The organism is Myxococcales bacterium (assembly GCA_016712525.1).
Classification (GTDB): Bacteria; Myxococcota_A; Polyangia; order Polyangiales; family Polyangiaceae; genus JAAFHV01.
In genome coordinates, this window is sequence record JADJQX010000001.1 from 631,925 (window position 1) to 862,047 (window position 230,123).

198 protein-coding genes and 2 pseudogenes (2 of these 200 running past the window's edge) are annotated in these 230,123 nt (G+C 69.4%); 103 read left to right on the plus strand and 97 right to left on the minus strand.

All coding sequences use genetic code 11. From position 1 onward, the window contains the following. On the minus strand, nt 1-1,381 hold the 5' portion of the coding sequence (locus IPK71_02730) for a hypothetical protein (GenBank protein MBK8212638.1). The gene continues 209 nt to the left of window position 1, outside the view; only the first 1,381 of its 1,590 coding nucleotides appear in the window; its start codon is at nt 1,379-1,381; its stop codon lies beyond the left edge, outside the window. 266 nt (nt 1,382-1,647) lie between these two features. On the opposite strand from IPK71_02730, the gene IPK71_02735 reads away from it, so the two are divergent. Next, the gene (locus IPK71_02735; GenBank protein ID MBK8212639.1) at nt 1,648-2,736 is read left to right on the plus strand and encodes a hypothetical protein; all 1,089 of its coding nucleotides are present in this window, start codon (nt 1,648-1,650) and stop codon (nt 2,734-2,736) included. Nucleotides 2,737-2,766: 30 nt separating this feature from the next. Here the strand turns inward: IPK71_02735 and IPK71_02740 are convergent, their stop codons facing one another. Further along, complete coding sequence (locus IPK71_02740) at nt 2,767-3,327, minus strand: hypothetical protein (GenBank protein ID MBK8212640.1); 561 nt, start codon at nt 3,325-3,327, stop codon at nt 2,767-2,769. Nucleotides 3,328-3,572: 245 nt separating this feature from the next. Between IPK71_02740 and IPK71_02745 the strand changes: the two genes are divergently transcribed. From IPK71_02745 to IPK71_02760, 4 genes are all read left to right on the plus strand, one after another. Continuing rightward, nucleotides 3,573-5,117 carry a 2,3-bisphosphoglycerate-independent phosphoglycerate mutase gene (locus IPK71_02745; GenBank protein MBK8212641.1) on the plus strand — a complete coding sequence of 515 codons (1,545 nt, stop codon included), beginning with the start codon at nt 3,573-3,575 and terminating at the stop codon, nt 5,115-5,117. A gap of 25 nt (nt 5,118-5,142) precedes the next feature. Beyond that, nucleotides 5,143-6,606, plus strand: a complete 1,464-nt coding sequence (locus IPK71_02750; GenBank protein ID MBK8212642.1) for a serine/threonine protein kinase — start codon at nt 5,143-5,145, stop codon at nt 6,604-6,606. Continuing rightward, a complete protein-coding gene (locus IPK71_02755; protein ID MBK8212643.1) occupies nt 6,587-7,558 on the plus strand; it encodes a LysM domain-containing protein in 972 nt (323 codons plus the stop codon). Before IPK71_02750 ends, IPK71_02755 begins: the two co-directional genes overlap by 20 nt. Nucleotides 7,559-7,703: 145 nt before the next feature. Continuing rightward, nucleotides 7,704-8,768, plus strand: coding sequence for a hypothetical protein (locus tag IPK71_02760; GenBank protein ID MBK8212644.1), 1,065 nt, complete (start codon nt 7,704-7,706; stop codon nt 8,766-8,768). 25 nt (nt 8,769-8,793) lie between these two features. Here the strand turns inward: IPK71_02760 and IPK71_02765 are convergent, their stop codons facing one another. Continuing rightward, entirely contained in the window at nt 8,794-10,305 is a 1,512-nt protein-coding gene (locus IPK71_02765) for a M48 family metalloprotease (GenBank protein MBK8212645.1), read from the minus strand. A 227-nt stretch (nt 10,306-10,532) separates the two neighbouring features. On the opposite strand from IPK71_02765, the gene IPK71_02770 reads away from it, so the two are divergent. From IPK71_02770 to IPK71_02795, 6 genes are all read left to right on the plus strand, one after another. Continuing rightward, nucleotides 10,533-11,810 carry a protein kinase gene (locus IPK71_02770; protein MBK8212646.1) on the plus strand — a complete coding sequence of 426 codons (1,278 nt, stop codon included), beginning with the start codon at nt 10,533-10,535 and terminating at the stop codon, nt 11,808-11,810. 149 nt (nt 11,811-11,959) lie between these two features. Then, nucleotides 11,960-12,184 carry a hypothetical protein gene (locus IPK71_02775; GenBank protein MBK8212647.1) on the plus strand — a complete coding sequence of 75 codons (225 nt, stop codon included), beginning with the start codon at nt 11,960-11,962 and terminating at the stop codon, nt 12,182-12,184. 46 nt (nt 12,185-12,230) lie between these two features. After that, complete coding sequence (locus tag IPK71_02780) at nt 12,231-12,881, plus strand: hypothetical protein (GenBank protein ID MBK8212648.1); 651 nt, start codon at nt 12,231-12,233, stop codon at nt 12,879-12,881. Between the two features lie 277 nt (nt 12,882-13,158). Continuing rightward, the gene (locus tag IPK71_02785; protein ID MBK8212649.1) at nt 13,159-14,289 is read left to right on the plus strand and encodes a trypsin-like serine protease; all 1,131 of its coding nucleotides are present in this window, start codon (nt 13,159-13,161) and stop codon (nt 14,287-14,289) included. A 136-nt stretch (nt 14,290-14,425) separates the two neighbouring features. Beyond that, the gene (locus IPK71_02790) at nt 14,426-15,736 is read left to right on the plus strand and encodes a sigma 54-dependent Fis family transcriptional regulator (protein ID MBK8212650.1); all 1,311 of its coding nucleotides are present in this window, start codon (nt 14,426-14,428) and stop codon (nt 15,734-15,736) included. Nucleotides 15,737-15,921: 185 nt separating this feature from the next. After that, entirely contained in the window at nt 15,922-16,284 is a 363-nt protein-coding gene (locus tag IPK71_02795) for a hypothetical protein (protein MBK8212651.1), read from the plus strand. Between the two features lie 38 nt (nt 16,285-16,322). Here IPK71_02795 and IPK71_02800 read toward each other — a convergent pair whose 3' ends face one another. From IPK71_02800 to IPK71_02810, 3 genes are all read right to left on the minus strand, one after another. Continuing rightward, the gene (locus tag IPK71_02800) at nt 16,323-17,081 is read right to left on the minus strand and encodes a hypothetical protein (GenBank protein ID MBK8212652.1); all 759 of its coding nucleotides are present in this window, start codon (nt 17,079-17,081) and stop codon (nt 16,323-16,325) included. A 258-nt stretch (nt 17,082-17,339) separates the two neighbouring features. Then, nucleotides 17,340-18,179, minus strand: coding sequence for a hypothetical protein (locus IPK71_02805; GenBank protein MBK8212653.1), 840 nt, complete (start codon nt 18,177-18,179; stop codon nt 17,340-17,342). After that, on the minus strand, nt 18,145-19,560 hold the full coding sequence (locus tag IPK71_02810) for a serine/threonine protein kinase (GenBank protein ID MBK8212654.1): 1,416 nt from the start codon (nt 19,558-19,560) through the stop codon (nt 18,145-18,147). Before IPK71_02810 ends, IPK71_02805 begins: the two co-directional genes overlap by 35 nt. A 249-nt stretch (nt 19,561-19,809) precedes the next feature. On the opposite strand from IPK71_02810, the gene IPK71_02815 reads away from it, so the two are divergent. Beyond that, nucleotides 19,810-20,631: a hypothetical protein gene (locus IPK71_02815; protein ID MBK8212655.1), complete on the plus strand. Its 822-nt coding sequence runs from the start codon at nt 19,810-19,812 to the stop codon at nt 20,629-20,631. A gap of 2 nt (nt 20,632-20,633) precedes the next feature. Continuing rightward, complete coding sequence (locus tag IPK71_02820; protein MBK8212656.1) at nt 20,634-22,124, plus strand: hypothetical protein; 1,491 nt, start codon at nt 20,634-20,636, stop codon at nt 22,122-22,124. A 92-nt stretch (nt 22,125-22,216) separates the two neighbouring features. Here IPK71_02820 and gluQRS read toward each other — a convergent pair whose 3' ends face one another. Next, nucleotides 22,217-23,191: a tRNA glutamyl-Q(34) synthetase GluQRS gene (gene gluQRS, locus IPK71_02825; protein MBK8212657.1), complete on the minus strand. Its 975-nt coding sequence runs from the start codon at nt 23,189-23,191 to the stop codon at nt 22,217-22,219. A 104-nt stretch (nt 23,192-23,295) separates the two neighbouring features. Between gluQRS and IPK71_02830 the strand changes: the two genes are divergently transcribed. Further along, nucleotides 23,296-23,892, plus strand: coding sequence for a hypothetical protein (locus IPK71_02830; protein ID MBK8212658.1), 597 nt, complete (start codon nt 23,296-23,298; stop codon nt 23,890-23,892). A gap of 1 nt (nt 23,893) precedes the next feature. On the opposite strand, the gene IPK71_02835 is transcribed toward IPK71_02830, so the two are convergent. The 5 genes from IPK71_02835 to IPK71_02855 all read right to left on the minus strand — a co-directional run bounded on the left by IPK71_02835 (nt 23,894) and on the right by IPK71_02855 (nt 28,849). After that, nucleotides 23,894-24,691: a hypothetical protein gene (locus IPK71_02835; protein ID MBK8212659.1), complete on the minus strand. Its 798-nt coding sequence runs from the start codon at nt 24,689-24,691 to the stop codon at nt 23,894-23,896. Continuing rightward, nucleotides 24,688-25,071, minus strand: coding sequence for a rhodanese-like domain-containing protein (locus IPK71_02840; GenBank protein ID MBK8212660.1), 384 nt, complete (start codon nt 25,069-25,071; stop codon nt 24,688-24,690). Before IPK71_02840 ends, IPK71_02835 begins: the two co-directional genes overlap by 4 nt. After that, nucleotides 25,068-26,594, minus strand: a complete 1,527-nt coding sequence (locus tag IPK71_02845; protein ID MBK8212661.1) for a PilZ domain-containing protein — start codon at nt 26,592-26,594, stop codon at nt 25,068-25,070. The genes IPK71_02840 and IPK71_02845 overlap by 4 nt, the downstream gene beginning before the upstream one ends. Nucleotides 26,595-26,792: 198 nt before the next feature. Then, complete coding sequence (locus IPK71_02850; protein ID MBK8212662.1) at nt 26,793-27,704, minus strand: hypothetical protein; 912 nt, start codon at nt 27,702-27,704, stop codon at nt 26,793-26,795. Between the two features lie 29 nt (nt 27,705-27,733). Further along, nucleotides 27,734-28,849, minus strand: a complete 1,116-nt coding sequence (locus tag IPK71_02855; protein ID MBK8212663.1) for a DHH family phosphoesterase — start codon at nt 28,847-28,849, stop codon at nt 27,734-27,736. A gap of 140 nt (nt 28,850-28,989) precedes the next feature. On the opposite strand from IPK71_02855, the gene IPK71_02860 reads away from it, so the two are divergent. From IPK71_02860 to IPK71_02880, 5 genes are all read left to right on the plus strand, one after another. After that, a complete protein-coding gene (locus IPK71_02860; GenBank protein MBK8212664.1) occupies nt 28,990-30,834 on the plus strand; it encodes a hypothetical protein in 1,845 nt (614 codons plus the stop codon). A 68-nt stretch (nt 30,835-30,902) separates the two neighbouring features. Then, the gene (gene ppk1 / locus IPK71_02865; protein ID MBK8212665.1) at nt 30,903-33,173 is read left to right on the plus strand and encodes a polyphosphate kinase 1; all 2,271 of its coding nucleotides are present in this window, start codon (nt 30,903-30,905) and stop codon (nt 33,171-33,173) included. 110 nt (nt 33,174-33,283) lie between these two features. After that, the gene (locus tag IPK71_02870; protein MBK8212666.1) at nt 33,284-35,029 is read left to right on the plus strand and encodes a hypothetical protein; all 1,746 of its coding nucleotides are present in this window, start codon (nt 33,284-33,286) and stop codon (nt 35,027-35,029) included. A gap of 103 nt (nt 35,030-35,132) precedes the next feature. After that, nucleotides 35,133-36,500 (plus strand): ATP-dependent 6-phosphofructokinase, encoded by a 1,368-nt coding sequence (locus tag IPK71_02875; GenBank protein ID MBK8212667.1) that lies wholly within the window; start codon nt 35,133-35,135, stop codon nt 36,498-36,500. A 72-nt stretch (nt 36,501-36,572) separates the two neighbouring features. Next, nucleotides 36,573-37,208, plus strand: coding sequence for a methyltransferase domain-containing protein (locus IPK71_02880; GenBank protein MBK8212668.1), 636 nt, complete (start codon nt 36,573-36,575; stop codon nt 37,206-37,208). Nucleotides 37,209-37,240: 32 nt separating this feature from the next. Here IPK71_02880 and IPK71_02885 read toward each other — a convergent pair whose 3' ends face one another. Next, nucleotides 37,241-38,608 (minus strand): CPBP family intramembrane metalloprotease, encoded by a 1,368-nt coding sequence (locus IPK71_02885; GenBank protein MBK8212669.1) that lies wholly within the window; start codon nt 38,606-38,608, stop codon nt 37,241-37,243. A gap of 144 nt (nt 38,609-38,752) precedes the next feature. On the opposite strand from IPK71_02885, the gene IPK71_02890 reads away from it, so the two are divergent. The 4 genes from IPK71_02890 (at nt 38,753) to IPK71_02905 (ending at nt 43,480) form a co-directional block, all read left to right on the plus strand. After that, on the plus strand, nt 38,753-38,923 hold the full coding sequence (locus IPK71_02890; protein ID MBK8212670.1) for a hypothetical protein: 171 nt from the start codon (nt 38,753-38,755) through the stop codon (nt 38,921-38,923). A 15-nt stretch (nt 38,924-38,938) separates the two neighbouring features. Then, on the plus strand, nt 38,939-41,401 hold the full coding sequence (locus IPK71_02895; GenBank protein ID MBK8212671.1) for a hypothetical protein: 2,463 nt from the start codon (nt 38,939-38,941) through the stop codon (nt 41,399-41,401). After that, nucleotides 41,398-42,561: a porin gene (locus IPK71_02900; protein MBK8212672.1), complete on the plus strand. Its 1,164-nt coding sequence runs from the start codon at nt 41,398-41,400 to the stop codon at nt 42,559-42,561. Before IPK71_02895 ends, IPK71_02900 begins: the two co-directional genes overlap by 4 nt. Nucleotides 42,562-42,814: 253 nt before the next feature. Further along, a complete protein-coding gene (locus IPK71_02905; GenBank protein MBK8212673.1) occupies nt 42,815-43,480 on the plus strand; it encodes a glutathione S-transferase family protein in 666 nt (221 codons plus the stop codon). A gap of 88 nt (nt 43,481-43,568) precedes the next feature. Here IPK71_02905 and IPK71_02910 read toward each other — a convergent pair whose 3' ends face one another. Then, a complete protein-coding gene (locus tag IPK71_02910) occupies nt 43,569-44,684 on the minus strand; it encodes a DegT/DnrJ/EryC1/StrS family aminotransferase (GenBank protein MBK8212674.1) in 1,116 nt (371 codons plus the stop codon). A gap of 262 nt (nt 44,685-44,946) precedes the next feature. Next, nucleotides 44,947-45,513 (minus strand): hypothetical protein, encoded by a 567-nt coding sequence (locus IPK71_02915; protein MBK8212675.1) that lies wholly within the window; start codon nt 45,511-45,513, stop codon nt 44,947-44,949. A gap of 226 nt (nt 45,514-45,739) precedes the next feature. Here IPK71_02915 and IPK71_02920 point away from each other — a divergent pair, with 226 nt between their 5' ends. Both IPK71_02920 and IPK71_02925 read left to right on the plus strand, forming a co-directional pair. Then, nucleotides 45,740-46,507 (plus strand): hypothetical protein, encoded by a 768-nt coding sequence (locus IPK71_02920; protein ID MBK8212676.1) that lies wholly within the window; start codon nt 45,740-45,742, stop codon nt 46,505-46,507. A gap of 118 nt (nt 46,508-46,625) precedes the next feature. Then, complete coding sequence (locus tag IPK71_02925) at nt 46,626-47,315, plus strand: class I SAM-dependent methyltransferase (protein MBK8212677.1); 690 nt, start codon at nt 46,626-46,628, stop codon at nt 47,313-47,315. A 259-nt stretch (nt 47,316-47,574) separates the two neighbouring features. Here IPK71_02925 and IPK71_02930 read toward each other — a convergent pair whose 3' ends face one another. Continuing rightward, nucleotides 47,575-48,645, minus strand: a complete 1,071-nt coding sequence (locus IPK71_02930; GenBank protein ID MBK8212678.1) for a glycosyltransferase family 2 protein — start codon at nt 48,643-48,645, stop codon at nt 47,575-47,577. A gap of 214 nt (nt 48,646-48,859) precedes the next feature. Between IPK71_02930 and IPK71_02935 the strand changes: the two genes are divergently transcribed. From IPK71_02935 to IPK71_02945, 3 genes are all read left to right on the plus strand, one after another. Beyond that, a complete protein-coding gene (locus IPK71_02935; GenBank protein ID MBK8212679.1) occupies nt 48,860-50,680 on the plus strand; it encodes a hypothetical protein in 1,821 nt (606 codons plus the stop codon). Nucleotides 50,681-50,714: 34 nt separating this feature from the next. Beyond that, a complete protein-coding gene (locus IPK71_02940) occupies nt 50,715-52,658 on the plus strand; it encodes a hypothetical protein (GenBank protein MBK8212680.1) in 1,944 nt (647 codons plus the stop codon). A gap of 126 nt (nt 52,659-52,784) precedes the next feature. After that, a complete protein-coding gene (locus tag IPK71_02945) occupies nt 52,785-53,156 on the plus strand; it encodes a hypothetical protein (protein MBK8212681.1) in 372 nt (123 codons plus the stop codon). A gap of 109 nt (nt 53,157-53,265) precedes the next feature. Here IPK71_02945 and acnB read toward each other — a convergent pair whose 3' ends face one another. Beyond that, on the minus strand, nt 53,266-55,839 hold the full coding sequence (acnB, locus tag IPK71_02950) for a bifunctional aconitate hydratase 2/2-methylisocitrate dehydratase (GenBank protein MBK8212682.1): 2,574 nt from the start codon (nt 55,837-55,839) through the stop codon (nt 53,266-53,268). Between the two features lie 222 nt (nt 55,840-56,061). Next, entirely contained in the window at nt 56,062-56,454 is a 393-nt protein-coding gene (locus tag IPK71_02955; protein MBK8212683.1) for a DUF1801 domain-containing protein, read from the minus strand. A gap of 138 nt (nt 56,455-56,592) precedes the next feature. On the opposite strand from IPK71_02955, the gene IPK71_02960 reads away from it, so the two are divergent. Both IPK71_02960 and IPK71_02965 read left to right on the plus strand, forming a co-directional pair. Further along, on the plus strand, nt 56,593-57,483 hold the full coding sequence (locus IPK71_02960) for a LysR family transcriptional regulator (GenBank protein ID MBK8212684.1): 891 nt from the start codon (nt 56,593-56,595) through the stop codon (nt 57,481-57,483). A gap of 1,099 nt (nt 57,484-58,582) precedes the next feature. Next, nucleotides 58,583-58,849 carry a hypothetical protein gene (locus tag IPK71_02965; protein ID MBK8212685.1) on the plus strand — a complete coding sequence of 89 codons (267 nt, stop codon included), beginning with the start codon at nt 58,583-58,585 and terminating at the stop codon, nt 58,847-58,849. A 17-nt stretch (nt 58,850-58,866) separates the two neighbouring features. Here the strand turns inward: IPK71_02965 and IPK71_02970 are convergent, their stop codons facing one another. Then, nucleotides 58,867-59,754 carry a LysR family transcriptional regulator gene (locus tag IPK71_02970; GenBank protein ID MBK8212686.1) on the minus strand — a complete coding sequence of 296 codons (888 nt, stop codon included), beginning with the start codon at nt 59,752-59,754 and terminating at the stop codon, nt 58,867-58,869. An 88-nt stretch (nt 59,755-59,842) separates the two neighbouring features. Between IPK71_02970 and IPK71_02975 the strand changes: the two genes are divergently transcribed. Both IPK71_02975 and IPK71_02980 read left to right on the plus strand, forming a co-directional pair. Beyond that, complete coding sequence (locus IPK71_02975) at nt 59,843-60,481, plus strand: hypothetical protein (protein ID MBK8212687.1); 639 nt, start codon at nt 59,843-59,845, stop codon at nt 60,479-60,481. 106 nt (nt 60,482-60,587) lie between these two features. Next, nucleotides 60,588-60,884: an antibiotic biosynthesis monooxygenase gene (locus IPK71_02980; GenBank protein MBK8212688.1), complete on the plus strand. Its 297-nt coding sequence runs from the start codon at nt 60,588-60,590 to the stop codon at nt 60,882-60,884. A 4-nt stretch (nt 60,885-60,888) separates the two neighbouring features. Here IPK71_02980 and IPK71_02985 read toward each other — a convergent pair whose 3' ends face one another. Continuing rightward, on the minus strand, nt 60,889-63,261 hold the full coding sequence (locus IPK71_02985; protein ID MBK8212689.1) for an alpha-glucosidase: 2,373 nt from the start codon (nt 63,259-63,261) through the stop codon (nt 60,889-60,891). A gap of 137 nt (nt 63,262-63,398) precedes the next feature. After that, entirely contained in the window at nt 63,399-64,784 is a 1,386-nt protein-coding gene (locus tag IPK71_02990) for an NAD(P)H-binding protein (GenBank protein MBK8212690.1), read from the minus strand. A 280-nt stretch (nt 64,785-65,064) separates the two neighbouring features. On the opposite strand from IPK71_02990, the gene IPK71_02995 reads away from it, so the two are divergent. Both IPK71_02995 and IPK71_03000 read left to right on the plus strand, forming a co-directional pair. Further along, the gene (locus IPK71_02995; protein MBK8212691.1) at nt 65,065-65,526 is read left to right on the plus strand and encodes a response regulator; all 462 of its coding nucleotides are present in this window, start codon (nt 65,065-65,067) and stop codon (nt 65,524-65,526) included. 126 nt (nt 65,527-65,652) lie between these two features. Next, nucleotides 65,653-66,042: a hypothetical protein gene (locus IPK71_03000; GenBank protein MBK8212692.1), complete on the plus strand. Its 390-nt coding sequence runs from the start codon at nt 65,653-65,655 to the stop codon at nt 66,040-66,042. 10 nt (nt 66,043-66,052) lie between these two features. Here the strand turns inward: IPK71_03000 and IPK71_03005 are convergent, their stop codons facing one another. After that, on the minus strand, nt 66,053-67,936 hold the full coding sequence (locus IPK71_03005; GenBank protein MBK8212693.1) for a fatty acid desaturase: 1,884 nt from the start codon (nt 67,934-67,936) through the stop codon (nt 66,053-66,055). Nucleotides 67,937-68,334: 398 nt separating this feature from the next. Between IPK71_03005 and IPK71_03010 the strand changes: the two genes are divergently transcribed. Beyond that, nucleotides 68,335-69,267, plus strand: coding sequence for a polysaccharide deacetylase family protein (locus IPK71_03010; protein ID MBK8212694.1), 933 nt, complete (start codon nt 68,335-68,337; stop codon nt 69,265-69,267). 18 nt (nt 69,268-69,285) lie between these two features. On the opposite strand, the gene IPK71_03015 is transcribed toward IPK71_03010, so the two are convergent. After that, complete coding sequence (locus IPK71_03015; GenBank protein ID MBK8212695.1) at nt 69,286-70,410, minus strand: hypothetical protein; 1,125 nt, start codon at nt 70,408-70,410, stop codon at nt 69,286-69,288. A gap of 281 nt (nt 70,411-70,691) precedes the next feature. Here IPK71_03015 and IPK71_03020 point away from each other — a divergent pair, with 281 nt between their 5' ends. Then, nucleotides 70,692-71,870, plus strand: a complete 1,179-nt coding sequence (locus IPK71_03020) for a hypothetical protein (GenBank protein ID MBK8212696.1) — start codon at nt 70,692-70,694, stop codon at nt 71,868-71,870. A 63-nt stretch (nt 71,871-71,933) separates the two neighbouring features. Here the strand turns inward: IPK71_03020 and IPK71_03025 are convergent, their stop codons facing one another. The 8 genes from IPK71_03025 to IPK71_03060 form a co-directional block, all read right to left on the minus strand. Further along, nucleotides 71,934-72,584, minus strand: a complete 651-nt coding sequence (locus tag IPK71_03025) for a hypothetical protein (GenBank protein MBK8212697.1) — start codon at nt 72,582-72,584, stop codon at nt 71,934-71,936. 139 nt (nt 72,585-72,723) lie between these two features. Next, on the minus strand, nt 72,724-73,557 hold the full coding sequence (locus IPK71_03030; protein ID MBK8212698.1) for a hypothetical protein: 834 nt from the start codon (nt 73,555-73,557) through the stop codon (nt 72,724-72,726). A gap of 141 nt (nt 73,558-73,698) precedes the next feature. Further along, on the minus strand, nt 73,699-74,472 hold the full coding sequence (locus IPK71_03035) for a hypothetical protein (GenBank protein ID MBK8212699.1): 774 nt from the start codon (nt 74,470-74,472) through the stop codon (nt 73,699-73,701). Then, nucleotides 74,469-75,071, minus strand: coding sequence for an RNA polymerase sigma factor (locus IPK71_03040; protein MBK8212700.1), 603 nt, complete (start codon nt 75,069-75,071; stop codon nt 74,469-74,471). The genes IPK71_03035 and IPK71_03040 overlap by 4 nt, the downstream gene beginning before the upstream one ends. A 16-nt stretch (nt 75,072-75,087) precedes the next feature. Next, entirely contained in the window at nt 75,088-76,176 is a 1,089-nt protein-coding gene (locus IPK71_03045) for a hypothetical protein (protein ID MBK8212701.1), read from the minus strand. Nucleotides 76,177-76,210: 34 nt separating this feature from the next. Beyond that, a complete protein-coding gene (locus tag IPK71_03050; protein MBK8212702.1) occupies nt 76,211-78,058 on the minus strand; it encodes an O-antigen ligase family protein in 1,848 nt (615 codons plus the stop codon). 154 nt (nt 78,059-78,212) lie between these two features. Continuing rightward, nucleotides 78,213-78,545: a hypothetical protein gene (locus tag IPK71_03055; GenBank protein ID MBK8212703.1), complete on the minus strand. Its 333-nt coding sequence runs from the start codon at nt 78,543-78,545 to the stop codon at nt 78,213-78,215. A 145-nt stretch (nt 78,546-78,690) separates the two neighbouring features. Further along, nucleotides 78,691-79,026, minus strand: a complete 336-nt coding sequence (locus IPK71_03060) for a hypothetical protein (GenBank protein ID MBK8212704.1) — start codon at nt 79,024-79,026, stop codon at nt 78,691-78,693. Between the two features lie 114 nt (nt 79,027-79,140). Between IPK71_03060 and IPK71_03065 the strand changes: the two genes are divergently transcribed. After that, nucleotides 79,141-80,022: a sigma-70 family RNA polymerase sigma factor gene (locus IPK71_03065; GenBank protein ID MBK8212705.1), complete on the plus strand. Its 882-nt coding sequence runs from the start codon at nt 79,141-79,143 to the stop codon at nt 80,020-80,022. A 25-nt stretch (nt 80,023-80,047) separates the two neighbouring features. On the opposite strand, the gene IPK71_03070 is transcribed toward IPK71_03065, so the two are convergent. Then, a complete protein-coding gene (locus IPK71_03070) occupies nt 80,048-80,248 on the minus strand; it encodes a hypothetical protein (GenBank protein ID MBK8212706.1) in 201 nt (66 codons plus the stop codon). Between the two features lie 192 nt (nt 80,249-80,440). On the opposite strand from IPK71_03070, the gene IPK71_03075 reads away from it, so the two are divergent. Together IPK71_03075 and IPK71_03080 are read left to right on the plus strand one after the other, a co-directional pair. After that, on the plus strand, nt 80,441-81,307 hold the full coding sequence (locus IPK71_03075; protein ID MBK8212707.1) for a hypothetical protein: 867 nt from the start codon (nt 80,441-80,443) through the stop codon (nt 81,305-81,307). Between the two features lie 433 nt (nt 81,308-81,740). Beyond that, nucleotides 81,741-82,277 (plus strand): hypothetical protein, encoded by a 537-nt coding sequence (locus tag IPK71_03080; GenBank protein MBK8212708.1) that lies wholly within the window; start codon nt 81,741-81,743, stop codon nt 82,275-82,277. A 169-nt stretch (nt 82,278-82,446) separates the two neighbouring features. Here IPK71_03080 and IPK71_03085 read toward each other — a convergent pair whose 3' ends face one another. The 11 genes and pseudogenes from IPK71_03085 to IPK71_03135 all read right to left on the minus strand — a co-directional run bounded on the left by IPK71_03085 (nt 82,447) and on the right by IPK71_03135 (nt 102,451). Continuing rightward, nucleotides 82,447-83,208: a phospholipase gene (locus tag IPK71_03085; GenBank protein MBK8212709.1), complete on the minus strand. Its 762-nt coding sequence runs from the start codon at nt 83,206-83,208 to the stop codon at nt 82,447-82,449. Beyond that, a complete protein-coding gene (locus tag IPK71_03090) occupies nt 83,208-85,049 on the minus strand; it encodes a DUF1998 domain-containing protein (protein MBK8212710.1) in 1,842 nt (613 codons plus the stop codon). The genes IPK71_03085 and IPK71_03090 overlap by 1 nt, the downstream gene beginning before the upstream one ends. Then, nucleotides 85,046-89,071, minus strand: coding sequence for a helicase (locus IPK71_03095; protein MBK8212711.1), 4,026 nt, complete (start codon nt 89,069-89,071; stop codon nt 85,046-85,048). The genes IPK71_03090 and IPK71_03095 overlap by 4 nt, the downstream gene beginning before the upstream one ends. Nucleotides 89,072-89,087: 16 nt before the next feature. After that, nucleotides 89,088-90,038 (minus strand): hypothetical protein, encoded by a 951-nt coding sequence (locus tag IPK71_03100; GenBank protein MBK8212712.1) that lies wholly within the window; start codon nt 90,036-90,038, stop codon nt 89,088-89,090. 2 nt (nt 90,039-90,040) lie between these two features. Further along, nucleotides 90,041-91,498 (minus strand): ATP-binding protein, encoded by a 1,458-nt coding sequence (locus IPK71_03105; protein ID MBK8212713.1) that lies wholly within the window; start codon nt 91,496-91,498, stop codon nt 90,041-90,043. Beyond that, entirely contained in the window at nt 91,495-92,772 is a 1,278-nt protein-coding gene (locus tag IPK71_03110; GenBank protein ID MBK8212714.1) for a hypothetical protein, read from the minus strand. The genes IPK71_03105 and IPK71_03110 overlap by 4 nt, the downstream gene beginning before the upstream one ends. Then, entirely contained in the window at nt 92,769-96,929 is a 4,161-nt protein-coding gene (locus tag IPK71_03115; protein MBK8212715.1) for an ATP phosphoribosyltransferase regulatory subunit, read from the minus strand. The genes IPK71_03110 and IPK71_03115 overlap by 4 nt, the downstream gene beginning before the upstream one ends. After that, nucleotides 96,926-100,052: pseudogene (locus IPK71_03120) on the minus strand (DEAD/DEAH box helicase). The gene IPK71_03115 and the pseudogene IPK71_03120 overlap by 4 nt, the downstream one beginning before the upstream one ends. Then, a complete protein-coding gene (locus tag IPK71_03125) occupies nt 100,049-100,441 on the minus strand; it encodes a very short patch repair endonuclease (GenBank protein ID MBK8212716.1) in 393 nt (130 codons plus the stop codon). The pseudogene IPK71_03120 and the gene IPK71_03125 overlap by 4 nt, the downstream one beginning before the upstream one ends. 13 nt (nt 100,442-100,454) lie before the next feature. Next, a complete protein-coding gene (locus tag IPK71_03130) occupies nt 100,455-101,576 on the minus strand; it encodes a DNA cytosine methyltransferase (GenBank protein ID MBK8212717.1) in 1,122 nt (373 codons plus the stop codon). Between the two features lie 515 nt (nt 101,577-102,091). Then, on the minus strand, nt 102,092-102,451 hold the full coding sequence (locus IPK71_03135) for a hypothetical protein (protein MBK8212718.1): 360 nt from the start codon (nt 102,449-102,451) through the stop codon (nt 102,092-102,094). Nucleotides 102,452-102,743: 292 nt separating this feature from the next. Here IPK71_03135 and IPK71_03140 point away from each other — a divergent pair, with 292 nt between their 5' ends. Further along, the gene (locus IPK71_03140) at nt 102,744-103,349 is read left to right on the plus strand and encodes a hypothetical protein (GenBank protein MBK8212719.1); all 606 of its coding nucleotides are present in this window, start codon (nt 102,744-102,746) and stop codon (nt 103,347-103,349) included. 843 nt (nt 103,350-104,192) lie between these two features. Here IPK71_03140 and IPK71_03145 read toward each other — a convergent pair. After that, nucleotides 104,193-104,531 carry a hypothetical protein gene (locus IPK71_03145; protein ID MBK8212720.1) on the minus strand — a complete coding sequence of 113 codons (339 nt, stop codon included), beginning with the start codon at nt 104,529-104,531 and terminating at the stop codon, nt 104,193-104,195. 198 nt (nt 104,532-104,729) lie between these two features. Between IPK71_03145 and IPK71_03150 the strand changes: the two genes are divergently transcribed. The 5 genes from IPK71_03150 to IPK71_03170 all read left to right on the plus strand — a co-directional run bounded on the left by IPK71_03150 (nt 104,730) and on the right by IPK71_03170 (nt 107,591). Continuing rightward, nucleotides 104,730-105,029 (plus strand): DUF4258 domain-containing protein, encoded by a 300-nt coding sequence (locus IPK71_03150; GenBank protein MBK8212721.1) that lies wholly within the window; start codon nt 104,730-104,732, stop codon nt 105,027-105,029. A gap of 131 nt (nt 105,030-105,160) precedes the next feature. Next, entirely contained in the window at nt 105,161-105,487 is a 327-nt protein-coding gene (locus tag IPK71_03155; GenBank protein ID MBK8212722.1) for a hypothetical protein, read from the plus strand. A gap of 808 nt (nt 105,488-106,295) precedes the next feature. Further along, on the plus strand, nt 106,296-106,589 hold the full coding sequence (locus IPK71_03160; GenBank protein ID MBK8212723.1) for a helix-turn-helix transcriptional regulator: 294 nt from the start codon (nt 106,296-106,298) through the stop codon (nt 106,587-106,589). Nucleotides 106,590-106,597: 8 nt separating this feature from the next. Then, entirely contained in the window at nt 106,598-106,981 is a 384-nt protein-coding gene (locus IPK71_03165) for a hypothetical protein (GenBank protein MBK8212724.1), read from the plus strand. Between the two features lie 10 nt (nt 106,982-106,991). After that, on the plus strand, nt 106,992-107,591 hold the full coding sequence (locus tag IPK71_03170; protein MBK8212725.1) for a hypothetical protein: 600 nt from the start codon (nt 106,992-106,994) through the stop codon (nt 107,589-107,591). Between the two features lie 184 nt (nt 107,592-107,775). Here IPK71_03170 and IPK71_03175 read toward each other — a convergent pair whose 3' ends face one another. From IPK71_03175 to IPK71_03185, 3 genes are all read right to left on the minus strand, one after another. Then, entirely contained in the window at nt 107,776-109,917 is a 2,142-nt protein-coding gene (locus tag IPK71_03175) for a M4 family metallopeptidase (GenBank protein MBK8212726.1), read from the minus strand. A 518-nt stretch (nt 109,918-110,435) separates the two neighbouring features. After that, on the minus strand, nt 110,436-111,020 hold the full coding sequence (locus tag IPK71_03180) for a hypothetical protein (protein ID MBK8212727.1): 585 nt from the start codon (nt 111,018-111,020) through the stop codon (nt 110,436-110,438). A 181-nt stretch (nt 111,021-111,201) separates the two neighbouring features. Then, nucleotides 111,202-112,134, minus strand: a complete 933-nt coding sequence (locus IPK71_03185; GenBank protein MBK8212728.1) for a hypothetical protein — start codon at nt 112,132-112,134, stop codon at nt 111,202-111,204. A 1,091-nt stretch (nt 112,135-113,225) separates the two neighbouring features. Here IPK71_03185 and IPK71_03190 point away from each other — a divergent pair. Both IPK71_03190 and IPK71_03195 read left to right on the plus strand, forming a co-directional pair. Beyond that, complete coding sequence (locus IPK71_03190; protein ID MBK8212729.1) at nt 113,226-114,113, plus strand: hypothetical protein; 888 nt, start codon at nt 113,226-113,228, stop codon at nt 114,111-114,113. Between the two features lie 490 nt (nt 114,114-114,603). Next, nucleotides 114,604-115,602: a helix-turn-helix transcriptional regulator gene (locus IPK71_03195; GenBank protein MBK8212730.1), complete on the plus strand. Its 999-nt coding sequence runs from the start codon at nt 114,604-114,606 to the stop codon at nt 115,600-115,602. Nucleotides 115,603-115,948: 346 nt separating this feature from the next. On the opposite strand, the gene IPK71_03200 is transcribed toward IPK71_03195, so the two are convergent. Beyond that, the gene (locus IPK71_03200; GenBank protein ID MBK8212731.1) at nt 115,949-116,329 is read right to left on the minus strand and encodes a hypothetical protein; all 381 of its coding nucleotides are present in this window, start codon (nt 116,327-116,329) and stop codon (nt 115,949-115,951) included. 424 nt (nt 116,330-116,753) lie between these two features. Between IPK71_03200 and IPK71_03205 the strand changes: the two genes are divergently transcribed. From IPK71_03205 to IPK71_03215, 3 genes are all read left to right on the plus strand, one after another. Beyond that, nucleotides 116,754-117,383: a protein phosphatase 2C domain-containing protein gene (locus IPK71_03205; GenBank protein ID MBK8212732.1), complete on the plus strand. Its 630-nt coding sequence runs from the start codon at nt 116,754-116,756 to the stop codon at nt 117,381-117,383. Nucleotides 117,384-117,825: 442 nt separating this feature from the next. Then, nucleotides 117,826-118,743 carry a transposase gene (locus IPK71_03210; GenBank protein ID MBK8212733.1) on the plus strand — a complete coding sequence of 306 codons (918 nt, stop codon included), beginning with the start codon at nt 117,826-117,828 and terminating at the stop codon, nt 118,741-118,743. A gap of 76 nt (nt 118,744-118,819) precedes the next feature. Further along, complete coding sequence (locus IPK71_03215) at nt 118,820-119,137, plus strand: hypothetical protein (GenBank protein MBK8212734.1); 318 nt, start codon at nt 118,820-118,822, stop codon at nt 119,135-119,137. Nucleotides 119,138-119,263: 126 nt separating this feature from the next. On the opposite strand, the gene IPK71_03220 is transcribed toward IPK71_03215, so the two are convergent. Beyond that, nucleotides 119,264-120,400, minus strand: a complete 1,137-nt coding sequence (locus IPK71_03220; protein ID MBK8212735.1) for an alpha/beta fold hydrolase — start codon at nt 120,398-120,400, stop codon at nt 119,264-119,266. A 307-nt stretch (nt 120,401-120,707) separates the two neighbouring features. Between IPK71_03220 and IPK71_03225 the strand changes: the two genes are divergently transcribed. Next, nucleotides 120,708-122,315, plus strand: coding sequence for a family 10 glycosylhydrolase (locus tag IPK71_03225; protein ID MBK8212736.1), 1,608 nt, complete (start codon nt 120,708-120,710; stop codon nt 122,313-122,315). A gap of 67 nt (nt 122,316-122,382) precedes the next feature. On the opposite strand, the gene IPK71_03230 is transcribed toward IPK71_03225, so the two are convergent. The 3 genes from IPK71_03230 to IPK71_03240 are packed head-to-tail and all read right to left on the minus strand — an operon-like array spanning nt 122,383 to nt 124,951. Beyond that, entirely contained in the window at nt 122,383-123,489 is a 1,107-nt protein-coding gene (locus IPK71_03230) for a tetratricopeptide repeat protein (GenBank protein MBK8212737.1), read from the minus strand. Further along, nucleotides 123,486-124,067 carry an RNA polymerase sigma factor gene (locus IPK71_03235; GenBank protein MBK8212738.1) on the minus strand — a complete coding sequence of 194 codons (582 nt, stop codon included), beginning with the start codon at nt 124,065-124,067 and terminating at the stop codon, nt 123,486-123,488. The genes IPK71_03230 and IPK71_03235 overlap by 4 nt, the downstream gene beginning before the upstream one ends. Then, on the minus strand, nt 124,064-124,951 hold the full coding sequence (locus tag IPK71_03240; GenBank protein ID MBK8212739.1) for a hypothetical protein: 888 nt from the start codon (nt 124,949-124,951) through the stop codon (nt 124,064-124,066). The genes IPK71_03235 and IPK71_03240 overlap by 4 nt, the downstream gene beginning before the upstream one ends. Nucleotides 124,952-125,127: 176 nt before the next feature. On the opposite strand from IPK71_03240, the gene IPK71_03245 reads away from it, so the two are divergent. The 6 genes from IPK71_03245 (at nt 125,128) to IPK71_03270 (ending at nt 132,116) form a co-directional block, all read left to right on the plus strand. Beyond that, nucleotides 125,128-125,943: a hypothetical protein gene (locus IPK71_03245; protein ID MBK8212740.1), complete on the plus strand. Its 816-nt coding sequence runs from the start codon at nt 125,128-125,130 to the stop codon at nt 125,941-125,943. Between the two features lie 235 nt (nt 125,944-126,178). Then, nucleotides 126,179-128,023: a metallophosphoesterase family protein gene (locus tag IPK71_03250; GenBank protein MBK8212741.1), complete on the plus strand. Its 1,845-nt coding sequence runs from the start codon at nt 126,179-126,181 to the stop codon at nt 128,021-128,023. 41 nt (nt 128,024-128,064) lie between these two features. Then, nucleotides 128,065-129,597, plus strand: a complete 1,533-nt coding sequence (locus IPK71_03255) for a metallophosphoesterase (GenBank protein MBK8212742.1) — start codon at nt 128,065-128,067, stop codon at nt 129,595-129,597. A gap of 49 nt (nt 129,598-129,646) precedes the next feature. After that, entirely contained in the window at nt 129,647-130,777 is a 1,131-nt protein-coding gene (locus IPK71_03260; GenBank protein ID MBK8212743.1) for a YHYH protein, read from the plus strand. Beyond that, entirely contained in the window at nt 130,774-131,460 is a 687-nt protein-coding gene (locus IPK71_03265) for a hypothetical protein (protein ID MBK8212744.1), read from the plus strand. The genes IPK71_03260 and IPK71_03265 overlap by 4 nt, the downstream gene beginning before the upstream one ends. Continuing rightward, nucleotides 131,457-132,116: a YbhB/YbcL family Raf kinase inhibitor-like protein gene (locus tag IPK71_03270; GenBank protein MBK8212745.1), complete on the plus strand. Its 660-nt coding sequence runs from the start codon at nt 131,457-131,459 to the stop codon at nt 132,114-132,116. The genes IPK71_03265 and IPK71_03270 overlap by 4 nt, the downstream gene beginning before the upstream one ends. Nucleotides 132,117-132,190: 74 nt before the next feature. Here the strand turns inward: IPK71_03270 and IPK71_03275 are convergent, their stop codons facing one another. Next, entirely contained in the window at nt 132,191-133,051 is an 861-nt protein-coding gene (locus tag IPK71_03275; protein ID MBK8212746.1) for a cupin-like domain-containing protein, read from the minus strand. Between the two features lie 630 nt (nt 133,052-133,681). On the opposite strand from IPK71_03275, the gene IPK71_03280 reads away from it, so the two are divergent. Next, nucleotides 133,682-136,042: a protein kinase gene (locus IPK71_03280; protein MBK8212747.1), complete on the plus strand. Its 2,361-nt coding sequence runs from the start codon at nt 133,682-133,684 to the stop codon at nt 136,040-136,042. Between the two features lie 33 nt (nt 136,043-136,075). On the opposite strand, the gene IPK71_03285 is transcribed toward IPK71_03280, so the two are convergent. From IPK71_03285 to IPK71_03310, 6 genes are all read right to left on the minus strand, one after another. Next, on the minus strand, nt 136,076-137,149 hold the full coding sequence (locus IPK71_03285) for an aminotransferase class V-fold PLP-dependent enzyme (GenBank protein MBK8212748.1): 1,074 nt from the start codon (nt 137,147-137,149) through the stop codon (nt 136,076-136,078). Between the two features lie 199 nt (nt 137,150-137,348). Further along, complete coding sequence (locus IPK71_03290) at nt 137,349-137,963, minus strand: class I SAM-dependent methyltransferase (protein MBK8212749.1); 615 nt, start codon at nt 137,961-137,963, stop codon at nt 137,349-137,351. A gap of 9 nt (nt 137,964-137,972) precedes the next feature. Beyond that, nucleotides 137,973-138,479, minus strand: coding sequence for a hypothetical protein (locus tag IPK71_03295; GenBank protein ID MBK8212750.1), 507 nt, complete (start codon nt 138,477-138,479; stop codon nt 137,973-137,975). Continuing rightward, on the minus strand, nt 138,476-139,009 hold the full coding sequence (locus IPK71_03300; protein MBK8212751.1) for a sigma-70 family RNA polymerase sigma factor: 534 nt from the start codon (nt 139,007-139,009) through the stop codon (nt 138,476-138,478). Before IPK71_03300 ends, IPK71_03295 begins: the two co-directional genes overlap by 4 nt. A 12-nt stretch (nt 139,010-139,021) precedes the next feature. Continuing rightward, entirely contained in the window at nt 139,022-139,384 is a 363-nt protein-coding gene (locus IPK71_03305; GenBank protein ID MBK8212752.1) for a hypothetical protein, read from the minus strand. Between the two features lie 138 nt (nt 139,385-139,522). Next, on the minus strand, nt 139,523-140,857 hold the full coding sequence (locus IPK71_03310; GenBank protein MBK8212753.1) for a sel1 repeat family protein: 1,335 nt from the start codon (nt 140,855-140,857) through the stop codon (nt 139,523-139,525). 299 nt (nt 140,858-141,156) lie between these two features. On the opposite strand from IPK71_03310, the gene IPK71_03315 reads away from it, so the two are divergent. Then, nucleotides 141,157-142,083, plus strand: coding sequence for a methyltransferase domain-containing protein (locus tag IPK71_03315; protein MBK8212754.1), 927 nt, complete (start codon nt 141,157-141,159; stop codon nt 142,081-142,083). After that, nucleotides 142,080-142,601 carry a hypothetical protein gene (locus IPK71_03320; GenBank protein ID MBK8212755.1) on the plus strand — a complete coding sequence of 174 codons (522 nt, stop codon included), beginning with the start codon at nt 142,080-142,082 and terminating at the stop codon, nt 142,599-142,601. Before IPK71_03315 ends, IPK71_03320 begins: the two co-directional genes overlap by 4 nt. Nucleotides 142,602-142,638: 37 nt before the next feature. Here the strand turns inward: IPK71_03320 and IPK71_03325 are convergent, their stop codons facing one another. After that, nucleotides 142,639-143,568, minus strand: a complete 930-nt coding sequence (locus IPK71_03325) for an exopolyphosphatase (GenBank protein ID MBK8212756.1) — start codon at nt 143,566-143,568, stop codon at nt 142,639-142,641. Between the two features lie 283 nt (nt 143,569-143,851). Between IPK71_03325 and IPK71_03330 the strand changes: the two genes are divergently transcribed. Together IPK71_03330 and IPK71_03335 are read left to right on the plus strand one after the other, a co-directional pair. Further along, a complete protein-coding gene (locus tag IPK71_03330) occupies nt 143,852-144,940 on the plus strand; it encodes a hypothetical protein (protein ID MBK8212757.1) in 1,089 nt (362 codons plus the stop codon). A gap of 120 nt (nt 144,941-145,060) precedes the next feature. Next, nucleotides 145,061-145,972 (plus strand): CHAP domain-containing protein, encoded by a 912-nt coding sequence (locus IPK71_03335; GenBank protein MBK8212758.1) that lies wholly within the window; start codon nt 145,061-145,063, stop codon nt 145,970-145,972. A gap of 59 nt (nt 145,973-146,031) precedes the next feature. Here IPK71_03335 and IPK71_03340 read toward each other — a convergent pair whose 3' ends face one another. Continuing rightward, the gene (locus IPK71_03340) at nt 146,032-146,643 is read right to left on the minus strand and encodes a hypothetical protein (GenBank protein MBK8212759.1); all 612 of its coding nucleotides are present in this window, start codon (nt 146,641-146,643) and stop codon (nt 146,032-146,034) included. An 89-nt stretch (nt 146,644-146,732) separates the two neighbouring features. Further along, nucleotides 146,733-147,542 carry an SH3 domain-containing protein gene (locus IPK71_03345; protein MBK8212760.1) on the minus strand — a complete coding sequence of 270 codons (810 nt, stop codon included), beginning with the start codon at nt 147,540-147,542 and terminating at the stop codon, nt 146,733-146,735. An 808-nt stretch (nt 147,543-148,350) separates the two neighbouring features. On the opposite strand from IPK71_03345, the gene IPK71_03350 reads away from it, so the two are divergent. The 5 genes from IPK71_03350 (at nt 148,351) to IPK71_03370 (ending at nt 153,314) form a co-directional block, all read left to right on the plus strand. After that, nucleotides 148,351-148,890, plus strand: a complete 540-nt coding sequence (locus IPK71_03350; GenBank protein ID MBK8212761.1) for a hypothetical protein — start codon at nt 148,351-148,353, stop codon at nt 148,888-148,890. Between the two features lie 459 nt (nt 148,891-149,349). Continuing rightward, entirely contained in the window at nt 149,350-150,414 is a 1,065-nt protein-coding gene (locus tag IPK71_03355) for a hypothetical protein (GenBank protein ID MBK8212762.1), read from the plus strand. Next, nucleotides 150,411-151,112: a chromophore lyase CpcT/CpeT gene (locus IPK71_03360; GenBank protein MBK8212763.1), complete on the plus strand. Its 702-nt coding sequence runs from the start codon at nt 150,411-150,413 to the stop codon at nt 151,110-151,112. The genes IPK71_03355 and IPK71_03360 overlap by 4 nt, the downstream gene beginning before the upstream one ends. Nucleotides 151,113-151,288: 176 nt before the next feature. After that, entirely contained in the window at nt 151,289-152,164 is an 876-nt protein-coding gene (locus tag IPK71_03365; GenBank protein ID MBK8212764.1) for a hypothetical protein, read from the plus strand. Between the two features lies 1 nt (nt 152,165). Continuing rightward, the gene (locus IPK71_03370; protein MBK8212765.1) at nt 152,166-153,314 is read left to right on the plus strand and encodes a hypothetical protein; all 1,149 of its coding nucleotides are present in this window, start codon (nt 152,166-152,168) and stop codon (nt 153,312-153,314) included. Between the two features lie 105 nt (nt 153,315-153,419). Here the strand turns inward: IPK71_03370 and IPK71_03375 are convergent, their stop codons facing one another. After that, entirely contained in the window at nt 153,420-154,997 is a 1,578-nt protein-coding gene (locus IPK71_03375; protein MBK8212766.1) for an amidohydrolase family protein, read from the minus strand. Beyond that, nucleotides 154,994-155,449 (minus strand): hypothetical protein, encoded by a 456-nt coding sequence (locus IPK71_03380; protein MBK8212767.1) that lies wholly within the window; start codon nt 155,447-155,449, stop codon nt 154,994-154,996. Before IPK71_03380 ends, IPK71_03375 begins: the two co-directional genes overlap by 4 nt. A gap of 495 nt (nt 155,450-155,944) precedes the next feature. On the opposite strand from IPK71_03380, the gene IPK71_03385 reads away from it, so the two are divergent. Both IPK71_03385 and IPK71_03390 read left to right on the plus strand, forming a co-directional pair. Beyond that, nucleotides 155,945-156,802: a glycoside hydrolase family 104 protein gene (locus tag IPK71_03385; protein MBK8212768.1), complete on the plus strand. Its 858-nt coding sequence runs from the start codon at nt 155,945-155,947 to the stop codon at nt 156,800-156,802. A gap of 1 nt (nt 156,803) precedes the next feature. Next, the gene (locus tag IPK71_03390) at nt 156,804-157,592 is read left to right on the plus strand and encodes a hypothetical protein (GenBank protein ID MBK8212769.1); all 789 of its coding nucleotides are present in this window, start codon (nt 156,804-156,806) and stop codon (nt 157,590-157,592) included. A gap of 31 nt (nt 157,593-157,623) precedes the next feature. Here IPK71_03390 and IPK71_03395 read toward each other — a convergent pair whose 3' ends face one another. Next, nucleotides 157,624-158,958: a sigma 54-dependent Fis family transcriptional regulator gene (locus IPK71_03395; GenBank protein MBK8212770.1), complete on the minus strand. Its 1,335-nt coding sequence runs from the start codon at nt 158,956-158,958 to the stop codon at nt 157,624-157,626. 304 nt (nt 158,959-159,262) lie between these two features. Between IPK71_03395 and IPK71_03400 the strand changes: the two genes are divergently transcribed. Then, nucleotides 159,263-160,558: a serine/threonine protein kinase gene (locus tag IPK71_03400; protein ID MBK8212771.1), complete on the plus strand. Its 1,296-nt coding sequence runs from the start codon at nt 159,263-159,265 to the stop codon at nt 160,556-160,558. A 180-nt stretch (nt 160,559-160,738) separates the two neighbouring features. Further along, nucleotides 160,739-162,346 carry an RICIN domain-containing protein gene (locus IPK71_03405; protein MBK8212772.1) on the plus strand — a complete coding sequence of 536 codons (1,608 nt, stop codon included), beginning with the start codon at nt 160,739-160,741 and terminating at the stop codon, nt 162,344-162,346. 100 nt (nt 162,347-162,446) lie between these two features. On the opposite strand, the gene IPK71_03410 is transcribed toward IPK71_03405, so the two are convergent. Then, nucleotides 162,447-162,902 carry a tetratricopeptide repeat protein gene (locus tag IPK71_03410; protein ID MBK8212773.1) on the minus strand — a complete coding sequence of 152 codons (456 nt, stop codon included), beginning with the start codon at nt 162,900-162,902 and terminating at the stop codon, nt 162,447-162,449. A gap of 121 nt (nt 162,903-163,023) precedes the next feature. Between IPK71_03410 and IPK71_03415 the strand changes: the two genes are divergently transcribed. Continuing rightward, a complete protein-coding gene (locus IPK71_03415; GenBank protein MBK8212774.1) occupies nt 163,024-163,629 on the plus strand; it encodes a class I SAM-dependent methyltransferase in 606 nt (201 codons plus the stop codon). 39 nt (nt 163,630-163,668) lie between these two features. Here IPK71_03415 and IPK71_03420 read toward each other — a convergent pair whose 3' ends face one another. The 3 genes from IPK71_03420 to IPK71_03430 form a co-directional block, all read right to left on the minus strand. Beyond that, nucleotides 163,669-164,532: a hypothetical protein gene (locus IPK71_03420; GenBank protein ID MBK8212775.1), complete on the minus strand. Its 864-nt coding sequence runs from the start codon at nt 164,530-164,532 to the stop codon at nt 163,669-163,671. A gap of 108 nt (nt 164,533-164,640) precedes the next feature. Further along, the gene (locus tag IPK71_03425; protein ID MBK8212776.1) at nt 164,641-167,694 is read right to left on the minus strand and encodes a protein kinase; all 3,054 of its coding nucleotides are present in this window, start codon (nt 167,692-167,694) and stop codon (nt 164,641-164,643) included. Between the two features lie 162 nt (nt 167,695-167,856). After that, nucleotides 167,857-168,849 (minus strand): metallophosphoesterase, encoded by a 993-nt coding sequence (locus tag IPK71_03430; GenBank protein ID MBK8212777.1) that lies wholly within the window; start codon nt 168,847-168,849, stop codon nt 167,857-167,859. A gap of 183 nt (nt 168,850-169,032) precedes the next feature. Here IPK71_03430 and IPK71_03435 point away from each other — a divergent pair, with 183 nt between their 5' ends. Further along, a complete protein-coding gene (locus tag IPK71_03435) occupies nt 169,033-171,165 on the plus strand; it encodes a hypothetical protein (protein ID MBK8212778.1) in 2,133 nt (710 codons plus the stop codon). Between the two features lie 68 nt (nt 171,166-171,233). Continuing rightward, a complete protein-coding gene (locus IPK71_03440) occupies nt 171,234-171,905 on the plus strand; it encodes a class I SAM-dependent methyltransferase (GenBank protein ID MBK8212779.1) in 672 nt (223 codons plus the stop codon). 1 nt (nt 171,906) lies between these two features. On the opposite strand, the gene IPK71_03445 is transcribed toward IPK71_03440, so the two are convergent. Then, nucleotides 171,907-172,386 carry a GNAT family N-acetyltransferase gene (locus tag IPK71_03445; GenBank protein MBK8212780.1) on the minus strand — a complete coding sequence of 160 codons (480 nt, stop codon included), beginning with the start codon at nt 172,384-172,386 and terminating at the stop codon, nt 171,907-171,909. Between the two features lie 30 nt (nt 172,387-172,416). After that, a complete protein-coding gene (locus tag IPK71_03450) occupies nt 172,417-173,235 on the minus strand; it encodes a hypothetical protein (GenBank protein MBK8212781.1) in 819 nt (272 codons plus the stop codon). Between the two features lie 118 nt (nt 173,236-173,353). Here IPK71_03450 and IPK71_03455 point away from each other — a divergent pair, with 118 nt between their 5' ends. The 8 genes from IPK71_03455 to IPK71_03490 all read left to right on the plus strand — a co-directional run bounded on the left by IPK71_03455 (nt 173,354) and on the right by IPK71_03490 (nt 181,962). Then, nucleotides 173,354-174,091, plus strand: coding sequence for a DJ-1/PfpI family protein (locus IPK71_03455; GenBank protein ID MBK8212782.1), 738 nt, complete (start codon nt 173,354-173,356; stop codon nt 174,089-174,091). A gap of 231 nt (nt 174,092-174,322) precedes the next feature. Beyond that, a complete protein-coding gene (locus tag IPK71_03460; GenBank protein ID MBK8212783.1) occupies nt 174,323-175,699 on the plus strand; it encodes a DUF2330 domain-containing protein in 1,377 nt (458 codons plus the stop codon). Nucleotides 175,700-176,113: 414 nt separating this feature from the next. After that, a complete protein-coding gene (locus tag IPK71_03465; protein MBK8212784.1) occupies nt 176,114-177,058 on the plus strand; it encodes a tryptophan 2,3-dioxygenase in 945 nt (314 codons plus the stop codon). After that, nucleotides 177,055-178,206 (plus strand): aminotransferase class V-fold PLP-dependent enzyme, encoded by a 1,152-nt coding sequence (locus tag IPK71_03470; GenBank protein ID MBK8212785.1) that lies wholly within the window; start codon nt 177,055-177,057, stop codon nt 178,204-178,206. Before IPK71_03465 ends, IPK71_03470 begins: the two co-directional genes overlap by 4 nt. Beyond that, nucleotides 178,203-179,204, plus strand: coding sequence for a methyltransferase domain-containing protein (locus tag IPK71_03475; protein ID MBK8212786.1), 1,002 nt, complete (start codon nt 178,203-178,205; stop codon nt 179,202-179,204). Before IPK71_03470 ends, IPK71_03475 begins: the two co-directional genes overlap by 4 nt. Before the next feature lie 100 nt (nt 179,205-179,304). Further along, nucleotides 179,305-179,691 (plus strand): response regulator transcription factor, encoded by a 387-nt coding sequence (locus IPK71_03480; protein MBK8212787.1) that lies wholly within the window; start codon nt 179,305-179,307, stop codon nt 179,689-179,691. A 538-nt stretch (nt 179,692-180,229) separates the two neighbouring features. Then, on the plus strand, nt 180,230-181,003 hold the full coding sequence (locus IPK71_03485; GenBank protein ID MBK8212788.1) for a helix-turn-helix transcriptional regulator: 774 nt from the start codon (nt 180,230-180,232) through the stop codon (nt 181,001-181,003). 413 nt (nt 181,004-181,416) lie between these two features. After that, on the plus strand, nt 181,417-181,962 hold the full coding sequence (locus tag IPK71_03490; GenBank protein ID MBK8212789.1) for a hypothetical protein: 546 nt from the start codon (nt 181,417-181,419) through the stop codon (nt 181,960-181,962). Nucleotides 181,963-181,965: 3 nt separating this feature from the next. Here the strand turns inward: IPK71_03490 and IPK71_03495 are convergent, their stop codons facing one another. Together IPK71_03495 and IPK71_03500 are read right to left on the minus strand one after the other, a co-directional pair. After that, nucleotides 181,966-183,354, minus strand: a complete 1,389-nt coding sequence (locus tag IPK71_03495; GenBank protein MBK8212790.1) for a PEP/pyruvate-binding domain-containing protein — start codon at nt 183,352-183,354, stop codon at nt 181,966-181,968. Then, nucleotides 183,300-184,052 carry a hypothetical protein gene (locus tag IPK71_03500; protein ID MBK8212791.1) on the minus strand — a complete coding sequence of 251 codons (753 nt, stop codon included), beginning with the start codon at nt 184,050-184,052 and terminating at the stop codon, nt 183,300-183,302. Before IPK71_03500 ends, IPK71_03495 begins: the two co-directional genes overlap by 55 nt. Nucleotides 184,053-184,278: 226 nt before the next feature. Here IPK71_03500 and IPK71_03505 point away from each other — a divergent pair, with 226 nt between their 5' ends. The 3 genes from IPK71_03505 to IPK71_03515 all read left to right on the plus strand — a co-directional run bounded on the left by IPK71_03505 (nt 184,279) and on the right by IPK71_03515 (nt 186,580). After that, nucleotides 184,279-184,986, plus strand: coding sequence for a hypothetical protein (locus tag IPK71_03505; GenBank protein ID MBK8212792.1), 708 nt, complete (start codon nt 184,279-184,281; stop codon nt 184,984-184,986). A 203-nt stretch (nt 184,987-185,189) separates the two neighbouring features. After that, nucleotides 185,190-185,669, plus strand: coding sequence for an HD domain-containing protein (locus tag IPK71_03510; protein MBK8212793.1), 480 nt, complete (start codon nt 185,190-185,192; stop codon nt 185,667-185,669). Continuing rightward, the gene (locus tag IPK71_03515) at nt 185,666-186,580 is read left to right on the plus strand and encodes a nucleotide-binding enzyme (GenBank protein MBK8212794.1); all 915 of its coding nucleotides are present in this window, start codon (nt 185,666-185,668) and stop codon (nt 186,578-186,580) included. Before IPK71_03510 ends, IPK71_03515 begins: the two co-directional genes overlap by 4 nt. Before the next feature lie 61 nt (nt 186,581-186,641). Here the strand turns inward: IPK71_03515 and IPK71_03520 are convergent, their stop codons facing one another. Then, entirely contained in the window at nt 186,642-188,396 is a 1,755-nt protein-coding gene (locus IPK71_03520) for a protein kinase (GenBank protein ID MBK8212795.1), read from the minus strand. 171 nt (nt 188,397-188,567) lie between these two features. On the opposite strand from IPK71_03520, the gene IPK71_03525 reads away from it, so the two are divergent. The 3 genes from IPK71_03525 to IPK71_03535 all read left to right on the plus strand — a co-directional run bounded on the left by IPK71_03525 (nt 188,568) and on the right by IPK71_03535 (nt 195,447). Next, nucleotides 188,568-192,725 carry a DNA topoisomerase 3 gene (locus IPK71_03525; protein MBK8212796.1) on the plus strand — a complete coding sequence of 1,386 codons (4,158 nt, stop codon included), beginning with the start codon at nt 188,568-188,570 and terminating at the stop codon, nt 192,723-192,725. Nucleotides 192,726-192,860: 135 nt separating this feature from the next. Then, on the plus strand, nt 192,861-194,237 hold the full coding sequence (locus tag IPK71_03530) for a carboxypeptidase regulatory-like domain-containing protein (GenBank protein MBK8212797.1): 1,377 nt from the start codon (nt 192,861-192,863) through the stop codon (nt 194,235-194,237). Between the two features lie 88 nt (nt 194,238-194,325). Further along, on the plus strand, nt 194,326-195,447 hold the full coding sequence (locus IPK71_03535; protein ID MBK8212798.1) for a hypothetical protein: 1,122 nt from the start codon (nt 194,326-194,328) through the stop codon (nt 195,445-195,447). Between the two features lie 34 nt (nt 195,448-195,481). Here the strand turns inward: IPK71_03535 and IPK71_03540 are convergent, their stop codons facing one another. Both IPK71_03540 and IPK71_03545 read right to left on the minus strand, forming a co-directional pair. Further along, nucleotides 195,482-196,006: a hypothetical protein gene (locus tag IPK71_03540; GenBank protein MBK8212799.1), complete on the minus strand. Its 525-nt coding sequence runs from the start codon at nt 196,004-196,006 to the stop codon at nt 195,482-195,484. Then, entirely contained in the window at nt 196,003-196,779 is a 777-nt protein-coding gene (locus IPK71_03545; GenBank protein ID MBK8212800.1) for a hypothetical protein, read from the minus strand. Before IPK71_03545 ends, IPK71_03540 begins: the two co-directional genes overlap by 4 nt. A gap of 124 nt (nt 196,780-196,903) precedes the next feature. Here IPK71_03545 and IPK71_03550 point away from each other — a divergent pair, with 124 nt between their 5' ends. Then, the gene (locus IPK71_03550) at nt 196,904-198,070 is read left to right on the plus strand and encodes a hypothetical protein (GenBank protein ID MBK8212801.1); all 1,167 of its coding nucleotides are present in this window, start codon (nt 196,904-196,906) and stop codon (nt 198,068-198,070) included. Nucleotides 198,071-198,113: 43 nt separating this feature from the next. Next, the gene (gene smpB / locus IPK71_03555) at nt 198,114-198,707 is read left to right on the plus strand and encodes an SsrA-binding protein SmpB (GenBank protein ID MBK8212802.1); all 594 of its coding nucleotides are present in this window, start codon (nt 198,114-198,116) and stop codon (nt 198,705-198,707) included. Nucleotides 198,708-198,743: 36 nt separating this feature from the next. Here the strand turns inward: smpB and IPK71_03560 are convergent, their stop codons facing one another. Beyond that, on the minus strand, nt 198,744-200,027 hold the full coding sequence (locus IPK71_03560) for a glycosyltransferase family 1 protein (protein ID MBK8212803.1): 1,284 nt from the start codon (nt 200,025-200,027) through the stop codon (nt 198,744-198,746). A 176-nt stretch (nt 200,028-200,203) separates the two neighbouring features. Here IPK71_03560 and IPK71_03565 point away from each other — a divergent pair, with 176 nt between their 5' ends. Further along, a complete protein-coding gene (locus tag IPK71_03565) occupies nt 200,204-200,659 on the plus strand; it encodes a hypothetical protein (GenBank protein ID MBK8212804.1) in 456 nt (151 codons plus the stop codon). A 764-nt stretch (nt 200,660-201,423) separates the two neighbouring features. Here the strand turns inward: IPK71_03565 and IPK71_03570 are convergent. Beyond that, nucleotides 201,424-201,957, minus strand: coding sequence for a hypothetical protein (locus IPK71_03570; protein ID MBK8212805.1), 534 nt, complete (start codon nt 201,955-201,957; stop codon nt 201,424-201,426). Nucleotides 201,958-202,293: 336 nt separating this feature from the next. Between IPK71_03570 and IPK71_03575 the strand changes: the two genes are divergently transcribed. Beyond that, nucleotides 202,294-202,821, plus strand: coding sequence for a hypothetical protein (locus tag IPK71_03575; GenBank protein MBK8212806.1), 528 nt, complete (start codon nt 202,294-202,296; stop codon nt 202,819-202,821). A 173-nt stretch (nt 202,822-202,994) separates the two neighbouring features. After that, complete coding sequence (locus tag IPK71_03580; GenBank protein ID MBK8212807.1) at nt 202,995-203,876, plus strand: phosphatase PAP2 family protein; 882 nt, start codon at nt 202,995-202,997, stop codon at nt 203,874-203,876. A gap of 21 nt (nt 203,877-203,897) precedes the next feature. Here the strand turns inward: IPK71_03580 and IPK71_03585 are convergent, their stop codons facing one another. The 5 genes from IPK71_03585 to IPK71_03605 form a co-directional block, all read right to left on the minus strand. Then, nucleotides 203,898-204,833, minus strand: coding sequence for a threonine/serine dehydratase (locus IPK71_03585; GenBank protein MBK8212808.1), 936 nt, complete (start codon nt 204,831-204,833; stop codon nt 203,898-203,900). Between the two features lie 46 nt (nt 204,834-204,879). Beyond that, on the minus strand, nt 204,880-205,053 hold the full coding sequence (locus tag IPK71_03590; GenBank protein ID MBK8212809.1) for a hypothetical protein: 174 nt from the start codon (nt 205,051-205,053) through the stop codon (nt 204,880-204,882). Between the two features lie 80 nt (nt 205,054-205,133). Then, on the minus strand, nt 205,134-206,051 hold the full coding sequence (locus tag IPK71_03595) for a transposase (protein MBK8212810.1): 918 nt from the start codon (nt 206,049-206,051) through the stop codon (nt 205,134-205,136). A gap of 757 nt (nt 206,052-206,808) precedes the next feature. Beyond that, nucleotides 206,809-207,585 carry a helix-turn-helix transcriptional regulator gene (locus tag IPK71_03600; protein ID MBK8212811.1) on the minus strand — a complete coding sequence of 259 codons (777 nt, stop codon included), beginning with the start codon at nt 207,583-207,585 and terminating at the stop codon, nt 206,809-206,811. Nucleotides 207,586-207,612: 27 nt separating this feature from the next. Further along, entirely contained in the window at nt 207,613-208,614 is a 1,002-nt protein-coding gene (locus IPK71_03605; protein MBK8212812.1) for an MBL fold metallo-hydrolase, read from the minus strand. A 201-nt stretch (nt 208,615-208,815) separates the two neighbouring features. Between IPK71_03605 and IPK71_03610 the strand changes: the two genes are divergently transcribed. Continuing rightward, nucleotides 208,816-209,166, plus strand: a complete 351-nt coding sequence (locus IPK71_03610) for a winged helix-turn-helix transcriptional regulator (protein ID MBK8212813.1) — start codon at nt 208,816-208,818, stop codon at nt 209,164-209,166. Then, nucleotides 209,163-209,645 (plus strand): SRPBCC domain-containing protein, encoded by a 483-nt coding sequence (locus IPK71_03615; protein MBK8212814.1) that lies wholly within the window; start codon nt 209,163-209,165, stop codon nt 209,643-209,645. The genes IPK71_03610 and IPK71_03615 overlap by 4 nt, the downstream gene beginning before the upstream one ends. A 7-nt stretch (nt 209,646-209,652) precedes the next feature. Here IPK71_03615 and IPK71_03620 read toward each other — a convergent pair whose 3' ends face one another. Beyond that, a complete protein-coding gene (locus tag IPK71_03620) occupies nt 209,653-211,068 on the minus strand; it encodes a serine/threonine protein kinase (GenBank protein ID MBK8212815.1) in 1,416 nt (471 codons plus the stop codon). Beyond that, nucleotides 211,065-212,003 carry a hypothetical protein gene (locus IPK71_03625; protein MBK8212816.1) on the minus strand — a complete coding sequence of 313 codons (939 nt, stop codon included), beginning with the start codon at nt 212,001-212,003 and terminating at the stop codon, nt 211,065-211,067. The genes IPK71_03620 and IPK71_03625 overlap by 4 nt, the downstream gene beginning before the upstream one ends. A 26-nt stretch (nt 212,004-212,029) precedes the next feature. Here IPK71_03625 and IPK71_03630 point away from each other — a divergent pair, with 26 nt between their 5' ends. Continuing rightward, on the plus strand, nt 212,030-212,509 hold the full coding sequence (locus IPK71_03630) for a hypothetical protein (GenBank protein MBK8212817.1): 480 nt from the start codon (nt 212,030-212,032) through the stop codon (nt 212,507-212,509). Between the two features lie 14 nt (nt 212,510-212,523). Here IPK71_03630 and IPK71_03635 read toward each other — a convergent pair whose 3' ends face one another. The 6 genes from IPK71_03635 to IPK71_03660 form a co-directional block, all read right to left on the minus strand. Beyond that, entirely contained in the window at nt 212,524-213,201 is a 678-nt protein-coding gene (locus IPK71_03635) for a hypothetical protein (GenBank protein MBK8212818.1), read from the minus strand. Nucleotides 213,202-213,391: 190 nt separating this feature from the next. Next, nucleotides 213,392-214,762: a sigma 54-dependent Fis family transcriptional regulator gene (locus tag IPK71_03640; protein MBK8212819.1), complete on the minus strand. Its 1,371-nt coding sequence runs from the start codon at nt 214,760-214,762 to the stop codon at nt 213,392-213,394. 67 nt (nt 214,763-214,829) lie between these two features. Next, the gene (locus IPK71_03645; GenBank protein ID MBK8212820.1) at nt 214,830-216,260 is read right to left on the minus strand and encodes a hypothetical protein; all 1,431 of its coding nucleotides are present in this window, start codon (nt 216,258-216,260) and stop codon (nt 214,830-214,832) included. Nucleotides 216,261-216,418: 158 nt separating this feature from the next. Beyond that, complete coding sequence (locus tag IPK71_03650; protein MBK8212821.1) at nt 216,419-217,567, minus strand: hypothetical protein; 1,149 nt, start codon at nt 217,565-217,567, stop codon at nt 216,419-216,421. 28 nt (nt 217,568-217,595) lie between these two features. Continuing rightward, nucleotides 217,596-218,849, minus strand: a complete 1,254-nt coding sequence (locus IPK71_03655; protein MBK8212822.1) for an MFS transporter — start codon at nt 218,847-218,849, stop codon at nt 217,596-217,598. Continuing rightward, nucleotides 218,846-220,111, minus strand: a complete 1,266-nt coding sequence (locus IPK71_03660) for a PHB depolymerase family esterase (protein MBK8212823.1) — start codon at nt 220,109-220,111, stop codon at nt 218,846-218,848. The genes IPK71_03655 and IPK71_03660 overlap by 4 nt, the downstream gene beginning before the upstream one ends. 233 nt (nt 220,112-220,344) lie before the next feature. Between IPK71_03660 and IPK71_03665 the strand changes: the two genes are divergently transcribed. Continuing rightward, complete coding sequence (locus IPK71_03665; GenBank protein ID MBK8212824.1) at nt 220,345-221,433, plus strand: PHB depolymerase family esterase; 1,089 nt, start codon at nt 220,345-220,347, stop codon at nt 221,431-221,433. An 81-nt stretch (nt 221,434-221,514) separates the two neighbouring features. Here IPK71_03665 and IPK71_03670 read toward each other — a convergent pair whose 3' ends face one another. After that, nucleotides 221,515-222,207: a DUF2461 domain-containing protein gene (locus tag IPK71_03670; protein MBK8212825.1), complete on the minus strand. Its 693-nt coding sequence runs from the start codon at nt 222,205-222,207 to the stop codon at nt 221,515-221,517. 62 nt (nt 222,208-222,269) lie between these two features. Then, nucleotides 222,270-222,668: an MmcQ/YjbR family DNA-binding protein gene (locus IPK71_03675; GenBank protein MBK8212826.1), complete on the minus strand. Its 399-nt coding sequence runs from the start codon at nt 222,666-222,668 to the stop codon at nt 222,270-222,272. Between the two features lie 79 nt (nt 222,669-222,747). Here IPK71_03675 and IPK71_03680 point away from each other — a divergent pair, with 79 nt between their 5' ends. Both IPK71_03680 and IPK71_03685 read left to right on the plus strand, forming a co-directional pair. Next, nucleotides 222,748-223,116, plus strand: coding sequence for a hypothetical protein (locus IPK71_03680; GenBank protein MBK8212827.1), 369 nt, complete (start codon nt 222,748-222,750; stop codon nt 223,114-223,116). A 224-nt stretch (nt 223,117-223,340) separates the two neighbouring features. Further along, complete coding sequence (locus IPK71_03685) at nt 223,341-224,048, plus strand: hypothetical protein (protein MBK8212828.1); 708 nt, start codon at nt 223,341-223,343, stop codon at nt 224,046-224,048. A gap of 10 nt (nt 224,049-224,058) precedes the next feature. Here the strand turns inward: IPK71_03685 and IPK71_03690 are convergent, their stop codons facing one another. From IPK71_03690 to IPK71_03700, 3 genes are all read right to left on the minus strand, one after another. Continuing rightward, nucleotides 224,059-224,670 (minus strand): pyridoxamine 5'-phosphate oxidase family protein, encoded by a 612-nt coding sequence (locus tag IPK71_03690; GenBank protein MBK8212829.1) that lies wholly within the window; start codon nt 224,668-224,670, stop codon nt 224,059-224,061. Between the two features lie 73 nt (nt 224,671-224,743). Then, nucleotides 224,744-225,208, minus strand: coding sequence for a nuclear transport factor 2 family protein (locus IPK71_03695; protein MBK8212830.1), 465 nt, complete (start codon nt 225,206-225,208; stop codon nt 224,744-224,746). A 33-nt stretch (nt 225,209-225,241) separates the two neighbouring features. Next, nucleotides 225,242-225,970, minus strand: a complete 729-nt coding sequence (locus IPK71_03700) for a carboxymuconolactone decarboxylase family protein (protein ID MBK8212831.1) — start codon at nt 225,968-225,970, stop codon at nt 225,242-225,244. 118 nt (nt 225,971-226,088) lie between these two features. Here IPK71_03700 and IPK71_03705 point away from each other — a divergent pair. The 4 genes and pseudogenes from IPK71_03705 to IPK71_03720 all read left to right on the plus strand — a co-directional run bounded on the left by IPK71_03705 (nt 226,089) and on the right by IPK71_03720 (nt 230,088). Beyond that, nucleotides 226,089-227,019, plus strand: a pseudogene (locus IPK71_03705) (LysR family transcriptional regulator). A 116-nt stretch (nt 227,020-227,135) separates the two neighbouring features. Beyond that, the gene (gene puuE / locus IPK71_03710) at nt 227,136-228,113 is read left to right on the plus strand and encodes an allantoinase PuuE (GenBank protein ID MBK8212832.1); all 978 of its coding nucleotides are present in this window, start codon (nt 227,136-227,138) and stop codon (nt 228,111-228,113) included. Between the two features lie 211 nt (nt 228,114-228,324). After that, complete coding sequence (locus tag IPK71_03715; protein MBK8212833.1) at nt 228,325-229,368, plus strand: SUMF1/EgtB/PvdO family nonheme iron enzyme; 1,044 nt, start codon at nt 228,325-228,327, stop codon at nt 229,366-229,368. A gap of 114 nt (nt 229,369-229,482) precedes the next feature. Beyond that, nucleotides 229,483-230,088 carry a hypothetical protein gene (locus IPK71_03720; protein ID MBK8212834.1) on the plus strand — a complete coding sequence of 202 codons (606 nt, stop codon included), beginning with the start codon at nt 229,483-229,485 and terminating at the stop codon, nt 230,086-230,088. Between the two features lie 4 nt (nt 230,089-230,092). On the opposite strand, the gene IPK71_03725 is transcribed toward IPK71_03720, so the two are convergent. Next, nucleotides 230,093-230,123, minus strand: the 3' portion of a protein-coding gene (locus IPK71_03725; GenBank protein MBK8212835.1) for a hypothetical protein. Its footprint extends 941 nt past the window's final position; 31 of the gene's 972 nt are visible here — the last part of the coding sequence; its start codon lies off the right edge, out of view; its stop codon occupies nt 230,093-230,095.

Below are 230,123 nucleotides of genomic sequence, written 5' to 3' on the forward strand. Positions count from 1 at the left end.
TGGTCACTTCGACCGCGCCCGCGGCGTCGGCGTCGAGCTGCCACGCGCCATAGACCGGGCTCCATCCCGGGAAGGCGTACGGGGCGTTCGCGGTGCGAGCGATGCCCTCGGGCCCCGCCGTGCGGACGGCGCCCTTGACCACGTCGAACGTGGTGTCCATCGAGGCCTCGATCTCGGCGACCTCGGCCGCCACGGCCCCCTCGGACTTCGCCCCGAGCACGAGCACGTTCGAGTGGCTCTGGTACGGATACCCCGAGAGCTGCCGTTGATCGCCGTATCCGGAGTACGAGGTGCTGCCCACGGCGCCGCGGCGGAGCCCCCACGCCATGCGCTTCGAGCGGGTCTCGCCGAAGTCGACCTCGTATTGATTGAGCTGAAATGGCCAATTCCACGAGACGGGCATCGTCTGGTTGGCGGGCGCGCCGGGGCCCACGACCTTGTTGGCGCTCGTGCGGCCCCAGTTGTCGTAAAACCAAGTTCCGCCCGCGTCCTTCGAGGCGAAGTCGATGGTCTGGACGTTCCCCATCTCGGAGTCGCTCGCGTCGTTCCACATGTGCACGTACGGCACGCGGTTCGGCTGCGAGTAGTCCCACGTCGAGCTCTTGGTCACGGGGCCGGCGCTCGTCGTGACGAACTTGTATTTGTCGCCCCATCCGACGCCGTCGACGGTCCCGTTCGTGCCCCCCTCGAACGTGAGGTCGCCGTAGGGAGAGCGGTCGTCGGAGTCGAGCATGTTGGGCGGCGCGCGCGTCATGTCGAACGTGACGCTCCACACCGGGTGATCGTGGCCCGTCGTGAAAAACCAGTGGATGACGATGGTGACCGGCCCATTGGGCCACCCCACGGCGTCGAACGAGAACTCGTGGATGGCGTGGTGAGGGCCCGAAAGCACCTGCCGGTAAGTGCCGAACTGATAGAGCGACGACCAGAGATCGCCCGTGCCCTTCAGGTGGTTGATCGTGTATCCCCAGCCGGGGTGATCCGAGCGCCCACCTTTGACCACCATGGCGGTGCCATTGGCCTTCTCGTAGGTGAGCTGCCGGAGGTAGCCGCCCGTGTAGTTCGACGGATCACGCCGATCGTTGCGCACGAGGGCAGCCGAGCGGGGCTTCCCGCGGGAGTCTATCCAGGTGAACACGTCCGACATGTAGCCGTCGACCGAGACGCCCTTGTCGAGCCGGATCTGCTTCGGCACCGGAGGCGGCTCGGGCTCGGCAGCGTCCGCGGCGTCGGCGGCGTCACGGGAGCCTCCGTCGGTCGGCGGGGGTGGAGGCGGGGGCGGAGGGTTCGTCCCGGTGGTGGTGGGCTGCGGGGCGGCGTCGGGCGTGGGCTCGACCGGAGACGTCCCCGACGAGCAAGCCGCGAAGAGGATGGAACCCACGACCGGAAGGAAGAGAAAGAACGTGCGCCGCGCCATCTCCGGAGACTAGCTCCGAAGCGCACGCGAGGCTACCGTCGAGCGCCCCTGTCACCGGGCCGCGTGCACGGCGAGCCACACACGCCACACACGCCGCACGAGATGCCGGGGCGGAAGTGGGCTATAGGGCTCGTGTCGCGTGGCGAGGGGGCGAACGGCCCACGACGCTTCACGGGGGGCACGCTTTGGGCAGGGCAACGAAGAAGCACTTTCGAGGGGACGCCGCCTGGGTGAGCCTCGTGGTGCCGGCCGTGCTCGGGGCGTGCACCCTCGTCTACGACGCGGGCGATTTCGCGTCTTCGCCCGACGCCGCTCCCCCGCCCGACCCGTGCCTTCACGCAGGGTTTCCGCCGCGCGTCGACGCGAGCGACGGCCCTGACGGCCCCTCGACGCTCTTCGTCGCCCGCGAGCTCTCCATGGTGGTCGGAGATCGCGACACGCTCGGCTTCGACCTCGACGGGCGCTGCACCTGCGACGAGCGCCCCGGCGCGCCCGGGGGCTCGATCTGCACACCACGGGGCCCGCGTGCCAAGATCTGCGACGACCTCGGCGGACGCGACAACGCGGGCGCGAAGATCCTCGGGAACCGGCTCCCGGACAGACCTGGGTCGTCGTTCGACGTCGGCTACACGACCGCCGCAGAGACCGGCTCCTCGGGGCTGCTCTTCGCGCTCTCCGAGTACGATGGCAGGCCCGACGATCCCGAGGTGAGGGTCGAGGCGTTCGACTCGCCCGGCCTCGATCCCGCGGCAGGCTGCGGCTCGGCCGACGCGGGGGACGACGGCGCAAAACGGCCCGCGTGGGACGGATGCGACGCGTGGCGCGTCGGCGAATCGTACGTGCAAGGGGGCGTCGCGAGCACGGGCACGCGTGAGGCCTGGGTGTCCGAAGGCCGCCTCTACGCGAGATTTCCCTCGTTTCGGCTCAGGGTCGACCGCACCTTCGTCACGCTCGTGGACGTGCGCGTCTCGGCCACGATCGTGCCTGCGTCGTCGAACGGGCCTTCGCGCCTCGTCGCAGGCGTGCTCGCCGGTGCCGCGCGCGCCGACGAGCTGCTCGTCGCCTTCGGGGAGCTGCGGACCTTCGCCGACGGTGGAGCGCTCTGCACCTCGCCGGCCTTCGCGAGCCTCGTGCAGGACACCTGCGAGACCCTCGACCTCGCCCTTCGCCCGAACCCCGATCGACCCGAGACCCCGTGCGACGCGGCCTCGATCGTGTTGTCGTTCGCGTCGGTCGCGGCGTTGCGCGGGGCGGTCTCGAAGGACGCCGTCGTCGCGTCGAGCTGCCGAGAAGCCGGCATCGTGCCGACGTGCCCCTGAGCCGAGCGACCTCTCCGCGAAGGCCGGAAATCAAGCCTTGGTCGCGAGCCAGACCACGTGCGAGCAGTTCACGCCGAGGCGCGGGGGGACACGCTTCTTCCGCGCGACGAAGCCGGCGTCGCGGAGCCTTCGGGTGAACGCGCCGTCGTCGAAGGCCGACCAGACGGCGAGCATGCCTCGCGCCCTGAGCGCCTTCGCGACGAGCCTCAGCCCTTCTTCCGTGTAGAGTGCACCATTCGCGCTGGAGGTGAACGCCGCAGGTCCGTTGTCGACGTCGAGCAAGATGGCGTCGTAGCGATCGGCCTGGCACGCGAGGGTGCGCTGCACGTCTTCGATGCGCACCCAGGCGCGCGCGTCGGACAGGGGGTGGCTCGCGAGGTGGCCGAGCGGACCGCGGTTCCACTCGACGACGGCCTCGAGCAGCTCGGCCACCTCGACCGTCGCGTCGGGGCCGAGCACGTCGAGCGCGGCGCGCAGCGTGAACCCCATGCCGAGGCCACCCACGAGCACACGCGCGCCGGGCACGTCCCGGAGGTGGGCGCACCCGAGCACGGCGAGCTGATCCTCCGAGTAGTGGCTCCGGCTGTTCATGAGGACGACGTCGTTCACGCGCACGGAGTAGGCGCCGTTCGAGAGCGCCCGTGTCAGCGTGACCTCTTCTCCGGTCGGGAGGAGGACGGCGTCGAGCTGCTCTTGAGGTTCTTCCACACCGCGCTTTTACACGGGATTTTCACGATGGCACACCGAACCGCCCGAAGTCGCCGAAGGTCCCACGTTTTCGGCGCGCTCCCGTTCGCGGGTCGCGAAATCGGGCGTCGTGTTTTAGAGTCCGCCCCATGAGCGTCCCCCGCCCCATCGTGCTCCTCATCCTCGACGGCTACGGCTCGCGCGCGGAGAAGGCCGACAACGCCATCTTGCTCGCGAAAACGCCCGAGATCGACGCGCTCCGGGCCGCGTACCCCTCGTCCACCATCGGCACGAGCGGCGCCGACGTGGGCCTCCCTCCGGGCCAGATGGGCAACAGCGAGGTCGGCCACCTCAACTTCGGCGCCGGTCGCATCGCGATGATGGACATCTCGCGCATCGACATGGCCGTGCACGAGCGCACCTTTGCGAAGAACGCGGCGATCGGGCAGGTGCTCGATCACGCCAAATCTCGCGGCGGAAAGCTGCACCTGCTCGGCCTCGTGTCCGACGGCGGCGTCCACAGCATGAACACCCACCTCTACGCCCTCGTCGACGCCGCGCACGCGGTGGGCATCGAGGTGGTGGTGCACGCCTTCCTCGACGGGCGCGACGTGCAGCCCGGCACGGCCCCCGGCTACCTCGAGGAGCTCGAGGGGAAGCTCGCCGGGAAGGGCCGCATCGGCACCGTGTCGGGGCGCTTCTGGGCCATGGACCGCGACAACCGCTGGGAGCGCGTCGAGAAGGCGTTCCGCGCGATCGTCTCGGGCACGTCGTCGGCCGAGGTCCCCGTGCGCGAGGGCGCCGTCGCCGGCACGAACGCGAGCATCGCCGCGGGCAAGACGGACGAGTTCGTGGAGCCGTTCGCGGTCGCGGGGTACACGGGCGTCGCCCAAGGCGCCGACGCGGCGCTCTTCTTCAACTTCCGCCCCGATCGCGCGCGCGAGATCACCCGGGCCCTCGCGGTCGCCACGTTCGACGGCTTCCCGCGCGACGCGGCCCCGTTCGCGGGCGCGTACGCGTGCATGACCTCGTACGACGCGTCGTTCGGTCTGCCCGTGGCTTTCGGCAAAGAGACGCACCCCGACATCTTCCCCGAGGTGCTCGCGAAGGCCGGAAAGACCCAGTTTCGCTGCGCGGAGACCGAGAAGTACGCGCACGTCACGTTCTTCTTCAACGGCGGGCGCGAGGAGCCCTTCGCCGGCGAAGAGCGCAAGCTCGTGCCCTCTCCCAAGACGGTGACGACCTACGACCAGAAGCCCGAGATGAGCTTGCCCGAGGTCGTCGCCGCGTCGGACGAGGCCATTCGCTCCGGCAAGTACGACTTCGTGCTCGTGAACTTCGCGAACCCGGACATGGTCGGTCACACGGGCAACCTCGAGGCCGCCATCCACGCGATCGAGGCCGTCGACCACGGGGTCGGCGTGCTTTCGCGGGCCGTGCTCGCGGCGGGCGGCGCGCTCTTCGTCACGGCCGATCATGGCAACGCCGAGCTCATGAAAGATCCGGCCACGGGCAAGCCGCACACGGCCCACACCACGAACCGCGTGCCGTTCATCTACGTGAATCCACACGACAAATCGGCCAAGGTGCGCGAAGGTGGGCGCATCTGCGACGTCGCGCCGACGATGCTCGCGTTGCTCGGCCTCGCGCAGCCCGCCGCCATGACGGGCACGAGCCTCCTCGAGCGCGCATGAGGCACGCGAGCGGGAGAGCCCTCACGTGAGCGAGGTCCGCTTCGGCGGGTACCGGGTCGTCGAGACGATAGGCTCGGGCGCGCTCGCCACGCTGTACAAGGCCGAGCAGGAGAGCCTCGGGCGCACGGTCGCGATCAAGGCGCTGAAGAGCACCATCGCGCCGTCGTCGAGCTTCGCCCAGCAGATCGATCGCGAGGCGAAGATCCTGGGCGAGCTGTTCCACGCGAACGTGGTCCTCTTGGTCGACTACCGCCCGTCCACCGCGGGGGCCACGTCCTTCTTGGTGCTCGAATACGTCGACGGGCCGAGCCTCGCCGAGCTCGTGTCGCGGAGGCGGGTGCTCCGCCCCGAGGCCGCCGCGGCCATCGCCTACCAGGTCGCCGAGGGCCTCGCGCACGCGCACGAGCGCGGGGTCGTGCACCGAGACATCAAGCCTCAGAACGTGCTCCTCTCGAAGCGCGGGGACGTGAAAATCATCGACTTCGGCATCGCTCAGCGCGAGCGCCTGCCGAGCATGGCCGAGCCCCTCACCTCGGCTACGGCGGCCGAGGGGCGCACACACGAGGCCTTCGGTACGCCGGCGTACATGTCGCCCGAGCAGATCCTGGGCGACACGGTCGACGCGCGGAGCGATCTCTTCTCGCTCGGGGTGGTGCTCTACCGCATGCTCACCGGCACGCGCCCGTTCGAGCGCGAGGCGAAGGGCGCGGCGCCGGGCCAATCGCGCGCGCCGATCGAGCGCATGCGCCGCGAGACGGCGGCCCCGCTGCGCGACCGAGCGCCCGACGTCCCTCGCCCCCTCGAGCGGATCGTCATGAAGCTCCTCCAGCGAAACCCGGCCGATCGCCACGCGTCGGCGCGGGAGCTCGCCGAAGAGCTCGCCGCGTTCTTGCGCGGGTTCTCGGGGGCTTCTCCGCAACGCCTCGTGGTCTCGGCCCTGTCCGAGGCCGGCTACGTCAAAGAAGAGGGCAGCCGCCGCATCGACACGAAGGCCGCCCGGCGCTCCGAGATCGCGATCCAGAGCTTGCGGCACGTCGTGCTCGGCTTCGTCGGAATCGGCGCGGCGTTCGTGCTGCTCGCGGGGGCCTCGGAGCTCGTCGCACGAGATTCGCGCACCGTGCGCGCGGCCGGCGAGAAGCCGCTCGAGCTCGCGCCCGCAAAGGCCGGCTCCCTGCACGTGCTCGCGACGCCGTGGGCCGAGGTGGCCGTCGACGGGCAATACGTGGATACTACACCTTTTGCGCGGGCCATCCCGCTCGCACCAGGGCCGCACTTCGTCACGCTCACCCACCCGAACGCCAAGCCCGAGAACCGCGCCATCGTGGTGCGGCCCGAGGAGCAGGTCACGGTCGACGTCACCCTCGAGGTGGAGGGCGTCGACGCCGGCGCCCCCGAGGACGCGTCGCTCGACGCCACGGGCGACGCCAAAGCCCACGCCCCGAAGGCCGAAGCCTCGCACGAGCCAAGCCATGAAAAGCCTCAAAAATAGCCTCTTCGTCGCCGTCACGGCCCTCTTCGCCGGTGCTCTCGTCGAGGGGCGCGCCGAGGCGTTCCCCCACACGATGCAGCCCGGTGAGACGCTCGCGCAGCTCGCGATCGTCTACTACGGGAGCGCGCGGTTCGAGCCGCTGCTCATCGGCGCGAACGGGCTCGACGCCCACGGCAGCGCCACGATCCCAGGCATGCGGGTCGAGGTGCCGGCCCCCGGGCATCACCGGGTGACCGAGGGCGAGACGTGGCTCGATCTCGCCGAGCGGTTCTTGGGCGACCGCCGCCGCGCCGAGTACCTCGCCAAGGTCAACAACGCCGTGGCGTGGGTGCCCCCGTCGCTCGCGCAGGAGGTCCAGGTCCCCGCCGTGCTCGTGCACCTCGGCGGCGACGACGAGAAGATGAGCGTGCTCGCGGCCCGCTACCTCGGCAACGCCAACCGCTACTGGGAGCTCAACGCCTACAATTTTCGCAAGAACGACGGCTCGAAGAAGGCCGACGAGGTGACCCACGGCGAGGTGGTGCTCGTGCCGCTCTTCGAGCTCGTGCTCACCGAAGAGGGCAAACGCGAGGCGCGGAAGGCCGGCGGCAGGGTGCTGAGCGAGGGCGGCGGAGAGGCCCACGAGGCCCAAAAACGCGGCGAGACCGAGATCCCTCCGCTGCTCGCCGACGTGCGCTACGGCCGCTACGTCGACGCCGTGGCTCGAGGCAACCGCCTCCTCGGGAGCGGAGATCTGACGCGCGCCCAGCTCGCCACGATCCATCGCGCGCTCCTCGAGTCGTACGTCGCGCTCGACGCGTGGGGCGCCGCCGTGGGCGCGTGCACCGCGTGGCGAACCGCGCTCGAGACGCCCGACACACGCGACACGCGCGACGCCAAGAAGGGCCCACGCTGGGAGCTCGATCCGCGCACGGTGTCTCCCAAGATCCGCGCCGCGTGCACCGCGAAGTAGCCTCCGTTCACCTCCCCCTCCGCGAGCGGAGGCTCGCGGTTTGGGGGAGGTCGCGGGCGCGGAGGCCGTAGGCCGAGCACCCGCGGGTGGGGGCACCTTCTGCTCGTGCTTTAGGTTCGCTACGCTCGGCGCGGAGGCTTGGACCATGGGTGACATGCACCGAAGGCCGATCGGCCAGCGCATCGAGTGGCTCTTCGATCTCGCGAGGCGCCACGGCGAAGAGTTTCGCGGCCCCGAGGCCTCGCTCGCGCGCGAGAGGTACCTCGCCCGCCACCCGACGGCGATCGCGGTGCTGAAGTGCATGGACGGGCGCATCAACATCCCCGTGGCCACCGGGAGCCCCACCGGAATCCTCATGCCTTTCCGCAACTTGGGAGGCATCTTCGATCTCGGTTGGCCCCACCTCGGCGAGGTGCTCTCGAGCCACGTGATGCGCATGGTGCACGCCGGCCGGCGCGTGCTCTTGCTCATCACGTACCACTTCGCCAAAGGAGACCCGAAGCGCGGTTGCGCCGGGTTCCACTACGACACACGCGCCGCCATGGAGCACACGCGTGACATCTACACGCAAGTGGAGGCCATCTTCGGGAGGGGGCACGGGACGGTGTACCCGCTCATTTGTGGCTTCGAGACCGACGAGGAGGCGCTCATCGTCCACGGCTCCGGCGACGCCGTGCTCGACCTCGCCACCTACGAGGGATCCGCCGACGCCCTCGAGGGCGAGCTCGGAGCGCTCTTGCCCGACATGCCCACGCAGGTGCGCGCCGACCTCGCGCCGCTCCTCCGGGGAAATCTCGCCCACGTGGCGGCGATTCGTGAGGAGAACGCGCGTGGGGCGCGGCTGCTCGACATCGAGCACCACGAGTGGGCGCTCTGCCTCGGCCGCGGGTTCGACTTCCTCCACACGCCGAACGTGGCGCTCATCGTAGGGCCCTACAGCCCGAACCTGGCCGAGCCGATCCACAAGGCCGCCACCATCCTCCGCAGCAACATGGAGGCCGGGCGCATCCCCGACGACGGGCTCCTCGTGCTCGCGTCCGTCCCTTACGACGACATCGGCGTCGACCGCGCAAGAGCCGAGCTAAAGGCTCGTTTTCTTTCGCGATTTGCGGGGGAGGTGATCGCTCGGGAGACGCCCGATCTCGTGCCCAAGACGACCACGATCACGGCCGTGCTCGACTGGCGCTCACGCACGCTCGAGCGGCTCTGACCGTGCGGACCGCCCACCTCGAACGTCACGGCCCGAGCGCGGCGGCGAGGCGGTCGATGCCTTCGCGTGATCCTGGAGCCTCGCGGGCGAGCGTCCACGGGCAAACGAGGCCTCCGTCGAGCTCGACCTGGAGTGGCTCTCCGATCACGTGCACGAACCTGCCACCGCGCCCCTCGACGAGCGCCATCGCGACGATCGCCCCGAACCAACGCTCGATCGCGCGCGGTCCTACGGCCATCCACACGGCCTCGCTCGCGTGACGTAGCCCCGGCTCGACGGCGAGCGCGAGCTCTCGCGACCCCACTTGAGCCATGGTCGTCGCACCTCGCTTCGCCACGTCGAGCCATGGCCCCTTGCCGAGCACCGCGAGGTACGCGGAGCTCGCCTCTTTCGCCGCCTGCAGGACCCGAGCGCTCCTCACGTCGGCGACCTCGGACCAGGCGACGCGGCGCAGGCCCTTCGCGGGGGGGCCGAGGCGCTCCCACAAGGCCTCGGGGGAGGTGAGCCACGCGAAGGCAGGGCCCTCGGCCTCGGGGAGATCGAACGACGGCGCGCTCTCGGCGTTCTTCACGCGCTCCTCGTAGGACGGGTGGGTGTCGTAGGGGCTCGGCTCGACCTTCGCGAGGAGCTCGTCGACCCGGCCGGAGACCTTCGCCGCGTAGTCGTCGAACCCGCGCCACAGGTCGCTGGGCCAGCACTTCGCCTCGACGAGGGGCAAGAGCTCGCGCGCGACGAAGCCATCGAACGTCACCCCGAGGACGCGAACCTTGGCGAGCCCTCGGAGAAAAGCCGCTCTCCCGACGTGGGCCACAGCCTGCCTGTCGGCCGCGAGCTCTCGAGCCCGAAGCACCGCGTGCGACGCGCGCAGAGCGAGCTTTCCGTAGGCCATATGCATCGCACCCACGATCGCCGGGGCCAGGCGGAAGACCCCGTAAAATCGCCTGGGACGCGCTCGCTCGGCGGCGAGGATCGCGTGGACGAGCGCGTCGTGGAGGCTCCAAACGAACCGGAAGAGAGAGAGATCTCCGGCGGCGAAGTGGCCGAGCTCATGGGCTACGATCGTCATCAGCTCGCCCTGACGGAGCCCTCGGAGCGCCACGTAGCCGAGCTCGAGCGCGCGCTTCTCCCCGATGCCGAGCACCCCACCCGTGCTCATGATGCTGGCGCGCGCATCGGGGAAGATCAGGATCTCGTGGACGCTCGGCGCCCCGATCGACGCGGCGAGCATGTCGACCGTGCGATAGAGCTCTTCCGCCTCTTCGCGAGGGAGAGAGACGCACCTCTCGACGGTGACCGGCGGGCGCGAACGGAAGAGCGTACGCGCCCCGAAGACGAGGGACGCCAGAGCGATGACCGCGAGCACGGGGAACGCGAGCACCGGCACATCCACGTACGGGCTCAAGAACACGAGCACCACGGCGACGACGAGCGCGCCGAGCGCGATCCCGAACGCGAACAGGTAGTACCCGGCGAGGAGCCCGATCGTGAGCACGACGCGGGCGAAGGTGAGGATCCGTGAACCGATGGTCGTGCCCATGTCTCCTCGAGTCGTCGCTCACGCGCGGAAGAGGCGGCCCCGGATGGGGCACATGCGCTCAACTTCCCTCCACGTCGACGAACGGTCAAGTCATAAGCGCCGAGGGTCGCTGCCGTCACGCGACGAAGGCGTCGTGTACGCCCCGGAGCCACCAGGGTATCGTAGGCGCCCCTCATGGACGCCCCGCCCTCCACCTCCGCGACCGAGCGCTTCTCGAGGGGGAGGTCGTGCTCGATACGTACGAGGTCGAAGGGATCTTGGGCGAGGGCGGCACGGGCGTGGTCTACGCGGCGAAGGACCGCGCGACGGGGGCCGAGGTCGCGCTCAAGGTGATGCACCCGCACCTCGCGAGCGAGGCCCAAGTGCGCGGCCGGTTCGCGCGCGAGGCGGCGATCTTGCGCAAGCTCGAGGGCCCGCACGTGTGCCGCATCCTCGCGTCCGGAGAGTGCAAAAACCCGGGCGGAGGTGAGGATTTGCTCTGCCTCGCGCTCCCGCGCATCCACGGGCGAACCTTGGATCGCATCCTCGAAGAAGAGGGGCCGCTCGGGGAAGAGCGGGCGTCGCGGCTCGTGCGCGAGGTGCTCGACGGGCTCGAGAGCGCGCACGGTCTTGGCATCATTCACCGCGATTTGAAGCCTCACAACGTCATCGTCGACGACGACGATCGCGCGCTCGTGGTCGATTTCGGGCTCTCCAAGATCTTGAACGGCGGAGGGACGGGGACGACCAACCTCACCGCGCTCAACATGGTGTTCGGGACGCCCGAGTACATGTCCCCCGAGCAGGCACGCGGCGACGACCTCGACGCGCGGTGCGATCTCTACGCGGTCGGGGTGATGCTCTTTCAGCTCCTCACGGGAGAGCTCCCCTTCCAGGGAAAATCACCGCTGGCGGTGCTCACGGCCCACCTGACGGCGGACATCCCGGACGTGGCCTCCCGCGCAAAACCCGGCGACGTCTCCCCCGCGGTCGCGTCGATCGTGCGGCGCGCGCTCGCGAAGGACCCGAACGACAGGTACCCGTCGGCCGGCGCCATGCGAAGCGCCCTCGAGCGCGCGGGGGTGTTCCCCGACGAGCCCGACACCACGGCTCAAAGCTCGCCCGCTGCCTCGAGCGCGCCCGCCGTCCACGAAGAGCCCTCCTCGGAGGCGGCCCCTGCCTCTCCGTCGGAGACTGCGCCCACGACCCAGCGCACGCCGGAGCTCGCGCGGAGCTCGGCGCCGCCGAGGACCTCTCCCTCGAAGCCCGAGGTCGAGATCGTGCCGACCTCGGCCGAGCGCGGCCTCACGCCGAAGCCCCCGAGCAGCCGCCGCCTCACGGACTCGAGCGCAAGGAGCGACACCGGCAGCCGCTCACGGAACGACACCGGCAGCCGCTCGCGGGCGTCGGGCCCTCCCACCTCGCGCAAGAGCTCGCCACCGAAGCGCGACCTCCGGTGGGTCTTCGCGTGGGTCGTCCTCGTGGGGCTCGGGATCGCCGTGGGTGTGGTGCTCGGCTTGAGGTAGCGACCCCCGCGCGGGCTCCGAAAAAAGTGTGCGACATGCCGGCGCGCCCGCCTCTCACGAGACGAAGGGCGCCCGGAGGTGCCCTCGGAGACACCATGTACACTGCACACATATCGCGCCTTTTCCTGCTTTTTCCACTGCTTGCGGCCGTGGGCTGCGCGTCGATGGGGTTCGGGACCGACACCCCCAAGCTCGTCGGCACGGCCTCGTTCGACCATGGTTGCCCGAAAGAGCGGGTCCAGGTCGTCTCGGAGGAGCCCGGGTCGATGGGCGTCACCATGTACGTGCTCGACGTCTGCGGCGTGAAGAAGAAGTACAAGCGCGCCGGCACGCTCTACTACGACGCCGAGAAGGGCGACCCCATGCCGAAGTGAGCCCTCCGCCTTCGCTCCCGCCGCGCCCTGTGCTCTCCTCATCGGCATGGAAGCGCTGTTCGGACTTGGCTTCGGGGTCTTGCTGCTCGGGAGCGCCGTCGAGACCCTGCTCTACTTCTTCGCGACCCCGATCCTCGGACGGCTCGCCTTCATCCCGATGGGTGGGCCTCCGGTCGACGTCGGGCCGGGAGGCCAAGAGGTCCTCTCGGGCCGGCGCGCCGCGGCCTTGGCGACCGAGGGCATGCCGCGCGAGTCCGCGGGCTACCGAGACGCCCCCGCCGCGCCGCTCGCGAAACCCGAGAGCGTGGTGGAGCGCCTCGGGTTCTTGCCCAAAGAAGAGGCCGACTCGCATTTCCTCTATGGGGTGCCTGCACGTGACGAGCTCACGCTCCGACTGCCGTTCAAGTTCTTCGGCTCGCGCACGTACGGCCTCATCCATACCCGGCTCCGCTTCGACGGGCACAAGGTCGCCGTGACGAGCCGCTTCCTCCCCGTACCGAGCCTCGCGTACGGGCTGTCGAGCCTCTTCTTCTTGGGCGCGGGCCTCGGCGAAGGCCTCGCAGGAGAGGCCCTCGTGTTCCCGGGAGTCTTCCTCGTCGCCATGGTCATCAACGGGGTCATCGCCTACTTCCGATTGCGCGGGCCCTATCAGATGCTCCGTATGCGCCTCGAAGGTGGGCTCTACAGCCTTCGTTGAGGGGTTCGACGCACACGTCGCGAGAGGTGGTCCCGCGTAGGACGGACACACACTTTTACCCTTCGTTTCGAGCACTTACGCGAGATCGTGGGGGACACGACGCGCGCACCCGAGGACGGGCCGAGTCCTCTCCGAGAGGGGTGCCCATCGCGCTCGTGGCGGACGTTTCCGCTCCCACAAAACGTGGATTCGCCGATGCCGCAGGTTTCTTGCTTCGGGGCGGATCGCGCGGGGGTGCGGCACGCCGGTCGCAATGGCTCGCTCGCAGGAGGAAGCCATGCAAACCCGTGTGTCCCCGAAGCTCGTCGCGCTCGTAGGTCTCTTTGGAGTCGCGCTCGCGCAGGCAGCGTGCAGCGCCGAAGCCCCCGCGGACGAAGAGCTCGAGGCCGACTCGACCGAACAGCCGATTATCGGCAATCCGGATCAGGCGTCGACGCACCCCGAAGCCGCGCTCGTCGACATGGTGCAAGGAGGGCGCGTGGTGAGCCATTGCTCGGGCGCCCTCATCGCGCCGCGCGTCGTGCTCACGGCCGGCCACTGCATCGATCGGTACTCGGCGTGGGTCGTGACCCTGCCCTTCGCAGGAGGCCAACGCGCGAACGGCGTCGCCAAGGAGAACTACGACTACCTCGGCAACACGGGCGAATTCGTGAACCCGAACCAACACGACGTGGGCCTCGTCATCCTCGATCGCGCGCTCTCGCTCTCGGCGTTCCCCGAGGTGGCCTCGCGCGCATCGGCCGACGGCGCGCTCGCGGTCGCGGTGGGTCGCAAGCGTGACGGCGCGCTGTCGACCACGGCGCTCTACGAGAGCGATCCGTTCGTGATCCGCAGCGCCGCACCGAACGGCTCGCCCTACGCGTACCGATCCGAGAGGGTCATCGAGCCGGGAGACTCGGGCGGCCCCGTGTACGCCTCGGGCACGAAGCGCATCGTCGCCGTCAACTCGGGGACGGGCTCGACCTACCAGGTGCTCGCGCGGACCGATCTGCTCTCGGCATGGATCGCCGAAAAAGTGAGGGCGAACGGCGGCCCGGGAGCGATCACGCCCTCGCCGACGCCGGCGCCCACACCGGCGCCCACGGGGTGCAACGCGAACGAGCGCGAGCCGAACGACACCTTCGGCGCGGCCACTGCGCTCACGAACGGCACGACCTGCGGGGCGCTCTCCTCGGCCTCGGACCAAGACTGGTTCTCGTTCGACGTGGCGCGCGCCGGCGACACCTACAAGGTCGCCGTGACCGGCTCGGTCAGCGTGGCGCTCTGGAAAAAGACGGCCTCCGGCTACCAGAGCGTCGCGACCACGTCGGCCGGAACGTTTCATCGTGTTGCATCGAGCGCAGGGACGTACGTGGGCGTGGTGTACGGAAAGGCTCCGGCGGGGTATCGCGTCGACGTCCTCCGCTGACCCCCGGGGCAGAAGGACGCGTCGCGTCCTCACGGGGAGGCCGGCCCACGGCTAAGAAAGACCCTAAAATCGGCCAAAAGGCACCATGCCCCCCTTGCGCCCGGGGACGGTACGCGTCCTGCTTTATGCTGGGGGCATGAACGACGACGACGTGACGACGATGCTGGACGGGGCCGCGGAGAAGGCCTCGGCCACCTTCGTGCTCTCCGTGCTGGAAGGTCCGGACCAAGGGCGCTCGGTGGCCGTGACCGACGGCCTCTTCGTCGGCAAGAGCGAGGCGTGCGAGCTCCCCCTCACCGACCCGAAGGTGTCACGTCGTCACGCGCAGATGACCCACGAGGGCGCGTACCTGCGCCTCCGTGACACGGGCTCGACCAACGGCACGTACCTCAACGGAGGGCGCGTCGTCGAGGCGCTCTTGCGCGATGGCGATCGGGTGCGCCTCGGCGACACGCTCGTCGGGATCTCCGTGACGGCGAGCCGCGAGACGGCTCCGGCCTCGACGCGCACACGCTTCGGTCGGGTGCTCGGCGCGAGCCCCGCCATGCGCCGCATGTTCGCGCGCTGCGATCAGGTCGCGGCGACCGACATTCCCGTGCTCGTCGAGGGAGAGACCGGCACGGGCAAAGAGCTCGTGGCCGAGGCCATCCACGAGGCGAGCCCACGCGCGCAGAAGCCGTTCGTGGTGCTCGACTGCACGACCGTGTCGCCGCAGCTGCTCGAGGCGAGCCTCTTCGGTCACGAGCGCGGCGCGTTCACGGGCGCCCAAGAGAGCCGCGCCGGGGTGTTCGAGGTGGCCGACGGTGGCACGCTCCTCATCGACGAGATCGGAGACCTCGACATCGGCCTTCAGGCCAAGCTCCTGCGGGCCGTCGAGCGCAAAGAGGTGCAGCGCATCGGGTCGACCAAATGGATCAAGATCGACATTCGCCTCATCTCGGCCACCCGGCGCGATCTCGAGGCCGAGATCCAGGCCGGAAGGTTCCGCGACGACCTCTATTACCGCCTCGCCGTGGCGCGTGTGTCGGTGCCCCCTCTCCGCGCGCGGGATGGGGACGTGGAGCTGCTCGCGTCGAGCTTCTGGTCGAAGCTATCGGGCGGTAACGTGCCGTTTCCACGAGACTTTTTGTCTCGTTGGCAGTCGTATCGGTGGCCCGGGAACGTGCGTGAGCTGGCGAACGCGGTGCAGCGCAGGTTCGCCCTCGGACAGACCGACATGTTCACCGACGACGACGCCCCCGGCATCGAGCTCGGCGCGAGCGTCGCCCGCTCCCTCATCGACCAAGGCGTGCCGTACTCCATCGCACGACGGCGAGTGCTCGACGAGTTCGAGCGCCTGTTCGTCGAGGTGGCGCTCGAGAAATCGGGGGGGAGCGTGGCGAAGGCCGCGGCCGCCTACGGCATCGCGCGGCGGCACTTCACTCGGATCAAGTCACGTTCGACCTGAGGCGCGCGATACCCACCTGCGATCGTATCGTTCACACGGACTTCCCCGAGAGCCCGCGAAATCCCGCTGTCGCCGGAGTGACGGTGACACGTGCTGTGCCAGCCAAGTTCGTGGCATATTTCCTGCTGGGCTGAAGGGGACGTCGTGCCGAACGACGCCACTTCGTTCCGACTACGGGGGTAACCATGAGCTCACTCGAGGACTCGCTACGTTCGCTCGCGTCCGACTTCGCGACGCGCTTGGTCTCACTTGCCGCCGATGAGCTCGAACGAGAGCTCCGTGACTTCTCGCCGCCCCCGCCCCGGGCGCGCCCGGCCTCGGTGCTGCCGGGAAAGCCGAGCCCCAGCACCGCCAAGACCGACACGGTCGACGCGCTCGTCGCGTGCATCGGCGGCATTCCTTGGCCCGCGAGCTCGCTCGAGCTCCGGCGGCTCCTCGGCCTCTCGAAGCGCACGTTCTTGCGCATCGCCGACCAAGCGATCCGCGAGGGGCGCGTCGAGCGGCGGGGCTTCAAGGCGACGTCGCGCTACTACCTCCCGAGCCGCTGAGCCCGGCGTCAGCGGCCCAGGATCCTACGGGCGCGGCCTCAGCGCCGGCGGCGACATGTGCCAACGAGCGCCAGGATCGCCGTGGCGATCGCACCTCCGAGGACGGAGTGGCTCTGCGCAGCGACGCCCGCCGGACTTGCGCTGCACGAGGGAGCATCGGGTCCGACATCGTCTCCGCGCGCGCCGGCATCGTCCCCGACAGGCGGGGTCGACGGGTCACCTCCCGAAGGAGAGGACGCGTCGCCGGAGGGAGCGATCGCGTCGGGTCCCTCGGAGCCCGAGTCGGCCGCGGCGTCGGTGGGGGTCGGCCCGGCGTCGAGCCCGCCATCGGCCGCGCCACCGTCGCTGCCTCCGTCGGCCGCGCCACCATCCACGACGCGCAAGAGGCGACCGGAGATTTCACCGGCCACCGCGGGGGCCGCCGACGTCGAGATCCCGACGGACATTTGTTCGTTGAGGAGGTACGAGTACGTGTTGCTCGCGGCCGGCACGTCGCCCGTGCAGAGGATGGGGCTCGCCGACACGTCGCACGTGACGCTCGCGAGCGCCGACAGGGGAAACGCGGTTCGGAAGAGGGCCGCGGACGTCGGAGCGCCGGAGAGGCTCGTGTGGGTGAGCGTGCACGTGACCCGCCTTTGGAGGCCAGCGCCCCCCTCGGCGACGGTGCAGTCGGCCTTGCCTTTGGCGAGCGACGTCGCGACCGACGGCGCGAGGTCGGCGTGGAGCTCGAACGCGGACGCCGAAGAGACGCTCGCGAGCGAAACGAAGGCAACGATGGCGAAGGGAAGAGTGCGCATGCGGGTCTCCTCGTGTCGGGTCGTATGGCAGCGTCGTCGCGAGGTCGCGCTCACGGCCGGTTCGAACGGACTACGCACGCGCGGTCCTCGGGTCGCAGGAAAATCGCGGTAGGCGGGGGCTCGGAGCGTGAGGACCCGTCACGTCCTCCAAGGTGAAAAAGGAGACCTTTTGGGTCCTCTCGAAGGCTTAGGGTCGAGGGGCTTGGGCGGTCGTCGGAGTCGACGCGCATGGGTGCCCAGGCCCCGCCGAGCTTCGCCCTAGAAGGCCAGCGTGGCGACGGGGCGGGTGGTCGTGACCGTAGGTCGGAGGAGGTACGACACGACCGTGATGCCCGCGGCGACGATGGCGACCCCGAACGCCACGTCGGCCACGGTGCTGCGCAAGCGAAGTCCGGAGACCTCGTCTTCGGTGCAGCTCGGGCAACGCTCTTTGAGGTCGCCGAAACGCGCGCCGGCGTCGATGGCGAAGACGGTGCCCACGCCCGCGCCGACGACGGCCGTCCCCGCCATGAGCCACGTGACGGCGGGCACGGGCCTGTGAGTCTCCGTGACGGCCTCTCTCTTCGGGATAGGGAGGGCGGAGGGCGGAGCGACGACCTTGGGGAGCTCGAGCACGACGCGCTGGCCGGCCTCACGCTCGCGCACCACCACGCTCCGCTCGGCGCTCCCTCGATCGGCCTCGGCGCGGAACACGTGAGGCCCCGGATCGAGGGAGATCGCCCGACCGGCCGTGGCTTCTTCGGAGGCTTTTCCATCGACGACGATGCGAGCGGACACGTCGGCCCCCGTGCCGTCTCGAAGGGACACCACCACGGTCGGGATGCGCGCCGAGACGTCTTCGAGCCACTTGCGGCACTCGGAGGCGACCACCTTCGGGCACTCGGGCCTCGCGCAGACGGCGAGCTCTTCGCGCGCCGAGAGGAGCTTGCCCTGGTCGCGTAGCGTCTGCCCCTCGTTCGCGGCCCTCACACACTCCGAAGCAGGTTTGGCCGAGAGCGGGCCGCTCCACACGAGGCCCGTGAGCGTGAACGCCACCCCCCAGAGGCGGGCGCGCGCGCGTGGGTCAGAAGCACTCGGGTCGGAAAATCTTCCTGCCATGACGATCGAACGTGTAGGGGGGATCACAGCTCGGAGGCGGGCGACGAACGGGCGCCGAAGGGAGCGCGGGACCCGAGCGCGGAGGGGGCGACGAAGGTGCTCCCTTCGCAGAGGCCGTGGGCTCCGACGAAGCGCTCGAGGAAGGTACCGCGGATGCGGTCGGACCAGGCGAGCGATCCGACGCCGTGTCGGCAGGTGGCGGGGCGGGCCCTCCACTCGCCGCCGGGGGATCGCCCACGGAACGCACGCGCAGGAGCGCCCCGAGGAGGACGGCCGCGACGATCGCGAAGAACGCCGCCACGAGCTCGACGCGGCGGCGACGCACGGGGAGGACTTGGATGGGCTCGGGTGTGGGCGCGACGAGCACGGGCACCGAGGGAGGCGGCCTGTCGACCACGGTCGCGATCTCGGGCTCGGCCTCCGCGCCACGCACGGCCGCGGCCTGCGCGTCCACGAGCGGCCCGCAGAGCTCGCGCACGAGCGCCGCGACCTCGGTCGGGGTCGCGGGGGCGACGATGGCCGAGAGGGCCTCGCGCATGGCACGCGCGGAAGCGTACCGAGAGCCACGCACCTCGGAGAGGGCTCGACGGAGAGCGGCGTCGAGGGCCTCGGGGACGTCGGGCCGGAGCGACGTGAGGCTCGGGACCTCCGCGGTGAGGACACGACGGAACGTGTCGGCGTCGGTGTCTCCGAGGAAGAGCGAGTCTCCCGCGGCGAGCTCCCACGCGACCACGGCGGCCGCGTAGGTGTCGGTCGTCGCGTCGACCTCCGTGCCGTGTAGCTGTTCGGGAGACATGTAGGCGAGCTTGCCCTTGAGCGCGCCATCGCGCGTCGTCTTCTGGAGGCGTCCACGCGCCTTGGCGACGCCGAAATCGAGGAGCCGCGTCGTGCCGTCGGTCCCGACGAGGAAGTTCTGCGGCGAGACGTCCCTGTGGATGACGCCGAGGGGCGAGCCATCGGGACCTCTCGCTTCGTGCGCAGCGGCGAGGCCCGAGAGGGCGTCGCACACGATCCGAGTCACGACGGGCAGAGGGATCGGCTTGCCCGCTTTTGCCGCGGCTTTCGCGAGCGCGGCGGCCGTGACCCCCGGGACGAACGGCATCACGAAGAGGAGCCCTTCGTCGGATCGCTCGAGCGCGACGAGCGGCACCACGTGGGGGTCGACGATGTGCGCGAGCACCCTCGCCTCGTCCTCGAGCATGGTCTCGGCGGCGCCCTCGGTGAGGTGCGCGTGGGGCACCTTGATCGCCACGAGCGGCGCGACCGCTGCGGTGGCTTCGCGCCCCAAGTAGACGCTCCCCATGCCTCCGCGACCGAGCAGCGAGAGAAGCTCGTACTTCCCTGCGCGCGCTGGCAGGCCTCTCGCTCCGACGGCAGACACGATCTTCAGCGTACCAAAAAACGATTGGCGCGACCGAACCTGTCCGTAGGGGGACACGATCCGTCCTCGACTCGAGGGACCTCACGGAGAACGGCCGACACCCGACGGAGGCGCGTGCGCGCAGGCCACGCGCGAGCTCGATGCTTTTCCGAACCGGGCCCGTCGCCGGTCGACGTGTCGCGTCAAGAGCCGCACTTTTCGCCCTCCCGACGTTGAACCGAGGGAGCACGCGTGCGAGAACCAGGCGGGATGAGCCGTGGAGCGCAGCCCGTCGTCCGTCGCCTCCCCCGGCTCGTCGGTGCCGTGGCAGTTGCATGCATCCTACATGGGTGTGCGTTCCTCTTCGATGCCGATGGGCTCGTGCCGGGGCGCGGCTCCGAAGACGTCACCTCCCCGGACGCGGCCGTCTCCGACGCGACACCCCCGGAGGGTGACGCGCTCCGCCCCGACGGGACGACGCTCCCGGACGGCCGGGTCACGACGCGCTTCTGCAACGGTGCGCCGAGCTATCTCTGCCTCGACTTCGACGGGGACGACGAGACCAACGACGCGGGCGAGTCGACAGGCACCCTCTTCAAAGGAACGATGGGCGCCGATTCGACGGATGCGGTGTCTCCGCCACGGAGCATGCTCGCGACGACCTCGGCCGACGACGGAGAGGCCACGCTGCGCGTGACGACGCCGGCCATCGTCGGCCCCGCGTCGCTCTCGTTCCGCGTGAAGGTGCACACGATCGCGAGGCTGACGATGTTGGTGGCCGAGCTCCACCCGAAGGACCAGCCCCAGAGCCGAGACGGGGTCGCCATCTTCTTGAGCGGCGGCATGATCGTGCTGCGCCTCAAAGAGTCCTACGTAGAGACGAACACCCAGCTCCCCGCGGACCAGTGGGTCGAGCTTCGTGTGGACTTCTCGACGCGACCGAGCGACCGACTCGCGCTCTCCCTCGATGGTCGCGAGCTCCACGCGCGCACGGACGCGGCGGTCTCGGCGGGGGCGTTCGAGCTTCGGTTTGGTGCGTGGGGCTCGAAGGTGGCCCTCCGGTACGACGACATTCTTCTAAAGGCACGATGACCATGTCCCTTTCGCTTCCTCTTCGTCACGCTCGGCTCACGATCGGCGCGCTCGCCACGGCAACCTCAGTCGCCCTCGGCGTCGCGTGCGGCTCGTCGACCAACCCCGTCGACGACACCCCGATTCCCCAGCCCTCCGACGCGGCAACGGCGCCGGACACGCGGCCCTCGCCCACGTCGACGCCCGAAGCCTCTACTCCGACCGATGCCTCACCGCCGAGCGACGCGAGCGCACCTTCTCGGTGCGGCATGCCCGCGTTCACGTGGCTCCCCGGCGCTCAGATGGGCACCGTGCTGGAACAGGTCGGGCGCGCATCGCACACGCAGATCGAGCTGAATTTGGCCATTTTGAAGGCTCGGAACGACAACGCCTTCAAGACGCGCCGCCTCGCGTCGAACCCCACGAAGACGACGCTCATCCGCTACGGAACGCAGGACAAAGGCGCCCCGGCGGACGCCACGGCCCTCGTCACGTACCCCGACGCGGCGGGCACCTTCCCGGTCATGCTCGTGCTGCACGGCACCGCAGGCTTCTCGGACGCGTGCTCTCCCACGAAGGCCATCGCCGACGATCAGCTCGGGGGGTTCGCCGACGAGCTCGGGCTGCTAACGGCGCTCATCGCGTCGTTCGGGTACATCGTGGTGTTCCCCGACTATCTGGGCCTGAAGAGCCTCGGCGCGCCGAGCCCTGCGATGCACTCGTACCTTGTGGGAGAGCCCACGGCGATCGCCTCGCTCGACGCCGTTCGCGCGACGAAGAAGCTCCTCCAGGGAAACCGCGCCGTGCCCGGAGACCTCGTGGTGATGGGCGGCTCGCAGGGCGGGCACGCGGCGGCGTTCGTGAGCCGCTACCAGCCGCACTACGCGCCGGAGCTGCCAATCAAGGGCTCGGTGTGGGACGTGCCACCTTCGGACCTCGTGGCGCATACGGAGCGCGCGCTCGCGACGCGGGTGAAGGCGACGGACAACGCCGTGGCGTTCTTCACCACGGCCGACTCGTGGTACCGGCAATCGCCGAACGGGGTCGCGAGCGTGCTCGCTCCGCCGTTCGACACGCGCGTGCCGGCCGACATGAAATCGAAGTGCTCCTTCGACGCGCTCGACAACCAGCCGCTCTCGGCGATCTTCACTCCCGCGATGCTCGCCGGCGACGGTGGCATCGGCTCGATCCCGGCGCCGTGGAGCTGTTACCTGCGCGAAAACGGGCTGCCGACGACATCCGTGCCGAAGCGCGAGTCGACACCTACGCTCTTCCTCCTCGCGGCCGACGACGACCTCGTGGACCCCGGCGTCGAGCGCGCGTCGTTCCAGAAGCTCTGCGCGCAGGGCCAGGTGCTCGAGTACCTCGAGTGCTCGAACGCCACCCACACGAAGCCGCTCACGTACGCCTTCGACCAGTGGCTCGACTTCCTCGACGCGCGCCTCCGCGGCACGCCGATGCCCGCGTCGACGTGCACGGTGAAGCCCAAAGAGCGCTGCACGAGCCAGCCCTGACCCAAGGCACGCCCTCGTTTCGGGCGAATTGGCCCGATCGTCTCGTCGTCGCGAAAGCACACCCATGTGGGGAAGCGCGCCGTCGCGACGTGTCACCCCGGAGGGCGCGCCTCGCCGCTCGTGCCGACCTCGAGCTCGGGGGGAACGGCCACGGCGTCGCCGCGGGGGAGGAGGGCCGAGGGGGAGCGCGCGTCGCGGATGCACGCGGCGATCGTGCGCGGGCTCGGATCGTCGAAGAGGCCGGCCGCGTGCCCCAAGAAGCCGAAGAGCGTCTCCTTCGGGACTCCCCTCTCCAAGAGCTCACGCACCGTCGTACCTCGGGTGCGCTTGGCGACGCGCTCTCCTTCGTGCGTGACCACGAGCGGGAGGTGCCAGTACCCCGGAGGCCGGGGCTCTCCGAGCATGCGCCCGAGGAGGATCTGCCGCGCGGTCGAGCCGAGCAGATCGGCGCCCCGGACGACGAGGTCGATGCGCATCGCGTGATCGTCCAAGGCGCACGCGAGCTGGTAGGCGAAGACCCCGTCGCCCCGCCGAAGCACGAAGTCTCCCACGGCGAGGTCGACGCGCTCGTCGACGTGCCCGCGCGCGGCGTCGTCGAAGGTGACGTGTGCCCCCTCGGGTACACGGAGGCGCAGGGCCGGAGGGCGTTTCATCGGGCGATCGCGCTGTTTTTCGCGGCAGATGCCGGGGTACACGAGCTCCTCGCCGGCGTGCGGCGCGCTCGCGGCCCGCGCGACCTCGGCCCGCGAACAGTCGCACGGGTAGACGGCGTCGCCGAGCTCACGGAGGGCATCTTCGTAGCGCGCGACACGTGCAGACTGCACATAGGGTGCGTAGGGACCTTGAGCGTCGATCTCGTCGGCGACGAGCCCGAGCGCGGTGAGATCTTCGACGATGCGCGCCGCGCTCCCCGGGACGACCCGCGGACCGTCGATGTCTTCCATGCGAACGACGAACGCGCCTCCGGTCTGCTTCGCCACGACGAACGAGACGAACGCGCAGAAGAGGCCTCCGAGGTGGAGATCTCCCGTCGGTGAGGGGGCGAAGCGTGTGCGCAGGGGGGGCACGGAGACAGGCTATCAGGTGCATCGAGCTTGGACGCCTCGCGCGGCTTGCTTCGGCCTCGCGGCGCCGATAAGACGGGCCCGAGCCCGTGAGGGCTCCGCGACCCATGGCACCGACCGCACGCAAAATTCCAAGGGTCTTCCTCGTGATCGGGGCGCTCGTGCTCGCGGTCGTGGTGCTCGCGATCGTCACCCACAAGCCGTTTCCGTCGGACAAGACCCCCGAAGGTGCGTACCTGCGCATCGCCCACGCCCTCACCGACGACAAACCCGAGGGCGCGTTCGCCTACCTCGAGACCGAGGCGCAGTGGGCCTCGTTCACTGTGCGCGAGAAGCGGAAGAAGGCGCTCGAGCTCGTTCGTCGTTCGTACCCCGAGAGCGAGAAGGGCCCGCTCGTCGAGGCGTACGCTCCCTTCGCCGACGCCCAAGACGGCCCCGACGTGTTCGCGCTCTACGCGCGGAGGCGCGCATGGGACAAGCGGCTCAAGCGCGATCTGTCGGGCGTCGCCTCGGTCGACGTCTCGGGAGAGCGCGCGAGCGTCGTGACCATGCGAGGCACACGGTACCCTTTCCGTGTGCGCGACAACGGCATCTGGGGGCTCACCATCTTCACGGCCGATCTGCTCGCCGAGGCCGAACGCGCGACCCGCGATCTCGCGGTGGTGGAGAAGGCCGCGGCCGACTACGACCGCGCGCGGCCGTAGCCTACCACCGGAAAAAGTTCTGATTTATCCATAGTTTACCGGATGGTGTGACCACGACACCGCACGCCACCGAGCGCGCGTCGCGGCTCGTCATGTTGATGTAGTGCCCGTGCTCCGAGTAGGGCTCGCCCGGCCCCTCGGCGAACATCTGGGCGAGGCAGTCGGACAGGGTGGCCTCGGGGGTCGCGCCGGGGTAGTCGGGGCACGCGTTCTGGGACGACTCGCCGCACCGACCCATCGTGCCGTGAGGGCGGCCGCTCCGGGCGTCGTCGGCGGCCTCGCCGTCGGTGCAGCTCTCGCGATCGCGGTTTCGCACGACGGGAGCCACCCCCACGCGCGCGCGGTACTCGTTCGTTCGATCGACGCAGAGCTGGCGTGCGCGCTCGAACCTGTCTCCGGCCGGTTGCGGACCGGGCACGGGAGGAGGAGCGGGCGCGGGAGCAGGCCCCTGCGCGAGGCCACGGGCGAAACACGCTCCGCCGAAGGGCGTGGGGGCGCAGGCGGCGTTCGGCTTGCAGTCGGCGTCGGTGAGGCATCCTCCACATGCACCCTGCATGCAATGCGCGAACGCACAGACGAGGTCGGCGTCGCTGCCGCAGGGAAAACCCGGGGCGCGCGCGAGGGGCTGGGCGGCCGGAGGAGCGGGAGGCCCTGGCGCGTAGGGAGGAGCCGAGCCCGGACCCCCTTGAAAGGGAGGAGGAGCCACGGGCGGGCTCTCGTCCTCGCGGCGGCACGAGGAGAGGAGGATGACCGTGGCGCAGAGGGCCAGGCGACCGAGCGAACGAAGGTGCGGGATCACGTGGCGACCGGCAAGCCGCAGCGCTTCCACCCGGGTTCGACGATCTCCCCGAAGGTGCCGCGTGTGCCGTCGAACCCGGCGCGCTGCTCCACCACGGCGGTGAACCCCGCGGCCTCGAGCGCGTCGCAGGCCTTGGCCGAGCGCGCTCCGGCCTTGCAGCCCACGACGAGCCGCGCGCTGCGGTCGAACGAGGCCGTCATCGTCTCGAGGAAGGCCTCGTTCGGCTCGGGATCGATCGGTCCGTCCTTCAGCCACGGAACGTTGATGGCGCCCGCGGGGTGACCGTCGGCGAACTCGCTCTCCGTACGCACGTCGACGTAGGTGTAGCCCTCGTGCACGAGCGCGAGAGCCTCGGACGGCGAGACCTTTCGGCGGCTCACAGGTCGTCGTGGAAGAGGGGCTCGCGGTTGCGAACGTAGCGGTAGATGAGCTGGCGCGCTTCGGGGGCGATGTCGGTGAACTGCGCGCCGAAGCCCGGCTGGGCGCCGTCGGAGGCTTGTTCGCGGGCCCAACGCACGGTGGCGCCGGCCTCGAACTCGTACCCACCGGGCAGCGACACACGAAGGCGGACCGGAGTGCCGATCTTCGGAATCATGTAGGTTGCAACGAAGAGCCCGCCGTGGTCGACGATGTCGTTGCCGGAGAGGCCCTTGTAGAAATTCGTGGGGCTGTGGGCGCCGAGATCGGCGTTGATGACCTGACCGCTGCCGGCGGGCGCCGCAGGACGGGGCTGCGCGAACGGGTCGGCCGAGGGTGCGCCGACCGGCGTGGCCGGGCGGGTCGCGAACGGATCGCCCGCCGCCATGGGCGCCGCAGGACGAGGCTGCGCGAACGGGTCGGCCGCGGGCATGGGACCCGTGCCTTGGGGCTGAAACGCACTCGGCGCCGTGGGGGGGTGTACGGGCGCCTGCATCTGCGGTGCGGGCTGCATGGCCACGGTGGACGCCATCGCCGGTTGAGCAGGCGCCTGGATGGGCGCGATCGGCTGCGTGCCGAGGTGCAGCGGCGCGACCTGGGTGGCGGCGTGAGCCATTCCTGGTTGCGGGGGCTGCGGTTGCATCGGCTGCGCGGGCGCCGCTTGCATCACGGGCTGCGGCTGCATCGGCTGTGGCGCCGCCTGCATCACGGGCTGCGGTTGCATCGGCTGCGGCGCGGGCGCCGCTTGCATCACCGGCTGCGGTTGCATCGGCTGCGGCGCGGGCGCCGCTTGCATCACGGGCTGCGGCTGCATCGGCTGCGGCGCGGGCGCCGCTTGCATCACCGGCTGCGGCTGCATCGGCTGCGGCGCGGGCGCCGCTTGCATCACCGGCTGCGGCTGCATCGGCTGCGGCGCGGGCGCCGCTTGCATCACCGGCTGCGGCTGCATCGGCTGCGGCGCGGGCGCCGCTTGCATCACGGGCTGCGGCTGCATCGGCTGCGGCGCGGGCGCCGCTTGGGGCGCGCCGGGGCGCGGAATGTTCATGGCGGGCGCGATCGGAGCCGTGCCTGGACGTGGGATCGCGGGGCCCGCGGCAGCAGCGGGTGCCGGGGCAGGTGCGGGCGCCGGTGCGGGCGCCACGGCCGGTGCGGGCGCCGGTGCGGGCGCCGCCATCTTCGAAAGCTGGTGAACGAGCCCGAGTGAGGCGGCGACCGCCTCGAGCGCGTTGGCGACCGCCGGAATGGTGGCGGGCTGCGCTTGAAGCTTCGCGAGCGCCCCACGAACCGCACCGAGCGCGTTCTCGGCGTGAGGCGCGATCTCGGCCCCTTGCGAGCGCTCGATCTGATGGAGCGCTCCCATCGCCTGCGCGATCGGCTCCGCGATGTCCATGATCTGCGGAGGGACGTTCGGGTCGGTTTGGAGGGCGGCGAGGCCGCGGGCGAGAGATTCGCGGGCTGAACGTGAGGTAGACACGGGATCGGACACGGAAGCTCTCCTCGGGGCACGAGACGTGGCACCTGCCCTTGCGCGGGCGGCGGGCCGTTCACGAAGAGCCTCAGTCTACGGGAGAGTTTCTCCAAGAGAACCCCTTTTCGAGGGAGACGTGGAGCGCTCGAGGGCGGGCCACGTTCGGTCCTCGGGGCGGCTTGCGCACCCAGGAATGAAAGGTGCGCAGCCCTCGCCTCACCCGCGCGCGGCGGCTCCGAGCACCAACGCGGCCAGCGCGTCGGCATCGAGCGACGTCTCCTCGTCGTCGTCACCCTCGCCCGCGAGCCTGCCTTCGAGGAGCGCGAGGCCTCCCTCGGCCGTTCGCACCACGGCGACCCCGTCGGGCCCGACGTACGCTTCGCCCACCGCGACGCCCTCCGGGACGGAGCCCACGGCGTGCGCGCGCACGACGGTGAGCACATCGTCCCCGAGCCAGAAAAAAGCCCCCGGATACGGGCTCGCCGCGCGCACCCGACGTGCGAGACGCTCGGCGGAGAGGCCGAAATCGAGCTCGAGGTCGTCGTCCGCGAGGAGCGGGGCGGCCGTCGCGAGCGACGGATCCTGCGGCTCCCGGCGGGGTGGGGAGCCCTTGGCGTACGCCGCGACCACCTCGCGGAGCAGCGCGAGCGACGGCCGATCGAGGCGCTTGGCGAGGCGCCACGCCGACCACGAGGGCTCGATCGCGAGCTCTTTGCGGCCGAGCACGTCGCCCGTGTCGTAGTCTTCTTCGAGCACGTGCGCCGTGACCCCCGTCACCGCGTCCCCGGCGTCGATCGCTGCAAAATAAGGGTCTCCGCCGCGATGCCGAGGGAGGAGCGAGGGGTGCACCCCGAGCGCGCCCAGGCGACCGGCAGAGCGCACCTCGGCGGGGATGCGGCTCGTCCAGAACCAGCTCACCACCAGATCCGGGGAAAGTGCACGTATTTTGTCGGCGTGCGCCGAGAGGTTCGGCTTCACGTACACGACGCCCTTCGGGAGCCTTTCGCGGAGGCGACGGGTCCCGATGGCACCCTTACGGCAGATGCCGGCGTAGACCACCTCGTGCCCATCGCCGAGGAGGAGGAGGGCCGCGAGCGGCAGACCGACGAACGCGATACGGAGGGCCAAAAAAGAGCGCTACCCGCCGACCGAACGCGTCAGCTCGCCACTTGGTTCGAGAGCGAGGGAGCGGCCTCGTCGCCGAGCTGGCGGAGGAGCGCCTGCCTCATGGCGTGCTCGACGAGCTGCCAGAGCTGCGCGCGGTCCGTGGAGCGGCCGAGGAACCCGATGGGAATGCGGAAGCCGCCCTTGTCCCGACGACCGCCACCGTACGCGCGGCCGCGATCGTCGTGACCGAACGCTTGCTCGAGCCACACGGCCGGATCGACGCTCGCCGAGTGGGTGCGGAGCGAGCCCTCGATGAAGCGCTCGCCGACGACGCCGTACACCACCACGGTGTCGATATCTTCGCGGCGAACGAGAAAATCGGCCGCCTGAGCGATGGTGTCGCGATCACCCTCGGACACGAAGCCGACGCCCGCCATGGCGAAATTGCGCCGGACGAAGAGCGACGCGAGCGCGCGCGCGATGACGTCCATGGCCTCGGGGGCGATGAGGCGGCGGCTGAGATCGGCGAGGAGGTCCTTGTCGCACGCCTCGGTGAGGTAGCCCGCGGCGCGGAAGTCGATCGCTCGCGCGAGCTGGAAATCGTCCGTGTCGGTGGCCATGCCGTGCATGAGCGCGGTAGCCACGCGCCGATCCTCTTCGCTCGTCGGGTCGAGCGGGGCGAGCTCTTGGAGGTACTCGGCGAACATGGTCGCTGTCGCCCCGACCTCGAGGCGAAGGTCGACGAAGCGCGCCTTGGGCGGGGTGGGCGCGCGATGGTGATCGATGATGGCGAGCACCTCGATGTCCTGCGCGCCGCCGAGATCGGGATCCGTGTCGTGTGCGTCGACGAAGGCGAGGAAGTCGACCTTCCCGACCTCGGAGACGTTGCGCATTTTGCGAAGCTCGATGTTGAGCAGCTTCACGAGCGCGCGGTTTTCGCGGTGCGACAGGTCGTGCGTGTATCCCACCGTGATCTGCGCGACGCCATGGCGCTGAGCGATGTGGGTCAGGGCGAGGGCCGAGGCGATCCCGTCCGGGTCGGGGTGACCACGGAGCGAGATGAGGAGATGCTTTCCGCTGGCCGCGGAGAGCGCCTCCGAGAGCGCGCGGGCACGCTCTGCAGGGCCACTCAGAGAAGGGTTCAGGCGCCGGACGGCTTCGGTCATCGAGCTACGGCAGATTGTGCGCTCGTTTCGGGATACAAAGCGAGCCCTTCTCGCACCGTGCCTCTTCGTACGTTCAGGTGAGACATGGGAGGCTTGCGTCTTCCGGGGTTTGGTGGGAAGAGCGCGCGGCCCCCCTCACGATGCCCGCGAACGTCCCCAAGAAGAGCGTCTACCTCGGCTTCCAGCGCGCCCTCCGAGCCCTCATCCCGGCGCTCGTGGTGGCGCTCCCGCCCCTCTATTGGGTGGCCGACGCCACGCGGCGCTCGTCGCTCGTCTCTCTGGGCCGCGATCAGGGCATTTTTCAGTACGTGGCGTGGGCGATCCTGAAGGGTGATCGCGACTACCGCGACATCCGCGACGTGAACGGCCCGCTCACGCACCTCGTCCACATGGTGTTCTTGAAGCTCGGCGGCGCCGACGAGCACGTCTTCCACGTGCTCGATCTCGTGGTGAGCGGCATCGCCTTCGCGTTCGTCGGCGCGTGCCTGCCCGGGATCGGGAGGAACGCCAAGCCGAACCACGCAGGCCACGGCACGGCCGCGCGCTGGGTGCGAGAGATCGCGAGCCGCGCGGGGTGGGCCTTCGCGGCGTGGGTCGTCCTGAGCGGGCAGTACCTGCTCTATATCTTCTGGGATCTCGCGCAGCGCGAGAGCTTCTGCGACTGGTTCTTGCTGGCCTCGCTCGGTCTCCAGCTCGTAGCGCAGGACCGCATGCGCTCGGTGGATCCGGCGTCGAACGCTTCTCTCTCGGCCCCGACACGCGGCACGCCGCACCTCGCGTGGGCCGGCGCGTTCTCGATGTTGCTCTGGTTCGGGAAGCCCACCTACGCCCTCTTCACCTTCGCGCAGCTCCTCACCTTGCTCGTGGATCCGCTGCCGGTCTCGCGGAAGAAGCGCCTCGTGTGGTTCGCGTTCGGAGGCGCCCTCGGGGTGGCCTCGCAGCTCCTCTTCCTCGTGGTGTTCGGCGACGCGCTCGCGTTCTTCCGCATCTACCTCGTCGACGTGCCCACGATGTACAAGTTCATCTGGCCACGGACGCCCTACGAGATCCTGGGCCTCGACGGATACTCGACCCTCGCTGCGGCGGCCGGCGCCACGAGCGCCGTCATGTTGGGCCTCGTCCTGACCGGGAGCCTGCCGCGGCGAGCCCTCGCCATCGCGCTCGCCCCGCTCTGCGGGCTCGGCAGCGTCCTCGCACAAAAAAAGGGGTTTCCGTACCACTTTCACCCGGTGAGCGTGACGCTCCACCTGCAGTGGCTCCTCCTCGTCGCGTGGTTCTCGGAGCGCAACCAGCGCCTCCCGCGGAAGCGCGCCGAGAGGCTCGTCCCCATCGCCGCGGCGGCCGCCCTCTCCCTGCGCGTGGCTACGATGATGCCGATGTCGCCCTACGTGCAGAGCTTGTGGCTGCTCACGAAGGCGCGCGATCCCGTGGAGCGCATCAGCCACGACTACCTCGTGTACTTCCGCACGAGCGACTTCTTCCCGTGGGAGCTCCGCCAGGCCGCGTCCTACCTGCGCATCACGACGAAGCCCGAGGACAAGGTGCAGACGTACGGCATGGACCCGTACGTGCTCTTCCTCGCGCAGCGAAAGAGCGCCACCCCTTACATTTACGCGTACGACCTCAACGCCGACGCAGCCCTCGCGGGCGGGAATTTGCCGGCTCCCGTAGGGCTCCACCCGAGCCCCGCCGAGGCCGACAAGATCCGCGCGATCCGCGACGCGCACGAGCGCGACTTCTTCGCGAAGATCAAGGCTGCGCCTCCCGCCGCGTTCGTGTTCCACGACAAGGCGCCGCTCATCACCTGGCAAGAGGCCGTGCACGACTTCAAGGAGCACTGCCCCGAGTCGGCCGAGTGGGTGTTTGCACGGTACACGGAGACCGCGAACTTCAAGGGCCTCCGTGTGTTCTTGCGCAACGATCTCGCGACGAACGCGCCACGTTTCGACGAACACGAGCCCGCACCCCCGGCCAAGACCGACTGAACGCCCGCTCATGCGGCGTCGGAGGGCCTGATTTGGCCTTTTTTCCGAAGCTCCTGTAAGCAAGGAGCATGGACCCCAACGAGGCGGCGCCGCTCTCGACGACCTCGCCCAACTCGGTGCACCCGCCTCCCCGCGAGGGGGAGGGCGACCTCAGGGCCCCGCAGCTCTACCTGAACCGTGAGCTCTCGTGGCTCGAGTTCAACGCGCGGGTCTTGGCCGAGGCCGAGAGCGAGAGCGTCCCGCTGCTCGAGCGGCTCAAGTTCCACGCCATCGTCACGTCGAACCTCGACGAGTTCTTCATGGTGCGCGTGGCGGGGCTCAAGCAGAAGCTCACCGGCGAGGTCGGTGAGGTGAACCCCGACGGGATGAGCGTCTACGACCAGCTCGCGCGCATCTCCGAGCGTGTCCACGAGATGGCCCAGCGCCAGAGCGAGGCGCTGAAGGACCACCTCTTCCCTGCCCTCGCCGAGCAAGGCTACGCGTGGCTCAAGCCCGACGAGCTCCCCCAGGAGCAGCTCGCCGCGCTCGACGAGCGCTTCCACAAAGACGTGTTCCCGGTGCTCACCCCGATCGCGATCGACCCTGGGCACCCGTTCCCTCACGTGCGAAATCGCAGCTTGAACCTCGGCGTGATGTTCTCGCGCGACGGCTCGGGGGACGTGAACTTCGGCGTGGTGCAGGTGCCGACCATGCTCCCGCGCCTGCTCATGGTGGGCGCCGTCACGCTCAAGAACGGCACGATCGCGCCCAACGCGTTCGTGCTGCTCGAGGACATCATCGCGCGGCACGTCGACATGATCTTTCCGGGTGTTCGCCTGAAGGGCGTGTACGCGTTCCGGGTCACTCGGAACTTCGACATCGAGATCGACGAAGAAGAGGCCGAGGATCTCCTCCAGCAGATCCAGCAGGAGCTGCGGCGGCGCGAGCGCGGGAACGCGGTGCGGCTCGAGGTCTCCGGGGAGTACACGGAGGCGTCCCTCGCCAAGCTCGTGAAGGCCCTGAAGCTCGACCCGGAGCGCGACGTGTACCGCACGACGGCCGTGCTGAACGTGCCCGACCTGCTCCAGCTCGTGTCACGCGAGGAGCGCCGAAGCCTGCGCGACGAGCCGTACGCGCCGCTCCAGGTCCCGCCTCTGCGAGAGACCGACGACATCTTCGCGACCATCCGCGAAGGCGACATCTTGCTCCACCACCCGTACGAGTCGTTCGACCCGATCGTCGACCTCGTGAGCCGCGCGGCCGACGATCCGGACGTGCTCGCGATCAAACAGACGCTCTACCGCGCGGGCGGCGACTCCCCCATCGTGAAGGCCTTGGCGCGCGCCGCCGAGGCCGGCAAGCAGGTCACGGCGATCGTCGAGCTGAAGGCGCGCTTCGACGAGGAGTCGAACATCGTGTGGGCGCGAACGCTCGAGCAGAGCGGCGTGCACGTCGTGTACGGCCTCATGGGGCTGAAGACCCACGCGAAGTGCCTGCTCATCGTGAGGCGCGAGCGCTCCGGCCTGCGGAGGTACGTGCACCTCTCGACGGGCAACTACAACACCGGCACGGCGCGCCACTACACCGACGTCTCGCTGCTCACGTGCAGGCCGAGCATGGGCGAGGACGCCTCGTCGCTCTTCAACCTGCTCACGGGCTACAGCGCGCCGGCCAAGTGGAACTCGCTCATCGTGGCGCCCCTCGGGCTCCACGAGGCGGTCCTCGGGCTCATCGCCCGCGAGGCGGAGCACGCGCGCCACGGAAAGCCCGCCCGCATCGTCGCCAAGATGAACTCCCTCGTCGACGAGGACGTCATCGAGGCGCTCTACCGAGCTTCGCAAGCCGGCGTATCCATTACACTTTTGATTCGTGGCATCTGTTGTTTGCGGCCGGGTGTCCCGGGCGTGAGCGAGACCATCGAGGTGCGCGCGATCGTCGACCGGTACCTCGAGCACGGGCGCATCTTCCGGTTCTCGAACGGCGGGCGAGAAGAGGTCTACATCTCGAGCGCCGACTGGATGCCCAGGAACTTCCACCGGCGCGTGGAGGTGATGGTGCCCATCGAGGACGCGGCGCTGCGCCAGAAGCTCTCCGATCAGCTCGAGCTCCAGCTCCTCGACAACGTGAAGTCGTGGCGCCTCGAGAGCGATGGGCGGTACGTCCGCGTCACGCCCAAGGCGAACGCGGCGGCGCTGCGGTGCCAGGTCCGGTTCCAAGAGCTCACGCGCGAGCTCGTGCGCACGGCCGAGGTCGCGGCGCGCCCGGGGAGCCGTTTCCACATGACCCCCACGGCGCAGCGCTCGCCCCTCGAGGGGAAGGTGCCGAAGACCACGCGCCGCCGCAAACGCCACGACGCCTGACCGCGGCTCCCTCACCGGATCGCAGCGGTCCTGGCGCGGGCGAGGGACCTCCGGGGTGGACGTGAATTCGTCCTCTGACGGGCGGTGACCGAGGCTGCTACGGTCGAAAAATGGGCTTTTCTCTGCGCCGTTCCGCGCTCGCGCTGCTCCCACTGGCGTTCCCCATCGTGGCCTTGGCGTGCGGGGACACGGCGGACCCTGCCCCCGACGAAGACTCCGGTACGGCCGACGCCACGACCACGGACGGGAGCACACCCGAAGCCGACGGAGGCTCGAGCGACGGGGCCGCGAAGCCCGATACGAGCGCCCCGAACGACGGCGGGGGATCGGTCGATGGGGGCGACGGCGGGACGGCGTGCGGGGCCGCCGTGGGGAAGGTTTGCCCGCCCGGCGCGACCTGCGCGACCGACGACGACTGCGAGGGGACGTGTACGGCGAACGTGTGCGCGACACCTACACGCAGCGATGGAAGGCTCTCTCCGAGCCTCGGCGAGACCGACGTCGACTGTGGCGGCGCGGGCGGCCCGGCGTGCGAGGACGAGAAGGTGTGCGCCATCGACACGGACTGCAAGAGCTCGGTGTGCGGCGCGGCGAAGCGATGTGTCGGTGGCGCCTCGTGCCGAGGGAGCACGAACGGGCCCTCGGGCATCGACACGTGCGGTACGGGAGAGCCTGGCGCACCCGGCGCGAAGGTCGAGAGCTGCTGCCGTTCGCTCCCCTTGCCCACCCGCACGGCGCGGAGGCTCGATCGCTACGAGATCACGTCGGGACGCGTGCGCGCCTTCGTCGACGCGCTGGCCGCGGCCAACGGGGGCGTGCCGAACATGCGCGCGTTCGCGACGACGTATGCGGCGACGCACCCGGGCTCGCAGCTCGCCGAGGTGATGGACGGTTACCCGGGGCTCCTCGACGTGCTCCCGAACCAAGCGAGCCCGACCGCGCGGCTGCCGCTCCCCGTGTTCCTCGGGGCCTTCCCGCTCGACCCGATAAACTCCCTCGACGGCTGCTTCGTGGGCGACGGGGCCTACGGGCACCCGACCTACTGGCAACCTCCGAGCTCGCTCCAACCCTACGGCGTGGGGAAGCTCGACGCCCAAGGTCGGCCCACCGGACAGCGCCACTACACGCGCGAGGAGCTCGACAAGAAACCTGCCAATTGCATGTCCGCGCTCGTGCTCGCGACGTTCTGCGCGTGGGACGGCGGCGAGCTCGCGCGCACGGCCGACTACCGCGAGGTCTGGGGGCGAAAGGCCGAGCTCGTGGGCGCGACGAACGTCTACGTGCCGTGGACGGCGCTCCTGCCGATAGGCCAATTCAACTGGCGAAATGGCCACGGCACGACGTGCTCGCCAGCCGCGTGGCCGGGCTGCCAGAACCCGCAGCCGTACTTCTTCGGCTTCCCCGCGACCAAGGCCGACGGGAGCGCGAACGACCCGGCCGACGACGACTCCCCCGCGATCGCGGCGCCGGGCAGGTTCGCGAGCGACGTCACCCGCATCACGTCGGCGAGCGGCGAGGGCTGGTACGACGTGGGCGGCAACCTCATGGAGTCGGCTTGGCCCGTGGGCGCCGTGAACCCGGGCGCGAACGCCGTCCAAGACGTGTGCGACGTGTCGGCCGGCCCCGGCCCCGGGGAGACCGCGTGCGTGCGCCGCGGCAACAACGGCGTGCTCCGGTACCAGGGCGCGTTGCCGCACGTCGCGCTGGTCGGGTACTCGTTCGAGGGGCACGCGCGGCGGAGCGAGAATTACCTCTCCGCGGTCGCCACGAACGAGCTGCTCATTCCGGCGGGCGACCTGAAGCCCGTGCATTTCCAGTATGGAAAGATCGGTGGCCGTTGCGCGAGGAGCCGCTGAACGAGCGCGACGCGCGAGGTCACGGGCGCAGAATCTTCGTCGGAGCCGCGGGGTGCAGCGAAGGGGCACGTGAGGTAACCTCGCGCCGAACGGAGCCCCGCCCATGTTGACCCAGCACGACCTCGACGTTCGAACCCTCGGTCCACGCACGGTGCCCTCGCCGCTCGGGCTCTCCACGACCGCTGGCGACGAGATCGCGGACTACGTGCCCGACGACGCGCGGATCGTGCTCGACGTCGAGATGCGCCTCGGGGCGACCCCGAAGGTCCCGCTCCTCCTCGAGAAGGCGGGGCCACGCGATGCCCTATTTTTCCAGCCCACGAGCGTGACGGCGGGCATCGTCACGTGCGGTGGCCTATGCCCCGGGCTCAACAACGTGCTCCGGTCGATGGTGCTCCAGCTCCACCACAAGTACCGAGTGAAGCGCGTGCTCGGGTACAAGTACGGGTTTCAAGGGCTCGACGCCTCGCAGGGCATCGCGCCCATCTCGCTCGGGCCCGACGAGGTGCTCCACATTCATCGGCAAGGTGGCAGCTTCCTCGGCCTCTCGCGAGGGCGACGCACCGCGGAGGCCATGGTCGACACGCTGGTGCGCGACGCCGTCGACGTGCTCTTCGTGATCGGGGGCGACGGCTCGATGCGCGGCGCGCTCGCCCTGGAGAAGGAGATCCGCGCGCGAGGGCTCGCCATCGCCGTGGTGGGCGTTCCCAAGACGATCGACAACGACGTGGCGTTCGTCGACAAGACGTTCGGCTTCGACACGGCGGTCGAGCTCGCGCGCCTCGCGGTCGACGCCGCCCACACCGAGGCCACCGGCGCGCGCAACGGCATCGGCATCGTGAAGCTCATGGGCCGAGACTCGGGCTTCATCGCCGCGTCGGCCACGCTCGCGAGCCGCGACGTGAACTACTGCCTTTTGCCCGAGCTCCACTACGATCTCGAGGGGCCGCACGGCCTCTTCTGCGAGCTCGAGCGCCGCATCGCGCGGCGCAATCACGCGCTCATCGTGGTCGCCGAGGGGTGCGGCGAGAACCTCGGTCTCCCGGCCGATGCGGGCGCCGAACGCGACGCCTCCGGGAACGTCCGCTACGCGAGCAAGGACGCCGACGTGGGCCCCCGCCTCAGGGACGCGCTGACGCGCCACTTCACCGGCCTCGGCACCGAGGTAAATGTAAAATACATCGACCCGAGCTACATGATCCGGAGCGTGCCCGCGAACGCCCAGGACGCGATCTTCTGCGACGCGCTCGCGCGGAACGCGGTGCACGCGGGCATGGCCGGGAAGACCGGGATCCTCATCGGCCGCACGCACCGCATCTTCACGCACGTGCCGCTCGACGTCGTGACCCGCGAGCGGAAGCGCATCGACCCCGACGGTGACCTATGGCTCGCCGTCACCGAGACGACCGGGCAGCCGCCCCTACGCCAGCGCGGGGCCCGAAAGTCGTCGCTCCCTCCGCCTCCAGGCTGAGCTCCGAAGCACGAGCCTCGGCGCCGAAAAGCGCATCGCGCGGACGATGAGGCCACCTTTTGCGCCCTGACCATGGGAGAGTCTTCCATGGCCTGGCTCATGGCAACGCTCTACGATCGCTTCATGCGGCCCTCCGAGGAGGCGTGCCTCGGGGAGTGGCGGAGAGACCTGCTCTCGGGTCTCGAGGGCGACGTGCTCGAGGTGGGCGCGGGCACGGGCGTGAACCTCGCCTACTACCCGAAGGGCGTGCGTTTGGTGCTGGCGGAGCCCGATCGCGACATGGCCAAGAGGCTCGAGGGGCGGATGTCGGGGACACGCCACGACGGCACCCGGGTCGACGCCGCCGACGCCGAGGCGCTCCCCTACCCGGACGCGTCGTTCGACGTGGTGGTGTCCACGCTGGTCCTCTGTTCGGTCGCGCGGCCGGGCCGAGCGCTCGAGGAGATCGGGAGGGTGCTGCGGCCGGGGGGGCGGCTCGTGTTCATCGAGCACGTGGGCGCCGAGGTAGGGTCGTCGCGGCGCGCGTGGCAGGGCCGCATCGAGCCCGTGTGGAAACACGTGGCGGGCGGCTGCTGCCTCACACGCGACACACGCACGTCGATCGCGCGCGCCGGGCTCACCTTCGAGCGCATCGACGAAGAGAGCATGCGCAAGGCCCTGCCCTTCGTGCGACCTTCGATCCGCGGCGTTGCCCGGAAACCTAAGTAAAATCGGGCACTAACAAAGGTCGTCTCGCACACTCAGAGGACGAGGTGCCCGTTCCAGAGCGCGTGCGCCAAGAACGACGCGACGAGCCCTCCTTCGCCGTACGCCGCCCCGAAGCCGAACCCGAGCAGCGCGGCCTGGTACGCCGCCACCCTGTACACGACGAGGTGAGAGGCGCCGAAGAGGAGCGCCGCGTACACGAGGCCGAGGCGCTCGCCGTACTTTCGCGTGAGCACGCGCTGGAGGAGGCCGCGGTAGAGCCGCTCCTCGGCGAGCGGGACGGCGAGCACCGTCATGAGGAGCACGGGGAGGGCATTTTTGGCTTGGTGGATGCCCTTTTCGACCTCGCGCGACTCGGCCTGGAGGAGCTTCTTGCCCGACCGCTCGAACTCGGCCGGGTGCGTGCAGCGCTGCAGGTAGATGCCCGCGTCGAACGAGCGCTGGGCGCTCGAGACGAGGCCCATCGTGAGCGCGAAGCCGAGGCCGGCCGCGAAGAGGAGGCGCGTCGGTCGAACGTGGCGACGCGGCGGCCGCTCGCGCTCCACGAACCGCTCGACGAGCTCGGGGACGACGGCGCCGTAGACGAGGAGACCGATGCCCGTGCTCCAGATGCTGCCATCGACGGCGCGGAGGATCGCGAGCACGGCGGGCAAGCCCAGCGCGGCGACGACCGCGGCCGTGACGACCGCTTGGCGCGGGGCTTCGCCGAGGCGCACGCGGAGCACCTCGGCCGGATCGATGGCGAGGCGATCGAGGATTTGCTCGGTGAGGCGGTTGCCACGCGGCGCGCGCGCGACGAGGGTGAGGCCCACGGCGGTGGCGAGGACGGGCGCGAAATAGCCGACGGCCCCCCCCGAGCCGCACGTGACGGCCAGGAGGTGCAGGTAGCGCGCGGCGGCCCAGAAGAGCACGGCGGCGCTCGTGCCCGGGTGGCGCGGCACCTTGCGCGCGAAGTCGATCGCGAGCATCACCGCGAAGAGGAGCCCGAGCACGAGGCGCACGCGCGCGCCACGGAGGCCCGCCGCGAAGAGCTCACGGTCGTACTCGACCAACATGAGCAAGGGCACGAGCCCCACGAAGAAGAGCGGACGGAGCCGCGCGAACGCGACCGACCCGGGGAGCGCGAGGCCCTCGGCGAGGCGCGATCTCACCGTGGCATCGCTCGCGACGGCGACCGCGAGCGGCTCGAACGGTCCACGCTCCGAGAGCGCGACCTCGGTCGTGGCGGACACCCGAATGGGGGCGACGCTCTCGGCCGCGAGGTGAGCGACCTCCACGCGGCTCGCCGTTCGCCCGGGCTCACGCACGAACAGGAACGGGCCTCGCCCTGGGCTCGTGTCCGAGGTAGGCGAAGGTGGGAAAACCTCGGGGGCGTCCCCGGAGCGTGTCTGTCCTTCTGCCATTTGGGTCATCTCACCCGCGTCGGGGGCAGCGGTAAAGCCCTCCGCGCGTATGTCGGCGTTCCGCCCGACGGCCGCGAAAGCGTGCTAGAAGGGCCACGAAGGGCAGGGCGTGCGCGCTCGGCGTAAACTCGAATGATCCTCGGAATGACACGTGCGGAGCTGGGGCTGACGGTCTTCATCTTCGCGCTCATCTACGGCGCGAGCTTTCTGACCCGGCTCGGCAAGGCCATCGGGGGCCTCGTCGCGGGTCGTGAGAGCACGGAACCGCCCGAGGGTCGCGCGCAGGACCTCCCCGGCCCCGGCGACGGCCGCTAGGATCCCGAGATCGCCGTGACCCACGAACCCGACCACGATCCCGCGATCGAGCCCGAGCCGCCGTCCAGCGCGCTCGGTGGGGGAGCCGACGCGCGGATGGTGTTCCTGACCGACGCGTCCGCGGAGACCGAGGGGCTCGCCCGGAAGGTGCGCGCGTCGGGATACCTGGTGGTCGACGTCCCTCTCTCGCTCCTTCGAGAGCGCGCGGCGGTGCAACCCCCTGCGCTCGTGCTCGTCGACGCCGACGCCGAAGGTCTCCGCGACGTGCTGCAGAAGCTCCGCGAGCTGCCCCTCGCCGACCGCATCGCCGTGTTCGTGTTCGGCCGTGAGGGCGGCGCGATCGCCGAGCGCGAGGCGCTCCAAGGCCCCGGCGCGACACACTTCTTCGTGCGCCCCGCAGACGAGGCCTCGGTGCACGCCAAGGTCGAAGAGGTCATTGGGCCGCCGCCGCCGCGGAGGAGCGTGAGACCCTCTTCGCCTCCCGCGCCGATCCCGTCGACGCCGAGCGGGCCGCAGTCGACAGCTCCGCTCTTTCCTCCGTCGTCGCAGAAGATTTCTCCGCGCTCGGGGCTGTCGATGTCTCCGCTGGCGCCTGCGCCGCTCAGCGCGCCGAGCCTCCTGCCCCGCGCGCCGTCGCTCGTCGGGCCGCTCAGCCCCGAGCTCGAGCAGATGCTCTCGGAGGCCGAGCAGCGCGTCCGCCTGCAATCGACCGACGGGCCCCCTCCGTCTCCCGAAGAGGAGATCGAGGCTGTGCTGCCCGCCGAGCTCCTCGAGGCGCTCGACGAGCCCATCGACGACGACGAGGACGACGAGCTCGACGCGATCGTGGGGCCCGCCAAGGGGACGGGAAGCGGCACGACCGGGGCCTCGGGGACCGGCGTCGATCGGCGCACGGGGGCAGGCGAACGCCTCACGGCGCTCCGGCGCGAACGGGAGATCGGGCGCGAGCGGGAGCGTCAGCTCGAACGGGACCGCGAGCGCGAAGAGGCCGAGCGCCGCGAGGTGGAGCGCGAACGCGAGCTCGAGCTCGAGAGGCACCGCGCCCTCGAGCGGGAACGCGAGCGCGCCGCGGCCCTCGAGACGACGAACCACGCGCGCCCCGGCTTCGACGGCAGGCCCATCCCCTCGCGGGACAGCGATCTCCCGCCGACCCCTCGCGACGGGCGGCGCTCCGTGCCCGCTTCGGACCGCCGCAAGAGCCCGCTCTTGCCACCGAGGGTCGACGCGGCTCCGATCCGCCGAGCCCCGAGCGAGCGCCCTCCGCGCCCTCGGGAGACCTCACCGAGCCCCCCCGTGGTGCCCGACGCACCTCGAGTGCCCACGGGTGTAGGTGTAGGTGTGGGGCGTGGCTCCATCGGTCCCATGGCGCCGACCGACGAGTCCTCGGGCCGCGCGATCGAGCAAGTCAGCGAAGCGCCACCCGCGCTGAGGACGCCGGGCAAGGGCGTGGTGCTCTCCGCCACCGATGCGCCGAAGGTGCTCGCCGAAGCCATCGCGGCGCGCGCGTCGGGGGCGCTCGCGTTCGGGTCCGAGGGCATCGTGCGGCGTGTGCTCCTCCGCGAGGGGGACATCGTGACGGTGGCCTCGGGCGACGAAGCCGAGTGCCTCGTGGCGTTCCTCGCGAGCCGCGGAGAGATCGGGCACGCGGACGCGGAGATGCTGCGCCCCAAGCTCCCGCCCTTCGGCAGGCACGCCGGGGCCGCGCTCGTCGCTCATGGGCACCTGCGGCAAGACCAGCTCTGGCCGGTGCTTCGGGCGCACGCCGAGTGGCTCTTGGGGCGCTGCCTCCGCATCGCGGGCGGGACCGTGGCGCTCGAGCCCGAGCCCACCGGGCGCCTCAAGACGGAGCCCACGGTGTTCGGTGGCGCACCCGGCGTGGCCGTGCTCGTCGAAGGGGTTCGACGTGTGTTCGAGCCTCAAGCGGCGGCCGAGCGGCTCGGCGGAGATCGGATCGTCATCGGCGACGGCGATCACCCCGAGCTCGTGCGAGAGGCGCACCTCGAGCCCGACGAGGCTCGCGCCCTCGACGCGGCGAAGGGCAAGAACGTCGCCCACATCCTCACGTCGTCCGAGGACATTTTGCCGGTCGCGTACGCGTTGACGCTCCTCGGTGCGCTCTCGGCCGTGCGTGGGCTCGCGCCGCTCCCTCCGCCGGAGCCCGAGTTCTCGGAGGACGAGCTCCGCGCGCTCGACGAGGGCGCCATTCGGGCGAGGGTCCGGGCGCGCATGGCGCTCGTGGAAGAGGGCGACTACTTCTCGGTGCTCGGCATCTCGCGCGACGCGACGGGCTACGAGGTCCGAAAGGCTTTTTTGGCGCTGCGGCGTGAGTTCGAGCCTTCGAGGCTGCTCACGCCCGGCACGGTCGACCTCCGCGAGGACGTGGAGCACGTGGTGGTCGTGCTCGAAGAGGCCTACGAAATCCTGCGCGATGCCGCGCGCCGCGAGCGCTACCGACGCGCGATCGAAGCGACGTCGTGACGAGGCGGGCGCGACGCAGGGGTCGGCTCTACGGAGCCGCAGTGCTCGGGTGCGCGCTCGGGGCGACGCGTGAAGCCTCGGCCGAGCCGAAAGTTTCGCCCGAGGGATACGTCGAGGCGTACGTCGCGTGGAACACGAACCGCCCGTCGAACGCGGTCACCAACGCGCGCGGGTTCGACGATCGCCACGCGACCTTCAGCTTGTCGAACGCGGTGCTCGGGGCGCGGGCGGAGCTCGGCCCGGTGACGACGCGGCTGCTCTTGCAAGTGGGCTCGACCCCGACGAGCTACTACGCGGCCGAGCCGCGGCGCGCAGGGGGCACGGCCTCGGGCGCGACCGACGCGAACTTGTGGAAATACGTGCAGACCGCCACCATCGCGTGGCAGGCCACGTCGAAGCTCAAGGTCGAGGGCGGCATCTTCTTGTCGCCCATCGGCGTGGAGCAGATGGCGGTGAAGGACAACTTCACCTACTCGCGCTCGAACCTCTTCTTCGGCCTGCCGTTTTACCACACGGGGCTCCGCGCTGCGTATGCCCTGTCCGACGCGTTCGAGGTGGGGCTCGCGGCGTACAACGGGTGGAACAGCGTCGTCGACAACAACGAAGAGAAGTCCCTCGTGCCGAGCGTCACGTGGAAGACGAAGCAGTCGCAGGTGCAGCTCCTCTACTTCGGCGGGGTGGAGCGCGCGGCGGGGGCGGCCGAGGGGCGGCCGTGGAGGCACACGTTCGACCTCGTCGCGACGTACGACGCGGCGTCGTGGCTCTCGCTCCAGGCGCAGGGCGACGTGGGGTTCGAGGAGACGCGGATGGGCACGTCGTCGTGGGCGGCGGTGGCGCTCGCGGCGCGGTACAAGCTGGCGTCGTTCCTGTACCTCGCGGGGCGCGTGGACAGGTTCGGGGAGACCGTGGCGAGTGACGGTACGTTGGCAGCGGCTCCCATCTTTTGGAGCGGCTCGCCGTGGGTGTCGTCGCAGACGGTGACGCTCGACGCGCGGCCGGTCGAGCAGCTCTCGGTGCGGCTCGAGGTGCGGCGGGATGCTTCGGGGAGGGAGCTTTACTACCGGGGGCAGGTCTCGGGCACGGGGGAGGCGGATGCGCCGTATGTGCCAAACGCGCGCACGCAGAGCACGGTGCTGCTTGGGGCTACGGCTTGGTTTTGACCGTCTGGGTTGACCCGAGACCGTCCGGACCGACCCGACAGACCGTCTAGACCGACCGACGTTCGCGCCAACCACATGATATTCCTCACTTTGAGGGATTTTACCCCCAGCCCATCCTGAGTCCGCCCGACCTGACTCAAGTGGGCACATCCGCCGGCCCGACTCGGCACATCGTTTGGCGCGCACTGGCACCGATGGCGCAGGTCGCGTCTGGCGCGGGACCTTCGAGGCGACGCGGGTATGCTCGCGCCCCATGGCACTCGAAGTCTTCTGGGGAAGTGGAAGTGGACCGGCGTGGCGTGTGCTGCTCGCGCTGGCGGTGAAGGGCGTCCCGTACGAGTCGCGTCTGCTCTCGTTCTCGAAGGGAGAGCACAAGACCGAGGAGATGCTCGCGATGAGCCCGCGCGGCAAGGTGCCCGTCATCCGCGACGGCGACTTCACGCTGTCGGAGTCGCTCGCGATCTTGCACTACCTCGATCGCAAGTACCCGACCCCGAAGCTCTTCGGCGAGACCCCCGAGGAGACCGGCCGCATCATGCGCACGATCATGGAGCACGAGTGCTACGGCGTCTCGGCGATCTCCGCGTTCGCGCGGCCCTTGCTCTTCGGGAAGCTCGACGCCCAACGCGACCAGGTCCTCCTCGCGATCGACGGGGCGCGCGCCGAGCTCGCGCGGCTCGAGGCGGCCCTCGGCGAGACCGAGACCCTCTCCGGACAGTCGATCGGCGCGGCCGACATCTTCGTGTTCCCGCAGCTAAAATCGCTCGAGCGTGCGTTCGGCAAACCCGGCGCCGACACGCTCGATCACGGCCTCGGCCCGCTCGGGACGACGTTCCCCAAGGTCCAAGCGTGGATGCACCGCATCGAGGCGCTGCCTGGCTACGAGGCCACCTACCCTCCGCACTGGCGCGAAGGCTGACGACCACACCGCGAACGAACGAGGCCGCGAGCCCTGGGGCCTGCGGCCTTCGTTTTAGGTGCGCTCTACAACGAGTGTTTCGCGGCGATCAGCCCACGACCTCGAGCAGCGCCTTCACCGAGGCCTCGCACTCTTCTTCGCGGATGCCGTAGAAGAGCGGGAGGTTCACGACCGTCTTGCAGATGGCGCGCGAGTGCGCGAGCGAGCCGAACGGGATGGCCACGCCCTGCGCCGGGGGCTGCGCGTCCATGGGCTCGGGGTAAGTGCGCGCCGAGCCGATGCCCTTCGCCTTGAGCGCGTCGACGATCTCTTGGCCTTGACGTCCCTGCACCGTGAGCACGTTGAGGTACCCGTTCTCGACGATGCCGGGCGGCGGACCATAGACGCGGATCTTGGAATGGCCCGAGAGCGCCTTGCGGTAGTACTCGGCGGCCTTACGGCGCGAGGCGAGGATGTCGGGGACGCGGTCGAGGATGGCGCTGAGGAACGCGGCCTGCACGCCGCCCATGCGCGAGTTCCAGCCGACGTGCGCGTAGGCGTAGTGGTCGGCGCGGCCGTGGTTGCAGAGCGAGCGGACGAGCTTCTCGTGCTCTTCGCTTTGGAGGGTGATGGCGCCGCCGTCCATCGCGCCGCCGACGACCTTGGCCGGGTAGAACGAGAGGGTTCCCACCGTCGCCTTGGCGAGGACCGGTTCGCCGTGGACCTCGACACCGAAGCACTGCGCGCCGTCCTCGAGGAGGCCGATGCCGCGTTCTTTGCAGAACACACGGAACTCGGCGAGGCGCGAGGTGGACCAGCCGTAGAGGTGCACGAGGGCGGCCGCGTCGAAGCGGTGCTCGTCGTGCGCTTTGACGAATTCTCCGTAGCTCATTTGGAGGTCGTCGGGGTCGATGTCGACCAGGATGGGCGTGGCGCCGAGCACCGCGACGGCCTCGTAGGTGGCCCAGAAGGTGAGGTTCGGGATGGCGACCTTGGAGCCGCGCTTCACGCCGAGCGCCTGGAGACCGACGATGAGGGCGTCGGTGCCGTTCGCGCACGAGACCGTGCGGGGCACCCCGAGCACCTTGGAGAGGGTCTTCTCGACGCGGCCGACGCCCGGCCCGCCGACGAACTCGCAGCGGTCGAGGCACCCGCGCCACTCGGCGTGGACGCTCGATGCAACTTCTTGGGTGAGGCGCGAAAGGTCGATGAAGGGGACTTGCACGGTGGGGCGCTCCTTAGCACGAGACGGGTCGACGGGCAGGTCTGGGCGCCGTCTCGGGGGGTTGGTTGCGGCGAGGCTCGTGAGGGTTCGGAGGTCTTGGAGAGAGGGCACCGACGGTCGCGCCAAGTCCGCGATTCCTGGTCGCTTGGGCCCACCGACGGTCGCGCCAAGTCCTTGATCCCTGGTGACCGACGGTCGCGCCAAGTCCTTGATCCCTGGTCGCTTGGGGCCACCGACGGTCGCGCCAAACCATCGAATCAACTCACAAAACCAGCGTTCGAACCTCCGCGGCGAGGTCGCAGGCGAGGACGACGAGGCTCTCCAGGTCTGTCGCTTCGAGGATCTGGGGGCTCTCGACCTGAAGGACGGGCCCGCCCCGGAGGTGCTCCGCCGCACGGGTGCCGTCGGTCGTCCCCTGCGGATCGGCGCCGTCGCTTGGGGCGACCGACGCGACCACCCGAACGACGACGTACGGGCTTCGGAGGAGGCGCTCGCGCATCGACCGGGACGGAAAGGCGCTGGCCCACGGCGAACGGCACCGAAAGCGCTCCTCGAGCTCCGAGACGTCGACCTCGTCGTCCGCGAACGTGGCCCGAACGCGCTCGGCCGAGGGCCCGTCGAGCTCGTCGAGGGCAAGGTCGAGGGGGGCGCCTCTCGGGAGCGCGACCTCGATCCGCGTCCACCAAGGCTCGGTCGAGGTCCCCCCACGGTAGACGAGGCGCACGGCGACCTTCGTGCCCGCCACCTGCCCGAGCGCCCCGCGATGCGAGTAGGTCGCGCCGTCGTCGAGCAGGCCCGCGGCCTCGCGAAGCACGTGGAGGTAGGCCATGACGCGAGCGTATCCTGGCTCGCGTCCCAAGGAAGAGAGGGGCTTGCGGGTCTGTGGCCGGATGCTCCTCCCAAGGGCGTGGTCGAGCTGGCGCGTGGCCGCCGTCCTCGTTGCCGGCGCCGCGGTCGTCGCGGGAGGGACGGCAGGGTGCTCGCGCCGCGCAGCGACCGAGGGGCCATCGGAGGCGGACGCGAGCGCGGCGAGGCTCGATCCTGCGTGTGGCGCGATGCCGTGCGAGCTCTTCGAGTCTCCGGCCGAGGCCTTCGCCAGGGTGCTCGAGGCACGTCCTCGGGTGCTCGCGGTCGGAGAGACCCATCCGCGCCAAGGAGTCGACGCGAAGAGCACGGCGGCGCGTTTCGTCGAGGAGCTCCTGCCGACCCTCGATGGGCGCGCGTCGGACCTCGTGGTCGAGCTCTGGGTCGCCAAGAGCGGGTGCGCGGCTCGCCAGAGGGCCGAGGTGCGCGCCGTGGCCTCGGCGCAGCGCGAGGTGACGCAGGCCCAAGCTCCGAAAAACCAAAGCGATTTCTTGCGTCTCTACACGGCCGGTCGCGCTCACGGGCTGCACGTGCACCTGCTCGTGCCGCCGTGCGAAGAGTACGGGAAGATCCTCGACGCGGGACTCGGGGACGTCGACGCGATGCTGACGATGATCGCGAACCTCACCGCGAACGAGATCGAGGCCGGGTTGGCCGCTCCCGACGCGGGCCTCGTGGTCGCCTACGGAGGCGCGATGCACAACGATCTGACGCCTCGGCCGGGGCACGGGCGATGGTCGTTCGGTCCGCGAGTGGCCGCGATGGCCCAAGGGAGCTACGTGGAGCTCGACCTCGTGGTGCCCGAGGCCGTGCACGACACGGAGGCGTGGCAGGCGCAGCCTTGGTATCCGCACTTTCAGCGCGGGCGGCAGGGTCGACGGACGCTCCTCTTCCACGTGCAGAAGGGCTCCTATGCCCTGATCTTCCCCGAAGCGACCTCGGACGCGGGGGCCGACTGACGGGCACGGCGGAGTCGGGCGATGGGGCGGAGCGAGGGGCTTTCGCGCGGCGCCGATCGGCGCGGACGACCACTGGGCGATTGGCCCGCGGCGCCCGTGTGCTAACACCCCGTTCGCCATGGGAGAGTCTTTCGACCCGCAGAACGAAGCCGAGTTCGACGCGCACGCTGGTTCGTACGCCGACATGCACAAGGAGAGCGTGAAGGCGAGCGGCGAGGACCCGCAGTACTTCTCGATCTACAAGCAGAAGGTGCTCGAGCGGCTCCTCGGGAAGGAGACCCGACCGCTCCTCGATTTCGGCTGTGGGATCGGGAACCTGACGCACCTGCTCGTCGAGTCGTTCGGGGAGGTGCACGGGTACGATCCGTCGAAAAAGAGCGTCGAAATGGCCAAGACCCGGGCCCCGTCGGCCAAGTTCTTCGACGACGACGGCACGCTCCCGGACGACACGTACGGCGCCATCGTGCTGGCCAACGTGCTTCATCATGTCCCCAAGGACGTGCGCGCGCCCTTGATCCGCGGCCTCGTGAAGAAGCTCGCGAAGGGCGGAAAGATCGTCATCTTCGAGCACAACCCGCTGAACCCGGTCACCGTGAAGGCCGTGCGGGACTGCCCGTTCGACGAGGGCGTGGAGCTCTTGTACCCGTGGGAGGTCGAGGGTCTGCTCGACCGCGCGGGGCTGTCGAGGCGCAAGCTCGACTACATCGTGTTCTTCCCGAAGCCGCTGGCGACGCTCCGCCCGCTCGAGCCGCACCTCCGCGGGGTGCCGTTCGGGGCGCAGGTGTGCGCCTGGGCCGAGCGGGCGTAGCGAGCTCGTGTGATTTCAATGACTTGGCGCGACCGTCGGTCGTTTTGACGCGCGTCAAAGAGAGGGCGCCGCGACCGTCGGTCGTTTTGACGCGCGTCATCGCGGACTTGGGGCGGGCACGCGTGCTCCCGTGGACCGAGGGAGACGACCCGACAAGACTCGAGTCATTTCAATAGTTTGGCGCGACCGTCGGTCGTTTTGACGACCGTCGGTCGTTTTGACGCGCGTCAACGGGCCCCCAATAGCGCGCCCTCTACCCTCACCCCTCGGCGGCCTCTTCCCCAGCCCCCGAGTGCATCGTCTTCCGGCCCCCCTCGGCGTCGGCGTCGACCACCACGGTCATGCCCCGCGGGAGGATCGAGCTCGTCGTGTCGAGGTCGTTCGTGTCCCGCGACAACGGCAGGTTCTGCGTCTCGCGGAGCACGTAGAGCGGACGCGCCTTCACCTGCTCGTAGATGCGCCCGACGTACTCGCCCAAGATGCCGATCATGAGGAGCTGCACGGCGGCGAGCAGCGACACGATCACCGTGATGGCCGTCCACCCGGGGACGGTGGCGTGGAACGCGAGGTTCGCGACCACGGCCCAAATGGCCACGAAAATGGCCAAAAACGCGATCATCGCGCCGGCGTACGTGGCGAGGCGCAGCGGCAAGATGCTGAAGCTCGTGATGCCGTCGATCGCGAAGCGGATCATCTTCTTCAGCGGGTACTTGGTCTCCCCCGCGAAGCGCCCGGCGCGGTCGTAGAGCACGGCCGTCTGCTTGAAGCCCACCCACGAGACCATGCCCCGCACGAACCTGTGCACCTCACGGAGCTCGCGGAGGGCCACCACCACGCGGCGGCTCATGAGGCGGAAGTCGCCCGTGTCGAGCGGCACCTCGATCGGGATCATCGCCGCGAAGATGCGGTAAAACCAGCGCGCCGTGACGAGCTTGAACCAGGTCTCACCCGCGCGGCTCCGGCGCTTGCCGTAGACGACATCGTAGCCCTCGCGCCACTTCTCGACCATCTCGAGGACGACCTCGGGAGGGTCTTGGAGGTCGGCGTCCATGACGACCACGGCCTCGCCGCGTGCGTAGTCGATGCCGGCCGTGATGGCCACCTGGTGGCCGAAATTGCGGGAGAACGCGAGCACCTTGTACTTGGGCTCGGTGGCCGCCATGTCTCGGAGGAGGCGGAGCGAGTCGTCCTTGGAGCCGTCGTCGACGAAGACGACCTCGGTGTTCTCGGGCAGCCGACCGATGAACTCCGCGAGGCGCGACCGAAGCTCGGGGAGCACGGCCTCCTCGTTGAAGATGGGGAGCACGAGGCTCAAGGTGGGGCGCTTCATCGGTGGGCGTTGCGTAAACCACCAAACCGTAGGGCCGATCAAGTCCGCTGCGCACGATTGCCGCCCCGAAACCCACGGCTTCGACGCCCGCCACACCCCGAGGCCACGATGGCCACGACCGGCAGCCGCGGCGCAGCCCCCGCGCGCCCAGGAAAAAGCGCCGTGAAAAAGGGCGGGAGCGACGAGAAATGGGGTAGAAATCGGCCGCTCGCTCATGGCTCGGCCTCACACGAAGACCCGCGGGTGGGAAGTGGCCTTCTTCGGCCTGCTCTTCGCCGTCTACGTGGGGTTTTTCCCGTACATCGGGGCCATCAACAACCCGAACGAGAACGTGCGCACGTACATGACGATGGCGCTCGTCGAGCAGGGGTCGTTCAAGATCGACGCCATCGTCGAGCGCCACGGGTGGACGAACGACATGGCCCGCGCACCGGACAAGAAGACGGGCGTGTTCCACCTCTACTCGGTCAAGGCCCCCGCGGTGAGCTACGCCGGGGTGCCCGTGTATTGGGCGTTCACCAAGGTGATGCCAAAGCTCGGGAGGCCGGTGCCGACCGCCGCGAGCCACCCCGACGAGAAGGCCAAGTGGCTCGCCGATTCGACGTGGGCGCTCCGCATCTTTTCCGTGCAGATTCCATGTTTCGCGTTCTTGGCGGCCTTCGCGAGCTACCTGCGGCGCTACACGAGGGACGACGTGCTGCGGCTCTCGGCCGTGGCCGCGCTCGGCCTCGGCACGAACTACCTTGCGTACGCGCTCATGTTCGCGAGCCACTCGCTCTTCGGCGTGGCGGCGTTCGGTGCGTTCGCGCTCACCCTCGAGGCGCGCGCGAAGAGGCCGAAGGAACGTTCGGCGTGGCTCGCCTTCTGGGCGGGCTCGTTCGCCGCGTGGGCCACGTTGCTCGAGTACCACGCCCTGCCCGTGTCGGTGTGCCTCGCGCTCTTCGCTCTCGCCACGTTCTACCGCCCGAAGACCCTCGTGGCGCTCGGCCTGGGCGCGCTTCCCCACGCCGCCGCGATGGCGCTCTTCCAGTGGAGAGCGTTCGGCGATCCGCTGATGCCGGGTCACCGCATGAGCGAGAACCAACAGTTCGCGCACCTCCTGAATCAGGGGTACTTCGGCATCCAAACGCCGAACCTCGATCACGCCGGAAGCCTCCTCTTTTCGCGCAGTTACGGGCTCTTCGGGACGAGCCCATTCCTGGTGCTCGGACTGCTGGTCGTGCCCTTCGTCGTGCTCTCCGGACGCGGAGGTCCACGAGCACGCGCGCGGCTCCGGCTCGGCACGCTCGTGTGGCTCGCCACGTGCGGGGTGCTCGTGCTCACCGTGTCGGCGGCCATCAACTGGCGCGGCGGGTGGACGGTGGGACCGCGGTACTTCGGGGCCCTCCCGCCGTTCCTCGTCTACGGCGCCGTGTGTGCGCTCGATCGCCTCGGAGCTCGGTCGAAGCGCGCGCGTGTCGCCGTCGGGGCGCTCGCCGCGGGCACGGCCATCGCGAGCGTCGCGCAGACCGGCCTCGTGTCGCTCTTGTGCAACTCGATCCCCGAGAGCGTCGGTCGCCCCCTCCCCGAGCTCGCTTGGCCGCTCTTGCGCTTCGGGTTCTTTCCGCGTCACCTCGGAGATCTCGTGGGCGCGACCTCCGGGGCCTTCGGGTACTTCGTGGTCGCGTGTCTGGTCTCCGCCGCGCTCACACCGCTCGTCGTCCACAGACGGGCAGACGGCGCGAAGAGCATCGTGGCGAGGCTCGCGCTCGGCGTCGTGGTGACGGGGCTCGCCCTCCTGCCCGCGCTCTCCCCCGCGACCTCCGAAGAGGGCACCGACGGCGGCGTGGCGGCACGGAGCTTCTTCGCCGAGATCTGGGAGCCCCCGGGCCGAGACAGGCTCGCGAAGGCAAAAAAGACCGCCGAAACGACAGGAAATCCGTGTGCTTATCTGAGGCTCTCCGAGCTCGAAGAGTCCATGGCGCTCGTGGCGCGGGCGGCGCAGAGCCGTGCTCGTGCCGGTGCCGGCGGAGCGCGACCGGAGTCGTGCCGATGACACCCGGGGCCTCGCAACGAAAGACGGGAGCACGATGACGCTGCGCACGGGAGCTCGCAATCGAACGGCCGGTCGGATCCTGGGTGTGCTCGCGCTCGGCTTCGTCATGGCCATCTTCGCGTGGTGGCCCATGCTCGCGGCCTACCCCAACACCCAAGGGGGGGACGGGCCGCCGTACCACAAGACGATCGAAGCCGCCCGCGTGTCGGTCGTGCGCTACCACGAGCTGCCGCTGTGGAACCCCTACGAGTGCGGAGGCCTCCCCCTCTGGGACAACCCCCAGGGCCCGCCCGCGGCGCCGCTCATGTGGACGACGCTCTTCATGGGCACGACGGCGTCGATGTACCTCTGGTACCTCCTCCACACGGCGCTCGGCTTCTTGAGCATGTGGCTCTTCGCGCGCGACGAGGTGAAGCTCTCGCGCGCGGCCACGTTCGTGGCGAGCCTCGCGTGGGCGTTCTCGGGCTTTCACCAGCAGCACTACTCGGGTGGGCACTTCACGTTCGTGCCGTTCCTGTATTTCCCCTTCGCGGTGCTGCTCTGGCGGCGCGCGGCGGGTGATCTCCGCTACGCCGTGGGGCTCGGGTGGCTCGTCGCGTGGATGATGCTCGAGGGCGCCGTGTACCCGCTCCCGCACCTCGTCGTGCTGCTCGGCGCCGAGACGCTCACGCGCCTCAAGAAGCAGACCTTCGTCCCCATCGTGAAGGCGGGCGCGATCGTCGGGCTCGTCGGGTTCCTCGTGGGCGCGTGCCGCTTCTTGCCGGTGATCGATCAGCTGAAGAGCCACACGCGGCCCATCGGGATCGAGCGCGATCACATCCAGTGGACCACCCTGCGCGACATGTTCGTCTCGCGCACGCACGAGCGCGGCGTCGCAGGGCAGACGTACGTGTGGCCCGAGTACGGGACCTACATCGGCCCCTTCTTGCTCGTGCTCGCGGCGATCGGCGCGATCGTGTGCGCCTTCGAGAGCCCGTGGCTCGTGGCGCTCGCCGTCGTGTGCTTCGTGCTCATGATGGGGCACTTCTCGCCGGTGGCGCCGTGGGCGGTGCTCAAGGCGCACGTCTACCCCTTCAAGGAGATGCGTGTGCCTTCCCGGTTTCGCTGCGAGGTCTCCATGTTCCTCGCGGTGTTCGCGGGCGTCGCCGTCGACAGGCTCCCCCAGAGGCTCGCGGGCTTCTCGCGGAAGGCGGGCAAGATCGGGCGCACGGTCGCCCTGGCGATCGCCTTCATCGGCGCGGGCGACATGATCGCGACCGGCATCGCGTGGTTCACGGTCTGCTTCAACAACCCGCCCGAGCAGAAGGTCGCTGTCTCGCCCCGCCTCTACGTCCACGGGCCGAACCTCTCCGGCATGATCGACCAGCCCCGCCAAAACCGCATTCGCCTCGCGTGTTGGGACGAGTGGGGCTTCAGCGCGGGCGCGCCGATGTGGGAGGGCGACGTTCCGCAGGCCGTAGCCGCGCCGGGGGCGAAGGTCGCCGTGACGAACGTCGTGCGCACGCAGAACAAGTTCTCGTTCCACGTCGAGGCCGAGGCCCCCGGGCGTGTGCTCGTGAACAGCGGCTACGACCGCGGCTTCCGCTCGAACGTGGGCACCGTCGCGGAGGAGAACAAGCTCCTCGTGCTCGACGTGCCCCAGGGGAGCCACGACGTGCGCATGGAGTACTGGCCACACGGGCTCTCGCTCGGCTTTTTCCTTACGTTCGTGGGCCTCGCAGGATCCATTGCCGGCTTCGTGAAGCTCGGCAAGGCAGCGCCGACGAAGCCCTCCCCCACCCCCGCGACGCGCGAGACCAAACGCGCAGACGCACCGGGCCGTTCCTCTGCCGACGACAACGACGACGGGGCGACGCACGACCCCTCGAAGGACGACGCGGCGACGCACGACCCCTCGAAGGACGACGCGGCGACGCACGACTCCTCGAAGGACGACGCGGCGACGCACGACCCCTCGAAGGACGACGCGGAGGCCTGATTTCCGGACCATAGCGGGCGCCTATGGGCCCGATAGGGAGCCCTCGCCTACCCGCGGGCGCCTCGCGACCGACGTTCTCTCTCGTAGGCCGGCGCACGGGCGCGTCGGTCACACGGGAGGTTCTTCATGCTTCGTTCTTTTTCGTCCCAGACCTTCGTCGCCGCGCTCGCCACCATCGCCGCTTCGGTCGTCGTCGTCGTCGGCTGTGGCTCGTCCGTCGAGGATCCTTCGCTTCCGGGCGAGACCGCCCGCGAGGCGACGCCCGCGCCGATCGACGACGGCAACGGCAACCCCGAAACGAAAGCGTACTCCGTGATCGTGAAGGAGAAGCTCGACTGCTCCTCGCTCTCCAAGGGCGGGAGCTGCGGTTCGTACAACGGCGTGCAGTACTGCAAGTGGTGCCCCGACGACGGGTGCGACCCATCGAAGTGCGAGTGCTTGCCCAACACGGCGGGCACGGGCTGCAACGGTGGTCCGAGCTCGGGCCCGGCACGCTGAGAGGAGCAGGGCGCACGCGACACTTCGTCGCTCCGAAATAGCCGAAGCCCCGACGACCCTCGCGAGGGTGCCGGGGCTTCGATGCGATTCACGCGCGAGCGCGCGTAGGTCAGGCCAAGACGGGCAGCGAGGCCTTCGAGGCCTTCGTGACGTACGTCTTGATCTCGTTGAAGTTGAGGTACCGGTAGAGATCCGCCGACATCGCGTCGAGGCGGCTCGCATACTTCATGTACTCCTCGACGGTGGGCAGCTTGCCCACGATCGCCGCGACGGCGGCGAGCTCGGCCGACGAGAGGTACACGTTCGAGCCTTTCCCGAGTCGATTCGGGAAGTTACGCGTCGACGTGGAGACGACCGTGGTGCCCGGGTTCACCTGCGCTTGGTTGCCCATGCAGAGCGAGCAGCCCGGCATCTCGGTGCGCGCGCCGGCGCCCGCGAACATGTTGTAGTAGCCCTCTTGCATGAGCTGCGCTTGGTCCATCTTGGTGGGCGGCGCGACCCAGAGGCGCGTGGGCACGGGGCCCCCGAACTCCTTGAGGAGGCGCGCGGCGGCGCGGAAGTGGCCGACGTTCGTCATGCACGAGCCGATGAAGACCTCGTCGATCTTGTCGCCCGCGACCTGGCTGAGCGGCTTGATGTCGTCCGGATCGTTGGGGCACGCGAGCAGCGGCTCCTTGATCTGGTCCATGTCGATCTCGATGATCTCGGCGTACTCGGCGTCCTTGTCGGCCTCGAGGAGGGTCGGCGCGGCGAGCCACTTTTCCATGGCCTGCGCGCGGCGCTCGAGGGCGCGCACGTCGCCGTAGCCCTCCGCGATCATCCAGCGGAGCATGACGATGTTCGACTTCAGGTACTCGATGATGGGCTCTTTGTTGAGCTTGATCGTGCACCCTGCGGCCGACCGCTCGGCGCTCGCGTCGGAGAGCTCGAAGGCCTGCTCGACCTTGAGATCCGGGAGGCCTTCGATCTCGAGGATGCGGCCCGAGTAGACGTTCTTTTTGCCCTGCTTCGCCACCGTGAGGAGCCCACGCTGGATGGCCGCGTAGGGGATCGCGTTGACGAGATCGCGGAGCGTGATGCCCGGCTGCATCTTGCCCTTGAAGCGCACGAGCACGCTCTCGGGCATGTCGAGCGGCATGACGCCGAGCGCCGCCGCGAACGCGACGAGGCCCGAGCCACCCGGGAACGAGATGCCGATGGGGAAGCGCGTGTGGCTGTCGCCGCCCGTGCCGACGCCGTCCGGGAGGAGCATGCGGTTCAGCCACGAGTGGATGATGCCGTCGCCCGCGCGGAGCGAGATGCCGCCGCGGTTCGTGATGAAGTCGGGCAGGGTGTGCTGCGTCTCGATGTCGACGGGCTTCGGGTACGCGGCCGTGTGGCAGAACGACTGCATCACGAGGTCGGCCGAGAAGCCGAGGCACGCGAGCTCCTTGAGCTCGTCGCGGGTCATGGGGCCCGTCGTGTCTTGGGAGCCCACGGCCGACATGTGCGGCTCGCAGTACGTGCCGGGGCGGATGCCCGCGACGCCGCACGCGCGGCCGACCATCTTCTGCGCGAGCGTGAAGCCCTTGCCCGTGTCCTTCGGATCTTCGGGGCGGCGGAACGCGGGCGACGCGTCGAGGCCGAGGAAATCGCGCGCGCGCTTCGTGAGGCTGCGCCCGATGATGAGCGGGATACGACCGCCGGCCTGCACCTCGTCGAGGATGACCTCGGTCTTGAGGGAGAAGGTGGAGAGCGTCTCTCCCGCCTCGTTCGTGACCTTGCCCTCGTAGGGGTAGATCACGATGACGTCGCCCATGGCGAGCTTGGTCACGTCGCACTCGATGGGGAGCGCGCCCGAGTCTTCCATGGTGTTGAAGAAGATCGGGGCGATCTTGCCGCCGATGCACACGCCGCCCGAGCGTTTGTTCGGGATGAAGGGGATGTCGTCCCCGAAGTGCCAGAGCACGCTGTTCGTGGCGCTCTTGCGGCTCGAGCCGGTGCCGACGACGTCGCCCACGTAGGCGACCGGGTGGCCCTTCTTCTGGACCTCTTTGATCTGCTCGAGGGCGTTGTGGATGCCCTCGCGCGCGTTCTTGAGCATCGCGAGCGCGTGGAGCGGGATGTCCGGACGCGACCAGGCGTCTTGCGCGGGGGAGAGGTCGTCGGTGTTGGTCTCGCCGGTGACCTTGAAGACGGTGAGGGTGATCTTCTCGGCGAGCTTGGGGCGGCTCGTGAACCACTCGGCGTCGGCCCACGACTGGACCACGGCCTTCGCGTGCTCGTTGCCCTTCTTGGCGCGCTCGGCGACGTCGTGGAAGGCGTCGAACATGAGCAGCGTCTTCTTGAGCTGCGTGGCCGCGAGGGGCGCGAGCGCGGCGTCGTCGAGGAGGGCGACGAGCGGCTGGATGTTGTACCCGCCGAGCATGGTGCCGAGGATCTCGACGGCCTTCTCGCGCGAGATGAGGCCGCACTTCGCCTCGCCCTTGGCGATGGCCGCGAGGAAGCCGGCCTTCACGTAGGCCGCGTCGTCGACGCCGGCGGGCACGCGGTTCATGAAGAGGTCGAGCAAGAAGTCGGCCTCGCCGGCGGGGGGGCTCTCGAGCAGCTTCACGAGCTGGGAGGTCTGCTCGGCGCTGAGGGGCTTGGGCGGGATGCCCTGGGCGGCGCGCTCTTCGACGTGCTTGCGGTAGTCCTGAAGCATGATGGCTCTCTCCTTGGAAGGCGCGCGCCCGAACGGGGCCCGTCGATCCTTCACGCGGATGGATGTAACGCCGGACGAGCCATGCAAAAAGCAGATTATTCGCATACCATCGTTGCGAATCTCGCATGCATCATGGCTTCGAGGGGCACGACGGGGTCGCCTCGTTGGGTGCCTCGCAGATCCCGGCGCAGCGACGGTCCCTGGGGCGTCGCCGCGGGTGCGTCAGAAGTCGCCGAGCTTCTCGAGCACGCCCTTGCGCTTCACGATGTTCTTGTAGTCCCACTGGATGTGCTTCGCCTTGCGGAGCCAGCGGGCGAGCACGGTCTTCTTGATCGCGGCGACGTCGGTGAAGTGGACGTGCGCGGCCTTGAATTTTCCCTCGGGCGAGAGGCCGGGCTCGTCGAACGACTGGCCGCTCCAGAAGAGGAGCTGCACGCCCTGTTTGCGGACCCAGTAACCGACGATGGGGTTGCCATCGAGGAACCACACGGGCCCGCCGTGCCACACCTTGCTCTCGGCGTCGGGCAGCCCCTTGCGAATGAGGGCCGCGAGCGCGCTGCAGACCTCGGCGTTCGCGCCGACCTGGGCCTCGTTGTAGTCGTCGATGGTCGTCATGCATCGCCTCGTGGGGGCCGGGCTCTCCTCGCCGCGTCGTCACGTGTACCACGTGGGACGGGCATGGAGAACGCGCGAGCCCGCGGCCGATCCATGCGCAGATCCAGAGAATCTGCCTATCATCTCGCCAAAGCACGCATGGATCTCTTGCTCACTCGCTCTCTCCTCGCGGTCGCGCGCGAGGGCACCATCGGCAAGGCGGCGAAGCGGCTGCACATCTCCCAGTCGGCGCTGTCTCGGAGGCTCCAGCAGCTCGCCGAGGAGCTCGGCACCGAGATCTTGAGCCCTCAGGGGCGCGGCGTGGTGCTCACCGAGGCGGGGAGGCTCTTCGTGGCGGAGGGCACGGTGCTCGTGGATCGTTTCGACCGCGCGAAGGCCGAGGTGCGGGCGCTCTCACGGCTCGAGGCCGGCACGGTGCGCGTGGGCGGCGGCGCGACGGCGGTCTCGTACTTGCTGCCCGAGGCCATGGCGCGCTTCCGAAAGAGCCACCCGCGGGTGCGGTTCCGACTCGAGGAGGCGGGCAGCCGCGAGGTCGAACAGGCCGTCATCGAGGACCGTGTGGAGCTCGGCGTGGTGACGCTGCCCGTGTACGCGAAGGAGCTCGAGGTCCGCCCCCTCGCCAACGATCGCATCGTGCTCGTGGCCGCGGCCGATCACCCGCTCGCGAAGCGCAAACGCGTGGTCCCGGAGGACTTGGCGGGCCTCGCCATCATCGGCTTCGAGGGAGAGAGCGCCATTCGCACGCTCATCGATCAGGCGCTCCGCGAGGCCTTCGTCGAGGTGAACGTGGTCATGGAGGTGCGGAGCATCGCGGCCATCTTGCGGCTCGTCGAGTCGACCGGGAGCTGTGCGTTCGTGAGCGAGCTCGGCGCGGAGGGGCGGCCCGTGATCGACGTGCGTGGCCTGCGCATCGAGCGCGAGCTGGGCCTCGTCACGCGGCGCGGGAGACCCATGTCGGCCGCCGCGCGGGCCTTCGCCGAAGAGCTCGCGAAGAGCGCCGCGGGCAGCACACGCCGAAGCGCGCGGTGAGCCGGAGAGGGCCTGGGCGACCCTCGCGAGGAGGTCGGACATCGCGTGCGCCGATGTCCGAAAAGAGCAATGGTTTGGCACTCTTTGGCCCAGCCTAGGAGATGCGGGTCGAGCGCGATTTCCTGGAGAGAAGCGGGAGCCGAACCACACCATGCCCGTGTTGGTACGGACCGTGCTCAGGCCAGACGCATGCGCAAGCCCCACGTCTCGATGTCGGCATCCGTTCTCCTCGGCCTCGCGTTCGCAGCAGCATGCAGCACCACGGACAGCACGGCTGGCTCCAGCGACGGCGGCGCCGACGCGGGCGGTTCCGCGTGCTCGCTGTCCTCCCTCCCTCGAGAAGGAGACCCATGCAGCCCGCCGGGGCTCGAGTGCCCAGGACAGGGCGCGCCATGCGCGTTCAACCCGCAGTGCCCCGTGTGCGCGACGATCAAGCCGATCTGCGGGGACGATGGGCGGTGGCGCATCGTCTCGACGACACCCTCTTGCCCGAACCTGTGCCCGAGCGTGTTCCCGAAGGCCGGAGAGCCATGCGACACGCGCGGTCTCGAGTGTGCGGAGCCGGCGCGCCCGTGCGAGTCGCCGTGCGAGTGCCCACGCCTCGTGGCCACATGCCGCAATGACGTCTGGAACGTGGTGGACACGTCCACACCTCCGCCCGCGTGTTTCGCGGACGCTGGGGACGCGAGCCCGACGGACGGGGGCAGCGATGCGGACAAATAGCCAAGAGAGGAACGGTGCGCCCATGAAGCGCGAGTGCTCGCGACTCGTCGTGACATGGCGCGATGGCGCATGAGAGGTCGTGGACGTGGACGTGCCGCCCCCGTCGTGTCGTGCGGACGGAGGGGGACGCGAGCTCAGCGCGCGGGGACGCGGATCGGTAGGGGGAGTGTTCTATCGAGGCACGGAGGTGCTGATGCGAGGCTCGTGCCTACGGCCCGACGAACCCCGGTTTCGTGGAGTTTCGCGGTCTTGGCGTCAACGTCGGTCGGTTCTTCCATGGGGGCGGGGGTGGCCGGGCCGTTCGCGGGGTGGCCCGGGCCACCACACCGAAGCCCGCGGCTCGCCATGACGACGCCCGAGTGCTCTCCTTCGTGAGGTGACGTCGCACGACTCCCACCCCGACCGCCTCTCCCCCGGCCACGGCTGGAAGACACCCACCCGGACCGAGGTGGCGGTCCTCGCGGTCGTCTTCGCCGTCGTGGCCTCCCCGTGTGCAGCCTACACGTACCTGGCGCCGAAGGTGGGCTTCCCACTCGCGCCCGGCATCGTCATGGACGTGCTCGCGGTCTTGACCGCGGTGGTGGTCGTGTACGCGAAGTTCGGCCCCGACGACGCGAGCGACTCGATGTCGCCGCCGGACTGAGGACGGCACGCGCCCTCTCACCCGTAGCGCTCGACGTACGCGCCGAGCTCGCGTGCGACCACGTCGAACGCGGTCCGCACGCGCAGCACCCGGAGATCTTCCTTGCGGGCGACGAGATAGACCGGCCGCGTCGCCACGCGCCCTAGGCGTGTCACCTCTTCGAGCCCGGGGAACGTCGCGGCGAGGGCGCGCGGGAGCACGACGAGCCCCACCCCGAGCTCCCCGGCGCGCGCCAGGGCCACCATGCTGTTCGCGCGGAAGGCGACCTCGGCCTCACGTGCGTGCTCCTTCAGGTACGTGGCCTCGGGACCCCCGTCGAGCTCGCGCACCGGCACGACCACCCTGTGCCCCGCGTACGGCGGCATCGGCGCGGCCTTCGGGCACCTCGTGAGGTAGCTGCGCGAAGCATAGAGCCCGTACACGAGCCCGCCGATGCGCTTCGCGAGGAGCTCGCGGCTCTCCGGGCGCACGAGCCGGACGGCGATGTCGACCTCCCCCCGGAGCACGTCGGCCGCGAGGTTCCCAGTCACGACCTCCAAGACGATCTTCGGCGCCACCCGCGCGAGCCTCGGCATCACGTGCTCGAGCAGGTGGAGCGCCGTCACCTCGGTCGCGGCCACACGCACCACACCACGCGCTTCGTCGGTCGGCTCGAGGGGCTCACGCTCGAGCCGGAAGAGGCCCTCGGCGAGCGGCGCCACCAGCGTCGCCACGCGCTCCCCCGCGCGCGTCGGCACGAGCCCGCGCGACGTGCGCACGAAGAGCGGCACCCCGAGGGCGGACTCGAGGGCATCGAGCCTTCGCCCCGCCGTGGTCTGGTGCACGCGGAGCTTCTTCGCCGCGCGCACGAGGCTCTTGGTCTCGAAGAGCGCGTGGGCGAGCCGGAGATCGTTCCAGTCGAGCATATGCAAATGTGCATATCACGTATGTGCATGCGCGCATGGTGAGGGCGACGGCGCCGCCGTACATCCAAGGGCACCGGAGGCTCACACCATGTTCATCACCAAGACGATCCGCACCCTCGCCCTCTCCACGTTCGCCGCGCTCTCCTTGGCCACCTCGGCCTGCGGCTCTCCCGGAACCGAGGCCCCCGCGCCCGCGACCACCGCGGGCCAGACCCGCCTCGACATCACCGGCAAGTTCGCGAGCGCCTGCGTCAAGGCCGGCGGCTCGCCCACGAAGCTCACGTTCGACATCGGGGCCTCCGAGTGGAAGCTCGACTACGTGACCTACGGCGACGAGGCCTGCACGACCCCGTTCGTCACCGTGCACATCGAGGGGCCGTACGAGCTGTCGGGCCCCTCGCCCACGGTGAGCGGCGCGACGCTCGGGCGCTTCGCGTTCACGAAGAAGACGGTCAAGGCCCACATGGCCGCGGCCTCGGGCTTCCTCGCGAGCGAGAAGGGCTGCGGCGCGGGGACCTTCCCGGAGAACACCGCGGTCGACATCGGCGCCACGGGCTGCGCGGGGCTCGGACAGCGCCCCATCGCGCAGTGCGGGCAAGACTTCGATCTCGTGTTCCTCGAGGGCGACACGCTCACCTTCGGAGAGCGCCCCGCGGACAACGACATGTGCACCGAGGCCAAACGCCCGACGGCCAAGGCCGGGCTCTCGTTCACGCGCGTGAAGTAGCGAGGCGACGAGCACCCTCCCCTGGCGCGCCCGTGCGTCTCCCGCGCGGCGCGCCAGCGCGTTGGCCCCAAGGCACGCTACGCTTCGATCCTCGAAGGAGAAACCCATGTATGCGATCACCATCGTCCTCGCGCCCAAGCCCGGTCACGAGCAGACCCTGCTCGACGCCTGCCTCGCCGTGGTCGCGGCGAGCCGGGCCGAGCCCGGAAATCTCTTCTTCGACGTGCTCGTGAGCGACTCGCCGCGCGAGGTCGTGTTCTACGAGGCCTACGTCGACGAGGCGGCGTTCCAAGCCCACATGGCGGCTTCGCACACGAAGGCCTGGCAAGAGGCCGCGCTCCCGTCGATCGAGCGCTCGACGCTGCGCTTCCCGGCGCACAGGAGCGTGGCCCCCGCGCCCTGATGGCTCACATCACGCCGGCGGCGCGGAGGTTCGTCACGAGCGTCGCGCCGACACGGGAGCCCTTCTTGTAGAACACGGCGGGCTGACCGAGCGGGGCCTTGACCGTCACCTTCGTGCCCTGCCCCGCGCGGCCATAGCTCGTGCCGGAGAAGAGATGCGTCCACTCGCCAGGGGGGAGGTACACCTCCTTGTCGTACGGGCAGAGTGGGGCCGTGAAACACTTGTTTTTCACGGGCGCGACGAGGATCTCCGAGCCGAGCATCATCTCGTCGTCGACGTCCCACGAGGCCGCGTCGTCCGGGAACTCGAGGAAGAGCGTGCGCACGAGCGGGTAGCCGTTCGTCTCGGCCTCGGCGTAGAGCTCTTTTCGGTAGAAACCGAGGGCCTTGTAGATCTTCGACATGCGCGCGAAGTGCGTGAGCGTGTCGTCCGTGTCGTAGGCCTGGGCGTTCGCCGCGGGCTGGTTGCCCTCGTGCGTGCGGAGCACGGCGGTGAACGCGCTCATCTCGGCCCAGCGCTTGAGCTGCTCGTCCTCGCGCGTGTAGCCCACCCCGCCGGCCGAGAGCGACGTGTAGCCCCCAGTGTCGGAGTGGTTCAGGCTCATTCCCGAGAGGCCCCCGTTCAAGAGCCCGTGGAGCGCGCTCACGAGGCCATCGTACTTGTCCCACGTGGTGAGCTGATCACCCTCCCAGAAGAGGAGCGACGCACCCGGAGAACGCGTGTGACCCGAGCGATTCCACACGAGCACCTTCCCGAGGAGACCATTCTCCTCGACGACCTCGCGATTGAGCTTGGCCCACTCGACCGTGTACGTGTTGTGGTAGTCGGCGCCCGTCGCCCCCGAGCGCATACGCGCGTCGAAGGGCAGCGCCTCGGCGAAGTCGGCCATCCAGCCCGAGCATTTCGCCTTGTCGATCATCTCGGATTTGATGAGGCCCTTCATGAAGGTGCGCGCGCCGGGGTTCGAGAGGTCGAGGAGAGCGACGTCGAACGCGGTGACGGGGAGCTTGTACGTCCCGCCCGTGGGGTTCTTCACGAAGGCGTCGAGCCGGAGGCCCTCTTCGTAGGTATTTCGCTCCACCTTGCCGGCGTCGGCCGGCACCTCACGGAACATGGAGTTCACGTAGCAGAGCGTCTTGATGTTCTGGCCCGCGAGCGCCGACACGTACGACTGCCAGCCCGGGTGGTAATTGGGATTGTAGGCCCAGTTCCAGAGCACCTGCTCGCCGATGAACGTCTTGGCTTTGCCGGGCCACGTCTGGTTCCATACGGCCGAGATCTGCACCCCGGCGGCGCGCATGCGGTCCACGAGGGCGAGGCTCTCGTCGAGGGGCCGCGCGAGCGCCACGATCGCCCCTTCGTCGACCCAGTCGGGCAGCCGGGGCATACGGCCCGTGAAATCGGTATAGCGCTCGACGAGCTCGAGCGGCGTCTTTCCCGCGAGGATTCGGCCTCGCACTCGAGGCGCATAGGTGCGCACCCGCATGTGGGTGGCCTGCGTGAGATCGAACATCGCGAGCTCTTCGTTCTCCAAGAAGAACGACCTTCGCCGGCTCGTGAGCACGTGGGGCGCCGCGTAGTACGTCGAGCCCTCGTGCCCCGCCGACCCCTTCGACGCGGTGTTCACCGAGGCGCTGATGGGCTGATGGCCTCGACCCACTCCGCCCTCTTGAGCCAAAATGGGGAAGACGCGGCCGCGGAGATCCAGGCTATCGTGGGGGAACTGTTCGCCGAGCCCGTACACGCGCTCGTCGGCGTCTTTGGCGACGAAGAGGTCGACGCCCGAGAAGCTCGGATCGGATACTTGGGTATCGAAGGCGAGGTGGCCTGGGCGCGCCTCGCACAGGTCCATCGTGAACGTGAGCGCCGCGCACGCCGAAGGCCCCGTGGCAAATCCTCCGCGGAGGCGCAGGACGCCCCCCGACGCGCCCGCCTCTCGGACCACGGCCCCCGAGCAGGTCGTCGTGTCCTTCTCGTGAATCTCGAACGACCCTTGATGCTCTTCGACGGAGAGCGCGTGGCGGCTCGCCGAGAGCATGCCGGGCCCCGTGGTGAAGACCGGATCTTGCCCGCGCGAGGCGTGGGTCACAGTGAAGCTCGCCGACGTCGTGGCGACACGAAACGAGCCGAGGGAATGATCGCCTTCGACCGTGGGTGTCAGGCGGAGGTCGCTCGGGACGGCGCACGAGGGCGGGGCCGGCGGCGGGGAACCGGGGGGAACCGAGGCTTCGGGGGGCACGCCACCGTCACGCGCGATGGGCTCCGAGGGCTCGGGCTGACCTGCCCCATCGCCCGACGGACCTCCGCTGCAGCCAAGAGCCACGGCGCCGAAGACGAGCAGCGGGACGACGACGAGGGGCAGAATGCGACGGGCCATGCCCCCTCCCAAGCAACACGTATGCCTCGCACCTACACGTTCACACCCACGGATTGTCGGGGGCTTTCGTGCACTTCGAGGGCGAGCCTGGGGAGGCACCGAATCGGGGGTGGATCGATTCGTTCCTCTGCGGCACCTCAGGCTCGGGCCACGTGCACACGAAAGGCAGCCATGACCCACGCGTGAAACTGGGCCTGCGTCGCGACATAGAGGAGCCAGGGCAACCGCGGCGCGAAATCGTGAATGGCGGTGAGGAGCGTGCGCCCGTCGAGCACTTGGCGGAGCTCGAAGCGGCCAGGATAGTCGGCACGAGAGAGGGCTCCGCCGGTCACGAAGAAGAGCTGGCGGTCCGGGGTGCTGCGCTCGGGGGCGTACGTGAGCACGAGGAGCGGGATTCGAAAGAGCACGAGGAAAAAGGTGACGTCGCGCCCCTTGCCTGCCTCGACGCGGACGAGGCCGCGGAGCGCGCGCGGGAGCCATCTCACGTACTCTTCGGCGGCCCACGTGGCGTCGTGCGGCGCGGGGAGCCTCATGCGTTGCACCGAGCGCACGAGCGATGGACGCGACTCTCCCTTCTTCGTGAGAGCCGAGTAGGCACGAGGAGTGCCGGACTCTTCGGCGAGGGCGCGGGACATGGCCTCTCGGAGGGGAGTGGGCTCGTGTCCCGCGAGCTCGAAGATGCGATGATCGCGGGCGAGCATCTCGTGCCTTAGGCTCTCGACGAGCGGGGCGACGAGGGCCTTGGGCGCGCCGGTTACGAGGGAGACCCAGAGGCGGGAGAGGCCCGGCGTGAAGAGGGGCACCGAGATCATGGGCCGCGAGAGCCCGAGCAGCTCGGCGCACATGGCCATCAGCGTGCGGTAATCGATCCGTTCGCGCGCGCCGACGTCGTACGTCTCGCCGAAGCTCGGCTCGTGGCCGACCACGAACGAGAGGAGCGCGACCACGTCGTCGACGCCGACCGGCTGAGTCTGCGTGAGTGTCCATTTCGGGACGATCATCACGGGGAGGCGCCGAACGAGCCGTGTGAGCATCTCGAACGAGGAGCCGCCACCTCCGATCACGAGCCCTGCGCGGAGCACCGTGACAGGGACACCGTAGCGCCCGAGCGTCTCCTCGACCTCGAGGCGGCTCGCGAGGTGGGGAGAGAGGTCTCGGCGTTCGGGCAAGAGCCCACCCAAGAACACGATCTGCTCGACCCCGGCGCGCTTGGCAGCGCGGGCGAAGTTGTCGGCGCAGATGAGGTCGAGGTCCTCGAAGGTGCCCTGCGTGAGGCGCGCCGAGGGGAGCATGCTGTGCACGAGGTAAACGGCGTACTTCGCCCCACGGAGCCCCTCTTCGGCCTCCCGCAGGTTGAAGAGATCGGCCTTTCGCCACTCGGAGACGTGCGCGTCGGGCTTCTTTTCGCTGCGCGAGAGGCCGATCACGCGAAAACGCCGGGAGAGCTGCGCGGCGAGCGCTTGGCCGACGAAGCCACTCCCCCCTCCGATGACGACCGTGGGGAGTGCGGAGTCGTTCGACATCTCCCGAGCATAGCAGCCCGGTGGCTTCCCCCCGTCGGCCTTCGAGCGCGGTCGCCGCGTCCCGATGGCGACGAGACTCCGGTCGACGAGCTCTTCCTTGGGCTCGGGAGCCACACGACCCATTCGCATGTTGCAGGCGGCGACGACGTCGCAAAACGCGACCTCTTCCGTGCACACCGCCGCGCGATATCCGCGACGTTCTTCGCGCTCTTGCACGCGACAACGCTTGGGCAACGACGGCACACCGCATGCAGCATCGGGGAGACCAAGGAGGGTCGCCATGCATCTCGACGCCCATCATCAGGACGTGACCGAAGACGAGGAGCCCATCACGGTGAGGTCGAGCCGCCTCGGGCGGGCCCGCGTGCTCATCGCCGACGACGACGCCGACATGCGGGACGTGGTCAGCGAGACGCTGCGCTCTTCGGGATACTTCACCAACTCCGCAGAGTCGGGTTTTGCGTTCATCGACTCCATCGTCGAAATCGAAGAAGGTCTGCGCCCGATGGATGGGGTCGACCTCGTGCTCATCGACAACCGTATGCCCGGCATGTCGGGGCTCGACGCGCTCCGTGCGATGCGCGGGGCCGACCGGTGGGTGCCCGCGATCCTCATGACCGCCTACCCGTCGGCCGCCGTCGAGGCCGAGGCGCGAAGGCTCCACGCGGTGGTGTTGCCCAAGCCCTTCGACCGCGAGACCTTGCGAAGGGCCGTGCTCGACGCGCTCCTCCCGCGCACGTGACGGCAGCGCCTCGCTTCGGGGGGAAGCACCGCGCCGTAACCTTCCGATACCACGAACCATTCAGGGGACGACCGGGGGCCTTCGCATGGTTTCGTCCACCGGAGCGGCCTCGGTTACGCTCCGGGGATGCCTTTCCGGAACGAAGACGAAGCGCTTCGTGCGCGGCTCGACGCGGTGCTCGACGAGAACGCCGCGCTCAAAGAAGAGCTGGCACGGCGCGAGGCTGCGCCGAAGCCCGCAAAGCCGGAGCCGAAGCCTGCCCGCGAGCCAGCGACGAGGCCCGATCCGGACAGGGCCCCTCGCGCAGCGACGGAGCGGGACCCGCAGGCGCGAGCGAGGGTGGTCGTGATCCTCGCGCTCCTCACGTTCGTCTCCATGCCGGGCATCGTCTACACGGTCCTCGCGTTCACCTCGGGGAAGTTCCTCGGGCCGGCCATCGTGATGGATGGTGTCGCGCTGCTCGCGTGGGGGGGCACGGTCTACGCGCGTTACCGAATAACGAAAGAGACGAGATAGGCTCGTTCGCCTACTTGGGCTCCGAGAGGTCGATTTCGACCTCTTGCCCGTTCGTGGCGAGGACGGCCTGGCAGGGCAGAATCATGCCTTCGGCGAGCGTCGCGTCGTCGAGGGCGTCGTTCGCGCGCATCGTGACCGTGCCGCCCGAGAGCCTGACCGCGCACGACCCGCAATAGCCCTCTTCGCACGAGGCGGCGAGCCGGAGACCCGCGCGTCGGCTGGCCTCGAGCAGCGTCTCGCCCTCGTGGACCGTGACGAGGCGCACGCGCTCCCCTTCCCTCACGCGCAGCGCCCCCGAGCACCCCCGAGGCCGCTCTCCTTTGCGGGGAGCCGCCGCGAAGCGCTCGGAGAAACGGCGCGTCGAGGGCACGGCGTGCGCGTCGAGGAGCTCGTCGACGACGCTCTGGAACGGCGCAGGTCCGCACACGTACACCTCGGGCTCACCGCTGCCCAAAACGCGCTCGAGCGCTTCGGGAGTCGGCAATCCATGCTCGTCGTCGACGTGGAGGGTGAGGGCGAGGCGGTCTCCGAAGCGGGCCTCGAGCTCGCGCAGCTCGGCCTCGAACACGACGGACGCACGATCGCGGCTCGACGCGAAGAGCCGCACGGGGCGCTCGGTCTTCGCGAGGGCCTCTTCGGCGATCGCGCGAATGGGGGTAATGCCACTTCCGGCCGCGAAGCACACGATCGGCGTGCCCGGGCTCGACTCCCGGAGGACGAAGCGCCCACGCGGGGCCGAGACGCGAACGACGTCGCCCTCGTGTACGTTGGTGTGGAGAAACGCCGAAACGCGGCCACCGGGGATTCGTTTGACCGTGATACGCACCGAGCTCCCGTCCACCGACCGGCGCGAGAACGAGTACGAACGACGGAGGACCTCGCCGTCGATCACGACCTCGACGGTCGTGAACTGCCCTGCGGCGTGGTGAAACACGGGCCGTAGCGCCTCGGAGACCGTGAGCTCGAACGATTTCGTGCCGCGAGCTTCGTCGACGACGCGGGAGACCGTGAGGGCGTGAGTGTCGCCCGTGCCCTGCGGGACGCCCTCTTTCGCGCCGGCTGGGCCGATGCGGCGCACGAGCGCGCCTCGCGACACGAGCTCGTCTCGGCGTGCCCACCAGACGCGCCCGTACCCGTAAAAGGGCACTCCGGGAAAGAGGTGATGGATGAGGTGGTAGTTCTGAGAGAGCAAGATCGGCGTGAGGAACCGGTGCTCGATCACGGCCGTGGCGCGGAACGGGTCGGTTCGTCCGAGCACCGCGTGCGGATGATGCGGGAGCCAGTCGAACGCGAACGCGAGCAGGATGATCCCGAGCCGCGCGGGCACGGCCCAAAAGAGGAGGGCCTCGCGCCCGTACCCGAGAGCGGCGAGCGCCACCATGGGCGCATAGGTGAGGACCAGGCCGACGAACGTACCGAAGACCTCGCCACGGGGGCGCTCCTTCGCGCGCTTCGCGTAGAAGACGTAGTAGGCAATGTCTTGGGTCGCCCAGCGAAAGAGGCGCGACCACGAGCCGCCGGCGCCACTCCACATGTCGGGATCGCGAGCGGGATCGTTCGTGTTGCGGTGGTGCTCGAGGTGGAGGTGCCGAAACGCCGGAAAGGGCGCGGTGAGTACGAGCGCGGTGACCCACCCCACGAATTCGTTCAGAGGGGCCGCTCGCGCGACCGACCTGTGGGATGCGTCGTGCATGGGGGTGAACGCCGCGAACGCCGCGAACCCTTGGAGCATCACCACGAGCGGTACCGGGAGACGCCCGGTCGCGCCGAGCCACGCGAGGGACACGAACGCACCGACCGACCCCGCGGCGAGCGCGAGCGTGGGCACGGCGACCGCAGGCGCGACGAGATCCCGTGGAGCCACGCGCGGTTCGGAGGCCATCGTCGCCGACATGGCTCTCAGCGTGCCACGAGCGCGCGCTCCGCGAAAGGTCGACAGCCGCGTCGCGGGAGCTCACGGCGACCGGTCGCGCTCAGGGACTCGCCCCGCGCGCGCACCTCGGTGCGACTTCGCCGTTCGACTCTTCCCCGGGCCGAGTCCGAAGTGCGAAGGAGGGTACGTTTCGTTCCTCACCTGGCCACGGCGCGTGTCACGGCCACCCCGAGCCCATCGGCGGTGTGCTCGACCGCCTTCGGATCCTGGAGCGGGTCGGATCACCTCGCGACGGCACCCCCTGAGATCCGTTCGTTCCTCGTGTGAGGAAAGCACGCCCCATGGAGGCCGGTTTTTCGCGAAAATGAGCGTGTGCTCCGAGGTGGGATGCGCGGCACGAGACTTGAAGTGAGACGAGCATGGCCACGCAAGACAGCCCTCGCCGCGCGCTCTCGCTCCTCGGCGCTTCGCTCATGGCGACGCTCGTCGCCGCGTCGATCGTCGCGACGGGGTGCACGGCAGAATCGGCCGAGACCGAGCCCGACGACGACGACACGCCTTCGGCGACGAGCGAGGAAGACCTCACGTTTCGCTCGGCGGCGACCTCCAACGTGAACCTCCGCGACGGCGAGCTCGTGCTCACGTTCGACGACGGGCCGGCGGCGACCAGCGTGGACGTCGCGACGCTCCTCCAAGGGCGCGGACACACGGGGCTCTTCTTCACCGTGTCGCACCACCTGGGGACGGTCGAGGGCGGACGCGCGACGCTGAACGACACGGGAGCGACACGGCTCGGCGCGATCGCGGAGCGTGGGCAGCTCGTGGCCAATCACACCCACAATCACTGCATTCGCGGGGCGAGCGCGGCAGCCCCGTGCTCGGGGCGCGCGTTCGCCGATCTTCCCGCCGCGGAGATGAAGAGGCAGGTCGAGAGCACGGATATCTTGATTCGCGCCGCGCTCGGCCGGGCGAACCGGAGCTCGGCGTACTTGCCATTCTTCCGCGCTCCCGGAAATAGCTGGAGCACCACGGCCGCGACCACGCTCTCGTCGGCCGCGCTCCCCTCGAACGCGTACGGCCCCATCGCGTGGAACCTGCCGCGCACCGGCGAAGAAGACTTTCAGTGTTGGAGGCGAAACGAGACCGTGGCGACCTGCGCGGGCCGCTACATCGCGGCCTTCGACGCCATGCCCTCCGGCGGGCAGAAGGCCGTCGTCCTCATCCACGACAACTTTCCCAACGCGGCTGCGCTCACGCGAGCCGTGCTCGATGGCCTCGTCGGGCGGCGCACCAAGGCGGGCAACACGGTGCGTGTCGTGCGCCCGGGGTGCATCGTCGGCTGCACGCGCTGACGGGCTCCGAACGCGCCGCTACCGCTTGCAGTCGATGACCGTGGCTCCCGCGGCGCCGGCGCCGTCCGTGCGCACGCTGCTGGGCAATCGGGAGTTGCCCGAGTACGAGAGGGAGGCGGAGTCGGTCGGGGTGGAGTCGGACCAGCTTCGCCGCCACGACGTGAGGCGCTTGTCGCTGTCGTAGCTGAAGGTCTCGGTCTCGGAGGGCTTCGAGTCGGACCAGCTTCGCCGCCAATACGTGAGCATTCCGGCCGAGTCGAACGAGAGCGTCTCGGTTTGGCTTGGGGTCGAGTCGGACCAGCTCTGACGGTAGTAGGTGGGCAGGCTGCTCGAGTCGTACGAGAGCGACTCGGTCTCCGAAGGTTGCGAGTCGGACCAGGACTTGCGGAAGTACGTGAGCTTGTTTTTGCTGTCGTACGAGAACGTGTGCGTGTCCGACGCGGCCGAGCCCGAGGGGCTGCGGCGCAGGTACGTGAGGTTGCCGGCGCTGTCGTACGTGAGCGACACGGTGTATCCCGGCGTGCCGCCGTAGCTGATGTAGGTAGGCCTGCCCGCCGAGTCCCGCGTGACGTTGAGGCTCCCGGCTCCCGGTGCGGTGGAGAGCTGCTTGACGTACGCGGCCGTCGTCGCGAGGCGCACCGCGCCGCGGTCGGTCGCGTGGGACGACGAGATAGGCACGCAAAAGGCCGCGTTCGTCGGGTTCGTCGGGTTCGTCGGGTTCGTGGCGCCGTCGGGTGAGGGGCCGCCGTCCCCCGTGGGGTTGGGCGTGGGTGCGGGGTCGAGTGGGCAGTAGTCGGCTTTCTTGGCGACGGGGCACGCGACGTCGGCGCCGACACACGCGCCGTTGATGCACGCGGCCGCGGAATACCCGTCGTTCGAGCCCTTGACCGAGCACGCGCAGCACACGGGCGCGCAATCGGCGAAGGTCTGGCAGGCCGTGCCGGGCCCCGCAGTCCCCGTGAGCTTCTCGGGCTGGGCGCGGCACCCGCCGTTCTGCTGCTCGGCGCCGAACGAGGTCCGGTCGTTGGTGGTGCCCGCGTCGGCTTCGTCGGTGGACGAGGTGCTCGAGCACGCCGACCCGAGGGCGAGCAGGGCCGACGTAGCCGAGAAAACGAGGACAATACCGCGTGAGCTCATGCGCATGGCCGGGACCATAGCCGTTTCGTGTGCCAGCGCCACTCTCGTTGCCGCGTGGGCACGACGGCGTGGCCCGCACCCCAAAAGGGGGGCGAGCTCGACTCGGCTCGGTGCGCAATTCGGCCGTGCGCACGGGGAGCTCGAGCCGCGTGTCCGAAAGGAGCAACCGCGCCCGAGGGCTCGGCGAGCACGGCACACGCTGACTCAGGTCCGGAGGGCAACCGATCGACGATCGAGGCTGAATTTTCGGGCGATCGTGGAGGCACGCACGTTGCTACGGGCCCGCCATGCATCGAAGCCTCCTCGTTGGTCTCGTGGTCGTCGGTCTCCTCGGCCCGGCTGTGGTCTTCTCGGCTTGTGCCCCGGCCGAGAGCGACCCTCCGCCGGACGCGGCGACCGACACGGGCGCGACGCCCGACGCGACCCCTAGCCCCGACGCCACGCCCGTGGATGCGGCGACCGACGCTGCGGTAAACCCGATCGTGGCGAAGTGCGACGCGATGTTCGACGCGGCGCTCGCCATGGCACGCCGGTGCGGGTCGCGGGCGGGGACTCAGACCTCCAGCCAACCGTACAACCCATCGGACCGAACCAAATACGTGCGAGCCTGCGTGGCGCAGGCCACGGCACCAGGATTCGACACGTCGCGCGTCGACGCGTGCCTCGCCGAGGCGAAGACCACGACGGCGTGCGTCGACCTCATGGAGCTCGAGGCGTCACTTCCCCCGAACTTCGGGTGGAACGGGCCGACCATGCTGTTCGAGTGCCTCTCTCGCCCGGGCACGCTCCCCGCCGGGACCTCGTGCGCGTACGATAGCCAGTGCGCGAGCCTCGTATGCCAGTTCTCGCAGAGGGCTTCGGGCCCGAAGTATTGCGGGGTCTGCGCGCCGGGCGTCGGGCGGGCTCCGATCCCGGGCAAGAGCTGCCTCCTCTACGGCCCCGAACGATGCGCCACCGGCGACGCGTGTTATTCGGGGACGTGCAAGTCGCCCGCGGGCAACGGCGAACCATGCGCCGAGCGATGCGCGCCGGGGCTCGCGTGCTCGCGCAACCCGAGCCCTCCCGACACGTGCCAGCCGCTCGTGCCGCTCGGCGGCGACTGCAATGGCAAATACTGCGAGAAGACCCTGACGTGCATCGGTGGCAAATGTGAGCGAGCCACCATTGGCAAATTGGGAGACGACTGTTCGTACGTCTCGGGGCGGGAGACGCAATGCGACGAGGATCTCACGTGCGAGGCCGTGGGCACCTCGGGGAGCCGCGCGTGCGTCTCGATCCAGACCCGGTTCGCTCAGGTCGGCGACGCGTGCGACGCGCCGGGCACCATGGGCTGCGACCGTACGCTCTGGTGCGACCGAGGCACCTGCCAGCCCCGCGAAGCCTCGCGCTGCACGTTGCTCGACCCCGACGCGGGCTCGGACGCGGCCACGGACAGCGCTTTCCCGCCGAAGGACGCGAGCCGCTGAGGCAGCGACGCGCCGAGGGCGCCTCGAGTCGGGAAGACGACGACGACCCGTCGTGCGCGGGCGTCAGCGGACGTTCGGGCGAATGCGGGCGAGGGAGTTGATGCCGTTCGCGATGACCGTTCCGTCGGTGGTCGGGGTGGTGCTGAGGCCACCCCAGAGCGCCGAGGGCGTGCTCGTCTCGAGCATGGAGCGCAGGACCACCTTCGGGGGGCATACGACCGGCGAGGGCCCCGGAGGGCACTCGAGGTACGACGCGCTCGTCTGGACCATCTTCACCCCATTACGTTCCCCGATGGCGACGTAGGCGGCGTTGACCCCGAGCGAGGCGAAGAAGAAGACGCATTTGAGCTCGACCTCGGCGGGGTTCGCCGTGGGGGCCGAGAAGCACTCGACTCGACCGTTCGGGATCGTCCCGAGCTCCGACGCGTACGTCGCGGCCGTGCACGTGGTGTCCGTCGTCGGATCGCAGGGAACGGGGAGCGGAGGTGGCGGAGGCGGGGGCACCGATCCGTCGACGGGGGCGGCCGCGTCGACGGGCAAAGGCGGAGACGAGGGCGCGCAGCTCGGGTTCGTGGCCGCATCGCACCCCACCGAGACGGGAGCGGTCGCGGCCGGATCGACGCCGATGGTGATATCCGACGAGCCACCGCAGGCCTTCAAGAAGATGGCGAGCGCGAGCACGCCCACGGACGAGACGAACAGCGGACGGCTCACGAGGGCGCGATGCTCCGTGAGGCGACGAAGGGCTTCGTGCGAACGTTCGTCATCGTGGGTCGGTCTCGTCGAGAGTGTGCTCCATTTCGTGGCCGGGGCAAACGGGGGCGTGTGAGCCGCGCCCCCGAGCCGGCTCGGATCAGCGGACGTTCGGGCGAATGCGCGCGAGCGAGTTGATTCCGTTCCCGATGACCGTGCCGTCCGTGAGCGTGGTGCTGAGGCCACCCCAGAGCGCCGACGGAGTGCTCGACTCGAGCATGGACCGCAGGACGACCTTCGGGGGGCACACCACGGGGGAAGGCCCGGGGGGGCACTCGACGTACGAAGCGCTCGTCGGGACCATTTTCACGCCGCTGCGCTCTCCGATGGCGACGTAGGTGGCGTTCGCGCCGAGCGACGCAAAGTAGAAGGTGCACCGAAGCTCGACCCGCGCCGGATCGGCCGTGGGGGACGAGAAACACTCGACCCGACCGTTCGGGATCGTCCCGAGCTCCGACCCGTATTGCGCGGCGACGCAGGTCGTGTCCGTGCTGGGGTTGCAGGGCACGGGAGGTGGCGGCGGCAAGCCCGCATCGAGGACCGGCGGCGGTGGCGGAGGCAAGCCCGCATCGAGGACCGGCGGCGGTGGCGGAGGCGAGCAGCTCTGATCCGTGCTCGGGTCACACGGAGGGGGCGGAGGGGGCGGAGGCGAGCAGCTTCGATCCGTGCTCGGGTTGCACGGCGGCGGTGGCGGCGGCGGCGGCGGTGGCGGCGAGCAGCTCCGGTCCGTGCTCGGGTTGCACGGCGGTGGCGGAGGGGGCGTCACCGGTGAGCAGCTCGTGTCACCACTCGCGCTGCACGGCGCGCCGGCGCCCGTGCGCACGCCGAGCTCTCCTTGGTCGACGTCGTCGCCGACGCCGGCCGTGCACTGGATGAAGTAGAGCGAGGCAGCGGCCGTGACCGCCACGACGGGAAAGAGATGACGTGGATCCATGGTGGGTCCCCTGGGTTCGAAGTGGATGCGCGACACGGGGCTTTCCCGCGGTCGACATGGTTCGTCGCCCGTCGTTCGAGATGACGCGCGCACGGTTCGGAGAGTGAGTGCGCGGCGCCGCGTGGGTCCGTCAAAAAATCGTCATGGCCCTGCGCACGAGCCGCGCACCTTCGACACGAGGGCCGAGCTCGGGTGCCTTACGACGAAGCGGGCCGCGCCGGCCTTGGCCTCGGCCACGCGCCCGAGAGCGCACAACGCGAGCACACGCTGAGCATCGCGCTCCTCCGAGAGCACCCCTTGCGGATACTTGCGGGCGTGCTCGTCGAGCGCCGCGAGCGCGGCCGCGCCGTCTCCCCGTTGGAGCGCCGAGGTCGCGTCACGAACGAGGCGCGTCTCTGCCCCGAGGCTCCCCTCGCCCGTCGCGGAGGGGCCGGGCCGCGCGCTCGGCTGCGGGGAGGGCTTCGCCGTAGGCTTCGTGTCCACGGGCTCGGGCGGCGGAGGGCTCACGTCGACGGACGCGACGACCTTCGGAGGAGGCTCGCTCGGAGAGGACGGGGAGGACGGGGAGGACGGGGAGGACGGCAGAGGCGAGCTCGTGACCTCGGCGGCCGAGGGGGCGGCGGGAGGCCCAGGGCGCGTCGTCACGAGGACACCCGCGCCGACACCCACCGACAGCAACAGGGCGAAACCACCCACGATTTTGGCGAGGCCACCCACGCCCGACGCGGCCGCGACCGTGGTGCCCGATGCCCCAGCGGCGCCTGCGCCCGCCGTCGCCGAGGCCGTCGAGATCGACGCGGCCAACGCCACCTGCGCGGCGATGGCGCGACGCACCCGCTTCTGGTCCTCGCCGGTGGGCTCGAGGCCAACGCGCGCGCTCGCGAGGAGATCCTCGTCTTCGGGAGTAAGGCTCATTTCGACCTCCACGCGTCCCGCGCTCGATGCCGCTGGGCCGCCGCCGCGAACTCTTCACGCGCGAGGCGGAGCCGCGAGTAGACGGTGTTGACGTTCTCGTCGAGGAGCTCGGCGATCTCTTTGGCGGGGAGCTGTTCGAGCTCGGCGAGCACGAACACCTCGCGCTTGTCGTCGTCGAGGGACTCGAGGAGCTGGATGACGAGGCGCGCGGCCTGCGTCTTCGCCGCGGTGGCCTCGGGATCGCGCCCCTCCGCGTCGCGCAGCGTCTCGGGGTCGACCGACTTCTCCGGATCGCGGCTCGCGTCGTGCTTCTTCTTGGCGCGGCGGTGACCGCGGACCACGTTGCGCACGATCCCGTAGAGCCACGTGCGCACCGTCGACCGGCCCTCGAACTCGGAGAGGCGCTTCAGCACCACGAGGAAGATCTCTTGGGTCACGTCGTCGACGGCGTGCTCGACCACGCCGAGGGCGCGCACGCTCCGCCACACGAAGGCGAAGTGCTCTTCGTACGTCGCCTCGAACGTGGGCGGCGGGACGAGGCCCGGGGGGCTCGACCGCGCCTCGACTTGGGGGATCATGACCTGCGCAGTGGGTGTCACGTCGAGGGGGCTTCCATCAAAAAAAATGGAGCTCGACGCCCACGGACCCCGAGAACGAGCTCGCGGCCGGCCTGTGGACCGCAACGCGCGTGCCCCCCGCGTCGATGACGAACGTCGGTCGATCGAGGCTCCCGACGCCACCGAACCTCGCGCGAACGGCGAGCGGCCCGCCCAGGCGCACGAGGATCAGGGCGTCGCCGCCGAGGGCGCCCCACGTGGCCGATTCGGTGCGCGCGTCGACCGTCCCGAGCCCGGTCGCGACCATGTTCATCACGAGCGCGCCCCCGCACGGCCCGGCGGCGAGCCGCCCGAACGTCGCCAGGGCGCACACCCGACCCCCGAAGGTGAGCGCGGAGAACGAGCCGCCGCGGCCCGTCGGTGCGTCGACCATCGCCTCGCTGGGCGCGAGGACCGAGAGCTCGGCTTCGGCGCGGAGGAACGATGCGGCGCCGAACACGGAGAGCTGGCCTCCCCCCGTGGCCGAAGGGAGCGCGCCGCTCTCGACCGTGCCCGAGCCCGCGATGCCGGCGGAGAACGCCGTGCGGCGTGAAGGAGGAGGCGCGTCCGAGGACCGCGAGGGAGGCTCGGGAACGGGCCTCGGCGGAGGTGCCGGCGCGACCTCCGGAGGCTTCGGCGGCGCTTCGGGCGGCGCGGTCGGGGCCGGGGCCGGTGGGGCCGGAGGCTCGGAGAAAGGAGCGGTCTCGGGTGGGCGGGCGCTCGCGTCCACGGCGAGCGCGACGATGAGGGCGGCGGCACCGGCGGCTTCGACGCACGACGCCGCGCCGAAGGTGCGCTCGACGCGCCTGCCCTCCGTGACGAGCGAGAGGCTCACGCGGAACGCCTCGCGCTTCCCGCGTTCGACGCGGCCGTCCGCGGTCACGGACGTCCGAGGACCGGTCGCGGGGCCGAGCACACGGTCGATCTCGGCCAGCATCTGCTCACGCGTGGGGCACGAGGCCCCTTCGTCGGGCACGCGCCACGTGAGGGTGACCGGCGCGGAGGGCTCGGCCGCGGCCGCGCCGGCGGTGACGAGGAGCGTGGCTGCCGCGAGCGAGAGCGCCACCCGAGAGCGCCGCGAACGCGCCTCGATCCCGTGCGACGTCATGGTGCTCCTTCGTGCCATCGTGCGGTCGTGCATCTTACTTTCCCGCGCGTAGGGCGGTCGCCTGGTTGCGCAGGGCAGCGGCGCGCTCGGTGTGCCCCTCGCGCTCCTCGACCGACGCGAGCCCTTCGAGGCACGCAGGCTCGGCGGGGAGCATGGCCACCGCCGCTTCGTACGAGCGACGCGCCCCGGCGAGATCGCCCGCGTAGAGTCGGAGCGCGCCGTCGTCCGTGAGGTACCGAGGTTGGAACGGCTCGTCGTCGAGGACGCGGCGGATCTCGGCGCGCGCGACGTCGCACCCGACGACCCCCTGCGAGCACCCGAGGTGAGCGGCACGCGCGAGCTCACGACGAAGCTGGAACCCGTAGGGGAACACGGCGTTCGCGCGCGAGAGCCCCGCGTAGAGCGCGCGTGGGTCCGCAGTCGTGCGCGCCTTCGCCACGAGGTAGTCGGAGACGACCGCCCGGCCGTGGAACACGAGGAGCGCGGTGGCGACGACGGCGATGCCCCAAGGCCCGAAGCGCCCGACCAGGGTGGGACGTGAAGGCGAAGGCGCTTCGCGATCGGCAGGCGTGAGCCCCACGAGCAGCCCGAGCCACACGAAGAAGATCATGGCCGAGGCGGGCTTTCGGAGCGGGAAGTCGACCGTGGAGTGCAGCGCGAGGGTGACGATCCCGAGGGCGAGCGCGAGCGACACGAGCCTCCGCGACGCGCCCCTCGACGAGGCACCCGAGAGACCCGAGCGCACCGCCAAGGCCACGGCCGCGAAGAACAGGTACCCACCCAAGAGCCCGGATTCACAAACGATTTCGAGCGGGTCGCAGTGCGCCTCCCACGGCTGCACGGTGAGCGAGAAGTCGACGGTGGGGGCAACGCGCGCGTAGGCGGGGTACATCGCGCGCCAGCTCCCGAGCCCCACACCGAACGGGTGGTCGCGGAGCATGGCGACGGAGCTCGTGTCGAAGGCACGACGTACGGACATGGACGAAGCGACGACGTCCGCCCGGGTCGTGCTCGCGAGCGGCGTGCGCTCGGGCGACGCGGCGCCCGGGGACACGGCGAGGGCGATCGCGACCACCACCCCCGCGAGCGCCGCTGGCGCGACACGACGCCCGATGCGCATCGCCGCTCGACGGTGGCCTCGAGCGACGACCACGACGGCGACGAGCGCGGTCAGGGCAGCGGCGGCCCACGCCCCACGGGAGCGCGTGACCGTGATGCCCGCGACGACGAGGACGAACGAGAGGCCGCCGAGGATGCGTGATCTACGTGTGCCGAGCGTCGCGCCGAGGAGGGACGGGACGAGGAGCCCGTCGAGGTAGGTCGCGAGCACGTTTTTGTTGCCGAACGTGGCGGCCGGGCCACCCGCCACCTGGTCGAACACGTCCGTGAGGGCCCCGAAGCTCTGCGCCACGGCGAGCGCGCCGAGCGCCGCCCCCACGACGCACGCGCTCCGAACGAGCCACGCGGTCGTCGACGCGGGGTGGCTCTCGGCGACGCGCGCAGAGAGGAGGAAGAGGCCGAAGAAGGTGAGGAGCTCGGCCCCCCGGACGAGCGCGCCGCTCCGATCCACGGCCCAGGCGATCGACGCGAGGGAGAGCGTGACGTAGAGCCCCAAGAGGACCACCGCGCGACGCGACGTGATCGGCGGCCGCGCCGCGGGAGCGAGGAGCGCCGCGAACGAGAGGATGCTCACGCCGAGGCCGAGCAGAGCGTAGCGCGGCGCCGTGGTGGGGTTGCCGAAGGCACGAAGGTCCACGAGGGGGACGACGACGAGCAGCGCCGCGATGCCCCACACGACGCTCGGCGGAGCGGCACCCCCCACCGACGTCGCGACGAGGCCGGTCGGCGTCGAGGCAGCGGGGGACGAGGGACGAGGTCTCATGGATCCCCTTCCGGTGCGACGTGACCTCGAACATTCACGGGGTCGTGACGCGAGGACCTCTCACGTCCTCGTCGAGCGCGCGGTCAGACGGACACGGAGGCGAGAGCCTCGCGCGACACGGACCGTGAGCCAGGCGGGAGACCTTTCGGCGTCGTCAATCGACGGTGGGCGAATCGGGATTGGCGCCGATGGACATCTTGCCGGGAGAGACGTCCCCCGCGTCGATCGTGGCTTGGTGGATCGCGGCCTGGGCGCGGAGGTTCTCGATCTGCCTCGTGAGCTTGTCGCGTTCGGCCGGGTCCGCCGAGGCGAGGGCGAGCTCGCGCGCTTCGACGAGGCGCGCGATGAGAGGCAGGCTGAGCTCCGCCTCGAACGCGCGTGTCCCCGGAGGGAAGCGGCTCGGCCCGAGGCCAGCGGAGGGCTTCTTGCGAGAGAGCGCCACCACGACCACGACCACGACCACGATGGCGAGCAGGCCATAGAGCATGACGGCACGTGAGCACAGGACGGGTTCGAACGCACGCGAGGATCGGCCCGCTTCGGGGGAGGCATCGGACGCCGCGCCCATTTCCGCCGACGCCTACCACCCGCTCGATCTCCACGTGTCATCCGCACAATCGTACCGGGCGCGGTCACATTCGCGCGGCCGCACCCCCGAGCCGCGCTGCCGGGATCCGAGCGGCGAGCGCGACCGCTGCTTCCAAGCTCTCCGCTTCGAGCACCAGGAACCCGCTCACGCCCTCAGGCAGGTACGTCCCCTCCTTGACGATGGTCTCCCCGTCGTGGGCTCGCACCGTCCTCGCCACGCTGGCCGTGCCGAGCGGAAGCCCCGGTTCGACTCCCGGCGTCTGGTTGAGGGCGGCGTAGTCGGCATAGATCTGCCTCTGCTCCTCCTCCGGCAGCGCGTTCCAACGGTCCGAGCCGGGGAGGGGTGTGGTCCCCTGATAGATGTGCAGCACGAATTTCATGGTCGAGTCTCCTCGACTGCCATGACGTAGCGTGTTCCGGACACTTAGCGCCAACGTCGGTCGGCGCTTCGCTGGGTGGAAGTGCGACCCGTCGAGAAGTATTGGTAAGGCCCGATGAGTGACGATCGCTGGCTGGCCGAGCAGTTCGAGGAGAGACGCGACCGCCTTCGTGCCGTGGCCTACCGAATGCTCGGTTCGGCGAGCGAGGCCGAGGACGCCGTGCAAGAGGCCTGGCTGAAGGTCAGTCGGGCCGACACCGGCGACGTGCAGAACCTCGGCGGCTGGCTCACGACGGTCGTGGCCCGCGTGTGCCTCGACATGCTTCGCTCGCGCAGGTCACGTCGTGAGGAGCACCTCGCGCCGACGGAGGATGCTTCCAGCACGGCGTTCACGGAGACGGACACCGCGCTCGCGGACGCGATCGGACCTGCGCTGTTCGTCGTCCTGGATAGGCTCGCACCTGCGGAGCGAGTCGCCTTCGTGCTGCATGACATGTTCGACCTTCGCTTCGAGGAGATCGCGCCGATCCTTGGTCGCACCCCCGCGGCGGCGAGGCAGCTCGCGAGTCGCGCGAGGCGCCGGGTTCGTGGTGCGCCGGCGTCTGCCGATGACGACGCACGGCATCGCGAGATCGTGAGCGCCTTCCTCGCGGCGTCACGGGATGGCGATCTTCAACGGCTCGTCGCGGTGTTGTCGCCCGATGTCGTGATGCGCGCCGACGAGCTAGCGGTGCGGACCGCGGCCGAGCGCGCGCAGCATGGGGCACCGAGCTTGACCCGCGAGGCTCGCGGTTCGTCCCCCGTGGCCGACGTGTTCAAGGGGCGCGCCCGCGGGGCGGTGCCTGCGCTCATCGACGGCGAACCGGGCGCGGTTTGGGTGATGGGAGACCACGTGCGCGCAGCGTTCCTGTTCACGTTCGAGCACGGCACGATCGCGGAGATCGATCTCGTCATGGACCCTGCGTACCTCGCCGAGCTCCGCGTGGAGCGCGTGTAGCGCCCCGAGACCCAAGCGGGATACGTCACGAGCAGAGATCGGCCTCGAAGGGCTCTCTCGCGCGGCTCAGCCACTTCGCGCTGTCCCACGGGCACGCGGCGACGTAGCGACCTTCGGGCGTCCGTGGGCAGGCCGCGATCGCCTCTTCGCGCGTCGCGTGCTCCGAGACGACGGCGTCCTTGTCGTGGGTGTCGATCACGGACCACTTGGCGCGCTTGACGGTCATGAGAACCTCCGGGGACGTCGACCGAGAGGGTGACACGCAGACGCGACGTGCGCACCAAGAGGCGCGGCGACCAGCCCTTGGGCACCGAAGGCGCCGGGCATCCCACATCCACCCGCTTAGATTCACCGCAGTTCGGCATGCCCGGAGTATCGCCCCTTTACTTTCTCCCCGAACGCGGACCTACTGGGCATCGTGGCGGGGTCACTTCGCGAGGGCATCTACGAGCACGTGGTGACGAGGGCGCTCGCGTCGGCGCTCTCGTCCGTGGGGGACCTCTCGGCCGACGTGGGCGCCATCGACGAGGCCGACCTGCCGCGGGTCCTCGCGCGTCACGTCGCGCGGGAGCTCGAGGTGCGCCTCCGTGACGCGGGGGACGCCGAGGCCCAGCTCGCGCTCGCGAACCGGCTCGTCGCGCTGCTCGAAGAGGCCGACGCGGACGACGACGAGGGCGAACGCGAGCCAGGCGGCGGCGAGCACGTGGCCCGCGCCGAGCGACTGCGCGCCATCTACCGTGCGCTCCCTCCCGCGCGTCCTTTGACTCCGCTCGCGGAGAGCACGCTGCTGACGCGGAGCTCCGCCGACCCTGGCCTGGGCCACGAGCTCAAGGCCGAGATCGCCACGGCCGACGCGGTCGACGTGGTCGCCGCGTTCGTCACGATGGGAGGGTTCCGTCAGGTGGCGCACGAGCTCGAGGCGCTCGCGAACCGCGGCGGGCGCCTGCGCGTGCTCACCACCGTGTTCACGGGCTCGACGGAGCTCCGCGCGGTCGAGGCGCTCGCGAGGTTGCCCGGCGCCGAGGTGCGCGTCTCGTACGACGTCGAGCGCACACGGCTCCACGCGAAGGCCTGGCTCTTCACGCGCGAGCGCGGCGGGGACGACCTGCACACCGCGTACGTGGGCTCGGCCAACCTCACCGCGACGGCGCTCTCTTCGGGCCAGGAGTGGACGATCAAGGCGAGCGCGAGCGACTTGCCGAACATCGTGCGGAAGTTCCGCGGCACTCTACACAAGAGCTACAAAAGGAGCCCCAATGTCATCAAGCTGGCTTGCGCGCTTTGAACGCGACTTCTTTACAACATTCAACGCGCGCCTGCCAAAACCGAGGCTCGAAGCACCGAACCCGGCCCCCCCCAACGCAATTCTTCGCTTCAACGCGGACAACTCATGGTGGGAACTTGCATATATAGCGTGCGCACTAGAACTCGACAAAACACTGAAGGCTACCGTCGGAGGAAGAAGAAAGGAACGACAGAGGGCCAAACAGGAAGCAATCGCGTACCTCCAAGCACAATTTCCACAGCGCGCACCAGTACGAGCCAAGGACACGACACGGCGTTCAGAACTCTGCGCAACTGGCACAATCATCACAAGACTCCGGAAGGACATTTGCAAGCCGCGAGAGCACCTACAAAATCGCCATATACTAGGAACTCTTCTCACGAAACCCGACGTACCCGCGCCGCGCTCAGTAGAAGGTTTCCTGGAAAGGAAGATGGACAAGCCGGACAGAACCGCCGTACTCGTCTGGATTCGAAGACTTACCTATCAGCCGTATCGAAACTCACACCCAGCAGACATAGACAAAATCCTATCCACTGCACTAAGACTCGGACATACGCCAATCGTCCTCGGAAACTCCCCTGAGCGTCCTCTACCGCGCGGGGCGACTGACCTTACCGAGCACTGGAATGAGGTCAAGAGCTTCAACGACCAGCTGATGCTGCTACGAACGCTGAGGCAACGCGGTGCGCTCCTGCAAGTTGGTGTCCGGAGTGCTGCACTCGACACCGGAGCCTTTATGGGCATCCCGACTATCAGCATAGATCCGACACCTCCGACGGACAGAAGCGGTCATCTGGCCGATGTTTTGCCCAACTACCTCGAAGCACGGCAGGCCGAAGCCATCGACGCTATGGAGCACCTTCTGGCACCCTCTCGAGTGCAGATAGCATTCGGATGGATTCAGCAGGAACTCTACCGTACCGTGCGCACCGTGCAACAGATTCGGCGAGGTCGTCATCTTCTTTGACTGCGACTTCTGGCACGGTAGGAACCTCGCCGAGTGGGTGAGGTTGGTCTCGTGGTCCGGCGCGAAGCCCATGAGCATCACGTGGGAGCTCGAGTACGAGATGCCGCTCGGCTTGTTCGATCGATTCGCGACCGTCACATGATGGCCTAGGAGCTGCGTGTCAGACTAGTCACGTTGATTGAATCACCCTCACGTCGATGAGCGCTTGTAGATGGTCGCTCAGGGTCTTGGCGACGGGGCCGCCGTTGATGAGCACACCGGCCTCCATATTCTTCTCGAGGGCATGACCCGTGAGATTCGCGCTCGTGATGAATGCGCGTGCGCCGTCGACCACCGCGACCTTCGCGTGGACCTTGCCGTCGACGAAGGGCTCGGGCTTCTCCTTCCACGTGAAGAGTTCTGCCGTCGGCACGCGCGAGCGCATGGTCGCGGCCGGGTCGTAGTTCAACGTGCCGCCGTGGCTCGTCGAGGCCTCCAGCAGGATGCGGATGCGAACGCCCCGGCTCGCGGCGTCGTTGAGCGCCGCGACGACGCTGAGGACGTCGTAGGCGACGAAGCTCACGAGGAACAGGTCCTTGGTCGCGCTGGCGATGAGGTCGAGCAGTACCTGCTCGGTCCTGCGCGTCGGCACGAAGCGCGTCGTCGGGCCGGTCCACACCAGCTCGACGCTTAGCTCACGCTCGACGCGCAGGCGCGCCTCGGATGCGCCGAGGAGCATGCCCGCCACCTCGTCGCCGCTCGCCTGCACCTGGCCCCACGCCGCGACGACGCGCCCCACAGCGGCGCGCGCAGCGGGCGTGTCGGCCAGCGTGTTCGGGTTCGGCGCCGAGCCGGGGCTCGCGAGCCCGCGCAGCGCCGACGCGACGGTGCTCGCCTTCGCTGGAGAGACGAGAGCTACGAGGTCAACGACCGCATCGAGGAGCACCTGCATCAGATCCCCGCGAAGAAGGCCGCGTCGTTGGTTTGCAGCGTCGGGATGACGAGCGCGCGATCGAGGTAGCGGTTGCCGCACTCGCACGACGTCTCGGAGACGAACGAGCACGCGTGGCACGAGGCCGCGTGCAGCGACGAGTCGGTCCTCGGGTTGTGCTCCGCGCAGAGCGGGTCGGACGCGCAGATCTTCGCGCGGTCGAGTGCCTGCCGCAGCAAGCGCCCGAGGTTCTCGGGCTTGCCGAGGTCGACGAGCCCGCCGAGCGTGCCGTCGGAGTCGGCCGCTGCCGTGTAGATCAAGATGCCCGCCTGCGACTTGCCGTCGTCAGTGTCGGCGTAGACGCGCTCGCGGATGCTCGCCGCGTTGTAGCCGCAGTCGAGCGCGAGCTCGCGGATGAGCAAGTGCGCGATCGTATGAAGCAACGCGAAACGCATGCCGGGGAAGCCCGGGTCGGGCTCGAGCCCACGACGCGCGCGCCAGCCACGGTGGCCTCGACGAAGCTCGGCCTCCTGCCTCCGCACACCCGTCCACTTCGCCCAGTCGGAGAGCGCGTCTTCCGAAAACTGGAGGAAGATGCCCTCGCCGTGGACCTGCGTGGCGGGCACCCAGTGGGGCGCCGTACGTCCGATGGGAGCGCGCGGCGCACGGTCCGCGCCAGCGCCCTCGCTGGGCGACTCGACGCGCGTGAAGCCGAGCAGCGCGTTCACCTCGCGCAGCCGCTCGAGGAGCAGCACGCGCGAGAGGTGCTTCTCGAACCCCTTGGGCACATCCGCCTTCTTGCTCATGAAGTGCGGGTAGTCCGTGGGCGGCGTCGGCGAAGTGAGCACGTCCCACTCGGGCCCCTTCAGATCGAGGTCTTCGTCACCCACCGCGCCGCCACGATGGGCTTGGATGGCCTCCCACACCTGGTCGCCCGTGAAGGCGTCGATGCCCGGGAGCTGAGCCGACTTCTTCAACGTCTTCACTACGGCCGCCGCTTCGACGGCGCTCTCTACGTCCTCGAAGAAAGTCCAGCCGTCGGCGACGAGCTGCGCGAGCGGGCTGCCCGTCTGCGGGATGGCGAGAACCGAGAGCGTGACCGGGAACCAGCCGTTCGTCGCGCCGAGGAGGATGGCGCGCGGGACTTCGGCGCAGCCGTCCTCGAACTTGTTGAGGTGTGGATGCCTCCCACGACAGCCCGGAAGGTTGTCCTTGCCGGCCTGTCCGAAGGCCTGCGCCATACTCTTGGCAGCGCTGCACGAATCGCAGCGCACCCACAGGTTTTCGGTCTGAAGCGAGGCGCCGCTCTCGAAGAAGCGCAGCGTACCCATGCAGCTGCTCGGCCCACCGTGAACGAACCAGTGCCAAGGGAAGTCGTCGAGGTGTCCCTCGCGGCATGCAAGGAGGAAGCGCGCGGGTACCGCGTCTGCGTCACGGGGCTTCTGGTCGCCGCGCGAGCCGGTGCAACCCTTGTGGACGAAGCAGGTGCGTTCGGGCCGGTAGCGGTTCGCCTTCAGCTCGAAGAGGCCCGCGTCGAAAGGCGAGAGCAGCCCGCACTTCACGCAGCGCATCCATCGGGGGAACGGCTTCACCGGCACGCCGACGAGCGCCTCGGCCGAGAACGGATCGACGATGTCGCTGTCGGTCAGCGGCGGCATGCGCAGCGACTCGACCTGGTCGCCGAGCACCCGGCGCACGTTCGTGAGCAGCCGTGCTTCCTGGATCGGCTGGCAGCGCCCGATCTCCCAGCGGTCGATGCCCATCGTGACGACGGAGAGGTTCGGGAGATCGATCAGCGCGCCGGGCCCGTAGGTCCAGAGGAGCTGGCTCGGGCGGACTTCGCCCACCGGGGTCTTACTCATGGCGACTCCTCCACATCCGTCGCTTCATCCACGGGCGTTGGCCGTGGGCGCCAGACCGGATCTTGGTTCGAGCGATCGTCCTCCATCACGAGGTTCACACCAGGCTCGACCTCGCGCATCGACATGGGCACGGTCCACGTCGACCACGGCTTGATGCCCGGGGCTTCGAGCAGCGCGTACGCGGTCGGGCCCGCGCCGTACTTCTGGTAGACGAGCATGCGGCCTGGCACAGCCGCCTCCTTCGCCCATTGGTCGGCGCGGCTCTTCAGCTCGGCGGTCGCGAGATTCTTCTTCGCAGAGTCCTCGGTGACCTCCCACGTGCGCTCGGTGACCGAGTCGACGGTCGAGACCACCTCCGGGCGACTCGGGCTCGTCAGCGCACCGGCACCGGGATTCGGGGCGAACGGCTCGAAGCGGTTCCGCATCACGCTGAGCATCGCGCCGGTGAGCCCTCGGTCCATCGCGCGCGGCGAGAACGGCGTGACCGACTGCGCCTCGACGTGTTGGTAGAACGTCGCGTGATAGTGCTCGAAGGTCTCGTAGTGGGAGAGGTCACGAGGCCGCGCCCACGTGAGCACCGCCACGACGAGACCGGGGAACGTACGGCCCACACGGCTCGTCGCCTGGATGTACTCGGCCGTTCCCTTTGGTTGGCCGTTCACCACCATGACGCCGAGGCGGTTCACGTCCACGCCGACGGAGAGCATGTTCGTGGCGAGCACGACGTCGATGGGTCGAGGTGCTACCGGTCGTTGGCTGCCGGAGACGGAAGGTGGTGCCACCGTCGGCCGCACGAACTTGCCCTTGGTCGCGTCGAAGGCACCGTCGAACGGGATCTCGAGTTCGTCGAGGTACTTCGGAATGTCGGCGTTACTGACGCGTGACGTGAGCTCACGGATGTTCGCGATGCTCCGTTGCTCGAGCCCGGGCCGCTGCACGAGGCTCATCTTCACGCGGTACGAACGGGTCTGGACGTCGTCTTCCGCGAGCCGCTTCATCCCGCCGAGCTCGCGCAGCGAGTTGAAGTAGCCGACCATCGTCATGTACGGGTCGGCGACCCTCCCGAACGCATCGAAGAGCCGCTGCGCCGCAGTGAGGAACGCCGTGTACGTGCGGATGAGGACGGCGGGGCGTGAGCTGCCCGGCGAGCAGATGCCCATGTACCGTCGCCCGGGCTTGCTCTCGACCGAGCGCTGCACCGAGAAGAAGTCGTCTTCGACGTCGAGAGCCTTCGGCGGAAAGATGGCGAGGCGCCGCATGAAGACGTTGCGCACCTGGTCCGCCGCACGCCGCACCGTTGCCGTCGACGCGACGACCTTCGGGCGCACCTTCGTCTTCCCGATTCGCCAGGAGCACAGGTCGTCGACGGCCGTCTCGTAGAGGCCGACCATCGTGCCGAGCGGCCCGCTGATGAGGTGGAACTCGTCCTGGATGATGAGGTCCGGCGGGCGCACCCCGCGCACCGCCTTCACCTTCGCGGCGGGGTGAGGCTTCCGCGCCCTGTGGCCGCCACCGCAGTCGTGGCCCGGCCACAAGAGCCCGTGGCGCTCGCACTCCTCGCGCACGTTGCCGAAGAGCGTCCGCACCTCGGCTCGCCACGCCATCATCGCGAACTTGTCGACGGTGGCGATCATCATGGTGGGGGGCCGGTGGTAGATCTCCTCGTCGACGAGCTTCACCGGCAGGCCGGGATGGGCGTTGGTGCTCGACTTCGCCTTGCTGAACTCGCACTGCGAGAGCTTGTCGCCGCAGTAGATCGCGGTCCGCACGGCGGTCTTGTCGACCTCGATGTCGCGCCCCGGTTGAATCTCGGTCCCGCACCAAGGGCAGCTCGTGAGCTGCGCAGGCGACGCGATGCCGGCGCGGTTGCGGTCCTTGTCGCGGATCGCCTCGATGGCCTGGTGCGAGGCGTCGGTGGTCCCGGGCGTCACCTTGTTGCCGACCCACAGGCCGAGAGTGAACGGCTCCGCGCCCCACTTGGCGACATCGGCGGTGCGGATGAGCTCCATCGCGCAGAGCAGAGTGGCGGCGCGCTGGAACTGCTGCAGCGTCAGCAGGCGCAGTGTGTAGCGCATGATGACGGTGAGCCCGCGCCCGCCATCGAGGTTCTCGACGACGCCCTGCAGGCGCCGGATGCCCATCGCGAAGGCAGCGACGCCCAGGTATGCCTCGGTCTTGCCACCGCCCGTGGGGAACCAGAGCAGGTCAGCGAAGGCCTCGGCGGGGCTCGTGCGGTCGGAGTGCTTCGGGTCGGCGAGCGACGGGATCGAGAGCAGTAGGAACGCGAGCTGGAACGGGCGCCACGAGCGGTTCTTCCGCACGTCAACGGAGTCAAAGGTCAGGTCCTCGCCGCGTCGGCGCTTGAGCGCGTAGATGCCTCGAACGCGCTGGCGGGCCATCGAGCGGTTGGCGAAGCGGAAGGCCTGCAGCGCCTCCGCATCGGCGAGCAGCACCTTCAGGCCCGCGCGCAGGCGTTCGAGCGTGGTTTTACAGCGGTCGAGCGCGTCGTTGGCCGGGGCGTCGTAGCCCTTGATCTCTTTGCCGACGCGGGCGCGCTGGTCGCCGATCCACGCGGCGTAGTCGTCGACGAGCGTCTTCAGTGCCTCTTCGAGCTCCTTCTTGTCGAGGTCGGCAAGCGTGAGCATGTCGAGCCATCCCCGCTCGACCATTCTCTTCATTGCGGGGCGGTCGTTTGGGTCGAGGCCCGGCGTCTCGGTGACGGGCACCTCGAAGCTCGGGATGACCTCGGTGCGGACCTCGATGGCGCGTGTCGGATCGTCGTCGGGGGTCTCGGCGTGGACGGCCACGCCTTGGCCCACGGCGAACTCGACCTTGCGGCGGTAGATGAGCCCGAGATGGTCTCGCTCGGCGTCGTCCACGACGACATCGTTGCTTGGGCGACGAAGGAACACGGGCGTCCCGGCCGCCTCGCCAGAACCCTGCGCGCTCAGCACTGGCTGAAAGAGCCACGCGCTGTCGCGGTTCGTCTCGGGCTCGCGTTGGTCGTTGACCAAAAACAGCGTGACGAGGCGCTCGCCCTTGGCGTTGGTGCGCACGGCACCCTGGATTCGAACCTCGTCCTGCTCGCTGTCGGGCGCGAGCGGCTTGATGGGGCCGTCCTCGAGCGTGAGCGTCACGCGCCCGCCGCGCGGCGTGCGGCGCCAGACCTTCACCTTCGTCTCTTGGACCTCGCCGGTCTCGCGGTTCTTCCGCGGCCGCGTGTACTCGTGCTCCTCCTTCGGAACACGCGAGTAACTGCCCCAGCGCGCGGTGACATCGAGGGTCTTCACGTCGGACCCGACGCAGAACGTGAGGCCCACGCTAGACGGCACGAGCGACTGGTTGTTGGTCGTGTCGATCTCGTCGAGCGCGTCGTCTTCTGGCTCGACGCGCCCGCTCGCGCGGTTGAACTCGGCGCCCGGCTCGTGGGTCGGCGCTTCGTTTTCCTCGACCGAGTCGTCCTCTTCGTCGGCCGCTGCCGAGGGCTCGACCTCGCTCGCCATCGCCACGTCGCCCGGCGTGCGCGGAGCAAGCTTGCCGACGAGGTATCGGTCGCGGACGCTCATGTCGATGACCAGTTCCTCGGGGCCGTTGGCAGGGCCGAGGAGGTCATCGCGCGTCGCCAGCTCGAGCAGTTCGCGCACGTAGGCGGCGTCCTGGACGAGCGGAACGTCGTCCGCCGACGAGACAGCGTCGCGCGCGAGCACGGCGGCGAGGTCTTCGGGGCGCAGGCGGGTGACGAGCCCTTGGGGAAGCGTCAGCCCGAGGTCGGAGAGCAAGCCCGCCTTCCTCACCATGTGGAACTTGTCGAAGTAGAGCGTCGTCGCTTCGAGGTCGGCGCGGATGCGGAGGATGCGCCCCACGCGCTGCAGCGCTCCGTTCGCGTTCACGACGACCACCCAATGGCCAGGAGCGAAGGCGCTGCCGACGCGATCACCGTTGAGCCGAACGACGAACGGGCCGAGCGACGTCGCATCCTTGGCGAGCCATGCCTGTGCGTTCGGTGCGGTGGTCGTCGTCATGCGGTTGCTCCTCTCGCTACAGCTCGACCCGCGAGAAGTGCGGGTAGATTCGGTAGAACTTCTTGAACACTTCGAAGGGGTCTTCTCCGAGCCCCGACTCGGGAAGGTCGAAGCCGAGCCTCGTCTTGGCGTCGTCGTTGGACTCCATCGTCAACCGCTCCAGCGTCGAAAGTGCCGGGAGGTCGATGCGAAGTGGATCGTTGGGAGGCGAGTAGAACGTCCAGCCCTTCACCAGCGGCTCGACGACCGTGTCGTTGGCGGCGCACACGACGAGCGTCGCCGTGGCCATCGGCTGACCGTCCGCGTAGTGCGTACTCAGCGCCCACACGACCTTGCGGTCCGCGTGGCTGAGCACTTCCTTCTCAACGGCGAGGAAGAGCGCGCGCAGGATGCTCGGGCCATAGGTCCTTCGCTCCATGCCCTCGGCGGTGATGTCCGTCGGGCACAGCGAACCGAGGCGGTCCTTGAACTGCACGAGCCTCCAACCCAACAGAGCGGGGCCAGAGAGAGGCGGCTTGGGCACTCCCAACGAGCTGGGCTGAGCGTTGAGGGTAAGGCGCAGGATGCTGTTGAGCTTCACCTCGCCCACGGTGCTTGCGAAGCGCCTGATCTGCTCGACTGGCTTGGGCTCCGTGTAGTCGAACCAAACGATTGCTGGACGGTCGAAATCATGCGCGTCGAGGTAGTCCTCGAGTCTCGAGTGCACGCACTCGACGGACGCCGTGGGACGGTTGAAGAGCTGTCGCTTGTGGACCTCCTCGTCCGCTTCGACGCTCGTCATGCGGTCGATACCAAGTCGCGCGTGCAAGAGCCGGAAGTCCTCGAGGAACGAACCGCCGAGCCCGATGTAGTGGTGCCTTTCCAAATCCAAGGCAGGGGCGAGACGCATCAACAGCGAGAGGAACAGCTCGCGGTCCACGGCCTTGTTCGGCCGCAGCTTGTACGGCACTGAAGAACCGGTGCTCACGATCAGCCCTTCCTCTTCTTGGAGGGCGTGGCCAGCTCGAGCTGGATCTTGAAGCACTCGTCACCGACGGTGCCCGCGTTCAGGTCGGGATCGTCGAACAGCATCTTCGAGACGGCCCGCACCTCTTCAACGGGGCGAGAGAAGACGATCCGCTTCGACGAGGGCTTCTTCTCCTCGGGTTTCGGCAAGACATTGTTCTTCTTCGGGTTGAACTCGACAACCTCGCTCACCTCACCGGCCTGGTCGCTGGCGCTCGTCTTCTTGGCCGTCGTTCGCGACGCGACCTTCTCGATCGCCTTGCTCAGTGGCAGCGGCTGCGCGTCATTCCAGTAGCTCTGCTGGTCGGCGCGCGGGTGGTTCTTCCAGTCGTTCGTGTACGAAATCCAGACCCGCATGCCCTCCTTCATCTTCACGAGCGACTCGAGCCAGAGCTCGGACGAGGCATCGAGCGCGCGCTTCGTGGTCGTAACCGGGAGCTTCTTCGCATCCTTCGCGCGGAACTCGATGATACCGGTGATGACCGCGAACTGTGGGTGGTAGAGCGGCACGAGCGGGAGGTCGCCCCAGCCGGTCAGGCGGCTCTTGTCGCCGACGATGACCGCGCGGTCGTTGCAGAGGACCGTCCAGCCCGCCGTGGCCGATGCGCGCTGACCGGCGAAGTCCGCGTCGTCGTCACTGTCGTCCCCCTCGGAGCGACGGCTCGTGTTGAGGCCGACCGTGATCGACACCGTCACGTCTCGGGTCGTCTTGCGGAAGACGTATGGCGCCGGACCATTTTCGCGAGGGGAGACGAGCACCTCGACGTGGACTGGCTTCACGGACTCCCCGTTGATCTCGATGTTGAACCCCCACTGAAGAAACATCGTGAAGTGCTGCGAGATGGCGGTGGTCACCTCGTTCACGAAGGAGGGGTTGGCGAAGTGCCGGGCGACGCCCTCGTTTAGGTCGCTCACCTGGATCGTCGTGCCGGGCTCCTTGAGCTTCTCCTTGGCCTCCGTCGGCTCATTGATCGGCAGCGGATCCCAGTTGGTGGCGTCTAGCCACGCGGCCGTGATCGGCACCTCGTAGGTGTCGCTGCCGTGGCGGGTCTTCACGATGGCGTTGCGACCCATCTTGAAGATCGCGCGCTTCATGCCGACACCGTACATGCCAATGGTCTCGGCGTCGGAGTCGCGGTCGTCGTTGGGCTCGCGGCCCATCTTAAACGCGTAATTCTTCGCGACCTCGCGAGGGATGCCGCCGCAGTTGTCCTCGATGGAGAAGTGGTCCTTCGCCAGCGTGATCTTGACGAGGTGCTTCGAGTAGTCGGGCTGGCGGCCGTTGCCGAGGCGCAGAGCGCCGTCGAGGCAGTTGTCGATCAGGTCGAGGATGGCGTCCTCAAGCCTGATGTCGCGCGTGAGCATCGACACAAAAAACTGCTTGGTCGGGACCGCTGTAGCGGTGTCCACACTCGGCTTCATGTGCTCGTCCTCCGTGTTGGCCCCAAGGGACCAGCCGACGTCCGCTCGTGGTCGTCCACGTCCGGCTCGCCGTAGTCGATCGCCGCGTTCTCGAGTTCGTAGTCGTCGTTGATGACCCATGAGCCATTTTCGAACGTGATCGTTCCGCGCAGTTCCGCTCGAATCTCGGTACCGAACCACATGTGGTCTTCACGCTGGTCGCCGGTGTAATGCAGCGACGCCGTGAAGGGCGCAGAACACCTGGCGTAGTCGATCGGGCCAAAATTGGTTACTTCAACTGAGTTGACACTCCAGCTGTCCGCGTTGGTTTCCGCCGTCAGATCATTTATGCGCGAGTCATTGTCGAGGAACTCGTCGGCCAGCTCTTCGACTGCCGTGGTGATGATGTCTTCGAGTTCCTGATCGTCTCGGGGCGCGAGCATATCGCTGCGCACGAATGCGGAGACACTGGCTCCTGTACGTTTAGCGGCCCGCTCTACGAACGAGTCCGTCTGGTAGATGAGCACCGTCTGCCCCGCCACTCGGTGGGCTTCGTCAAGCAGTTCATGGCGAGGTCCCACCGTCTTGCCGTGGGCACGCTCCCACCAGTCCTCCTTCCGCTCGGAGGTCACAAGGATCACGGGCTTTGCGCTGCTCTTGGCCTGTTGAAGTACCTGGTGCCACACGAGGTAGTCACCGTGTGCGTTCCCCCCGTCCTTCCTCGCGTCCTCGTAGCCCGGCGGCACCTTCTCCTTGATCCGACGCTCGGCCTCCTTGTGAAGGTCGGCGAGCTCGACATCGTCAGGTGCTGCGCCCACGGAGCCGTCGAAGAGCGACATCACGTCGTCGAGAACAGCATCCGTAGATCCGCCGTCCGCGTTGCGCGTCCGAGCCTCCTCTATCGATACCTTCGCCGTGCGGATGGCCGCTTCGACCTCCGCTTTCAGCTTCAGTCCGACCTCGCGAGGCAGCGGGCGCCGCCCGCGCAGGTCGTCGGTCGCCTTCCTTGTCGCCACCTCCAGCGTGCCCAGGTCAGAATCCGCATCGCCAAGTTCCTTCGCAACAGCGGCGGCGGCGCGGGCACGGTTCCGAACGAACTCCGACGCCGCTTGGTGCGAGAGCCAGAGGCGGCCATTGAAGGCGCGCAACGCCTGGATGAGAGCGTCCCGCGTCGCCGGGTGGAACCGATACAGGTCGAGGAGAACGTTCGCGTCGACGGTGAGCGTGCCCGCCGTCCAGATGGCATCGATCTCGACGTCGGAGAGCGGCAGGAGGTGCCCGAACAGCTTCTTCATGGGCCGCTCCTCTTGGCGGCCTTCTTCGCAGGAGCTGCGGGGTTGGTCTTCGAAGTGTTCGCGGCGGGCTCGGGCGCATCGACGAGGCCGAGCGCACCCTGGCTCGCGGGCGTCGGTTTCGCGCGGCCCTTGTACGCTCGCGGCTTCGCGGCAGGTGCGGCGGCTTGCTCCTCCTCGTAGCGTTCGCGGTTCAACTCGCCGAGTCGACGGAGCACTTCTAGACGCGCGCTCTCGCTGATGGTGAAGCGCACGCGGTCGTTCTCAGGAAGGAACGACAAACTTTGGAAGTCGTGGCCGAGGTCGAGATCCGTCCAGCCATAGGCGCGCGCCACTGCGAGATCGACCTCGCGGTGGAGTTCGCGTAGCGCCACGAGTTCGGGGGCTTGGTCCGTGGCGGTGTGGAACCGGTTGTAGAGATCGGTCAGGCCGAGTCCAAGGGATCCGCAGAGCTTCCGGCGTTGGAGCTCATAGCTGGCACCAACGGGCTCAAGGTGCGAGTTGAAGAGATCGCAGAGAGGGAGCGTCTCGAAGGCGTCGCTTGGCGCGTAGTTCAGGCGCGTCTCCAGGGACGACGAATTCTTACGCGCCCAGACGTCGTTGATTGACGACGTGAGCAGCCCGAACATCGCCATCGAGTCCGTCGCGAACACCGCGAGACGATGCGCGTAGATCCAGTCTGCGGGAAGTGCCGCGACGCCGAGGTACTTGGACACGAGCGAGCACGCCAGTATGCGTTTGAGGCGGCGGCCTTTCGGGTCCCATCCTTCGGGGTGCTGCTCGAAGTGAATCCCGCGACCGATCGCGTGGTACAGGCCGGGGCGCTTGTCTCCGTACTGCCACCAGCGGTCGGGGAGAGGCTTCCTGAGCACGTACTTGCCCTTGTCGTCGCGACGCTGTCGCTCGGGACGAACCCGTTCTTCGATCCACGCCCAAGGCTTCTTGTACCTGCTGGCGCGTTCCTCCGGCCAATCCCAGAAGCTGATCACCCACCGGCTCGGGCGCTGCCCAGGATCCGAATTGAGATCCTCACCGTTCAGGTACGGGAAGATTACGTCGGAGTTCCTCGCGTCGGCATCGAGCATGCGCTTCGCCTCATCAGGCTCGAGAACGAAGCCCATGCCGACGACGACGGATCCTTGAAACGCCGTTCGCTCATTGACCTTCAACCGCTTGGGGCTCCACTCGTCTTGATCGGAGAGATACGCGGAGATGAACGAAACCGCTCGACCAAGCAGGGAGCGCTCGCCGTTCCATCCTCCTTTTCGGACATGGACGCGACTTGTGACGACTGCCGCGCTCCCCGGCCACGGCTCGTTCGGGTACGCGGCGTGGATTGTCGCTCCGGCGCTGACCATCGCTTCGAGTCCGACTTGGCGCGTGTCGCCCTCAGCGATTGTGTTGACGGCCAAGAGGCCAAACCCCCCGCTCTCACTCAGCAGGCTCCACGCTCGCAGGAAGAAGTAAGCGACAAGATCCGCCGAACCACGCCGACCGTTTGCGACGCGGGCCACGAGCCAGTTGCGGTATGCGTCGCCCGTCACGCCGGTGATGCGCTTGCCGCCGAGGAACGGCGGGTTGCCGACGATCGCGTCGAAGCCCGACGTTGCGCTCCGGAAGACGTCGGGAAACTCCAGCGGCCAGTGGAACGGGTTTCGAGGCCTCCCGTCGACTGCGTCCCTCGCCAAGTCCTTCAGCGCCCGCGCGTGGAGCGTCTCCGATGCGCGCGGCTCGCCCTTCACGACGCGATCGAAGTCGGCCGCGAGCGCGGCGATGCGCGTCGCTACGTCCCCACCGTCAGCGGCGAAAACGACGCCGATGAGGGCATCGGCAAGTAGCTCGGCGGCTTCGAGCTTCTTGCGCGCGTCGGCGTCGAGCGTGGCCATAGCCTCGACGTCGCGAATGTCACGGATCGGGATCTCATACAGCTTTCGGCGCAGCTCGACAGCCTCGGCCACCGCGCGCTCGATGGCCTTGCCGAACAAGCGGCCTTGCTTCGTGGCCGCCGGGTCGAGCGAGAGCTCCGTGAGCTGCTTGAGGCGGCTGATGCCGAGGAGGCTGTCGCCGCGACGGAGGTTGTGATCGAGGAAGCCAAAGGGGCGGCCCTTCGAGAGCGTGACCAGCCACAGCGAGAGCTTCGCCAGCTCAACGGCCAGCGGGTTCTGGTCGACGCCGTAGAGGCAGCGCTCGGCCACGATGCGCCGCGCGTTCTCGGCTCGCGTCTCCACCCCCGGCGGCATGGTCTCGACGCTGGTGCGCGGCTCGTGGACCTGGCCGGTAAGATCGACGACGCGGCCTGCTTGCTCTTCGACGGCCCACGCCTCGACGAGGCGCGCGCTCAGGAAGCGGCAGGCCTGAACGAGGAACGCGCCAGAGCCCATTGCGGGGTCGCAGACCTTCAGGTCGAGGAGCTGTTCGGGCGTCTTGAGCTTCCACTCGGCGCGCGGCGCGCCCTTCGCAGGGCCGTCGTAGACGAGCGGAGTCAACGTCTCCTCAACGATGCGCTCGGTGAGGCTCTTGGGCGTGTAGTGCGTGCCGGTCTCGCGCCGATCGGCGCCGAGCACCACGACGAACGCGCTCTTCGGATGGACCAGCGGGTAGCCCCACGGGTCGGTGCGCATCAGCCGAACGTAAGGCACGAGGCGATCGCGGAGCTTCGAATCGCCGCGACACGCGGACAGTAGGCGCGCGTCCTGCTGGGGCTCGACCTCGGCGGCCAGGGCGTTCCTGATGGCCGACTCCGAGCGTTTCGAGCGATCGACGAGGAGGCTCGTGACGGCCGCCTGGCCGTCGAGGCGCGCCGACTCCAGCTCGCCGAGCGCGACACGCGCGTCCTTGGCTTGCGCGCCGGCTTCGAGCTCCAGCGTCACGTCCTCGACGCGCGAGACGGTGCGTTCGAGCAGACCCTCGTAGACGTGACCGATCTGCTCGACGTCGAGCGCGCGGTACGAGAGCGTGCGCCCCTCGAAGGTCTGGATGGCTTCGAGCAACAGCAGTACCGTACGGTCGTCGATGGGCAGCGGCTCGGCGCGATGTTGCCGCCAGGTCGTGCCCTTCAACCGTCCTTCGAGGAACGGAAAGCGGTCGGGATCGAAGAGCGAGCCGCCCATCGCGGGCAGGCGCAACGTCGGGTGGTCGATGCCACCGAAGACGGCTCGGAACACGGCGAGCAGCCGCGACCACGACGCACGCCGTCGTTCCAGAATCTCGTCGCTCTCGGCGCGGAGCTGCATGCGCAGTGTCGAGACCGCATAGAACGAGTCGTAGCGGGGCTCGCCCAAGAGCAAGAGCCCGCGCTCCTCGGCGGCGAGGAGGAACACGAGCCGCATCATCACGGTGAGCCCGGCCTCGTACAGGTCCTGGGGCTTCACGTCGCGGAGCAGTTCGCGGTTGCGGTCTTGGTCGGCGCGGTCGAGCGCCTGCACCAGCACCTCGATGGCGCGCCGAACCTGGTCGCCGAGGGCTTCCGTGACCTCGTCCTGGTGCTTCAGCGAGCGCTCGAAGAGCGCCGGAAGCCGGTCCTGCGCGGGCGCGAAGAAGCGGCGCACACCGATCAGCGACACGAACGCGCGCAGTGTGGCGGGCTCCTGGCCCCAGATACGCGCATACCAGCTCGCGAAGGTCGCCACCTGGCCCGTGGGCGCGTGGACCAGCATCCAGCGCTCGCCGTTCGTGACGAGGCCGAACGACACGTTCAGCGCGCGCAGATGCATCGCCATGCGGTCGCCGGGCGAGCACGAGAGCCCGTCGAACTTCATCGACGCCGAGAGGTCGGTGTCGGGCGCAAAGACGTGGACGGGCGCGAGCACCGCGCCGCCGTGGGTCGGGTCGATGAAGACCAGATCGGGCGTGATGGTGGTGTCGTGTTCCGGGAGCGCGACGACCGAGGCCGGGACGTTTTTGCCGGGCTTCAGCAGCGAGTCGTCGGCCTCGAGCGCGGTACGCAGCACCTCGTCGATCCACGCGGTGTGGAGCTTGTCGCGGTCGGCGTCGTCACCATCGACCGCGTCGCGCCACTCCTCGTAGGCGCTGCGCAGCCGCTTGGCGTGCGAGGCGTCCAGCTCTTCGAGCCCCTGCGGGAACACCTCACGAAGCACCGGCACCGCGAGGAACGGGCCCGAGACCTCGAGCAGGTTCAGCCACTCGTGCTTGGCGCTCACGCCCGCCTCCGATCAGCAGGGCTCCGCGTCGCCAGAGACTCGGGGACCAGGAGGATCACGGAGACGGGGAACGTATGGTCGACGAGTCCGGTGTGGCGCTCCTCGATGGCGAAGCGCTCGCGTTCGCGCTCCTCGGGGATGCGGCGCAGACGCGCTTCGAGGGCGAGCTTGTCGCGCCGGACCTGCGTTCGCTCGTCCTCGGAGAAGAGGGAGAGCTGCTTCGGCTCCTCCTTGTGCAGCTCGGCGTCGAGGTTCTTGGCGAGATCGTCGAGGAGCTGGGTCATCTCGTCGATCTCTTTGCGCTTGCGGGCTTCGATCGTGGACCCGAGACCCTTGAGGCGGTCCCTGGAGCGCGTGGTGACGGCACTCAGGACCGCCTCGGTATGCTTGGTGAACCGCGTGCGCAGGGCATCGAAGAGCGAGTCGTCGATGGTCCCCGGCGCCGACGAGTCGAGCCAGTCGCGCAGCTTGGTGATGCCATCCTCGCGCTTGAAGCCGGTGTCGCGCAGGTAGCCGCCTGCTTCCGTCAGCTCCTCGTGCAAACGATGGTGGTTGCCTCCAGTGATGACGAGGCGCGAGACCACGAGGGCGGCGGGCGCGTCGAGCTTCGCATCAGGCAGCATGCGCACCGTGACACGATTGAGCTTCTTCACGTCGTCGCGAGCCCAGACCTCGGCGCGCAGGAGGCGCAGGCTCATCTGCACGAGCGGGTGATTCAGGTGGACGAGCACTACGTCGTCGCGCCCCTTGGCGACGTCGTGGTCGAAGGTGATGGGGCGGATGCGCTTGGTGTACGGGTGCTCGAGCCCGTCGAGGCACCGCGACCACGAGCCCGCGAGCGCAGGCATCTGGAACACGCGGGCCTCGGGAAGGTCGGCGAGCTTCGCGGGCGTGAGATCCGGCTTGTCGGTGAGCGCCAGGGCGACGCGCACCACGCGCTCGATGCGGTCCGGCGTGAGGTGCTGCTCGCTGCGCGTCGTCGTCAGCCGCTCGTGCAGCTTGGCGATGCGCTCGCGCAGCTCACGCTCGGCCTTCACGTAGCGCCGGGCGCGTTCGATGCGCTTCTCGGCGAGGCCAGTGTCGAGCTCGCGGCGGCGGCCTTCGAGAAGCGCCGGCAACTGCGGAGCGATGACCGGGTTCACGCTGCCCATGTCGGCGCGCATCGAGTCGAGCTTCTTGAGAGCGCGGAGGATGTCGTCGCCGTGGCCGCCGCTCGCGTCGACGGGATGCCAGATGACGACTTCGCTCTGCTTCTGCCCGTGACGGTCGACGCGGCCGTTGCGCTGCTCCATCACGTTCGGGTTGTAGGGGATCTCGACGTGGACCAGGCAGGTTGCAGTGGTTCTGCAGGTCGATGCCTTCCGAGGCCGCGTCGGTCGCGAGCAGGATGCGCACTGGCGACGCACGCGGATCGGCCTGGAACGCGGCCTTGATGGTCTCGCGCTCCTTCGGGTCCATGCCGCCGAAGAGCAGCGCGAGACGCTCGCCGCCGAGGTCGTGGCTGGCGAGGATCTCGTGCAGCCACTTCTGCGTCGTGCGGTACTCGGTGAAGAGGATGACGCGCGCGTTCGACCATTGGCCCTTGGGCCGCAGGTTCTCTTCGAGCCAGCGCAGGAGTGCTGCGGCCTTGGAGTCGGGCTTGTGGCTCGCCTGCTCGGCCCACGAGCGCAGGCGGCCGAGGAGCTTCTTCTCCTCTGCCGACAGCGGTCGCAGCCGACGGCTCGCCTCTTCGATGGCCTCGGACTCGGCGGCTTCGCGCGTGTCGTCGTCGGCGTAGTCCTCTTCCGTCTTGGCGATCGCGCGCCGGAGGATGCGCTCGTCGAGCCCCGAGGTGCGGCGCACCTCGCCCTTGCCCTCGATGGTCGCGGTGTGCCGCGCGAGCGTCGACATGAAGGCGGCGGGTGACGACGCGAGGCGCTTGCGAAGAAGCTGGTGGACGAAGTGCGAGGCGGCGCCTTCACGCTCGTCCTGCTTTTCGCGGCTCGCGATGTACTGTTCGAGAAGCTGTCGGGCCTCGCGCTCCTCGGCGGTGTACTCCACGTTCAGCGCTTCGAGGCGGCGCACCGGGTAGAGCTTCTTGCCCTTGGCGTCGACGAGGTCGCTCTTGAGACGGCGCACCATCACCCGGGCGAGCTGTTCCTCGGACGGGAGCACGTTGCGCGAGAAGCGCTGGTCATCGAGCAGCTCGAGGAGCGCTGTGAACGACTCGGTGTAGCCGTCGTGCGGCGTCGCCGTGAGGAAGAGCTTGTGCTGGAAGTGTGGCGCGAGCAGGCGCACGAGGCGCGTGCGCAGGCTCTCGACGGCGTACTTGCCGACGGTGGGCGCGACGTTGTGGGCCTCGTCGACGACGAGCATGTCGAAGCGGCGCGGGAACGTCGCCTGCGGCGGGAGCACGTCACGCAGGAGGCGGATGCCTTCGCCCTGCTTCGCCCAGTCGATGGATGCGATGAGCCGAGGGAACGAGGTCCACGGGTTGGCGTGCAGGCCGCGCTCACGGCGCGAGCGCTTCACTGAGTCGGTGTCGACGATGCGGAACTCGAGGCCGAACTTCTCGGCCATCTCAGAGCGCCACTTCTCCTGCAAAGACGACGGGCAGAGCACGAGGATGGTCCGCGCGCGATGGCGCAGGAGCATCTCCTGGATGACGAGCCCGGCCTCGATGGTCTTGCCGAGACCGACGTCGTCGGCAATCAGGAGGTTGGTACGCGCCATGTCGATCGCGCGCACGAGCGGATCGAGCTGGTAGTCCTCGATGCTCGCGCCGCTGCGGAAGGGCGCTTGGAGGTAGCCGCGATCGGCGTTGGTCGCCGCGCCCCACCGGACCGCGTCGAGGAAGGCTTCGAGCTTCGACGGGTCGTCGAGCGCCGAGAGCGTCGGCAGTCCTGCGCGCTCGATGACGTGGGCGCCGGGCTCGAGCTCCCACAGCACCTCGATTTCTTCTCCGAGCGCGTCCTCGTCGATCGAGGCGAGTTTCACCAGGTTGCGCTTGGGCAGTTCGGGCGAGACCGCCGAGGCATCGACGTCGGAGACGATCCACTGGCGGCGGCGTACCTCCACGAGCTGCCCAGGCTCGGGCGCCGTCGAAGAGAGCACGGATGTGTGGGTGGCGACGGCGTTGGTCATGCGCGGCGCATCCTCTCGCGGCGGCGTTCGAGGATGTGCGCGATGCGCCCCGCAGCGATCTTGGGCTCCTCGTGTGCCCAGACGCGGATGACCTTCCAGCCCTCGGCGCGCAGACGCTCGTCGGTGTCGTTGTCGCGCGCCATGTTGGCCTCGATCTTCGCGCGCCAGAACTCGGCGTTTTGCTTGGGCCACGTCGCGTGTGCCGGGCAGCCGTGCCAGAAGCAGCCGTCGACGAAGACCGCGACGCGGAGCCCGCTGAACGCGACGTCGGCGACCCTGCGGGGCTTGGTCAGGACGGGAACATGGATGCGGTAGCGAATGCCGCGCGCATGCAGCTCGCGGCGCAGCGCCGACTCGGCAGAGGTGTTCTTCTGCCGAACGCGCTGCATGCGGCGGCGCGCTTCAGGCGTGGACGCGCTTGGGCTTCTGTTTGACACGGGCCCTCCGAACGCTCGAACCAGAAGTCCCGCCAAGATGCGCTTGGACGTGTTCCACGATCGCTTCCCCGATGGCGCGTCCAAGATCGACGGGGACGGCATTGCCAATGAGTCTCCCAAGGATCTTGAAGTGCACGCGCCCGCCTGAAGGAAGGAAAGAATAGTCCACCGGAAAGCCCTGCAAGATCGCGCCCTCTCGCAAAGAGAGGGCGCGAGCCTGCCGAGGGTGTCCAAAGCGTCCGCTTCCGAAGCCGTAAAACTGCGTCGTAAGCGTAGGGGCTGGCTCATCGGGCTTCATTCTTCCATATACCGATGGATACTTGCTACCAGTCGTACGCCGATGGCATTCGGCCACCAGGTGAGCAGGCCACTCGCGCCAGGAGCCGCCGGGCTTCGATGCGTTGATTCGCGCGAGGTTCAGAGGAGAGAGCGTTGCAGCAGCATGGAGTGGATCGTCCTTGGAGGCCGACCCGTGACGTACTGGAGGCAGCGATCGAAGGACGTCATCGACCGTTCTCCGCTTGACTTCTCGCGAGGGCCGAAGTTCCACCGGGCCGAAGCGAGACGCCAGCAATACGGTTCGACGTCGCCTCTGCGGGAGACCGTAGTCCGCACAGTCGACTACGGAGTGCCAGACATGATATCCAGAATTCTGGAGAGTCTTCACGAACTCATGAAAGATACTGTGCCGTACGACTGTCGGCACGTTCTCCATCGTCACGATGTCAGGTGACGACTCGTCGACGAGGCGCCCGAATTGATACAGTAGCCTCCATCTCTGGGTTCCCACGGTTGCGTACCGATTCGAGTACGTCGAGAAGGGTTGGCACGGGGCACATCCGGCCAAAACTCGTACGCTTTTTGGACCGTACCAGCGCCGGAGTTCGTCCGCGCGAAGTGTGGTGACGTCGCGTTGATGAAAGGCGACCCCGGGATGGTTCTCCGCGTAGGGGTGTGCGCATGCAGGATCCGTATCGATGCCCGCTACGACACTGATGCCTGAGTCGATTAGACCGCGTGTGAGACCACCGGCTCCGCAGAAGAGGTCGACGCACTCGATTTTGGTTCGCTGAGGGGAGCTGTTCATGGAGTCAAGGCGTGGGCACTGAGCTAGGCTCGAGGGGCTGTCAGGTTACCATCGGCTGGGCAAGAATGCGCGACGTCGGTTCGGCAAAAAACAGGGAGGTGCGGCGCGGAGCATGTCCCAACCGGGTCGGGGCTGGGGCTGGGGAGCGTCGACGACCGGCCCCCCCCGCCGAGTGGTCGTGGTTCCCGCTTCCCCCCCGCTTCCCCCGAGGTCCGGCTAGGGCGGAGCCTGTGGGCACCAGGAATGGAGATGCTCTCCGCAGTTCCCGCATGCCGAGCAGCATAGGACGCCTGTGTTGCCGCACCCTGCACACTGCGCCACCAACGGGGTCGACATGCCCTTGGTGGCGTGAGCATGTAGGTGCTCCCCACACTTGCCGCACCACGAGCAGCAGAGGACCCCTGGCTTCAGGTCGCTCGAGCAGCGTGCAACCCTTGCGTTCACGATCGGCATTCGTCGACCTCCCGTTGTTCTTGGTCCTGCTCACGTCGAGAAAAGGAGCGCACCCACCCCACCTACCCCTTGAACATCAGCCGCGTCAGGTCCTTCGTGAGCTTCGCCTCTCCCTTTGCCGCGTCGTACGTCACGTAGTTGTGGAGCGCGCACCGGCTTCCGGTGTCGAGGTCGAGGCATGCGTCGTGGTTGCGGGCGAGCCAGTCGGGGAAGCCGGACCGGTCTTGGGCAGTGGGCTCGTCTTGGAAGTAGGAGCTCGCGCGCCGGAAGAGCTTCGGCCAGAGGGCGCTCGTGGCCGTGAGCGTCGTGAAGGGCGGGACCGCGAAGCTCGTCGTCGTCACGTCGGTCTGCCAGACGCCGAGCCCGGCGGCCAGCGCGGTCCGTCCGCCCCTCGCCGCCCCGTCGAGCGGTCGCGTGGCCACGCGCCATCTCTCGCCCCCCATGCCCATGCCTCCCCCGCCTCCCCCTGCGCCCTCGTACCGTCCGGGGGCGCTCGTTCATGGCACACCATGCCCAGCACGTGCGTCAACGATTTATTTTTCAGCGACCCCACGATCTTCCCCTTGCCAACTTCTCCGTTGCGGCTAACTCTTCCCACCCGCGGGCGGTTGGCTCGCCATTTCATAGGGTTGGAGGGGCATATGGCGTCGAAGCAGGTTGCCGCACGGGCGAAGTCGTCTACGTTCGTGGTCGCGGCGGCGAATACTCATGCGGATGCGATTCAGACCGGGGCCAAAGAGCTATTCGGCTCTCACCGCAGCAGACGACGCGCACGAGCTCGAGATGGCCGACGACATCGGCCCGCGTGAAAAACGAGACTCGGCGACGCAGGCGCTCTATTCCAAAGTCGTCGAGACGGGCGAGATCGTCGTCGGGCTCTTCGGCGGCGGTGCGCGCGAGCGGCTCGGCCTCGAGGGGACCACGCCGCGCGACCCCGCGCTCCTCGTCCGTCACGTGGCGGCGGTGTGCAAGGCGCTCCGCTCGGTCGACTTGGGCAAGCCGCGGCTCAAGGGCGCTTCGTTCTCCGGCAAGGCCGCGGCCGACGACCTCGAGGCGCTCCTGGGCGACGTGCAAGCAGCCCTCGACGACGTCGCGCGTGAGGCCCGCGAGGCCGAGGCTACCCTCGTCAAGAAGCGCGCGGCGATGAGCTCCTTCGACACCGCGTTCTCGAGCACGGCGACCCTGCTCTCCGCCCTCCTCAACGTCGCGGGCAACAAGGAGCTCGCGTCGCGCATTCGGCCTTCGTCGCGCCGGCCCGGCCAAGCCGAAGGCGCCGAAGAAGAGACGGGCGAAGAGCCCAAGCCCGCCCCCACCTCCTGACCCACCTGCGCACACGCGCGCGCCGGCCTCTCCCGACCACGAGGGGCCGCGCGTGCTGCCTTGCGCACACGCGACGACAGCGCCGGAGCGGCGCCCACGGGGTGAAGATTCGCGGGGTTACGTGATGCGATCGCCACTTCGGGTTGCCATGTCGCGTCCGCATCGGGTGCGAACGCGACGAATCCGGTTTCGATCGCCTTCGCATCCGCTGAGAACGGGACGGTGCGCGTTTCGGTCGCGTTCGCATCCGATGAGAACGCGATTCTTTGGCTTCCGACCGCGATCGCATCGGGTGCGGACGCGACGTTGCGCGGTTTCGTAGCCTTCGCATCGGATGCGGACGCGACGTTGCGCGGTTTCGTGGTCTTCGCATCGCGTGCGGACGTCGCATCGCGTGGTTTCGTGGCGAACGAGACCGGCGTCGACGGTGAGAAGTGGGGCGGCGCCGCGTGCTCTTCGCGTGCGCTCGTGAGCGAAGCGCGTTTCGTCGTGATGGCTTCGGATGCGGAGGGCGCGGCGACCGGATTCGTGGCGCGGGCCGCGCGCATGGGAGGCGGAGGTTCCCTCTCGCGCGCGGGCACACGAGCTTCGGGTGCGACGAGGCTACGTCGGGGTGAAGGATCTCTGGTTCGACGACGCGATGACCACGATCGTCAGGCCGGATGCTAACGTGCGTTGCGTCGCTCCTTCGCGGGCGACAAAGCGGCTTCGGCCCGGGCTGCATGGGGCACGATGCCCCATGCGTCGAAGGCGACCGGAATCCCGCGCAAGACGAGGCTCCCAGGGCTCTCTGTATGGCCGGAGGTCCTCGGAATCGATGTCGGTTGTAGGTCGCGCTCGGCGCTAGCGCGCCCCCGCGCCGTCTTCGTCGTGCTTGGGGTCGAACACGAGCCATTCACCGTTCACTTCCTCGGCCACGCCCCAGAGGGGGCGGTCGAGGACATAAGCGTCGCCGACCAGCCTCGCAGCGCCGACGTTGCAGATGTTCGTCCAGACCCGCTCGGCCGCGAGGTTGTGAGCGACGTTCACCGGGATTTCCCAAGCTACATGAGGGCCGACCTTCCAGCCGTGCGACGCTCGCCAAAGCGCCGCACGCACGACCGCACCGAAAGCCTCGTTCCCGAGCGCGAGCGTGGCTTCCGAAAACGCCTCGAAGGAAGGGATGACAACGCGGTCACTCATGGCTGTCTCAGCCTACCCGAGCCTCCGGCGCGCGTCACGCGCTCCTGACGGACCAGGGCTGACAAACAATGTCCGACACAGAGCCGACGGTAAACCACCGTAACTTAGAGGTTTTTCACGGAACCCGAACGCCCGACCGAAGAAACAGGGGGCCTCCCTGGGGTGGGTCGGTTAGACTTCTTATGCCGGGGGGGCATTTTGCCGGAGGACCTTAAGCATCCACTCAACTCCGGGCACGCTCGGAAGCTCATCAGCGAGATTCTTGCACGAGGCACGGTCGAGTACTGGAAGCACGCAAGGGACGAGCTGAAGAGGGACAGTCTCGAGACGACGGACGCAGAAAATGTCTTGCGGTGCGGTAAGATTTACGAGCCCGCCGAACAGTCCTCGAAGGACTCGACGTGGCGGTACCGCGTACATACGGATCTGATGGTGGTGGTGGTCATAATCTATTCGAGCGAAGAGCTCGCAGTGGTGACGGCATGGCGCAAGAGGTGAGGCGATGCCCGGAGTGCGGAGGGATGACGAACGTCCGCGTCGAGACACGTGCGTACGTCGAAGGGGGTCTACCCCACGTCACCCTTCGTAACGTCGAGGTGCGATTTTGCCTGGACTGTGACCATTCTGCCGTGCGCTTGCCCGCGCTCCAGAGCTTGCATCGGCTCCTCGCCCTCACGTTCGCGAGGAAGACGTCGCGCCTTGCGCCGGTCGAACGAAAGTTCCTGCGCAAATACCTCGGCTTTTCAAGCGCGTCTTTCGCGCAGACCATCGGCGTAGCCGACGAGACGGTGCTCGCGTGGGAGAGCGGCGAGAAGAGCATGCCCGTCAAGACCGAGGTCTGGCTCCGCCTCACCGTCGCAATGAGAAAGCGTCTCGAGAGCTACGATTCGACGACGCCGCGGACGGGAACAACGCCGCGTCGGCCGCCCACCTTCGAGGTTCACGCTTCCGCGTAGCGGCGACGATACTGTTCTCGATTGCCACGGGGAGGAATCTCGAAGCGTCGAGCCCGCCCCCGGGCTGCCGCGCTGGGCTCGTGAGCGAGGCGTGGCCGTCGTAGGGGGAGGCGCCGAGAAAACCCCCGTACTTCGGCAGAGGCAGCAGGGAGAGATCCCACCAGAGATCCGACCGACGTTGACGCCAAGCCCCCGAAATCACGGGCGAGCTCCGCGGCGAAGGATGGGAGCGAGGTCGGCGATGACGAGGGGCTCGAGGCGGCGGAGAGTCGCCCGCCGCGTGCTCGGGAACCACGGCACCCGTGTGGTTTCAACCACTTGGCGTCAACGTCGGTCGGTTCTTCCGCCTTGGCGTCAACGTCGGTCGGTCCTTCCCATCTGGCCCTACGCCGGTCGGTTCTTCCCCTCCGGCCCATGGCGGGCGTCCGTAGAACTGACCCCCTCGCGTCGCTAAAACTGACCCCCATCTCCGAGCCGGGCCGACCTGGGCATCCGCGTGGTTTCAAGCACTTGGCGCCAACGTCGGTCGGTTCTTCCGCGCCTCGCGCGAGCTCGTGCGCACGCACCCACGGAAGCGGGCGCTCTGGACGCGGATCGCGGCGCACGTGACGGCGGGGCTTCGCATGCAACGCGGGGCCGCGCGGGCTGGGCTCGCGGAGGCGGACGCCATCCTCGACGTGGACGGCCGTGTGCTCGATGCGTCTCCCGGGGCCTTGCCCGAGGTCGACGCGCTCCGTCGTGCCGCACGCGACGTCGACCGCGCGCGCCTCCGCGGGACGGACGACGAGCACGCGCTGGAGCTCTGGCAGTGCCTCTTTTCTGGGGCGTACTCCGTCGTCGACAGGTTCGATACGGACGTAAGCGCCTCTTCGTCGCGAAGCGCAACGCCCCCGAGGCACGTGGTCCTCGTGCGCTCTCCGAGCGCGAGCGACAGGTCGTCGCGCTGGTCTCCGTCGGCCACTCCGACAAATCCGCCGCCTACGAGCTCGGCCTCGCCGAGGGCACGGTCGCGGCCCACCTCCACGCCGCACTCAAGAAGCTCGGCCTCACCTCCACCTCCGACCTCGCTCTCCTCCGCGCCTCGCTCGCCGGAGATGTCTAGGAGCCCCCGTGTCCACGCCCCCGATGCTCGCCGTCATCGAAGCCGCCTACCTGCGCGTCGACTCCGAGTCCGCTTGGCTCACCCGCGTCGGAGAGGCCGTCGCCCGCGCGCTCGAGGCCCCCGCGGGTGGTGTGGCGTTCTTCGTCGATTGGAAGGCGCGAGGCTTTCCGGACAGCCACGGCTGGACGGCCATCGCGGGCTGCGACCCACGCGTCGTGGCGTACACACGCGAGCAACACTCTCCCGCCGGGATCTCCGACGAGCGCGCCACGACGATGGCGAGGGTCTACGCGAGTGGGAGCTTTCTCGCAGGAACGAGAGAGGCGCTCGGCGCGACGTTCGACGAGCTCGAGGGGCTCCACGGGACCTCCGAGGCGCGAGTCGGCACTTAACCTCGTATGCATGGACGCGTCGCACCGCGGAGTTGGCTTCGTCCATGCGGTCCCCGAGCTCGTGCGCACGCACCCACGGAAACGAGCGCTCTGGACGCGGATCGCGGCGCACGTGACGGCGGGGCTTCGCATGCAACGTGGGGCCGCGCGGGCTGGGCTCGCGGAGGCGGACGCCATCCTCGACGTGGACGGCCGTGTGCTCGATGCGTCTCCCGGGGCCTTGCCGGAGGTCGACGCGCTCCGTCGTGCCGCACGCGACGTCGACCGCGCGCGCCTCCGCGGGACGGACAACGAGCACGCGCTGGAGCTCTGGCAGTGCCTCTTTTCTGGGGCGTACTCCGTCGTCGACAGGTTCGATACGGACGGTAAGCGCCTCTTCGTCGCGAAGCGCAACGCCCCCGAGGCACGTGGTCCTCGTGCGCTCTCCGAGCGCGAGCGGCAGGTCGTCGCGCTGGTCTCCGTCGGCCACTCCGACAAGTCCGCCGCCTACGAGCTCGGCCTCGCCGAGGGCACGGTCGCGGCCCACCTCCACGCCGCACTCAAGAAGCTCGGCCTCACCTCCACCTCCGACCTCGCTCTCCTCCGCGCCTCGCTCGCCGGAGATGTCTAGGCGCCGTGGGGGCGCCGGCGCGTGTCGGGCGTCCGTAAAACTGACCCCCTCGCGACGCTAAAGCTGACCCCTGTGCGCAGGCGGGCCGAGCTTCGTGGCTGTGTATTTTCAACCCGTTGGCGTCAACGTCGGTCGGTTCTTCGGTTCTTCCGCATCGGTCGGTTCTTCGGTTCTTCGGCATGGCTCAATCGGCCTGGGGCTCGTCGAAGCAGGTCGCGCGCCCGTCGGAGCCCGTCTTGGCGAACGACTTGTAGGTCCCCTTGGTGAGGTGGCAGTACTTTCCCGAGGGGCACTGCGCGCCGACCTTGATCGAGCCGTTCTTGCACTCGAACGCGTTGTAGTCGTGGGTGGGGCGGCTGTCGCAGTACACGCCGTTCGCCCGGCCCTCGCAGCTCGGCGCCGCGGTCTCGGAGCCGTCGGTGGGGCAGATCACGCCATAACGCGACTTGGCCTCACCCGGCGGGATGACCCCGACGGCGGTCCACGCGCAAACGAGCGAGTGCTTGACCCAGCCCTTTTGGAGGTTGGTTTGAGACGCATTCAGCGCAGGGATGCCCTCTCGCTGATGGTGGAGCATCTTCTCGGCGAACCCTCGGATCGTCGCCGTCGGCCCCGCCATCGACGCCAGCGTCTCCCAGAAGAGGCGAATCGATAGCGGCAGCTCGAGCTCGGCGGTCACCCCCAGCTTCGAGTGCTTGTTGTACCCGCCGCGCACCATGAGCGCCCACGCTTGCGTCACGAGCAGCGAGTTGGAGTGGATACCCCCGGCGTCGTCGTTGCTGTCGAACGGGACCTTGCGATCGAAGTGGAGCGTGCCCCCGTCTGCGCCGCGGCGCGGGTCGATGTAGTCACGAAATGCCTTTCCGTCGGTGCGCACGTCGGGAGCGAACTTCCATAGACCGGATCCGTCGTTCGTCAGGAGGGCCTCGATTCCTCCGGCGAAGACGTCGGCGATTCCCTCGTTGAGCGCGCCCGCCTCACCCCTCACGCCGAGGCCGGCTCCCGGTCGCACGCGCGGGTTCGCGAGCCGTCCCGACGTGACGGCCTCGATGACGCCGTGGGTGTACTCGTGGGCGAGGAACTCGAGGCTCGTCGCCGGCGAGTACCTCCGCGGGCCGTTTTTCGAGCTGGCCGGCATCGCGTCGCTGATTCGAATGAGCCCACGGTTCGGGTCGTAAACGGCATTCCCCGTAATGGTGTCGTCGTGGAGGAAGAGCGTGACCTCTTCGCCGCAACCCCAGAGCGGCATGCTGAGCTGGTCCTTGAAGTAGTGGGCGATTCTCTCGACGTAGTGAGCGGCGTCGACGGCGATCCCTTGGGTCCGCTCTCGGCCGCCGTCATGGTCGCAACGCGTCGGGAGACGCAGATCGGCGGTGCCCGGCAGAGGTCCCAACCCAGGGACGAACGGGATGGGATGAGAGCTGGCCGCGGCGACGTTGTCTTTGGCGCAGGCGGGAATATCCTCTCGAACGACGAGCTCGCCGCTGTCGATCGGGCCGCCGATGTTCGTGCCGGTGACTTGGACCTGGAGCGCCTTGCCGACAGCCAATCTCCGATCCCCAGGAGGCAGAAGCGCCTGGGACGAGGTCAGGTTCGCCACCCCGCCGATCGAGGTCACTTCGTTCGACAGGATGGCTCCCGTCTTGGCGTCGACGTCGATGCGCCTCGACCCGCCTCCACTCAGGCTGATGCGAAAGACGAGCACGGGGTGATCCGGGTCGGTCGCGCGGACGCCGAGCGTCGGCTGGTAAGCGCCCGTCACGATCTCGGCTCCTGGTGCGACCGACTTCGCGATCTCGACCGCGCGCTCGAGGGTGATGCCCGGGGTGGCGTCGAACGCGTCGAGCCCCGATGCGGCCCACGACTCGACGTAGGCGAGCCTCCCGTCGTGAGCGACGCCGACGAGCACGGCGCCATCGAACACCGGAATGTCCGTCCCCGGCACGTGTTGCTCGAAGCGGAGCACACCGAGAGAGCTCGCCGTTGCCTTAGTGACGACCACGCCGGTGAGCTCGTTGGCGAGGGGCTCGTGAACTCCGAGGCCGTCGCGGAGGGGCTCGAGGAACGCGAGCGCTTCCTTCGGGTCCGTAGCCGAGGCGAGCACCGGACGTCCGTCGTCGAGCGAGAGAAAGAGGCTCGGCTTCCCCGTCACCGGGTGCGGGTTCGCGGCCCAACGGGCGCCGGTCAGGAGGGAGAGGTGGTCCGTGACCGAAGTAGGCGCCACGACTGGGAGCGGGGGCGGTCCGTCGTCGCCGGCGGAGCAGGCAGCGAGCGCGACGGCCGAGGCGGCGAGGAGGAGGAGGGCGAGGGCGGAGGTGCGTTTCATGCCCACCTGTCGGCCGGATGCTCACGGACGTTGCGTCCTTGGAGACGATTCTTCGGCTTCGACGCGACACGAAAGCTGACCCCCTCGCGAGGCTGGGCCGCGCCGAGCTTGGCGGCTGTGTGGTTTCAACCACTTGGCGTCAACGTCGGTCGGTTCTGCCCGCCCGCGCCGCTCGTACTTTCAACCACTTGGCGTCAACGTCGGTCGGTTCTGCCCGCCCGCGCCGCTCGTACTTTCAACCACTTGGCGTCAACGTCGGTCGGGGCTGGCCTTGGTGGCCTCGGTGGCCTCGGTGCCGAGTCGACCACAGCATCCGCGTGGTTTCAAATACTTAGCGTCAACGTCGGTCGGTTCTTCCCCTCAAAACACCCCGCTGGCCGCTCCAAAAAGGGCAGCGCCGCCTGGCTCCTCGGGCAGGGCGACCTCGCGCGCGACGGCGTCACGTCGGTCGCGATGTGAGGCGGGGAGCTCGTGCGAGGGCTCCCACGTCGCTCACGGTGCTCCTCAGTGGGGCCAGCTCAAGGAGCCCCGCAGGCCCAAGAGAAACGCATGGATCCCGAAGCGACCGAAGTGCACGTGATGCTCGTGCCCGGTGGAAAGACGATGCCCTCCCAGAGGCAATATCCCACGGTGCTCGGGGCGTAGCGCGCTCCGGTCGGGCACGTGTAGGCGGGCGTGAGCGGGAAGCTGTAGCCGAGGTAGCCCATGCTCGAGTACTCGCAGTAGGGGCGGGCGCCTGCGGGGGCGCTGAACGCGACCGAGCACGTGTGGGTCCTGCCGTCGTTCGAGTAGGTCCAGCCGGTCGGACAGACCGAGGGTTGGGGCGCACACGTCGTGGAGGCGTCGCGCGCGTCGGGTCGCCCTGCGTCGAGGAGGCTGGCGTCACCCGGTGAAGGTCGCTCGGGGGGCGGCTCTTCCGTGGGGGCCGGCTCGGGTGTGGGCGGGGCCGCTGGCTCTTCCGTGGGGGCCGGCTCGGACGTGGGCGCGGATGGCGCCGCCGAAGCGGAAGGGCTGCTCGACGAGATGCCGGTGGGGGCGGGGCCGAACAAGTCACTCGGCGCAGCGCCGCTGCACGCGGCGAGAACCAGTGCGACGGGGACCACGAAACGGCGGCAAATCGCGGAAGGGCTTCGCATACCGAAGGCCCATACGGCGCCTCGCCTCCCTTTCTTCCCCTCCCGGAAGAATCGGGTCCGAGCTCGTCGGTCGGTTCGTCCCCCGTGTCTTTTCAACCACTTGGCGTCAACGTCGGTCGGTTCTTCCGTCCGTCCTGCGGTTGCCGCGTCAGGCGAGCGTCGCGCGGAGGACCGGGAGCGTACTGCCCACTTCGTGGAAGCGGTCCTCGAACATCTCCTCGAACGTCGCGAGGTAGCCGCAGGGCATACGATCGAAATCGTCGTCGCCGAACGCGTGGAGCGCGAGCCGGAGGCCGCCGATCTCGACCGCGTCCCCGGCGCCGAGACGGAGCCCCGAGGCCACGTGATCACCGAGCTCGTTGAGCAGCGCCGTGAGCTCGGCGACACGACCTGGCTGCTCGTCGAGTGGCTGGTCACCCAGCATCACCTCCGGCTGCCCAAAGTGGTAGTGGAGGCCCAGCGTATAGATGACGCGGTCCTCCGGCACGGCGATCACCGCCCACCCGCGCGCGAGCAGCCCACTTGCGTAACCGAAGTCCACCTGGAACTGGTCGCTGTTCGAGCGCTCCGCGATGGCTTCGAGGCGCTCGCGCAAGCTCGCTGCCGGGTCCTTCTTGCGAAGCGCGAGGAAGTGAGCTTCACGCCCACGATAGACGCTCGACACGTCGTTCTGGGTCGCGCGCGCGACCATCGACGCCGGCGCGGCGTAGGCTCGCGCCGTCTTCTTCGCGGGGGCCTTCGTGCTCGCCGCGCCCTTCTTCGGGGCCTTCGTGCTCGCCGCGCCCTTCTTCGGAGCCTTCGTGCTCGCCGCGCCCTTCTTCGGAGCCTTCGTGCTCGCCGCGCCCTTCTTCGGGGCCTTCGCGCTCGCCGCGCCCTTCTTCGGAGCCTTCGTGCTCGCCGCGCCCTTCTTCGGGGCCTTCGCGCTCGCCGCGCCCTTCTTCGGGGCCTTCGCGCTCGCCGCGCCCTTCTTCGGGGCCTTCGCGCTCGCCGCGCCCTTCTTCGGGGCCTTCGCGCTCGCCGCGCCCTTCTTCTTCGGGGCCTTGGTCGTCGGTGAAGGGGTCTTGGCAGGCTGTCGGGTCACACGACGAGCCTACACGCGGCACGCCGGATAGTGTCAAGGGACGCGTCCGAGCGGACAGGCCAAGAATCGGGATGCAGCTCACCTGCCACGAGGAGCGAGCGAGACGCACGCGATGAGATCCGACCGGATGAGATCCGACCGAGCACGTCAATCGCCGCGGAGCATCGTCGGCAAAGGGCGCAAGAGACCGACCGACGTTGACGCCAAGTTCGCGAAATCACGTCAATCGCCGCGGAGCATCGTCGGCAAAGGGCGCACCGGGAGCTCGCGGCGTGGCTCTGTCGTCACCACGGAGGCGAGATCCGACCGACGTTGACGCCAAGCACGCGAAATCATGCCAGTTCGGGAGAGAGAGCCTGCGCGGAGATCCGACCGACGTTGACGCCAAGCGCGCGAGACCGCGGTGGCGGCAGGTGGCCGGGCCACCCCATGGCCTGGCCGGGCCACATGCTCGGACGCCATGACATCGGAGCGTAGGCGCGGGCCGGGGAGACACGACAGCCCACCTTCCCATCCGTACCGAGGCTCTCCCCTATCCGTACCGAGGCCTTCCCCTATCCGTACCGAGGCCCTCCCCTATCCGTACCGAGCTTCCAGTATCCGTACGGGAGACGCCCGACCCCAAACGGAGCTCCTCCCCATTCGAACGAGGCGCCCGGGACGTCGAACGGCGCGCTGCCGGGCCCGTACCAAGCGAAACCGGAGGCCGTACGAACGCGCCTCCCATCCGTACCGAGGCGATCGGGCCCGTACCGCGCCGGACACCCATGGCAACGGCGCTCTTCGGGATGGCAACGGGACGTGTCGACGTGACCACGGCGCCCCTCGGCATGGCAACGACCGGCGCGGGGGTGCGAACGCCGCGCGAGCGAGCGACGACCGACCCTAAGGGGATGCGAACGGCGCGTGCGTTGGCGCATACGGCGGGGGACGGCGCGCGAACGAGCGACGAACGCAGGGCAAAAACCGAGGGACGACGAAATCGGAGGGGCCTCGTCGAATTTTCGCAACAACGGGGGCGGGCCTGCCGAGACGGGGGTGTGGCGAACGTCGGAATCGACCGGCGCTCGACCCGAGAAGAACAGGTAACGATGGCGACTCTCTCCCCCCGCGCGGCCAAGACCACCAAGCCGGCGAAAAAACCCTCGCAGAAGCCCGCGATCACGACCGCGTCGGTGACGCTCCTCCTCCCCGAGGGGCACACGGCGGCGTCGTTCGTGGCCGAGCACCAGCTCCTCCTCCAGCCCATTCCGATCACCGAGCATAGGCTCCCGCCGAACGTGCTCGTCCACCACGGCAAGCTCCTGCTCGACGCCGTGAAGCCGCACACGAGCGCCCTGCTCGCCGTGGGCCTCGACCCGATGTACCTGTCCGAGCTGCCCAAACGCATTCTGCTCGTGCAGGCGACGCAGACGCTCCGGCAGATGCAGCGCACTTCGTACACCGCCGAAGAGAACGCGACCATCGAGAAGGCCGAGGCCCACCGCCGCGAGATGATGCGCATCGCCCGCTACGCGTTCCGCGCGCTGCCGGACGTGCAACAGACCCTCACCAAGATCCAAGAGGGCAGTGGCGTCGCCGACACCATCGAGGACTTTGGCGCGCTCATCCACCTCTTCACCGAGCACCGCGCCCTCGTCACCAAAGTACGCGTCGACGTCGACGCCACGATCGCGACGGCGCGCGACCACGTGCGCGCCTTGAGCGAGGTCGCGAGCCTCCGCACCCGCCGCGCCAAGGGCGGCCTCTCCGAGGTCATCCTGCGCAAGAAGGCGATGGCCTATGCGCTCGAGGCCCTCCGCGAGGTCCGCGACGCCGCCACCTTCGCGCTCGCGAGCGACGAGAAGCTCATGGCCGTCCTCCAGGGGCTCGGCACCCTCGAGCGCGCCACGCGCGAAGCCGCCATGAGCGAGGACGACACCGAAGAAGACACCTCGATCGACGACGACACCGAAGAGGACTCGGCGCCCACCGAGTGACCTCACGACAGCAAGGCCGGTCCCCCGGCCCGGACGAGGCCCGCCGAGCCCTCGAACGAGCCCCGAGCCCCCTCGGGGCTTTCGTGTTTTGGGCGCGCCCTCGTGGTGATCGGCGCGGGCGTGCCCTTCCGACGCGGGCCCGGGCACGCGGGAGAGATCCGAGGGACGCCAGCGAGATCCGACCGACGTCAGCGAGATCCGACCGACGTTGACGCCAAGTCCGCGACGTCAGCGAGATCCGACCGACGTTGACGCCAAGTCCGCGAAATCACGTCAGTCCGCCGAGAGGCCCGACCGGTCGCCCGCCAGCGCCCCCCGTCCCCCGACGCGGAGCAACGTTGGTCCCTTGGCGCGGCAAGCGACATCGTTCCCCGTATACTTGGGGCATGACCTTGTCCTCACGGCATGCCCAGGTCCGCGCTGCCCCATCGTCGGCAAGGGCGCGCCGGGAGCTCGCGGCGGGGCTCCGTCGTCACCACGGGGTCGCGCGATGAGCTCGGCGCTCCGCGTGATCGAGGCCGCGTACGTGCGTCGCGCGTCGGACGAGGCGTGGCTCTCCGAGGTCGCCGAGGTCGTCGCGAAGGAGATCGGACCGCACGGCGGGGGCGTCGCGTACTTCGTGCGATGGCGGCCTCACGGTGTCCCGGAGACCCGCGGCTGGACGCGCGTCGGGACCGCGACCGACGACGACCTCAACTGCTGCCGCGACCAGCACAACGCGCCCATGCCCGAGGAGCTCGTGAAAGACGCGGCCCGCGTCTACGCGCGCGGCTCGATCCTCACCGGCTCGCGCGAGGCGTTGCCCGAGATCCTGAAGAAGATCGAGGCGATCCAGGGGGAGATCGAGGACCGGACGGGCAGCTACGACTCTCTGAACCTCCTCTGCACCGACGCGACCCACGAGGGCGTGAGCTTCCTTCATCCGTCCCGCGAGGAGGTGCGCACCCACCCGCAGAAGCGCGCGCTCTGGACACGGGTGGCGGCGCACGTGACGGCGGGGCTACGCATGCAGCGGGCGGCGAGTGGGTCGTCGCTGCTCGACGGTGCGGACGCGATCCTCGACTCGGCGGGCCACGTCCTCGACGCCGCCAAGGGCGCCGAAGCGTCCCTCTCGGTGCTCCGAGACGCGGCACGCGACGTGGACCGCGCACGCCTCCGCGGGACGGACGAGCACGAAGCGTTGGACCTGTGGCAGTGCCTGTTCTCTGGCGAATACTCCGTCGTGGACCGCTTCGACACCGACGGCAAGCGGCTCTTCGTGGCGAAGAAGAACGCGCCGATCGCCCGGGGCCCTCGCGCCCTCACGGACCGCGAGCGTCAAGTGGTGGCGCTCGTCGCCGTAGGTCACGCCGACAAGTCCGTCGCGTACGAGCTCGGGATCGCCGAGGGCACGGTGGCCCGCTACCTCCACGTGGCGCTCCGGAAGCTCGGGATCGCGGACACGAGCGACCTCGGTCTCCTCCGCGCCGCGATGGGCGACGAGGGGTGAGGGTAGTCGGCCTCTCCGCTCCGGACGGGACGACCCGCGAGGGGGAGATCCGACCGACGTCCGTGCATGGGAAAATCTGACCGACACGGGATACGGGAACAAGATCCGACCGAGACGGCGGAGGCAGCAGGCATGCGGGAGAGATCCGACCGACGTTGACGCCAAGTTCGCGATATCCGCCGAGAGATCCGACCGACGTTGACGCCAAGTTCGCGATATCCGCCGAGAGATCCGACCGACGTTGACGCCAAGTTCGCGAAATCACGTCAATCGCCTTGGCGCCCCCGTCGAGAGATCCCCCGTCGAGAGATCCGACCGACGTTGACGCCAAGTTCGCGATATCACGTCAATCGCCTTGGCGCCCCCGTCGGCGAATGGCGGACGCGAGGACGAAGCCCAGGGCGACCACGCAAGCCCCCCACATGGGCGCCGACGAAGAAGAGACCGCGCAGCCCCTAGGCGGCGGCCCCTCGCAGACGAGGACCGGAGTACCTCGGCACAACCCGCCGTCCGAGAGCGCCACGCCGGCCTCGAGACCGAGCTCGAGGCACCGGTCGATGCAGGTAGCCTTCGTGTCTCCGTACGAACAACTGTCGCCGATGGACTTGTCGCCGCAACCGTCGGACGACCCCGGCTCGGGACCAGGGAGGACATCGGCGCGGGAGAGTGACGGGGCAAAGACGAGCGTGAACGCGGCGAGCGCGGCACCCAAGCGAAGGATAGTCATGGAAGGATCACCTCGAGGTCTGCTTGGTCGTCCACGCGTGATCCCATTTCGATTTCGCGACGAGCATGTCCGGTCGTGGACAGTCACCCATTCGGTCGGAACCAAGGGAGCAAGAGATGAGATCCGGAGATCTGGAGATCCGACCGACGTTGACGCCAAGTCCGCGAGATGCGACCGACGTTGACGCCAAGTCCGCGAAATCATGGGAGCGGCGAGCTCCAACCGACGCAGTCACGGCATGGGCACGGCTCGCGAGCTCCGTCAGACACGGGCACCAGGCACGCGAGACAGCGGAAGCGCGAGGTGGCCCGGCCACCCGCATGGCCTGGCCGGGTCATATACTCGAGCGAGTCGTCTCCGTCCTTCGAGCGCCAACGTCGGTCGGTCCACCACCGGCCCCTGAACACACGAGTCCCGACGCAGAATGCCCCTCAAGATCACGACCGTCGCCGCCTCCTCCCGCACGGCCACCGAGGACCGGCTCGCCGTGTTCCCGTGCCGCGATGGAGCCGTGGTCGTCGTCGCCGATGGCACCGGAGGCGCCGCAGGTGGTGGCCGGGCCGCCGACCTTGCCGTGAAGAGCGTCGGCGCCGCGCTCGATCGCGAGACGTTCGACCCGTCCTCGGCCGATCGGTGGATCGAGGTGCTGGCCGAGGCCGACGCTCTCATCGCCTCCGACCCCGGGGCCGGCGAGACGACGATTGTGGTGGTGTCCATCACCGAGCATGGCCACTTCGCCGGCGCGAGTTGCGGGGATTCGGGCGCCCTCATCGTCACGACCAGGGAGCACCTCGACGACCTGACGGAGAAGCAGCACCGGAAGCGTCGGCTCGGCTCCGGACGTGCGCTGCCGGTGCCCTTCTGGTGGCCGAAGCTCGATGGCACCCTGCTCGTCGCGACGGACGGTCTGCTCTCGTACGCTGCGCTCGAGAGGATTGCGCACTTGGCGGGCGAGCACGACGACCTCGACGCGCTGGGCCGCGCCCTCGTTCGTGCGGTCACGCTCTCGAACGGAAACCTCCAGGACGATCTCGCCCTCGTGCTCGTCCGCTGACGGGGCCACCAAACGAGCGAGGAAGGTCTGACCGGAAGGTCTGAACCCCGACTCCCCGCGAAGACCGCAGAAATCCGACAAGCCGTATCGGGTTCCGTGACGCGCCGTCGACCCGGGCGAAGCTTTCAAATGGAGATCCGACCGAAATGGAGATCAATGGAGATCCGACCGACGTTGACGCCAAGTCCGCGATATCAGGGGGGAGATCCGACCGACGTCAGGGGGGGAGATCCGACCGACGTTGACGCCAAGTCCGCGAAATCACGGGGGTGCATTGGAGAATCTTACCGACACGGGATACGGGAACGAGATTCGACAGAAACGGCGGAGGCGTCGGGTGGCCAGGCCACCCCCAAAATGTGGCCTGGCCACCCAGAAGATCCCATTCTGCCCGACATTTCCCGCAATTTCGCGTTGGCCCGCGACGTGCCTAGTGGGCGGTATGTCCAACCCTCGTCGCATCGTTCCGGGCACCACCTACCTCGTCACGCGCAGGACCACGCGCCGCTACTTCCTCTTGAACCCGGACAAGCGGCGCATGCTGCTCGCGTTCTACTGGTACGCGACCGCCGTGCTCGCCGCAGAGTTCGGCATCGAGATCCATGCGGTGCAGATGCTCTCGAACCACCTTCACGAGGTGCTGACCGACACGCGCGGTGAGCTGCCAAAATTCCTTTCGCAGAGAAATCGCCTGCTCGCGAACGCCATCAAGGTGCTGCGTGGGTGGCCCGAGGAGGTCTTTTCGCGCGAGGGTGCGAGCGTGGTGGCGCTCTATGGCGAGGATGCGGTGCTGCAGAAGATCGGCTACACGCTCGCGAACGTGGTCGAAGCGGGCCTCGTCTCGAGCCCCGAGGATTGGCCGGGTGTGACGCTCGCGGCGACCGACATCGGCACGCGCACGTTCCGTGTGGCGCGGCCCGAGGTGTACTTCGACGCGGAGAACACGCGTTGGCCTGCCATGGCCGAGATCGCGATCACGGTGCCGCGCTCGCTCGAGGCGAGCTCCGGTCACGAAGGGGCGCGGGAGCGCATCGTCTCCGCGGTGAACGCGGCGGTCGAGAAGGCGCGCATCGTGGCGCGGAAGGCGGGCAAGTTCGTGCGCTCGCTCGAGTGGATTTTCGCTGTGCCGCATACGACGCGTGCGTCGTCGTTCGAGAAGGAAGGGGCGCGGAACCCGAGCTTCGCGGCGGGCGGGAACGTCGAGATGGCCGTGCGCGCGATGAAGGAGCGGGCGGCGTTCTTGGGGGCGTACCGGGAGGCGTTCGCGAAGTTGAGGAACGCGGTGCGGGATGTGTTGTTTCCAGCGGGGACGTGGCGCCTCTTCCGCGAACTCGGCGTCAACGTGGTTTCAACCACTTAGCGCCAACGTCGGTCGGATCTTCCCGCCGCGCCGCCGCGCCGGTCACGAAGGGGCGCGGGAGCGCATCGTCTCCGCGGTGAACTCGGCGGTCGAGAAGGCGCGCATCGTGGCGCGCAAGGCGGGGAAGTTCGTGCGCTCGCTCGAGTGGATCTTTGCGGTGCCGCACACGACGCGTGCGTCGTCGTTCGAGAAGGAAGGGGCGCGGAACCCGAGCTTCGCGGCGGGCGGGAACGTCGAGATGGCCGTGCGCGCGATGAAGGAGCGGGCGGCGTTCTTGGGGGCGTACCGGGAGGCGTTCGCGAAGTTGAGGAACGCGGTGCGGGATGTGCTGTTTCCAGCGGGGACGTGGCGCCTCTTCCGCGAGCTCGGCGTCAACGTGGTTTCAACCACTTAGCGCCAACGTCGGTCGGATCTTCCCGCAACGTCGGTCGGATCTTCCCGCAACTTAGCGCCAACGTCGGTCGGATCTTCAGGTGGGTGACCGGCGCGAGGGAAGCCCGCGCCGACCGCTTGCCCGCGTTCAGAGAGGCGCGACCTTGCCCATGAACACGAGCATCTGCCGGAACGCCTCGGTGCGCACCTCGTCCCGCTCGATGAAGATCTCGTGCTCGGCCTGGAGCGGCACGCGCGTGCACGTCGTCTTTTTGGCGCCGTTCATCGCGTTGCAGACCGTCTCGTGCGACTTGGGGTCGACGATGTCGTCGGAGAGCGCCGACAGGAGGAGCATCGGCTTCGTGATCTTCGAGGCGTCGCGCTGGATCTGCTCGGTCGCCTCGACCGCGCGGCGCACCCAAGCGTAGGTGGGGCTGCCGAGCTGCACCTCGGGGAAGCGCTGGTTCACGTAGTGGCGCAGAGCGAAGCGGTTCTCGCTGCCCGTGAGGACGTTGCCCTGGAAAGCCTCCTTCGGGTCGTACGGGCCACCGCCAGGCACCCACGACTCCGAGAGCGCGAGGCCGCCGACGCTCGCGAGCCCACGCTGGAAGAAGCCGATCTTGATGCCCTGCATCGGCGCGCTGAGCATGAGGCCCTTGAAGGGGTTATTGGGTCGCGTCTCGGCGTAGCGGGTGCAAATGCCCCCTCCCATCGAGTGGCACACGAGCATGAGGCGCTTCTCGTTCGGAGTGGCAGGCACGACGACCTTCGTGACGAAGTCATCGAGATCGGACACGTAGTCGTCGAAGGAATCCATATGGCGGCGCTGCGACTCGTCGGCCGCCGTCGAGGGATCGTCGGACAAGAGGCGGGCGTTGAAGCCCTCGCCGCGGTTGTTCAGGATGAAGAGCTCGTAGCCCTTCGCCGTCCAGTCGGCGACGAACTCGGCATACCGGATCGACGACTCGGTCGTCCCGGGGACGACGGCGAACGCTCCGCGCTTCGGCCCCTTGGCCGGGCAGCGGTGATAGACGAGGGTGTACGGTCCGCCGCGGTACGGGAGCGCCGTCGCGCGCAGGGTGCCTCGCTGGCAGCTCTGGGTGAACGCGTCGACCACGGACTTCTTGCCCTCGACGGTGCGGAGCTCGGCCTCGGAGCGGAACGTGGCGCTCTGCGCGTTGATCTCGTCGTCGGCCTCGTCGATCCCATCGGTCTCGGCCGTGCAGGCCATCGTCGAGAAGCTGACACCGACCGCCACGAGACCCATCATCCATGCGCGCACCATCGTAGGCTCCTCCCGAGCTCGCCACCGTGCGAGCATGACCTACCGTTGTGCACGGTGTGTGCCAGCACGAACGCCGCGCGGTCGGAAGGAATCCTGGCGAAAACCCGCGGTACGGCGCCGATCGTCGGGGCCGCGCCGCACCAGGCGAGGAACCCGTCGTGCCTGCCCGTCGCCGGCGCACGTCGCTCGAGCGCCGAGGCCCGGGAGGAAGGCAACGACGACCGCCACTGTCGTACGACCTCGTCGCGTGAGAGCCAAGATCGGCGCCTCACGACGACCGCCTGCCGTGCGATGCTCGCAGCGATCGATGTCCCCGACAGTCTACCCCCTCGAGGTGATCTCCCGACCGGCGGCGCGGACGGCGACGAAGGCAACGTTGCTCGCCTTGGCCGTCGCGCTCGTGTCCGCCTGCGGGACCCTCGACTTCGACCCCGCGTCGGAGGCGCCGACCGACGCGAGCGTGCCGGAGACGGGCACCTTCGCCGACGCGCGGGTCGACGCGGGTCCCGACGCCACCCCGGACGCGCAGGTAGACGCTGGGCCCGCGCGGATGGCCGTGAGCCACCCGAGGGAGCTACGCGCCGCGTGGGTCGCCTCCGTGTTCAACCTCGATTGGCCGAGCAGGCAGGGCCTCACCGCCGCCGCGGCGCAGGCGGAGCTCACGACGCTGCTCGATGCCCTCGTCGCCGCGGGCGCGAACGCGGCGTTCCTCCAGGTTAGGCCCGAGTCCGACGCCCTCTACGACTCCGCGCTCGAGCCGTGGAGCCGCTTCCTCTCGGGGACGCAAGGCGCGAGCCCGGGATGGGACCCGCTAAGGTTCGCGATCGACCAAGCGCACGCCCGAGGCCTCGAGCTGCACGCATGGCTGAACCCGTTCCGTGCCGCGACGAACGCCTCGCTACCGCTCGCGCCGACCCACGTGGCGACGCGCCTCGCGGAGCACGCTCATCTCTACGGCAGCACGGTCACGATGGACCCCGGATCGCCCGCCGTCCGAGACCACGTCGTAGCCGTCGTGCGCGACATCGTCTCGCGGTACGACGTCGACGGTGTCGTCTTCGACGACTACTTTTACCCTTATCCCATCGCTGGGACTCCATATCCCGACGACGCGACATATGCCGATTATCAAGCGGGCGGAGGCTCCCTGTCCCGGTCGGCCTTCCGGCGCGCCAACGTCGACGCGTTCGTCCACGCGGCACACCTCGCCATCCGAGCTGCCCGTCCGGGCACCCGCTTCGGCGTGAGCCCCTTCGGCATCTACCGGCCCGGGCAGCCGACTGGAGTCGTCGGGCTCGATGCGTACGAGGCGCTCGCCGCCGATTCCCTCGCGTGGCTCGCGGCTGGCGACGTCGACTACCTCGCCCCTCAGCTCTATTGGCCGACGACCTCGACAGGGCAGCCGTTCGCGAGCCTCGCGGCGTGGTGGTCCTCGAAGACCGCGGCCGCCGGAAAGTGGCTCGTCCCCGCGCTCGATCTCACCAAGGCCGGCACGACCAACTGGGACCTCGGCGAGTACCGCGCTCAAGTGAGCGCCGTCCGTGGCCTGGCCGGCTCGGGTGCCCGCGGCGCGACCCTGTACGCCGCGCGCAACCTCCTCCGCGACACGGGCGGAGTGGGCACTCTCTTCCGCACCGAGCTCTGGGCAAGGCCTGCGCTCCCTCCTCCCCTCGCGGACGCCACGGGCCGCGTCGAGCCTCCCACCGTACGCCTCCGCGGGGACGTGGCCGAGCTGTCGCACGACGACGCGCGGATCCGCGGGTTCGCCGTCTACCGCGTCGACGGGCCTCCGGCGCTCGATCGCTGGATCCGGGCTCGGACCGCCAGCGTGACGCTCGAACGTGGCAGCTGGGCGATCAGCGCCGTCGACGCCCAGGGGCTCGAGAGCGACGGGGCCGTGCTGACCAATCCGTGAACGAGCGCCCAAGGAGTCGGTGGCCGGACCGACACGGACGACGGGACGGAGCGCCCCCGGCCGCGCGTCACTCTCCGACGAGCCGCTTGGCCTCGGGCGCGCGGAACCCGCTCGGATACCGGCGCAGGTACTCACGCGCCGCGTCCCGAGCGCCTACCGAATCTCCGCGGCGGGCACGTGAGGTTGCCCTCAGGAAGAGCGCGTCCTCCGTGCGCGAGTCGGAGGGGAAATCCCGGGCAAAGGCCCCGAACAGGGCATCGGCCCGACCGTAGTCGCCGGCGTCGAAGGCCCTCATGCACTCGGCGAAGCGCGTCCCCGGTGGCTCGATCTTCGCGACCGACGGCACCGGCATCGGCGCAGAGGGGGCAGCGTGCGAAGGCGCCACGCTGGGTCGCGTCGAGGGCGTCGTGGATGGGGCGGACGGCGCGACGGCGACCACGGACGCAGGCGCGGGCGCGGGCGCGGGCGCGGACACGAGCGCGACGGAGGCCGACGCGACGGGCTCGGTGGAGGGCCATCGCTCCCCCGCTCGGAGGAACCCGACGAACCCCTTGAGGCGCACCTCCACGAGGCCCTCGACCACCGTGACGGAGCGGGTGGTTCCGTTCTGCACGTCGACTACGAAGCGCGTGCCGCGGACCTCGATCTCGCCGTCCGGGACCGCGACCACGAAGCGCCCGGCCGCGCGGACGCGCTCGACGTGGAACGAGGCGACCCCGCCGCGCATCGTCACCCGGGAGAGCTCCCCCACTTGCTCCTCGTGCAGGTCCGCGTGCGCGACGTCGGCGACCTCGAAGCGCGCGGCAGGCGGCGGCACGGACGCCCCCTTCGGCGCCTCGGAGCGCCCGAACACGAAGGCGAGCGCGGCGGCCAGGGCGACCCCCGCGGTGAGCGCAAAGGCGATCCGTGGGACACGAGGCTTCGCGTCGACGACCGCCGCGTTTGCGGCGCGAAGCAGCGCGTTCCGCTGCCGACGGCGATCGAGATCGGACCGCGGCGTAGAGGGCACGCTCGCGAGCAACGAGGCGAGCGTGCGGAGTCTCGCGACGGCGTCACGGCACGCCGCGCACTCCGACGTGTGCCGGTCGAACGATGCCTTCTCCTTCTCGCCGAGGCGCCCGTCGACGACGGCCTCGGCCTCCCACGTGCGTTGGCAAGGCGAAGCGGACCTCATGATTCCTCCTCGAAGACGTGGGCGAGCATCTCTTTGCGCGCGTGGTGGAGCCGCGTCCAGACCGTCGCGACGGGAATGTCGAGCGCCGCGGCGACCTCTTCGCCGGAGAGCCCCTCCAGGGTCACGAGGACGAGGACGTCGCGTTTCTTCTCCGAGAGGCGCGCGAGGGCCTCCGCCGTTCGCGCGACGTCGCGAGAGACCGTGGCCTCGCGCTCGGGCGTGGGTACGTCCACCTTGGGCTCGTAGGCCCACGCCGTGAGTCGCCTCGTCCATCGCGCGAGCGAGCGACGATGCCCGCGCACCTCGCGAACGGCGAGACCGACGAGCCACGGACGCGCGTCCGGGCGCCCGTCGTAGCGCTCGGCGGCGCGCGGCACGGCCAAAAACGTCGTCTGCACGAGGTCGTCCACGTCACCGGGCGCTACACCGAGCCGCTCGACGATCCTCCGGACCGCACCCTCATGGCGATCGAAGAGCCCGCCGAGCGCACCGAGATCTCCGTCTCGGACCTTCGCGAGGAGCGCGGCGTCGTCCAGGTCGTTCGAGGTCGCGTCCTTGCGCATGGTCGCTGTGCTCATGGGAGGAGACGCGCCTCCACGCCGAGGGCGGCGACGAGCCCGTAGCGAGGCAGGTCGGGCAGATCCCTTTTGTCCGAACCTTGCCGCGCGAGCGCGCCGAGCACGGTGTCGGCGGAGATTTCGAAGAGCGGCCTCACGCGGGATCGTCCGAAGATGCAGCGGAGGTCGAGCGTCGCACGCGGTTGAGCCGTCTCGAGGCTGCGGGCCGTCCCGTCCGGGGCCGGGTCCGCCGACTCACGAACGGCGGCCACGCCGAGGCCGAGGCCCCCCACGAGCTCGACGGGCCCCACGGGCTGCCGACGCGCCAGCAAGAAGCCCACGTGGAACGACCACGCCGAGAAACCGGCCGGGGCGCCCCCCGGGAGGTAAGACGACGACGGCGCCCACTCGCCAGACACCGACACCTCCCACCTCCCCACGAGCACGCTCGGCCGCAGCGCGAACGCCGGGGAGCCGTACGCGCCCGAGAACCCGAAGCGCGCCCCGGCTCCCGCTGCGACCGACCACACGGCGGGCGGACCGGAAGGCACGGCCCCCGACGGAGGGGCGTCCGCGCGCGGAGGCGGCGGGGGCACCCTTGGCGGGCCGTCGTCGAGCGGCAACGCGGGCGTCGACGCCGGTACGGCGAGCAGCGCCTCGAGGGTCGGGAGCGCCTCGTCTGCGGTGGCCAGGCCGCGAGCGGCGCGCCGCCCGTCCTTCGTGACGAACGTGAGCAGCGCGGTGCCCTGCCGCGTGACCTCGACCTCGATGCTCCCGCAGTCGCGGGCGTCGTCGGCCACCACCCGCGCGCGCAGCGCCTCCACGGCGCCTTCCCACGCCACGTCCGGGCGAGGGGCGACGAGCGCTACGGGGCAGGCGGCGCGGGCAGGGAGAGAGAGTCCCACAGAGGCACACACGAGGGCGAGCCCGACGCCCAACCCGCTCCCCCCCGTGTTCTCCGGCCGAAATACGCCCACGCCCCTCTCTGCCGGCCGAGGCTACGACCTTCATCGTCCGAGCGATTTTCTTTTTTTGAAGGTTCGGGCCTCGACCAGCCGAGAGGGTACGATTGGAGGTCATCATGCCGTCGTTCCGAATCATCCTCGTTCCGCTCGTCGCCGTCCTCGCGTCTGCGTGTGCCCTCTCTCCCGGCGAAGGCCAAGGGGAGGAGGAGGCGTCGACGACCACGTCCGCGCTCGAGTCCGGGCTCAGCGCGGGCGAGCTCGAGTCCATCATCTCCCCCGACGCGCGCGCCGCCGTCGAGAGCATGCTCGCCGCCGAAGGGAAGGCCGAGTCCAAGAAGGGCTGCCGCACCAAGACGCGCGACCCGATCGATCCGAACGTCGTCCACGTGGTGCTCACGAACTGCACGGGTCGCCTCGGGCGCCACGTCGTGAACGGGGAGATGCGCGTGACGTTCAGCCAGAACCCGGACGGCTCGCTCCACGCGGAGCACGAGAGCGTCTCGCTCACGATCGACGGGCGCCCCGCCACGCGAAAGGCGTCGTCGGACATCACGTTCGAGGGCTCGCTGAAGCGCGTCGTGCGCCGCGGCGTCAAGACGGGCATCTCGGCCAAGGGCGTCGACATGACGAAGGAGACCGACGAGGTCATCCTCGTCGACCGGGCGACCCGCTGCCGCACCATCGACGGCAAGGGCATCGCGACCTTCGCCGACGGCCGACAGGTCGAGACCACCATCGCCGCACTCCGCATCTGCGAGGACGAGGCGGGCAACGATCTCTGCCCGACGGGCTCGGTCACCCACGTCAACGCCCAGAAGGGAAAGACGGTCGTCCAGACCTTCGACGGCTCCGACGTGGCGACGATCGACACGACCACGAAGAAGGCACGAGAGACCTCGACCTGGGATCTCTCCTGCGCCGCCGTGCCCTGACGATCCCGCGAAACCGCCCCTCGACCCTCCACACGACGACCTCGGCGCCACGACGCGACGAGGCCTCGGGTCGAGGGTCGCTTCGTTCGGTGGCGCCCCCCGCGCCGCGCGCGTCGACGAACCGGGACGATTGACGATTACGAAAACTGGCAATTGGCGATGAAGGTCGGACCGACGACGGGCCGATACCCCACGAGTGAGCGATTCGTCCCACGCTCGCCACGGGAGATCTCGCATGCGCCTCGCGAAAGGTCCTGTCGTCCCTACGCTCGCCCTCGCCTTCTCGCTCGTCCACGGCTGCTCCGGGGCGACCCCTGAGGTGGAAGGCCCCGACGCCGACGCGAGCGTCGGTCCGGACGGAGGAGCGACGGGCGAAACGTCCGTGCCCGTGACGGACGCGACGGCGTCCCCCGACGGGGCGAGCCCTGCCGAGCTCCCGCTCGTCAACCCCTCGAAGTACAACACCCTCGTCGGCAGGCCGACGGATCGCTCCGCGGCGGTGAGCGTGCTCGCCAAGGCCGGCGACTCCGCGTACGTCGAGGTGGCGAGCGCGGTCGACGCCACGCGCACCTCGCTCGTCGCCCCGCGCACGCTCGCCCCGCGTACGTCGACCTCGGGCGAGCCCATCGTGCTCGAGATCGACGGCCTCTCGCCCGATACCCGCTACTACTACCGTGTCGTCTACACCGCGGCAGGAGGCACTCCGACACAGGACGCGCTCCACACGTTCCACACGCGGCGAGAGAAGGGGAAGACCTTCCACTTCGGCGTGCAGGGCGACACGCACCCGGAGCGCTTCAACGACAAGATGTTCCACCCGGAGCTCTTTCGTCGAACGATGGAGGCCGTCCGCGACCGCCAGCCGGACCTCTACTTCACTCTGGGCGACGACTTCTCCATCGAGAAGATCATCGAGACCTTCAAGGCCCAAAACTACCCGGCCGGGCACAGCTTCCAGCGGGCCGTGGAGGGGGCCCTCCCCTTCTCGGAGTACCAGGCGCTCGGGAGGCCGTTCTCGCAGCCCATGATCGTCGACGGCGTCGGGGCTCCCCAGGGAAGCGCCGCCTACCTCGGGATGCGACAGGACTACTTCGGACTCATGGGCGCCTCGACGGCGCTCATGCTCACGAACGGGAACCACGAGCAGGCGCATCTCGCCAACCTCGGCGGCATCTTCAACAACGCCTCCATCTGGGCGGCCGAGTCGCGCCTCAAGTACTACCCACTCCCCGCGCCCGGTGACTTCTACTCCGGGGACGACGCCAAGCTGCTCTCCGCGAACGGATACCCGACGTTGGGGGGCGACGGGCTCCTGCGTGACTACTACGCCTTCACCTGGGGCGACGCGCTCTTCGCGACGCTCGACCCGTATTGGCACTCTCCGACGGTCTCTCCCGACAGCACGCTCTTCGACGAGCCGGAGCCGAAGTGGGGCGCGACGCTCGGAGACGCCCAGTACCAATGGCTCAAGCGAACGCTCGAGTCGAGCACCGCGAAGTGGAAGTTCGTCTTCGCCCACCACGTCAACGGCAACAACCGCGGCGCCGCGGCGATCGTCGGCTCCCAGGAGTGGGGCGGCGAGCCCGGGTTCTCGACGAACCGGCCCGGCTGGGCGAAGCCCATCCATCAGCTCTTCGCCGACACCAAGGTCACCATCTTCTTCCAGGGACACGACCACATGTACGCCCGCGAGAAGGTCGACGGCGTGGTGTACCAAGAGGTCCCGAACCCTGCGGACAATAGCTACTTCGCCTACAACTGCGACGCCTACACGCCACCTTCGATCACGTGGCAGGGGCCCTCGGGATACGGCGTATACGACGCCGCCTTCGGCCAGCGGCTCCCCAACACCGGGTTCTTGGACGTCACCGTGTCGGAGGACCGTGTACGGGTCGACTACGTGCGCACCTACCGCGACGTGGATCTCACGACCAACCCGAACAAGGTCTTCACCGGCTCCGAGCGGAACGGCGAAATAGCCTTCTCGTACAGCATCCCGTCGAGCCCTGCCGACTCTCCCCGCGCGCCCTACACCTGCCTCGGGGCCGCGCCCCCCGCGGGCTGGATCTATAACCGCTGATCCTCGACGGTCCACGTCGAGCCTTGCCTACGAGGTCACCCATGAACGTCCCCACTCGAGCGAAGGCCCTCGGGGGCCTGTCTCTCCTCGTCGCAACCGGGCTGCTCGCGGGCTGCCCGAGCACCACGGACGGCGTCCCCCAAGCGCCCGACGCCGCTTGCCTCGGGGACTGCGACGCCACGAGCCCTGACGCACCCGCCCCGACGCCTACGGGGACCGACGCGTCGTGTGCGCCTAGCTGTCCTCCACCCCTCGACGAGAGCGCCCTCGGCACGTGGGTCCTCGGGAGCCCGACCGCGAGCGGGGTCACGTTGTCCCTCCTGCCCAAGACCGCGGTGGAGGTCTACCTCGAGGCCGGCACGAGCCCGGGGCAGACCAGCGTCAAGTCCGACATCACCCGTGGACCGGGCGGCGCTCCCCTCGTGACGACGCTCACGGGTATGCCGGAGGACGCCACCATCTACTACCGCGTGCGACTCCGCCCACCCGGGGCGACGGACTTCTCGACGTCCAAGGAGCGGACGTTCCACACGGCCCGAAAGGCCGGCTCCACCTTCACCTTCACGGTTCAGGCCGACTCGCACCGCGACGAGAACTCGAACCTCGACATCTACCGCCGCGCGCTCGACAACGTCCGCGCCGACACGCCGGACTTCCACGTCGATCTGGGCGACACCTTCATGACCGAGAAGTTCGCCAAGACCGAGGCGGAGGTGGTCGATCGGTATATCGAAGAGCGCTCCTACTTCGGCCGCACGACCGACACGGTGCCGCTCTTCCTCGTCAACGGGAACCACGAAGGCGAGGTGGGGTGGGTGTTCGACGGCGTCACGGACAACCTGGCCGTATGGGCGACCAAGGCCCGCCTACGGTACTTCGTCGCTCCGACGCTCGGCGGGCTCTACACCGGAGACGACACGACGAACCCGCTCGTGGGCCGGCGCGTGGGGTACTACGCCTTCACGTGGGGCGACGCGCTCTTCGTCGCGCTCGACCCGTTCTGGTACACGGAGACGAAGCCCCGAAGAGGCGGCGAAGGCTGGGGATTCACGCTCGGAGAGGCCCAATACCGCTGGCTACAGAGGACTCTCGAGGCGAGCACGGCCAAGTACAAGATCGTCTTCGCGCACCACCTCGTCGGGGGGCTCGATGACGCACGCGGCGGAGTCGAGGGAGCGGATCTGTGGGAGTGGGGCGGCCAGGGCGCCACGGGGGCGGACGAGTTCGCGACGCGCCGCCCCGGCTGGGCCAAGCCGATCCATCGGCTCCTCGTCGACACCAAAGCGAGCGCGTTTTTCCACGGGCACGATCACCTCTACTGCAAGCAGGACAAGGACGGCATCGTCTACCAGGAGGTCCCCCAGCCGAGCCACCCGGGTGGGAACGCCGCCGTCACCGCGGCCGCTGGAGGCTACGTCTCGGGCACCATCCTCCCGAGCTCGGGGCACATGAGGGTCAAGGTCGCGCCCGACAAGATGACCGTCGAGTACGTGCGGGCCGTGCTCCCCACGGCGGAGACACCGACGCTCAAGAACGGCAGCGTCGCCGACAGCTACACGATCGTCCCACGATGAGGATTCCCAGCGGCCGGACGAAGCGCTCGCCCTGCCCACGGAGGTCGACATGAACGAGCCCACCATTTCCCCTTCTTCGAGCCATGGCACACGTCCGTTCGACGCGAGGCCGGCCCTCGTCCGCGCGGCGTGCCTTCTCCCCGCGCTCGTCGCCGCGGCGAGCGTCGCGTGCGGAGAGGTCACGTCCGTCCCCGGGGACGACGCCTCGACGGAGGCGGGCTCTCCCCCGGTGGACGCGGCGCCCGGCGAGGACGGCGACTCCCTCGCCCCGCCGGGCGCCGACGCCGCCCCCTTGGACCACTGCGCGGCCGTCGCGGCCTCGGTGACGGAGGCCGGCTTCGGCGCCACGGTCGGCGTGCGGTGCGACTCCGAGTATGCCTACGTCTCCGGAGACACGTATCCTACTCACGCCAAGATGGACGGCATCACCGGCACCAACGACCAGGTGCCCGTCCCGGCGCCGGGGTACGTGTCCCCGATCCGTCTCGCCCCGAAGGTCGCGGCGAAACCGACGACCATCGACGCAGCCCTCGGGGTCGCCGTCAACGGCGTGCCCATCTACGACTACAGCTCGCAGGGAGCGCTCGATCCCTCGGTGTACGATCCGAAATTCGACACCAAGGCGACAGGAGAGCTCGACGTGTGCAACGGGCACTCCGGCCGCGGCGACGACTACCACTACCATGCCGCCCCGACCTGCATGATGGCCGCGATGAAGAACGCCGGTCCTCGCGCCATCCTCGGGTGGGGATTCGACGGATACCCGATTTACGGGAACTCCAACCCGGACGGCACGCCGATCGCCGCTGGAGAGCTCGACGTCTGCAACTCGAAGCCCGACCCTACGTTCGGACGGCGCTACCACACCTCCGACGCGCATCCGTACATCGTGCAATGCCTCGTCGGGGAGATCGACGCCGCGAAGGCGCCGCGGGTCTCGCCCCTCACGAAGCAAGGAGGTGGTGGTGGGCGCCCGCCCGGACAGAAGCCCCCCGGCGGCGTACAGAACCTCAAGCTCGTCGAGCAGAGCGACGGCTCGAGGACGATGACCTACGAGCACGGCGGCCAGACCTACTCGATCGCCTACCGCCTCTCGACGACGCCACGATGCTGGGATTTCGAGGATCGTTCGTACTCGACGGGAGGCGTACTCCAGCGGGGCACGTATTGCCGCCCATGAGACACGACACCCGACCGAGGGGCATCACGCTCGCGCTCGCGTTCGTGGTCGGAGGGGCGCTCGTGGCCCGGCCCGCGCTCGCGCACTCGCTCGACGTCGCGACGGCGCGCCTCACGCTGCGCGACGAGCACGCCGACGTCCTGGCGGAGCTCGACCCGTTCCTCGCGACGGGCGTACTCCCCACCGAGATCGCGACCGCTCCCGACGCCGCGGTGGACGCCTTCTCCACGAAGCTCCGGCTCGTCCTCGAGCGAGGCGTGCGCTTCGAGGCCGGCGGGACACGGCTCCCCGTCGTCGTGAAGGGCACACCGGGGCGCGACGAGCTCCGGGCGAAAGCGGCGGTCCTCTCGGCGAAGGGCGAGGTGCACGGCGACTTCGTCGTGCTCCGGCTCGACGTCGAGGGGCGAGTCCGCTCGGACGCGCGGGTGACCGTTTCGTTTCCGCAGGAGCTCGGTCCGGTCCTCGTGACGTTGGTGCGGCCCGAGATGCGCTATTCGACGCCGGGGATGGTCGCCGGGTTCGATGCTCCAACGGCAGGCCCACGCGACGATGTACCGACCACGGCGCCCCCCGCGAGCCCGCTCACGAGCCATCACGCGCTCGTCACGCTCGGCCTGGGAGCCCTCGCCTCCTTCGTGCTCGTCTTGGCGCAATGGCGCGCCGGAAAGGTCGCCCATTCATGAAATCGCTCGCCCGCTTCGTGTTCCCCCTCTTCGCGCTCGCCGGCGTTTGGGCCTGCTCGGGCACGGCCGTCGACAGCGCCCTCCCCGACGCGGGTGCGGACACGGGGCCCTTTGCGGACGCGACGGGCCCGGACACCGGAGACCTCGACGCGACAACGCCCTTCGACGCGGCCCCCGAGGCGGAGACGGACGCCGCACCGCTCCCGTTCGTGCTGACCAGCGCCGCCTTCCTCGACAAGGGCACGCTCCCGGCCACCTACACGTGCGACGGCGCGGGCACGAGCCCGCCCCTCGCATGGTCGGGCGTCCCGAAGGGCACGCAGGAGCTCGCGCTCGTCATGAGCACCGTGGCTCGCGACGGCAAGAAGTGGAACTGGGTGCTCTACCGGATCCCCACGACCACGCGCGAGCTCGCGACGGGAGAGACCAAGGTAGGGAACTTCGGGATCACGAGCGACGGACCGAACCTCGCCTACTACCCTCCCTGCTCGCAAGGCCCCGGGGCCAAGGAGTACACGTTTACGCTCTTCGCGCTCGGAGCCACGGCTTCCGTCCCGGCGCAGCCGTCGCAGGTGACGGGCGCGGCGCTCGAGGAGGCCGCCGGCAAAGCCCTGCTCGCGAGCACGTCCCTCACGGTGAGCTACACGCGCCCTTGAGTGACGGCGCCGGCCCCGTGTCGGCGAACGTCCCGCAGACGAAGAAGCGTTTCGCTACCGAGGCTCGCGTGGGCTCACCCCACCTCCCGTGGCTGCGGGGCCACTCGCGGCACCACGCGCGTGTAGCCCGCGCGCCACAGCTCTCGCCCCAAGCGGGCCACTCCGTGGAGCCCCCGTCGCTTCAGCGCGGCGGCCACCACCGTGAGCGACCGATGAACGAGCGGGCTCCCGGAGAGGACGTCCCACGCCCCGGGCGCACCGGGCCACGCGAAGTGCGTCGAGAGGTTCACCGAGGCCTCCGCCGCGCGCACGCAGTGCCACCAGTACTTGGGAACGAGGAGCGTGTCCCCCGGCCGGAGCGCCGCGATCATCGTGGGCACTCCGTCGAACAGCGGAAACCGGCCGAGATCGGGCGCGAACGGGTTTACCGGAGACTCGGCGCTCCCGTAGGCGTACACCTCGCGCCGATACGCTGGCGGAATCAGCAAGAACTCCTTCGCGCCGAAGATCTGAAGGTTGAAGTTGTCGAAATCGCCATCGTGGTGGAGCGACGACATCGTTCGGGCGGGCGCGACCCAGAGGGTATCGCGAAGGCCATGGGAGCCCGCGGGCAAGAGCGCCCGGTGCGGCGCCGGCGCGGCCTCCAGCTCGACCCGCATCGCCGGCACCCGCGAGAGAAACTCGAGCCCCTTCCAGCGCAGCGCCCGGTCCCCGGCGCGCACCCGTCGCATCGCCTGCGCGAGCCCTTCGCGACGCCGCACGCGCTCCCCTACGTAGACCGCAACGGCATCCTCGAGCTCGATCGTCGCTCCGCCGAAGCGCGCTTCCATGGCCTCGGGGCTCCAGCGCTCGAGCCACGCCGCGGCCCCTGGAAGCCGCACGACCGCCGGCAGGTTCTTCGCGAGGTACGCCGGCGCATCGGCCGCGTCGACCACGTCGACTCGAGCGTGGGACCGTCGCGTCTGCGAGCTCGCCTGCATAGCCGCGTCGTTCGTTAGCCCGCGTACCGCCCCGCCACAAGGGTCGACGGCCACGAGCCCGCGAACACGGCTCGACTCGGGCTAGGTGCACGCGCCTCGGACCACGCATCGACGACGGCCCGCCCCCGTGGTAGCGATTTCGTGGGAGCCCGACGCGATGGCCTTGAGCGATGGCACCACACTCGGCCTCGTTGCAGCCGCGGTAGCGTGCGCCCGCGTCATGCTCTTCGTCCTGCGGCGACGTAGCGAGAGCGACACGGCGACGCCCCGCCGGCCGGCCCCCCCGCCTCCGGACGACCCACGGTGGCAGCCCTCGACGGGCGAGCCGCAGATCGTCGGCAAGGCATGCGCCCATTGTGCGACATCGTTCGTGACAGCCCGAGACGGGCGTGCCTGCAAGGCCTGTGGCGTGCTCGTGCATCGGAAGCCGTGTCACGGGGAGCACAAGAGAGCGGCACACCTCGGCGGGAACGACCCGTACCGCTGAACGCGGCCGTACGCGGCGCCCCATCGCGGCAACCCCTGGATCTTCCTGGCCTATCGCCGCCCCCATTTCCCTTGGGCAGGTCGTGTACGCTCGTGTTCATGGGGCAGGGCGAGGTCGACGCGAGCGTTCTGGACGACGTGCCGTTGCTCGCGGGGCGCTACCGCATCACCGCGCTCCTCGGGACGGGAGGCATGGGCTCCGTCTACCGAGCCATCGACGAGCTCCTCGACGAGGTCGTCGCGGTGAAGGTCCTCCGTGGCACGCTCGAGAGCCTCGCGGACACGCAGCGCCGCCTGCTCCGTGAGGTCAAGCTGGCGCGACGGGTGACGCACCGGAACGTCGTGCGGACGTTCGACGTCGGGGTGCACGATGGCCTCCATTTCTTCTCGATGGAGTTCGTCGACGGCGTCTCACTCTCCCACGTGAGGCAGGTCGAGGGGCTCATGGATGCGAAGCGCGCCGCGGCGCTCGGCGTCGAGATCGCGCGAGGCCTCGCCGCGTCGCACGAGGCGGCGGTCGTGCACGCCGACCTCAAGCCGGCAAACGTCCTCTGCGCGCCCGACCGTATCGTGCTCACGGACTTCGGAGTCGCCCGTGCGTTCGGGCGAAACGACCGCGTCGATGGGGTCTCCGACTCGAGCGATCTCGGGGGCACGTTGACCTACATGGCACCCGAGCAGCTCGTCGGAGCACCCATCGACGGGAGGGCGGACGTCTACTCGCTCGGGTGCATCCTCTTTCAGCTCGTGACGGGTCGGCTGCCGTGGCCGCGCGGCTCGGAGCCCCTCGCGCGCACCGTCGTCGCGCCACCGGATCCACGCGAGCTCGTGCCCGACCTCTCGCCCGAGCTCACCGACGTGATCCTCCGATGCCTTTCGACCCGGCCGGGGGATCGCTACCCGAATGCCGACGCCGCGGCGGAGGCCCTCCTCGTCGTGAGCGGTGGGGCCTCCTCGCCTGCCCCGCGGGCGTACTTCCACGCACGAACGGCCGCACGGTCCGTCGCCGTCCTTCCGCTCGCGAATGCGGGGGTCATGTGGGACGACTACCTCGCCTTCGGGCTCGCCGAGCACATCACCGACGATCTGAGCCGACACGCGACGCTCGGCGTGCGCCCGTTCGCGGCGTCCTACGACGCGGCTCGTTCGGGGCAAGGTGCCGTCGCGACCGGGCGCGCCTTAGGGGTCGACGTCGTCGTCGACGGCACTCTCGCGAGGACCGGCCACGAGGTGACCCTCACGGTGCGGATGACGAGCGTCGGGGACGGTTTCCAGATCCTGGCCTGGCGCGCGACACGTGACGCCGCAGAGGTGGCGACGTTGGCCACGGACGCCGCGACCGTGTTGGCCGAAGCCTTGATGGTGGAAGAGCCCCCTCGCGAGGCGCTGACGGGCGACACGGCCGCGCGCGACCTCTACCTTCGCGGGAGGTACACGTTCGCCACGAGCTACTACGGTGTGGGCGAGGCCATCCCTCTCCTCCGCGCCGCTTACGAGCGGTCGCCTCATGACACCCGTATCGCCTCGACGTATGCGCTCGCGCTCATTCGCCATGTCCGCATGGCCCCACCGTCCCCCGACGGCCACTCCGAGGTGCGTCGCATCGTCGTCGAGACGGCGGACCGGCACCCCGAGGCCCCGGACGCGCAGACGGCCCTCGGGGCCCTCGCCTTCGAAGACGGCGACTACCGAAGCGCGGCCCTCGCCCTCGCGCGGGCCCTGACCTTGGCCCCCCGCCACGCGCCGGCCCTGGATTGGTGCAGCCGCATGCTGCTCGACTTCGGGCGCCCCGAGTGGGCCTACGAGCTCCTGTGCGCCGCGCGCGAGCAGGACCCGAGCCTGGTCGCGGTCGACGTCATGCTCGCCCGCGCCCGCTTCGTCTTGGGCGACCGCGAAGGCGCCCTCGCTCTCCTGCGGCGGCGCACCACCCCCGAGGACACGTCGCCCCTCCATTGGGCGGCCCTCTCCCGGCTCGTCCTCTGGTCCGGAGACCGCGACCTCGCGACCTACGAGCATGGACGCTTCCTTCGCGCCGTGGCAGAGACCGCCGCGCCTCCCGGCCCGACGTGGGGAGGCATCGCCTCCGAGGTCGAGCGCCGCCTCCGCCTCGGCCGGACGGGGCTACTCGCGGACGACGAGGCCGAGAGCGTCCACAGAGGGCTCGTCGAGAGCGGAATCCCGCGACGTGACGCGCACGTGCTCCAGCTCGGCATCGAGGTCTTGGCCGCCGCGCGAAGGTTCGAGTCGGTGCTGCGCCTGCTCCCGCGGCTCGAACGGGCAGCCTTCGTCGACGTCACGTGGATCGATCGCTGCCCCCTCCTCGAGCCGCTCCACACGCACACCGCGCTTCACGCCTTGCGCGCCTCGGCGAGCGCGCGTGTCGCGCCGGCGCTGGACATCCTCGAGCGCGCGAGAGTGCTGTTCGAGCCGTCCCACGGGGCACCACCCAACCGGCGCTGAACCACCGACGGAGCGCCCGAACGGAGCGTGTCCTCAGCGCCCGAGGGCTCGGCCGAGCGCTCCCATGAGCCGCTCCAAGTCGTGCGCGTCGTCGTAGAGGTGCGGTGTGATCCGAAGCCTGTCCCCACGGACGCTGACGTGGACCCCCTCGGCGGCGAGGCGCGCGACGAGCCCCTCCGGAAGACCTTTCTCGAAACGAAGGCCGAGGTAGTGCGGGGCGCGAAGGGACTCGGGGAGCGCACGGGCGCCGAGAGGCCGCGCGCCGTCGGCGATCGCGGAGGTCATCGCGCCGAGGGTCTCCGAGAGGTTCGCGCGCCCCCACCCGAGGAGCTGTCGGCAGGCAGCGATCGCCGCCGGTACGAGCGCGAAGCTCGAGCGCTCACCGACGTCGAAGCGACGGGCGCCCGGGAGGTACTCGTCGCGGTAGTCGACGAGCCGCGCGAAGTCGTGCGACGCCTCGCGGACGATCCACCCCTCCTCCAGCGGAGCGCCGCTCCTATGGCGAGGCGCCACGTACAGAAGGCCGAGTGAGTACGGCCCCATGAGCCACTTGTAGCCAGCGGCCACGACGAAGTCCGGATCGCAGGCCGTGATGTCGGGGTCGACGACGGAGATCGACTGCGTGAGATCGAGCACCAGCGCCGCGCCGACGGCCTTGGTCGCGCGCGAGACGCGTGGGAGGTCGAGCATGCCACCGCACACCCAGTGCACGTGACTCGCGCATACGACCGCCGTCTTCGCGTCGATCGCGGCCTCGATCGCGCGCGTCCAGTCCCCGTCCTCGGGGCGCGCGACGGTACGGACCTCGGCGCCCGCCGCGCGGGCCTTCTTTCGCCACGTGTGCACGCTCGAGGGAAACTCCTCCGCGGGCAAGACGACGTTCGATCCGGCGACGAGCGGCAGGTTCGCCGCGGCGGTCGCCATGCCGTAGCTCACCGAAGGGACGAGGGCGATCCCCTCCCTGTCGACTCCGAGGATCTCGCCGTAGAGACCGCGAAGCACCTCCGAGCCCTCGAAGAAGCTCGCAGGCGAGATCTCCCAAGGGCGAGCCTTGGCGGCGAGCCCCGCCGTGCCTGCCGCGACGACCTCTCGCGAAAGCGGCGACATGTAGGCGCAGTTGAAGTACGCAACATCACGGGGGATATCCCAGAGGTGCCGCTGGCTGGCGAGGATGCTCACGCGCCCTGACTAGCAGAGTCGCGCGACGACAACTTCTCCTCGATCGACGCCCGAGAGCCTTCGCGAGATACCTGCCAGCTCCCGTTCGTGCTCTACCTCGTGGCTCGCGGAAGACGTGCGACAGCGCTCACACCCGACGGACCAAGGCATACGCGAACGACTGCGAGCTCCCCCACGGCGTGACATGCGCCTCCGTGCGGGACTCCACGAGTCGGAGACCCGGCCCGAGGGCAGCCGCGATCTCTTCGGGCGAACGCCGCACGACGGGCAAACCGCTGCATCGCTCGGGACCATCGGGGGCGAAGGTCGCTACGATCGCGTGGCCCCCCGGCCTCAGGGCGCGGGCGAGCGCGCGCACGTAGGCCACCTGCGCGTCGGCCTCGACGAGAAAGTGGAAGACGGCGCGGTCGTGCCAGAGGTCGACGCTTTCCGGCTCGAGCTCCACGGATGTCACGTCTCCCGCGACGAAGCCCACGTTCGAGGCGCGCTCCCCGAGGCGAGCCTTGGTCGCCGCGAGCGCCTCGTCCGCGAGATCGAGCACGGTCACGCGGGTGAACCCGTCGGCCAAGAGATCGTCCACGAACGTCGAGGCACCGCCGCCCACGTCGAGGATCGAGGCGTCACGCGCGAGGCCGAGCCCTCGAACGAGCGACAGGGAGACGTCGAGGTGGGGCCGGTACCAGCTCACCGCGTCGGGGGACTTCGTCGCATAGACGGAACGCCAGTGGTCGCGAACGCTCATGCCCCGAGTCTACTCGCTGCAGCCCGGCGACGCGATCGACCTCCCCTCGTGTCGGCCTCGTGCCCTCGCCTCTCGACGGAGAGGAATCGCGCGAATCGACTCGCTCCCTCGAGACACCTCGCCTTCAAAGTGCCGGCCATCCGCGTTCGAGAGCACCTCGGCGCGTCCGAGGCCCCGGGGCGGCGCGCCTTCACCCCCCGTAAGGAGAGTCGTGAGAGACTCTGCGACGACGATGAGCCCACAGGCCACGGCGAGGGACAGAGGCCGCTCCCAGCGCGCTCGGAGAGGCGACCGTGGTGCGCACTCGGCGAGCACCGCGGCTCGCACACGGGCTCTCAGGTGGACCGGAGGTGACGGGCCTTCGTCGACCTCGAAGGCACGCTTCCACGCGACGAGCTCACGCACACACGCGAGGCAACGGCCAAGGTGCTGCTCGACCTCGCTCCGATCTTCGGCTTCGAGGGTCACGAGGTGGTAACCCGGCAAGCGCTCACGCACACGCGCGCACGACGTCATCTCCCAACCTCCGTGCGGAGCACCTCGACGAGGCGGCTCATCCTCGATTTGATCGTTCCGAGCGGGACGTCGAGCGCCGAGGCCACCTCCTCGTACGAGAGCCCCGCAGCGCGCAGGTGGTAGACCTCGGCGAGCGGATCGGGCAGCCTCGCGACGGCCTCGGAGAGCGCCGAAAAACGCTCGTTTCGAAGCACTCCGACCTCCGCGTCTTGTGCGGGCTCCCCCGCGTGCACGTGGGCGATGGCCTCGAGGGCGCGCCCGGACCGCTTTCGAGACCGCAGTCGATTCGCGCACAGGTGGCCCGCCGCCGTGATGAGCCAGGCCCTGACGCTCCGTACGGTCTCCGTGCCGCGCCGCTCACGAAACATCGCCACGAAGGCCTCCTGGAGCACGTCCTCGGCCTCGGCGGCGTTCCCGAGGCGCGCGCGTACGAACCCGAACAGCGGAGGAGCGTGCCTATCGTAGAGCGTATCGAACGCGCGCGCGTCCCCCGTGCGGACGCGCTCGAAGAGCGCCTCGTCGGTCTCCATGGTGGAGCACGCTCATGCCCCGCGAGGGGAAGGCTCGTCCGAGGCCCGCAGTGCGCCGACGCTCGCGACGAGGCCCGCGAGCACGACGACCACGAGGGCGAGCACCACGTTGTGGATCGACTCACCGAACCCTACGGCGAGAATCTCGAGCTGGTCGCCCTTCGGGACCTGGGGGATGAAATGGGCCGTCGTCGCCATGCCCGCCGATGCGCCGAGGAGCCCCGAGGCGAGCGTGACCGTCCCTAGCACCAGGGCCACCCTCGCACGCCGCCCCGATGGGCGCACCGCATAGAGAACGGCGGTCGCCAGGAGGAAGAGACCGACGACGAGCGTCGGGAACATGCCATAGCCACCATTTTTGAAGAACTCGGACATCGCAGGACCTCGCTTTCGCCCGGAGAGAAACCGGACGGGGCGAAAGGTTCGCGACGAGCGCGCACTTCATGAAAATGCCGCACTCGCTAGAAATGCACAGTGGCGCGGTACGCTCCGAACGGCGCTATCCGCAGGGCGTCATCGGCCCGAGAGCCCCGCGCGCACCTTCGTCCAGTTCTCGAGCAGGCACGGCCGTTTGGCCAGCTCGGGCGGCGTACCGACCGAGCACCGGCGCCGCTCCCACGTGATGGCTTGGTCGAACGCCTCGGCCACGCCGGGGGTGCCCGTGCGCGCGAGGTGCTTGCCCTTCTGCAGGTACCAGTTCGCCACCGCGCCGCAGCTCAGCTCGTCTCCGGCCTGGCACGCCTTGGCGACCCGCCGCGCGAGCCCCTCGTCCGCGAGGCGAAAGCGGGCCTCGTCGTGCACGTGGAACGAGAGGAACTTGCACCCGTCGAGCGAGCCGAGATCGCACCCTCGGGCGTAGAGCGCCAGGGCCTTCGCGGGGTCGGCATAGCTCCCCGGTCGATCCTTGCCTTCGGGGTCGTAGAGCATGCCGAGACCAGTACACCCGTGCCCGACCTGGCCATCGCACGCGGCGCGAAAGAGCCGCTCGGCGCGCGCTTCGTTCTGCGCCTCCACCTCACGATGCCCGATCGTGACGCACGCCGCGAGATCCCCACGATCGCACTCGGCGGCGCAGTCGACGCACGAGATCTTGCCCCACGCGTCGCCCGGCCGCGTGAGCGCGCTGGCGCCCGTGACGGGCCGGAGTGTCACCTTGACGAGCGCGTCGCACCCCTCCGCCGGCGCTCCGGCCGAGCGACAAGCCGCCGGATCTCCGTCGCTCTTCGCAACCAGCGAGCGCTGCGTGGACCGAGCGTTCGCTCCGAACGCCGCGACGTCGGCCGACGCCGAGGCTTCGCTCTTTCCGCGCCGAGAGACCGTGAAGGCACCGCGCACGACCGAGGTCACCACGTGCGTCGCGCCCGTACAGTCACCACGAAGCTCGCTCGTGGAGAACGCGAGGGCCGGCGCGATCGACTGGCGCCGCGCGAGGATGGCCACCTCGACGACCTCGTCGCTCTCGTGACCCGCCCCGACCTTGCCGGTGAGCCCGAGCGCCGAAAAAGGGAGGGCGGCGGCGATCTGCTCGTGGGTGGCGAGCTCCACGACGTCGTGTTTCGGCGAGAGGGTGACGCTCCGATACGACGCGCGCGCCGTGCAGCCGGGGAGCACCTTCAGGCGCTCGCCAGGGCGCAGAGAAACCACGCCGAGCCCGCTCTGCATGCTCGTCTCGAGCTCGGCGCGCATCGTGGAGGGCCAATCCACGGCGAAGAGCGGCTCGTCTTCTCCGACCATGCCGGCGACACGAACCTGAGCGGGCGGCGGCGATGGGCTCCCGCCGCATGCCGCGGTTCCGGCGGCGACGGCGGCGACAAGGGCGAGCGAGAGGCGACGTGAACGACGATCCATGGTCGGTCCTTCGACGGCGGAGCCTCTCACATATTCGGATACTCGCCCACACTTCACGCCCCTGTAGCCGTTCGCGGCCCGCTCCCCGCTGGTGGCACTGTCGACCGCAGCACATGCAGGAGATCTCGGGGCGGTACGTCCCGCCTCCAATCGTTCCCTTTCGGCACGTCGTGCGCTTCGGCCTGCAGCACGCCGAACCAGGGAACGCGCCGCCCTGGACACCCGCACGCGACAGGTCGAGCGCTCGGGATGGGCTCACGCGGTACGATGCTCGAGCCCGCAACGTTCTCACGAGCCCGATGCACGACTGCCCCGAAATCTCGGACCTCATCGTCGACTACGACGCCACGACCCTCGCCCGACGGCCGGTGAAGAAGTCGACCGTGCTCGAGGCGCTCGCCCAGCACCAAAACGCGTGGGGCCTCCGCATCGCGCGGCGCTTCCCCGCCGAAGAGGATCGGCTCGATCCGGGCTTCGTCGACGCGGCCCTCGTGCGCTCTCACCTCGAGCTGCAGCGCCTCCACGAGGAATTTCTCATGGGCCTGCGCGTGCTCGAGGTCCTCGAGCCGCTCGTGGCCGCGGTGAGCGAAATCCACCCCGGTCGCCCGGTACGTGTCGTCGACCTTGGGTGCGGCCTCGGGTTCGTCGTGAGGTGGCTCGCACGTCACGGCGGGCTCCCGAGGCACGTCGAGCTCGTCGGGGCCGACTACAACGCGACCTTCACCCACGCCGCGCGGCACCTCGCCGCGCAAGAGTCACTCGCGTGCACGTTCGTGACGGGCAATGCGTTCCGACTCGCCGAGCCCGCCACGATCGTCACGTCCACGGGCGCGCTTCACCACTTCCGCGGGGCGGGCCTCACCGAGATCTTCGCGCAGCAAGAGCAGGCCGGCGCGATGGCGTTCCTGCATTTCGATATCAAACCCAGCGTGTTTGCGCCCATAGGCTCGTGGATCTTCCATCGGGCGCGCATGCGCGAGCCACTCGCGCGCCACGACGGGTACTTGAGCGCGGTGCGGGCGCACGACGGGGATGCCCTCGTCTCGGCGGCACGATCGGGAGCCTCCGGGTTCCTCTGCGCGCTCTTCGACGGGCAGGTCGGCCTCCTCCGGCTCGTGCGTATCATGCACGCGATCGTGGGCGTGCGACCGGAGCTCGAAGCGGGCTTCGTGCGCGCCATGGGAGCCAAGAGGCCGCGACTCTCCGCCTTCGCGGGGCACGCATGATCCCCGCAACGCTCGTGCTCCTCGCCCTCGTCGACGGCGCGCTCATCGGGTTTCGATCGGGAGCGGGGCGCGTGGGCCTCGTCGGGAAAGACGCTCACATGCGCCGCGCCGTGCTCCTCGGCGTGCTCGCCGCGGCCCTCATCGCGCTGGGCGGCATCGTCCTCGCCTTCGCCCTCACGCTCCTCCCGGGGCGCGAGCGTTGGGCCTCCCTCGAAGCCGGGGGCGCGGCGGCGGTCACCGTGTTCGGGCCCTTCGCCGGGCTCATGGTCGCCTCGCTGCTCGTGTGGCTCGTGCCGATCACCGAGCTTCGCACGCTCGTCACGGTGAGCCTCCTCGGCCCGGGGACCCTCCTCCGACCTGCCGTTATCGTGCTCGGAATGACATACGCCTTCGCCCGCGTGCCCACGTGGGAGGTCGCGGTGCTCGGTGCCTACGGCGCCAGCGAGATGCTCCTCGTGGAGCCCTGGCTCACCCGGCGCTTCTTTCCTATCGATCCGCGCCTCGTACCGCCGAAGTAGCGCTCCGGCGGTCGAGGCCCCTGGACTGCGAGCCGTGTCAGCCGTCGTCGTTGATGGCCTTGATGAGCTCCTCGAGCACGGCCTCTGCCCTCTCGGTCTCGATTTGGCAGGTACCCGCCGCCTGGTGGCCACCGCCGCCGTACTTGAGCATCAGCTCCCCCACGTTCGTCTTCGAGCTCCGATCCAAGATGGACTTGCCCGTCGCGAAGACGACGTTCTGCTTCTTCAGGCCCCAGAGCGCGTGGATCGAGATGTTGCACTGAGGGAACAGCGCGTAGAGCGTGAACCTGTTCGTGGGCCAGATGTTCTCTTCGCTTCGGAGGTCGAGCACCACCAGGTTTTTGTAGACTTTGGAGCAGCACATGAGCTGGTCCTGAGCCTCGACGTGGTGCTTCGTGTAGAGCTCCACGCGCTCCTTCACGTCGGGGAGCTCGAGGATCTGCTCGATGCTCAGGTTCAAGCAAGCATCGATGAGATCCATCATGAGCTGGTAGTTCGAGATACGAAACTCGCGGAACCGGCCGAGCCCCGTCCGCGGGTCCATGAGGTAGTTCAAGAGGACCCAGCCCTTGGGGTTCAGGATCTCCTCGCGCGAGAACTGAGCGGCGTCGGCCTTGTCGACCTCGCGCATCATCTCTTCGCTGATCCGGGGGAAGCGCTCCTTCCCGCCGAAGTGGTTGTAGACCACACGCGCAGCCGAAGGGGCCGACGCGTCGATGATGTGGTTCGCCGGCTTGTCCGCGACACGCGTGACCTCGCTCAGGTGGTGGTCGAACGCGAGGTGCACCCCCTTCACGTAGGGCACGTTCGTCGTGATGTCCTTGTTCGACACCTCGACCTTGCCGTCCTGCATGTCCTTGGGGTGGACGAACTTGATGTCCTCGAGCATGCCCAGCTCCTTGAGGAGCACGGCGCACACGAGCCCGTCGAAGTCACTGCGCGTCACCAGCCTGTATTTCTCGGTCATCCTCGCCCTCCGGTTCGCCTGTCGACCCACGAGCGTATGTTCTTTGCGCTCGCTCGCGAGCAGAAAACTCGCAGGAGTCGACGGGAGAGGGCTTCGACCTCCCCTCCGCGTGACGGCCGCGCACACGTGCCATCGTCCTCGGTTGACCTTCGACGGGGACCGGTCGAGCAGCCGTGGACATGACGACGTCCCCCGAACCGACCCACGTTCACCTACACGATCCTATTATTCTCGGTCGATCCGCGCGAGTCGCCCTGGCACGGGACATGGAGCACGCCGCCGCATGGCCCCCTCCGCTCGCCACCCCCTTGCGTTCTCCCTTGGGTTCGTCCCCGTGCTGTCCGCGCTCGTGCTCGGCTCCGCCTGCTCCACGTCCACTCCCGAGGAAACCGCGGACGCCGATCCTCCGGCGAACGACGCCGCCTCGATCGACGCGACGCCCCCTGGCGACTCCGCGCTCGAAGCCGCGACCTCCGACGCGTCGGCCGACGGCGGCGGTGCCTGCGCGAGCAAAGGGATGCCCTATCCACCGGGCACGACGACGGAGGGCTCCGTGATGGTCTCGGGAAAGGCGCGCACCTTCCGCATACACGTCCCGCCGAGCTACCGCGCCGACCGCCCGACACCCATCGTGCTCGGGTTCCACGGTGGAGGCGGCAGCGGCAAACAATTCGAGGAGTCGTCGCTCATGAACGTCCAGTCCGATCGAGAGGGCTTCGTGGCCGTGTACCCCGATGGCACCGGCCTCGTCCGCACGTGGAATGGAGGCCTCTGCTGTGGGCGCGCGGTCGAGGACAACGTCGACGAGAAAGCGTTCGTCTCGGCCATCTTGGACCACCTCGAGGGCGCGCTCTGCGCCGATACGCGCCGGATCTTCGCTACGGGCATGTCGAACGGCGGAATCCTCTCGCATAGGCTCGCGTGCGAGCTCTCGTCGCGCATCGCGGCGGTCGCCCCCGTGGCAGGGACCATCGGGGTCTCGACGTGCACACCGTCACGCGCCGTCCCCGTCATGCACGTGCACGGCTCGCTCGACGGGCACGTGCCGGTTGGTGGCGGCGTCGGGTGCGGCCCGTCCGGAGCTTCGTTCGTCTCCATCGCCGACACCATGGAGGGGTGGCGCGCTCGCAACGGATGCGCGACGACCACCTCCTCGTACACGACCATGGGAGATGGGTCGTGTGTATCTTACACCGGATGCATGGCGAGCACCGTCCTCTGCACGGTCGAAGGCGGGGGTCACTCGTGGCCCGGCGGCGCACCGAAGACCGGGGTCTCCGATTGCCCCGGCGACGGAGCGCAAAGCACCAGCTTCGTCGTGAACGAGGTTCTCTGGAAGTTCTTCCAGCAGAACCCCATGCCGGCGAAGTAGCTCGTCACACGTGGGTCGGGAGCTCGGCGTCCACCTCCTGGAGGCGGAACCCGGCCCGAAGCAGCCGCGAACAACCCCGCGCCCGGCTGAATCGAACCTGCCGCGTGCCGTCCAACGCCCGTGGGTCGCCGAACGCTCGCGCTGCTCGCCTCGCTGTCGCTGGTGTTGCTCCTCCCCGAGCCACCCGAGGCCGAGGCTCGAGCGAGGCGTGGAGCGCTGGTCCCTCGGTCGAGCTCGACCCCGACGCCCACGGCGCCCCAAGAAGCGAGCGCGGCGAGCCTCGTCGATACGGCCGTCGCTTGCTCGTGCACGTCGACCTCGTCGTGCCCTGTCATCGCCACGATCCGCGTCGGAGCGCTCTCGGCGCAGCCCCTCTACTGCAACCAGCTCCACGGGGCGGTGAACCCCGGCACGCGACGCGGAGGAACTTGGTACTTCCAATGCGCCGAGCTCGCCAACCGGTGGCTCGTAGAGAGCGTGGGAGCGCCCCGCATCGAGGGCAACGCCGACGCCATGTGTGGAAACGCCGATCGCCGCGCGTTCGACGTCCACACGAGGGCCGACGGCTACGAGCCGACCCCCGGCGATTTGCTCGTTTGGGACGGCTACACGATGGGGCACGTCGCGGTCGTGACGTCGGTGTCTCCGTCGCGCATGCTCGTCGCGAATCAGAACTACGGCCGCAACGGACAGCAATATCCGTCGTTGCTCGTCCCTCGCACACGCGGATTCTTCGGCAGCCCGAAGGGCGACCGAGGTCTCTCGGCGAAGTGCGTCATTCACCCGAAGCGGCTCCCCCGTCAGCCGAACGGTACGGTGTCGCCCGCCTCGTCCGTCCCTGCGAGCGCGGGGCCGTGCGCGCACGTCCGATCCGCACAAGACGGCCCGTACTGCGGAGCGTCGAGGCAGAACGGCTTCTCGGGCGGCGACCCGACGATCCTCTACACGTGCCGGAACGGCGTCACGACCTCGCGCCGCTGCCGATCCGCGTGCGTGATGGAACCCGCCGGCAAACCCGACCATTGCGACTGACGAGGCGCCTGGCCGAACGAGTCGGCCCGGTACTCCCTACGACCTCGAGGACCTCGGGCTCAGCGGATCCCGCGCGCGGCGCAGTTCGCCGGATTGCGGATATACGCGCGTTCGGCGGAGGAGAGTGCCCAAAAACCCGTGGGCTTCCCTACCTTGCATGCGCGGCTCTCGGGCGCGTTCACGTCGTAGATTCGGTTCATCCCGAGCCCGCAGACATCGGCCTCCGAGACGAACTGCCCTCGCGAATTGCATCCGACGTTGGCGATCCGAGCCGTGGTCGTCGACCGCCGCGCGAAGCTCTGGGCAATGTTCTGGCAAGCTGCCCCCGCGAGCCCGCATCCCGTCGCGCACTGAGCGGCGCTGTTGGCGAGCTTGGCCGCCGTCACTCCCGCGGACGATAGCCACACACACACGGGCGCGTGGGTGCCTCCGCTCGCCGGAGTCGTAACCCAGCAGACGACCGTGCCGACGAGCGCGGCGCCCGACGCCACCTTGGAGACCGTGCAGGCGAGCTCGCCACCGCTCAGCGCATCGGCCGATTCGTCGGGGGCGTCGACCACGGGAACGTCGTCCCCTGCGTCTTCGGCTTCGACCTCTGCGCTGCACCCCTGCGAGCACAACGCGGCGACCACGAGCGGCAAGACGGCGGAGAGCGCATGCTTGAGGGTCATGAGGGTCTTCCTTCCTTGTCGTGTGTCCCGCTCCGAACGCGGGGGATCTCGGCGAGCTCGAAACGGGTGTCCAGACGTCGCGCCTCGGATCAGAACGCGCAGTGGATGTGATCTTGATGGTCCGACCGGTTGCTCGGGCCGAGCACCTCGACCCCGCCCAGGTCGCGGCACGCCTGCATGAAGCCGCGCGCCGCGGCGCTGTCCCCCGAGATGATACGGCCGTTGATCTCGCCCACGTCGATCGCGCGGCCCGCGTAGTGGAACGAGCCAGGCGAGTGGGCCGCGCCCGCGATCGCCGTGACGAAGTAGCGGTAACCATACTTCTCCCGGAGCGCGATCATGGCCGAGACGAGCTTCGTCGAGAGGGCCACACGACCGCAGGGCGCACCGCCATGGCAGCTCTGTTTGGCGCTCCTCCCCGCGGCCGCGTCGCGGATGTTACTCAGCGCGTCGGCCCCGTCGTTCCTGCCGAACGTGGTGTCGTAGAGCTCAATCTGTTTCGACGTGTGATAGCTCAGAATTCGCTGCGCCCCACTACCCGACACGGCGCTGGGCTTTCGGAGGTACTGGCCCGACACCCACCCCGTCTTCCCATTCCACGATACGCCGTACCAGTTCGCGCGGGGGCTCGCCGCGGCGCTCTTGACGACCGTCCCTCGCGGGATGACCTGGAGGACGTCCGCCGAGGGGCTAGGCGAGCTGCGGTGATTGAGATCCGCGGTGGTCTCGAGGTCGGTCCCGACGGCGAAGCTCCCGCTCAGGGCCTCGGAGCTCTCGTCGGCGTTCTGCCCCTCTTCTGCCCCAGCGACCTCTTCCTCTCCGAGCTCCGCGGAACATCCGGAGATCGACACCATCGAGAGGGAGCAAGCGACGACGACGGCCAGCGAGCGAACGTTCATGGGAGACCTCCGAGCGTGGGGCGGACCACCGGACTACTGCGACGGACGTGCCACCGCGCGAAAGCGCGACGGAGCGCGTGCTCGAACGCGTACCCGCGCCGAAAAGCTCGCTCTTCAGGCCTTCCGACGACGACCGCTGACGCGACGGAGCGCGGGCACCTTCCGTTCCTCGGGTGGGCGATCGCTGCACCGGCGATCGGCGCCACGTCGGGCCTGACCTCCGCGATCGTCGGGAAATCGCATCGGGCGAGGGGCGCGAGGCCTGGCACGCTCGGTGCTCACGTCCACCTACATCGCCGTCGCCTCTGTCTCCGCGCTCCACGCGCCGGCGCCGGTGGGGGCGGCCACGTCGATCTCGACGCCTTCGTGCGCGAGCTCCCCGAAGTGACGCGGACCACGGCACGCGCCGTCCTGTGCACGAGGAGCACGGCACTCCTCAGGCACACTTCGATCCTCGTCTACGATTCGGACAACTTGGCATTGCGGGCATCGGCGCGAGTGCTACGAAGGCGCCCCGCTCGGCGCGATCGACCCTCGAGGTATCCCTATGAAGCTCCTGCACACGTCCCTGTCCTCGGTGTTCGCGGTCCTCTGCGTCGCCGCGTGTGCGAACGGCCAAACCTCTCCCCGGCCCGAACCTCGAGGCGATTCGTCGGAGGACGCGAGCGCACCATCGACGCCCAGCTCCGACGCATCGACCGAGCCGGATTCGGCACGTCCAGAAGACGCCGAGACCGACGCGACGTCGTGCGACTCACCGTGCGGCCTCGCCCCTCAGTGTGGGTGCAGCGCCTCCCAGACGTGCGACGTGAGCGCGACCGATGGAGCGCGGAGCTGCGTAGGCGCCGGGGTCGCGCCGGCGGGAAGGGGGTGCCTCGGCACCTTCGAGTGTGCGCGTGGCCTCGTCTGCGTGAGCGGGGTCTGCCGCGAGCCGTGTGCGGCGCCAGGGAGCGCCTGCGGTGGCCCGTCGCAGGGCGCCTGCCGCGAGTACCCCAAATCCGACGCCGACGCCGGGTCGGTGTCCGTCGCGGCGTGCGGCGTCGTGTGCGACTACACGAACGAAGCCTCGTGCGGCTTCAAGCCCGGGGACCTCGCCGCCTCCGGCTGCGTCTTTCGAGAGGACACGGGCACGGCCGAGTGCACGAAGGTGCGCGATGTCCAGCTCCAGTCGGGGGTATGCGAGCGTGACGCCGAGTGCGGGGCGGGGCGGGTTTGTGTCGCCACCTCGATGGGTTTTCGCACGTGCCGAAGGCTCTGTCGCCCCGGAGACCCCAACGCGTGCGGAGGATGCGGCCCGTTCCCCACGGCGCGCGTCGTCGCCGGGGTGACGTTCGGCTACTGCCCCTGACAGGCTGTTGATTGTCTCTGTCCCCGGTCGGGGAATTCCGAGGCTCGCCCTCGTCCGCGGTCGTCGTTTCCAACGTCACGCTCGATGTCCGTGGGCCCGCCATCCATCGGATCGTCGGCTCGGCGCGAGCGGGCTATGGGCGAATTGGATTGGCATTCCTCTATTCCCTCGAAGAGTCGACGGCAACTCCATGCGTCAGCGCCTGGGAGCGCTCGGCGTTCGAGGATTTTCGACACGATCGGACCGTCACTCGAGGAACATAGCTATCCTCTTGCAGGAGCTTCCTGTTCCTATCGAATCGCCCCGGCCTGGCTTCGAGTTTTTCTGGAATCATCCGCCGCCACGATTCCTTCGAAGTGTCGTACGGTTCCATCCCCTCGAGCGGAGGGCGATCGTGATGATCCAAGCCACTCACTCGTGGCATGTTCGTTGCTGAGCGGCGCGCGAAAGGTAGTACTCGTGCGCACCAAAACTCCCCTCGTCCTCCTCGCGATCGCGCTCTCTCCCCTCGCCGTCTTCGCGGCCTGCACCGACGCCGTCACCGCCGACTCGGCCGACTCGGGGGTGCCGCCGACCCCGACGGACACGACGCCGACGCCCACGACCACCCCGACGGGCTCGGCCCCGGAGGACGCCGCGAAGCCCGACCGCGCGATCGCCCCCGATGTTCGGCAGCGCATCGACGCGTACGACACGGCCCTCGCCAAGGCCGTGTGCGGCAAGATCACCACGTGCTGCAACGACGCCGACCGCGACCTCTTCGCTGGCCAGTTCAAAGAGGCTCCCTACAAGAACACGACCCCCCTGACGAACGAAAATTGCGAGACCGTGCTCAAGGCCTCGTACGACGCGCTCTACCTCCAGAAGTGGGGCGTCTCGGCCTCGGTCGGGAACATCGTGTTCGACGACGCGAAGGGTCAGGCGTGCATCGCGAAGGTCGCCGCGGCGACGTGCGGGACGACGCTCACGAGCGTCCTCTTCGACGGTGCCTGCTTCGGCATCCGCGGGAACGAGGTCTTCCGCAAGGTCGGCGCGCTCGGTGCCGCCTGCGACGACATCGGCGATACGACCTTCATCGGCGAGTGCGATCCGGCCCAGGGCTACTGCAACGAGAAGAAGAAGTGCACGGCGTGGCGGAAGACGGGGGAGTCGTGCGGCATCCTCCTCAACGACGCGGGCCCCGCCGAGCGCCTCTTCTGCGCGCCCGGGACGAACTGCGACGGCCAGACGCTGCGCAACCCCGGGAAGTGCAGCGGCCCCGCGCGCAACGTCGCGCTCGGTGAGACGTGCACGGCGCAGACGGGCCCCGATCTCGTCTGCCCGGCCGGGTCGTACTGCGACGTGCTCGGGACGGGAAAGTGCACCCTGGCCAAAGCGAACGGGGAAGCGTGCGGCGCCGACGACGAGTGCACGGCCCCAAGGCCTTTCACGTGCCTCGCCCCGCGTAGCGACGCCGACGCCGGCGCCGACGCCTCGACGGCACGCGTCTGCGGGAGCACGGCGTACTGCGGAGGTCGGCAGTGAGCGCCCGATCCGTCCTCGTCGCGCTCGCGCTCGCGGGCGCGGCCTGCTCTTCGGCGGTCACCACGGAGCCTACGCCCGCCCCGTCGGGGTCACTCCCCGAGGCCGCCCCTCCCGCGCGGCCCGCGGTCGAGGCCGAGCTCGCGCGATTCCTCACGGGCTCCTTCGACTCGAAGGATCAGGCAGCATCCGACAAGAGTTACTTCGAGATCTCGCTCGAGATCTGCCCCATCGACGCGAAGGAGATCGGGGAGCGTGTCCTCTACGTGGAGCAGGCGCGCGTGGGGTCCGCGCCCTACCGCCAGCGGCTCTACGTCATCGACCGAAAGGACGAGACGACCGCGGTGTCTCGCGTGTTCGAGCTGAAGGCCCCGAAGAGCTGGGTAGGTGCGTGTGCGCGCGCGGAACGCAAGGCGAGCCCCGCGGACGCCGACGAGAAGGTCGGGTGCAGCGTCGAGATGCACCGCGTGGGAGACGCGTTCGAAGGCGCGACGCCCGATCTCGCGTGGACGGGCTCGAGCTTCGAGAAGAGCTCGGGGAAGGTGCGCTGCCCGAGCGAGCTCAACGGCGCCACGTACGCCTCCTCCACGGTACGCCTCGAGGAGAACCTCATGGTGTCCTGGGATCGCGGATACGACGACGCGGGGAAGCAGGTCTGGGGCGCGACGGCCGGCGGCTACCGCTTCGTGCGCCGACGCTGACGGCGTGCTCTCGCAACTCGGCTCGTCGGTGGCGACCCTGCCGGAGGGCGCCGCCCCGAGCCGTCCCAACTCCGGGAACGAGCCCGCGGTGCGTCATGGTCGAGCTCGACAAGAACCGCGGGGCTCCCCTGCACTTCACCACCACGCGAGGGTAAGGTCGCGTTAGCCTAAAGGTCATGGTTCGGCGCGCTCACGCTTGGGGACGCACGAATCCCCGGCAGCGCTCGGCCGTCGTGGGCATCGTCGCGGCGTTCCTCGTGGGGATCCATCCGTCCGGGGCCATGGCTCGCTCGAGCACGTCGGCCACGTGCGCTGCGGCGGCCGAGCGCGGCCAGGCCCTCCGCGACGAGGGCAAGCTCGGCGCGGCGCGAGAGGCGTTCGCGCAGTGCCTCCGCCCCGAGTGCCCGAAGGTCATCGCCACCGAGTGCGCGACCTGGTTCGACGACGTGGGGGCGCGCCAACCGTCCGTCGTCGTCGCCGTGCGCGACGAGCGGGGTCTCGACGTCGTCGGAGCCACGATTCGAATCGACGGAGCCGCCCGCGACGACGCGGGAAAAGGGCGCTCCGTGCCGCTCGATCCGGGTCCCCACACCGTCGAGACCATCGTCGACGGAAAGCCGCTCTCTCAGCGCTTCGTGATCCGCGAGCGCGAGAAAGACCGAAGCGTCGTGCTCGAGCCGCCGCGCGCGAGAGCACCAGTAGCGCCCTCCACGCCACCACCACGGTTCCTCGAGGAGCGGCCCATCCCCGTGGTTTCGTACGTGCTCGGGGGCGTGGCCGTCGTGCTCGGCGCGACCGGCACCATCTTCGGGGTGAGCGCCGCGAGCGACTACGCCAACCTCGAACGCACCTGCCCTGGTCAGTGCTCGGACACCGACATTCTCGGCCTCCGAGCGAAGACGGTGACGGCCGACATCGCGTTCTCCTTGGGACTCGCCGCCGCCGTCGGAGCCGTCGTGGTCTACGTGGTGCGCCCTACGATCCTCAGGCCCGCTCCCGTCGAGAAGGCCTCGGCCTGGATCGACCTGAGCCGCGGGATGGTACGGTTCTGACATGCGGACGAGAGCGATCGCCGGCTCGGCGCTCAGCATCCTCGCGCTCGCGGCCGGCTGCACGCTGATCTACGACGCGGGCGATTTCGAGGCATCCACGGCAGTCCCAGAGGCGGGCCCGATTCCCGACGGAGCCACGCAGGTCCCGGATCCGTGTGAGCACGCCATCCCTCGAGGCCGCCCCGACGCCACGGCCACGGGCCCCAGACAGAAGTACGTATTCGCGCTCTCTCACCTCGCACTCGTGGCCGGCAACGCCGACCGCATCGGGTACGACCTCGACGGCGTCTGCACGTGCGACTCGAGACCTGGAGCGTCGCGAGGAGGAGCCTCGTCGTGCGTCCCGAAGCGCCCCGACCAACCCACCTGCGACAACGAAGGGGGCCGCGACAACGGCGCCGCCGCGCTCTTCGCGCGAATCTTCCAGAACCGTGCAGACGCCTCGGTCGACGTCGGCTTCGACCTCTCGGTGGCCGAAGGGGTCGAGTCGCTCTTGGTCGAGCTCGACGAGCTCGAGGGCGTCGGCGACGATCCGAACGTGCTCGTCGCCATATACGACTCGCCGGGCCTCGACCCGCCGGCCGCATGCGACGCCGGGCCTGCTGGCGACGGCGGCGTGAGCTCCTCGGGGAGACCCAAACCCGCATGGACCGGGTGCGACGCTTGGCAAGTGAGCGAGCGCTCCGTCATCGGAGCCATGCCACGCACCTTCACCCGGGAAGCCTGGGTCACGGGTGGCAAGCTCGTCGCTCGCATCGACCCTCTCCGCCTTCGCATCGGGAAGAGCGATTTGCTCGTGCTCGACGCGATCCTGACGGCGACGATCGATAGGTCCAGCGCTCTGCCGCGGCTCACCGAGGGCGTCGTGGCCGGGCGCGTCCTCGCGCCCGACCTCATCCGAACCTTCTCCGAACAAGAGATCGTCCCGGGCTTTCCGATCTGCACGAGCCCCGACAACGTGGCGGATTTCCGCGAGAGGCTCTGCAACTCGCTCGACCTCGCCGGCGCACGCGACGCCGCAGCTCCCTGCGACTCCATCTCGTTCACCGTCGAGTTCGAAGCGAAGCTCGCGCAGCGCGGGACGGTCGCCCCCCCTTCCGACGCGGGCACGCGCTGCAAAGACCTGGGCGACCTCGGCAAGTGCCCGTGACCGGCAGCGCGCCCCCCCCCAGCGCGCTTCGGACGACGAGCAGCGGCACGGACACACGTAGACGACGAGGTGGGTGTGGCACCCACGGGTCCCACCTCGCGACCTTCAGCGCGCGCGGAAGAAGAGGCGCGTGAAGTTGCGCCCCATCACGTCCTTCTGCTCGCTCTCGCTGTACCCCGCGGCGGCCATGGCCGCGCGCACCTGCCCCACGTAGCCCTTCACCATGCCCGAGAACTGAGGCCCGTCGGAGCCGAAAATCGCCTTTGCGACGAGCCCATCTTCCTTGATCCGCGTCATCACGTACGGGAGCTGCGGGGTCTTCGGATCGGGCGTGAGATCGGCGCCGTTCTCGTCCTTCAGGAACGGGCGACCGAGAGCCGATATCTCGAGGTGCACGTTCGGGTAGCGCTTCGCCAGGTCGAGCGCGTGCGCCACGGCGCGCTTGTCCCCTTGGCCCACGTGCCCGAGCACGAAAGGGACGTCCGGGTACGAGCGGAGCACCCCTTCGAAGTTGATGGGGTCGTAGCTCTCGGGCACGTTCTTGGCCGTCGGGAAGGGCGAAAACCCCGTATGGAGATACACGGGCACGCCATACTTCTTGGCGACGTCGTAGACTCCCAAATAGCGACGATCGTCGAGGGCGATCTGCTGGTGGGGGTGGGCGAGCTTTATCCCCAAGAAGAGGTCCGGCCGGCGCTCGAGGCACGACGCGAGCGCCGCATACCGCCGCGCCGCCACGCTCTCGTCCACGGTGCCGTCGTCTCGCACGAAGCCGTCGAAGAAGCTCACCGAGGCCAGGCCGAACGCCCACGGGAGCCCGTCGGCGGCGACGTTCTCCTTCTGCGTGAGCACCGACGCGAGGTCCTCGTTCGTGAAGAACCCCGTCGTTTTTTGCGTGTAGACCGCAAACAAGACGGCGTGATCGACGCCCGCCCATCGGGTCTGGTCGACGATGCCGAGCACGGGCGCGAAGGTGTCGAGCGCGGCGCCGGAGACGCCCGGGGCGTACGGGCGCGCGAAGGGAGGAATCCCTTCGACGAAGAGCGCCTTGGTCGTGGAGGGAATTCGCCCGTAGAACCCGGGGTGAAGGTGCATGTCGACCACCCCGAGCGCATCGAGGCCGAGCGCGGGGCGCGTGGCCTTGCCTGGCGGAGCGGCGATCTCGGTCATTTCACGAGGGCTCGACTCGGGGGTGTACGGCGCGAACGCCGAAACCTGAGTCGCCGTGCCGTCGTCCGCGTACACGACGGAGAGCCCCTTCCCGTAGAACGCGAGCGTCTTGGTCGCGTCGTCCGGGGCGCCAAGGCGCGCCTCGATCGCGTCCTTCCGCTCGCCGGGGCAGGGAGAGCCGGCGCACGAGGCACCTCGCTGCACCCCGACGGCGACGAGCCTCGACTCGTCCGTGAGGCGGTCGGCCTCCACCGAGGCGAAGACGAGCTCGAGCCCCTTCGCGGGATACCTCGCGAAGACCAACCGATTCGAGCCGGTCGCTTCGGCTTCGCCGAGCTTCGCCCTGACCGCACCGTAGGTGTCCCCCAGGCGAACGTCGGCCGCACCCAGCCCTGGCAGGAGGGTGGAAGCGGGCGCCTCCGGGACGGGGTCGGAGGGGCTCGTACACCCCGCACTCCCGGCGACGACCCCCGCTGCGACGATGGCCGCAGCGACCGCGAACGAGGTCCTCATTTGTCCGCGAGCTCGACGTCGGCGGAGGCGCCCTTGTCCGCCGCGAGCGTCAGCGGCGTCGAGGCGGCTTGAATGTCGCCCGGGAGCGCCGACTGCGCTTGAGGATCGTTCCCCTCGGCCGTCATGCGAACGACGGCGACGTAGGTGCCCGCCGCCACGTTGGGCACGCGCAGGGTCGTCGGAAACGTGAGGGGCGCGCGCGCGGCAGCGACTCCGGCGGGAGGGCCTTTGGGAGGAAAGTCCGTGAAGAGCGCGACGGACAGGGCGGCGCCCTTCTTGGTGCCGGCGTACTTCACGTTGACGACGACCTCACCGGCCTTGGGCGCCCCCGAGGCCGCGCTCGACGCGGACGGAGCGGGAGCCGCGCCGGAGTCGGTCTCCGTAGCCGAGTCGGAGCAGCCGAGCGCCGCGCAGAGAGAGGCGGCGAGCACGATCGAAGTGACACGTTTCATAGTTCCTCCTTTGGAAATGTCCCGAGCCGAGGGCCCTTCGACGGGACGAGCTCGAGCCGCACGGAGATCTTCCGCGAGACACGGCCCGCTCCTCCCCAGACGCGCCCGGGCGGACTCCTAAATCACGGCACGACAGCACGCAATCGACAATCCGACAGGCGGCGCTACTTCGCAGTAGAGGAACGAATGCATCCTCGAAATACCGAACAAATCCGAGGGAGGAACTACCCATTCCATGCAGGGAGGGGGCGATCTCGAGCTCGGCTCGCGGCTCGCAGGTGGGGGGATCCGGCGACGAGGCACCCGCGGTTCCTCGCGCACCAGTGGATCGCCGGGGCTCGCATCACGCACGAATCGACCCCGCCACTTCCCTCGTCGGCGTACTCCAAGGTGCTGGTTCGATTCGAGAAATGGCCAGGATCCCGCGCAACGCCCATCGGCACACGGGGTGCAACGTGGCGAGATGGCCGCGTGGCGCGGCCCGAGGAGGTGCTCATGGCTCGATGGCTCCCATGTCTTTTTCTCGCGGCGACCACCGCGGCACTCGGCTGCTCGGCCGAAGCGACCGACGACGGCTCGGCGACGACCGAAGACGGTGTGCGAGACGCGCAGGGGAACGAGATCGTCACGGCCACGGTCGACACCTTCCTGAAGACGTCGACCCAAGACTCGTCGACCCTCCCGGCGAGCGACGTCTGTCGAATCCCCAAGGGTTCGCAGGTCAAGCTCGGTGCACCGACGACCTTGGGTGCCCACGTTCGAGGGAGGCTCGCCTCGGCGCACGGGTGCGGCGGGAAGTTCGGAGGAGGTGCGACGGTGTACGTCTTCCGTCAGCATTTCTCGGGGTGGTCCGCCGCCCCTCAGCCGACGCCGGACCCCACGGGACCCACGTGCTCACCCGCCCGCGCGCGCGGCATCGTCCCCACGATGCAGAAGGCGCTGCTCGACACGATCGCCTTCGCCGAAGGCACCAAGGGCCGCGGACAAGACGGCTACAACGTGCAGTTCACCTACGTCTACTTCGACGACTGCACGCGCCACCCTCGCCGTATCCAGTCTTCGGGTGGTCTACGCTCGGATGCTTCGGGCCGATATCAATTCCTGAGCACGACGTGGGACACCCTAGGATACGCGACGTTCTACCCTGACAACCAAGAACGGGGCGCGATGGCCCTCGTCCGGCGACGCGGGGGATCCGTGCCCGAGTCCAGGGCCATGACGGCGACCGAGCTCGCGAACCTCATGGACCGCATTTCCTACGAGTGGGCCTCGTTGCCCCCGGGCCGCTACGGTCAGCCGAACTACAGTCAAGCCCGAATCCGTTCGGAGTACTGCCGGAGCGCGGGGTGCTGACGTGAGCGCGAAGCGGCGCCTCTGGGTCGTCCTCGGCGCGGCGTGCCTCGTGCTCGCCCCGCTCGCGTGGCGTGGGGCCCGAAAGGCCCCATCCGGTCCGGTCGTGCACGCGCCGGCCGACCTCGCCGCACCCCTCGGTGTCGAACAGACAGGCGTCGTCGCGCTCGAGCCCCGCGCGGTGGGCGACACCGAAGCTCGGGCCGAGCCCGACCCGAAGGCGACGGGCACATCCGAGGCCCTCCCGGGAGCCGAGCCCAGCGTGGAGAACCCCACGTGGGCCCTCGTGCGTGAGATCGAGGGCGCGGCGGAGCGTTCCGACACCTCGAAGCTCGCGGGGCTCCTCTCTCGAAGGCTCGACGCCGATCCGGAGGCCTCGGGCCCCCTCATTCGTACGATCGGGCACCTCGCCGCGCTCGCCCCCGCGCGCGAGAAGGATCGTGCGGCCACGACCCTCGCGAAGTGGCTCGACGAGCAAACACGAGAAACATCGACGTTCGCGAGGGGCAACGTGTCGCTGCTCGTCGACGCGCTCGCCGACACGGGGAGCCTCACGGCCGTCGAACCGCTCGTTCGTTTGCTGGACACCGGCTCGCTCGCGATTCACCTCGCTACTCGCACGGTCGAGGCCCTCACCGCGCTCGGCGACGGGAGGGCCCGGGATGCGATCGTGCGGTTCGCGAACCGCATCGACGCCTTCGTGATCGACGAGGGCCTCCCGAGCGACGAGCTACGGGCGGAGGCGAGAGAGGCGACTCGAAGAGCCCTCGAGTCCCTCCCCGAGAACGGGTGACACGAGGCCCGCCCGGCCCACCCCCCACGCGTCAGCGAGACTTCGACTTGATCTTGGTGAAGTACCGTCGCGCGATACCGAAGTTCGCCGCGGCGCGGGCCACGCTGCCCCCGGATTTTTCGAGCGCGACCGCCACGAAGCGGCGATCGAACTCGTCGAGCACGCGGCGCCGCGCGATCGTATAAGGGACGTTTTCGTGGAGCAGCGTATCGAAGAGATCGTTGCCACTTCCCACGGGCTCGGGCGTCGACTCCGAGTCGTCCCATACGTCGGAGTGACCGAGGGAGAATCTCCGCTGGACGGCGTTGAAGAGCTCTCGCACGTTGCCGGGCCAATTGTAGGTGCCCCAGCGCGAGAGGAAGTCGGCCGGGAAGGGCACGGTGCCCCCGGAGAGCTTGTTCCAAAGGTGTGTCGAGAGCAGCTCGACGTCCCCCTCGCGGGCACGGAGCGGAGGCACGACGAGACGCGCGACCGCGAGGCGGTAGTAGAGGTCGTCGCGGAATCGGCCGGCCTGGATCTCGGCCTCGAGGTCGCGGCGCGTGGCCGAGATGAGGCGAACGTCGACCTTGATCCACTTGCTTCCGCCGATACGCTGGACTTCTTGCCGCTCGACGGCGCGGAGCAGCTTCGCTTGGAGCGCGATGTCGAGGTCGCCGATCTCGTCGATGAGCAACGTTCCACCGTTCGCCACCTCGAAGACGCCGGCGCGGGCCTCTTGCGCCCCCGTGAAGGCGCCCCGCTCGTGTCCGAACAGGCTCGATTCGAGGAGCTGGGGGGAGATCGTCGTGCAGTCGAACACGACGAACGGCTTCTGGGCGCGCGCGCTCGCCTCGTGCAGCGCCTCGGCGACGAGCTCTTTGCCCGTCCCCGTCTCGCCTTCGATGAGCACGGGGATGTCCGTCGGGGCGACCTGGTCGCACCGCGCGAAGAGCCTCCGCATCGCGGGGCTGGCTCCCACCACACGCCCGAACCGTGTCCGCGTCGAGACGCGGGCTCCGCGCTCGTCCGAAGCCTCGACGGCCTCGATCCCGAGGAGAGTATCGCCGAGGCGCAGGCGGTCCCCCGATTGTGCGATCCCTTCGATCGTGCGAGAGCCGTTGAGGAACACGCCGTTCGTCGAAGACAGGTCGCGTACGCGCAGACCGAGCGTGTCGGCGTCGAGCTCCACGTGCCGGCGCGAGACCTTCGGGTCGGTCAGCTTGAGCTCGCACGTCGCGCTCTTGCCGACGAACGACGGCGCCGAGACGACGAACGATGCGCCGTGATCCTGCCCCTCGAGCACGAACACGCGGTACGCCGTGGCGGCGGGGGCAGAGGTTCCGGCGTGGGCGGTACCTTGTGTGGTCTCGTCGAAGTGGATCGGCATGGGTCGCTCTCCGTTCGGCGGCTCGTGCCGCTCGGGGGATAGTGTCGCACGATGTATGCCAAGCGAGGATCGAGCATATCCTCAGGAACGGCGACGCCCATAGCCACAACCAGGAACGTCTTGCTCCTGCGCGGGGAACAGCGCGTTCCTCTCCGACGGCCTCACGGGCCCCTCTCGGTCGGGCCTCACGGGCGAGCCTCACAGGACGGCGCCCGACCGCCATGCTACCTTCTCCCACGTGGGTGCACCCGGCTTGCGACGCATCGACGCGTACGAGGTCGTGGCTCCGCTCGGAAGGGGCGGAATGGCCACGGTCGACCTCGCGCGGCGCATAGGGGAGCAAGACCTCGTCGCCATCAAGACGGTGCGCCCGGACGAGCTCGACGACGAGAGCGCCGCGACGACTCTCCGCGACGAGGCCCGCGTGCTCGCCCACATCCGGCACCCGAACGTCGTCCCTCTCCTCGACGTCTTCTCGGACGGCGGGAAGCTCCACTTGGTCATGCCGTTCGTGCGAGGGTCGTCGCTCTCCGAGCTCATGATCGCGATCTCCAAGGCGGACGGCGTCACCCCGGCGAGCGTCGTCTCGGCGATTGGGCAAGACATGCTCGCGGGTCTCGGAGCAGCCCACCGCGCCCGAGGCACGGACGGGGTCCCACTCCACATCGTCCACCGCGACGTCTCTCCTCAGAACGTCATGGTGAGCGCCGATGGGCACGCGCTGGTCCTCGACTTCGGCATCGCGAAGGCCCAAGGCCGAAGCGCGAAGACGACACGCGACGGCGCCCTCAAAGGCAAAATCGCCTACATGGCGCCGGAGCAGGTCCACGGGCTCGAGATCGACGCACGGGGAGATCTCTACGCCGTCGGGGTGATCCTCTGGGAGATGCTCGCGCTCGATCGGCTCTTCGCCGGCGCGAACGACGCCGACACGCTGCGGCGCGTCCTGCTCGCCAAAGTCCCGAGCCTCGCGACCTACCGCAACGACTTGCCACCCGACATCGACACCTTCTTCGCGCGTGCGCTCGCCGGCTCCCCGAATGCCCGCTTCGCGTCGGCAGAAGAGATGTCCGGAGCGCTTCAGCTCCTCTTGCCACGGGCCTCACCCAGCGACGTGGCCGCCTTCACCTCCAGCTTCGCGCGCCCCGCCCCCGTGTCCGTCTCCGTTCCGACCCCGGTCGAGAGCCACCGCTCGATCGACCCGCTGACGCTGGCCTCCAACGAGGCGCCCGCGCCGAAGAAGGCGACACGGCGCGGCTTCGTCATGGCCGCATCGGTGGGGCTCGTGGTGTTCGTCACGCTCGCCGGCTTCGCTGCCCGCCGCACGCACGCGGAGGGCGCGCCCCCCTCCCCCGAGCCCCAAGGGACCCAAGAGGCCCCGACAGCATCGGCCATCAGCGTCGTTCCTCCGCCCCCACCACCCACGGCGCCTCTGTCTACGCCCGATCCGGTGACCGCGCCGAGCGCGCCCGGGACGCACAAGGCGGGTCCGAAGAAGGCCCCTGCGTCGGTCGACACGCCGACCTCCAAGGCCTGCCATGTGCCCTATACGATCGACGAGCACGGCCGAAAGAAGTTCCGCCCCGAGTGCTTGCCTTGAGCACGCACGGCGCGCGCTCGGCTCGTGCGAACCATCAGCTCCGCGTTATGGAACATGGTCACATCGTGAAGTAGACCTAATGCATCCGCTAAGGGACCTTCGATGGTCGCCGGCCGGGGCGGGCCCATGTTGTGGGGTGTGGACGCGACGGACGCGCCCCGCAACGAAAGGTCGGTCACCATGTCTCCTCGCAAGCTCCTCGTCGCCTCCGGGCTCGTCGCCTTCCTCGCCGTCGGCTGCGCCGTCGACTCCACGAGCCAAGCCTCGCCCGAAGGGGCGGTCGGGACCGGCACGGCCGAGCAGGCGCTCGGGCAGGACAACATCGGTACGGTCGGGGACGGCTTCAACGCACGCACGGGAGACTTCTCGACCATCCGTTGCGTGAAGGGCGGCGGGATCGAGCGGGTCCCCGGCAGGCTCGAGAAGGTCATCCGCTTCGACAAGGTCGAGTCGCTCGCGAGCGCGAACCAGCTCCTCCAGGTCGACGTGGACGCCTCCGCCAAGTTCGGCACCTCCGGCGTCGACGCGAAGGCGAGCTTCGCGCGCAACGTGGCGTCCACGTCCCGAAGCATCGGCTACGTGTACACGCTCGGCTACGACAGCGGCGCCGAGCGGTTCATGGGCGACACCATCGAGCTGTCCGACCAAGCACGGGAGCTCCTGGACGAGCCCGAGAATTTCATGGCGGCCTGCGGGGACCACTTCGTCCGAGCGAACAACCTCGGAAGTCGACTCTACGTCTCCCTCCGGATCGACTTCGCCTCCGACGACGCCAAACAGTCGTTCGAAGCTTCGGTGGGCGGAAACGCGAGCTGGCTCAAGGTATCGTCGGGCATCAAGACCCTCTCGGAGAGCGCGCGAAAGAACCTGAGCGTGCACCTCGACGTGTACGCGGAGGGCGGGGGCAACGGGATGAGCCGTATCCTCGGCTCGCAGGATCTGGCCCATTGCAGCGTCGACGACCTCGAGTCGTGCAACAAGCTCATGACCGACGCCGTCGCCTACACCCAAACTTCGGAGTTCGTGGAGGCGACCACGCGCGAGCCGGCCGTGGTCGGACACGACCTTCGAGGGTACGACGCGCTCGGCGGGGGAAACCTGGGAATCGACGAGCTCCCGACGGCCGTCGTGAAGGCTCGCACCTCGCTCGCCGAGGCCTACACGGAGCGCCAAGCGCTCGAGTCCTGGGCCTACGGGATCGACGGTATGGACGCGGCGAAGCTCCGGGCCGTGCGCGACCTGATCCGCGCCGACCTCACCGCCCTCGAGGGCGCCGCGGCGCCGTGCACCTCCGGGATCAGGACGGCGAGCTCCGCCGACGACCCTCGAATGCGAGCGTGCGTCGACGCCGCGAGCCACGTGGCCCTCCACGGGATGGACGACCTCCGGGCCGCAGTGCGCGACGCGATGCGCCCGGTCTTCATTCGCCGCGTCGTGTCGAGCCCCATGTGCCTCGACAACTATTACGGTCGGCTCGCCGAAGGCAATCCCGTCGGGTCGCATGCCTGCAACCGCGGCTCGACCCAAGTGTGGACTCTGACCGACGATCACAAGCTCCACGCGGGCGGCGGCGCTTCGCCCTGGTGCGTGACCAGCGGTGCCGACGGCGTCGTCCTCACCCGGTGCGATGGCCCGAACGTCGACGCGTGGCACCTCGACGAACGCAAGCAGCTCGCGAACACCAAGAACCAGTGCATCCCCCTCGGCTACCAGACGAACGAGGGATTCCACCAGTCGAGGCCCGCTGCCTGCGGGAGCGACGAAGCCATGCGCGTCGTCTTCGAGTGACCGAGACGAGCGCAACGGCACGACGAGCCGGCCGGGAGCCTTCCCGCGCCGGCCTCGGCGTTGCGCGGCGTGCGGCGCGGCGTGCAGCCCGGCGAGTGGGTCAGCTCCCCCGGCCCAGCTCGGCTGCGACGAGCTCTTCCTGGTACGAGAGCAGCGCCCTCTCGTACCCCCGAAAAGCTCCGGGCCTCGAGGCCGAGAGCGCCGTCTCGAGCATGGTGGCCAGCGCCAGGCGCGAGTGACCGGCCGAGTGCAGCGCGAGCGCGAGGAACGCACGGAGCGCCGGGTCTTCCGGCGAGGCCATGACCGCCTCACCGAGGTGCACGACGGCCTCGTCGGCTCGCCCCACGTTTCGCAGCGTCGAACCGAAGCCCACGAGAAAGTCGGCGCGCTCCTCCTCGGGGACGCCGAGCGCCCACGCACCGTCGTAGTACCGGATCGCGCGAGCCTCGTCGCCGGCTCGGTCACACGCATAGGCCGCCGCGATCTGGGCTCGAACGTCGTTCGGTCTCGCGCGCGCGGCCGAGACGAGGTCGTCGAGGGAGTCCTTTCGTTTCATCGTAAGACCCATACACCCATAGGTCGTCTCGTGTACGCAAAGGCGTACGGAGCAAGCCTTGGTCAAGGCGAGACAAAGCCGCTAAGTAGACGATCTCACATCACTCCCACGAGGAAGAACCATGACCGATCTCTTTCACGACAAGGCCTCCGACTGGGACGCGCGCCCCGTGCCCCAGCAGATCTCCGAGGGCGTCTTCCGAGCTCTCACGGCGGCCGTGCCCCTCGCAGAGAGCCTCACCGTGCTCGACTTCGGGGCGGGCACGGGGCTCCTCGCGGGAAAGCTCGCCCCCAAGGTCAAGAAGATCCTCGCCGTCGACGTCTCACCGGCGATGCTCGCCGAGCTCGCGAAGAAGCCCGAGCTCTCCGGAAAGGCCGAGATCGTCTGCACGAACATCGTCGAGGCGCCCTTGGGCCGAACGGTCGACCTGGTCGTGAGCGCGATGGCCATGCATCACGTCGAGGACACACGCGCGCTCGCCCACGCCCTCTTCGCGCACGTCTCCCCCGGCGGGCGGATCGCCCTCGCCGATCTCGACGCGGAGGACGGGAGCTTTCACCCGGCGGGGGCGGAAGGTGTATTCCACGCCGGCTTCGATCGCGACGCGCTCGGCGGCCTCCTGCAGGAAGCAGGTTTCACGGACGTGCAGTTCTCGACGGCCTGCGAAGTTGCCAAAGAGTCGAAGAAGTATCCCATCTTCCTCGTCACCGCCACGAAGCCCTCGTAAGCGGATATTTGCCAGTACGCTCGTTCGACCCTCGTTGACCTACGGGCACTCGCTCGGAACGGCCGAGAGCGTCGGGGCGGCTCCGCCGTCCGAGATCGTCGGAGGAGCCGCGGGCTCGGGTTCGGGTCCCGGAGGGCCCTCCGGCTCACGCTCCGTCGGTGCGGGCGACACCAGCGTGCTCGAGGGGTCCGCGGCGGCCGCGACAGGAGGGCCGTTGGCGACTTGCGTGGCCGCGGGTGCGAGAGGTGGCGATGCATGAGGCGTGTACCCCTCGGGCGCTGGCCTCGCCCACGGTGCCGACCATGAACGCGCGGCGAAGTAGGCCGAGACCGCCTGCGGGTGGATGCCCGCGACACGCATTCCGATGCCGTGAGCGCCGAGCCCCGTCAGCCCGAGCAGGTCGAGGATCCGCGGAGCGACGAAGAACTTCTGGACGAGCCAGGCGAACACCGTGAAGAGCACGGCGACCTGGAGGAAGAGCGTGAGGACCAGCACTTCACCGAGGGCATCTTCACCGCCGATGGAAGATGCCATGATCAGCGTGAAGAACCAGGCGACGAGGGGGAGCGCGATGCTCCAACGTGCCCACTGCGCGGCGGAGTAGCGGCCGAGGCAATGGCGGCACAGGCAGCCCGAGAGCCAGCCCTTCGGCATACCCGAGTCCACGACGAAAAACGTGATGAGACCGACGAAGAGGAATCCGTAGACCCAGAACGGGCGACGAGAGAGGGGGAGGCGACGACGCTCGAGCCCATCCAAAGCCCCGCATTTGAGGCATACGTCGGGGAGGGTGTCGCCGACCCAAAGCGCGAGCGCTCCGTCGTCGGCGAGCGGGCTCGAGTGGTGCCCATGGGATGGCACGGGGCTTTCGGCGACCGGGGGCGCATAGGGATTGAAGCTCATGGCGGGTAGGCGTGGAGCGCAAATACCTCCCCACGTGCTGAACAGACTCGCATGGGTGGCGGTTCGTGTCCACGCTGCGAGCTATCCCTTCGGTCGTGCGCGTGTGGCCTACATGTCGAGCTCGGGCAGCGGCTTGCCCAACGCGAGGAGCTTGGCGCACGCGGGCTGCACGGCCCTCCGGCACGCGAACGATAGGTACGGAAGCGCCGCGTCGACGTCTTTGGGTGTCCCCTTTCCGTCGGCCGTCATGATGCCCACCGACGCGCACCCCTCGACCCCGTCGGTGTCGCACGCGGCGCGGGCGAGGGCGAACGCCTTCGTGAGATCGCGCGGCACGCCTTCGGCCGTCGCGTACGCTTGGGAGAGCATGTCGCAAGCCGTCGCGTCGGCGCCGTCGCAAGCCTTCCGAAAGAGCTCCACGGCGCGATGCGGATCTTTCGATTGCCCGCGCCCCTCGCGGTAGCGAATGCCGAGCTCGGTGCACGAAGGGAAGTCGTCGTTCTCGCAGCCGCGTTGGAGCGCCTCGGTCGCGCGCACGTCGTCTTTGGCGACTCCGAGCCCACGCGAGAGGAAATAGGCAGCGTCGGCGCAGCGCGACTCCGCGTCGCAGATGGAGATGGCGAGCCTCGCGGCCTCGGGCAAGTCCTTCGGGTGGCCCTCGGCGCCGGTCTCGTAGAGCTCGACCAGGACGTGGGACACGACCTTGCGTTTTCCCTGCGCGACGAGCCCCGCCACCCCTTCGGCCACGCGTTTTCCGTCGGGCAGGCCATTGACCAAGTGGCCATAGAGGGCCGTGCACGAGTCTTCTTCGCCGCCCTTGCACGCACGCTCGAGGAGCGAGAGCCCCGCGCGCACGTCCCGCGAACGACCGAGCCGCACGGTGAGAAGCTCGGCGCCCTGTTCGCCGCAGGCGCCCGCGTCTCCACGCATGCACGCGTCGGAGAAGAGCTTCTCGGCCGCGGCGCGGTCCCGCGGGACACCGAGCCCGGCGTGGAGCAACGCCGCTTGGTTGACACACGCCGTCGTCAGACCTTCGCGGCACGCGCGGTCGAACGCCGCATACGCCGCGCGCGGATCGGTCGGTGAGCCCTTCTGGAGGACCTCGCGTCGCTCCCCGAAGCTCGCGCACCCCGCTTCGATGGCACCCGCACATCGGAGCTTGTACACGAGCTCTCCGCGCGGCCCACGACGAGGCGAAGCGAGGAACCCTCCGAGCAGGAAACCGACGTCGTTGCAGGCCGCGGCTTCTCCGTCGGCGCACGCGCGCTCGAAGGTCTCTCGCGCGACGATCGGGCTCGGGGCCCGCCCCTTGGCGCCCTCTGCGACGGTCGCGGCGAGCGCGGTGCACGCGAGCGACGACCCCGCCTCGCAGCCACGCTCGTACGCCTCGTGGCTGGAGTCGCCCGCGGCCTCGCCATCTACCCACACGAAACCACACGCGTCACCGGGGTACGTGGCGCACGTGCGCGCGGCGAAGCCCTTCGGGAGAAACACCCTCGCCGAGGGGGCGTTCGTCGCGAGATCGTGACCGAGCGCGTAGAGGCAATCGAGGTGCGCCTCGTACCCCACCGGTGTTTCTTTGCAGGATGCATTGAAATAGTCTTGTGCGGCACGCGACAGGCCGAAGCCACCCGCTCCGCGCAGCGCCCCCGCCACGGCGCACGCTTGGCCCGACTTGCAGGCGGACTCGAGGGCCGTAGCGGCCTCTTTCAGGTCTCTCGCGAGCCCACCTTTGGGAGGAAAGGCGAGGGCGAGGCCCAAGGCGCCACACGCGGCGCCATCGCCGCTCGTGCAGGCCCCACGAAGGAGGTCTGCGGCCGCTCGAGCTCGGTTCACGTCGCGACCACGAACGTCGATCTTGGCGAGCCCGACACACGAAGGTCGGTCGCCACGCGCGCACGCCGCCTCACAGGCCTTCGCGTCCGCCTTCGAGGCACAGGCTTCACGGTCGGCCGCCGCCGTTCGCGCACGGACGCCAAGCGCCGCGGCGCCCGCGAGCAACACGGCGAGCGCCGCGACGACGAGGGGTGTGCGTGAGCGCGGCTTCGGGGGAGCGCCGAGCGACGGTTGTGTGACCGACACGGGCGGTGCCTGGCCCGGAGTCTCCGAGATCGGAGTCTCACGCTCCTTTCGGCTCGCGTCGGGAGGGGGCCGGGTAATGACCGGTACCGGCGTACCGGCGGGTGTGCCCGGAATGGCCACTTCGGTCTTCGCGTGGGCGACGGACGACGTGGCGGCGTCCAGCGGGGGCTCCGAGAAGACCACCGTCTCGGAGGCGCTGCCTGGCACGCCGAAGACCCGCGCGAGGCGCTCGGTCGCCATCCCCACCGACCCGGCGCGGTCCTTCGGATCGCGCGCGACACACTCGGCGAACCAAGCGTCGAAGCCTTCACCGAGGTCGCCATCGAAGCCGAGCGCCCTGGCCCGCATGGACGCCGGATCGAGGGGATCGAGGCACACCTCGCGCACGATCGCGAGCGGTGACGCCTCGCCCAACGAGGCTTTCCAGTATGGGCGGCCCGTGAGCAAGAAAAACGCGATGAGACCGAATGCCCAGACGTCGGTCCATGGGCCTACCGGGTCCCCCGAGCCCGCTTGCTCGGGAGCCATCCAGAGCGGAGTGCCGAGCGACTCGGTCTTCGTCTCGAAGGCCTCGTGCAAGATGCGCGCGATGCCGAAGTCGAGCACTTTGACGAAGAAGGGCACGCCGCTCATGCGCGACGTGGCCAAGAACACGTTGTCGGGCTTGAGGTCGCGGTGAACCACCTGCGCCGCGTGCGCCGCGTCGATGGCGTGGGCGAGCTGACGAAGGACCGCGATGGCGAGCTCGGGAGGGAGCGCTCCTCGTGTGGCGACGAGGCCGTGCAAGGTCTCGCCATGAAGGAGCTCCATCGCGATCCACGGGAGACCGAGATCGGCGTCGACCCCGGCTGCCACCACGGACACGACGTGATCGCTCGCGATGCGGGCCGTGACCTTGGCCTCTTGGGCGAACCTGTCGCGGAGCTTTCCGTGCCGCAAGAGCTCGGGGCGGATCACCTTGAGCGCGCGCTTCGCGCCCGTCGACACCTGCTCGGCGACGAAGACCGCGCCCATGCCGCCCTCGGAGAGCTTGCGCTCCACGCGATAGTCGCCACCGACGAGCACTCCCACCTCGAGCATCTCCCTCAGCGTACACCTACATGCGGCGCGCTTGGGCCGAAGGTTCGCGCCGGCGTCACCCGAGCCTCGATTTCTCGTCGTCCCGAGCCTTCGTACCTGAACGGATTGTCGTGCCCCGCCGTGAAGGACCGAAGAAGGACGGAGGGAGCCCGGCCGGCCCTCTTACCTCCGGGGCGCGCTCGTGGGGCGCTTCGGTCGGCGCTTCGTGAAGAGGTCCACGAAGCGCCGCGACTGCCAATCGTACGTCCTCACGGTGAACCGCTCGTCGTCGACGTGGGCCACGGCGAGCTCCGGCGCGCCCCCCTTCACCGCCCCAGGCTTCCACACATCGTAACCTTGCCAGACGTAGTGGGCTCGCGCGTGATGATGCCCGTGGAAGATGCCGAGGACCTCGCGGCCCGAGAGCAACCGCGCAAGGCGCGCCCGAGCCTCGGCGTCCGGGCGATCCTCGAGCCACGGCCCCGCGAGCGGACGATGAAAGAGCAACACGAGCGGCCGCTCGACCGGGGTCTTGGCCAGATCACGCTCGAGCGCGTCGAGCGCCGGCCCGTCGGGCGACTCGCCGAGGCCGACGAGGTGCACGTCGTCCCAGTCCCACGTGTATGCACCTCCACCGGGGTGGCGCTTCGCCACTTCGGCCGCGAGCCACGGGCCGTGCACCATGTCGTGATTGCCAACTACCTCGAATACGGGGAACGGAGATCCCGGTTTTTCACCGCGCCCGAGGCCATAGACATCGCAGAATGCCTCCCACTCGTAGGTATTGCCCCACTCGGTGAGATCGCCGGCGACCAGCAGCCCTCGAACGTGCCCCACGGCGGCGCCTCCCGGATAACGCATGCCTGGCAAGGTCGCGATCGACGCGACGAGCGCCCGGTTCTTCTCTTCGTTTCCGTCGAAGCCGAGGTGCGTATCGGAGACCACCGCGAACGTGACGTCGAGCGGCCCCGTGCGCGTGGGCGGTGCCGCCGTACCTCCTCCCGCCGGGGCGGGGGTCTCGGGTGCTGGTGAAGGGTCGCCGTGGCCGACTGGCTCCGGCTCCCGTCGCCGCGGAGCGCACGCGACGACGGTCGAAAGTACCAGCGCCCACAAGAGCCACGAGCGCCGGAGCGACCCGAGCACGCGACCAACCGAGAGGAGAGGAGCCGCTGCCATGGGATCCTTATCGCCTTCGAGGCGCCGATGTGACACGGCATGCCCGTGCGGACGCGTCCGTGGTCCGAAGACCACCATGTGCCGACCTGCGCCGCGAGCACAAGGAGCGCCCCACGAAAAATCGCCGGATCGGCCCCACGGACCGGTTTCGCCATTGGCACGTCGGGTGCAATCTGCGGCGTCATGAGGAGAGGAGCGCGCGCTGGCGCGGTCGGTCTTGGGAGCGCGGCGCTCATCGCCGCCCTCGCCCATTCGCAGCGGTGGATCCACGACGATGGCTTCATCAACCTGCGCATCGTGCAGAACGTGGTCGCGGGCCACGGCCCCGTGTTCAACGTGGGCGAGCGCGTCGAGGCCGGAACCAGCCCCTTGTGGCTCGGCCTCCTCTCGATCGTGCATGGCCTCGGGGCTCCGCTCGAGTGGGGTGCGGTCGTCGCGGGGATCACGTGCATGGCGCTCGCCGTCGCGCTGCTCGCGCTCCCGTCCAGCTTGGCCTCGGCTCGAACGCGCGCCCCCCTCGGATACTCGGTCCCGGTCGGGTTCTTGGTGTTCGCGTCGGTGCGCCCGGTGTGGGAGTACGCGTCGAGCGGCCTCGAAACGAGCCTCTCGTGCCTCTGGATCGCCGCGTCGTCGACCGCGCTCGTCGCCGTGCTCCGTCGCAGCGAGCCGAGCCGCGGCGCACGCACCGCTACGGCGTTCCTCTTCGGTCTCGGGCCCCTCGTGCGGCCCGACTATGCCATGTACTCTGCACTCTTTCTGACTCTCCTCGCATGGCACGGGAGGCGGCGAGGTGCACGCGCGAGCCTCGGGTATTTCGTGGTCGCCCTGGCGCTCCCTGCCGCCGTGCAGGTGCTGCGAATGGGCTACTTCGGCACGTTCGCCCCCAACACCGCTCTCGCGAAGGAGGCATTTCGTCTGAACTTCGGCCAGGGACGCTGTTACCTGAACAACTTCCTCGGGACCTACCGGCTCGGGATCCCGCTCGTCTCCGCGGCGTGGCTCGGCATCCGCCACGTCCGCGCCATTCGAAAGCGCTGCCCGGCCGCCGCGCTCGCCCTCACGGCCCCTCCGGTCGCCGCCACCCTGCACGCCGCCTACGTCGTCGCGATAGGTGGAGACTACATGCATGCACGGTTGCTCCTCCCGGACCTGCTTGCTTTTCTCGTCCCGGCGGCGCTCGTCGCGCTTCCCCGGCGCCTCTCGCTTCGGGATCCCAGACCTGCGGTCGCGGTCGGGATCGTGCTCCTTTGGGCGCCCACGTCGACGCTCGGTTTCCACGTGAGGACCGAGAATCAGTGCGGCATCGGCGACGAGCACGGCTGGTACGTGCGCGAGGCGCAGCGCAAGAACCCGGTGCTCGTCCACGAGTACGCGAGCCACCCTTTCTACAAGGATCGCGAGCCTGCGACCTCCGGAGAGGCCTTGCAGAAGGTCGTGGGAGGAGATCACCCGAGGCCGCTCGTGCCGTTCGAGGGCACACCGAAGGACCGTGCGCTGCTCGCGGGCGCGATAGGGATCGTCGGTCTCTCGCTCCCGTCGACCGTGCACGTCATCGACCGCCACGGCCTCGCCGAGCCCGTCGCGGCGCGCTTTCGCCTTGAGCGCCGCGGGCGACCCGGGCACGAAAAAGAGCTCTCGCCTCCGTGGGTCGTGGCTCGATACGCCGCCCCCGACCCATCCGACGAGAGCGACGTCCTCGCCGCTCGACGCGCCCTCTCGTGCGGTGCCCTCGCCGAGCTCGTCACGTCCGTCACGGCCCCGCTCACGGCGGCTCGCTTCGCCGAGAACCTCACACGAGCCCTCTCTCGACATACCCTCCGCTTCTCCGGCAACCCGTTCGTGGCCGCGGCCGAGCTGTGCGACGGCACGAGCCCGCGCCTCGATCTTCACGGCGGACCCGGCGGCGCACACCATCTGTGGATGTGCGCCGAAGGGCAGTCTCCCACGGGTCTGCGCGCACGCTTCGACGAGCACCACACGGCGTTCGTCTCGATCGCGCTCGCCTGCAGTCAGGGGAGCGTCGGGCGCACGTTCGGCGAGAAGAAGCACTTCGACGTCGAGCTCGAATGCCCCCGAGGCACCACCGTCCAGGGCTTCTACGGTCACGCCGACACCTGGGTGCACGAGCTCGGGCTCCTCTGCGGTAACGGCACGACGGCGATGAAGGTCACGCGAGCGGGCGCGAGCATCGGTACCCCGTTCGAGTCGACCTGCACCCACGGAGAGGCGCTCGGGCTCGCGGCGCGCGTGGGAGATCTCGTCGACGCCATGGGCACGGCGTGTCTGCCCGCTCGGCCTCCGCGCTCGTCCCGATGATCCTTACCGAGGATTCAGGCCCGTCGAATCCTGGCGGGGCGGGCCGCGCGCGCCTATAGACCTTCGGCATGTCCACGTCGTTCGCGCTCTCGCCCGAGCTCGTCGGGTACCTCGCCCAGGTGAACCCCGTCGAGCATCCGTCCCTCGAGGCCTGCCGCATCGAGACCGCGCGGCACCCCTACGTGCGCATGCAGGTGAGCCGCGAGCAGGCCGCCTTCATGGGCTTCTTGGTGCGCCTCACGGGTGCCAAACGAGCCGTGGAAGTAGGCGTATTCACTGGATATTCAGCCATCGCAACGGCGCTCGCGCTGAAGGACGTCGCAGGCGACGACGCCAAGCTCTACGCGCTCGACGTCTCGACCGAGTACACCGATCTGGCCAAACCCCACTTTCGTTCGGCCGGGGTCGACGGCATCGTCGATCTTCGGATCGGGCCGGCCTCCGAGGGCCTCGCGCGGCTCGCGACCGAGGGGCTCTCGGGCACCCTCGACATGGCGTTCGTCGACGCCGACAAGACGGGCTACCCCGACTACTACGAGAAGGTGCTCGGCCTCCTGCGCCACGGGGGGCTCGCGCTCTTCGACAACGTGCTCTGGAGCGGGAGGGTGGCCGACCCGAGCGACACCGATCCGGACACGGTCGCGCTCCGCAAGGTCGCCGAGATCGCCAAGGCCGATCCTCGTGTCGAGGCGGCGATGATCGCGGTGGGAGACGGTGTGCTCATGGTGCGCAAGCGGTAGCTCACACCTCGACGAACCCGAGACGCGTGTAAAGTGCACGCGCGGGGCTCTCCGGGTGCACGGCGAGCCTCACGGTGGGCTCGCTCATGGCGCCGAGCGCGGCGATCGTGCGCGCCGCGAGCCGCGAGCCCAGACCACGCCGCTGCGCGCGCGGATGCACGACGAGGTGCGCGAGCAGCGGGACACCTTCGAACCGCGTGACGAGGCTCGCGCCGACGAGGCCTTCGGCGTCCTCCGCGACGAAGCTCGCGGCCTCCACGAACGGACCGTAGGCCCCCCCCATCGTCCGCGCGATCTCGGCGCGCCCTTCGCCTTCGTCGTTCTCCTCTTGATCGGGTCCGCCGAGGTACGCGAGAAAGAGCACCTCGCCGAGCGCGGGGCCATCCGCCGGGAGGGCGCCACGGATCGTGTGGTGCGCCTCGCTCGGGGCGTCGGGGAGGGTGAGGTCGAGGGTCGACCGCGTCATGCGGACTCGCTTCATGAGGAGGTGCTATCCCATGGGTCGGAGGCCCTAGTCGAGCGCTCGCGGAGGCGACGACGGCTCGCCCGAGCCGAGGGCTCGCGACGAAGCGAGCGCCACCGTGAGGCCCGCGTGCCCGCCGAGCATGGCGCCGAGCCCCGCGCCGACGATCGCTCCGAGCCGCGCGAGCCCTGCGGGATCGATGTCTTCCGTAGCCGACGAAGACAGGGCGGCGGCCCCTTGGATCATGGCCCGAAGCGCCTCGTCGTCCGACACGACCAGCGCGACGACGCCCCCCGTAGAGACGAAGGGCACGAGCGCGACCAGCGAGGCGACCGCGAGCCATCCCGTCGCGAGCGTTCGCCCTTCGTGCAGCAGCGAGGCGCGAGCGACCACGAAGGCGGACGCGAGCGCCCCCACGAACGGCGCGAGGACGATGGCCGAAACGCCCATGAAGGGCGCATGTTTCGCCCCGAAATACCCGGCTCCCACGGCCCCCGGGAGCGTGCCCACGAGGCCGGTGAGCGCCGCCGCGAGCACCACGGTGAGCCCACGACGCACGAGCCCGTCGTGAGGCCGGAGCCCACGCGCCGTGGCGATCCCGAGGCACGCGCCGACGGCCACGGCGACGCCGATGCTCGCCCCGAGGGCCACGAAGAGCGAGCCCTCTTTGCCCCAATCCATCGCGATTTTCCCCGCGAACGCGAGGTAGTACGGCACCCCGGAGACGACGCTCGTGAGCCCTCCGAAAGCGCCACAAGCGGCCGACACCCGAACGGCGCGCGCTCCCCACGAGGGCCGATCGTCCGACGCGGGCTCCGTCGTCGCGGCGAACCCGAGCGGAGCGTCGTCGTCCTCGTCTCGGCCCATCGTGGGCGATTGTGCGCCGGGTGACGTGGATCCCGAAGCGCCGCGCGCGCCCCTAAGATTTCTTCGGACCTCCTTCGTCGTGATGGGCGCTCGGCGCGCGTGTGGGTACGCTCGCGGAATGGCACGCGTGCTCGTCCCCCTCCCCGATCGCGACTTCGACGTGACCGAGGTCGCCGTCCCATGGATGGTCCTCACGCGCGAGGGCCACGAGGTGGTGTTCGCCACGGAGCGAGGTGGGAGCCCGCCCGCGTGTGATCCGCTCCTCCTCACGGGGGTCGTCTTCGGAAAGCTCGGCGCCGAACCGGAGCCGAAGGCCTTCTACGAGAAGATGCAGGATACACGCGCCTTCCGCGAGCCGGTCGCGTGGGGCGGCGTCGACATCGGCACCTTCGATGGGCTCGTGCTCCCAGGCGGGCACGCGCCGGGCATGCGCCAGTACTTGGAGGCCGAAGCGCTCTTCGCCAAGGTGGCCGAGGCCTTCGAGAAGGGCATGCCCGTCGGCGCCATCTGCCACGGCACGGTGGTGCTGGCGCGCACGAAGGGCGCACGCGGGGCGAGCGTGCTCCACGGGAAGAAGAGCACGTCGCTCCCGAAGTACATGGAGCGGGCCGCCTACTTCTCGACGTTCTGGAAGCTCGGTCGGTACTACCGCACCTACCCCGAGTACGTGGAGGACGAGGTCACCCGAAACCTCGCGAGCCCGGCCGACTACCAAAGGGGGCCCTTCGAGCTGTCGGCGAGAGGCACGGACACGGACGACCGCCACGCCTTCGTCGTGGAGGACGGAAGCTACGTGTCCGCCCGCTGGCCGGGGGACGCGTACCTTTTTGCCAAGCGCTTCATGGCGCGCCTCTGACCAGATTTCAGGTACTTGGCGCGAACGTCGGTCGGTTCTCCGACCAGGTTTCAAGGGGTTACGCGCGGGGCAGGTCCGGCCACCCGATGGCACGGCTCACCTGACCCTCGGCCCGCGTTCGCTCATCTGAGCCAAACGGCCCCACGTGTGCCACCCTGAGCCGACTCACCCGATCCACCACTGAAATCATTCATCATTTCAGTGGCACGCGTTCTGCTTAGCTCTCCCCTCATGAACACCACGCTCCGCACGGCCTCGCTCGCTGCTCTCGTCGGTCTCGGCATGCTCGCGGAGGCCCGCCCGGCCGCCGCGTGTGCCGTGTTCACGCCCCCGGTGGCGCCCATCGTGACGGACCACCGCATGATCGTGTCGGTCGGCCGTGACGAGAGCACCCTCTACGACGAGGTGCGGTACCAGGGCTCCCCCGAGTCCTTCGCGTGGGTGCTCCCCATCTCCGGCGAGGCCAAGGTGGGCCTCTCGGCCGAGGTGCTCTTCTCCGCCCTCGACGCCCGCACCCGCGTCACGGTGCGCGCCCCCGACCCGAAGTGCCCGCCGCCGCCGCCGTCGTCCGCGAGCTGCCAAGGGCGCGCCGGGGCCTTCGGTACCCCGGGCGCGGCGAACGACGGCGTGACGGTGACGAAGCGCGAGGTCGTCGGCCCGTACGAGACGGTGCAGCTCCAGAGCAGCGATCCGAAGGCCCTCACCGATTGGCTCGGCAAGAACGGCTTCGTCGTGCCCGACGACGTGAAGCCGCTCGTCGCCACCTACGTCGCCGAGAAGCTCAACTTCCTCGCGATGAAGCTCGTGCCCGGACAGAACGTGAAGGCGATGCGCCCCATCCGCGTCACCACGAAGGGCTCCAACGTCACGGTGCCGCTCCGCAGCATCTCGGCGGGTACGGGCCCGTCGGTGAAGCTCGCGCTCTGGGTCGTCGGCCAAGGTCGCTACGAGCCCGTGAATTTCCCCACGTTCACGATCCCGAGCTCCGACCTCGTGTGGGATTGGACGGCGAACGCGTCGAACCGCGAAGCGCTCCGCAGCGAGAAGCTCGGTATCTCCAAGGGCCGTGGGTGGGAGCTCCACTCGAGCGTGGACCTCTCGCTCGAAGGCCTCCGCGAAGAGGTCTCGCAGCCGCGCCGCTACGAGCCGAACGACCCGAACGCTCCGAGCGACTACGCGGCGATCGAGGCCAAAGAAGGCGCTCCGGCGAAGTCGATCGCCGAGGTGAGGGACGAAGATCTCAAGGTGCTCGGGGGCTCGAGCGGCGGCGGCGTTCGTGTGACCTTCCTCCAGGCCGAGCTCCCGCGCGAGTCGCTCGGCTCGGACATGATCCTCGCGGCGTCGGCCGACCAGAGCCCGCTTCCAGCGGAGCGCACCGTCGCCAAGGAGATCGGCGAGCCGCAGTGCCCCGTCTACGGAGAGTGCGGCGAGATCGAACGGTACGTCCCGCGCTCCGAGGCCGAAGCCGCGGGCGGGAGCTCCCAGGCGGCCACCTCCGGATGCTCGACGACGAACGGCGGCACCTCGGGCTCGGGAGCGGGGTCGTTCGCCGCCGTGCTGGGCGTCGCGCTCGCGGTCGTTCGCGCGAGGGGCCGTCGCGCGCGGTAACGAAGACCACGCCGTCCGAAGGGAGAGGCTGCGGGCCCCGAGCTCGCGGCCTCTCTCGCTTTTCGAAGGAGCCGATCTGCGTCCACGAGCGCACACCCGCTTAGACCCACCGAATCGTCCCGAACAAGCGCCCTCAGCGTCCGTGCACTACATGAACGCACATCCAGCGGTTCACCCATATTGCGCCGATGGCTCAATCTGTGGTTGCCCGCTCGCCCCTCGAGCCGTACGCTCCGTCGCGGTCTCATTCAGGTCGAAGCGACGGAGTCGCGTTCGTACACGGAGAAGACCACCGGGGCCATCGACGGAGGGAAGGCCGCGAACCCGATACGGAGCCCGACGCCGGCTCGCCGAAAGGTCGGCCGCCTCGAACGGCCCCAGCGCCGAGCAGGTCCACGAAGAGAGGGGAAACGCATGAGTACGAACGACAACGGTAGATTCGCCGAAGCGCTCCAGACCGCCCTCGACGGCGCGGTCTTCAACTCGACCCTGCGCAAGAACGTGGGAGAAGGCGCGCTCGATTACGAGGTCTACCTGAAGACCGGCGAGCTCCTCTCGCTCCAGACCAAGCTCAGCGCGCTGAGCGCCCCGGACGAGCTCCTCTTCCAGATCGTGCACCAGACCCAAGAGCTCTGGATGAAGCAGCTCGGCTTCGACGCGGTCGTGCTCGTGCGCGCCATGGACGAGGGCAACCTCATGGGCGCGCTCGCCATGCTCCACCGCATGTTCGTCACGGTGCGCAGCCTGGCCGACCAGGTGCGCATCCTCCAGACCATGCCACCCGACGTGTTTCAGGTCGTGAGGCGCCAGCTCGGAAACGGGAGCGGCCTCGAGTCGCCGGGGTACAACCGCTTCCACGTGGCGGCCGACGCCATCCGCGCTGCGTTCTCGCGCTGGTGCGAGCGGCGCAGCACGAAGCTCGTCGACATCTACCTCGAATCCGAGAAGAACGCCGAAACTCACCGCCTCGCCGAGGCCCTCGTCGATCTCGACGAGGCGTTCCAGGTGTGGATGGTCGTGCACTACATGCTCGTGCGTCGAACCATCGGGGTGGCCAAGTCGGTCAAGGCGCTCGACGGCTTCCCCACCGTGCTGCTCGCGAGCCGCATGACCCGCCCGCTCTTCCCCGAGCTGTGGGACGTGCGCGTCGAAATGACCGAGGCGTGGAAGCGCGAGGGCGGGTATTCGCCCGGCGCGGAGCGTGAGGGCGAGGGCGCGTCACCTCCGGTCCACGCGTGCGCACACGCAGCGGCGCTCGGCTCGCAGGGGCCCTACGGCGGATCGCACTCCGGTCTCAGGCCCGCCGTCCGCGAGGGCGAAGGCGAAGGGCCCGCGTCGACTCGCTCGGGGACACGATGACCTTCGACGGCACGAAGCTCCGCGCCATCCGCGAGGAGTTTCCGGTCCTCGCGGGCTCCATCTACCTCAACACGAACTCGACGGGCGCCTTCCCGCGCGCGGCCGAGGAGGCGCTCGAGGGCTTCGGCGCGCTGCTCGGCTCGTGGCGCGACGAGCTCTGGAAAGAGCGCTTCTTCGGCGATCTCGCCGCCCACGCCGACGCCCTCGCCGAGCTCGTCGGCGGGGAGAAGGGCTCGGTCGTGACGGACGCGAACGTGGCCACGCTGCTCGGGCGCGTGGTCTCGTGTTTCGCCTTCGAGGATCGCCCGAAGCTCGTCACGACCACGCTCGATTTTCCGACGGCGCCCTTCCTCTTCCAGGGCTTCGCGCGGTACGGCGCCGAGCCCGTCGTCGTGCCGTCTCGGGACGGCGTCCGCGTCGACACGGAGGGCCTCCTACGCGCCGTCGACGAACGCACGCGCCTCGTGTGTATACCGCATGCAACTCCGGGCACGGGGGCCCTGGTCGATCTCGGCGCCGTCGTCGCGAGGGCGCGCGAGGTAGGCGCGCTCGTCGCGGTCGACGCGTTCGCCACCGTGGGCGCCGTCCCGATCGACGCACGCGCGCTCGACCTCGATTTCGTCCTGGGCGGCTCGCACAAGTTCTTGTGTGGCCTCGGCGCCGCGTTCCTCTACGTGAAGCCGAAGCTCCTCCCCGAGCTCCGCCCTGCCGTCACGGGCTGGATGGGCACCGAGGACCCTCTCGCCTTCGGAGACGCACTGACGCACGCCACGGGCACACGCCGCTTCCTCGCGGGGACGCCGAGCGTCATCGGGGCGCTCGTGTCCAGGCCCGGCCTCGCCATGGTCCGCGAGCTCGGGGTCGACGCGATCCGCGCGCGCTCCACGGCGCTCACCGGCCGCGTCATCGCCCGGGCCAAAGAGGCGAAGATCGACGTCAAAACCCCGGAGAGGCCGGAGGAGCGCGGCGCGATCGCGTGCCTCTCCTTCCCGGGAGACGCGGCGGTGCACAAGGAGCTCCTCGCCCGAAACATGGTGACGAGCTACCGCGGGCTCATCCGCGTCGCGCCGCACTTCTACACGACCGACGAAGAGCTCGAGACCTTCATGGATACGCTCGTCGAGCTCGCGCGAAAGGCCCGAGCATGAACGCGCGGAGCCTCCTCAGCCTGCTCTTCCATGGGAAAAAGGCCCTCGATCTCGTCGACGCGGCGAGGCGGATGGGCATCGTCGCGCGCCTCGATCGTGGGCCCGTCACGCTCGCCGAGCTGGCCCGCGAGACGGGTGCCATCGAGAAGCGCCTCTACAAGCTCATGGACGGCCTCGAGAGCCTCGGCCTCGTCGTGCGCACCCAGCCCGAGGACGCCATCGGCTCGGCCGTCTACTCCACGAAGGAGCCGCTCGGGCCCGCGGTCGACGCGGTCTTGGGAGAGGGCTCGATCGAGCGCGATCGCGACACCTACCCGTGGCAAGAGACGTTCGAGAAGATCCCCGAGATCGTGCGCGGAGAGCGCACCCCTCGAGGGTTCTCGTGGCCGCCCGCCACGGACGAAGAGCTCCGCGCCTTCGAGAAGAGCATGACCCAGGGCGCGCCGCCCATCGCGCTCGCCCTGCGCGACGCGGGAGATTGCCTCTTCCCGAAGCGCGACGCGCGCTGGCTCGACGTGGGGGGTGGCGATGGCTTCGTCGCGGAAGAGCTCCTCGCCGTGCACCCCGAGCTCCGCGCCGACGTGTACAACCTCGCCGCCGCCGAGCCGCTCGTGCGGGCGCGAAGCGAGAAGCTCGGCCACCGGAGGCTCGGGTTTTACCCGGGTAATTTCCTCGAGGAGCCGTTGCCTTCGGGCTACGACACCATCTCCTTCGTGCGTGTCCTCCACGACTGGCCGGCCGACATCGCGCGCACCCTGGTGACGAAGGCGTTCGACGCCCTCCCCTCGGGCGGCACGATCTTCGTCTGCGAAGAGTTCCGAAACGCCGAGCGCCTCGCGGTGCAGTTCTTCTGGACGTACTTCCTCGTCGGCTTCGACACGTGCGTGAGCCGCCTGCGCGAGCGCGAGTGGTACGAAGAGGCGTTCACGCGCGCCGGCTTCGTCGACGTGGCCTTCCGCCCCGGCGGGTTCGAGGTCGTCTTCGCGCGAAAGCCGTGAGCGGAGGCCGCCCCTCCCCCTCACGTTCGTGTGACACCGGCGCGCGCCCTCGCGCCTACCCACGCCTTCGTTCGTTCTGTTTCGTGGAAAGGACTCCTCGATGATCCCCCGGATATTGGTGCTCGACGACAACGCGATGACCCTCGAGATCACGAAGGACGCCCTCGAGAACGAGGGCTTCGTGGTCGACACCGCGCTCACGCTCGGCGAGTTCGAGTCGCTGCGCGACGCGCGCCCGAGCCCCGATCTCTTCCTCGTCGACGTGCAGATGCCGGAGATGGAGGGCGACGAGGTCGTCTCGCTCCTGCGCAGGAAACACGAGGTGGCCGTGCCCATTCTGCTCGTCTCGTCCCTCCCCGACGGGGACCTCGAGCAGCGCACCTCCACGTCGCTCGCGACGGGCTTCGTCTCGAAGGCCGCTGGCGTCGACGCGCTCGTCGCGATGGTGCGCCACCTCATGGCCGACTACGAGCCCCACGAGGGCTGACAGGTCTGCCTCGCCGCGTGTACGTCGCCGAGGCAGGGGGACGGGCTGTCGCTGCCCCCACCTCCACCCTCGAGGGCGAGGTCCACGGCATGCTCGGTGAGCGCCCCGACGTCGAGTGCGCCCTGTCGATCTTCGGGCGGGCCATGCACGAAGACCTGCGCGCGATCGAGATGCGCCGCGCGCCACCTGCTGAGCCTCCTCGACCGCCCGCCGCAGCGCTACCTTCACCTGAAGATGAGCGTCGTGCGGCGCTCCGCTCTCTCGAGTCAAAAAACGGCGGCTCCGCGGCGCGCGCGAATGCGCGAAGAGGACCCGCTCCGCGATTGGAAGGGGGGCTCGAGCGAGGCCCCCTCGTCCACGAGCGGATGCGAGGCGCGCCCTCCCAAATAGGTCTAACACGATGATATCAAACAGTATTTTTGCTTACATCGGCGATTCGATGAGGGAACCTGCATTTCGATAAATGCTCGTTTTTGGTGATAATTTTGGATACATCGTGGAGACGCATCGAAATTTCGATATATTCATCGGAGGTTCGATGCGCTCTTCTTCCCCGAGCTTGAACACCGCACGTCAGAACATTCGCCATGCCCTGCGTGAGCTTCGAATCTCGCGTGGGCTCTCCCAGGCAGACCTCGCCCGGCGCCTGGGGATGTCGCAGAGCCGCCTAAGTGAGGTCGAGCGCGGCGCGGGATCGTTCACGGCCGAGCAGCTCGTCGAGGCGCTTCGCACGTTCAACGTTCCGCTCGATCACATCATCCCCGGCGGCGCCGTGGAGGACCAGCTCCAGAGCACCCTCGTCCGGTTCGGGGCGCTCCACCTCCACGCCCCCGAAGGCACGCTCCCGAGCGAGCGCCTCGGCCGCCTCGCGACGGCCCTCCGCGAGACGTTGGTCACCACGAAGTCGCCCCGCCTGCTCGCGGCGCTCGCCCCCGTGCTCGCCCGAAACGTGGACACGATCGACCTCGGCGAGCTCCAGCTCGAGATGCGGAGGCTCGGGCGCGAGGCGAGGCTCGGATGGGCCCTCGAGAGCACGCTCGCGGCACTCGGCGCCGAGCTCGAGGCCCCCCTCCCGCTCGACTGGGCCAAGCTCTATCGGCGCGCGAAGGCGGTCCTCGGGCCCGCCGTGGCGCACCTCGAACGCACCCGGCGCGCCGACGCCCCACCCGACGTCCTCGACGCCTCGATTCGAAGCCAGAAGACGATCGACACGATCCGAGCGCACGCCGACACCATCGCCGCGCGCTGGGGCATCGTGACCACGATGACGACGGAAGACTTCCAAAGGGCCCTGCGAGACGCCCGTGAGTGAGGCCTTCTTTCGCGACCTCGACACGGCATGGAGCCTCCCCGAGCGCGCCACGCTCTGCCTCATCGGCGGCACCGCGCTGCGCCTCGGCCACGCCCACACGCGCGTGACGAACGACGCGGACATCCTCGAGACCGCCGAGCTCTCGCCGGCGATCCGGGGTGAGCTCCTACGGCTCGCGGCGAGGGGCACCCCGCTCGCGCGCCGGCACAATCTCTACGTGGAGGTCATCGCCCCCGGCCTCCCGTTCCTCCCCCGGGCTCCCCGCTACCACGCGGTGGCCTTCACGCCCCCGCTGGCGAAGCTCGCGCTGCTCACCCTCGACGCCACGGACGTCGCCGTCTCGAAGCTCAAGCGCTTCCACGCGAACGATCGGAGCGACATCGAGGCGATGGTCGACGCGGGGCACGTGGTCCATGCCGACCTCGTCGAGCGCTTCCGCTCCGCCGTGGACGGGTGGCTCGGGAGCGCCTACGAGGATGACCTCCCTCGTTGCGTTCGCAACTTGCACGCGGTGGAACGGGACATCTTCACCGTCGCCGAGTCCGCCGTCGAGCTCCCGAGCTACCTCGACGAGGCCTGACCTAGAGGGGCGTAGAGCTCACTCCCTCGAGGCGCTCCCAGCGAGCGATGGCGAGGACGTTCGGGGCGATGTCATGGTCTTCGTCGGCAACCCATGCATGATACAAATCTACTCGGGCAGGGTGCGCAAGGTCGCCCCGATGGGCCCGTGGATCAACGTGCTCGATCCTGGCTTCGACCTCCACGTGCGCGAGGGCGCCGCGACCTCGGCGTTCGTCGTCAGGAAGGCCACCTCGGACGGCGTCGTCACCTCCCTCGAGCTCTACACCCCGGACGGCGAGACGCTCGTCTACGTCGTCGGGAAGCGAAAGGGAGGGATGCCCGAGAACGAAGGGTGGCGAGCCACGCTCGAGGCCGCGAGGACCGCCGTTTCGTCCTGACCATCACGGCAAGAGCCCGGGCCCCTCGGCCTTCTTCGGCCCCGCGAGGAACGGCCGCGCCTGCACGACGAAGACCTCCTCGCCGCGGAAGAGCCACTCGATGTCGAGCGGCTGGTCTTTGGGGAACGTCGTCTTGATACGGAGCGCCGCGGCCGCGAGCCTCTCGACGCGCGCCGTGGTCAAGATGGGTTTGCCCTTCTCGGGCGTCGGGACCTCCCTCACGCCGCCCTTCGGGTCGAAGACGAGCATCGCGTCCTCGTCCGAGCGCGACACGACGCGCACGGCGCGGTTGTGCGTGTTGTAGAGGATGATCTCGGGCACCTTCTTCCCATCGACTACCCGAATGCCGAGGCCACTCTTCGCGTTGATCGTGAAGGTGCGCGTGTCGTCCGCGTTCGTCGGGTGGGCCGTGACGAGCACCCCCGCGGCGGTCGCGTCGATGCCGATCTGAACGAGCACCGCGCCGAGCACCGCCGCGTGGTCGATGCCATAGAGCTCACGTTCATCGTACGCCGCGAAGTTCCATACACTCGCCCACACGCGCTTGATCGCCTCGATCACCGCCGCGTCGCCGCGCACGTTGGGCACCGTGTCGTAGAGCCCGGCACCCGAAAATCCGGGCAAGTCCTCGGCGTTCGTGGACGACCGCACGAACACACGGGGCGGCTCGAGGCCCGCGTCGGAGACGCCCGCGTCGGGGCTCCCTTTGGCGCCGAGGGCCTCGAGGCTCGCCTTCACCGACGCGGCGAACGCCGGAGCCACGGGCGACGCCACGATGGCCGCGCGGAGCTCCGCGAGCTTCTTTTTGCGCGATTCCGGGCTCTTCCGAAAGTCCGGGTCGGCGAGCATGGCCGTGATGCGCGCGTCGAGCCCCGCGGCCTTGAGGTGCTCGGCGTAGTGCACGACAGGCACGCCGAAGCCCGCGGGCACCGTGAACCCTTGGAGCTTGGCCGACACGATTCGCCCGAGGTTCGCCGTCTTCGCGCCGTAGATCGGAGCGTCCCCCGCGCCGATCGCGTCGAGCGTTCGGAGCTCTCGTACGGCGAGGTTCGCCGCGGGCACCTTGATCGCCGTCTTCGCCTTCTCGTCCTTCCGACGCGCCTCTTCACGGTCCACCTCGGCCTTCGTCGCGGCGCGGATCGCCGCCGACGTCGACGTGGCCTCGAGCACGACCATCTTGCCGTCGAGCGCAGCGTACGTCGTCGCCGCGCCACGGAGGCCGACGTTCGGGATGTCCCACGCGGCGGCGCGTAGGTTCACGTGCGACAGGGGCGTCGAGAAGGTCTGCGACACGATGCCCGCGACGCGCGTGATGTCCGTGAGCGGCTCGGGCAAAATCACGATCTCGCCCGGGTCGAACACGAGGTCTTCGGCCTTCGCCCCCGCCGGCACGAGCCGCAGCTTTCCCACCGCGCGCCCCCCCGAAACGGTTGGTACTCGCCCGCCTTGTAGAGCACGTCGTTCGTGAGCACGGGGATCTCGGGGACGCTCTTGGCGACGGCCTCTTGTTCGTCCGACGCGGGCCGAAACGCGAGCTTGTCGGCGAGGTAGAACGTGGCCTTGGCCCGGGCGAACGCCTGCTTGAGGTGCGCCGCCTGCGCCTTGTCGCCGTCCCAGAAGGCGAGGGTCCACTTGTCCTCGCGGAGGTGGTGCACCACGTAGAGCATGAGGAACGCGGGCTTCACTTTGCCGTAGTTCTTGTCGATCTCTCGCTGCGCCTCGGGGGTGCGCGGGGTGCGCAAAATCTCGGCGAAGATGAAGTCTTTGTGCATCGGGTAGAGCTCGGGGTCCACGTAGAACGTGTCGCCCGAGGCGATGGCCACGACGAGCTTCGCGAAGCGCTCGTTGCCGACCTTCTTGGAGTACGCGAGGAAGGCCGCCTCGTCGCCGAGCTTGGGGACCCATGTAGGTCTTCCGCGCGCGGCGGCGTCCGAGGCGGTCGTCGTCTCGGCAGGTGGCTCCAAGGCGCTCGCGTCGGTAGGCGACGCGGTCACGTGGGGGGTCGCGTCCTCCACGGCGGGCGCGCCCTTCGGGCAGGCGGGGAGCCACACGAGAGACGTCACGAGGCAAAGCCACGAGGTGCGAGACATGCGCCCAGCGTACGCCGCGCAGGACGAAACGATTCCCATGTTCGCGCGCCTCGGCTCTGCGGCGGAGAAGTGCGTGCGGTCTGCACGTAGAACCCCACCCATCGCGGCTCGTTCCGATGACGCCGGGCCGGGCACGGGGATGGCTCGAACGTGGGGACACACGCAGTCCCCGCCCGGGCGCTCCGTTCGCAGAGGCCATGACCGCGGCGTGCGATACGCTGACGCGATGAGGACGCGGGACAATCGGCGGTTCGTGGCAGGGGGCGTCGCCCTCGTTTGGGCCTGCGCCTCGGGGTGCGGTCGCGAGGTCGCGTCGGTTCCGGCGCTTCCCGAACCCCCGAGCGCCCCCCCTGCGGCGAGCACGTCGGTCTCCGCGGCTCCGCCGAAGAGCGTCGGGCCGCTGCGTGAGATCGCGGACGAAGAGCCGCTCGCCGAGGGCCGTGTCGTGTTCGAGGGGATGGCGCGCCCGACCAAAGGCGGGGTGAGCGTGCGTGGCGTCACGCTCGACGAGGCCGACGTGTCGCGCCTCCTCCAAGCGAATGGCCGAGGGGACGCCGAGGCGCACCTGGGCGCGCGTCTGCGAGTCGTCGCCGTGCTCGAGAAGGTCGAGAGCTCTCCGCAGAAGCCGGGTGAGCCGGTCATGCAGATGCGCGTGGGCACGTTCTTCGCTCCGCGCGCGGTCGAGGCGATCACGGTCGTCAGGGCAGCCGAGGTGCTCGAAGGGGTGCTGTCCCGCTCGAAGGGCATGTTCGCGGTGGGCGACCGTCTGGTCACGAGCGAGGACCTCGGATGGTCGCTCCGCGACGCGAAGACCGGCGACCGCGTACGGCTCTATGGCCAACCGCGCACCTACGTTTGCCCACCCGACGCCCAGTGCCTCATCGGCGGCAGCATCCCGCTCTTCGACATCGGTCGCGCCGAGCGCATGCGTTGAGCGCGTCTCCTGCGGCCGCGGAGCCCCCGACGAGAACCGGGGGACGACCCGATCTCACCGAATCCACGCCGCTCCCAGGGCGAACGCTGCCTGGCGAGAGGGCCCGGCGAACGTGCGTCCGCGCGGGGCGCATGCTAACGATCTCGGGAGCGCCCTCGCCATCGCGAGGGGCTACGCGGCGGCAAGGCTGCCCCGCTCGGTGAATGAACGACGAACTGGTCTCGCTGCTCCACGCCCTCGACGGCGTCCGGCAATCTCCCAAGTATCACCCCGAGGGCGACGCCCTCTTCCACTCCCTGCAGGTCTTCGAGCTCGCCACGAGCGCCACGAGCGACCGCGTGCTCTGGGCCGCGGCGCTCTTTCACGACGTCGGCAAGGCCGTCGACGGTCCCCTCCACGACGAGATCGGCGCCGATCTCCTCGAGGGGCTCGTCTGCGATCGCGCCGTGTGGCTCGTTCGTCATCACCTCGATCTCCTTCGTGAGCCGCGCCTCACGCGGCGCCGCTACCACGGAACGAGGGCGCTTCGTGAGCTCGAGCAGCTCCGCCGCTGGGACCTCGGAGGTCGCGATCCACGCGCGCGTGTCATGACCGTCGAAGACGCGCTCGAGCTCTTGTTCGCGGGCGATCCGACCGCGCTCGCTGCCGACGACGAGGGGAGCTTCGACCCCCTGTCCTCATGAGCTGGGAGCGCTACGGGGGCCTGCGCGCCGCCCTCGCTCAGCTCGCCGCGCAGATCATGTACGGAGAGGACGTGAAGCAGTACTTCACGGCCAAGCGCCTCGCCGCCAAGCGGCTCTTGGGCAGAGGGGAGAGCGCGCGCTCGATACGTTATCGTCCGCAAGACTTGCCCTCGAACGGGGAGATCAAGCAGGCGCTCCTCGAGCTCGTCACCGAGATCGAAGGCGACGCACGGACGCAGCGGCTCTTCGCCATGCGCATCGTGGCCCTCGAGGCGATGGAGGCGCTCGCGCCCTTCTCGCCGCGGCTCATCGGCTCGGTGGCCACGGGGCACGTGAGGAGCGGGAGCGACGTCGATCTCCACGTGTTCGCGTGGGACGCGGCCGACATCGTCGCTCACGTGCGCGCCCTCGGTTGGACGCACGAGACCGAGCACGTCAGCATCCAAAAACACGGCAAAATCATGAACTTCACGCACGTGCACGTCGTGGACGTCTTCCCGCTCGAGCTCACGGTCTACGCGCCGAACGAGCTCCGGAACCGCCCGCGCAGCAGCACCGACGGAAAGCCCATCGTCCGAATCCGAGACACCATGCTTCGGAAGCTCTGCGAGGCCGAGCACCCGGAGCTCTACCGCCGCTACGTCGAGTCGGGTGAGGTGCCGTCCCTCGACGACATCCTCGCGGCCGAGGAGAAGGGCGACGATGGCGACTCCCTGCTCGACCTCGCCTCGGTCGATGACGACGATCCGTCATGGCACGAGGCGCTCGTCGATCCGTGGTGCGAGACCGGGCCCGACGAGCCACTCGCGGCGTCGGAGACGGAAGACGAGCCCGACGACGACGAAAACGAGCCGAGGATACGACGCGTCGGCGAGGGGCGGCGCCGAGGCCGGTACGGAAGCGACGGCTGACGTTCGAGACGCCATGTCCCGCGCAGGGCGGTCGGTCGAGGGGACACCGGGCCCCTACGGCTCAGGCTCGCCCCGCGCGCGTGGGCACCCTCCTTTTGGTTATCCCGTTGGAGATCGCCATGGCTCCGGAGAAGACCAAGAGGAGCCCGAACGCCGACGAGACCAGAACCCCGGCGCCACGCAGCCCGGAGCGCGAGCGCTCCACGTCCGTGTCGAGGGTGCGAACGACCTCGATGGCGCCACGGACATCGCCGACCTTCCAATCGGTCTTGGGGCTCTCCTCGTGGGAGTTGTGGCAACCGACGCACGTCTCCTTCAAGACTCGTGCCTTGGCATAGCGAAGTACCATTCGTCGCTCGTGAGTCGTCGGGCTGACGGTGCTCTCGAAGGCGTAATACGGGCGGCTCGGATCTTTTCGAAGCTGCACGAGCGCCTCGCGCTCGAAGGCGTTCCGAGGTCCACCGTCTTTGCGGTTCTGGAACGGCAAATCGCTATACATCCGGAGCTCTTGGCCAACCTGGCTCGCGCTCGTCACGACCTCCCCGAGCTCGATCGTGAGGGTCGCGGGCACCGGGATACTCCCGGGTCGCTCGCGGTAGCGGGTGCTCGTACGGCCCTCGTGGGGATTCAACCGACCGACGACGTTCTCCGTGTAGTAGTCGGTCACCTTCTCGAGAGTCTCGAGCTCTTGCGCCGCGCCCTGCAGCGCCGTCGTTTTGGCCACGTCGTTCGAGAGCTTCGACATGTAAGAAACGGTGAGACACGAGCCGATCGCCGTGGCCATGAGCGCCGACGTGGGGATGGGGTTCGCCATACACCATCGCACGAACCTCTCTGCGGGGCCGCGGCGACGCGCCACGATCGGCTCACCATGGAGGTAGCGCTCGAGATCGTCCGCGAACGCAGCGGCCGTGGGATAGCGGTCGGCCGGCGCCTTCGCCAGGCACTTCGCGCAGACCACCTCGAGGTCCCTCGGGACGTCGGGCCGCGTCTTGCGTAGCCGGGGCGGCTCTTCGAGGAGGGTCTTCCGCAGAGTGTCCGCGACGTCCTTCCCTACGAACGGAGCCGTCCCCGTCAGGAGCGCATGGAGAATGGCGCCGAGCGCGAACACGTCGACCGCGTGCGTCGCGGCCCACGGAGTCGCGACGGTCTCCGGTGCCATGTACCCCGGTGTCCCGAGGAGCATGTCCGGGTCCTCGATCGCCGCAGAGCTTTGCGTGCGAGCGATGCCGAAGTCGGCCACCTTCGGGGTCCCGTCCGGCGTAAGCAGGATATTGCCGGGTTTGAGATCACGATGGACGATGCCTCGCTCGTGGGCAGAGTGCACGGCGCGCGCGAGCGTGACCACGAGCTCGGCGGCCTCACGAAAGGGCGTGTCGCGCCTCTTGACCTTCGTGAGGAGGGTGCCTCCCTCGACGAGCTCGAGCGCGAAGTAGGGGCGCCCTTCGGCGTTCCCGATCTCGTAGATCTGAACGATGTGAGGGTGCTTGAGGCTGGCCAAGACCTCCGCCTCCAAACGAAACCTCACGAGCGGCTCCTCCCCGACGAGGGAGGGATGCTGCAACATCTTGAGCGCGACGTGACGCTTCAGGGCGACGTGCTTCGCTTCGTAGACCACGCCCATCCCGCCACGCCCGAGCACCCCGACGATCTCGTAGCCCGGCACCACCGGGGACCGCGACGGGTCCCCCTCGCGAAGGCCGGGAGCTCCACGTACGGTCTCCACCTCTGCCGCGACCTTCGCTGGCATCGCGGGGTCGGCGAGGGTGTCCGCCTCCAATCGGTCGGTGTCTTTCAAGGCGAGCTCCTTCACCACGAGGCAAGCAGAGGTCTCCCCGCGGGGAAACTGAGATCTCCGGCAGGGCCCAAGGACGCCCTCCCCTGGCCGGGCCACCCCATCGGGCAGGCCGGGCCACCTCCGAGGCGCGAGTTTTGGCTAAATTTCCCGAGCGATGACCCGGCACGTGGTTCGCATAAAGCCCCGCGTATGGAGACAGGGCCCGCTCGCACGCGCTATACCGAGGTCGATCACGGCATGCCCACGGGAGCCCTCACCCTCGTCGTCGCAGAGAAGCCGAGCGTCGCGCGCGACATCGCCGAGGTGCTCGGGGCGCGCGCCCGCCACGAAGGCTACCTCGAGGGAGGGGGCTACCTCGTCACGTGGGCCATCGGGCACCTCGTCGAGCTCGCCGAGCCGCACGAGATGAACCCCGCGTGGAAGCGCTGGGCCATGGAGAGCCTCCCCATGGTGCCCGGCGAGTGGCCCCTCGTCGTGAGCGAGAAGACGAAGAAGCAGTTCGCGGTGGTGAAGAAGCTCCTCCGCTCGCGGGAGGTCGCCGAGGTCGTGTGCGCGACCGACGCGGGCCGCGAGGGCGAGCTCATTTTTCGCACCATCGCCGAACATGCCGGCGCGCGCAAACCAACGAAACGGCTATGGATTTCGTCACTCACCCCGGACGCGATCCGCGCGGGCATGCGCGCCCTCAAGCCCGCATCGCACTACGACGCGCTGGCCGACGCCGCGCGGGGGCGGAGCCGGGCCGACTGGCTCGTGGGCATGAACCTCTCGCGCGCGTACAGCCTCGTCGGGGACGACGTGCTCTCCGTGGGGCGCGTGCAGACCCCGACGCTCGCGATGATCGTGGAGCGGTGCCGCGCGATCGCAGCGTTCGTGCCCGTGCCGTACCTCGAGGTGCGCGCCGTGTTCTCGCCCCCGGGCGATCCGCGCCCCGAGGTCGCCTACGAGGGCGTGTACGTGCGGCCCGGCGTGAAGGGCCCCGAGGCACGCCGCCTCCCCGAGAGCGCCGAGCTCGCCGAGGCGGTCATGGGTCGCGCCAAGCGTGGCCGAGCCCATGTTCACGCCGTCGCGCGCGACTCGAAGCGCATCCCGCCCCCGCTCCTCTACGATCTCTCGGAGCTCCAACGCGACGCGAACCGGCTCTTCGGCATGACCGCCAGCGCAACGCTCCAGACGCTCCAGGCGCTCTACGAGCGGCACAAGCTCGTGAGCTACCCGCGTACGGACAGCCGTCACCTGTCGACCGAGGTGGCGACGACGCTCCCCGCCATCGTCGAGACGATCGCCCCTTCGTACCCGGGTCTCGTGGCCGAAGGCTCGGGCTCACGCCCGCTCGGGAGGCGCTTCGTCGACGACACGAAGGTCGGGGACCACCACGCGATCGTTCCCACCACCGCGAGGCCGACGGGCACGCTCACGACGCCCGAGAGAAACCTCTACGATCTCGTGTGCCGGAGGCTGCTCGCCGCCTACCACGACGACCACGTGCTCGCGACCACGCGGGTCACGACCCACGTCACCGAAGGCCCCGACACCGACACCTACGAGACGTTCGGTTCCTCGATCGAGAAGGTAGGCTGGAAGATCGCCGAGCGCGCAGGGCGAAAAAAGCCCGAAGGAGAGGCCAACGTGCCGCCCGGGCTCGCGAAGGGCCAAGCCCGCGACGTCACGGCGGCGCGCGCGCTCCACAAGACGACCGAACCGCCTCCGCACCTCACCGATGCCTCGCTGCTCACCGCCATGGAGACCGCCGGCAAGACGCTCGACGACAAGGAGCTCTCGGACGCCATGCGCGAGCGCGGGCTCGGAACGGCGGCCACGCGGGCGAGCATCCTCGAGACGCTCCTCACGCGCGGCTACGTGGTGCGCGACGGAAAGACGCTGCGCGCGACCGAGAAGGGAGAGGCCCTCGTCGATCGGGTCCACCCCCACGTGAAGAGCCCCGCCATGACCGGCGAGTGGGAGGCGAAGCTCGTCGCGATCGAGAGGGGGCGCGCGTCGCTCGACGCGTTCATGAGCGAGATCGAAGACTACGTTCGGCTCGTCGTGGGGACCGCGCGCGAGCTGCCCATGGCCCCCCGAGCCCCGCGCAGGGACGCGACCGACGAGGGCACCCCACGAGAGCACGAAGCGCGTCCGCGGCCCGCGCGCGACGAGCGCTCGTCCTCGTCTCTCCAAGGCCCAACCACGGAGGCGACCACGCCGGCCCCGAGCCCGCGACCGACGGCCACGCGCGAGCCCACCCGCGGCGCCGAACCAGAGCAACGTTCACCAAAGATTACGGACAGTTACGCGTCACCGCCCGCGTCGCGACCTCGCGATCTCGACGGGCTCCTCCGCGGCGTGTTCGGGCTCACGTCGTTTCGCCCGGCGCAGCGCGAGGTGTGCGAGGCCGTCGCCTCCGGCGAGGACGTGCTCCTGGTGATGCCCACGGGCGCGGGAAAGTCGCTCTGCTACCAGCTCCCGGGCCTCGCGCGCGGCGGCACCACGCTCGTCGTGAGCCCCCTCATCGCGCTCATGGAAGACCAGGTCGAGAAGCTCGTGCGGCTCGGTCTTCGCGCCGCGCGCATCCACTCGGGGCGCGACCGCATGGACTCACGCGCGGCGTGTGTCGCCTACCTCGCGGGAGAGCTCGACTACCTCTTCATCGCGCCCGAGCGCCTCCGTGTGCCCGGCTTCCCCGAGATGCTCGCGAAGCGCAGGCCCACCCTCGTCGCCATCGACGAGGCCCACTGCATCTCGCAGTGGGGGCACGACTTCCGACCCGACTACCGCATGCTCAAAGAGCGCCTGCCGCTCCTCCGCCCGGCGCCCGTGGTCGCCCTCACGGCCACGGCCACGCCGAGCGTGCAGGACGACATCGTGCACGAGCTCGGCATGCCCTCGCCGCGGCGCATGATCCGTGGGTTTCGGCGCGACAACCTGGCCATCGAGGTGACCGAGATGGGTCAGTCGGCGCGCGCCGACGCGATCGTGGAGCTCTTGTCGCAGCCGGGCCGGCGCCCCGCGATCGTGTATGCGCCCACCCGAAAGGAGACCGAGTCGCTCGCGGCCGCGCTCGGAAAGCGAGGGCACGCAGCGGCGTACCACGCGGGCATGTCGGCCGCGGCGCGCGAGCGCGCTCAGAGCGCCTTTTTCTCGGGCAAGGTGAACGTCATCGTCGCGACCACCGCCTTCGGCATGGGCATCGACAAGGCCGACGTGCGCACCGTGGTTCACGCCGCGCTGCCCGCCACGATCGAGGGGTATTACCAGGAGATCGGGCGCGCCGGCCGTGACGGTGAGCCCTCGCGCGCGGTGCTCTTTCATGGGTACCGCGATCGGAAGACCCACGAGTTCTTCTTGGAGCGGGACTACCCCGAGCCCGCCGCGCTGACGAAAGTGTACAAGGCGCTCCGCGACGAGCCCGAGCCCCTCGCCGACGTGCGCGCGCGCGCCCGCCTCTCGGAGGAAGACTTCGAACGCGCCCTCGAGAAGGTGTGGGGCCAAGGAGGGGCGGTCGTTCGCGGCGACGAGGCCATGCGCGGAGGCCTCGCGCTCGACGCGGTGCTCACGAAGTACCAAGCGCACCTCGACCACAAGAGAGACGCGCTCTCGCGGATGCAGGCCTACGCGGACGGGTCGAGCTGCCGCATGGTCGCCCTCGTGCGCCACTTCGGCGACACGACCGACCGCGGGCAGGCCTGCGGGGCGTGCGACGTGTGCGACGTGAGGGCCGTGGTGTCGCAGCGCGTGGCCTCGCCGAACGAGTCCGAGGCGTCATGGCTCCGGCAGATCGTGGCCACGATCCGAGGGTTTTCCCGCGGCTCCCCCACGGTCGGCCAGGTGCACCGCGAGCTCGAGCCGAGGGGCCTCGAGCGAAAGGAGCTCGAGCGCCTCGTCGCCGGGCTCGTGCGCGCGGGCTGGATCGTCTCCGAAGAGGACCGCATGGAGAAAGACGGGGAGACCATCGTGTTTCGTCGCCTCACGCTCGTCGACGGCGGCCCGGACGACGTGAGCGACGTACAGCTCCTCGCCAAGGCCGAGGACACCGAGCCCTCGCGTGGGCGCGGAGCCCGCGGGCGCAAGACCTCCCGACCCAAACGAGAGCGGGCGACCTCCTCGCGGAGGCCACGAGCGAGCGCAGAGGCCGATGGCCCACTCGCGCGTGCCCTCCGAGCCTATCGGACGAGCGAGTCGAAGAAGCTCGGAGTGCCGGCGTTCCGCATCTTCACCGACAAGACACTAGAAGCGCTCGCCGAAGCCAGGCCCCAAACCCTGGACGAGCTCGAGGAGGTCCCAGGCATTGGGCCGTCATTCGTGAAGCGCCACGGCACCGCCATACTCGGCATCGTGGGGCGCGGCTGAGGCGCATACCCGCCCCCACCTCGGCGTACGTTGGCGTCGATGAACGCCCAAACAGCCTGAAATAGTTAGTCTTTTCGAGATGGATCGGCGTGGTGCACCCCAAGGGAGCATCGTAGGCTGAACGCTGAGGTGACCATGTCCAAGCTTCGTACCCTCACCGCATCCACGCTCTTCCTCGTGGCGAGCGCGCTCGCCGCCAACTGCGGCTCCGCCGAGGATCCGAGCCCCTTCCCGGACGGTGACTCGGGCGGCGGTGGTGGAGGTGGCGAGGGCGGCGGCGGCACGGGGTTCGGCTTCCAAGACGCCGGCAACGAGGCGAGCCGACCTTGCGTGGGCCTCGAGTGCCAGCAGGTCGCGTGCTCGGGCGGAGGCACCACGTCGCTCTCGGGCAAAGTGTTCGCCCCCGAGGGCACGGTGCCGCTCTACAACGCGATCGTGTACGTGCCGAACTCGAAGCCCGAGCCCTTCAAACAAGGGGTCGTGTGCGAGCAGTGCGGGCAGGTCACGGGCTCTCCGGTGGTCACGGCCCTCACGAACGAGAAGGGCGAGTTCAAGCTGAACAACGTGCCCGTGGGTAGCGACATCCCGCTCGTCATCCAAATCGGAAAGTGGCGCCGGCAAATCACGATTCCCAAGGTGGAGAAGTGTGTCGACACGCCGCTCGCGGCGACCGAGACGCGCCTCCCGCGCAACCAGACCGAGGGCGACCTGCCCCAGATGGCCTTCACGAGCGGGAGCGCCGACTCGCTCGAGTGCTTCCTTCGGAAGCTCGGTATCTCCGACAGCGAGTTCACCCCTCCGACCGGCACGGGGAAAGTGCACTTCTTTCAGGGCAACGGCTCGACGCTCGCGGGCGGTGTCCCCGCCGCCGCGACGCTCTGGAACGACGCCGCCAACCTCAAGAAGTACGACATCTCGCTCCTCTCGTGCGAAGGCAGCGAGCGCACGGGCGACAAGTCGCCCCACTACGCCAAGATGCTCGACTACCTCAACTCGGGCGGGAAGGTGTTCGCCTCGCACTATCACTACGTGTGGTTCCGCTACGGCACGGCGCCTCTGCCCACGGCCGCCACGTGGTCGCCGGCTCCGAGCACCTCACCGCCCTACCAGGTCGACACCGACTTCCCCAAGGGCGTGGCCTTCGCCGACTGGCTCCAGAACGTGGGCGCCACCACCACGCGGGGGGAGATCAACCTGAGCGAGGTGCGCAACAGCATCGGCGACTCGGCGCCCACCGTGGCGCGTCGCTGGATCCGCTCGGACAACCCCAAGACGGCCAAGTACTTCTCGTTCAATACGCCGATCGGCGAGGCCCCCGAGAAGCAGTGCGGAAAAGCCGTGTTCACCGACGTGCACGTGTCGGGCGCGGGGGGGCAGACCTTCCCCAACTTCTGCAACTCGAACCCGCTCAGCGCCAACGAGAAGGCGCTGATTTTCCTCTTCTTCGATCTCTCCTCGTGCGTCCAGCCCGACGACAAGCCCCCGGTGCCGCCCCCCTCGATCCCCAAGTGAGATCCGGCCCGGCCGTTCACTTCCAAATCGTTTCCAAACGGCGCGCCCGGGCGTGAAATCCAGCGCGCCCGCGGCAACCTAGTGGGGCATGACCAACGACCGACCTTCGCTCGTCCAGCCGTCCTCCCCTCGCCCGAACCTCGTCACGCTCGCGGCGCTCGCCCTCGCGCTCACGACCGCCGGTCTCGCCCCATCGGGCTGCGGGATCGGCGTCGGGGGCGTCGATCCTTCCGATTCGGGCGTCGGGGGCGACGTAACGTCGAGCCCCACGGTCGCCACGCCGCCTTCGTCGAGCGCCTCGGCCAGCAGCACCGGCACCTCCGCGCCGCCCGGTGTGCCCGCGCCGAAGGTGCACGTCGTCCTCTTCACGCACATCGAGGACAACACCCCCATGGGCCCCCTCGACTCGCCGCAAGCCCGTGTAAGCTACATGAACATGCGGGCGCGCATCGTCGAGATGGGCAAGCTCGCGGCGGCCCACAAGGTCGCTTGGTCGTTCCAACCCGATTGGAAGATCCTCGTCGCCGCCAAGCAGCTCGAGGACACGCAGACCATGGCGTCGACGGGCGGCAAGAACTTCCTCGTCTACCTGCGTGATACGCTCGGCGTCTTCGTCGATCCGCACTCGCACGAGAACAACGGCTACAACTACCCGGACGTCGCGTACCTCCTGAAGGACCTCGGCGTCGGCGGGAGCACGGTCATCGGTGGCCACGTGTGGGACCCTTCGCTGCCCCAGTTCGCCGAGTGGGATACGTTCCGGTCGCCCGTCGCGGGCCTCATGTTCCCGGCGTTCACCTGGCGAGGCGATATCCTCATGGGAAGCGGGACGCCCAACCACGTGAACGACCCGATCGTCTCGGGGGTGTGGCGACCGAAGGACCGAAACGCCTACTTCGTCGACGATCCGACCGGGAACGTCGCGGCCGTCGGGGCGTACACGAAGGGGCTCGAGGGGGTGACCGAGCTCGTGGGCAAGTACGCGTCGGGCGAAGTACCTGCATCATGCATACTCACGTCGAGCTACCACGTCGCGCCGGCCGCGCTGCTCGCGCCGGACGGCATCGCGGCCATCGAACGCGACGTGCTCGCGCCGCTCGAGGCGCAGGCCAACGCCGGCAAGGTCGTGCTCACCGATTTCACGAGCCTCGTCGCGACGTGGAAGCGCGACTACGGGGCCAAGGCGTGCCTCTACCCGACGCCGAAGTGATCTTCGGATCGCTCCGCCGGCGCCGACGCGCTCGCTACCTGCGGCCGGGAGACCGAGGTGTCGTCGAGGGGGAGGAAGGTTCGCCGCTCGAGAGCCCGCAGCGCGCGGCGTAGTCGGCCCGAGCGGCGTCGCCACGGGGGAGCGGCGCCAAGCTCCCGAGCGCACGAACACGGGTCTCGACGACACGGGCGCGCTCCTCGGAGGCGAGCGCACCCGAGAGGCCTCGGTCGCATCCGTCGCCGAGCCCGTCGTGAAAGTGGACTCCGAGGTGGGCGAGGCGCCCCGCGAGCGCCGCGTCCGAGGCGTTCGTGTCGAGCATGGGGCGCCCGGCCACGAGCACCCCCAGCGTGTCGATCGGGCCAAAACACACACTGGGTAGATCACGCACGGCCGCGCGCGCCTCGGCGTCGGCGGCGAGCCACGTCACGAGGCGCGCTTCTCGCGAGGCGTCGGCGAAGAACGGCGAAGGGCACGCGGCACGCGGCGTGTCCGTCCGCAGACTCTCGTGCGCGCACCCGAGAGGGACCAGCGCCACGAGCCCTGCGAGGGCGCGCTTCACGTGGCGCGTCGCCGGAGCACACGAGCCACGAGGGCCACGGCGACGAGAACGAGGGCGCCCGTGGGACCTTCGCTCGGGGTCGCGCTGCAGCCCGCGCACCCTCCTGCCTTTCCGGGCCTCGGGGGGGCGGCGGGCGGCCTCTCGGGGGTCGCGGTCGCGGCGGGGGGCTCCTCCACGCGGGGCTCTTGCTCGAGGGGGATCCCGGCCCCGGCCTCGCGCGGAGAAAAATCGGGGATGATGCCGCGCTCGTCGCCGAAGGTCACTGCCGGAGCTGCGTTCTTGGGGCGCGATACGGGGGCGCTCACGTCGGCGGGCAAACACACGCTCGCGCGGAGGCACCTCTCCTGAGCGCTGCACGTACCTCCAGCCCCACACGGCCCCGAGTACACGCGCGCCCGAGCCGCCATCGGCGGGGCCCCCAGGAGCGACACGGGCCCCTCCGGAACGGGCGAAGCTTCCCCCCAGCGGAGGTGCGAAGGATCGTCGAACGCGCAGAGGTCCACCTCTTTGCAGCGCGCACCACCACACGAGGCATCGCTCCGGCAGAGCACGAGCGTGCACTGCCCACCCTCGATCCCGCGCCATCCGACCGGACAATCTTTTGGTGCATCTTGCACACAATGAGTGCCGCCGTGATCGTGCACGAGGTGCGTACCCGCGGGGCACGCGAGCGGTCGCGGCGGAGGCAGCGCGTCGGCGTGCGCGCGCGCTGGCGCGAGGGCAGCGAGGAGCGGGAGGCAGGCGAAGAGACGCGCGGAGAAGGACGAGGGCACGGCGGCATCGTCATGGATGCGCCGCGGCACCGCAAGGGTCGCGCGACGCGACTCGTTGCCGGCACGCGCGCCCGGCGGTGAAAGAACGGTTCCCCTCGGCTTCGCTGCATGAGACCGTGGGCTCATGCGCCTCCGATTCGCCGTGTCGCTCGGTCTCCTCGCACTTTGCCATTGCAAGAGCCCACCCCCGGTGGACAAGCCCGGCCCCGCACCGAGCGCCTCCACCGCCCAGGCCTCGGCCAGCGCCGCGACCAGCGCGTCCGCGACGCCTCCCGCCGCGAGCGCACGACACACCCAGCCTTACAAGGCCATCGCCCGCGCGGGCGCCGACGTGGCCGTGGCGGGAGGCGCCGACGCCGACGGCAGCTCGAAGCCCACCGTCACCCCCGCGTCGGTGGGGCTCCCCACGGTCGACTTCGGGCCCCCGGGCCCCGTCGCCCTCAAGGGGTATCCCGACGGGCCGATCGGAAACGGCATGAGCGACCCCGCCACGGCTCTCGGCTACTCCAAAGACGGCTCCGAGCTCGTGGCCTGTGGCGACATGGTGGGCGGGTTCTCCGAGGGCGCCCCCAAGGGGTCCGAGCTCGGGACGCTCTGCTACGTGGCCGGGCGAACCGGGCCTACACGCTCGTTCGCGGCCGAAGAGAAGGGGCTCAGCCCGCAGTACGTGGACGCGGTGACCTCCCTCAAGAGCGGCTCGATGGTGCGCCTCACGCCGACGACGACGCCCCCCGCGGTGGCCGCCACGTGGGGCTTCGCCAAGGACATCACCATCGAGGTCACGAAGGGCAGCGCGCTCAAGATCGGCGGCCGCGTCGGCGCCGAGGAGCCCGTGTATCCGGTGACCCTGTCGGTCAAGCCGCCGCACCCCGACATGCAATACGACGGCACCTGGAACGCCATTCTGCCCTCCCCCGAGAAGACCGAGCTCGGGTTCGTGGGCCACTTCTTCTGCATGGAGTGGTGCAACGACCTCGTCATCGCGCGACTGCCTTACGGCAAGCTCGCGAGCCTCGTCTTCAACGACACGGGCTTCCGCCACCACCAAAAGAAAGACTACCAAGTCTCCCGCGAGCTCTTCTTGAAGGCCACCTGGGCGAACCCCACGGCCCCGCTCCCGCCGTACAACCTCGCGTGCGCCTACGCCCTCACGAACGACGCCACGAACGCCGAGAAGGCCCTCAAGTTGGCGATCGCGGTGGGCGGCCCCAAGGTCAAGGCGCGTGCCGTGAAGGATCCCGACTTCAAGGCCGTGGTCACCGCCAAGTGGTTCGTCGAGCTCACCAAGTGACGCCGCGCGCGCCGAGGAGCGCGAGCGCCGCAGCTCGTGTTTCATGCGGCGCCCGGGCAGCCCACCGCCGCGCCGAGCCCAATGTGCGAGGGGCCGGCGCATCCGCTACGAATCCCCTCGCGACGCCGCTCGGCGTGGCCTCGTTCCCGCCGTGAACGCGCCCAAGAAGGCACGCGCGAACGGCGTCATCGCGGAGAACCGCAAGGCGCGGCACCACTACGACGTCGTCGAGCGGTACGAGGCGGGCATCGTCCTGAAAGGCAGCGAGGTCAAGTCGCTCCGCGAGGGCCGCGTCGACCTCTCTGAGGCGTTCGGCGCCATCGAACGAGGGGAGCTGTGGTTGCGGCAGCTCTACGTGGCCTCGTACTTCGCCGCCCGCTCGTTCCCCCACGCCGAGAGGGGCGCGCGAAAGCTCCTCCTCCACGCACGAGAGATCGTCAAGATCGAGCGCGCCATTATGCGTGAAGGATACACGCTCGTGCCGCTCGACCTGCACTTTCGCAACGGCTTCGTGAAGGTGACGCTCGCCGTGGCGCGCGGCAAGAAGGACCACGACAAACGCCGCGCCATCGCCGAACGAGAGCTCGATCGTGAGCTCTCCGCCACGGTGCGTTCCATCAAGGGCAAGCCCCGCTGAGCTTGGAGCCTGGCCCATCGGCCGCCGAGGTGAAGCTCACCCTCGAGCTCTCTCGCGAGAGAAGGCCTGTTCGACGTGCGCGCACGCGGTCTCCACGCCGAGCTCGCGTTCGACCTCTCGGGCGAGCCTCTCGGCGCGCTCCTGGAGCTCGGGCCGTCGCGCCGCCCGCACCCTCGCCGTGAGCCCCGACTCGTCGAGCGTACGAGCGGGCAGAGGCTTCGGCGCCACACCACGGCGATAGAGGAGGTCGGCCCAAAAGAACTGGTCGGCGATGTGAGGGACCACGACCTCCGGGCGCCCGGCGCGCAGGGCGGCGTGGGTGGTGCCTGCTCCACCGTGGTGCACGACGACGGCGCACCGTGGAAAGACCGCCGCGTGCGGCGCGCGCACCGTGACGAACACGTCGTCCGCCGGAGGGATCTTCTCGACCTCGGGGAGCTGCACCACGGCGCGCATCCCGAGCACGCGGGCCGCTCGTATCGCCGCGTGCGCCGCCTCGAGCGCTCGATCGGGCTCGAGGTTCGCCATGCTCCCCAGCGTGAAGAAGAGCGGCGCGTCCCCCGCGCCCAAGAAGGCCGCGAGCCCTTCCTCGACCGTGGAGGTCGTGCCTCCCTCGCGGAGCTCCCAGAACCCGGTCACCGCGATCTTCTCGTCGAAGTCCGCGGGGCGCGGCAGGAGCGCCGGCGACATCGCGAGGAGGCCGGCGCACGCCCGTTCGGTCACGGCCGTCGAGACGTTCTTCACGGGAGGCAGCCCGGCCCGCTCTCTCACCACCGCGACGCGCGCCCCGAGGACGCCGTCCATCGCCTTCGCCGCCACCCACCACAAGAGCGGGTGGAAGAGCCGGCCGAGCCGAGGAGCGCCCATGGGAGGGTAGTCCCGCGTGGGAAAGAGGGGCGCGAACGCGACACACGCGAACGGCTTCGCGGCGGCCTCGGCGGCGCTCACGGCAGGGTGCGCCATGGAGTGCACGACGAGCGCGTCGGCCCACTCCGCGAGGTCGCGACCTGCGTCGAACATGGCATCGGCCACGGGGTCGAGCGCGTCCGTGAGGATTCGCTCGAGCTGCTTCACGGGGTTCTTCACGCGGAAGTTCTCGCGTGCGCCGTCGGCGATTCGCGCCCGCGCCTCGCGGAAGTACTCCGCGCCGACGCGCTCTTCGTCGACGTGTGCCCCTTGGCCAAGCGCCGACAACGAGCGCCCCTCCACGTTCGTCGTCACGAGGCGCACCTCGTGCCCCCGCGCAGAGAGCGCCCCCGCGAGCGCGAAGAACGGCCGAATGTCCCCCTCGGTCCCCCACGTTTGTAGCCCGATTCGCATACGCCGCTCGATAGGGTGGACCCCATCCGTGGGGAAGCCCGTCCGGAAGGGGCTTGCGCTCTTCTTAGGCTGCTGAGCGCGGAAGGGCTCGCCGATCCGTAGCTTCACGTGCGTACGGAGCCATGGAGAACCGCAGCACGTCGCGCCGGTGAGGTTCGCGGGCTACACTTCGTCGCATGAGTGGACATCGCCTCGCGCTCGCCATCGTCTCGCTCGTCGCCGTGGGCATGGTGGCGGCCGAGCCCGCGCGCGCCGCGTTCGCGGCCCGGGTCCCCGCGACCGACGCGCCCGTGGGGCTCCCCATAGCGGCGGCTCCCGCAACGGCTCCGGCGCCCACGGCCCCTCCCGGTTCGCCTGCGGCCGTCGTGGTGCCCGCGCTCGATCCTTCGGAGGGCACCCCGGTGAGCCCCGCGCCGCCTCCGGCCATGCTCCCGCCTCGCAGGCGCGCCGTCGAAGCTCCGCGGCTCGACCTCCACGATCCGTGGGGGGCCGGCACGCTCGCGGCGCCGACGTCAGCCTCCAAGGGTGCGGCGCTCGACCTGGTCGATCCGTGGGATCCGTCGCGCTCGTTCGCGCCTTCCGGCCCACGAAGCGAGCGCCCCCTCGACCCGTGGACGTCCCCGTCCCCTTGAAGCGGGGACGTCGGGGCCGGCGGGATGGCGAGAGGAGATCCGACCGACGAGAGGCGCTAGAGGACCTCCATCGCCCCCGGCAGCTTCCATTCATCGACGGTGCCGTGGCGTAGTGGCAGCCGAGCCCGCACGCGCCGAGTAAACCGCTCGGAGAGCCGCGAAAGCCGCCTCGCAAGGCTTCCCGCGTCGACGCTCTCGGGAGCACGCTGCTAGCCGGACGTCGGTGCTGGCGCGCGCCGGGTAGCGCTGCGCCGTGCGCTACTTGGGAGCGGGCGCCGCCGACGCGGAGGGAGCCACGGAGGGCGCGCCGTCGGTCGAGATGGGAGAGTTCAGAACAGCCCCTCCGATGTCCGTGCCCCACTTGTAGGTCCCACGCTTTCCACAGCCGCGCGCCCCAAAGGTCGCGTCGTAGGAGGAGATCGTGACGACTTCAATTTTCTCTTCTGGGCAGTTGAGGTCGAACGCCGCCCTAGCACGAACCGCACCCGTCCGGTCGCAGCCAACGGCGCCCAGAAGGACAACGAGGCATACGCCGTTGGCCGGCAACGCCCGAAATCGGCCTAGCAGTGCGGGGAAACGGAGCGAAAAGCGCGACAAATATGCCAGGTACATGTTTTCTCCGAGGGGACCTCAGGGCGCCCATCGTCTCGTGAGAGGCGCGACCTCGGATATGTCGCACACTTTCTTTTCGGAGCCACGCAGAAGGAGAGGTCCGACCGACGTTGGCGCCAACGAGCGAAGACAGGCGAGCGTCCAAGCGCCCGCTACCGCGCGAGGCCCGCTGCACGGCGAACGGCTGCGATGCCCGCCGGCGTCACCGGGCCTTCCACACGCGCGAGCACACGCACCGTCTCGCCGGGCTTCGGCGCAAGGTGCACCTGAACGACGATCTCCTTGTTCGCTGGAAACCCGAGGATCGGGCGGAACACCTCGCCCTTCCAATCGCAGAGGATCGGCAGTCGTGGAGAGATGGCGCGGAGGTTCTTTCGAACGGAGCCTCGAGGTACGAAGAACGGGAGGGCGTCGAGATCGGCGATGCCGAAGAGCGCAAGATCCGCGCCGAGGCGCGCAAACCACTCGCCGATCCGATCGCCGGTGTTCCGCTGGTCTCCCCCCACGATCACCACCGGTGTCCTCGCGTACACGGAAGCTTGGGTGTGGGTGCGCTCGAACTGATCGGAGAGAGAGAAGGCCGGCGAAGCCATCGCGAGCCGAGGCGCGCCGAGCACCAACCCGAGACCGAGACCGAGACCACCCCCGAGCGTCGAACGTCGCGAGAGCTTGGGCAACGGGACCATGATCGCCAAGAGAGCATCGGGCGTGCCATCGCGTGGCGCGAGCACGCGTGCGACTCGGTCGCCACGACCTCGCGAACGAGCCCCAAAACGTCCCTGCCATGGAGAGGCTTATTTTCCAGGGTTTCGTGCCACTCGGCTCGTTCATTCCAGGCGCCTGGAAAATTTTTCCAGGCGCCTGGAATGGAACGGAGAACGAACGTCGAGGCGCCTCTTTCGTGCGGGGCCCGCCCGCGACATCGAGCCCTTCCCCCCGTGCCCCCTTCGAATCGCAGCTAAGAAGGCGGCCGAGAACGCGCCCCGAGGGAAGCTCCCTACGCGTCGCACGTAGCTCCGTGCATGGGCGAAGCTCTCCCCCTCTTCGGGGTCTCACTCTTCTTTCTCCTCGCGATCGGCGGGGTCGTGGCGGTCGTGGTCACGATGAACGGCCAAACGCGCAAGCACCAAACGGCGATCTGGCAAGCGTTTGCGCAGAGGTACGGGGGCATGTTTCGCGCCGGATCCGGGGCGTTCGGCGGCCACGAGATCCGCTTCGCTCTCGCGCACACGCACGTGGTCGTTCGCACCACCATGGTCTCGGTGATGGAGGCGATCGGCTCGCCGTACTTCTCGGACGGTGGGACGTACACGCTCGTCTCGGGCGCGCACCCCCACCGTGGCGGGCCCACCCTCAAGGTGCAGGGCCCCATGGCGCGTACGCTGCCGGGAGCGGTCGGAGAGGCTGGAGCCCATCTCCCACCAGGGGCCGTCGTCGTCTCCTCGGCGACCGAGGCCACGGTCGTCTTTCCCGGCGCCGTGATGAACGAGCACATGCTCTGGGCCGGGCTCTCCGTCGTCGCGGCGCTCACCGCGAACCCTCGGGACTGACAGCCCGCGCACGCATGGACGCGCCCGCGTCTCCGTGGCACGGTCTCCACCATGTTCGGCGACGGCTTCGTGAACGGGACGCTCGCCAGGAGCCCCATGACGCGCGCCACGCCATGCACGACCACCGCCATAGGCGCGCCAAGAGGGATCCAGAAGGACCGGGGGAAGGCGCCGTGAGCGCGCGTGTTCGTGGATCGAGCTCGGGGTGGGCTGCGTGGCTCGTCGGCGCTTCCGTCGCCGTCTCGGCAACGCTCGTCGCCTCCAACGCGGCGGCGTGCGAGCCGAGGACGGCTGCGCTCGAAGGATACGGGGAGCTCCCGCTGCCCACGGACCGGCTCGGGTGCAACCTCGTCGACGCTGCCACGGGTGAGAACCTCCTCTTCTACGGCGCGGCGGTGCTCTCGACGATGGAGCTCTCCGCGTCCGGCGCCGACCACGAGATCCGCGTCTTCGTCGAGGAGAGGCTCGGGACGCGCGGCTTCTCGGATTTCACCGTGTCGCTGGGGTACTACGGCCTCCCCGCGATGGGAGCGCTCGTCTATGCGACCGGGCTCGTCGCGCGCGACACCAAGCTCACCGGAGCCGGAGCCGCGGCGCTGCAAGCCATGACCGTGACCTTCGCGACCACCGTGCTCCTCAAGGGGCTCACGGGGCGCCCCTTCCCGAACCACGGGGGGCACCCCGAGTCCCCGGATCGCCTCCTCCACCCGGAGTGGGCCCGCGAGTGGCGGGGACCTCTGCTCGAGAACAGCGCGTGGCCCTCGGGGCACACCTCGGTCGCCGTCGCGCTCGCGTCGTCGCTCGTGTCGTACTACGCCGACGTCCCTTGGCTCCCGTGGGTGCTCTATCCCGGCGCGGCGAGCATCGCGTTCGGCATGATGAGCGGCGCGCACCACTGGGCCTCCGACGTCGTGGCCGGCGCCCTCATGGGGCACGCGATCGGAGCCTCGATCGGGGCCGACTTTCGACGCATGCATGATGCACGCGTCGGGAGACCACGGGTCGCGCTCGTCCCCTTCGGGACGGCCGGTCTCGCCTTGGCCGGCGCGTTCTGAGGCACGCTCGAGAGAGCACGCTCACACGAGCGCGGCGAGCCTCGCGAGATCGACGTTCGACCCGCACACGAGCACACCGACACGCTCTCCCTTCTCGGGGCGATAGACTCCTTCGATCAACGCCGCGAGGGCCGTCGCGCCGCCGGGCTCCGTGGCCGCGCGCACACCCAACCACAAACGCCGCTGCGCCTCGACGATGGCCGCGTCGGGCACGAGCACGACGTCGTCGAGGTACGCCGCGCACGTCTCGTAGACACGCGAGAACACGTTTCGCGCGCCGAGCGAGTCGGCCGCGACGGACTCGACCGAGACGTCGACGGGGCCACCCGCGCGGAGGGCTGCGTGGAGAGCGCACGACCCCTCGGGCTCGACCGCGACGACCTTCACCTCGCGCTCGAACCACCGCGCGATCCCGGCGACGAGACCGCCACCTCCCGAAGCGACGAGCACGGTGTCGAGGCCCCGGGTGCGCGCCTCCCACTCCGCGCCCACCGTGCCTTGACCGGCGATGGTCTCCCACGCGTCGTACGCGTGCACGGAGAGCGCTCCCTCCTTAGCCGCGTAGGCCTCGCACGCCTCGAGCGCGTCGGCGTAGCGCGCGCCACCCACCACGAGCTCCGCACCCGCTTCTCGAATGCGCGCGACCTTCGCGGGCGAGGAGATCTCCGGGACGAAGATGCGAGCGCGGTGCCCGAGACGGCTCGCTGCGTGAGCGACGGCGACCCCGTGATTTCCCCCGGACGCGGCGCAGACTCCGGACGACGGGACAGGGTGGGACAAGAGCGTGTTGAAGGCCCCCCGTGGCTTGAACGTGCCCGTCACCTGGAGGAGCTCGAGCTTCAGCTCCACGTCGAACGCGAGCCCGAGGTCGTCTCCGCGGACGGCGAGGAGCGGCGTCTCGCGGACGTGGGGGCGAATGCGCGCGCGCGCCGCCTCGATGTCGGCCTTCGTGATCATGAACGATCGATACCAGAGGTCGCAGGGCGACGGGGCGGCGGACCGCTCACTCGCACGAGAGCTGCGAGGTGTGCACGAACGCCGGGTCCGCGGCGGTGCCCCAGTCCTTCCCGCCGAGGCGGAAGGACACGGCGTACCACGCGCCCTCCGCGCGCGTCGCCTGCACCGAAGCGCCGGAGCTCAGCACCTTGACGATCGTGCCGTTGGGGGCGGAGCGCACGTTGGCAGACGCGGTGACGACCTTGCGCGACCCGGGGGGATCCGACTGCGCGACCCGGGGGGATCCGACCGACGTTGGCGCTAAGTACCTGAAATGACATTGACGCCCAACTCGCGGAAGAGTCGCCACGTCCCCGCTGGGAAGAACACATCCCGCACTGCATTCCGCATGGCTCGCAACGCCTCCCGGTACGCCCCCAAGAACGCCGCGCGCTCCTTCATGGCATGTACCGCCATCTCGACGTTCCCACCGGCCGCAAAGCTCGGATTGCGCGCCCCCACCTTCTCGAACGACGACGCACGCGTCGTATGGGGCACCGCGAAGATCCACTCGAGCGACCGCACGAACTTCCCGGATTTCCGGGCCACGATGCGCGCCTTCTCCACCGCAGTGTTCACCGCGGACACGATACGCTCTCGCGCTCCCGCGTGCCCCGAGCTCGCCTCGAGCGCACGAGGCACCGTGATGGAAATCTCCACGTCGTCGGGCCAGCGCGTGTTCTTCGCGTCGAAGTAGAGTTCGGGACGCGAGACACGAATGGTTCGCGCCCCGATGTCCGTCGCCGCGAGCGTGACGCCCGGCCAATCCTCGGGGCTCGCGACGAGCCCCGCTTCGACCGCGTTGGCGAGCGTGTACCCGATCTTCTGAAGCACCGCGTCCTCACCATAGAGCGCGACGACGCTCGCTCCCTCGCGCGAAAAGACCTCCCCGGTCCACCCGCGCAGCACCTTGATGGCGTTCGCGAGGAGGCGATTTCGCTGCGAAAGGAAGTCTGGGAGCCTTCCTCGCGTATCGGTGAGCACCTCGTGGAGGTGGTTCGACAGCATCTGCACCGCGTGGATCTCGATGCCGAGCTCCGCCGCGAGGACGGCTGTCGCGTACCAATAGAACGCGAGCAAGATGCGTCGCTTGTCCGGGGTCAGAAGGAAGTAACGGCGCGTGGTCCTACGCGTGACGAGATAGGTGGTGCCCGGGACGATGCGGCGAGGGTTCGACATGCCCCGGCCCATTTCACTTTGTGGGCCAACACGAAGTGGCTTTATTTTAGGGGATTCGTGTGCGGCCAAGGTGGCCGGGCCACATTTCGGGGGTGGCCCGGCCAGGCCTTCGCCTGCTTTCGCGGAGTGGCATCAAGGCTCTGCTCGCATCCGCTGCCGTGCCGGCGATGAAGCTGTTCCCCTTGCGAGACTGGACCCTAAGTCCTTTCGCGAACTTGGCGTCAACGTCGGTCGGATCTTCCGCGGGATCTTCCGCGTCCGCGGCCACGGGACCCTAAGTCCTTTCGCGAACTTGGCGTCAACGTCGGTCGGATCTTCCGGGATCTTCCGCCGTCCGCGTCCGCAGCCACGTCGGTCGGATCTTCCCGCGGCCGAGGTGGCCGGGCCACATTTCGGGGGTGGCTCGGCCAGGCCTTCGCCTGCTTTCGCGGAGTGGCATCAAGGCTCTGCTCGCATTCCCTGCCGTGCCGGCGATGAAGCTGTTCCCCTTGCGAGACTGGACCCTGAGTCCTTTCGCGAACTTGGCGTCAACGTCGGTCGGATCGAGCGAGGAGCGAGAGACGAGACGGTCGGATCGAGACGAGACTGGACCCCGAGACTGGACCCTGAGTCCTTCCGCGAACTTGGCGTCAACGTCGGTCGGATCTTCCCATCGGTCGGATCTTCCTCTCTCTTCCTCTCGGTCGGATCTTCCTCCTCGTCCCCTCGTCCGTCGGTCGGCTCTTCCTCGTCCGCCACGACGCGCGCCACGCCGACCTCACCCCACGACGCGCGCGCGGTACTCCGACGGGCTCTCGCCGGCGATCTTCCGAAACGCCCGCGCGAACGCGCCGAGGCTCTCGAACCCTACGCGGGGCGCGACGTCGGTCACGCGAGCCCGAGGCTCGGCGAGGGCCGCCATCGCCGCCAGCACACGCGCGCGTACGAGGTAGTCGCGGAACGAGAGGCCCGTCTCGCCCACCAGGCGACGGTGAAGGGTCCGCACCGACACGCCGACCGCCCGCGCCACGTCGGACGCCGAGACCTCGGACGCGATATCGGCGCGGAGGATCTGCGTGGCACGGCGCACCTCGGGAGACTCCCCCGCCGGTAGCTCGAAGGGGCAAGGCGTCGAAGCCCACGTCCCCGCGAGCCGCGCCAGCAACGAGAACGTGTCTCGGCCGCAACCATCGAGCGGCACGTGGGCCTCGTAGCGCATGGCGAAGGCCACGAGCTCCCTGCCCAACGGCGGGAGCACGAACACCGAGAACGAGCGCGGCACCCCTTCGAGCTTCGGCGAGAGGTAGATCGTGCGCAGCGACACCTCGGCGTCGGCGCGGACGCGATGGACCATTCCCGCGGGGAGGAACGCGCAGCGCTCGCTCGGGAGGAGCCACGACCCCGCGTCGGTGAGGAGCGTGAGCACCCCACGGCTCGCGTAGAGGAGCTGGTGGCGCACGTGGGCGTGCGGCCGCGCGCGGATCTGCGGGTGGTCCTCGGCGATCGCGAAGCTTTCCGCGACCGCGCGCGCCTCGTCGACGTGCGCCCTAGCCAACGCCGCCCTCGGGAGCCCGAGCGCCCCTCATTCGCGCGCCTTGGAGAGCGCGAGCCCGTAGACCCCGTACTCGACCATGTACGGGAGAGCATACGACGGAAATCGCTCGGAGAGCTTCACCGAGAGCGCCTTCCAGTGCGCGGTGCTCGCCTTCGGATCGGAGAGCTCCACCCGCCGCGAGCCGAGCGCCTTCACGTAGGCGCCCACGATGGTATCGGCGGCGTCGAGGTACGCGGTCTGCTCCTGCGTCGCGACCTCGCGCGGCAACACATCTCCACGACCTCCGTACACGTCGACGTCCCCGAAGCGGGAGAGCTCGGCGAGGGCCCGCTTCCACGAGGCGAGGTCGGGTCGCGGCGCGCCGTCGACGATGCCGCCCTCGAGCCACGCGTGGGCTCGACCATGGACGAGATCACCGACGACGAGCGCCTTCGCCGCCGGTACGTAGGCCACGGTCTGCGTGCTCGAGACCCCCGCGTTCGTCAGCTCGTGGAGCTCCACGGCCACCCCCGTCACGGGCAGCCGGAAGCTCCCGTCGAACGTGACGTCGATCGTGGCGAGCGCGGGGTAGGTCTCCTCGGTGAAGCTGCGGGCGACCTGCGTGAAGTAGGCCTTTTTGTAGGCGTGCACGCCCGGAAGCGCCGCCGCCGTGCGCTTCGACGCGACGACCTTGGCGCCCTCACGACGAAACACCTCGGCGCCGTTGAACTTGTCCGGGTTCGGGTGCGTGACCACCACCCACGCGACCGGGGATCGTGTCTTCTTCCGGATCGACGCGAGCATCGATTCGGCGGCGGCGGGCGTGAACTGAGCGTCGAAGACGACGACCTCGCGGCCCGTGTCGAGCCAGTAGGCGTGGGTGTCGAAGCCCGCCGCGTCCGAGGTGTACGTCTCGAGCGAGACAGCGGCGACGACACCGTCCTCGGCGGAAGAAGGCACCGTCGAGGAGGCATCGGCGCTGCAGCCGAGCGAGAGCGAAGCGAGTGCCGCGAGGGAGACGAACGTGAGCGTGGAGAGGGAGCGGAGCATGAGGGATCCTTGGGTGGGGGTCGCGTTTCGACGGCCCCAAGGTGCGACGTCCAGGAGCGCGCGGCGCGCCCGGACGAGCCAGAGACCGATCCGCTCCGGCCACACGCGGACCTCCACCACGGCGCGAGGACCTCGAGCGCTGCCCCCACGCCGGACCGATCCGGCTTGCCAACGCATACACCGATCCATATATACACGCTCGTGCATACTGCCGACGTCTTCCAGACCCTGTCCGATCCGACGCGTCGCCTCATCGTCGAGGCGCTCCTCGAAGGCGAGCAGGCCGTGGGTGACATCGTCGAGCGGGTCGACATCCGCCAGTCCGGCGTGTCGAGGCACCTACGCATCTTGGGGGAGGCGGGCTTCGTCCGCGTCCGCCCGGACGGAACACGCCGCCTCTACTCGCTCCGGCCCGAGCCGTTCCGCGAGCTGTCGACGTGGGTAGACCGCTACCGCTCGCTGTGGGAGGCGCGCCTCGACAGGTTCGCCGTCGCCCTCGGAGAACGAAAGAGGGCCGCCCGCGCGCGGCCGAAGAAAGGTCGAAGCGAATGAAAGAACACCGCGTGTCCCTCGTCCTCGAGCGCATCTACCCCGCGACGCCGAAGGAGCTGTGGGACCTATGGGCCACGAAAGAGGGCTTCGAGTCCTGGTGGGGCCCCGAGGGTTTCCGGGTCGAGGTCACGACGCTCGAGCCCAAGGTCGGCGGCACGCTCGCCTACGCCATGATCGCGTCCGACCCGCGCGCCATCGAGGCGATGAAGAAGGACGGGCACGCGACCTCGCACGACGTTCGCGCCACGTTCTCCACGTTCACGCCGTACACGGCGCTCGCGCTCACGAGCGTCATCGATTTCCTCCCCGGCGTCGAAGCGTACGAGAGCCTCATCGCGGTCACGTTCGAGGAGCACCCGAAGGGCGCGCGCATGGTCGTCTCGCTCCACGCGATGCACGACCCACACTGGACGAACATGCAACAGCAGGGCTTCACGAGCCAGCTCGGCAAGCTCGACGCACGCTACGCCGCGAAGTAGCTCTACGTCACTTGCCACCGTCGCCGTACGGGTTCGGCCGAGGCCCCACGGAAGGCACGGGCCGCGCGTGCGGCACGGGGGCCTGGCCGAGCGCGGGCTTCGTGTGCGGGGCAGTAGCATTCGCCGTCGCCATAGCCGTGGCCGTTGCGGCGACGGGAGGCGCGACGACCTCCGGGGCCGCGTCCTTCGTCACCGGGGGCGCGGCATCGACGACCCTCGGCTCGGACGGGCCCGCGTCGAGGCTCGCGGGAACGTCGCTCGTGCTCGAGAGGGTGCGCGCGACGAGCCCGGCGACGGACAGCGCGACGAGCGCCCCTGCGACGGACACGGCGACGCTCTGCCCACGACCACGCGCGGGAGGCTCCTGCGCCACGTTCGCCGCGAGCGGAGCGGGATGCGTGGGCACCTCCGTCGGCACCACGTCGGTGCGGGACATCTCGCGCACGGTCGCTTCGTCGGTCTGCCCGGGGTCGGGCGGCGAGGGCGCCGGAGCCGGCGGCGCGCTCTTCGCTGACGCGCTGTCCATGGGTTCGGAGAGCGCCGAGACGACCCGCGCGATCTCCTGCGTCGATGTGTCGAGACCGAGCTTCTTCGCGACGGCGTCGAGCGCGTCGGCCAGGTCCGTGGCGCTCGCGTACCGCGCCCGAGGGTCGCGCGCGAGCGCCCGCGCGACGATCTCGTCGAGCTCGGCCGAGCCCGGGAACGCGGGCAGCTCGGGGATCGGCATGCCGAGGATCTTGCCGAGGGCGTCGGGCTCACGATCGGCGCGAAAGAGCCGCTTCTTCGCGAGCGCTTCCCACAAGACGACGCCCATCGCGAACACGTCCGAGCGGCGATCGACGGGCTCCCCACGAATGTACTCCGGGGAGAGGTACCCCACCTTTCCCTTCAGGACCCCCTCGGTCGTCGAAGCGTCACCGGACGCGGTGGCCTTCGCGAGCCCGAAGTCCGAGAGCTTCGTGATGCCGTCCCGACCTACGAGCACGTTCTGAGGTGAGACGTCGCGGTGCACGAGGCCGAGCGGGGCCCCCGCTTCGTCGCGGAGCTCGTGGAGCGCGTGGAGGCCGCGCGAAGCCGCCGCGACGATCGCGACGGCTGCGGCCGTGGTGTCGACCTCGGGACGCGCGAGGGCCGAGCGGATGAGCGCGGAGAGCATGGGCCCCTCCACGAGCTCGAGGACGAGGCACGGCACGGCCTCGTGCTCCACGACGTCGAGCACCTGGACCACGTTCGGGTGCCGGAGGCGTACGGCCACGGCCGCCTCACGATGGAACGCCGCGACGAACGTCGGCTCGTCGACGAGGTGGGGATGGGGCTTCTTCAGCGCGACGAGGCGCTCGATCCCGAGGGACACCGCCTTCGCGACGTAGACGGTCGCGTTCCCACCCGACGCGATCTTACGGACGACGGTGTACGTCGTCATCGGAAGCGAACGACGAGGTTCGCGCCGAGCGACGTCGGCGAGATCGCAGCGGAGAGTCGCGGCTCGCCGCGCTTCGGGACGAAGAAGAGCTCCGTGACGAGCGTGGTGGCTCCGGCGAGGAGCGTCCCCCCGAGGAGGAGACCCGTGCGCACGTTCGCCGCTCTCCCCTCGTCCGCGAGGCGCCCGCACTCCGCGAGCGGCGTGGCGGTCGCGGGGGCGTCGATGGCACACGCCCCGTCGACGAACTCGGTACGTTTGCCGAAGAGGTCGGCCGCCGAGATCGCCGTCGCTACGCCGAGCGCGGCAGTCACGCCGAGGCCGACGACCACGACCACACGGCCCGGTCGAACGGGCTCGCCGACGGCAGGGCGCGCGGGCTCGCCGCCGCTGCGCTCCGGGGCATCGACGGCGACACGAACGCTCGCGCCGGGGGCCACGTCGACACGCGTCGTCGTGGTGCGCCCGTCGCGGGACGCCGTCACGGCGTGAGCCCCGACGCCGACGAGCACGGGCCCCGCGGGGGCCACGGGAGGCCCGTCGTCGACGCGGACGGTGCACGTGGAGGGTGCCGGACACACGACGACGACCTCTCCGACACGGCGCTCGAAGGCCCGCCTCGCGGCGTCTCGGGCCCGCGCTGCGCGAGCGTCGAGGGGGCGGCCCTCCGCGCGTGCGACCAGGGTCATTCCGAGCACGGGGTCGTCCGCGGCGACGGCGTCGTCGAGCGCAGCTTCGATGGCTTCGTTGCTCGGAACGGCCGCGTCCGCCTCGGCGAAGGCGCGCGCGGCGCTGGCGAGGCGACCTCTGGCGTGCTCGGCGAGGCCACGCTCGTACGAGGCCTTCGCCGCGGCGGTCGCGGTGTCGTCGGCCGCGGCGGGGGCAGGGCACCCGAACGCGAAGACCACCGAGAATACGGCCGCGAACGCACGTCGCATGGCAGGCGATGCTACCATGGTGCACCGTGACGAAGGGCACCGGGAAGCGCATCTCGACCACCGCGGCGATCCTCGTCGCCGCGAGCCTCTCGCCCGCGGCGTGCTTCGACTGGACGGCACGTGAGGTGCCGGGCCCGGCCGACACGTCGACGGACACCGCGATGCCTTCCGAACGCGACGTCACGCCACAAGACGCCGCCGACGCGACGCCGGAGCCCGACGCCGCACCCGACTGCGCCGCGATCGAGGCCGAGCTCGTCACGCTCCGCGCCGCGGCCCGCGCCTGCCAGCTCGCCCAAGGCCACTGCGCCACCAAGGCGAAGGACGAGTGCGAGTGCGACGTCTTCGTGGCGATCGCCGGGAGCGCGGAGACCTCGACCTACACCACCCGGGCCCGGGAGGCGCGCGCGCTCGGTTGCACGTCTCGGTGCGGCGCGCCCTGCCCCGTGCTCCCGGTGCAGGGCGGTTGCGTACAGCAGGGCGGCCCTCTCACCTGCTCACCCTGACACGCCGGGTCGGCTCAGCGGCCGACAGCGGCGACGATCGCCTCGAGACCTTCGATCGACACGGTCACGACCGCGCCCCACGCCTTGTCCACCCTGCGCGGCACCACGGAGATCTCGAGGCCTGCCCTGCGCAGCGCGGCTTGGGCCGTACGAGCCGCCCGAGCGGCGGCGCGCTCGTCCTCCGAGGGTTTCGTGTTCGCCTTCGCGATCTCCTTACGCTTCTTGGCGATGTCGCGTGACGAGAGCTTGGTGAGGTCGACCCGTCGCCTGTCCTTCGGACCGCGCACGCCCGTCTCGAGCACGTCGTCGACGGTGTCGGGCTCGGGGGTCTCCTCCGTCAAGCGGACGAGCTCGTAGGCCCTCTCGGACCCGACCTCGATGGCCTTCTCGCGCGACACGGAGCGAGCGATCGCGACGAGCTTGTACGCCTGCGACTTGCCCATGACCTTCCGCGCGTCGAGGAGCTCGCCGAACGAGGCGACCCCGGCTTGGAGGTAGAGCTTCTTGTCGACGATCTCCTTCAGGGCCACGCCGATGTCGTAAAAGTCCTCGACGATGCGGGCCTTGCGGCGCTCGATCGTCTCGAGCAAAGACTCGAGCCGCCGCCTCTGCGCCGGGCTCGCCTTCACGCCGGTGAGCGCGGCCTTCCGCACCACGGAAAGGGCCTTCGTCGTCGCCTTCTTCGCTGCCATCGCTCTCTCCCCTTCGTCGACCGGGCTCTCCATTCCAGGCGCCTGGAAAATTTTTCCAGGCGCCTGGAATGAAACCCATGCAAGCCCGGTGTGTCTGCGCGAGGTCCCCCTCGCGGCCTCGATGATGGCACGACGTGGGCGCGTTCGACCGAGGAATCACGGCCCCGAAGGCCGTTGGCTCCGACACCCGTCAGTCGCCGAGCTCCGACGGATCGATGCCCAGCTCCGAGGGCGTGACCCCGAGGCGCGCGACGAGCCTCTGGAGAAACCTCCGGCTCACGCCCGCGAGCTCGGCCGCGTGCGTGACGTTCCCCCCCGCACGCGCGAGCACGCTCTTCACGTAGAGGAGCTCGAAGTTCTCCGTCCACGCGACCCTCGCGTCCTTGAGGGGCAGATGCAGCGGGGGCAGCTCGTCGATGCGCGCGCCCAAATCCGGCGGCCTCTGCACCGGGCCGGGGCGGATCGTCCCGAGGAGCATGGCGCGCTCGACGACGTGGGCGAGCTCGCGCACGTTCCCCGGGAAGCTCCGATGATCGAGCCGCGCGAGGAAGGGCTCGGGTAGCTCTCCCTCGCCGCCACGAGCACGGAAGAAATGCGTCGCGAGCAGGCGGACGTCGTCCGGGCGAGAGCGCAGGGGAGGGAGCACGATCTCGACCACGGCGAGCCGATAGTAGAGGTCCTCGCGGAACGTCCCCTCGTTGACGCAGCGATCGAGGGGACGGTTCGTCGCGGCGAGCACACGCACGTCGACCGAGCGCACCGTGTTCGACCCGACGCGGCGCAACGTGCGGGTCTCGAGCACACGGAGGAGCTTCGCCTGGAGCGCGAGGGGCAGCTCGCCGAGCTCGTCGAGGAAGAGCGTGCCGCCATCGGCCTCTTCGAACACCCCGGCCCGATCCTGCGTGGCGCCGCTGAAGGCCCCTTTCACGTGACCGAAGAGCTCCGACTCGAAGAGGTTCTCGGGGATGGTGCTGCAGTCGAGGGCGACGAAGGGGCCCTTCCTCCGCGACGATGCGGCGTGGACGCTCCGCGCGACGACCTCCTTGCCCGTCCCGGTCTCGCCGCGAACGAGGAGCGTGCTGTCGGTCGGGGCCACACGCTCGAGGATGGCGTAGATTCGCCGCATCTCGAGGCTCTGGCCGATGAGCTCGCCGAAGCCCGTGCGGTCGGAGATCTCCACGTAGTCCCCGTCGTCGAGGTCGGCTTCGACGCGCACGGCGCTCCCACCGAGAGAGAGCACGGTGCCCGCCGGCACCTCCGCCTCGACGAGCCGCATGCCCATCGCCGACGTGCCGTTGGTGCTCCCCGAGTCACGCACGAGGATGCTCTTCGATCGCAGGCGCACCTCGCAGTGGAGGCGCGACACGGACTTGTCGGGCAGCACGAGATCGCACGTGCTCGACGAGCCGATGCGCGCCACGCCCCCCGCCGGCACTCGCACCCGCTCCCCTCGCGCGGGCCCCTGCACGACCACGAGCTCCACGGTAAGCGAGCGTGGACGCGCCGTGAGCGGGCTCTCCACCCGCCGGGTCTCGTCGTCCGGGAAGTCGTCGTCGACCATGTCCTTCCACGGTATCACGCCGCGCTGCCGAGCCCCGCCTTCGCGACCCGTCGCGTTCCATCGGAGCTCACTTCATCACCGCCCGGAGCGCGAGGGTGAACGTGCGCTCGCCGGTGTCGTCGATGCCGTTCTGGTGCTGCTGCCACCACGCGAACCGCGCGCCGACCGCGAGGTACGGGAGCGCCCAGAACGTCGCGCCGACGTTCGCGTACCGGATGCTCGTGACCACGCCGTCGCCGATCTGGAACTGAACCTGCTCGAACTGCGCCCCGAAGCCGTCGCGGCACTCGTGTTTGCAGGCGTGGCGCTCGGCGACGTTGACGTCCACGCCTCCACCGAGGACGATCGCCTTGTACCGCTCGGGCGCGCGGGTCGAGACGTCGTTCGGGAGGACGGTGTCGTTGCGGGTGGTCGCGACGTTGAAGAACGGCACGACCACGCCGCCCGCGATCTTGCCGCGGACGGTGCCGCGGACATTGTACCCGCGAATGGAGTCGTTCTCCTTCGAGGTCGTGTTCGTGTCGATCGTGAACGCCTGGAGCGCCACCTTCGCGTCGACGTACCGCGTGTCGAGCATGAGCGAAGGGGTGACGATCGTCGAGTGGAAGGTGTCGTCGGGGAAGTGGTTCGCGCCCGCATTGACCGACTGGAACGCCTGCGTGAAGAGGCGCTCGAAGGGTGGGAACGTGCCGCCGACCATGAGCGTCGCCGTGTTCGAGACGGGGTTCCCTGCGTTGAACGCGAGGCCGATGCGCACGGGCCCGACCGCGACGGTCGAGCGCAGGCCGTTGCCGAGGTTGTAGCCGCTGTAGAGCAGCGGGTCGCGCGTCGCCGTATCTTGGAGGAGCGTCTCTTGCACGTGCGCCGAGACGTAGTCGGCGCTCGCCTCGTCGAAGACACGACCGCCCTCCACCACGAACCTGTCGAACGCGACCCGAACGAGCTGCTGGCGCACTTGGAGGGCGGCCTGGCCTTCGTACGTGCTCGTCCCGTGGAGCCCGGTGCCCGCGCCGGCCATGAGCTCGCTCCTCACCGAGAGGTGCTCGCCGTAGCTCCCCACGAGCCCGAACTGGCTCGTCGCGTAGGTCGTCACACGATCTTCGCGCTGCTCGCCCGTCCGAAGGATGACGTTGTCGTACTTCAGGCCCGCCGCCACGACGACGTACGGAGCCAGGGAGAACGCCCCCGCCGTGAGCTTGGGGGCCTCGGGCGCGCGCGACAGGTCCTTCTCGCCTTCGGGCTTCGGCTCGACGGCCTTCGGCTCGGCGGGCTTCGGCTCGATGCTCGCGGGAGGCGCGAGGGGAGCGACCGGCGGCGGCGCGGGCTCTCGCGGAGCGTCTTTGGGATCTCGCTTCTCGGGGTCGGTCTTTCCCGAGCCCTCTGCGCCCGTGTCCTGGGTGCGAGCGATCTTCCGCCCCTCGGCGTTCGCGCTCGGCACAGCGACGAGGTTTTGGGCGACGAGGGCGAACGCCGTGAACATGCCAATCTTCGATTTCATGACAAAGGGACTTCCTTCGAGCGGCGCGAGCCCTCGATGACGGGTGCGGCGCGAGCCACTCGGGCCGCGCGGACGCGGAATCTCGTGCGTCGATTCGGAGCGACGCGCGCCGGAGAGGGGCCCTTGGCCCGGGCTCTCTTCGCGCGCGTCGCGGGGTGTCAGGTGCCGGAGAGCGCTTTCACCAGCACCGTGAGCGCCTTTTCGCTGCGGATCGCGCCCTGGTGGTTCTTGAAGAGACCGTTGAAGAAGTACCCCGTCTCGTCGACGTCGGTGAGCTCCACGGTCTGGTTGTCGGCGCCCGCGAGCGCGCTCGCGGCCTCGGAGACGAACTCGTCTTGAAAGGTGCCTTCTTTGATGTCGCGCATCACGAGGGTGAGGTAGCGCACCTTGTTTCCTCCACACACGCCGGCCTGCCCGTACGCGGTGTCCCCGTCGCGGCACGGCGTCTCCCATGCGCCACCCGGGCCGTTCAGGGGCTTCGAGAAGTCCGTGTCCACGAACGCCGTGCGATCCCCGAGCTCGCAGGCGATGCGCCCTCGCATCGTCGGGTTCGCGCCGCACAGCTTCCGAAACGTGGAGACGCCGTGGTGCCCACCCGCGGCGAGCGCCAGGAGATCGATGCGCTCGAAGGGCTTCTTCTTCGCGCGGTGCAGCCTCCGGAGCGCGTCGCGCACGATCGTCGAGCCGACCGAGAACGACACGATCGATATCTTTCGGCCGGGGTAGGCCGCGAGCACGCTGTCGACGAGGTGCTCGAGGATGGGCGTCGCCCACGCGTGATCGAAGTTCTGCGCCGCGTTCTCGGTGTCGTTGTTCCCGGCCGGGTCGTCCGATTTGTCCTTTCGAAAGTCGACGGCGAAGACCCGGAAGCCCGCGTCGACCAGCCGCTCGGCGAGCATCGGCTTCGCGTCGGCCTTGTCGGCAGGGAACTTCTCCCAATCGGCGGGCGTGGACGAATTGCCGTGCACGAGGACGACGATGGGCTTCTTCGTGTCCTCGCGATCGGCCGGGTAGGCCTTCGCGGCGCACGTGTAGCCCGGGATGCTCGCGGCCGGGTACGAGAGGCCCGCCGGGGTGCACCCGGGGTGGCCCGCGAGGACGCGGTACTTCACGGAAGGGGCGTCGGCGTTGCCCGGGTTCTGCGACGGGTCCGACCCCTCGACGACGACCGTAGCGTCGGTGCCACCTCCGTCGGCGCGCGCGAGCGAAGCGTCGGACGTGAGGCAGCCCGCGGGCGCGACGAAGAGCGCCGAAGCGACGGTGAGACCGAAGAGCGAGGCGAGGGAGGGACGAAGAAGGGAAATCATGACGAGGTCCTGTCGGCGTGGGGAGGGCTCATTCGCCCGGGGTGGGCTCGGCTTCGAGGTCGGCGTGCGCGTCTTCGGGCGAGGGCGCGCGGGTCCTCCCGAGCGTGGCGAGGACGAGCACGACGAGGCAAAGCTCGAGGATCGACGTGACGATCATGACCGCGAAGCCGAGGGAGGTGCCCGCGCGCTCCGCGAGGGTGGCCGTTGCGAGGGGGAGGAAGCCGGCCACGAAGGCGCCCACGTGGTACGTGATGCCGACGAGCCTCGCCCGCGCCTCCGCCGGGAACATGGTGGTGAGCAGCATCGGCGTCACGCCGCAGAAGCCCGCCCCGAACGCCCCTCCGAGGAACGCACCGACGCCGAGGTGCGACGGCGGGTGACCCACGTAGAGCGGCATCACCAGCACCGAGAGCCCGGCAGGCACCACGATGGCGAGCGCCACGCTCCGCTTCGCCGCGACCACACCGCTCACGATGGCCCCGAGCATCATGCCGACGTTGAACAGCGCGACGAGCACGAACGTCTCGTGTGCGCCGAGGCCGAGCTCGACCTTCAAGATCGTGGGATAGAGGCCCGTCAAAGCGTAGTACGCGCCGAAGCCGACCGACATCGCGAGGGCGCCCCACACCGCGCGCCCGAGGAGCCCCTCGTGCTTCGCGAAGAGGACCCGGAGCGGCTCGGGCCTCGCCTTCGCGACCTTCTTCCACTCTTCGCTCTCGGGCACCCACGAACGCAGCGGGAGGACCAAGAGCGCCGGGAGCGCCGTCACGACGAAGAGCGCACGCCACCCGAAGCGAGGGACGACGAAGGCCGATACGGCCGCCGCGAGCAAGTAGCCGACGGCCCAGCTCCCCTGGAGCACCCCCGACGCGATCCCGCGTGTCTTCTTGGGCCAGTTCTCCATCGCGAGCGTCGTGCCCGAGGTCCACTCCGCGCCCATACCGAGCCCGAAGAGCGTGCGGAGCACGAGGATCGCGGTGAAGCTCGGGGCGAGGGCGATCGCGCCGTCGCACACGGCGAACCACACGACGCTCACGAGCAGCGGGAGCTTTCGGCCCCACCGGTCGGCGGCCTTCCCGGCGAAGTACCCGCCGACGAGGCGCATGAGCAGCGTGAGCGCGATCGCGCCGGCGCTCGCCGTGTGCTTCACGCCGAAGGTCTTCTCGATCTCCGGCATCACGAGCAAGAACGCGGTGAAGTCGAAGGCGTCCATGACCCACCCGGCCCAGGCCGCGGCGAACGTGATGGCCTGGGCCTTCGTCGGCATACCCTCGCGGCTCACGGCTGCCTCCGCGAGCGACGGCGCACGACCTGCGCGGCGACGACGAGCCCGAGGGCGACGAGCGACAGCGCCGAGGTCCGCGTCGCGCCAACCTGCATACTGCACGTACTTCCGTTGCGGCTCCCGTAGTCGGCGTCCTCGGCGGCGTTCGTACCCCCCGACGGTCCGGAGGCGTCCGGGCCCGCGCTACCCGAAGGTCCGCTCGGCTTCGCCCCCGCGTCGGCCGCGGAGCCACCGTCGGTGGAAGGGGTCGGAGTGGCGCTCGAGCCGACGAGGCCGAAATGCTCGGCGATGCGCACGGAGGCGCAGATCCCCTTGTCGTACGCGTAGGCGCCGGCGGTGCCGCAGCCCGCCATGATGGGCACGCCGTGGTCCATGCCCGCGATCTCGTACGACTCGACGACGACCGCCCCGCTCGCGCTCTTCCAGGCTTCGTGCTTCTGGCCGTCGACGGTGTCGGTGACCTGGGGGGCCTCGGGGAGCCCGTGCACGTTCGACCACTGCTTCGTGATCTGGGCGCGGTTCGACGGGCCCACGACGGTGTCGCTCGCACCTTGCCACACGGAGATCTTCGGCCACGGGCCCGTGAAGGTCGGGTGGGCCGCGCGGACCTTGTCGCCCCACGCGTCGGCCGTGAAGGTCTTGCCCGGCTTCTGGCACGACGAGACCTCGGCGTACGTCGTGGTGCAGTTGAACGGGATGCCCGCGATGGACGCCGCGCCCGCGAAGACGTCGGGCCACGTCGCCGCCGCGAGCAGGGCCTCCGCCGCGCCCGCCGAGAAGCCCGCCACGAAGACCCGCTTCGGGTCGAGCTTGTGGTCCGCGACGAGCTTGTCGACCATCTGCTTGATCGAGAGGTTTTCGCCCTGACCGCGCGTGACGTTCGCGGGGTTTCCGTACTCCCCGGCCCAGTTGAAGCACCGAAGGGGGTTGTTCGCCGTCTGCTGCTCGGGATACCCGACGACGAAGCCGTTCGCGTCGGCGAGCGTGTCGAAGCCGTACCGCGTCGCGTCCGCCGCGGTCTGCGTGCACCCGTGCATGACGAGGAGGAGCGGCGCGCCGGGCCGAAGCGCGGCGGGCACGTGCGCGTAGAGCTTGAGCGCGCCGGGGTTCGACCCGAACCCGGTCACCTCGACGAGCGAGGGCGTCGCCGCCTGGCTCACGGCACCGACGGACGTCACGGAGATCTCCGGAGAAGGAGCGTCGGCGCTGCAGGCGGCCGCGGCGAGGGCGAGGAGGAAGAGGGGGAGCTTCTTGCGCATGGTGCGCGCCCTTGAGCAGCGTCCATGCCAGGAGGTCACGCGCACGAAACCTCGTAGAAACAAGCCGATCGGCCCTCGCCGCGTCACGCGTGACGCACCGAAATCGAAGGTCGCCCGCGTCCTCGGCGACGCGAGCGCTCGGACCTCGGGGGCCGAGGTCGCCAGAAGGCTCGGGCGCCGACACGTCGGCACGCTCGAACGCACCGCGGCACGACGGTTGCTGTTCGGCGAGCATGCTCCGACCCCTCTTCGTGTCGCTCCGCCCTGCCCTCTCCCTCGGCTTCCTCGCGCTCGCCATCTCCTTCGCTGGCTCGGGCTGCGCCGACACGAGCGAAGCGACCGGCGCATACGACCCGTCGTGCGCCCCCTCTTCTTCCGTGGGCGCGCCCTTCGGTCCACCGCGCGAACCGGGCGAGGGCGATCCTCCCGTTCCGTCGGGGCCGACCGGCGCTCCTCCCGCCGCCGGGACGACGTCCACCGTCGACGACTTCGGCGACAACCCCGGGAAGCTCCGAATGCATTTCTATGCGCCGAAGACGCCCGCGGCCGACCCGAGCGTCGTCGTGGCGCTCCACGGCTGCACCCAGTCGGCCCAAGCGTACGAGGCCGCCGGATGGAACGAGCTCGCCGACGAGCGCGGGTTCTTCGTCGTCTATCCGGAGCAGGTGACGGGCAACAACTTCAACCGGTGTTTTCGCTGGTTCGAGCCCGCGCAGATCGCACGCGGGGGCGGCGAGGCCGCGTCGATCGCGGCGATGGCCGAGTACGCGAAGCGCGCGACCGGGGCGAAGCGCGCGTTCGTCACGGGGCTCTCCGCGGGGGGCGCGATGACCGCGGTGATGCTCGCCACCTACCCCGACGTCTTCGAGGCCGGCGCCGTCATGGCCGGGCTCCCCTACCGCTGCGCGAGCGGAATGGTCGACGCGTACTCGTGCATGAGCCCCGGTCGCACCAAGACGGGCGACGCGTGGGGCGATCTCGTGCGTGCGGCCTCGAGCGTGTCGGCGAAGGCGCGCCTCCAGGTGTGGCACGGCACGAGCGACTCCACGGTGAAGCCGATGAACGCCGGCGAGCTCGCCAAACAATGGGCGAACGTCGGCGGAGCGAACGAGACCCCGAGCAAGACGGACAAGGTCGGCTCGGCCACCCACAAGACCTACCTCGACCCGTCCGGCAAGGTGCAGGTCGAGACGTACGAGGTGCCGGGGATGAGCCACGGCGTCGCGGTCGATCCGAAGGGTGGCTGCGGCAAAGCCGGCGCGTTCGTGCTCGACACGGGCCTCTGCTCGTCGAAGCTCGCGGCCGACTTCTTCGGGATCTGAGGCTCGCGCGTGGCCACCGCTCGGCCCATTCCAGGCGCCTGGAAAAAAATTCCAGGCACCTGGAATGCGAGGGGGCCCGGGTCAGCGCCCCTCGGCGACTCCGGCCACCCAACGCACGAACGGCGCGGCGGCCTTCGCGTGTTTCACGATCGTCGTCAGGATCTTCCGCGACACGAGCTCGGCCGGCTCGAGCTTCGGGAACATGACGATGAGCCCCTTCCGCTTCAGGAGCTCGGCGCGCGGGTGGTCGGGCTCGAGCCCACGCGGCACCTTCTTCAGCGTCTCCATCGAGTCGAGAGAGAACCCCTTCTTCACGAGGCCGAGCACGATCTTCTCGATCTCTTTTCCGCGTTTTTCGTCGGCCACGGCCGCGCGGTACCGAGCGAGCGCCTCGGGGCCCATGCCGTACATGCCCGCCGCCGCGAACGACTCCGTGCCGACCTGCACGTAGAGGGCGGCGCTCACGTCGAGCGCGACCTTCGCGTGACCGAGCGGGACGAGCCCACCGGCGTGCGTCTTGTAGGGAGACTTGTCGGCCGAGAAGCGCACGTCGCGGTGGATGCGGAAGACCTTCGCCTCACCGAGCTCGAAGTCCGGATAGAGATCGTCGACGGCCTCACGCGCCTCGGCGAGGAGCGCCCCGAGCGGCTTTGCCCACCCCTCGTCGTACTCGGCCTTGTGCGCGGCGAACCACTCGCGGTCTTGGTGCTTCGCGAGCGCGGCGAAGAACGCGCCCTTCCTGTCGGCGAACCCTTCGAATCGATCGGTCGGCATACGCGGAGCGTACAGCGTGCCCCGTGGGGCACGAGACCGAAATGCCGCCGAAGGGCGCGCGGCTACCCCGCCCCCGAGAGCAGGCGCTCACGGAGCCGTTTCCCGGCGACGTGCAGAAACGCGTCGCGGAGATGGTCCTCGACGGCCGCCCAATCGGGCCGTGTGTCGAGCACGACCCCTATCCACCCGCTCGGGCCCACGTACGGCGGGCGAAAGTAGCGTTCGGGGGCGGCTTCGACGAGCGTCGCTTGCACGCCGTCCGGCGCCGGCACCCACACGGACAGATGCTCGGCGCCGTGGTGGTGGTCGTCGAGCATCGCGAACACCTTGCCCTTTCCGGCGAACCACGTCGGTGACCCGTGAGAGATCCGCTCGTTCGCGTCGGGGAAGGCCAAACACAACGCGCGCAGGCGAGCCACGATCGCCTCTTTGCCGCCCTCGGCTCGCCGCTTCGCCGCCATACGGGCATCGTGCGCGATGTCGGGCCTCGTGAGAAGACCGCACCTTGCCGCCTCGAAGGGCGCGAGGTACGCATTCTGGGTGTCCACCTACCGCGAGGCCGGCTCCCGCCCCGAGCCGAGGGACGTCGAAGCCGAAGCGATCGCCGAGCTCGTGGCGCGGGCGCGGCGCGTACGGATGCGCGTGCTCGTGCCGGGCGTCGTGCTCGCGCTGGTCGTAGGCGGTGTGCTCGCGGTCGCCGTCCGGGAGGCCCAGTTCGTGGTGCTGAACGCGCACTTCCCGTACGCCACGGCGCTCATGGTGGCGCCGGTGGTCGGCTTCGCCATTCGCGCGGTGCAGCGCCTCGCCGACGCCGCGGTCGGCGCACGGGCGAGCGCGTGGCGCCGAGAGCTCGTGGGGCGCCATGGGCTCGACGCCGAGTCCCTCGAAGAGCTCACGCGCTTTCTCTGACGGCGCACGCGAGCGCACACTTCGTCCTACACGCGAGCTTCACGCTGGCGCACCGTGCACGAGCCGCGCACCCGCGCAGTCCTTGCTGGCCTGGGAGCTCCAGCATGCGCGGGCGGACAGAGCCGGAGCGGCGTGACGGAGCCCATCCGGCGGGCCCACGACTTGCACTTCACCCTCGGATGGCGTTCCGTCGGAAATGTCTCACTGGGCTCATAGCGGCGGTGATGGTGGCCTTGGTCTCGAGTGGCTGTGAGCCACCCAGACCGGCCGCCCCGAGCAAGCCGATCGAGACGGAGATCGTCGTCGACGCGCCTCTCGATCCCGTATGGGACGCCACCGTGGAGTGGTTCGCGACGCGCGGCCTGCCGATCAAGAACATCGACAAGACGTCGGGGCTGCTCGCGACCGAGCACGTGATGCCGACCTCCCTCGTGGCGACGGTGATGCACTGCAACGCCCCAGCCCCGAAACCGAACGGGAAGGTGGAGCTCGTCGAGCACCGCACGCACTTCAACGTGCTCCTCCGCGCCCAAGGACCACGACAAACCAAGGTGACGGTGAACGCGTTCTTCGATTGCCTGGCGAACAGCTACGAGAGCGTCGGCCTCTTCGGGGCGGACGTGCGCCTCGACTCGAGCGTGCGCCAAAAATGCACGTCCACGGGAACGCTCGAGCGCTCCATCCTGTCGCGGTTGGCGAGCATCAAACCCACACCGGCGACCGAGAGCGTGACGGCCCCTTCGGCCTCCGCGGCGCCGAGCGCGACGCCACCTGCCGCGCCCGCGGTGAGCGGATGCACCACCGACGCCGAATGCCGCGGTGGCCGTGTCTGCCGCGAGGGAGCGTGCACCACACCGGCGTGCGCGAAAGACGTGGACTGCCCCGCGCCCCAAATCTGCGAGGGCGGGGTATGCCGAGCGCCGACCCCGTGAGCGAGGACCGTCACGTGGACCGACGCGCTGCGAGCTCCGCCTCGAGGGTCGCGATGCGCTCGTCTCGCTCCGCGAGCGCCCGCGCCACGTCGCTCGCCTCGAGGCGCTGGGGGATGTGCTGCGGGCAGTTCCCGTCCCAGGCGACGACCTCGATCACGAGGGCTTGTTCGGGTTTCGCGTCGTAGCCCTCGGGCATCAGCGCGGAGACGCGGGCCGGGTCTTCCTCGACGTGCGCCGTCCCCCAGATCTTCACGCGCGCGCGCTGCGCGTAGTCGATGAGGAAGAGCTGCACCTTCGGGTTCTCGGAGAGGTTCCCGAGGCTGATGTACTGCCGATTTCCCCTGTAGTCCGCGAACGCGAGCGTCCGCGGCCCCGTGACCCGCAAGAAGCCGGGCGGCCCGCCACGGTGCTGGATGTACGGCTGCCCCTCCGCGTTGGCCGTCGCGAGGAAGAAGCTCCTCTGCTCCGCGATGAACGCCGCGAGCGACGCGTCGATCTCGGTCTCCCAGCCACCTGCAGCCTCCATACGCGCGTAGGCCGCCCGGGACCCACGCTTCGCCTGGATGGCCTTTACCGCGGGTGTGAACGCCACGTCGCTCGGATAGGTAAGCGTCCTCGTCATGTCGCATCTCCTGGAGCTGCGCGGCGGACCGGCAGGTCCACGTTCCGCGTCGGGTTCAGAATCGGAATCCGAGTCAGAGCCCGAGCTCGGTGAGGCCCGGGTGATCGTCCGGACGGCGCCCGAGGGGCCAGCGAAAGAGCCGTTGCCCCTCCGCGATGGCGACGTCGTTGATGCTCGCCTCGCGGCGTCGCATGAGCCCGTCGGCCTCGAGCTCCCACAGCTCGTTGCCGTAGCTCCGTCTCCAGGCCCCCGCATCGTCGTGGCACTCGTACACGAAGCGCACGGCGATGCGGTCGGCGGTGAAAGCCCAGACCTCCTTGATCAGGCGGTACTCGAGCTCCGCGCGCCACTTTCGCTCGAGGAAGGCGCGAATGGCGTCGCGCCCCTGGAAGTGCTCCGATCGGTTCCGCCAACGGCTCCCCTCGGTGTACGCGAGGGCGACCCTCGCGGGATCACGGCTGTTCCAAGCGTCCTCGGCCAGCCGAGCCTTGAGGGCGGCGGTCTCGGCGTCGAAGGGAGGCAGAGGCGGTCGTTTCATGGGTCGTCCTCGCGGGTGTTCGTGAGCATCGAGCTATCCGAGGAGCGGCCAGCGCGCGTCGGCCTTCGCCACGAAGCTCGAGGGATCGGCGTCGAACATCGCCTTGGCGGCGGGGCTCGAGAAGCGGAAGGTGCGGCCCGCGTAGTGGCTCGTGGAGCTCGCGTCCGACGGCACACGCTCGCCCATGGACACGGCGACCGTGCACAGCCCCTCGTACTCGGCGTGCGCGCGCACACTCGGGAAGTCGACCTCGGTCGAGGCCACGCCATTCATGTAGTTCGTCAGGGTGTTCAAGGCGACGTGCGCGACGATCTCGACGAGCTCCGCGTCGGAGTGCCCCGCCTTCCGCGCCTCGTCGAGGTCGGCTCCCGAGACATGACCACGCGTCGTCATGACGGCCTTGGCGAAACGAAGGGCCGCGTCGGCCTTCGGGTCGAGCGAGCGCGCGTGCCGAGCGGCGTCGAGCTCGCCGTCGTCGAGCTTGGCGAGTTGCTTCCCGAGGTAGGTGTGCGCCGAGAGGCAGTAGTCACAGCCGTTCTGCTCGGCGACGGCGATGGCGATCCGCTCGCGCGTCTTGGCGCCGAGGGCACCCTTGGCGAGCGCGCCGTTCAGACCGAGGTAGCCATCGAGGGCGGCAGGGCTCTGGGCGACGAGGCGGAAGAGGTTCGGCACCGAGCCGAGCTGGGCTTTCACGGCCTCCAGCAGCGGCTGAGAGGCAGAGGGCGTGGCGTCGATCGAACCGGGAATGGCGATGCGGGACATGATGGCTCCTTCGGTTGCGGCCTCCGTCATCGGGCCGTGTCGTGAAGGTGAGGCTTTGCGCGACGCGGAACAATGGATCCGATTGGCATGCACTCGTGCAGATGATGCAATAGTGCTCATGGACCGCTTGGAAGCCATGAAGGTGTTCGTCACGGTCGCCGAGCGTCGGAGCTTCTCGGGCGCGGCGGGACGGCTCGCGATCTCCTCCTCCGCGGCCACCCGCATGGTCGCCGCGCTCGAGGCGCATCTCGGGATCCGCTTGCTCCATCGCACGACTCGCTCGGTCACCTTGACGGACGCAGGCGCCCGGTACCTCGAGAGCGCCCGGAGAATCCTCGCGGCCATCGACGACACCGAGAGCAGCGCCCGGGCCGAGGTCACCGTCCCTACGGGGCGGTTCGTCGTGGCGGCGCCGCTCGTGTTCGGTCGGCGCGAGGTGGCACCCCTCCTGTCCGCGTTCCTTTCGCGCTACCCGAAGGTCACGGGTGAGCTCCTTCTCGGCGATCGTGTGGTGAACCTCCTCGACGAGGGGGTCGACGTGGCCGTCCGCATCGGATCGCTCGAGGACTCGAGCCTCCGCGTGCGCCCCGTCGGGAAGACGCGCCGCGTGCTCGTCGCGAGCCCGCGCTACTTGGCAGCCCACAAGCCGATCCGTCGTCCACGCGACCTCGCCCGCCACGCGCTCGTCCAGTTCACGGCCCTCTCGCCGACGCCGGAGTGGCGCTTCCCCACACGCGGGGGCGACGAGAGCGTCCCGTTCCGCCCCGTGCTCGCGACGAACAGCGCGGAGGCCGCGATCGGTCACGCGGAGCGCGACGGGGGCATCACGATGGCGCTCTCGTACCAGGTCGTCGACGCCGTTCGTCGGGGAGGGCTGCGCGTGGTTCTCCCCCGACTACGAGCCGCCTCCCCTGCCGATCCAGCTCGTCTATCCGGGGGCGCGCCTCGTCTCGGCGAGCCTCCGGGCCTTCACCGATCTCACGCTCGAGACATGCTCTTGGGCCTTCGTCGATCTCCGAACATGGGCGAAACCCGAGCCTGAGAGGTGACTCCGACTCCGAGCGCGAGCGGCAGCCGCGCGCCTTGGGGAGGAACGAGGCTCGGCCGTCCACGCGCGACGCCTCCCGCCCCCGCGCGCTCCCGATCTCGGTATGCTGCTCCGTCCATGAGCGACAGGTACCCTCGTGATCTCCTCGGCTACGGCAAGAACCCTCCGCACGCGCGGTGGCCCGGGCACGCGCGGGTCGCGGTGCAGCTCGTCCTGAACTACGAGGAGGGCGGAGAAAACTCGGTGCTCCACGGCGACGCGGGCAGCGAGCAGTTCCTCTCCGAGATGTTCTCGCCCCCGGCCTTTCCGGCGCGCCACCTCAGCATGGAGGGCATCTACGAGTATGGCTCGCGCGTCGGCGTGTGGCGCATCCTGCGGGAGCTCGAGAAGCGCAAGCTGCCCGTCACGGTGTTCGGCGTCTCCATGGCGCTCGAGCGCTGCCCCGAGGTGACCGCCGCGTTCGTCGAAGCGGGCCACGAGATCGCGTGCCACGGGCACAGATGGATCCACTACCAAAACGTCGACGAGGCCACCGAGCGCGAGCACATGGCCCGCGGCATGGCCGTGATCGCCAAGATGACCGGCGACGGCGCACCCGACGGGCGAGGCCCCCGCGCGCTCCACGGCGCGGGCTGGTACACCGGGCGGGACTCGCCGAACACACGCCGCCTCGTGGCCGACTTCGGCGGCTTCGAGTACGACAGCGACTACTACGGCGACGATTTGCCCTTCTGGCTCCAGGTGCGCAAGACCTCGGGGGAGCTCGCCCCGCACCTCGTCGTGCCGTACACGCTCGACTGCAACGACATGCGCTTCGCGTTGCCCCAGGGGTACAGCCACGGCGACGAGTTCTTCGAGTACCTCCGCGACGCCTTCGACGTGCACTACGCCGAAGGCGACGAGCGCCCCTCGATGATGAGCATCGGCATGCACTGCCGCCTCCTCGGCAGACCGGGGCGCATGCGCGCGCTCCAACGCTTCCTCGACCACGTCGAAGCCCACGACCGGGTGTGGGTCGCGAGGCGCATCGACATCGCGCGGCACTGGAAAGAAGCCCACCCGTTCGACCCGAAGACGGCCTTCGTCTGGGGGTGATCCGATGCCCGCGCCGGGCGACAAAAATGTGACACCAAGTGCCACATGCTCCGCGGTGGTTCTCTGGGCCCCTAGGATTTTCGGGCGATTTCTCATTCCAGGCGCCTGGAATTTTTTTCCAGGCGCCTGGAATGGAGGAGCTCCTCGCCTCGATCGCAGGGCGCGCGACGGCGCGAGGCGATGGGTCAGCGCGGTCGTCGTGGTCGCGTCCGTGGGCGCCTGCGCATGCGCGTGCGCCTCACCTACCCCCGAGGGGCCTGGGCGCGAGACCGTGCAGCGAAAGGCCGTGCCCGTCGACACGAGCCCGCCCGACGCGAGCCTCGACACGGGCTCGCCCGACGCGAGCCTCGACGCGAGCGGACCCGAGCCACCCCACGGGCCTCGGCTCCTCGAGCTCGGGTACCACGTCGACAAAATCTACCGCGAGCGCCACTACACGTGGCGGCAGGTGGCGACGCTGCACTGGCAGGCCGTGGCCGACGAGCTCCCTCCCCTCCCCGCGCCCCCGACCACGAAGGCGTCGGGGTGTGCGCCGGGCATGGTGCGCGTCGAGGGAGGGCTCCTGCTCGACGAACGGGGCCACGACGACACGGATCGCGTGCTCGAGGCCCAGGACCGCACCTGCGAGCGCTGGCGCGTACCGAAGCGCGTCTGCGAGAGCTTCTCGGAGGCGATGTGGAGCGCAGTCCGGGACACGCTCCCGCGAAGGCCTATGCGGTTCTGCATGGATCGCTACGAGTACCCGAACAGGCTCGGAGAGTATCCCCTCGTCGTGACGACGTTCTCGGAGTCGGAGGCGTTCTGCAAGAAGGAGGGGAAGCGCCTCTGCACGGAGAGCGAGTGGACCTTCGCGTGCGAAGGAGAAGAGGGGCGCCCCTACCCGTACGGCTACACGCGCGACGCCACGGCGTGCCCCATCGATCGGCCGCGCGTAGAGCCCCCGGAGGGCACCTTCGCCCCCCGCACCACGGGCCACACGGCCCGCGGCATCGACGCCATGTGGCAAGGCGAGCGCGCCGGCGCGTTCGCGCGGTGCACGAGCCCCTTCGGCGTGGCCGACATGACGGGCAACGTCGACGAGTGGACGCGCTCCACGCGCGCTTGGGGCTACCGCATGATTTTGAAGGGCGGGCACTGGTCGTTCGTGCGTGCGCGCTGCCGCCCGCAGACGCGAGGGCACGGTCCGCTCTACGTCAACGTCGAGACCGGGTTTCGCTGCTGCACCGACGGGCCGACCGACACCGCCGACCCTTGAGGCTCGAATCGGGTCGCGCCGCAGCGGAGACGGGCCGACGCCCCGCGCCGAGGGCTGCTATGCTCGCGCCATGGTCCTCGAGCTCTCGCCCCGCCCACTCCCCCCGAGCGCACCATGAGGCGCGACGTCGGCCTCCGTTGTCCGTGTGGCGCCGTGCGCGGCGTCGTTCACGAGGTGTCGCCCGGCACGGTGAACCACGTGGCGTGTTACTGCGACGACTGCCAGACGTACGCGGCCTTCCTCGGCACGGACGGCATCCTCGACGCGTGGGGCGGCTCGGACATCGTGCAGGTCGGGCCCGCGCGCATGCGCTTCGTCGAAGGGCGCGAGACCCTCCGCTGCGTGCGCCTCTCGCCCAAGGGCCTCTTTCGGTTCTACGCGCCGTGCTGCCACGTGCCCGTCGGCAACTCTCTCCCGAACCTGCCGTTCGTCGGCGTCCCGCGGGCGCTCTTCGCGATCGAGCCCGCCGAGACCGAGGCCGTGCTCGGGCCGTCTCCGGGCATCCATGGGCGGTTTTCGCACGGCTCGCCCCCGAGCACCGTTCACCCGAAGATCGCCCCCATGGTCGCCGCCAAGACGGCCGCGCGCATCGCGACGTGGGCCCTCGTCGCGCGGAAGCCGAGCCCCCTCTTCGACGAACGCGGGCAGCCCATCGTCACCCCCGAGATCCTCACGAAGGACCGCCGGGAAGAGCTCCGCGCGAAGGCCATGGCGGGCTGAGAGGTCAGCGGCCGTCGACCAACCGCTGGAGGCGC

Coding starts and splice junctions, on each gene's coding strand:
- IPK71_02740 (MBK8212640.1), bottom strand. CDS start 3,327: ATGAACAGCCGGAGCCACTACTCGGAGGATCAGCTCGCCGTGCTCGGG.
- IPK71_02745 (MBK8212641.1), top strand. CDS start 3,573: ATGAGCGTCCCCCGCCCCATCGTGCTCCTCATCCTCGACGGCTACGGC.
- IPK71_02755 (MBK8212643.1), top strand. CDS start 6,587: ATGAAAAGCCTCAAAAATAGCCTCTTCGTCGCCGTCACGGCCCTCTTC.
- IPK71_02760 (MBK8212644.1), top strand. CDS start 7,704: ATGGGTGACATGCACCGAAGGCCGATCGGCCAGCGCATCGAGTGGCTC.
- IPK71_02765 (MBK8212645.1), bottom strand. CDS start 10,305: ATGGGCACGACCATCGGTTCACGGATCCTCACCTTCGCCCGCGTCGTG.
- IPK71_02780 (MBK8212648.1), top strand. CDS start 12,231: ATGGAAGCGCTGTTCGGACTTGGCTTCGGGGTCTTGCTGCTCGGGAGC.
- IPK71_02785 (MBK8212649.1), top strand. CDS start 13,159: ATGCAAACCCGTGTGTCCCCGAAGCTCGTCGCGCTCGTAGGTCTCTTT.
- IPK71_02790 (MBK8212650.1), top strand. CDS start 14,426: ATGAACGACGACGACGTGACGACGATGCTGGACGGGGCCGCGGAGAAG.
- IPK71_02795 (MBK8212651.1), top strand. CDS start 15,922: ATGAGCTCACTCGAGGACTCGCTACGTTCGCTCGCGTCCGACTTCGCG.
- IPK71_02800 (MBK8212652.1), bottom strand. CDS start 17,081: ATGCGCACTCTTCCCTTCGCCATCGTTGCCTTCGTTTCGCTCGCGAGC.
- IPK71_02805 (MBK8212653.1), bottom strand. CDS start 18,179: ATGGCAGGAAGATTTTCCGACCCGAGTGCTTCTGACCCACGCGCGCGC.
- IPK71_02815 (MBK8212655.1), top strand. CDS start 19,810: ATGAGCCGTGGAGCGCAGCCCGTCGTCCGTCGCCTCCCCCGGCTCGTC.
- IPK71_02820 (MBK8212656.1), top strand. CDS start 20,634: ATGTCCCTTTCGCTTCCTCTTCGTCACGCTCGGCTCACGATCGGCGCG.
- IPK71_02830 (MBK8212658.1), top strand. CDS start 23,296: ATGGCACCGACCGCACGCAAAATTCCAAGGGTCTTCCTCGTGATCGGG.
- IPK71_02855 (MBK8212663.1), bottom strand. CDS start 28,849: ATGACCGAAGCCGTCCGGCGCCTGAACCCTTCTCTGAGTGGCCCTGCA.
- IPK71_02860 (MBK8212664.1), top strand. CDS start 28,990: ATGCCCGCGAACGTCCCCAAGAAGAGCGTCTACCTCGGCTTCCAGCGC.
- ppk1 (MBK8212665.1), top strand. CDS start 30,903: ATGGACCCCAACGAGGCGGCGCCGCTCTCGACGACCTCGCCCAACTCG.
- IPK71_02870 (MBK8212666.1), top strand. CDS start 33,284: ATGGGCTTTTCTCTGCGCCGTTCCGCGCTCGCGCTGCTCCCACTGGCG.
- IPK71_02875 (MBK8212667.1), top strand. CDS start 35,133: ATGTTGACCCAGCACGACCTCGACGTTCGAACCCTCGGTCCACGCACG.
- IPK71_02880 (MBK8212668.1), top strand. CDS start 36,573: ATGGGAGAGTCTTCCATGGCCTGGCTCATGGCAACGCTCTACGATCGC.
- IPK71_02885 (MBK8212669.1), bottom strand. CDS start 38,608: ATGGCAGAAGGACAGACACGCTCCGGGGACGCCCCCGAGGTTTTCCCA.
- IPK71_02890 (MBK8212670.1), top strand. CDS start 38,753: ATGACACGTGCGGAGCTGGGGCTGACGGTCTTCATCTTCGCGCTCATC.
- IPK71_02905 (MBK8212673.1), top strand. CDS start 42,815: ATGGCACTCGAAGTCTTCTGGGGAAGTGGAAGTGGACCGGCGTGGCGT.
- IPK71_02915 (MBK8212675.1), bottom strand. CDS start 45,513: ATGGCCTACCTCCACGTGCTTCGCGAGGCCGCGGGCCTGCTCGACGAC.
- IPK71_02920 (MBK8212676.1), top strand. CDS start 45,740: ATGCCGTGCGAGCTCTTCGAGTCTCCGGCCGAGGCCTTCGCCAGGGTG.
- IPK71_02925 (MBK8212677.1), top strand. CDS start 46,626: ATGGGAGAGTCTTTCGACCCGCAGAACGAAGCCGAGTTCGACGCGCAC.
- IPK71_02930 (MBK8212678.1), bottom strand. CDS start 48,645: ATGAAGCGCCCCACCTTGAGCCTCGTGCTCCCCATCTTCAACGAGGAG.
- IPK71_02935 (MBK8212679.1), top strand. CDS start 48,860: ATGGCTCGGCCTCACACGAAGACCCGCGGGTGGGAAGTGGCCTTCTTC.
- IPK71_02940 (MBK8212680.1), top strand. CDS start 50,715: ATGACGCTGCGCACGGGAGCTCGCAATCGAACGGCCGGTCGGATCCTG.
- IPK71_02945 (MBK8212681.1), top strand. CDS start 52,785: ATGCTTCGTTCTTTTTCGTCCCAGACCTTCGTCGCCGCGCTCGCCACC.
- acnB (MBK8212682.1), bottom strand. CDS start 55,839: ATGCTTCAGGACTACCGCAAGCACGTCGAAGAGCGCGCCGCCCAGGGC.
- IPK71_02955 (MBK8212683.1), bottom strand. CDS start 56,454: ATGACGACCATCGACGACTACAACGAGGCCCAGGTCGGCGCGAACGCC.
- IPK71_02960 (MBK8212684.1), top strand. CDS start 56,593: ATGGATCTCTTGCTCACTCGCTCTCTCCTCGCGGTCGCGCGCGAGGGC.
- IPK71_02970 (MBK8212686.1), bottom strand. CDS start 59,754: ATGCTCGACTGGAACGATCTCCGGCTCGCCCACGCGCTCTTCGAGACC.
- IPK71_02975 (MBK8212687.1), top strand. CDS start 59,843: ATGTTCATCACCAAGACGATCCGCACCCTCGCCCTCTCCACGTTCGCC.
- IPK71_02980 (MBK8212688.1), top strand. CDS start 60,588: ATGTATGCGATCACCATCGTCCTCGCGCCCAAGCCCGGTCACGAGCAG.
- IPK71_02985 (MBK8212689.1), bottom strand. CDS start 63,261: ATGGCCCGTCGCATTCTGCCCCTCGTCGTCGTCCCGCTGCTCGTCTTC.
- IPK71_02990 (MBK8212690.1), bottom strand. CDS start 64,784: ATGTCGAACGACTCCGCACTCCCCACGGTCGTCATCGGAGGGGGGAGT.
- IPK71_02995 (MBK8212691.1), top strand. CDS start 65,065: ATGCATCTCGACGCCCATCATCAGGACGTGACCGAAGACGAGGAGCCC.
- IPK71_03000 (MBK8212692.1), top strand. CDS start 65,653: ATGCCTTTCCGGAACGAAGACGAAGCGCTTCGTGCGCGGCTCGACGCG.
- IPK71_03005 (MBK8212693.1), bottom strand. CDS start 67,936: ATGTCGGCGACGATGGCCTCCGAACCGCGCGTGGCTCCACGGGATCTC.
- IPK71_03010 (MBK8212694.1), top strand. CDS start 68,335: ATGGCCACGCAAGACAGCCCTCGCCGCGCGCTCTCGCTCCTCGGCGCT.
- IPK71_03015 (MBK8212695.1), bottom strand. CDS start 70,410: ATGCGCATGAGCTCACGCGGTATTGTCCTCGTTTTCTCGGCTACGTCG.
- IPK71_03020 (MBK8212696.1), top strand. CDS start 70,692: ATGCATCGAAGCCTCCTCGTTGGTCTCGTGGTCGTCGGTCTCCTCGGC.
- IPK71_03030 (MBK8212698.1), bottom strand. CDS start 73,557: ATGGATCCACGTCATCTCTTTCCCGTCGTGGCGGTCACGGCCGCTGCC.
- IPK71_03035 (MBK8212699.1), bottom strand. CDS start 74,472: ATGAGCCTTACTCCCGAAGACGAGGATCTCCTCGCGAGCGCGCGCGTT.
- IPK71_03045 (MBK8212701.1), bottom strand. CDS start 76,176: ATGACGTCGCACGGGATCGAGGCGCGTTCGCGGCGCTCTCGGGTGGCG.
- IPK71_03050 (MBK8212702.1), bottom strand. CDS start 78,058: ATGAGACCTCGTCCCTCGTCCCCCGCTGCCTCGACGCCGACCGGCCTC.
- IPK71_03055 (MBK8212703.1), bottom strand. CDS start 78,545: ATGCTCTATGGCCTGCTCGCCATCGTGGTCGTGGTCGTGGTCGTGGTG.
- IPK71_03060 (MBK8212704.1), bottom strand. CDS start 79,026: ATGAAATTCGTGCTGCACATCTATCAGGGGACCACACCCCTCCCCGGC.
- IPK71_03065 (MBK8212705.1), top strand. CDS start 79,141: ATGAGTGACGATCGCTGGCTGGCCGAGCAGTTCGAGGAGAGACGCGAC.
- IPK71_03070 (MBK8212706.1), bottom strand. CDS start 80,248: ATGACCGTCAAGCGCGCCAAGTGGTCCGTGATCGACACCCACGACAAG.
- IPK71_03080 (MBK8212708.1), top strand. CDS start 81,741: ATGGACAAGCCGGACAGAACCGCCGTACTCGTCTGGATTCGAAGACTT.
- IPK71_03085 (MBK8212709.1), bottom strand. CDS start 83,208: ATGCAGGTGCTCCTCGATGCGGTCGTTGACCTCGTAGCTCTCGTCTCT.
- IPK71_03090 (MBK8212710.1), bottom strand. CDS start 85,049: ATGAGTAAGACCCCGGTGGGCGAAGTCCGCCCGAGCCAGCTCCTCTGG.
- IPK71_03095 (MBK8212711.1), bottom strand. CDS start 89,071: ATGACGACGACCACCGCACCGAACGCACAGGCATGGCTCGCCAAGGAT.
- IPK71_03105 (MBK8212713.1), bottom strand. CDS start 91,498: ATGAAGCCGAGTGTGGACACCGCTACAGCGGTCCCGACCAAGCAGTTT.
- IPK71_03110 (MBK8212714.1), bottom strand. CDS start 92,772: ATGAAGAAGCTGTTCGGGCACCTCCTGCCGCTCTCCGACGTCGAGATC.
- IPK71_03125 (MBK8212716.1), bottom strand. CDS start 100,441: ATGCAGCGCGTTCGGCAGAAGAACACCTCTGCCGAGTCGGCGCTGCGC.
- IPK71_03130 (MBK8212717.1), bottom strand. CDS start 101,576: ATGAACAGCTCCCCTCAGCGAACCAAAATCGAGTGCGTCGACCTCTTC.
- IPK71_03140 (MBK8212719.1), top strand. CDS start 102,744: ATGCGATTCAGACCGGGGCCAAAGAGCTATTCGGCTCTCACCGCAGCA.
- IPK71_03145 (MBK8212720.1), bottom strand. CDS start 104,531: ATGAGTGACCGCGTTGTCATCCCTTCCTTCGAGGCGTTTTCGGAAGCC.
- IPK71_03170 (MBK8212725.1), top strand. CDS start 106,992: ATGGACGCGTCGCACCGCGGAGTTGGCTTCGTCCATGCGGTCCCCGAG.
- IPK71_03175 (MBK8212726.1), bottom strand. CDS start 109,917: ATGAAACGCACCTCCGCCCTCGCCCTCCTCCTCCTCGCCGCCTCGGCC.
- IPK71_03190 (MBK8212729.1), top strand. CDS start 113,226: ATGGCGACTCTCTCCCCCCGCGCGGCCAAGACCACCAAGCCGGCGAAA.
- IPK71_03195 (MBK8212730.1), top strand. CDS start 114,604: ATGAGCTCGGCGCTCCGCGTGATCGAGGCCGCGTACGTGCGTCGCGCG.
- IPK71_03200 (MBK8212731.1), bottom strand. CDS start 116,329: ATGACTATCCTTCGCTTGGGTGCCGCGCTCGCCGCGTTCACGCTCGTC.
- IPK71_03205 (MBK8212732.1), top strand. CDS start 116,754: ATGCCCCTCAAGATCACGACCGTCGCCGCCTCCTCCCGCACGGCCACC.
- IPK71_03210 (MBK8212733.1), top strand. CDS start 117,826: ATGTCCAACCCTCGTCGCATCGTTCCGGGCACCACCTACCTCGTCACG.
- IPK71_03220 (MBK8212735.1), bottom strand. CDS start 120,400: ATGGTGCGCGCATGGATGATGGGTCTCGTGGCGGTCGGTGTCAGCTTC.
- IPK71_03225 (MBK8212736.1), top strand. CDS start 120,708: ATGTCCCCGACAGTCTACCCCCTCGAGGTGATCTCCCGACCGGCGGCG.
- IPK71_03230 (MBK8212737.1), bottom strand. CDS start 123,489: ATGAGGTCCGCTTCGCCTTGCCAACGCACGTGGGAGGCCGAGGCCGTC.
- IPK71_03235 (MBK8212738.1), bottom strand. CDS start 124,067: ATGAGCACAGCGACCATGCGCAAGGACGCGACCTCGAACGACCTGGAC.
- IPK71_03245 (MBK8212740.1), top strand. CDS start 125,128: ATGCCGTCGTTCCGAATCATCCTCGTTCCGCTCGTCGCCGTCCTCGCG.
- IPK71_03250 (MBK8212741.1), top strand. CDS start 126,179: ATGCGCCTCGCGAAAGGTCCTGTCGTCCCTACGCTCGCCCTCGCCTTC.
- IPK71_03255 (MBK8212742.1), top strand. CDS start 128,065: ATGAACGTCCCCACTCGAGCGAAGGCCCTCGGGGGCCTGTCTCTCCTC.
- IPK71_03260 (MBK8212743.1), top strand. CDS start 129,647: ATGAACGAGCCCACCATTTCCCCTTCTTCGAGCCATGGCACACGTCCG.
- IPK71_03265 (MBK8212744.1), top strand. CDS start 130,774: ATGAGACACGACACCCGACCGAGGGGCATCACGCTCGCGCTCGCGTTC.
- IPK71_03270 (MBK8212745.1), top strand. CDS start 131,457: ATGAAATCGCTCGCCCGCTTCGTGTTCCCCCTCTTCGCGCTCGCCGGC.
- IPK71_03280 (MBK8212747.1), top strand. CDS start 133,682: ATGGGGCAGGGCGAGGTCGACGCGAGCGTTCTGGACGACGTGCCGTTG.
- IPK71_03285 (MBK8212748.1), bottom strand. CDS start 137,149: ATGTCGCCGCTTTCGCGAGAGGTCGTCGCGGCAGGCACGGCGGGGCTC.
- IPK71_03290 (MBK8212749.1), bottom strand. CDS start 137,963: ATGAGCGTTCGCGACCACTGGCGTTCCGTCTATGCGACGAAGTCCCCC.
- IPK71_03295 (MBK8212750.1), bottom strand. CDS start 138,479: ATGACGTCGTGCGCGCGTGTGCGTGAGCGCTTGCCGGGTTACCACCTC.
- IPK71_03300 (MBK8212751.1), bottom strand. CDS start 139,009: ATGGAGACCGACGAGGCGCTCTTCGAGCGCGTCCGCACGGGGGACGCG.
- IPK71_03305 (MBK8212752.1), bottom strand. CDS start 139,384: ATGTCCGAGTTCTTCAAAAATGGTGGCTATGGCATGTTCCCGACGCTC.
- IPK71_03310 (MBK8212753.1), bottom strand. CDS start 140,857: ATGGATCGTCGTTCACGTCGCCTCTCGCTCGCCCTTGTCGCCGCCGTC.
- IPK71_03315 (MBK8212754.1), top strand. CDS start 141,157: ATGCACGACTGCCCCGAAATCTCGGACCTCATCGTCGACTACGACGCC.
- IPK71_03320 (MBK8212755.1), top strand. CDS start 142,080: ATGATCCCCGCAACGCTCGTGCTCCTCGCCCTCGTCGACGGCGCGCTC.
- IPK71_03325 (MBK8212756.1), bottom strand. CDS start 143,568: ATGACCGAGAAATACAGGCTGGTGACGCGCAGTGACTTCGACGGGCTC.
- IPK71_03330 (MBK8212757.1), top strand. CDS start 143,852: ATGGCCCCCTCCGCTCGCCACCCCCTTGCGTTCTCCCTTGGGTTCGTC.
- IPK71_03340 (MBK8212759.1), bottom strand. CDS start 146,643: ATGACCCTCAAGCATGCGCTCTCCGCCGTCTTGCCGCTCGTGGTCGCC.
- IPK71_03345 (MBK8212760.1), bottom strand. CDS start 147,542: ATGAACGTTCGCTCGCTGGCCGTCGTCGTCGCTTGCTCCCTCTCGATG.
- IPK71_03365 (MBK8212764.1), top strand. CDS start 151,289: ATGGTTCGGCGCGCTCACGCTTGGGGACGCACGAATCCCCGGCAGCGC.
- IPK71_03370 (MBK8212765.1), top strand. CDS start 152,166: ATGCGGACGAGAGCGATCGCCGGCTCGGCGCTCAGCATCCTCGCGCTC.
- IPK71_03375 (MBK8212766.1), bottom strand. CDS start 154,997: ATGAGGACCTCGTTCGCGGTCGCTGCGGCCATCGTCGCAGCGGGGGTC.
- IPK71_03380 (MBK8212767.1), bottom strand. CDS start 155,449: ATGAAACGTGTCACTTCGATCGTGCTCGCCGCCTCTCTCTGCGCGGCG.
- IPK71_03385 (MBK8212768.1), top strand. CDS start 155,945: ATGGCTCGATGGCTCCCATGTCTTTTTCTCGCGGCGACCACCGCGGCA.
- IPK71_03395 (MBK8212770.1), bottom strand. CDS start 158,958: ATGCCGATCCACTTCGACGAGACCACACAAGGTACCGCCCACGCCGGA.
- IPK71_03400 (MBK8212771.1), top strand. CDS start 159,263: ATGGCCACGGTCGACCTCGCGCGGCGCATAGGGGAGCAAGACCTCGTC.
- IPK71_03405 (MBK8212772.1), top strand. CDS start 160,739: ATGTCTCCTCGCAAGCTCCTCGTCGCCTCCGGGCTCGTCGCCTTCCTC.
- IPK71_03410 (MBK8212773.1), bottom strand. CDS start 162,902: ATGAAACGAAAGGACTCCCTCGACGACCTCGTCTCGGCCGCGCGCGCG.
- IPK71_03415 (MBK8212774.1), top strand. CDS start 163,024: ATGACCGATCTCTTTCACGACAAGGCCTCCGACTGGGACGCGCGCCCC.
- IPK71_03420 (MBK8212775.1), bottom strand. CDS start 164,532: ATGAGCTTCAATCCCTATGCGCCCCCGGTCGCCGAAAGCCCCGTGCCA.
- IPK71_03425 (MBK8212776.1), bottom strand. CDS start 167,694: ATGCTCGAGGTGGGAGTGCTCGTCGGTGGCGACTATCGCGTGGAGCGC.
- IPK71_03430 (MBK8212777.1), bottom strand. CDS start 168,849: ATGGCAGCGGCTCCTCTCCTCTCGGTTGGTCGCGTGCTCGGGTCGCTC.
- IPK71_03435 (MBK8212778.1), top strand. CDS start 169,033: ATGAGGAGAGGAGCGCGCGCTGGCGCGGTCGGTCTTGGGAGCGCGGCG.
- IPK71_03440 (MBK8212779.1), top strand. CDS start 171,234: ATGTCCACGTCGTTCGCGCTCTCGCCCGAGCTCGTCGGGTACCTCGCC.
- IPK71_03445 (MBK8212780.1), bottom strand. CDS start 172,386: ATGAAGCGAGTCCGCATGACGCGGTCGACCCTCGACCTCACCCTCCCC.
- IPK71_03450 (MBK8212781.1), bottom strand. CDS start 173,235: ATGGGCCGAGACGAGGACGACGACGCTCCGCTCGGGTTCGCCGCGACG.
- IPK71_03455 (MBK8212782.1), top strand. CDS start 173,354: ATGGCACGCGTGCTCGTCCCCCTCCCCGATCGCGACTTCGACGTGACC.
- IPK71_03460 (MBK8212783.1), top strand. CDS start 174,323: ATGAACACCACGCTCCGCACGGCCTCGCTCGCTGCTCTCGTCGGTCTC.
- IPK71_03465 (MBK8212784.1), top strand. CDS start 176,114: ATGAGTACGAACGACAACGGTAGATTCGCCGAAGCGCTCCAGACCGCC.
- IPK71_03470 (MBK8212785.1), top strand. CDS start 177,055: ATGACCTTCGACGGCACGAAGCTCCGCGCCATCCGCGAGGAGTTTCCG.
- IPK71_03475 (MBK8212786.1), top strand. CDS start 178,203: ATGAACGCGCGGAGCCTCCTCAGCCTGCTCTTCCATGGGAAAAAGGCC.
- IPK71_03480 (MBK8212787.1), top strand. CDS start 179,305: ATGATCCCCCGGATATTGGTGCTCGACGACAACGCGATGACCCTCGAG.
- IPK71_03485 (MBK8212788.1), top strand. CDS start 180,230: ATGCGCTCTTCTTCCCCGAGCTTGAACACCGCACGTCAGAACATTCGC.
- IPK71_03490 (MBK8212789.1), top strand. CDS start 181,417: ATGCCGACCTCGTCGAGCGCTTCCGCTCCGCCGTGGACGGGTGGCTCG.
- IPK71_03500 (MBK8212791.1), bottom strand. CDS start 184,052: ATGTCTCGCACCTCGTGGCTTTGCCTCGTGACGTCTCTCGTGTGGCTC.
- IPK71_03505 (MBK8212792.1), top strand. CDS start 184,279: ATGAGGACGCGGGACAATCGGCGGTTCGTGGCAGGGGGCGTCGCCCTC.
- IPK71_03510 (MBK8212793.1), top strand. CDS start 185,190: ATGAACGACGAACTGGTCTCGCTGCTCCACGCCCTCGACGGCGTCCGG.
- IPK71_03515 (MBK8212794.1), top strand. CDS start 185,666: ATGAGCTGGGAGCGCTACGGGGGCCTGCGCGCCGCCCTCGCTCAGCTC.
- IPK71_03525 (MBK8212796.1), top strand. CDS start 188,568: ATGGAGACAGGGCCCGCTCGCACGCGCTATACCGAGGTCGATCACGGC.
- IPK71_03530 (MBK8212797.1), top strand. CDS start 192,861: ATGTCCAAGCTTCGTACCCTCACCGCATCCACGCTCTTCCTCGTGGCG.
- IPK71_03535 (MBK8212798.1), top strand. CDS start 194,326: ATGACCAACGACCGACCTTCGCTCGTCCAGCCGTCCTCCCCTCGCCCG.
- IPK71_03550 (MBK8212801.1), top strand. CDS start 196,904: ATGCGCCTCCGATTCGCCGTGTCGCTCGGTCTCCTCGCACTTTGCCAT.
- smpB (MBK8212802.1), top strand. CDS start 198,114: ATGCGGCGCCCGGGCAGCCCACCGCCGCGCCGAGCCCAATGTGCGAGG.
- IPK71_03560 (MBK8212803.1), bottom strand. CDS start 200,027: ATGCGAATCGGGCTACAAACGTGGGGGACCGAGGGGGACATTCGGCCG.
- IPK71_03565 (MBK8212804.1), top strand. CDS start 200,204: ATGAGTGGACATCGCCTCGCGCTCGCCATCGTCTCGCTCGTCGCCGTG.
- IPK71_03570 (MBK8212805.1), bottom strand. CDS start 201,957: ATGGTCCCGTTGCCCAAGCTCTCGCGACGTTCGACGCTCGGGGGTGGT.
- IPK71_03575 (MBK8212806.1), top strand. CDS start 202,294: ATGGGCGAAGCTCTCCCCCTCTTCGGGGTCTCACTCTTCTTTCTCCTC.
- IPK71_03585 (MBK8212808.1), bottom strand. CDS start 204,833: ATGATCACGAAGGCCGACATCGAGGCGGCGCGCGCGCGCATTCGCCCC.
- IPK71_03595 (MBK8212810.1), bottom strand. CDS start 206,051: ATGTCGAACCCTCGCCGCATCGTCCCGGGCACCACCTATCTCGTCACG.
- IPK71_03605 (MBK8212812.1), bottom strand. CDS start 208,614: ATGCTCCGCTCCCTCTCCACGCTCACGTTCGTCTCCCTCGCGGCACTC.
- IPK71_03615 (MBK8212814.1), top strand. CDS start 209,163: ATGAAAGAACACCGCGTGTCCCTCGTCCTCGAGCGCATCTACCCCGCG.
- IPK71_03620 (MBK8212815.1), bottom strand. CDS start 211,068: ATGACGACGTACACCGTCGTCCGTAAGATCGCGTCGGGTGGGAACGCG.
- IPK71_03625 (MBK8212816.1), bottom strand. CDS start 212,003: ATGCGACGTGCGTTCGCGGCCGTATTCTCGGTGGTCTTCGCGTTCGGG.
- IPK71_03635 (MBK8212818.1), bottom strand. CDS start 213,201: ATGGCAGCGAAGAAGGCGACGACGAAGGCCCTTTCCGTGGTGCGGAAG.
- IPK71_03640 (MBK8212819.1), bottom strand. CDS start 214,762: ATGGTCGACGACGACTTCCCGGACGACGAGACCCGGCGGGTGGAGAGC.
- IPK71_03645 (MBK8212820.1), bottom strand. CDS start 216,260: ATGAAATCGAAGATTGGCATGTTCACGGCGTTCGCCCTCGTCGCCCAA.
- IPK71_03650 (MBK8212821.1), bottom strand. CDS start 217,567: ATGATTTCCCTTCTTCGTCCCTCCCTCGCCTCGCTCTTCGGTCTCACC.
- IPK71_03660 (MBK8212823.1), bottom strand. CDS start 220,111: ATGCGCAAGAAGCTCCCCCTCTTCCTCCTCGCCCTCGCCGCGGCCGCC.
- IPK71_03665 (MBK8212824.1), top strand. CDS start 220,345: ATGCTCCGACCCCTCTTCGTGTCGCTCCGCCCTGCCCTCTCCCTCGGC.
- IPK71_03670 (MBK8212825.1), bottom strand. CDS start 222,207: ATGCCGACCGATCGATTCGAAGGGTTCGCCGACAGGAAGGGCGCGTTC.
- IPK71_03675 (MBK8212826.1), bottom strand. CDS start 222,668: ATGGCGGCGAAGCGGCGAGCCGAGGGCGGCAAAGAGGCGATCGTGGCT.
- IPK71_03685 (MBK8212828.1), top strand. CDS start 223,341: ATGGTGGCCTTGGTCTCGAGTGGCTGTGAGCCACCCAGACCGGCCGCC.
- IPK71_03690 (MBK8212829.1), bottom strand. CDS start 224,670: ATGACGAGGACGCTTACCTATCCGAGCGACGTGGCGTTCACACCCGCG.
- IPK71_03695 (MBK8212830.1), bottom strand. CDS start 225,208: ATGAAACGACCGCCTCTGCCTCCCTTCGACGCCGAGACCGCCGCCCTC.
- IPK71_03700 (MBK8212831.1), bottom strand. CDS start 225,970: ATGTCCCGCATCGCCATTCCCGGTTCGATCGACGCCACGCCCTCTGCC.
- puuE (MBK8212832.1), top strand. CDS start 227,136: ATGAGCGACAGGTACCCTCGTGATCTCCTCGGCTACGGCAAGAACCCT.
- IPK71_03720 (MBK8212834.1), top strand. CDS start 229,483: ATGAGGCGCGACGTCGGCCTCCGTTGTCCGTGTGGCGCCGTGCGCGGC.